Below are 175246 nucleotides of genomic sequence, written 5' to 3'. Positions count from 1 at the left end.
CCCCCCCCCCCCCCCCCCCCCCCCCCCCCCCGGGCCAGCGATCAGGAGACCAGCGATGGGCGTGGCCCACCCGACCGAGATCGGCGTCGAGCCAGCAGGTGTCGCCGCCGCCGTGTCGCGATTGACCGTCGTGCCGCAGCGCCGCTACGGCATCTGGGTCGGCACGGCGCTTGCGCTGCTGCTGGCGTTTGTGATCATTCGCGCCTTCGCCAGCAATCCGGCCTTCGCCTGGGGCACGGCCGCCGGCTACCTGTTCCATCCCTCGATCATGCGCGGCCTTGGCAACACGCTGATGCTCACGGTCATCATCATGGTGCTGGCGATCGTGGTCGGCACCGTCATTGCCATCATGCGGGTGTCGCCAAGCCCGGTGCTGCGCGCCTTCGCGGGTGTCTATGTCTGGTTCTTCCGCGGTGTCCCGGCCCTGATCCAGCTGATCTTCTGGTTCAACCTGTCGCTGCTGGTGCGCGAAATCTCGCTCACTTTGCCCTTCCTGGGCACGCTGTTTGCCGTGCGCACCAATGATTTCATGACGCCATTCTTCTCGGCTGTCATTGCACTTTCGCTGTGCGAAGCCGGCTACATGGCCGAGATCATCCGCGCCGGCATCAAGTCGGTGCCATCCGGCCAGTCGGAAGCGGCGAGCGCGCTCGGCATGCCCTACCGCATGATCCTGAAGCGCATCACCCTGCCGCAGGCCATGCGCTTCGTACTGCCGCCGACCGGCAATGAGGCGATCAACCTCCTGAAGATGACGTCGCTGGTGACGTTCATTGCCGTCGATGACCTGTTCTATACGGCGCAAAGCATCTATGCGCGCACCTTCGAGACGATCCCGCTCTTGATCGTGGTCGCCTTCTGGTACCTTGCGGTGGTCAGCATCATGTCGGTGGGACAGCATTTCCTGGAGCGCCATTTCGGCCGCAGCGACACGCGCCGCGAGCCCCTGACGATGCGCGCCCTGCGCAACGCTGTCAGCCTGCGCGGCGTCGCCCGATGAGCGATGTGAAGTCCGAAAATCGCGCCCGCTTCGGCGTGCCGGCCGACTCCATGGTTTTCGCGCGCGGCGTACGCAAATCCTATGGCCCGCTCGAAGTCCTCAGGGGTGTCGACTTCGACGTGCCCGAGGGATCGGTGGCTTGCATCATCGGCCCGTCGGGATCCGGCAAGAGCACATTCCTGCGCTGCATCAACCATCTGGAGAAGCTCAGCGCCGGCATCCTGCTGGTGGACAGCCAGTTCGTCGGCTACGACCTCCAGGGCGACAAGCTCTACGAGGTCAAGGACGATCTCCTGTGCCGGCGCCGGGCAGAAATCGGCATGCTGTTCCAGTCGTTCAACCTGTTCTCACATATGACGGTGATGGAGAACCTGATCGAGGCGCCGACCCAGGTGCGGCGCATTCCCGCCGATCAGGCCAAGGCCGAGGCGGAGGTGCTGCTGCGGCGTGTCGGCCTCGCCGACAAGATCGACCGCTATCCGCGCGAACTGTCCGGCGGCCAGCAGCAGCGCGTTGCGATTGCGCGCGCCATGGCAATGAAGCCGAAGGTTCTGTTGTTCGACGAGCCGACATCGGCGCTCGATCCGGAACTGGTCGGCGAGGTGCTGCAGGTGATGCGCGACCTGGCCGAGAGCGGCATGACGATGGTCGTCGTCACCCACGAGATCGGCTTTGCTCGCGAGATCGGCGATCAGCTGGTCTTCATGGATGGCGGCGTGATCGTCGAACGTGGTGTGCCGCGCGAGATGATCGCCAACCCGAAATCGCCGCGAACCCGCGAGTTCCTGTCCCGGGTTCTGTGAGGTCTCCTTGTCGGGGCGCGGTTGCCACTTCTCGGGATCATGCCGCCAACGCCGCTGGGCCTAGGCTGCGGATGATCTTGGCAAGTTCGACGCATTCGCCGTGCCTGGTACTGTTGCCACGCCAGGCAAGGCAAATCATGCGTTGCGGCATCGGCTCCTGGAACGGCACGATCTTCAGGTCCGGGATGGTGCCCGCTGGCCCGGCCGCCATTTCGGGGACGAGCGTGACGCCGAGCCCGTGCGCCACCATCTGCAAGAGCGTGGTCAGGCTGGTGGCGCCGTAGCTTGCCATCGCCACCGGTCGCACATTGCCGCAGACGGCCAGCGCCTGTTCGCGCAGGCAATGACCTTCCTCCAGCAGCATCAGCCTCTCCAGTGCCGGGCTCTCTGGCGGAACCGGCGGCGAGGCGAAGGCGGGATCGCCTGATGGCACGGCGAGGAAGAACCTGTCGGGAAACAATGCCTCGGTGGTCAGGCCGGGATGATCGAGCGGAAGCGCGGCAATGAAGGCGTCGAGCTTCCGCGATGCGGTGTCCTCGACCAGGGACGTGGTGACGGCCTCGCGCAGTTCGAGCAGCAAGGCCGGAAAGTGCTTTTTCAGCTCGGGCAGGGCGCGCGGCAAGAGATAGGGCGCGACGGTCGGGATGATGCCAAGGCGGAAGCGTCCCTCCATCGCCATGCGGCCGCGCCGGGCCGTCGTTTCGACGTCGCGTATGTCGGCCAGGATACGTTCGATGCGCGGCAAAAGCGCTGCCGCTTCGTCGGTCATCCGGACCGACTTGCCGCCACGTTCGAACAGCCGGCAATTCAGGCGCTGCTCCATCTCCGCGATCTGCGCGGACAGGGCCGGCTGGCTGACACCGGCAAGTTTCGCGGCACGCCCGAAATGCAGCGTCTGGGCCAGCACTTCGAAATAATGCATCTGGCGAACCGTCAATCCGATCATGCGGGCAATCTTATCATAAGGAAATCCTATCAAAACAAACAGGAAAGGCAATTTGTCTTTATCGGCAAGGCAGCCTAGTCTGGAACCATTCCAGATTGGTGCGGCCACTGGCTGCCCCCCAGAATCCTGGCAAAGATCAAACCTCGGCAAATCGGAGACGAACATGGACGCGAAAACCGACGACAACAGCGCGGGCAAATGCCCTGTGGCGCATGGATCCGCCGGCCGGACCAACCGTGACTGGTGGCCGAACCAGCTCGACCTCGGCGTTCTCCACCAGCAGTCGAACCTGTCGGACCCGATGGGCGAGGATTTCGACTACGCCAAGGAATTCGCGAGCCTCGATCTCGATGCGGTCATCCAGGACCTGCACAAGGTCATGACGGATTCGCAGGATTGGTGGCCGGCGGACTTTGGCCACTATGGCCCGCTTTTCATCCGCATGGCCTGGCACAGCGCCGGCACCTACCGCATCGGTGATGGCCGCGGCGGCGCCGGTGCCGGCCAGCAGCGTTTCGCACCGCTCAACAGCTGGCCGGATAATGCCAACCTCGACAAGGCGCGCCGGCTGCTTTGGCCGGTCAAGCAGAAATACGGCCGCAAGATCTCCTGGGCCGACCTGCTGATCCTCACCGGCAACGTCGCGCTGGAATCGATGGGCTTCAAGACCTTCGGCTTCGCCGGCGGCCGCGCCGACGTCTGGGAACCTGAGCAGGACGTGGACTGGGGTTCTGAAACCAAGTGGCTCGACGACCAGCGCTACTCCGGTGATCGCGAACTCCAGGGCCATCTCGGCGCCGTGCAGATGGGCCTGATCTATGTCAATCCGGAAGGCCCGAACGGCAAGCCCGATCCGCTGGCTTCGGCCCGCGACATCCGTGAAACTTTCGGCCGCATGGCCATGAATGACGAGGAAACCGTGGCGCTGATCGCCGGCGGCCACACTTTCGGCAAGACCCATGGCGCCGGCGATGCATCGCTGGTTGGTGCCGAGCCGGAAGGCGCCGGCATCGAGGCGCAGGGCCTCGGCTGGTCGAGCAAGTATGCCAGCGGGATTGCCGGCGACGCCATCACTTCGGGCCTCGAGGTGACCTGGACGACGACGCCGACCAAGTGGAGCAACAACTTCTTCGACAATCTGTTCAACTACGAATGGGAGCTGACGAAGAGCCCGGCGGGCGCCCATCAGTGGACGCCCAAGGGCGGCGCCGGTGCCGGCTCCGTGCCGGATGCGCACGATCCCTCGAAGCGCCGTGCGCCGGCCATGCTGACCACCGACCTCGCGCTGCGGGTCGATCCGGCCTATGAGAAGATCTCGCGGCGTTTCCATCAGCATCCAGACCAGTTCGCCGATGCCTTCGCCCGCGCATGGTTCAAGCTGACGCATCGCGACATGGGTCCGGTCGTGCGCTATCTCGGCCCGTTGGTGCCGAAGGAAGAACTGATCTGGCAGGATCCGATCCCCGCGATCGATCACGAACTGGTCAGCGAGCAGGATATCGCCTCGCTGAAGGCGAAGATTCTGGCCTCGGGCCTGTCGGTTTCCGAGCTCGTCTCGACCGCCTGGGCATCCGCCTCGACGTTCCGCAATTCCGACAAGCGTGGCGGCGCCAACGGCGCCCGTATCCGGCTGGCACCGCAGAAGGACTGGGACGTCAACCAGCCGGCTGAACTGTCGAAGGTGCTTGCCAAGCTCGAAGGCATCCAGAAGGAGTTCAACGCGGCGCAGACGGGCGAGAAGAAGATCTCGCTCGCCGACCTGATCGTCCTCGGCGGCGTCGCCGCGGTCGAGAAGGCGGCGAAGGACGGTGGCCATGAGACCAAGGTGCCGTTTACGCCCGGTCGCATGGACGCTTCGCAGGAGCAGACGGATGTCCACTCCTTTGCCGCGCTCGAGCCGAAAGTCGATGGCTTCCGCAACTATGTCAGGGGCAAGCAGCCGATGTCGGTCGAAGCCATGCTGGTCGACCGCGCGCAATTGCTGTCGCTGACCGCTCCCGAGATGACGGTGCTGGTCGGCGGGTTGCGCGTTCTCGGCGCCAACACCGGCGGGTCGAAGCACGGCGTGTTCACCGACAGGCCTGGCACTTTGACCAACGACTTCTTCGTCAACCTGCTCTCGATGAGCACGGTCTGGGATCCGGCAGCGGGCTCTGTTCCAGGTGCGGAAGAAGTCTACGAGGCCCGTGACCGCAAGACCAAGGCGGTCAAATGGACCGGCACCCGCGCCGACCTGATCTTCGGCTCGCATGCGCAACTGCGTGCGCTTGCCGAAGTCTATGGATCCGGCGACGCCGGACAGAAATTCGTCAGGGATTTCGTCGCCACCTGGACCAAGGTGATGAACGCCGACCGCTTCGACATCGCCGCCTGATCCCGGCGTAAGGACCCGACAAAAAAGGCGCGGGCCACGGCCCGCGCCTTTTGTGTTTCAGCTTTCGAGGTCAATCCTTCTCGAAGACACGCGCCTTGGCGACGACGCCGGCGATGGCGCCGCCGATCAGCGGCGCGACGATGAACAGCCAGAGTTGGCTGAGTGCCGCACCGCCCGTGAACAGCGCCGGACCGATCGAGCGGGCCGGATTGACCGAGGTGCCGGTGACCGGGATCATGGCGAAGTGAATGCCTGCGAGCGTCAGGCCGATGACCAGGCCTGCAAACGCCGTCGAGTGCTTTTCAGCGGTAACGCCGAGGATCACGGTGACGAAGGTGAAGGTGCCGATCAGTTCCCACAGGAACGCCGAGCTCATGCCCCATTTCGTCTCGTCCCAGCCATTGGCGCCGAAGCCGCCGGTATGGCCGCCGGCCTGGCCGGAAACGATGATCCACAGCGCCAGCGAAGCCAGGATGGCCCCAATGATCTGCGCGATCCAGTAGGGGATGACATCCTTGGCTGGCAGCCGTCCGGCAAGGAAGACACCGAGTGTCACCGCCGGATTGAGATGTGCGCCCGAAATGGGACCGATCGCATAGGCCGCGGCGATGAGGCCGATGCCGAATGCCAGACCGATGCCTTCCTGGCCGAGCGGCAGCGCGCCGCCGAAGCCGCCCGTCACCACCGACGCCGTGCCGATGAACACCAACAGAAATGTGCCTAGAACTTCCGCCAGATAAGTCTTCATTGCCCTCTCCTCGTGACGATCCGCCGGTCAACGTTTTCTGCGCCGCGAATCATGGCGGCAAGAGTATTCTCAACCGAAAAACTTGGAAAGCAGAGCTGTTGCGCCACGCGCCGTGCTTGAACTCGCCAGATATGAACATTAGAGACCTTTCATCTATTGATCGATCTGCTGTTGGCTTCCAGGGAGAGTTATTGGTTGGCCAATTTCGCTGGCAACAGTCGGGATGACTCCACGCCGCCAGGCGGAGCGGGGTTCAATCCGGACGTGAAAGGTTCTAAGAGCAGGCCGAGATGCTGTGCTCGATTTGATGGAATGACGAATGCGACTGGGCGGAAGGCTGGCTGCGGCTATCGAAGTGCTGGAAGACATTGGCCGGCGTCACCGGCCGGTGGCCGATGCGCTGAAGGATTGGGGCCTCTCGCACCGTTTCGCCGGCGGCGGCGATCGCGCGGCGATCGGCAACATCGTCTACGACGCGTTGCGCCACAAGCGCTCCGCCGGCTGGCTGCTCGGCGAAGACACGCCGCGCGCCATCGGCTTCGGCGCGCTGCTGCTCGAATGGGGCCAGACGGCGCAGTCGCTCAACGACGCGCTCGACGGTGACAAGTTCGCGCCGCCGCTGCTCGGCGCCACCGAGCTCCAGGCAATCGCCGAACGCCGGCTTGCCGACGCGCCGTCCGCGGTGCGGGCCGATATACCCGACTGGTGCGAACCGCTTTTCGAACGGGCCTTCGGCGAGACATGGGTCGACGAGGGCGCGGCGCTGGCGACACGTCCGCCGCTCGACATCAGGGTCAACACGCTGCAGGCCAATCGCGACAAGGTGCTGGCGGAACTGGCCGATACCGGCGCCAAGCCTGCCCGCATAGCGCCAAACGGCATCCGCATTCCGCCTATCGATGGCGACGGCAGGCATCCGAATGTGCAGGCAGAGCCGGCCTTCCAGAAGGGCTGGTTCGAGGTCCAGGACGAAGGCTCGCAAATCGCGGCCACGCTGGCCGTTGCCGGGGCCGGCATGCAGGTGCTCGACTTCTGCGCCGGCGCCGGCGGCAAGACGCTGGCGCTGTCGGCTCAGATGGGCAATACGGGCCAGATCTTTGCCCATGATGCCGAAAAGGCGCGGCTGGCGCCGATCTTCGACCGCATCCGCCGGTCGGAAAACCGCAATGTGCAGGTGGTCACCAAGCCGGCCGAGCTTGCGCCGCTCTCGGGTCATATGGACGTCGTGCTGGTCGACGCACCGTGCACCGGCAGCGGCACCTGGCGCCGCCGTCCCGACGCCAAATGGCGCCTGACGCAAAGACAGCTCGATGCCCGCAAGGGCGAGCAGTCGGCGATCCTCGATGCCGCCAGCATCTATGTCAAACCCGGCGGCCTGCTGGTCTACATCACCTGCTCGGTATTCCCTGAGGAAAATGGCGAACAGGTCGCCGCGTTTCGTGGGCGCAACAGCGGCTTCGTCCCGGTCGATCACCGCGCGCTGTGGGACAGCCATTTCCCGGGGCACGAGGCGGCCGCGCGGATCGGCGCCGGTGGCGATATTTCGCTGTCGCCCGCGCTGAGCGGCACCGATGGTTTTTATGTCTGTGCCATGCGCAGGCCCGGCTGAACCGTATCGGATGGCGCCGATGCGTGCCGGGTTCGTTTCGCTGTCGCGGGTCAAGCTGATTGCTGCACTGCAGCAAAAGCGTTTGCCTGCCGCCTGTGCCTCTGCAATAAGCTTTTCCGGCAAAAGTGAAGGCAATGGCGATGGCGGCAAAGATCGTACCGGCTCCAGACTATGAGGATCGCGTCAGGGCGTCCTTTGCGCGCCAGCAGGCGATGGCGACGATCGGCGCCGAACTGACGCTGGTGACACCGGGGATCATCGAGATCGAGATGCCCTATTCGGCTGCATTGACCCAGCAGCATGGCTTTCTGCACGCCGGCGTCATTTCGACCGCGCTGGACTCGGCCTGTGGTTATGCCGCCTTCTCGCTGATGCCGGAGAATTCCGGCGTGCTGACCATCGAGTTCAAGGTCAACCTGCTGGCGCCGGGCCGGGGCGAACGGTTCCTGTTCCGCGGTTCGGTGACCAAACCCGGCCGCACCATAATCGTCGCCGATGGCCAGGCGTATGCCTTCGCCGTCGACGGCGAGGCTAAGCTGATCGCCACCATGACCGGGACCATGATGACGGTGGTCGGCCGTGACGGGATTGCAGGCTGATGGGCAATGTTGCGCGAATTGGCGGCAAGGACGTCCTGTTCGTCATGGCGGTGCAAGCCGAATACGGTCCGCATCTGCAAAAACTGTTCACGCCGCTGATGACCGGTGTCGGCCCGGTCGAGGCAGGTGTGCGCCTCTGCGCCGAACTCTCCTGGCTGAAATCCGAGAAGACCTTGCCGGATCTCGTGGTATCGCTCGGCTCAGCGGGCAGCCGGACCTTGGAACAGGCCGAAATCTACCAGGCCGTCTCCGTCAGCTATCGCGACATCGATGCCTCGCCGCTCGGCTTCGAGAAAGGCGCAACGCCGTTCCTCGACCTGCCGGTGAGCGTGCCGCTGCCCTTCAGGATTCCGCAGGTCAAGGAAGCCACGCTATCGACCGGCGGCGCGATCATCACCGGCGCGGCCTACGAGACGATCATGGCTGACATGGTCGACATGGAGACCTTCGCTTGCCTGCGCGCCTGCCAGCTGTTCGATATCCCGCTGATCGGCCTGCGCGGTATTTCAGATGGAGCAGCCGATCTCAGGCACCTCGGCGACTGGACAGAATATCTGCACATCATCGACGAAAAGCTGGCAGACGCCGTCATTCGCCTCGAACAGGCGATCGGCTCTGGCTTGCTTCGCGTCCAGCCGACCCGTGAAGACCCGAGGCCAGTCTGAAAGTCAGGCACCGCAACCCATTGCGCCGACTCGTTTCTTTCTCTAAACGCTCGCCATGAAAACAGCCAATCATCCCGACACCGTCCTGATTGTCGATTTCGGCAGCCAGTTTACCCAGCTCATCGCCCGCCGCATCCGCGAGGCGGGTGTGTTTTCCGAGATCGTGCCGTTCCAGTCGGCCGAAGCCGCGTTCAAGCGCATCAACCCGAAAGCCGTGATCCTGTCGGGCGGCCCCGCCTCGACGTCGGACATCGGCAGCCCGCGTGCGCCGCAGATCGTCTTTGACGCCGGCGTGCCGGTGCTCGGCATCTGCTACGGCCAGATGGCCATGTGCGTGCAGATGGGCGGTGTCGCTGAAAGCTCCAACCATCGCGAATTCGGCCGCGCCTTCGTCGAGATCGAGAAGGACAGCCCGCTGTTCGAGGGCCTGTGGGCGACTGGGCAGCGGCACCAGGTCTGGATGAGCCATGGCGACCGCGTCGTCGCCCTGCCGCCGGGCTTCGAGGTGTTCGGCAAGTCCGAGAGCTCGCCCTTTGCCATTTTCGGCAATGTCGAGCGCCGTATGTACGGCATCATGTTCCATCCCGAGGTAGTGCACACGCCTGATGGAGCCAGGCTGCTCAGGAACTTCGTCCACAACATCGCCGGCATCGAGGGCGACTGGACGATGCGCGCCTATCGCGAACATGCCGTCGAAACGATCCGCAAGCAGGTCGGCAAGGGCAAGGTGATCTGCGCGCTGTCGGGCGGCGTGGACTCCTCCGTCGCCGCGCTGCTGATCCACGAGGCGGTCGGCGACCAGCTCACCTGCATCCTCGTCGACCACGGCCTGATGCGCAAGAACGAGGCAGCGGGCGTGGTGGCGATGTTCCGCCAGCACTACAATCTGCCGCTGATCCTGGTCGATGCCTCGGACAAGTTCATCTCCGCGCTGGAAGGCGAGTCCGACCCGGAGAAGAAGCGCAAGACCATCGGCCGGCTGTTCATCGAAGTCTTCGAGGAAGAAGCCAAGAAACTCGGCGGTGCCGATTTCCTGGCGCAAGGCACGCTCTACCCCGACGTCATCGAAAGCGTCTCCTTCACCGGCGGCCCGTCGGTGACCATCAAGTCGCACCACAATGTCGGCGGCCTGCCCGAGCGCATGAACATGCAACTGGTCGAGCCGCTGCGCGAACTGTTCAAGGACGAGGTGAGGGCGCTCGGCAAGGAGCTTGGCCTGCCCGAAAGCTTCATCGGCCGCCACCCGTTCCCGGGCCCGGGCCTCGCCATCCGCTGCCCCGGCGGCATCACGCGGGAAAAGCTGGAGATCCTGCGCGAGGCCGACGCAATCTACCTCGACGAGATCCGCAAGGCCGGCCTCTACGACGCCATCTGGCAGGCCTTCGCCGTGCTGCTGCCGGTGCAGACGGTCGGCGTGATGGGCGACGGCCGCACCTACGAGTTCGTCTGCGCGCTGCGCGCCGTCACGTCGGTCGACGGCATGACAGCCGATTTCTATCATTACGACATGGCCTTCCTCGGCGCCGCCGCCACCCGCATCATCAACGAGGTCCGCGGCATCAACCGCGTCGTCTACGACGTCACCTCGAAGCCGCCCGGAACAATCGAGTGGGAATAAAGGTCGGTCGTTCGCCAGCATTCGGCGACTATCGAAGAAACTTCATTAAACCTCTGAATCTTATCTTCTTTTCTCTCTAGGTCTATCGCTGACTATCGCCCCTAAGCGGAATCATTTGACGGTATATCTGACGGCATTCCTTTTCGCGTCATCTTCGCTGCAGACTGATGCCGTCAGTGCGCCGGACTCAAGCATGTTGGCATCTTTCGAGGTAAGGCATTGAATCCAATGGGCTCTCGCAGAGCCTTGACGGTAAAACGAATGACGGTAAAATTAGGCGTTTCACAATCCTAGATGCGCCCGTCCGTCTCCTCCTATGCTCACAGATATCGCACTTAAGAAGCTGAAACCAAAAGATAAAATATACAAAGTCACTGATCGTGACGGTATGTACGCGACCGTGGCTCCCACAGGGCAGATATCATTCCGATACGACTACCGAGTAAATGGTCGGCGAGAGACAGTGACGCTTGGCCGCTATGGGGAGGGAGGCATCTCGCTTGCAGAGGCGCGTGACCGCTGTCTTGCCGCACGAAAAATGGTTGCAGCCGGAAAATCGCCAGCCCAGGAAAAGCAGCGTGACAAGCGGCGCCTGTCTGGGACGGCCACGTTCGGCGATGCTGGCAGAAGATGGTTTAAAGAGGCGAAGATGGCGGACAGCACGCGCTCGATGCGCAAAGCCGTCTTTGATCGCGACATCTTGCCGATTTGGGACAAAAGGGTCCTCGCAGAAATAACATCGGACGATTTGCGGGCGCTGTGCGCAAAGGTGAGGGACCGTGGCGCACCGGCAACGGCCATTCATGTCCGGGATATCGTTAAGCAGGTCTATGGTTATGCCATTCTGCACGGCGAGAAGATCGCCAATCCGGCGGACGAGGTAGGGCCAGCTTCCATAGCCACCTTCGAGGCGAAAGACCGGGCGTTGTCACCCGCAGAAATTCGACTCATGCTGAAAGAGTTGGAAAATGTGCCGACGTTGTCGACCATTCGGCTGGGCGTAAAGCTGATCCTGCTCACGATGGTTCGGAAAAGTGAGCTTCTGGACGCGACGTGGGATGAGGTTGACTTCGAGAACGCGCTATGGAGCATTCCCAAAGAGCGAATGAAACGGAAGAAGCCACATAACGTCTACCTGTCCCGCCAATCCCTCGACATCATGATTGCGCTTAAGACTTGCGCCGCGAACTCTCGATACGTGCTTCCATCTCGCTACGACGCCGACGAACCCATGTCGCGCGCGACCTTCAATCGGATTACGATGGCGATTGTGGAACGCGCAAAACAACAAAATCTGCCGCTAGCTCCCTTTACCGTGCACGATCTACGGCGGACCGGGTCCACGCTCCTAAACGAGATCGGATTCAATCGCGATTGGATCGAAAAATGCCTTGCCCACGAAGACAGTCGCTCCTCCCGGGGCGTCTATAACAAGGCTGAATACGAACCGCAGCGGCGCCACATGCTGCAGGAATGGGCCGACATGATTGAAGCGTGGGCGGCTGGCAATAAACACGCACCCACACTGCAGCCGATTTCCGGGGCAGCCGTCATCCTCGATCCGATTTGACGGGCCTTCTCTTCCGTGACCGCACGTCTGGTCCTGGGGCCAGTTCGATTGAACCGGCAGAGGACGCGTTCCGCCGTTCCTGAATCCAGGCTTCGACTTCTCCCAGGTCCCAAACGACGCAGCGGGGGGTCAGATTGAACCGTCGTGGGAACTCGCCTCGTTGTTCCATTTCATAAATGGTCGTGTCCGATAGCGGGACGATTTCTCGCAACTGTGATCGGCGAACAGTTCGCACGACCTGTCGCGCCGCAATGTGAGGTAGAACCGGAAGGGAGCGATCCGCTGGCGCGGCCTCTATGCCTTGGCAGCTTTCGTGTTGAGTTTGCTTCTCCCGTTTGACCATTTGCATACCAAGGGCTCCTTCGGGCCAATGATCGCGCATCTGCTTCAATCTGAGTATAGCTCTCAACTACGATCGCATCGTCTCGTTTGACCAACCGGCGAGCTTTGCGATGGTCGAAAAGCCTAGGTCTTGCTCAGGAGCACACCCACTTCGCGAGCCTCAATGACAGTTTATTACGCGCCGATCCGCAAGAATGAACGGCGGCAATGGGGTACCTCCCTACGGCCTGCTGGTAGTTGTCGTCACCGGGCAGCGTCCCGATCGCACGGAAGGGCGCGGGCAAAGACCAGCACCACGGAGGCAGTATTCCTGATGGGGATACTGCAACACCTTTAGATTCCGGTTACCCGTTTTTACCCAGTTCGCCTGGTGCATTCAGAGCGAGGTATTTGGAAATCGCTTATGGTGGCTTTGGGCGAACTCGGGATGGAGGAGTGGACCCAGAAATTGGCAAAATGCCCCAGGGAGGATTACATGGGTCGCTCATTCGCCGTACTCTTTACAGGTGCCCGTCGCTACGCAAACAGCTTGCTTTTGACTTCAGCGTTTTTTGCCGTCTCGGCATCGCTCTCCAATTCGGCCGCTGCCGAAACCATGAACTGGCGCCAATTCGAAGGGACCAGCATAACTTGGGCCTACGACATCCACCCGTATGCCGATGCTCTGGCCGCGCAACTTCCCGAGTTTGAGAAGCTGACCGGCATCAAGGTCACGCCGGAACTGTACCCGGACGACTCCTACTGGAGCAAGATGACGATCCAACTGACGACGAAGTCGCCAGCATGGGATGTGTTCGGCACTGGCATTCAGCCCGCGTGGGACCTCGCTCCGAGTGGCGCTCTGGAGCCGCTGGACAAATACCTCGGCGATCCGAAGCTTACCGATGCTGGATATGACTTCAACGACTTCTTCCCGAGCCTACGCTCGGCGCTTACCTGGAAGCTGGAAGATGGCCAAGTCGCAACGGGGGATGGTGGCCAAATCTGGGCAATCCCGCACGCATTTGAGAACATCCAGCTGTTCTACCGCAAGGATATCTTGGACAAATACAACATCGCGGTTCCGACGACTCCGCCGGAAATGGCAAACGCGTGCGAAGAACTCAAAGCCGCCGATCCTTCCATCACGCCGTTGGGCGTCCGAGGCGTGCGTTTCTGGAGCAGTATCCACACCGCCGCAGTCTCGATCGCCCGCTCTTACGGTGTCCACGATTTCGTCGTCAAGGACGGCAAGCTCGACACGGGACTGGATTCGCCGGAATCGATCGCGTTCCACAAGGATTACGTGGACATGATCAAAAAGTGCGCGGCTCCTTCCTTCGCCAATGATAACTGGTACCAGGTCGTGGACGGCATCTCGTCTGGCCGCACCGCGATGGCGATCGACTCAAACATGTTCGGCTTCTGGAACGATGTTGCGGGAAAGCCGGCATCCGGCAAGATCGCCTTCGCTCCGCCGCTTCGCGCACCGAACGCCACGAGCTTCGATTCCAACATCTGGATCTGGGCTCTCGCCATGAACGCGGCTTCCGAAAAGAAGGGCGCGGCCTGGCTGTTCATGCAGTGGGCCACCTCCAAGCAGGTGGCCCTCAAGGGTGCCGTTGCCGGCCAGCTCGTCAATCCGCCGCGCACGTCGACCTGGCAGGACGAGACCTGGACTAAGTACGCTTCGCAGCCCGAGTTCAACAATTTCGTTGACAGCTTCAAAAAGACACAGGACCACGCCGCGCTGGCTTTCACACCGCGTGTCGGCTTCGGCGAAGCTATGAACGCATGGGCTGTGGCGATGCAGAAGATGGTAAACGGCGATGACGTCGAGACAACGTTGAGGGCGCTTGCCGAAGAAATCCGCGCTGGTCTCTGATCAAAAGGAACAGGGCAGTATTATTGCACTGCCCTGTTCCCGCCAACGACGGAGACCACGCCGTGTCATCCCAAGCACTTAAACCCATCGTGCCGGTGGCAGCCGAAGGACCTGGCGCGTGCGCTTCGTCCGGTTCGGATTCGCTGGAGGGGCGTTCCATCGACTGGTTCAGCCTTGCAATCATTCTTCCTGCCGTCCTTATCCTGTTCGGCTTCCTTCTTCTGTTCTTCTATGGTGTCTACCAATCTCTGACTGACCTTCGCCTGGGCAGGCCGATCGCTAAGTTCGTCGGCTTCGCCAACTTTATAGCGCTCGGCAGGACGGCTGATTTCTGGAACAGTGTTCGCGTCACCGTAACTTACGCGCTCTCGTCGGTCGTGATGGAGGCTCTGCTGGGCCTAGCAGTCGCGAAACTGTTCGCCTCCGGCGTGTTCATGGCCAGGGCTTTGCGTCCGGTCATCCTACTTCCCCTCGTCCTTCCACCCATGAGTGTCGCGTTGATGTGGACGACGATGATGAACCCGCAGAGCGGCATCATGAACTATCTTTTGTCCCTGATCGGGCTGGCGCCTTTCGCCTGGATTTCGGATACCAGGACCGCACTGCTTTCGGTGATAATGATTGATGTCTGGACCTACACCCCATTCTTCGCGCTCATCATCTTCGCAGGGCTCCAGGGCATCACGGACGATATTCGCGAGGCCGCCCGCATCAACGGCGGGAAGGCATGGGCCACATTTGTCAACATCGAGCTGCCGCTGGTCGCGCCCCACATCCTGATCGCCGCGATCTTTCGGCTTATCGAGTCCCTGAACCAGTTTGACATCATCTTCGGAACCACGCAGGGCGGTCCGGGAAACTCGACCTCGGCGCTTTCCGTGCAAGCCTACATCACGGCTTTTCAGAACCTTACATTCGGCCGCGGCGCGGCCTTGATGGTCGTCAACTGGCTCATCGTGTTGATCGGCGCGTTCTTTACCGTGAAACTCTGGCGGGCGGTTCGCCGCCGCGTGCAATAGGAGCCAGACCCATGGATTTCACGCGCTCCCTCACGACCAGGATCGTGCTCAACGCAATGGTTCTGATCTGCGTCGCCGTGCTCGCATTTCCGCTCGTGTGGATCGTCATGATGGCGTTGAAGCAGCAGAGCGACGTCATGGCCTGGCCTCCGAGCTTCGTCTTCACTCCCACAATGGACAATTTCCGCGTCCTGTTCGATGCGGCCCAGGCGGGCGCCACGAGCTATGGAACCATCAAGGTCGACTTCCTCAAACCCGTGATAAACAGCGTCGTCATCGCCCTCGGCGCAGTTGTGGTTTCGCTGATCGCGGGAGTCCCTGCCGGCTATGTATTGGCCAGACGCGACATCCCCTACAAGGAAGACATCGCGTTCTTCATCCTTGGGTTTCGCTTCGCTCCCGTTCTCTTGGTGGTGATCCCGCTCTTTAGCTTGTTTCAGTCCCTGGGCCTTTATGACACCTATATAGGCATGATCTGGGTCTACCAGGTCGTGACGCTGCCGATGATCGTCTGGCTGACACGATCCTATGTCGAGGACATCCCGAAAGACATCGAGGAGGCTGCGGCAATCGACGGCGCGAAACCGTTTCGTGTCGTCCTGCACATAGTCCTTCCGTTGCTGAAGCCCGGCCTCATCGGCGCGTCCCTGCTGGTATTCCTCCTTGCCTGGCACAACTTCGCGCTCGGACTGATGCTGAGTTCAACCAAGGCGCCTGTCACCGTCGCGCTGCTGAAACTCCTCAATCCCGGTATCCAATTCTATCCCGTCATGGCCGCCGGGCTGGTCGTTACCATGATCGTGCCGGTTATCCTGATCGTCATAGGACAGCGCCATCTTGAGCGCGGGCTGACCTTCGGAGCTGTTAAATGAACCCTTGCCCCCTGATCTTCTTTGGCACCACGAATCTCGACTTGTGCTTCAATGTGGAACGGCTACCCACGATAGGTGAAAGCTTGATCGGCTCTCTTGTCCGTCACCCCGGAGGCAAGGGTGCCAATCAAGCCGTGGCCGCGGCGAAGCTTGGCATGCGGCCAAAGTTCTTCACGCGCCTCGGCGATGATGAGGCGGGAGACGTCTTAATGCGCGCCCTGTCAGACGCCGGGGTCCTGACCGAGGCGGTCCAGATCGCGTCGGGCGAGGCCTCGGGGTCAGCGCTCGTCATGGTGGCAGACGACGGTAGCAACATGATCATCATCGATCCTGGCGCAAACGCGAATGTCACCGCGGCCGTGATCGACGAAGTCGCGCATCACATAGAGCCCAGGTCCATCGTGGTCGCCGAAATGGGCCTCCCCGTGAATGCGCTGGAGCGGCTTTTCGCGCTGAAGCCCAGGCTCGGCTTTCGCCTTATCTTCAATCCGGCCCCCGTGCGCACCGGGCTCTCTCGCAAGGCCTGGTCCCAGGTCGATTTCGTCACCCCCAACGAGTCAGAGACCTTCGAACTCACAGGAGTGGAAGTCGTCGATCCACAGAGCGCAGCCCGAGCTGCGACGATTCTACTCGAACTGGGGGCCAGGGCAGCCCTCATTACCCTGGGAGAGCGCGGGGCGTTCTATTCGAACGGCGAGGAAAGCTTTCTCCTTCCTTCGTTCCCTGTGGTCGTGGTGGATGCCACGGCGGCAGGCGATGCTTTCAACGGAGGGTTCGCGGCAGCGCTCGCCAGGAATGTGCCTGTCCGCGAAGCGGTCCGCCAGGCCATGGCCGTTGCGGCGCTCTGCGTCACGAGAAGGGGCGCACAGCCGTCAATGCCCACCGCCGCAGCTGTCGACGAGTTCCTGAACCACAGAACATTACTGGAGATACGATGACATCACCAATTTTCACGATGTCCGGCAAGACGGTTCTCGTCACCGGCGCGGGCGGCGGTATCGGTGCCGCCATCGTCAACGCCTTTCTGGCGAGCGGTGCCAATGTCGTGGCGACCGATGCGAGCAGTGAGGCGCTCACCCGGACCTACGGCATGGTTGAAGCCAACGGCCAACCGCTCACGCTCGCCATGGACGTGACGAGCGAACAGGACATCGTCCGCGTCCTCGACATCGTCGCCGAGCGCTTCGGACGACTGGATGTTCTCGTCAACAACGCCGGGATCAAATCGGCGGAGTCGCTTCTTTGCGGCGACAAGGCCAAGATCGACCGCACGATGCTGATTAATTCTGACGCGGTGCTCCTCTGCTCCAAGTCGGTCGTGCAACGATTTCTTCGTGACGGCGGCGGACGCATCGTCAACATCGGATCATCCCTGTCGTCGCAGGGCGCCGTATTCAACTATCAGGCAGGCGGAGCCGACTACTGTTTCTCCAAGGCCGTAGTCCACGATCTCACAAAACTTCTCGCCTATGAATGCGCACCCATGGGCGTCAACGTGAATGCCGTCGCGCCGGGCATAATTGATACGCCCATGCATGGCCGCCCAAAGGAGGAGACCGAAGCAAGGCATGCGGGTCGCATCCCGCTGGGACGGGTCGGATCGCCGGAAGACGTCGCCGGACTGGCGGTGTTCCTGGCGAGCCCCGCGGCCGCCTACATTACCGGTCAGATCGTTCATGTAAACGGCGGGATGTTGATGAATGGCTGATATGGTTTCAACGCTTGCGTGGCCGCGCATAACGGGGATCGTCTCCGACCTCGACGGCGTCGTCTATCGTGGCAAGAATGCGATCGAAGATGCTGTCGAGGCATTCAAGGCCTGGCAGGCCGAGCGGATCCCATTCTGCTTCGTCACCAACAACTCGACCCACACGGCCGGCGACGTCGTCTCGAAGCTGCGCGGCTTTGGCCTGGAGGCGGGGGAGGAGAACGTCGTCACATCCGCAGTCACCGCCGCGAAGATGATCCGGCAAACCTATCCCGCGGGGACGCGGACCTATGTCATCGGAGCGCCTTCGCTGAAGAAGGCCATCACCGATGCGGAGCTCGAGATCACCGACAAGCAACCGTGCGTCGTGGTCATGGGGCTCGACCGGGAAATCACGTACGAGAAGCTCACGATCGCAGTCGACGCGATCCTCAAAGGCGCGGTGCTGATTGGAACCAATCCGGACCTCCTGCTGCCCACCCAGACCGGTTTCGAGCCCGGGGCAGGTGCCTGTCTGACCGCAGTCTCGGCTGCCGCACGTGTGAAGCCCATCATCGTGGGAAAGCCGGAAGTGCACATGATCGAAGCTGCACTATCGCAGCTCGGCACAGATCGAGCCTCGACGCTGATGATCGGCGACCAGATACCAACCGACATACAGGCCGGGAAACGCGCCGGGCTATGCTCAGTCCTGGTGACCACGGGCGTTCCGCCGATCGACGATCCGTCGCTGCTGGCGCCGGATTTTACCGTATCGAGCCTGAAACAAATATTTTTGAAGCGCTGATGCGCGCCGGCACCTTGGGAGGAAATCATGGCTGAGGTTCGCCTCGAAGGGATCAGGAAGGCCTATGGCAACCTTGAGATCCTGCGCGATATCGACCTCGACATTCGGCATGGCGAGTTCGTGGTTTTTGTGGGTCCCTCCGGATCCGGCAAGTCGACATTGCTGCGCATGATCGGCGGACTGGAGAAGATCACCGGTGGAACGCTCAGGATCGACGACAAGGTGGTAAACAAGATTGATGCCGCGGACCGCAATCTAGGCATGGTCTTCCAGTCCTATGCGCTCTACCCGCATCTGTCCGTCCGCAACAATCTCGCGTTCCCGCTTAAGATGGCAAAGATGAAGAAGGACGAGATCGCCGACCGCGTCCAAGCCGCCGCCGCACTGCTCCAGATCGAGCACCTTCTCGACCGAAAACCAAGGCAGCTGTCCGGCGGACAACGTCAGCGCGTGGCGATCGGAAGGGCAATCGTCCGAGAGCCCAAGGTGTTCCTGTTCGACGAGCCGCTATCCAATCTGGATACCGAGCTGCGTGTCCAGATGCGAGTGCAGATAGCCAAGCTTCATAAGCAGCTGGGCAACACCATGATTTATGTGACGCATGATCAGGTCGAGGCGATGACCATGGCCGACAAGATCGTGATCCTAAAGGACGGGCGCATAGAACAGGTCGGGTCGCCGCACGATCTCTACCATCGGCCCGCCTCAAAGTTCGTGGCGGGTTTCATAGGGTCGCCAAGAATGAACTTTCTGCCCTGCAAGGAGAAAGGCTCCGACCAGGCAAGGACCGAGATTACCTTGAGCGATAAGATGTCCCGTTGGCTGCCGATACAGACGACATCGTCGAAAGGCGGCCGCGCGCTGACACTCGGCATCCGCCCCGACGATTTCGTGGCGCCAACCGGCATGCCGGGCGAGCTCGTCATCGAGATCGACGTCGACTTCGTTGAACATCTGGGAAGTGCGACATATCTCTATGGGACCGCTCTCGGCGACCATGTCGTCGCCCGATCGCCCAACCACCACTTTCCCGCCGGCAACGCCGGGCGGGTATCGCTCGCCGTCTCCGCTGCCGACTGTCACCTCTTCGACCCCGAAGGGAAGGCACTGACGAGGCTGGAGGCGCCCGGGAGCTGGAATTGAACATTGGATCCGCAAACGTGCTAGGATCGCGGCATTCCAATGGGAAAGCCTGAGATAACGGACTTCAAGCAAATCCTCGGCAACTCGCGTTCATTTATCCTGGGAGCCGCGATCGGCTCCGGCATGACAGCGCGGGCCGCCGAGCGCGCGGGGGCGGACTTCGTGCTAGCGCTCAACGCCGGCCGGTTCCGTGCGATGGGGGGGTCGTCTCCGGCGTCGATCTTTCCCATCCGCAACAGCAACGAATTCGTTGCCGGTTTCGCCCGCTCCGAAATCCTCAGGAGCACAAAACTCCCGGTGTTCTTCGGCGCCTGTACGTTCGACCCTCGGCTCGACCTCGATCGCTTCCTCGACAACATCACCCGATGGGGGTTTGCAGGGATCACGAATTTTCCGTCCGTGATCCATGTGGACGAGGCGCGCAGGTCGATTCTCGAGGGCTGCGGCCTCGGATATGCGCGCGAGGTCGAACTACTCATCAACGCCGCGGCGCGGGGGCTGATGACGATCGCCTACACCCGCACGCAGGCTGAGGCCCGCCGAATGGTCGAAGCGGGCGTGGGCGCGATCTGCATGAATTTTAATCTCAACCCTGCTGAAACTGCCGTGTCGTCGTCGTCCATCGGCCTGGCGGAACTCGCCGCCCGAACGGGAGACATCGCCCGGGCGGCTCACGGTATCAACAGGAATGTCGTCTGTCTGCTCGGAGGCGGCCCGATCACGAAGCCCCAGGAGTTGATGGACGTCTGCCGCGAGACAGGAACGCAGGGGTTCATAGGCGGTTCTTCCCTCGACCGGGTGCCGCTCGAAATGTCGGTGCTGGAGATGACCTCGGGGTTCAAGACCATCAACGTTCTGCGGGAAAAGGTCGATCTTATGGAGCGGCAGCTCCAGCTGAACGGCTACCGCCATGGCGTGATCGCGCAATCGGCGTTGATGAATCAGGCGCTTGACGCGGCAAAGCGTCTTTCGACGGGCACGAACCCGGTTCTGATCGTCGGCGAACCGGGCACGGGGAAGCGTCGCGTCGCGTCCCTGGTGCATGCCTTCGGCGCGAGAAAGCACCGCAAGCCGGTTACCTTCCCCTGCCGCAAGGCGCCCGGCAACCAGAACGAGATGGCGCTCTTCGGCATGGAAGCGGAAAAGGACGCACGGCGCCGGCTGTCGCTGCTGGAGATGTCAACGGAGACCTCCCTGGTCATTCTTCACCTCAACACACTTTCTGAAGACGGCCAGGAGCAGCTTGCCGATTATCTGGAGCGCGGCACCTTCAGCGCCGTAAACGGCGCGGTTGCGACGCGATCGGAAGCAAAGATCATCGCCACCTGCACCGTGCCGGCCGGAGCAAGCCTGGAAGCGCTGCCCCTATCGCCACGATTGAGAAGCGTCTTCGCCGGACTGGAAATTATCCTTCCTCCCATGCGGGACCGTCTGGAAGACCTTCCTGCGCTCATCCATCATTTCACAGTGGAGACCAAGGGCGATGCGGATGCAAAGGCGCTGACGATCGAAAACTCCGCCTTTTTGGCGCTGGCCAGCCATGCCTGGCCAGGCAATGTCAGGGAGCTTCGCCATGTCGTCGAACAGCTGGCCACCTTGCCCTCGAACACGTCGATCACGGCGGAACGGGTCCTTCCGGTCCTTGGAGCCAAACCGGCAACCAAAGCGACCACTACCCTTTCGGAGAGAGAATGGATCATCGACGCCTTGCGCCGGAACAAGCTTCACCGCGGCAAAGCTGCCGCCGCGCTCGGCATTACCCGCAAAACCTTATACAACAAGATCAAGAAGCACCGCATCCTAGAATGACGTCTCAGCCTTGGCGAGCGAGGGCGCCGGCAGCGACCAAACAGGCAGTTCACTACCCGTTTCGCCCAGACGCACAAGCGACGTGATCGGCGCTATCGGACAGGAAAGGGCCGTCGCCGGTAGATAGAGCATGGCTTCCGGCTGTTTCTCGAACAGGTTCCCTGCCGCGGCTGCGTCTCGATTAGTCGATGTCAGAGCTAAGCCCAAGCCATTCTCCGCGAACCATCTCATGCGCTCCAGCTCAATTGAATTCAGATGGTCTTCGGCCCCCGCCTCCGAGCTGGTTTGTATGAGAGAGGCTGGCGGAAGGTTCACCACGCCGCAGAAACCTTTCTCCGTCAGAGCATCCGCGACGTCCTCCCAAAGCGCGAACGGGTCGATCATCAAGATCGCTGCGTAGCAACGAGCGCCTGCAACGGGCTCGATCTCGTTGAGGCCGCGCAGCAACTCGCCATTCCAGTCGCAAACGGGAAGCGTCGCGATTACAAGGGGAAACCCAGCGGGCAAGGCGCGAAGGCTCGGCGCAAACACGTAGGCGTCATCGGCGCTCGGGGCATCGGTCCAGATCGGTCGGTCTACGATTACCCACCTACCCATATTTACCCATCTCTCCTTCGGCAGCCGATTATCCAGCCTGCCCGAAGCGTTTACTAGTCCTGGGCAACAAAGCAAGAGCGGTGCCTTGGAGGGCGAAGACATGGGAGCTCAAGGTTCGACGTCCCCTCCATCCCCTGCAGGAAGGTACGGAACATCGTGATCGCAGAGACAACCGTTGATAACTCCGTGGCCATTGTCGCGACGATGGACACGAAGCAAGTCGAGGCTTCGTTCGTGGCCGACATCGTCAGGGGCGCGGGACGCAGCGTCTTATTCGTCGATGTGGGCACCTCAAAGGACGGAAGGTTCCGGTCCAATGATCCGGCGGTTCTGCTTGCGGGAATCGCGCGCGAGGCCCGCAAGTCGGTGAACGGACTTTTCGAGACCGGCAAGGTCTCCGCCGTGATTGGCATCGGCGGCGGCAAGGGGAGCGGCGTGTTCGGCGAAGTCGTCGCCGACCTGCCATACGGTTTTCCCAAGCTGCTAGTCTCCAGCGCACGCCCGGCCCTGCTTGCCGAACTGGCCGGGAAGCTGGATGTCCTGCTCTATCCCACGCTGGTCGATCTCTTCGGCGTGAACGGGTTCACTTCGCGGGTGCTTGAAAACGCGGCGCGGGCAATCGCCGCCATGCATTACCTTCCCAAAGCGAAATCACGGCGAAAGATCGTAGCCATCACGTCGTTTGGCGTGACGACCCCCGCGGCCAATGCATGCGTCCGGCTTCTTGGGGACAAGAAGATGGAGGCGATCGTTTTTCCGGCGAATGGCGCTGGCGGTCGAAAGATGGAATCGCTGGTCGACGCGGGTGAATTCGATGCCGTAATAGATCTCACCACGACCGAGCTGGCCGACGAGCTCCTGGGCGGCACCGCCAGCGCCGGACCGGATCGGCTGACTGCAGCCGGGCGGTGCGGGATTCCGCAATTGATCGCTCCCGGCGCCGTGGACATGGTAAACTTCGGTGTCCTCTCCTCGGTGCCGCCCGAGTTCGCCGAGCGCAGGCTGTACGCGCACACACCGTATACGACCCTGCTGCGCACGACGCCTGAAGAGACGAACGCGATCGGACGTCTTACGGCGCAAAAGCTGTCGGCGTCGAGAGGACCCGCGCAAGTCCTGTGGCCCTCGAAAGGTGTATCGGATTACGACCGCGAAGGCGGGCCGTTTCACGACCCCGAGGCGAACCGCGCATGGCTCTCAGGCCTGCGCGCCGCGCTTCCCGGGAACATCCCCGTCCGGGAACTCAATTGCCACATCAACGATCCCGAATTCGCAAGTGCCGCGGTCGAATGGGTACTTGACCACATTGATACGGAGACCGCCGATGAGAATGTTTGACCGCAACGAAATCCTGGCCCGGATCGCCGAGCAGTCCGTAAAAGGCGCCGCGATCCTGGCTGCCGGTAGCAGCTGCGGCCTTGTCGCCAAATGTGCCGCGCTTGGCGGTGCGGACATGCTTGTCGTCTACAGCACGGGCCTCTCGCGGCTCATGGGCCTGCCGACCAGCCGGATTGGGGATTCGAACGCGCGGACCATAGAAATGGCCGACGAGATCCGCAATGTCATCTCCGACGTTCCGGTGATTGGTGGCGTTGAAGCGTGGGACCCGGTCCGGCTCGATCTCGACAGGCTTCTCGACAAGTTTTGGGCCGCTGGCTACTCCGGCGTGATCAACTACCCGACGATTTCGACGATGGGCGACAAGTGGCGCGACCGCCGTGGCCGCGTAGGCCTTGGCTTCGCGCGCGAAGTCGAGATGATCGCCACGGCGCGGAAGAAGGACATTTTCTCAATGGCCTATGTCGCCTCAGCGAACGACGCGGCGGACATGGCCAAAGCAGGCGCGGACTGCATCGTTCCTCATGTCGGCGCCACACGTGGCGGACTGGTCGGCCATGACGAGGGTCAGGCGATCGGCGAGGCGATCGAACGGATTAACCGGATCAACAACGCGGCGCGCACTGTCCGCGGCGACGTCATCCTTCTTGCCCATGGCGGCGCGATAGCCGAACCGCAGGACACCGAAGAAGTCTACAGGTCCACCGATTGCATCGGCTTTGTCGGCGCGTCCTCGATCGAGCGCATTCCGATCGAGCGGGCCGTGAAATCGGCTGCCGAAGCCTTCAAGGCCGTCCCCCTGAACCGCAAGAAACCCTAAGCACGACTGCCGAGGAATCCATGGCCGACACTGTAACCCCACTCGTGACCAAGCAGGAGGACCCCACACACTGGGACGCGGCCTACGACATGGTCGCGATTGGAAGCGGCGCGGCGGGCTTGTCTGCGGCCCTTTATGCTTCCCAGTCGGGACTAAGTGTGCTGGTGACCGAAAAATCCCCAAAGCTGGGCGGCACGACCGCCCTGTCGAACGGAATGATATGGGTACCCTGCTCGCCGCAGGCCTTAGCTGCGAAGGTCGAAGACAGCATCGACAATGCTCGCACGTATCTGAAGGGAGAACTCGGGAATTACTACCGGAAGGAGTTCGTCGAAGCCTATCTGGCGGATGGACCCGAGGCACTCATCGAGATCCAGAAGCACTCCGAGGTCAGGTTCACGCTCGCCGCGGCTCCCGATTACCACTCAAGCCGGCCCGGCGGGATGAACTCAGGCCGCGCGTTGAGCCCCGCTCCGTACGATGGCCGCCTGCTGGACAAGGACTTCGATCTGGTTGGCGATCCCATTCGCGTGGTTCTCGGAGGCATGATGATCTCTTCCGGCGAGGTTGGAAGATTCCTCAATCCCTTCAAGTCGGGGGATTCCACGAAGCATGTCCTGAGGCGCCTGGGGCGCTACATCGGCGACCGGATGCGCTACAGGCGCGGCACCGAGTTCAGCGGCGGAAACGCATTGATTGCGAGGTTCATCAAGAGCCTGAGACAGCTGCAGGTGGATATCTGGACCAGCGCGCCAGCCACCGGACTGATCATAGATCAGGGCAAGGTGGTTGGGGCGGTCATACGCAAGGACGGCAGGGACATGCGCGTGCGGGCAACTCACGGCGTTGTGCTCGCAACCGGGGGGTTCCCCCATGATGCCGGACTTCGCAGTGCTCTCAGCGGCGATCACCAGCATGACCAAAGCCTGGCCCATGCGGACGCCACGGGCGACGGCATCAAGATTGGACTGCAAGCGGGCGGCAAGATCGACAACGAGGTCGCGAGTGCCGGCTTCTGGACACCCGTGTCGCTGCTGCGCGAGAAAGGCGGGCGAATGCAGACGGTTCCTTACGGCTGGCTGGACCGCGGCCGCCCTGGCGTGATCGCCGTCGGCCCGGACGCGCGGCGTTTCGTCAACGAGTCGAACCCGTATCACGACATCTGCATGGCGATGTTCGAGAACGGCTACCCGAAGGATAAGCACTTCTACTTCATCTGCGATCATGAATTTCTCAAAAAGCGCGGAATGGGCCAAGTTCTTCCGTGGCCGTGGACCCTCAGCACGAAATCCTATGAGCGTGCCGGGTACATCCAGGTGGCGGATACCCTCGCGGCGCTGGCCGTGAAGATCGGCCTCGATCCCAAGGCGCTCGCACAGACGATTCAGGAGCATAACGAGCATGCCCGAACGGGTGTCGACCCGTATTTCCAGCGAGGTGAATCCGCGTTCAACCAAACGCTCGGTGATCCTTCCGTTGGCAAGCCGAATTCAAACCTCGGTCAAATCAAGACCCGTCCTTTTGTTGCCTTGCGGATCGTTCCAGCCACCTTGGGGACGGCTACCGGTCTTGCGACAGACACCTATAGCCGGGTGCTCGACCAGTGGGGAAAGCCGATCGATGGGTTATACGCCTGCGGCAATGACGCGACTTCAGTCATGCGAGGGGTCTATCCCGGCGCGGGCATCACAATCGGCCCTGGGATTGTGTTCGCATTCCGCGCGATCAAGTTCATCCGCGACAGCGCATTGCGCGGGCTTTGATATGCAGTTCGGTACCAGGACGTAAAAGACTGGGTCATACCAGTTCCCCATGTCTCCTGCGCCGACCAGGCCGATCTTTTGTCCTGTGTCGTACGCGTTGCGGGTGATGCCGGATCTCCGGTCAGGTCTATTGCATAACTCATTTACGCATTCCGAAAGAAGCCGTACTTTCTCAGAATGGGCAGCAGCTTGTGATGGTCATCGATGATGTAGTCTGGCTGCGCCGCCTGCAAACGTGATTCGGAAACAAATCCGCCTGTAATAGATATGCTGATCAGCCCGAGGTTACGTGCAATATCAGTTTCGATCGGCATGTCGCCAATGATGAAGGTCGACTCGGCACTCAGATTGTTCGTTTGCATGTACACGCCAAGCCGGTCGCCCTTACTCATAGATTTATATTGAGTGGCGCGGCTTTCAAATGCCAGAACCTCGGTAACACAATCGTCGATTCGGAGCCTTCGCAGTTGGGTACGAAGGGGCTCGACTATATGGTTGCTGAGAATGATGGTTGAGACAGCTTGTTGACGCGCCGTTTCCAAAATGAGGCGCGCGCCTTCGCGTAGATCGGCTTTGCTCGCCAGCGGTTCGTACATGTCGTGAAAAAAAGCGCTGTCATCGTTTTCCACTTCTGCGACCTCGCGCTCCGACATTCCAAGATTGCGGTAAAGGATAGAAAGTGGAACCTCGCACTGTTCCCGAAGAGTATGCATATCGATGGCAGCGCGACCGAAGCGGCTCAGAATAGCGTTGGTTGTTTGTAGAAATGCCTCGGCATCGTCAAGCAGGGTCCCGTTCCAATCGAATACAAGAGTAGGTTTCATTATGTGACCTCAGGCAGGCATAGTCAGGTTAAGGCGAGATTGATAGTCGATCTATTCAAATTCTTATTCGCGCGTTTTTCTCCTTCTGGAGTTGGCATGTCGAACGTAAACGGAGATAGATCAATCCCATCGGACCCTCCAGGCAGCAACGATATCAGAGCCTTAAAGGGCAGAAAGGTGATGGACGCAGCGTTGATTGATAGGGCTATTTTGCTTTCGATCATCCTGAGGATTTGCGGTTCGGTTTTATGAAAGCTAAGGCTTTCTTTCCGCTTTTTGGATGGCAGTGTTTTCCATACCTTCCAGAACGCCAGCTCGTCGATCGTCTCGATGCCCATGCCGTAGTAATTCGGTGCGACGATAGGCGGCGAACCGATCGCCCAATGCACAGCCTTCGCTCCGGCAGCATGGAGCATTGCTGTTACAGCCCGGCTTGTATCCCCCCGAATTAGTGCTTCGTCCACCATCATGACAACTCTGCCCCTAACATCGCTCTCTGCATTGACACAGTATTTCTGCGCGATAAGCGAGTTGCGAGTGCCAACGATACCTATAAGCGTCCGCTGCTGAAGTTGTGTTGCGATTACTTCACGTCGCTGGACGAAAGCGCCGTGTTTCTCGGCCAGAGACGCGAACAAGCCGTCGGCGTACGGGCCCCCGGTATGCGGCATGGAGGAAACGACAATAGGGGCAGAGCCCATCTGTGCCGCCACTTTCGGCGAAATAGTTCCACCGAGACTCGCGCCTATATTGTGCCGCGTGGCCAGGTGAGATTGACCTCGTATGGACGTTTCGAGATTTCCGATGTAAAGCGTTTCGTAGACGCAAAGCTTAGGGCTGTATCGGGTATGGCCAACGAAGCTGTCAATGCATTCTCCTGTTTTTCCATCCAAATACTTGATGTGGCCTGGCGAAACTTCCTCCGTGGTGCCTTGTAATCCGGCAAAAGCTGAATTTTCAGAAGCAAAAAGTATATCACCATCTTCCGTTTGCATAAATTCCAGCGGACGTAAACCGCTACTATTGCGGAAAGCGATCAGATTTCCTTCGCCATCTAATACAAGTGCACTCACGGCTCCATCAATCCGATCATCGATATCACGAAAGACATTTTCGTAGTTGACCGGGAGAGCATGCTGCCAAAAAGCTCTTTGGCAAATGTGCTCAATAAGCTTGAGCAGAAGCTCTGCATCCGTTTGGCCGTCGAAGCTATGCCCTCGCGCGTGCAATTCTTTCCGAAGTTCATTAGCGTTGACTAAAGCCCCATTCAACGAAAGGGCCAAATGGCGGCAGCCTGCTTTATGGTTATCAACAGGCTGGGCGACGTTGCCATCGTTTTCCAGGGAAGATGGACTTCGAATATGTGCAATCGCTACATGAGGCCTGAAATTCGCGTCCTGCCCATCGCAATCGATGGTTACCAATTCGCGTGGTGGCCGACACGACCTTATATGTCGAATTCCTTTTGCGTGCATGAACGCTGCAAGACCGAACCCAGCTTGTCCACGATTGTCAAGCTTCGGAACCATGTGCTTGAGCCGATTATAAACCGTCTGCTGTGAATGACTTGAAGGCAACACAAATGCGCCCGCAATACCGGACATCCGACTTTTCCTTCAATGCGGCTCAGCGCGAGCTCGTGGTTTGTTTCCACTTACGCAAGGCTCGTGCCAAGGTCTTGAAGGCACGCCTGACGATGCGCCACATCGTCTACGCGCCCGACGATCGGGATGTCGTCAAGCGGCCCTGATCCGGATGGTGGGACTTGCGATTCGCTGTCCTCGTCAGACGCCAGCTTAGGACTTGTCGCAGAATCGGTGGGTTTGCGGCATTAACACCGCGATTGTCGGCCACATGCGCCATCGGTCGCTTCAGGCGTGTGGTCGGAGAAATGCTGCTGGATTGCGGGATCGCGGTTTCTTATGGGACCATCCGCCGTGGCGTTCAAAAGTGTCCGGTTGAAGACGTTCATGTCTGAAGGCCGACAACAAAGCGGATGCACTCGGTTAGCTTGAATTCTTCGCAGGCAGCATGGGCGACGACAGCAATGATTACGGGGAGCGAGGGCGGTGGACCGAGGCGTGCCGGCGCGAAGAGGCAATCCGCGAATTCCTGGAGCGGTATCTACAAAGTTTGGGCGGTCAGGAACTGGACCTCAGCCCGGTCACCGCAAGCGCGGTCGACGCCAGGGACATCGCGCCCTCGACAAAGATCGAGAAGCCCTCGTGCGTCGAACGATGGAAGGCTTTTATCTCAAGCCGACACCCCCCCTTTCGCGCAGTTGGTTCGCCAAGTCCAAATCGCTTGCGCAAGCGGCCGGCCTTGCTCCACCAAACTGGCTCTCCATCAAATCCCGGGTTGAAGATGTCGATCTACGGGTGAGGGGTGTAAGCGCGAGAGCGAGGTCATCAAAGCTACAACCACGCCAGGTGCCCTTTCGGTGCCGCGGCGGCTTGAACTTGTGCAACCGATCATAGTTGACGTATTCGTTGTCGACGAAGAAACGCGTCTACCGCTCGGACGGCCTTGGCCTTGGCTGAAATTGGCGTTGGACATCTCTTCTCGCATGGTGACGGGCCTCTATCTAACCATGGAGGCGCCATCGCGAGTTTCGATAAGCCCATGCATACTGCACTCCGTGTTCGACAAGACCCCATGGTTCCAGGAGAGGGGTAGGCACTGCAGCTCTTCTGCGAGCGATTCTCCAGAAGAGCTGCTTTCACGCCTAATGTGCTGATTCTGAAGCATGGCTCTGAAACTTTCGCAAACTTAGTTGGAACGGACCAAATGGCGTCACGGGAGCATACGGAACGATATGGGAAGCTTTCCGTTTCTGGCCCACGAAAAACTCAATACAATCAACGATCTTAAGACGCCCTCCGGGCCCACCATTATCGTTATTTATCAGTGAGTTATAGGGTGGTTCGCCACGAGGTTCGCCAACAGGTTCGCCAAGCATCGGCTTGCGCGTGACCAGCCGCACGACTCGATCCATGCCCTGGACCGCCAACCGTACCTGCGATGCCTCGCGCGAATAGAGCTCCGCATGATCGATATCCTCGTGCCCGAGCACGTCCATCATCTGCCTGGTCGAGGCCTCGGCCTCCGCCAGATAAACACCGAGCGATTTCCTCAAACCATGCAGGGTAAGGCCCTTCGGAAGACCGGCAAGCTTGCACCAATGCGCCATCATTCCAGTCAAGGACTTGGCGGAGAAGGGCTGACCATAGGCGTTGACCAGGACGGTCTCGCCGCGCCTGTCAGCCGCATCCAGGATCTCGGACAGCATCGGTGTGATCGGCACGAACAGGCGTTTGCCGCCTGTTCGTCCCTTGTTCTTGCCCTGAACAATATCAAACCCGTCGAAGTGACGCTCGACGCCATCGATGAAGACACGGCGGGTGACCCTCTGGTCCCAGCGCAGGCCCGCGACGTCGCCGCGGCGGTTGCCCAGCCAAAGCGCCAATCCGTAACAAGTGCGTGCCGCAGTGCCGAGCTGCCAACGGTTTTCAAATCGCGCCATCGCCTCGCGCGACCAGGCTTTCCAGCCGGCATAGGCCGGGCGCCACTCGACTGCCGCAGTGGGGTCGATTTCAATCCAATCTTGCCGCAGTGCGACATAGACCAGCTTGCGTATGCCCACCAGCAGGTGCTTGGCCTTATGGGGTGTGGCTATGAAGCGTCCAAGCAGCTCCTCAACATGGATACGTCTAAGGTTCTTAACCGGTACGTCGCGCCAGATAAGGGGGTGATCTGGGACCACCCGCAGTTCTAGAAACTCTTCAATCAGCCGCATGTTCTTGCGTTTGCTGGCTTCGTCAAGCGCCAACCACTTGACCGAGATCTTCAATCGTTGAAAGGCCGCTCCAAATGTGCCGGGCAGGGCGGCTCCAGGCATTTGGACGACAGGGGCCTTGGGGACTTTCCGGCCTTCGACCGCTGCCTGGTACGCGTCCTTGAATCCCGGCTGATTGGGAGCAGGCAGACTAACCGCACGCTCTTTCGTCCGATAGCGCCACCGCAGCTTGCCGTGGCGATCAGTGTAGGAGGAGAGGCCGGGATATTTGTCGGTCATGGCAGAATGAATCTATTCCCTGCGATGATTCCCTTGCAACAGGAAGTCGACGATATTCTCGTCATCGTCTCCGGGCAGCGCGGTAAAAGCCGCTTCGAGTTTGAGCCGATCCCATATTATGCGGCCGTCAACTTTCTTCGGCTTCGGCATGCGGCGGTCAGCAACCATTTGGTCGAATTTGGTTATGCCCACGCCAACATATCGAGCCGCTTCTTCGCGTGGGAGACCCCGAGGAGGATAGGAAAGGGTGTCGCTTTTCATGACCTCGCTCCCGCCCTTGTGCGCGGATTTCCGTTCCGAGATCAGGATCTAGATTGTATCAGTCACCGTCGAAAGGGCGCCGATCAAGCTGTGCGGCAAATTGCGGCCAGGACGTATAAATGGGATGGTTGTGCGAGTTCGGAGGGCGAGTCCAGAGAGCTCTACCGCCTTTCCCCCCGACTCAGCCTCGCCGCGTTTTGCACTTCGTTGCCGCGTAGGCGTAGTCACTTAGCTCACAGCTGGCATCATGTGACGGCGCTTCGTCGCGTCATCCAGGACGACGCTCCTGTCTAGGTGATTATTGACGTCCTAGAAATGTGCCCCGCCATGTTGGAAGGTCCTAATTCGAGCGATGCAGGCGCAGAAGCGACACTGCCATCGAAAGCCTGGGACAGCTTGCGGCCTGGCCCGTCAGGCCAGTTTGGGTCCTCTCTTCTTTCGACCTCGGTGATGAATTCCTCGGCCGCCATGGAGTATTTCCCAGGCCTTCTGCGGATCGGCTTCGATCAGTCCAGGAAAGACCTTGCGCATGCTGCCTGAGCGCCTGCGGTCGAGGTCATGCCTTCGATTCTTCTTCTTGCGATTTCGACACGGTCCGATTGGCGCTCGTGAGTTCGACGACAATGCTCAGCATCAACCTTGTGCCTTGAGCCATTTCGGTCTCGGCTTCCGGGAAAGCCTTGTTGTTGCAGCGACCATCACCTGGACCGTCGGCGAACTCGGCGCGTAGCGGGTGCAGATAGACCGCCGCTATCGGCCCGTCACGTCGTCCCAACGGCGTGTATCAGCTACTGGCTTCGTTCTCGGACCAGTCATCGCTGAGACCGCCGAGCATCGGGTGGTACATTTCGTCCCCCGCATGCTGCGTGAACTCGACATTGACTTCGTTGATCATTAGCTTGAGGCTCTCCATGCAGGCGCGGACTAGAGCCTCCGCGAGCATGGCACGCTGCTCGGCCGGGCGTCCGCGACGGATGTCACACATGAGCAAAGCGGCGGGGTAGGGCTCCTCTCCGGTGCATCGCCATAGTCCGCCCTCGCCCAATTCGCGAATCGCGATCGAAATGCGCCGCACGTCGGCCTGCATGATGCGGCTATAAATCTCGCCCAATTGACGTGCGAGTTCACGTTTGACGTCGGTCGGGTAAGCCCGTGAGACATCGAGTTGTAGATAGGGCACCGGGTTTCTCCTTATGTGCGAAGCGCGGCTTCTATGGCGCGTGCGATGTCAATGAGCTGAGCATCACGTCCGGGCGGTGCTGCGAGCATGAGGCCGACCGGCAGTTCGTCCGGGTCCTGGATTGGCAGGGTGACGGCGCAGGCGTCGAGGACGTTGAAGGGCGCCGTGTTCCTCAGGAGCCGGGTGCGAACGCCGTCTTCATCCGACTCGCATTCGGTGAAGCGGGGCGCCACAACCGGCACAGTCGGCAAGATGAGGGCGTCGACCTCCGCCATGTCCGCCATGAATGCTGCCATGAGCCCGGAGCGTATCCGGATCGCGCGGACATAGTCCGCAGCTGAAACTTCTCGCCCCTGAAGGATGCGGGCACGGATGCGGGGATCATAATCCCCGCCGCGGCGGGCTAGCAGCGCTTCGTGCGTGGTAAAGGCTTCAACGGATTGTATTGTGCGCGCCAGAGAGCCGTCGGCTGCTGCTTCCAGGGCTTCGAAGGTTTGGTCGCGGATGAGGGCGCCGGCAGCACTCAGTCGCCGACAGGCTCGTTCGAAGGCACCCGATACCGTCGTGTCAAGGCTTTCAAGGAAGCGGCCGCCGGGGAGAGCTAGGCGGACACCCTCGACATTCGTTCGCTGCCATAACTGCAATTGGCCTCCGGAGATCACAGCCAACACCCTTGCGCAATCCTCGACCGTTCGTGCGAGCGGACCAATGCTGTCGAGCGTCGTGGACAGCGGGAAGGCGCCATCCAGGGGTACGGCGCGTTGCGTTGGTTTCACCCCTACGACCCCGCAAAGTGCCGCCGGCACGCGAATAGAGCCGACCGTGTCGGAACCGATCGCCGCTGCGGTCATGCCGGTCGCAACCGACACCGCAGCGCCGGAGGAGGAGCCACCAGGGGTTCGGGTCCTATCAACCGGGTTGCCTGGCGTCCCGAAATGACCGTTGAGGCCGACGACGGAGTAAGCGAACGGGGTCATATTCGTGCGACCTATCAGGATAGCGCCAGCCTGCTTGAGGCGTGCCACCACTGGTGCGTCTTCACGCGCTGGCAACGTATCGTCGAGAGGACGCGCTGCCGCGCGCGTGACCTCGCCCTTTACGTCGAGCAGATCCTTGATGGAGACCGGCAGGCCATCGAGCGCAGAACGGTAGCCGGCATCGTTTAACCGATCGAGGCTTTCGGCTGCAATCCGCGCTTCCTCATTCCAGACTGTGAGAAAGGCTTTCGAACCTTCACCGGCAGGATCGGCGATGCGCGCGAGGCATTGGCCTACCCGGTCACGATGCGAGAAAGCTGGACCGGTGTTGGATGACGGGAGTGGTGAATGGGTCATGCTTCAGGCCTCATACTCATGACGCGGTGAAGAGCAGGCCGAGCGCCGGGATGATGGCGACGGTGCTGATGGCCATTGATGCCACATTGCCGATGAAGGGATGGAAGCCCTCTGGCAGCCGGGCCGAAATCGCGGCGGCAAGCGGCGCCCCGATGATGGCGCCAAGCACGGCGCTGCCCAGCACCGGCATGGTCGCCCCTCCAAACGCCAGCGCTGCCGCAGGCACCACGGAGACGATTGGTACGAACGTTGGATAAAAGCCGCTCTGAGTCCATTTGCGGTGCCAGAGCGTCATACCGATCATAGCCGCGATACCTTGCCCAGTCAGCACCATGGGCAATAGCCCACTGCCATAGACAGGCACGCCGGGCGCGACGACGTACGCCAGCACAGCCCCCAGGATCAGGCCGATACTTGCCCATTCATTGCCAAAGAACTGTGCCTCGGAGAAATCAGCGAGCATCCGGCGGAGCGCCCAAGCAAGGCCGCGATCAGGCGCCTTTACCTCTTGTGCCTTCGCTCCGTCGGTCTGCACGGAATAGGAGGACAGCCAGGGCAGGAAATGGCAGACCGCAAATGAAAGGAACGCGCCGATCGCCATGCCTCCGGTCACACCCGCGACAAGCGGCAATCCGAGCGGGCGGCAAAGGAGATGCGTGGCCGCGATGGACAATGGTGCGACGAGGACGGCGGATAGCACCGCTCCAGTCAGCGCTGGTCTCCAGCCCGCTCCATAAGTGAGTACGATGGTCGGCGCGACCGACACTACAGCCACGAAGGTAGGCTGCCACATGCCGGTGTCGCGGAGTGTCCAACCCCAGGCGATATTGCTGAAAACGAGACCAAGTAGGGAGCTAGCCACCGTCCACGGCCATAGGCCCGAGCCACAGGCTAGGCCGATGCCCCGCCAAGGAGATCCGGTCGCCTCCAGACAGTAGGCAAATATCGCTCCGATGAGCAGCCCCGCTCCGGCGAACGCGCACGTATAGAACGCCGGCTCAGTCCACGCCGAGAGGAGCCATCTGGCGAGGTCACCAATTGGAGCGGCTTCGCCGCTCCAAGGGGTGTAGCTACCTTTGTCTGGCCATAACAGAGCGATCGTGAGGACGACGATGCCGGAACCTGTGGCCACTGGCATACGCAAGGCGATTGCTGGCAAACGAGGCCTGCGCCCGCCAATTGAGGGCGTCTCCATTTTGTCTTTCCTCCCATTATTGTTTTTCAGCGGGGGTGCGGATTGCCGCCCCGATAGCCCAGCATCTGGTCGTAAAGATCGACGCGCCGATCGCGATGTAGATCGTTGAGCTGGTTCCAGATGGGCGCCGTGCGGCTTTCGACGAGGTCGATATCGGCGTAGAGGATTGTGTCCTCATCCGGTCCGGCGATGCGGCCAACTGGCCAGCCATTGGTTGCGGCAATGAGCGAATTGCCCATGAAGCCGGAGGTGCGTTCTACACCAATGCGGTCGGCGGTCGCGATGAAAACGTTGTTGGCATGCGCTGCCGTCATGGTGAGATAGGCGGCCATGCAGGTGCCGCTCGCATCGTAGAGGGGCGGAGGCGTCCATACCCAACCGGTAGGAATGCAAATGATATCGGCGCCTTGCTGCGCGACGATGCGAGCTGTCTCGGGAAACCAGATGTCCCAGCAGACGAGAAGACCGATACGGCCGATCCGCGTATCGAACACGGGATAGCCTAGATCTCCAGGAGTGAAGAACAGCTTTTCCTCATTCCACAGATGGGTCTTGCGGTATTTCCCGATGTAGCCCTCCGGTCCCACCAGAACGGCAGTATCGTAGAGCTTGGCTCCGTCCAACTCGGGCAAGCAGCCAACGATGTAAACGCCTTTGGCTTTGGCGAGCTCTTCCCATCCCCGGACCGTGGTGCCGGACGGAACAGGTTCGGAATGGGCAAACGCCTCTTCGCGCGAGAAGAAGGTGTAGCCGGTCGTGGCAAGCTCCGGCAGGGCGATGAGCTCTGCTCCTTCTGCTGCGGCTGTTTCGAGGCGCCGCTGGACGGCGGCAAGATTGGCCTTGCGATTTTCCAATCCAACCTGGGGATTGAATTGAACCACTGCTACCCGTACCGGGCTGTTGCGGCGCGGTTCGACCGCCTTCCCAATCTCGTCTTGATGTTTGGACATAAGAGACCTTTCTGCTGGTGGTTCCATGATAGAACCATTTGCAAAAAAGATGTCAAGTACTATTATAGAACCAAGTTGGGTGATTTGGAGAAGCCGCTTGAAGCGCAGGAGCATGGAGAAGGCCGAATGCCCGGTGGCTCGGGCTCTGGATGTCATCGGCGACTGGTGGACCCTGCTGATCGTGCGTGACGCATTTGATGGCATACGCCGCTTTGGGGAGTTCCAACGCAACCTGGGGATATCGAAGGGTATTCTTGCAGCTCGGCTAAAGGCGCTTGAAGAGGCCGACATCTTACGCTCAGAAAAGCCAAAAGACGGTGGAGCGCACAGCGACTATGTGCTCACTGAAAAGGGGCGTGGTCTATTCGCCGTGATCGTGGGACTGAGGCAGTGGGGAGAGGCTCATTGCTTCAACCTTGGCGAAGCGCATTCAGTGCTCGTGGAAAAGGCTAGCGGCCAGCCAGTCGCCCCCCTAATTCTTCGCAATGCCGAAGGGCGCCCGATCGATGCGTCCTCGACCGAGGTGCGCAAGGTTGGTGCTTAGGCACCGAGATGGTTTGAAGCCAGCGCCTTTGCCGTGCGGATCGCCGATCCTCGCTTTGGTGGTCGGGCCGTATGCGGTGAACCGGTCGCCATCGTCGCCGCGGTCCTATGCCACGACAACGATCAGCTTCGGCTTTTTCTGATCTGGCACATCGTCAGACACTCAGTGCGTCTGGCCGGAGCGGAGATGCATCTCGATCTTATTGATTGCCTTCGTGAGGACATCGACTGCCTGCAGATTGACGGCGAAGTCGAAGTTACCTTGCGCTGTTTCGAATATCAGAACGCCGACCTGGATCTCGTCGTCGCTCATCATGCCCATTCCAATGCCGGTCGGCATATAGGGTGGTTTTTCTGACATCCTCAGACGCGGTGTGGCCTCGTCAGCCGCTCGGCCGGAGTGACAAAGCACGATCGATAGACGATCGCGGTCATGTCATTGCCGTTCACCATTATTCGAAATGCATGGATTGGCCGCGCATCATTGCCAGGGTCAGCGCGATTGCAGGATTTGCAGGCGGCTTCTCCATGAGCAAGGAGCCGTCGAAATCGCGCCACGCCGCCATGCGCAATTCGTCACCATCATCGGCGGCTGCAGGGTCGAAAACGTGGGCATCATAGGGATCTCGGTCAATCTCGATCTTCCAGTCCTTGAGCGCCTTGCGGGCCATTTCCTCAACCTGGGCAAGGTCGCTGGTGAAGAAGGGGATACGGTCGCCATCTTCCGAAAGCGGCTCGACCCGATCCAGCGCCGGCCGCTCGGGCACCCAACCAAGAACGAAGGCAATATCGAAATCGATCTGGCGGTCCGGGCCAGCTGCAACCTCCAGCCGTTTGACGACGTCAGGATAAAGCTGCCTGCGCGCCGGCCACGTGTCCGGAAGCGCCTCGGCTTGCAACCGCGTTCGGGGAACGTCGATCAATTCCATGATCTGATGGCGCGGAACTTTATCCTCCGGCCAGCCCGCACAACATGCAGTCGTCGCAGCCTCGTCGGCTTCCATCCAGACTGAAGCAGCCTGGTCCTCGTCCTCGGTTGGCTGGTCGTCTTCCGGAAAGCCTTTGATATCCCAGCCTTCCAACGCGAACAAACCTTCCGCGCCTTGCAAAGCCGTAATGCCGGCGCGCGCGAAGACTGCTTCGGCTGCCGCGACCCCGCGTGCCAGTTCCTCGGGCGTTGCACCTTCAATGTTCAAGCGAAGTTCCATGGTTCGCCTCCTGTATCAATCCTCCCAACAGTGAACAAAATAAGAACAAAGGTGTCAATAGACTCCTGATGGTTGGAAAATAGGCTGGTTTTTCAATGGGATAGTCACACTGACAATCGGTTGAGCTCCGTGCTCAATTTCCAAGGCAACTGCATTCATGGCCGATGCTGCACGCGGACCACCGCGGACGGGGACAGTCGGTCCCGCGTCCCGTCCTGCGGCCGGCGCTATGCTGACGCTCCTACGGCTGTCCTGTTAACCGCCCCCGGCGGGGGCGAATTTCCTTCGTCCCGCGCGCGACAATCATCCGCTGCTGCGGACGCGCGCAGGACTGCGGTTTATGCGCCGTTTTTCTTTGGGCGCCGGCAGCCGCCGGCGCGACGTCCAGCGCAGCATCGTGGCCTCGACGTATCGTCCTGTCGGCAAACAACTCTGTCGGTGTCACCAGGCGGTCGCGCCAAACATTTCTTCCGCAGCGCCACCTCGCCGTACCATTGACTCTTCATTAGGAAGAGAACAAATGAGGAACATATTATCAGCATTCCGCGTTCAGGGGACAGATGAGTGCATCGGCGCCAAACGCTGCTATTTCCGATCTGCGAGATCGCATTGCGCGTCTCGAAGGCGCTAATGCGAGCAAAAGAGCGGTGCTCCCATTCGGAATCTCCTCGATCGACAGTCATCTGCCAGGCGGGGGTGTGGCGCTTGGCGCACTTCATGAGGTTGCCGGCGGCGGCAACGGAGCGATCGATGGCGCCGCAGCGTCGCTATTTGCAGCCGGGATTGCAGCGAGGACGCAAGGCAAGGTGCTGTGGTGCGTGACGCGCCAGGATCTGTTTGCGCCGGCAATCGCCCAGGTCGGGCTTCACCCCGACCGGGTGATCTATGTTGAAGCCGGTGACGACAAATCCTTGCTCGCCTGCTTCGAGGAAGGTCTGCGGCATGTCGGGCTTGGAGCTGTGGTCGCGGAAGTGGCGCGTCTGTCCATGACTGCCTCGCGCCGGTTGCAACTGGCATCGGAAGGCTCCGGCGCGATCGGCATCGCCATCCGCCGCTGGCGCCGGCAGACCGAAGCGGCCGATTTCGGGCAACCGACGGCGTCTGTCACCCGCTGGCGGGTCTCCGTGCTGCCATCGCGGCCGCTGCCTGTACCCGGCGTTGGCCGGGCGCGATGGCAACTTGAACTGATCCGGTCTCGTGGAGGGGAAACACTGGATATCGAAGTGGAGGCTTGTGATGCAAAGGGTCGTCTCGCTCTTCCTTCCAAGCTGGTCGACCGACCGGCTCAGAAGGAAATTGGGCGACGTCTCGCCGCCACCGGATAAGCCTTTGGTGCTGGTCGGGCGGCAAGGCAATCGCCGCTTGGTGGTTGCGACCGATCGCGCGGCACTGGAAGCGGGCCTGCGCGTGGGAATGCCGGCGACGAAGGCGCAGGCGCTCGTGAAGGGGCTGGCGGTCATGGAGTCCGAACCCGATGCCGACGCGAAGGCATTGGAGCGGTTGGCCCTGTGGGCCTTGCGGCGGTACGCGCCGATCGTCGCCGCGGATGCTCCGGACGGATTGGTCATGGACATCACGGGCGCCGATCACCTCCATGGCGGTGAACGGCTGATGCTGACTGACATGGTCGAACGCCTCGGCCAAGCCGGCGTCACGGCGCGGGCAGCGGTTGCGGACAGCTGGGGTGCCGCCCATGCTGTCGCGCGATATGTCAGGCAGACCGTCAGCGTGGTCGCCGTCAGTGAAGCTTACGACGCGATTTTCCCTCTGCCCATCGCGGCACTGCGATTGCCCGATGCAATCGTTGGCGGTCTGCGGGTTTTGGGCTTCGAAAGGGTAGGCGAGCTTCTGAAGCAGCCACGTGCGCCACTGACGCTGCGCTTCGGACCGGAACTCGGCCGCCGCCTTGACCAGGCCGCTGGGCGCCTTGCCGAACCGATAGAGCCCGTGCGGCCAGCCGATGTGGTCGAGGTGAAACGTGCCTTTGGCGAGCCCATCGGCGCGCCCGAGACGATCGCGCGCTATGTCGGCAAGCTTGTTCAGGCGTTGTGTGCCGAACTGGAGACCAAAGGCCTCGGCGCCCGGCGGCTCGACCTGCTGCTCTACCGCGTCGACAACCTCGTCGAAGCCATTCGCGTCGGCACTGCCTTGCCGGTCCGCGATGTGAGGCGGCTCACGCGTCTCATCTGCGACAAGATCGAGACGGTCGATCCGGGCTTCGGCATCGAGCTGATGCGGTTGTCCGCGCCGTTGGCAGAATCACTGATGCCCAGGCAGACGGTTTCGTCGCTGATCGAGCAACGGGACGCAGACATCTCGGATTTGATCGACACACTCAGCAATCGTGTCGGTGAGGAAAAGCTCTATCGGTTTACCCCGGTTGCCAGCGATGTACCCGAGCGATCTTTCCGGCGCGTAGCCGCCGGATCCGCTGAGACCGGCGACGCATGGCCAGACCATTGGCCGCGTCCGGCTCGCTTGTTTACCGTGCCGGAGCCGATCGAGGCCATCGCGCTGCTACCGGACCATCCGCCGGCGAGCTTCACCTGGAAAGGCATCCGTCGACGGGTCAAGCGCGCCGATGGACCTGAGCGGGTTTTCGGCGAATGGTGGAAGCGCGACGCCGAGCTTGCCGCCGTGCGCGACTATTTCCAGGTCGAGGATGAAGCCGGCGAACGGTTCTGGATTTACCGCGCAGGCGACGGCGAGGATGCGGCGACCGGTTCGCATCGCTGGTTCCTGCATGGCATCTTCGGATGACGGCGTCTTACGTCGAACTGCAATGCACCTCGCATTTTTCCTTTTTGCGCGGGGCCAGCTCCTGCGAGGAATTGTTTGCGCAAGCAGCAAGCGTGGACATGCCCGCACTCTCAATCTGCGATCGCAACAGCCTGGCGGGAATCGTGCGGGCGCATGAGGCTGCAAAGGCGACCGGTGTCAGGCTAATCGTCGGTTGCCGGCTGGACCTCGCGGAAGAGATCTCGATCCTGGTCTATCCCACCGACCGCGCATGTTACTCGCGCCTTTGCCGCTTGCTCTCGCTTGGCAAGAAACGTGGCGGCAAGGCGAAATGCGTTCTGCATTGGGCTGACCTTGTCGCCTATGGCGAAGGGGTCGTTGCGGTGTTCGTTCCCGACCAGGCCGATGACACGTGCTCGCTCTGGCTGCGGCGGATTCGCGAGGCATTTGGCGGTCGCGGCTATATGGCGCTGACCTTGCGGCGCCGCCCCAATGACGCGCTGCGGCTGCACGATCTCTCCCAGCTGGCGGCACAGATCGGCGTGCCAACGGTTGTCACCAATGATGTCCTGTTCCACGAGCCGTCACGGCGCATCCTGCAGGACGTCGTTACCTGCATCCGGCACAATGTCACGATCGACGATGCCGGGTTTCGGCGTGAGCGCCACGCCGACCGCTATCTGAAACCGCCGGAAGAAATGGCGCGGGTTTTTGGCCGCTATCCGGAAGCGCTCGCGCGGACCACCGAGATTGCCGAGCGCTGCCGGTTCTCCCTCGACGAACTTGCCTATCAATATCCCGAAGAGCGCATGCTGCCGGGCCTGACACCGCAGCAGGCCTTGGAGAAACTGACCTGGGAAGGCGCGACGGAGCGCTTTCCCGAGGGCGTGCCGGACAAGGTTATCGGCACGCTCAGACATGAGCTGCAGCTCATCGAGAAGCTGCAATACGCGCCATATTTTTTGACGGTCAACTCGATCGTTCGGTTTGCGCGCAGCCAGGACATTCTCTGCCAGGGCAGGGGGTCGGCGGCCAACAGCGCCGTCTGCTATGTGCTCGGCATCACCTCGATCGATCCCGACCGCAATGACCTCTTGTTCGAACGCTTCGTCTCCGAAGAGCGCCGGGAGCCCCCTGATATCGATGTCGATTTCGAGCATGAGCGGCGAGAAATCGTCATGCAATGGGTGTTCGAAACCTATGGCCTCGAGCACGCGGCCTTGTGCTCGACCGTCATCCGCTATCGCTCGAAAGGCGCCTTGCGCGACGTCGGCAAGGCGCTTGGCCTGCCCGAAGACCTGATCAAGATGCTGTCATCGCAGGTCTGGGGCTGGTCGGACGAAGGTGTCCAGCCAAAACATGCCGAAGAGCTGAACCTCAATCTCGGCGACCGCCGTCTGCGCCTGGCTTTGGATTTGGCCAAGCAATTGATAGGCGCGCCGCGGCATTTGTCGCAACATCCCGGCGGTTTCGTCCTGACGCGTGACAGGCTGGACGATCTGGTGCCGATCGAACCCGCCGCGATGAAGGATCGTCAGGTCATCGAATGGGACAAGGATGACATCGACGCGCTGAAGTTCATGAAGGTCGACGTACTGGCGCTCGGCATGCTGTCCTGCATGAAGCGCGGCTTCGATCTCTTGGCCGAACACAAGGGCATCAATCTCAATCTCGCGACGATTCCGGCTGAGGATCCGCGCACCTACGCGATGATCCGCAAGGCCGATACGCTGGGCACCTTCCAGATTGAATCCCGCGCCCAGATGTCAATGCTGCCGCGCATCAAGCCGCGGACCTTCTATGACCTGGTCATCGAGGTCGCGATCGTGCGGCCAGGCCCCATCCAGGGCGACATGGTGCATCCATATTTGCGCCGGCGCGAAGGCAAGGAAGAGGTGGTCTATCCCAAGCCTGAACTGGAGAAAGTTCTTGGAAAAACGCTGGGCGTACCGCTGTTCCAGGAGCAAGCCATGCGCGTGGCGATCGAATGCGCCGGCTTCACGCCGGGCGAAGCCGATCAACTTCGCCGCGCCATGGCGACCTTCAAGCACACCGGCGGCGTTTCCAGCTTCGGCGCCAAGCTGATCGGCGGTATGGTCAAGAACGGCTATGAGCGCGAGTTCGCCGAAAAGACCTTCAGGCAACTCGAGGGGTTCGGCAGCTACGGCTTTCCCGAGAGCCATGCGGCGAGCTTCGCGCTGATCGCCTACGCCTCGTCCTGGCTGAAATGCCATCACCCGGATGTTTTCTGCGCGGCCCTTCTCAACGCCCAGCCGATGGGATTCTACGCGCCGGCGCAGATCGTTCGCGACGCGCGCGACCATGGTGTCGAGGTGCTTCCAGTCTGCGTCAACGCATCACGCTGGGATTGCACGCTCGAGCCCGCCGAGGATGAAGACCGGTTCGCCGTTCGCCTTGGCATGCGGATGGTTCGGGGCCTTGCCAATGCTGATGCGGCTTCCATCATCACTGTGCGCGCTGACCAGGCATTTGCCTCAGTGGATGACCTCTGGCATCGCGCCGGCGTGCCCGCTGCTTCTCTGGTCGAGCTCGCCCAGGCCGACGCGTTTCAGCCGTCACTGTCGCTGGCGAGGAGGGAGGCACTGTGGGCGATCAAGGCGCTGCGCGACGAGCCGCTGCCGCTGTTTGCAGCCGCATCTGCCCGTGAACAGCGGACGGCGCCGGAGATCCAGGAGCCGGGCGTGACATTGCGTGCCATGACCGCCGGCGGTGAGGTGGTTGAGGACTACGGGCATGTCGGACTGACCCTGCGCGACCATCCGCTTTCCTTCCTGCGGGCAGACCTGCGTCGCAAGCGTATCGTCTCGTGCCGGGAGGCCATGCAGGCCCGCGACGGTCAATGGCTGGAAGCGGCTGGTCTCGTGCTGGTCCGCCAACGACCGGGCTCGGCCAAGGGCGTGATGTTCATCACGATCGAGGACGAGACCGGCATCGCCAATCTGGTGGTGTGGGTGAAGATCTTCGAAAAATATCGAAGGGTGGTGCTGGGCGCCGGCATGATTGGCGTCTATGGGCGCATCCAGAGGGAAGGCGATGTGGTCCATCTCGTGGCACACCGACTCAGCGATCTCTCGTCTGATCTGGCCAGCGTTGGTGATCGGGACACTGCCTTCCCGCTGCCGCATGGGCGGGGCGACGAGTTTCATTATGGCAGTCCGACGCCCGACCCGCGCGGCATGCCCAAGGGACCGAGGCCGAGGAATATCATCGATCCCTATCTGCACATCGACCAGATCAAGGTGAAGACGCGGGATTTCAAATAGGGCGTCGCAAGAACGGGTCTGCCGAACAATGGCTGGGTTCGTCGATACGCATGGGCGATCGCTCAATCGCTGCTCTGTCATTTTTCAGAGAAAGGCCTTGAACGCTGCTGCGAGAGCGGCTGGATTTTCTTCGGCGACGTGGTGCCCACTCTTGATCCCGTAGCCGCTCACGTCATCCGCCCAGAGCTTCCAGATCGCAACCGGGTTGCCATAGATCTGCTCCAGGTCGTCGTCGAGCGACCAAAGGCAGAGCATCGGACAGCCCACCTTCCGGCCGGCATCGCGATCCTCACGGTCATGGCGATGGTCGATCCTGATACCTGCGCGGTAGTCTTCGACCATCCCATGGACGATAGTGGGATCGTGGATGAACGAAACCAACTCGTCATAGGCTTCGCGTCCCATCTCATCTGGCCGCAACGCGCTATACCAGGCCAACGGGTCTGCCAGGATCGCCCGTTCCGGCTTATCGGGCTGAGCGAAGAAGAACCAGTGGTACCAATCGCGGGCAAATTTCCAGTCGGCACGCTCCAGATGCTCGATAACTGGCAATCCATCCACGGCAATCAGTTTTCGCACCAGGTCGGGATGGTCCATCGCCATTCTGAAAGCGACCAGGCTGCCACGGTCATGCCCGGCGACGAAGAAAGTGTGGTGGCCCAACCTTTCCATCACCTCCACCAGCGCCGAAGCCTTTGCTCGCTTGGACGAGAACCTGCTCTCTGGGTCGTCGCCCGGTATCTAGGAGCGCCCGAAGCCCGGAAGGTCGGGGCACACGATCCTGAAATGTGCTGACAGCAAGTCCGCGACCTGGCCCCACGTCATATGCGAGCGAGGATGGCCATGAATCAGAAGCAGCGGCGGTCCAGATCCGCCATGCCGCAGCCGTATCGGCACGTCCTCGGTTTCCATCATTTCAAGCACGAAGTTTTCGAACATCGGCCATCCTTAAAAATGGGCGGTTGTCAGCTTGAAGAACTCTTTGAATATGGAATGGTTCAGGACGGGCAATCGCGACTGCAGCGTGGCTTCCGGGAAGCTTTCGCTTAGGGCCACTTCTCGACGCGAATTGGCTCCAAGACGGATCTAACGGAGAAGTCCCTCATCGTCGAACGCATCCCAGCCCTTCAACTTGGGCCGGGGCGCGTCCTCTCTGGGGTCATTCCCGGCACCGTGAACCTTGCCGCTACTCTTTCCCGCCCGCGTCAGGGCGGCCTTGCCGGCGCCGCGTCGCCTGTTCTCCGTAACGTGCTGCGCGTCCTCTTCGCGCCAAAGGCTCGGCAGATCGCGATCAAGGATCTCCTCGATGTGCTTGGGATCGAAAACGTGGAAGGTGACGGCCTTGGATCGACCGCGCATCTTCACGGTGCGGGTGCCGATGCTTAGCAGCCGTCCGTCCTTGAGCCACTTGTGACGCTCCCGCGAAGAGATTGTGAGGATGTCCTCGGCTTCGCGCGGCAGGACCGGCAACACTTCGATGGTTTCCAGCATCTTGGCGATCTTGCTCGAGGCGGCCTCGAACTCTTCTGCATCGTCTTCGCCCATCCGCAGTATGATGCGACCAGTCTCGGCCTTGGCGTACTTCCTCACCGCCCAGGGCAGGTGAGCCCGTATTTCACGCTCGATTCCTTTCGTGCGCACCGACGAGCCAAGCGTTGCCGATGGCGGAAGTGGCCACTCGGCAACCAGGGGCAACGAAGCGCCCGCGCTTTGGCGAGAGCTGCGATCTCGTGGGGCAACCATTGCCGCAGCGATGCCATTGAGGATCTCCCGGGTTCGCGCAAAGCGCACAGGCATCTGATCTAGTCGCTCCCTTGTCGCACGGTTTCCACCGCCAATGACCCGGCAGGCAAGGCCTTCAATAGCTCCGCCTCGGGCTTGGTGAGGTGGATCCAGGCCGCCCAATCCTGCGGAGGCAGCACCACAATCTGGCGATTGTGGATGGGCGCCACGTCAGGCCCGGGTTCAGTCGTCAGCATGGCGAATGTTGGCGGCTTGTTGCCTTCGCCATCGCGCCACAGGCCTGCGATCGCCATGAACGAAGCACCGTTGAGCGTGAAGCGATGCTTCGCCTTCGGTGACTTCTTTCCGGTGAATTCGAAAAAGGCTGATGCCGGGATGAGACAGCGCTTGCTGTTGGAGAAATTCCGACCCTCGGAGCGGAAGTTGAAGACAGGCCCGCCTTTGGGACCGGACGGCGGAAAGGCAAAGGTCATGCGTGTGAATTCGATCGTGTCGCCGGCGGCGCGCATGATCGGAGCGGGGTCACTGATGCGAATGTCATCCGCCTGTGGCAAATCCAGTTCGGTCTGATGGCTAGGAATGTCGAGCGCCAGCGATCGCATCATCCGGCAATATTCGGCCCAGGCGATATGCTGCTCGTAATCATTGCACATGGGTTGATCCTCGCGCAGCCGAAATCACGGCCCATTGTTACCTAAAGCCTGAAGCTGAAAGGAAAAGGCCTGACACTTCGCCAGAGCCCGGCGTTTCTCTCGATCCGTCGCTTCCGCGACCCGAACGTCGCGGCAGGCTCGGGTAGAGTGAGAGGGCTGTCTTCTTGGCTGTGACGGATTGAAGATCGGGAGAGAGGCTTCCGGCGGTCTGTCATGGAGATCAGCCATGAGTAATGTTGAAGTTCTGGATGCAGTGCGGGACGCTAGCGGCGGCTACAAAGTCGATGTGGCCCGGGGGCACCGGATCGGTCGCGTGTCGTCGGAATGGTTTTCTCGACCCGATGACGAGCGGTTCCTTTCGTTGTCAGATCTGTTCGCGTCCGTCCACACCCGCAGCCAACACAGCAGGACGCGCACCGTCGAGACCACGACTGTTCGCGTTGAAGCCAGCCGAGACAACGCCGAACGCCTATCACTGGTTCTTCCTGGTCCGGTCGAGCCAATTGCACCGACCCACTGGAGCTTTGGACAACTCGCGGGCCTGATCGGCGCGCCGGCGACATACCTTCGCCAACTCCCCGCTTCGCTGGCCGGAATCAATCTGCAGTATGGCTTGGCCAGACACCGCGGCGAGCATATCAAGACGCTTGAGACAGGCGATAGACGCGTGGAATTGCGCGCTGTTACCGGGCCTGACTATGGCCGGATCTACGATCATGAGCTGGTCGCTGCAGTTCAGCGAATCGCCGGCGACGGCACCGGCGACACGCGCTGGAAGGTGCCCGGCGTGCTGAACTGGTCGACTGGACTCTACAATCCCCGTGTCGACGTGAGCAAAGACACGACGACTCTTTACGCGAGCGATCGTGATGTCTTCCTGTTCCTCGTGGATGATCTTAATCCGATCGAGGCTGGACGATTGCCTGACGGTTCGCCGGATCTCTACTTTCGCGGCTTTTATTGCTGGAATTCGGAGGTTGGTGCGAGGACTCTAGGGATGGCGTCCTTCTATCTCCGCGCCGTCTGCCAGAATCGCAATCTGTGGGGCGTCGAGGATTTTGAGGAGATCGTAATCCGTCACTCGAAATATGCCGCGTCACGCTTCGCCCACGAGGCGGCACCAGCGCTCGCACGCTTCGCCAATTCCAGCCCGGCGCCTTTCGTCAACGGTATCAAGGCGGCCCGCGAGCGGATCGTGGCGAGATCTGACGAAGACCGCACCGACTTCCTGCGCAAGCGCGGCTTCAGCAAAGCCGAGGCCACAAAGATCATAGAGACCGTGCTGGGCGAGGAGGGCCACAAGCCGGAGAGCGTTTTCGACTTTGTTCAGGGCATCACCGCGATGGCACGGGACAAGACGCATCAGGACGCGCGCCTCGACCTGGAAGCCAAGGCGAAGAGGCTACTCGACCGCGCCACCTGACAACCACTTGGCCTCTGCGGATTCGCATTTTTCCTGCCGTCCGGATCTATGGCTCGCCTCTCAGAGTGAGAGGTGGGCCGTAGCTTCATGACGGGTTGGAGGTCGAGAGAGAGGCTTTCGGCCGCCCGTCGCGGAGTGCATCTCAATGGCTACTGCTGCGAAGAAAATCACCCTGTCGTCCTCGCGCGACATCCCCTTCAATCAGCTCGTCATTTCCCAGGCGAACGTACGGCGGATCAAGGCCGGCGTGTCGATCGAGGACCTGGCGGAGGACATCGCCCGGCGAACGTTGCTACAGAGCATCGCCGTCAGGCCTGTGTGCGATGCCGACGGCAACGAGACCGGCATGTTCGAGATTCCCGCTGGCGGGCGCCGCTATCGCGCACTCGAACTTCTTGTCAAGCAGAAGCGGCTTGCCAAGAATGCGCCGGTGCCCTGCGTCATACGCGAAGGCGGTCTGCCCCAGGAAGACTCGCTCGCTGAGAATATACAGCGCGCGCCGCTTCATCCGCTGGACCAGTTCCGCGCGCTTTCCTGACCTTCCGTGAGAAGGGCATGTCTGAAGAGGAAATCGCCGCCAACCAATTCGTCTCCGTGTCTGTCGTCAGGCAGCGGCTTCGGCTTGCGTCGGTGTCGCCCAAACTCCTTGATGTATATGCCGAAGACGGCATGACCCTTGATCAGCTCATGGCGTTCACCGTCAATGGCGACCATGAACGACAAGAGCAGGTCTTCGAGCGTCTCGCTCAGAGCTACAACAAAGAACCACATACCATCCGCCGCATGCTGACCGAGGCAGCGGTTCGCGTTTCCGACAAGCGTGCACAATTCGTCGGCCTCGACGCCTATGCCGAGGCTGGTGGCGTCGTTCTGCGTGACCTGTTCCAAGGCGACGACGGCGGTTGGCTGCAGGATGTCAGCCTCCTGGAAAGACTGGTTGCGGACAAGCTGCGGGTGCAGTCCGATGCAGTTTCGGCTGAGGGCTGGAAGTGGATCGATGTCGCCCCCGATTTTCCTTATGGGCACACTTACGGCCTCCGCCGCCTTCGTGGCGAACAGCCCGCTCTCACGGCGCAAGAACAAGCCACACGCGACGCACTCGAGGCCGAGTTGAACGGGCTTGAGGAGGCTTACCGCGATTCCGACGAACTACCCGAGGAGGTCGACGAACGGCTCGGCGAGATCGAAACTGCGATCAGTGCGATTGACGAACGGCCGGAGATCTTCAACCCCGATGAGATCGGGTGCGCGGCGCCTTTGTCAGCATTGATGCATCAGGTAACCTCAAGGTCGAGCGTGGATATGTTCGCCCCGAACACGAACGGCCGGTTGAAGCGGGGGTCGATGACGAGACCGCGGCTGATGCCGGCGTGGCGCGAGCGGAGCGCCTACTCAATGGCTCTACCGCCGGCCCAGAGACCACGATCGAGCAGGACGAAGACAACGGCCTGAAGCCGATACCGGATCGCTTGATGACCGAGCTGACTGCCCATCGAACGCTTGCCTTGCGCCATGCGCTCGGCGAGCAGCCTGATGTCGCATTCCTCGCTGCGCTTCATGCGCTCACGCTCCGGGCTTTCTATCGCTACGGCTCGGATACGTGCCTGGAACTCGATCTGAAAATTATCAGTTTCGGCGCCCAGACACCGGGCTTGAATGAAAGCCGCATGGCAGAGGCAGTCGATGTTCGCCATCAGTCATGGGTGGCGGTGCTCCCGAAAGAACCAGAGGATCTGTGGGAGGCTTTGCAGACGTTCGAAATCGACAGCCGTCAGGCGCTGTTCTCGCATTGTGTGTCCCTCTCGGTCAACGCGATCTACGAGGCGTATAATCGTCGACCGCGTGCGCTATCCCACGCCGACCGGCTCGCATAGGCCGTTGATCTCGACATGGTGGCGGCTGGATGGGTGCCAACGGTCGACACCTATCTCGGCCGTGTCAGCAAGGCGCGTATTCTCGCGTCTGTTCGCGAGGCAAAGGGCACACGAGCCGGCGATCGGATCGAGCATCTGAAGAAGGACGACATGGCGGAGACGGCGCAGCAACTGCTCTCGGGTACCGGATGGTTGCCGGAGCCACTGCGCACCCCCGGCCGACCAGGCGTTACGGTCGCTGAACCCTCGTCGACCGCGGTCGATGGCTCCGTCGAACAGCGGGTCGGGGAAACGGCGGAAGGCGGCGGCGAATTGGCTGTCGCGAAAGCAGAGTTGCAGACCGACAATGAAGCAGCCGCACTCGATACACAGGCAGTCGCGGCCGAATAGCTGAAGGAGCACCACGTAACCCGAGGGCCCGTCGGCAACGGCGGGCCCATTTTTTCGTTTGGGAGTCCACAATGCACCATGCCACCGATCTTGCGCGAAGGCTTGCCGCAAATGCCGGGGCTGTATGCCGTCGCTTTCTTTCCAATGGTCAACGCCAGGGCCGGTACTGGCTGGTTGGCGATGTTCGCAATTCGCCTGGGCGGTCAATGTTTGTCCGCCTTGAGGGGCCGCATGCCGGAAAAGGCGCGGCAGGCAAGTGGACCGACGCCGCCACCGGCGAACATGGCGACCTTCTGGACGTCATTCGGGAATCGCTTGGCCTTGTCGATTTCAAGGAGGTCTGCGACGAGGCGCGCAGCTTTCTGTCCATGCCGCGCACGGACGAACCAAAGGGCCGGTGGGAACAAAACCCTCCCGCTGCCGGCGGTTCCACTGAAGCGGCGCGGCGGCTGGTTTCCATGTCGCAGCCGATATGGGGAACACTTGTGGAGACGTATTTGCGCGCACGCGCGATCACAGCCTTGCATGAGACCGGGAGCCTGCGGTTTCATCCCCGCTGCTACTACCGTCCAGACCACGGCCCGACTGAAGCATGGCCGGCAATGATCGCGACGGTCACCGACCTCAAAGGCCAGCTTACCGGGGTGCACCGCACCTGGCTCGATCCGGGCGGGTTTAGCGAAGCCCATCTCGGCCGCGCTCCGCTCGAGACACCGAGACGGGCCATGGGCGAACTGCTCGGGCACGCCGTCCGCTTCGGCGGCAGCTGCGATGTCATGGCCGCCGGCGAAGGCATCGAGACCATGCTGTCGCAACGCACTGTCCTGCCCGCCATGCCGGCACTCGCAGCCTTGTCGGCGGCACATCTGTCCGCAATCCTGTTTCCTGACACATTGCGGCGCCTTTACATCGTCCGCGACAATGATCCGGCAGGCGACGCAGCAGTGGCAACCCTGATTGAACGCACCAGCGCGGCCGGTATCGAGGCGATGGTTCTGACGCCGAAACTTGGCGACTTCAACGAGGATCTGCGTCTGCTCGGCGCCAATGCGCTGAGGGGCATCCTGCGGGTTCAGATCGCGCCACAGGATGTCGAGCGCTTCATGAAGCTGGCGGCCTGACCTGGAAGGGAAGGAGGGGGGCGTGCCAGCGATGCGTGGCTCGGGTCGCAGGTGAACCTTCGCTGGGGTGAGGGCCGGCCCACGGCCTTCCAGAGGGCGATCGGGCGCCGGCCGGTCCGGACAGGCAATGGCTGCGCCCGGCTATTTTCCGGCGGCCCTGCCACCCGTACGGCGAGCCGCGCGGACCCCGTCTTCGGGCCTTTCCATCGCGAACCAAAATAGCCGGGCGCAGCCATCCTTCACTTTCGTTTCGGCCCTGCGCTGGCGCTTCGGGTGCAGGTCCGGATCGTCCGTCGCCTTCGTCGCCATGAAGGCCGCGATGGGCGCGGCCGATCCCACGAAGGCAAGCCGCCATGAGCACCGAGCACGATACCGACTTCGAGCCGCAACCCGCATCATCTCCCATCGACCATGTCCTTCAGGAGCTTCAGCTCTATGGCTACCGTCCCTTCGACGACGAACCCGATCCGCGCCCGCTTCCGGAAGGCCGGGTGGTCGCGGCCAGCATCGCCGACATCTTCGACGCTCTCCTGGTGGCGATGACCGACACACGCCTGGAACCCGATCTCGAGGAGTTGCTATGGGGTACGGTCAATCTGTTCCATCGCGCGACCAAGCGGATCGAACGCGAGCTCGATGAAAACGAGCTTTGCCAGCAACGGCTGCAGCGCGAACAGGATGGGTCCGAGGTCAAGTCTGTCGAACTTGAGCAACTGATCGCCCAAGGTCAGACGCTGCTTGAACGCCGCAACGCCTTCGAACTGATGCGCGATCAGGCCGCCGAGCATTACGAGCGCCACACACACTCGATCTGGCGTCCGCGTTCGGGCTCTGTCGTCAACCATCGCAACCTCACCGCGGCACTGATCGACAGCCGGGACTTCATTGCCGCCAGGAAGCATGCAGACAGCCAGGTGTTGTTGCCGCCGGGACCGAAAGTCGCCTTCACCGGCGGTCTCGACTTCGACGATCACCGGCTGATCTGGGCCAAACTCGATCAGGTCCATGGCAAGCATCCGGACATGGTTCTGCTGCACGGCGGCTCGCCAACAGGTGCCGAGTTGATCGCGGCTAAATGGGCTCACAGCCGCCAGGTGCCGCAGATTGCCTTCAAGCCGGACTGGACCAGGCATGCCAAGGCCGCGCCCTTCAAGCGCAACGACGCCATGCTCGACACTTTGCCGATTGGCGTCATTCATTTCCCCGGCTCTGGCATTCAGGACAACCTCGCCGACAAGGCCCGCAGGCTCGGCATTCCGGTGATGAGGTTCGGCGCCACGTGAAGGGACCACCAGTCCACCCGCCTCAAGTCATTCGCGCCGATTTCCGTCGTTCTCAGCGCGTTGATTGGACGATCGCTCCTGACGATTTGGCGTCAATGAATGCGAAGTGGCGAACCACGAGGTTCATCCCGTCCTGGGGATGGAGAACAGGGAAACCTATCCCCGCGTTGGTCGGCGCAATTCCTTGGTCCGGTCCGAGGGCCTGATGCCATCAACCCATAAAGGGTCGGACTACGCAAAGCGTGCCGCCGTTTCGGCCTTGCCTTCACGGTGATTGCGGCCCTCCGCCGGACGCATCGGGCGCCTGTCACGCGGGGATCGCTCCCCGCTTCAAGAACAGGAGCCGGAAAAATGTCCCTCGTAGAAGCCAACGCCTTCGCCTTCAGCCTCGCCACCAGCCTGATGGTCAGCATCGTCATCTTCCGCGCCGGCGACGGAACACTCACAGTCGTGCGGGCAGACGAATATGAAGGAGAGGTCTCCCAGATCGTGCGCGAGATCGATCCTCACGAGCGATGATCCCGACAAGTTGCGGCCGGTGGTCCTTGGGTTCGGCCCCAGGGCCGCGCTACAGCTCGAACCGCATCTGCCGTTGATCGGGCGGCAACACATCGCCTAGCGACGAAAGCGTGACACCCAACAGGCGGATTCCCTTGCGCACTGGAAACACCGATTCAAGGAGATCGGCTGCGAGATGTTCGAAATCGGAAAGTTCGATCGGCATCGCCACCGTGCGGCTGCGCGTGATCTGCTGGAAGTCGGCGAACTTGACCTTCAGCGTGACGGTCCTTCCCCGGATGCCTTTCCCTTCACAGTATCCCCACACTTTGGCAACCAGCGGCTTGATTTCAGCCAGCGATGCATCGAGGTCGAAGATGTCGGCTGCGAACGTGTCTTCGGCCCCGATTGATTTGCGCGGCCGATCTGGTTCGACCGCTCGTTCGTCGATGGCGCGCGAAATCTGATAGTACCAGAGCCCCGACTTTCCAAAATGCTGCTGCAGGAATGCAAGCGACTTGCTCTTGAGATCGGCGCCGGTCTCGATTCCGAGCGCCTCCATCTTCGCGGCTGTCGCAGGACCGACACCGTGAAATTTTTTGATCGGCAAAGCCTCCACGAAGGCAGGCCCATGGCGTGGTGTGATGACGAACTGGCCGTTCGGCTTGTTCTGGTCGGAGGCCATCTTTGCGAGAAATTTGTTGTATGAGATTCCCGCGGAAGCGGTGAGACCGGTCACCCTCAGGATCTCTGCCCTGATCATCTCGGCGATGATCGTGGCCGACGAAACGTTGAGCCGGTTCTGCGTCACATCGAGATAGGCCTCGTCGAGCGAGAGCGGTTCAATGAGATCGGTATGTTCGGCGAAGACGGCGCGGATCTGAGCCGAGACCTCCCGGTAGACGTCGAAGCGGGGTGGCACGAAGATCAGCTCGGGGCATTTGCGCTTTGCCGTGACCGAAGGCATGGCGGAGCGAACGCCGGAGGCGCGGGCCTCATAGCTTGCGGCAGCCACCACGCCGCGGGCGGCCGCTCCACCGACGGCAAGCGGCTTGCCGCGTAGTTCTGGATTGTCGCGCTGTTCGACCGACGCATAGAACGCATCCATGTCGACATGGATGATCTTGCGCCAGTCAGCGCCGCGTTCAGAGCCATCTGCCTGCAATGTCATTCCGCCAGAATATAAGCTTCGTGCTGCCGGATACTACAATCTTCAGTTACGGACATTGCCCCTTATCATGACCGTCAAATCGTCATCCTCGAACGTAAGGATCGGGCCGCGTGGCTCGATCCGTCGCTCTCCGCCAAATCATTGATCAGGCCGTTGCCGGCAGGGACATTGTCGGTCGAGCAGGTGGTTAGCTGGACCGTTGGCTCAATTCCAATATCATACGCGGAGCGTTCACCAGTTGAAGTAGGCCGCCGCACCAGGCCAGCCAATTGGATTACAGCACAGCTTCCCTCGCCGTCGCGCGTGGTCGACTGATCCTCTTGGATGTGCGCTTGCGCTTTGCCAGATGGGAAAGCAGAGCCGGCAGGCGCATCGCGTTGAGGACTCGCTTCGCAGGGACGCCGCCCTTGCGCGCCATCTCAACGCCCCAGTGCATGTGATCGAACTCGCGAATGGAATGAGCATCCGGATTGATACTGAACATGCAGCCGTAGTCGAGTGCCTCCTGATGCCAGCGCCAGTCGAGATCGAGACGCCATGGATGTGCGTTGACTTCGACGGCGACGCCAAATTTGGCGCAGGCCCGTAGAACTTTGGCGATGTCGAGATCATAGCCTGGGCGCCGCAACAGCTGGCGGCCTGTCATATGGCCGATGATCGTCGTTCGGGGATTGCCGATCGCCTCGATGAGGCGATCGGTCTGCTCCTTCTTGGGCAGTTTGAAGCGGCTGTGCACGCTGGCGACCACGAAGTCGAACTGCTCCAGGACATCATCCGGATAGTCGAGCGAGCCGTCCGCCAGAATGTCAGCCTCAATGCCTTTCAGGATGCGAAATTTCTCGCCATACCGCCGGTTCAACCGGTCGGCCTCGCGATGCTGTTCGGTTACTTCCTGCAGCGAAAGGCCACCCGCATAGTGAGCGGACTGCGAATGATCGGCGACACCAAAGTATTCAAACCCGCGCTTGCGCGTGGCTTCGGCCATCGCTTCGAGCGTCTCGGTGCCGTCGGACGCTGTCGTATGGGAGTGCAGGATGCCCCGCAGATCCTGGTCGCGAACAAGTGCGGGCAGCTCGTGGCTGGCCGCCCGTCTGATCTCATCCCTGCCTTCGCGCAGTTCGGGCTCGATGAACTGCAGGCCCAAGGTGTCGTAGATTTCCTCTTCTGTCGCTGAGGCGACGAGCTTTCGGCCGCGATAGAGCCCGTCACCCTTCAGGACAAATCCCTTGTCGGCCGCGACCCTCTTCAGCTGCGTGAGGTGATCTGCCGAACCGGTCGCGTCGAGGAGTCTGGCGCCAAAATGTTTCTTGTCGGTGATGACAACCCGCAGGGTCGCATCACCGACCTCGGCCGGCTCCTTGCCTTGCGCTACCAGCGCGAAGGCGGAAACGAGCTCGCACCCGCGCCGGAATTCACCCGCGATCTCGACGCGGGAGAACTCCGGATGTTCTTGCTGCAACGATGCCATTGCGTGCTCACGGAGAGCAGCGGCCCTATGGAGATGAAGCTGTGTCTGACCGCTTCGCGCGATAGCCAGGTTCTCCAGGATCTTCGTCTGAAGCGCGGCGCCAAGCCCCTTGACCGGCCTGATGCGATCTTCCTTCGCCGCGGTTTCGAGTTCCGCCAGCGAACTCACGCCGAGCGCCTCATGAAGCTTCAATATCTTGTCGGGCCGAAGACCAGGAACGGCAAACAGCTCCATCACGCCTGCCGGCACCTCTTCCCGCAGTTTATCGAGGCTTGGGTGCGTGCCGGTCTGATGGAGCTTTGTCACGATGTCCGCGATGGCGTCCCCGATCCCCGGGATACTGGTGAGCGCGCCGGCGGCGATGATGCGATCAAGCGGTTGGGAGAGTGCCGTCAGGCTGTCAGCGGCACGTAGATACGCCTTTGTGCGATAGGGATTACCGCCACGCAGGGATGTCCTATGCGCGTATTCCCTCAAAAGATTGGCGATGGTCCTCGTGTCGGTTTTTGCCATGGCTTCAGGCAAACGGGGCCGGTCTTGGCAAGTTCCAAAGAATCCTTGGCCCCGATGGCGCGGCGTTGGCAAAACGGGCGTGGGTTCTCCGCGGCCCGCGGGGCGCTACAGATGTGGCAGGGATTGGTCAGCGCGCCCCCAGCCCGCCAGAGCCTTGGAAGCCGCTCGTTTCTTCAATTCCGGAGCGTCGCCGATATGGAAATGCGAGGGTGCATCGATGGTCTTCATCTCCGCCCAGGTGATCGGCGCCGCCACGGGAGCACCCGGCCGGGTTCTCGCGCTGTACGGCATGATCGCGGTCGCCCCGCGCTGGTTGCGCAGATAGTCGACGAAGATGCGACCCTTGCGGCGGGCCTTCGACAACACCGCCGTGAAATGGGCCGGGTCGCTCTGGGCGACCGCCTGAGCCAGGCGAGACGCGAAATCCTTTACCTCCGGCCATTCTGCCTGGGGGGTCAGCGGAGCGATCACATGCACCCCCTTGCCGCCCGTCAGCATCGGGAAAGTCGTCAGTCCCAGCGATTTGAGGATGTCGCGGAATTGAAAGGCAGCGGCGCGCACGGCTTCAAAATCCAAGCCCTCATCCGGGTCCAGATCGAACACCAACCGGTCGGCTTTTTCGACGTCCTCGATGCGGGCGCCCCATCCATGCAGCTCAATCGTTCCCATCTGGACGCAGGTCATCAGCCCGTCGGCATCGTCCACATAAAGGTACGGCTCCTCGTGTCCGTCCTTCTCGGTGATCCCGACGTGGTGGACCTTGTCGCCAAAGCTGCCGGCGTCGTGTTTTTGGAAAAAGCACTTCTTCGCGCGGCCCTGCGGGCAGCGGACCAGACTGATCGGCCTGTTGCCGACCCAGGGAAGCATGACCTCGGCGAGCTCGGCGTAATGATCGGCTAGCTGTCCCTTGGTGATGTTGGATTCCGGGTAGATGACGCGGCCGCGATTGCTGATCGCGATCGTGCTGGTTGCCGGCGACGTCAGGGTTGCCGTGCGGTGTTCCGTCTCGAGCACGACGGCCCCCGGCTTCTTGTCCTCGCGCAGGCCAAGATAGCTTGGATGACGCAGCGTTCCTTCATTGGTCATCTCGGTGAACGCGATCTCGGCGACAAGCTTGGGACGCAGCCAGTGGGCGCCGCGAACCTCCGCGCGCGGCGCATCGACCGTGGCGGCTTTCTGCTCGAGCGGCGCCATGGTCTTCATCAGCCGGGCCATCTCGGCGGTATCGAAACCGGTCCCGACCTTGCCGGCATAGCGCAGCTTTCCGCTATCATGGACGCCGAGAATCAGGGATCGAAACGCGCGATCCTTGTCCGACGGCGTCCAGCCGACGAGCACGAATTCCTGACGTTTGATGCACTTGATCTTCAGCCAGCTGCCGTCCCGGGCTCCGACATAGTCCGAATCCGCGAGCTTGGAGATTACCCCTTCCAGGCCGGCGTCGCAGAAGCGGTTCAGCAATTCTTCTCCACGCCCCTGGATATGATCGGAGTAGCGAAAGATGGGGTTCCTGGCCGGCAGAATGGTCTCCAGTTTCTCCTTGCGCTCCAGGAGCGGAAGCCTCGTCAGGTTTTCGCCATCGAGCTCGAGCAGGTCGAATGCGAAATAGTCAATGCTCGCCGGAGCACCTTTCAATGCGTTCTGAAGCGCCTGGAAACTGGATCGTCCCTCGGTGTCGGTGACGACGGCCTCTCCATCGATAAGCGCCGAGCGAACCTTGAGCTTGCGTGCCTCGGACAGGATCGAGGGAAAGCGGTCGGACCAGTCGAGACCGGAGCGCGTATAGGCGCGCGCCTCTCCGCCACCCACCGCGACGAGAATGCGGTAGCCATCGTATTTCATCTCGTGAATCCAGCGATGGCCAGGGGGAACCGTGTCCACCAGTTTTGCGAGCTGGACAGGCCGGAAGGCAGGTGGCGTGAGTTTGGCCGCGCCCCGCGACGCTGGCTTCGCAGGGGGAGTTGAAGATCCTCTAATCGTGGCGCGACGCGACGCTGACTTGCTCACCGAATTGACTCTCACCAAACCCAACTGTCCGACGCGCCATTCCCGACGCGCGGCCTATTTCTTTAGTTTCTGCGCGGCGGCATTGAGCTTGTCGCGATCGTTGCCGACCCGCTTGATGAGCGCCTCGGCCTGATCTTTGCCGATGCCGTGCTTGCGAGCGAAGTAATTGACCTCGTAGCCTTCATCGCCGGAGACTTGCCGAGGGTCGGCGGCGCCTCGCTTCGATTTGTTGTCTGCCATTGTCGGCTCCTTGCTTCCATAGCTGCGACGTCACGACGTTCGACCTGTAACGTTTTGGGTCGTCTTGCGATCCTGAGCCGGCAAGAAATTCAGCGGCGCGCCGGAGAACCAGCGTCCTCACTTCATGTTGTCGATGTGCAGATCCGGAATGTAGAGGTCGCGGCGGCGCAACTTGGTTAGCTCGCGCGGGCCGGGCGCCGAGCCACCATTGCGGACCAGGTGGCGGTCGCCTCATGCCGACGTGATAAGGGCTTGCTACAGCCTCTGCCAAGCGACATCGAAAGACATCTTGGAGACCGGTGGCTTGATCTTCTAATTGCATGGGCCGCCATTTCCTCCCTCTCCCAGTTCGCGGACTGCACCAACGACCTCTCGAACGGGCTGATCTGGCCGAAGGACGGCTGAAGCCTCGAGCGCCTATGCCGCAATGGCGCAGCGCGCGTTTCTTCCCCTGGGCAAGCCCATTCCTCGCGGAACCAAGAAACGCGCGCCTGCGCCATCCTCCGCTTCGCTGCGGTCGCAAGCGATGCGGCCGCGGTCGCCTCCGGCCTCACGATCGCCATCGAGGTCGCATGGTGCGGGCTCGGAAACGAGAAAACGGAGACTGAAAATGGCTACCATTGGCATTTTCAAGAAGACCAATACGAACGAGTTCACCGGCGAGATCGTCACCCTCAGCGTCCAGGCCAAGGGCGTGCGCATCGTCCCCGACACAAGGGCCAGCGGCGAGAACGCTCCGAGCCACCGCGTGGTGGTCGGCAAAGCCGAAATCGGCGCCGCCTGGTCCAAGCGCTCCAATGAGGGCCGCGACTATCTCGGGCTCAAGCTGGACGATCCGAGCTTCACCGCTCCGATCTACGCCAACCTCTTCGCCGACGAGGAAGGCGATGGCCACAGCCTCATCTGGTCCCGCCCCAACAACCGTCGCAACGGCGAGTAACAGTTAAGCCAGCCCGTTCGACTTCGGTCGGACGGGCTTCGGCATCTGACAGCTGGCTTCAGCGGCGGAGCCGCGATCACCTGCTCTTTCGCAACAGAATTCCGTTGCTGGGCAGTACTTCGATGCCAGCTCTCTCAAGCGCATTCACGATCGCTAATATATTGTTTGCGATTGGAGTCCGAGCGCCGCGTTCGAAATCAGCGATTGTCTGCCTTGCGACGTTTGCCGCCCGGGCCAAATCATCTTGGCTCCATCCCAACATTGCACGCGCACCACGGCACTGTTCGGCGCTGAAATTCGCCGCCCTATCGCCAATATTCTGATTGACCTCAATCAATTTGTATATTATCCCTGCCTCGAACTTGCGGTCGAAGAGGGTGCGCAAACACCCTTTTCGACCTGACCAAACGCCAAGCTGTGTGGAGCTCGGATCATGGCTGATTCCGACAATACCACGACTTTGCCTTCCGTCACGCTGGGATGGGAGCTCGATCTCCGTTGACCGCAGAGCGTTCTGAGCCTTCTGCTGACCATGCAGCCGAAGATCAGCCGCAGGCCGATCCAGCGCTTGTCCTGTCCCTTGCCTGGATCGACGCTCACGTTGGGATGCTGGCCTCCTGTGTCCGGCAGCAGCAGGCTGAGGAGGGGTTCCTGGAGAGCGGCGCGCTCTTTCCTGTCGGCGAAGTGATTGGGCGCGGGGAGGGGGCTTGCGCCGACCGCGACTGTCCTGGTTTCCTGAAGGAAGAGCAGGATGCCGCTGAAAAGGCGGATGCCTTATTGGCTCAGATTGCGGCGACGCCTGCCCAATCTTTTGCGGGTGTCGTGGCTAAGCTCGCGGTCATCCTTCGTGAGGCAAGTGACAACACAGACCTCTGCGAATTTCCGTTGCCGCATATCCGCTCTGCTTTGGCCGATCTAAGGCGCCTCACGCACGAAGCGACAGGCAACGAGCCTGCCGGCTGGCCCGCAGGCGACCAGTCGATCGGCGCGCTGTTCGAGCAGCCTGCGTCATCGTTCGCCGCCTGGCGCGCCTTCGGTGCCTGGAGCCAGGGCAATGATGATGAGTATCGCGCCTGGACGGACACTTTCAAAACACTGCAAGGCGCGAGCTAGTAGACATCCCAAAAATCTCCACTTGATCGCTCAGCTCCGAGATCGCTATTCGTCCCTGCGTCAATGACGGAATCCAAGGATTTCGTTCAACGCTTCGTCCCCCTATCAAATACTTGAGAAGGGAAGAATGCGGATGAAGCCGGATACATCGCAATGGCGCGACCCACAGGCATATGCATTCGTCAAAGGCGCCGCCCCCGATGCGATCGCCTGGGAGTTCCTGCGACGTAATCCCCAGTATCAGCAGGACTTCGCCGCCTCCCGATCGGCCAAGGCGATGCACGCATTGCGCAAGCGCTGGGGTTTGCAATTTCGCAGCGAGACCTGATCAGTCCGCCGTCGAGCAGCCCGTCTATTGGGCGCCTCAGGTCGACCCTGGGGTCGTGACCCTCGTCGAGGTTCCGCGGGATCTGCGAGCGCAACAGGGCATCGCCTTCGATGTCCCCTTGGCCGCCGGCCGCCTTGACGAGGTCGGCCTTCACATGCGCTCTTCGCCGGGCGGCACGCAACTGGCGCTCCTCCGCGACGCGAAGCCAGGCGAAACCCTTGCCGCCATCATCCCGCTCGACGACATGGCGCACGACCGGCTCCAAGCGATCGAGCGTTTCATCCGCTCTATCCACAGGCAACACGTTCCCGACGCCCGCTTGACCACGGCCCAGCGCCGGCGCCTAGGCCACATGCTGCGATGCCTTGATGGTCGCGCCCAGCAGGCTTCCCATTTTGAAGTCGCGACCGCCTTGTTCGGTCCGCGGCTGGTCAGCGCCGCCGACTGGCACGACTCCACTTTTCGCTACCAGACATATCGCCTCGTGCGCGACGGGCTGAGCATGGTCGAGCGCGGCTATCGCCAATTGCTGCGCGCGCGGCGGCGTCATCTCTGACGAGTGCCGGTCGAGTTGTCCGCCTACTTGCGCTGTTTGCGAGCCGACGCCTACTCTCATCCTGAAAAGAATGGCAGCTTTGCGCCCCGTGTCGGCTGTTGAGATCAAATTCGCCGTTTCATCAAAGCAGCCGTTCGGCTTGGGCGACATGATGTCCGGGATTGGCCCCAAAGCGGACACGGGTCCATAACTTCCCACCCCTTTGCCGCGCCAGCCGTCATACCCGCGACGATCAGGTCGAATATTTCGACCCGACGCGGTTTTTTGTTGGACAGATTTCGTGGCTTTCGAGGGTTTGAGTGTTGCCAGGGAGCTGAGTCCGCATCTCCCAGGCGACGTGGCAATAATGGGTTACGACAATACAGCCCTTTGCGATCTCAGTATCACCTGGTCGAGTTCGATGATGCTGCAGCCATAGGCGGGGAGCCACAGCTTACCGCCGCGAATTTTGCCATCGCCGAGCAAATCCTTGCCCGCGGGGACATTGCCGATGCTTGCCGGCTCGCCCAGCGTGTTGAGGATGAACAGCAGGCGGCGGTCCTTGCTCTCGCGGATGTTCGCTTCGACGCCGGCCGGTATGTCGGCGATGAGCGGCACGATACCGGCGGGCGCCAGAACCTGATCGGCCAGCACCTCGACCAGAGCATCGCTGAGGTAGGTGCCGAGGTAGATCACATTGCCCTTGCCGACTTTGCGCGAAGTCATCGCGGCTTGGCCCTCGGCGAAGCGGCTGGCCCAGTTGCCGATAACCTCGGTGCCGGGCGCGACGTTAAGCAGCTCATAAAGATGCGCCGCCGTCACCTGCGCATTCCCGATCTTGAGCTCGTATTGGCGGCTCGCCGACGACGCGGGCAGCTTCTTGCGCACCGTGTTGGCGCCGAAGCGGCCGCCATGCTCGAACAGGCCGTCGCCGCCGATCGGCGTCAGCAACCCGAACTCCTCGACCGTGATCCCGGCCAGCGCCGAGAGCGTCTTGCCCGGAGAGGTGTCGCGGATGACGTGATTGTTAACGTCGCGCGACCCGGTGCGGCCGCCCAGGATTACCGTTCCACCCGCCTTGGCGAAGGCCTCGATCCGCGCCGTCCACGCATCGGTCCATTTCAGCCAATGCGGCACGTAGAGCGCCTTGAGCTTGCTGAGATCATCCTCGGGATGGATGAAGCCGCAGGCGATGTTGTGGCGGTAGCAATAGCGGTGTAGCAGCGTCGCGTCGTCCTGCGGGCTCGGCATGCCGACGGGGTAGGAGCGGTGCATCTCCTGATTGTCGAAATCTGATCCGGCGATGCCCAAATCCATGCGCACATGCGTGCCGAGTATCTTGTCCTTGAGCGCCGTGACCTCACCCGCAAACTGCTTGGCCTCGTCGTAGCGCCGCCTCGGGATGTCGTCGTGATCGATGATGCCCATCCAATAGATCTCGGCGCCGAAATGCGCCGGCCGCCAGCGGAAGAACATCACGCCATCGGCGCCGCGCGCCACCGACGTATAGGCCATGCGGCGCATCTCGCCGGGTTCGGGCGTCAGCGTCGAGATGTTCGGCTGCGCACCGAAGCCCGATTGCTGCTCGGGCACGATGAAGTTGCCGGTGAAGCCGCGGCAGATGTCGAGATGCAGCGCCTGCACCTCGCCGACGCCGCCTACCCGCTGCATCTCGTCATAGAGATGCGGGTAGATGTCGAAGCCGAGAAAATCGAGATCGGTCGAGAACTCGCCGCGGAAGTCGATGTCGTCGATCCGCCCCAGATTGTGGAAGACGAACCAGTCTGGATTGGTGGCGCGCAGGATCAGCACCTGATCGTGCTGGAACCGCGCCGTGACGAAGGCGAGGAAGCGGTGATAGTCGACCACATGGGTCGGCCCGACCGGGGCTGGGGCGTAGTCGAGCGGGAGCACCACTTGATCGAAATCGTCGTAGGCGGTGGCCCAGAAATGCCCGCCCCACGCATCGTTGAGCGCGGCGATAGTCTTGTACTTGTCCTCGAGGAAGGCCTGGAACTCGGCCAGAGTCACCGGACCGTAGGACAGCGATCCAGAGGTATTGAACTCATTGTCCGTCTGCCAGCCGATGATGTGCGAATTGCCGCGATAATGCTCGGCCATCGCTTTAGTGATGCGCTTCGAATGCTTACGGAACACTGCGCTCGCAAGATTGGCGTGCTGGCGCGAGCCATGGCTCATGGCGCGGCCATTGGCATCGACGCGCAACACTTCGGGATAACGCGCCGTCAGCCAGCGCGGCGGCGTCGCCGTCGGCGTGCACATGATGGTCTTGATGCCAGCCTTGCCCAGCACATCTATGGCTCGGTCGAACAAATCGAAGTCGAACGTCCCCTCATGCGGCTCGATAATATGCCAGGCGAATTCCGCAAGTCGCACCGTGTTGAAGCCCGCGGCTGCCATGCGGTCGGCATCGCGCTGCCAATAGCTCTCATCGACATGCTCGGGGTAATGTGGGCTACCGACGAGGAAAGTGTCGGTCGCGATCGGCCGCCAGACAGAGAGCGGCGCGGATTTCGAGGCGGTCGTCATAGGCGGAAAACTCCAGGCGATAGTCTACTTGATGGCGCCGGCGGTGAGGCCGCCCTGCCAGAACCGCTGCAGCAGCAGGAATACCACGATGACCGGGATGATGCTGACCAGAGCGCCGGTGATGATGATCGAGAACAGCACCTGTCCGCCGCCACCGCCCTGCTGCGCGAGCTGATACCAGGTCGCAAGGCCCACCGTGATCGGCTGATATTCCGGCGAGCGCAGTACGATGAGCGGCAGGAAGTAATTGTTCCAGGTCCCGACGAACGAGAGCAGCGCCACGGTCACCATGCCCGGCGCCACCAGCCGCAGCACGATGGCGCGGAAGATCACGAACTCGCCGGCGCCATCGAGACGCGCTGCGTCGAGCAGTTCGTCGTCGACGCCCTGCTCGATATAGACGCGCATCAGATAGACGCCGATCGGCGAGATCATCGATGGCAGGATCACGCCCAGCGGATTGTCGCTGAGTCCCGAAAGTGCCAGCAGCAGGAAGGTCGGCACGACGAGGGCCGTCTGCGGGATCATGACAGCGCCCAAGACCAGCGCAAACAGCAGATTGCGGCCGACGAATTTGAATTTGGCTAACGCATAGCCTGCCGCGGTAGCCAAGATCGCGGCACCGAGCCCGGCGACGGTCGAATAGAGCAGGCTGTTGAACATCCAGCGCATGAAGACGCCGTTGTCGCGCGCCAGCAGATCGCTCAGATTCTGCCAGAGGTTGAACTCGGTGCCGAAGCCGAAGCCGAACGTGGTGAACAGGTCGCCATTCGTCTTCGTTGCCGACAGGACCAGATAGACCAGCGGCATGAAGCTGTAGAGGAGGAACAGTGACAGCAGCAGCGTGAGCATGATCCGCGAGCGCCGCCTTTCGCCAGGCCGGCGCCTGGCAGCTTCGAAAGTGGCGATGTCGGTGGTCGCAGTCATCATTGCTCCGGCCGACGGCGGTTGGCGATCAGGGTGAAGATGTAGGAGGCACCGGCGATCACGATGCCAAGCACGAACGAAACGGCGGCCGCATAGCCATACTGCTGGTTCTTAGTCGCCAGAGAATAGGCATAGAGGTTCGGCGTGTAGCTCGAATTGATGGTGTTACTGGCGAGCGCGCGCATCAAGTACGGCTCATTGAACAGCTGCAGTGTGCCGTTGATCGAAAAGATGATGGTGAGCAGGATCGCCGGCCACAGCAGCGGCAGCTGGATCATCCGCGCAAATTGCCAGGGCGAGGCGCCGTCCATCCGCGCGGCCTCGGCGAGGTCCGACGGGATCGCCTTCAGCGCGGCGTAGTAGATCACCATATTGTAGCCGACATATTCCCACGTCACGATATTGGCCAATGAGAAGATCATCGCGCCCGGCGACAGGAAGTCCGGCGGCGGCAGGTTGAACGCCTTGGCCATCTGCGTGAACGGGCCGAAGGTGGGGCCGTAGAGATAACCCCAGATGATCGTCGCGATTACGCTCGGCACAGCGTAGGGGAGGAAGAAGCCGAGCCGGAAGACTCCCTTGGCATAGACCTGACCACGATCGAGCACGATGGCGAACAACAACGCCAGGGCCAGCATGATCGGTACCTGCACGATGCCGAACAGAACGAGGTTCCACACGCCGCCCCAGAATTTGGCGTCGTCCGCGACCTTGATGTAGCTGGCTGCACCCGCGAACTGTCGTCCGCCCACAAGCGTGTCGCGGTAGAGGCTCATGTAGAACGCATAGACTAGCGGCGCGATGATGAAGGCGATAAACAGCAGCATGAAGGGCGCCAGGAACAGATAGGGTGCGAGCCTTCGTGACGTAAAACCGCCCAATCGCGCTGGGCACGTCGCTGCGGTTGGCGAATTCGACATTGCCATGGGTCCTCCGTCCGGCAAGATGAAGAGATCGGGCGCGCCGATCAAGGCGCGCCCGGCCGGTGCCCGGGAGGAGTTAGGCCACGGTGAAGCCTTGGTCCTTCGCGTAGGTAACCACGGCGTCCTGGACGCGGTCGAACGCATCCGACAGCGTGCCCTTGCCGCTGATCGAGGCGCCGAATTCATCGGACATCGACTGGTAGAGGAAGCCCTGGAACGGGCTCCACTCAAACGGCGCCACGGCACTCGCCGATTTGGCAAACACTTTGTTCACCTCCTGGCCGCCGAAGAATTCCGGCTTGGCGCTCGCCCATTCCGGGCTCGACAGCAGCGCGTTGGTACAGGGGAAGAAGTTTTGCTTGGTGGTGTAGAGCTTTGTGGCTTCGGGGTTCGTGTTCAACCAGATCGCGACTTCGGCGGCCTCGGGCAGATGCTGGGTTGCTTTCATCACGGCCAGCGATGAGCCACCCCAAGCGCCAGTCACGAACTTGCTCGCGTCCCACTGCGGCAGATCGGCGGCACGCCATTTGCCCACGCTGGTCTTGGCGACCGAGGTCAGGAACAGCGGACCCCAGCCCGCAGCGAGCCAGGTGGCATAGCGACCCGAGTCGAGGCCGGTGTACCACTCATTGTTGAAGCCCGGCTTGGTCTCGATAACACCCGCGATGATAAGGTCCTGCCAATAGGCGGCGAAGTCCTTAGCAATCTTGTCGTTGATCCTGATCACGAGCTTGTCGCCATCGCGGCTAACCGGCTTCCAGCCCATCGGCCACAACAGACCCAAGACCCAGTCGGCGTTGGCTCCGAACGGCGCGTCGGTCATGAACACAGTCGGATCGGCCGCATGGATCTTTTTGCCCGCATCGGCAAACTCGGCCCAGGTGGTGGGCGGCGTGATCCCATGCTTGTCGAAGATGTCCTTGCGATAGAGCATCGCCATCGGACCGTAATCCTGCGGCGTGGCGTTGACCACATCGCCCATGGCGACCTGCGCCCATAGGCCTTCGGGGAACTCGCCCTTATGTGCATTGGCGTACTGGCCGATGTCTGCGAGGGCGTTGACCTGGCGGAAGCTCTCGAGGTGCTGGTATTCGATCTGGGCGACGTCCGGCAGGCCGCTGCCCGCCTGCAGGCCCGCGCGGAGCGCGTTATACAACGGGTCCCCCTGGCCGGGATTCACGAGTTCGATCCGGATGCCCGGATGCGCGGCGTTGAACATGTCTACCTCAAGCTGGAGATTTGGCACCCACGACCACACAAGCACCTTGACGGGCTCGGCACCGCGAACTGCCGCAGGCAGACCCGCTACCACAACGCTCGCACCCGCAACTTTCAAGAAGTCACGACGCTGCATCATCCGCCCAAGCGGATTGAAAATCTTCGTCATTGAAGTCCTCCCACGAAAGATACGCTCCCACACGACGTAGGGCGCGGTTTTTCTTTCAGTTAGAAACTTAATGCCGACATGCGGTCGCTGTCAATTGCGATCGATTGATCTGTAGTCGGCCATCACGAGGCTGTCGGCAGGGTTGAGGGTCGTCGCATCGAGCACCAGACGCACCGCGCCCAGAACGATATCGCGGTGGCCCAGCGCGCCCATCACGAGGCTTGGCGGGTCATACACATTGCCCTTGAGGCGGTGCCGCAGCACATCGAGCACCAGATCACCGCCGCCGACGATCCGGCCCGCCAGTACGATGATTTCCGGGTTCATGAAGGCAGCAACACTGCCCACCGCCATCGTCGCATAGTCGAGCAACTCGCTGACAACCGGCGCGATTTTGTCCGCCTGCCGGTCGGTGACTGCGGCCAGGGTGAGCTTTCCCGCCGCATACTGGTTGTTGGCCTCTTCGAGCATCTTGGTCGCCTGTTCGGGGATGCCGAAAAAGCGCAGTGATTGCTTGTCGCCCAGATGTTCGAACGGCCGCCCGGTGAGGAGTGGGTCGTCGAGATACCAGCCGATCTCGCCCGCCGCATGCGAGTGCCCGCCATAGAGCTTGCCGTCGATGACGACGCCCGCGCCGGCGCCGGGCCCGATCGAGAGGCTCACGACGCTGTCGGCGCCACGCCCAGCCCCAAATCCCCATTCGCCCACGGCGGCGAGGTTGCGCCCGTTTTCGACGACGATGGGCATCTGAAAATGCTCGCTGAGCCGCGCCCGCAACGGCATGTCGCGCCAGCCGAGACCGAGCGTCAGCACCACTTCGCCCGCCGGCTGCCTGACGATCGAGGGCAGGCCAATGCCGATGCCGCGAATGGTCTGGCCGCGCGGATGGGGGGCCGCCATCAGCCGGCGGATCAGGCCGACCAGCTTCTCGAAATTGCGCTCGCTATCATCGTCGGCGGTCTCGTGCATTTCGGTCTGCACGACGCCCTCGAGATTGGCCACGGCGCCATAGAACTCGCCCTTGCCGGCCTCGATGCCGAGGATCGCATGCGCCGCGCCGCGGAACTTGATGCGTGCCCGGGGACGGCCCCGGACATTGGCCTCGTCAAACCCGTCATACGCCACCAAATCCTCGGCAATCAGATCCTCGATCACCCGCATCACCGTCGGGATGCTGATGTTCAGTCGCTCGGCGAGGCTCGATGGCGAAATCACCCCTTCGGTGCGGATCAAATCCACCACGGCCGAACGATTGAGTCGGCGTAACAGGCTCGACGTCGTGGGCTGGCGCTTCATTCATGGACCAGTTGCAAAAGGCCGGCGGACCGGCAACGAGCGTCGGCATAGACCAGAACCGTGCCAGAGTCCGCCTTTTTCTGATGACGCCCAACGTCGGTTGTCGCTCCGCAGTGAAAGCTATCGCGGTAGCCCGTTCGATGACTACGGCGATCCGTCGCGTGCGCCCGAGCCCTCCGGAGTCATGCTCTTACTCGTGCAAATGACTGACTCCGGGTTGCTTCAATCGGTTACGAGCTCGTCCGCCTTTGACGCGCAACCAACATCAATGACCGTTTTTGGCGCAGAGCAGTGCGCACTACACTCGACGTAAGGGTCGGCGTTCTTGCCAGTCATCTTGAAGCTGCGAGGCCGTTAACGGCACCAACCAGACATACTCGGTACGCCGCCGTGTGCTGGCGCTAGCTTTCATTCAAGTCACGTCAACCCGTTATCGGCGGACATCTCGGCCAGCAGTTCGCTTCATTCTTGATAGCCAGTGCGCGGTTCCCTCCTCCTTCATTTCAAAGAGCGCACCAACGACCTCTCGAACGGGCTGATCTGGCCGAAAGACGGCTGAAGCCTCGACCGCCTATGCCGCAATGGCGCGTCGCGCGTTTCTTCCCCTGGGCAAAGCCCATTCCTCGCGGAACCAAGAAACGCGCGCCCTGCGCCATCCTCCGCTTTGCTGTGGTCGCAAGCGATGCGGCGGCGGCGCCTTCGGCCTCACGATCGCCATCGAGGTCGCATGGTGCGGGCTCGGAAACGAAGAAAACGGAGACTGAAAATGGCTACCATCGGCACTTTCAAGAAGACCAATGCGAACGAGTTCACCGGCGAGATCGTCACTCTCAGCGTCCACGCCAAGGGCGTGCGCATCGTCCCCGACACAAGGGCCAGCGGCGACAACGCCCCAAGCCACCGCGTGGTGGTCGGCAAGGCCGAAATCGGCGCCGCCTGGTCCAAGCGCTCCACCGAGGGTCGCGACTATCTCGGGCTCAAGGTCGACGATCCGAGCTTCACCGCTCCGATCTACGCCAACCTCTTCGCCGACGAGGAAGGCGAGGGCCACAGCCTCATCTGGTCGCGCCCCAACCGCCGCAACGGCGAGTGAACTGGCCAACGCCTCGCCCGGCACCGGGCGAGGCGTCTTCTGCCGGTGAGCGCGGAGCTTTCCGCCGCGCCATCACCGGGCTTCCTGTCATCAGCTACGTTGCTTGATGCGATGGCGTGAAGAGGGTCGAGCGCGGCTATTACAATTGCTGCTCACGCCGGCGCCAGTGCCTGAAGGCCTCTCGGTGGTGCGAAATAGCGCCCCTCAATTGCGCACCTGATCACCGTCCCCACGCTCCTCCATCCTGGCCATCGATCGCCGTTCAATCGCGACGACGCCAAGGAGACACCCGATGAACACCGACGCAGCGCCATTGCCGCCGCGCTACCTGCGCACTTCGGAAGCAGCGCATTTCCTCAGTCTTTCCGCGCGTACGCTGGAAAAACACCGCACCTACGGGACCGGGCCTGCCTATCGAAAACTCGGCGGCCGCGTCGTCTACGCCGTCGACGACCTCCAGGCCTGGGTCCAGCGCGGCGCCATGACGTCGACATCCGATCCGCATGGCTCGGTGCTGCCCGCCAAGCCTCAAGCCGCCCGCCTGATCGCCTATGCCGGGCGCGAGAGGCGCTGACCCGGCTGATCTCCTCTATGTCGGCACGACCACGCCAACCGTCGGAACGCGGACAGCTTGATCTGTTCCACGCGCTGCCCGGTGTCGTCGCCCCACGCGATGCGCAGGACCTCATGGCCTATCCCTTCTTCTCGCTTGCCAAATCCAGGCGCATCGCGCCGATCGACTTTCGCGCCGGCGATGTCACGATCCGTGTCGAAGCGATGCCCGACCACGGCATGGCGACGATCTGGGATGCCGATATCCTGATCTGGGCCGCGAGCCAGATCGTCAACGCGCGGGATGCCGGATTGCGCACGTCGCGCCTGATGGCCGCGACGCCATACGAAATGCTCACCTTCGTCGGCCGCGGTGTCTCGAAGCGAGACTATTTGCGCCTCAAGGCCGCGCTCGATCGCCTGCAGTCGACAAGCGTCGTCACCTCCATCCGCCAGCCCGCCGAAGGCCGGCGGCATCGCTTCTCGTGGATCAATGAATGGCAGGAGCGTTTCGATCGAAACGGCCGCCCGCTTGGCGTCGAATTGATTTTGCCGGATTGGTTCTATCGCGCCGTCATGGATGACGCGCTGATCCTGACAATAGACCGGGCTTATTTCGGGCTGACGGGCGGCCTGGATCGGTGGCTCTATCGGCTGGTGCGCAAGCATGGCGGACGCCAGCGCGCTGGTTGGCGTTTCGACATCCGGCATCTGCATCAGAAGTCCGGCAGCCTCTCGCCGCTCAAGCGCTTCGCCTTCGAGCTGCGTGACATCGTGCGGCGCCAACCTTTGCCGGGATATCTGCTGTTCACGGAAGTCGAAGCCAGCGGCCGTGTGCTGCTGGCGTTCGAACCGGCGCCCGCGCCTGTTGACGGGATCGTGCCATCGGGAACCCGCACTATCGTGCCATCGGGAACCGCATCCTCGTGCTTTCGGGAACCGCGATCGGCCTTAAGGGACGGGCCGGCAACGGAAAATCGCGCTCTTAACTTAGAGTCTAACTCTCAATCTAACAGTCTTGCGCGCAAGCCGCGGACTGACGGTTGGGAGCAGAACCGGCGGTGCGTTGGCTGGCGCGCGGGAGACGACACATGACGTCGTCTGCCCAATCGATGCCGCGCGGCAAACTCACGATGGTCGAGCTGATCTGGATCGAGAAGCGGACCGAGCATCGCATCCGCTTCGGACGCCCTGCCGATCAGACGATCATCGACAAGCGGCGCCGCGTCGTCGGATTTGCGCCAGGCCGTGTTTTTGCGATCGTGCGCTGGGCGGCGAATGACTTCGGCACTGTCATTTCGCGCATCGACATCGTGCGCGCGGTCTTGCCCGATCAAGGTTATCAGACGCTGCCTTACATCAGGCCAGGCGGCGAGATCCTACTCAAGATCGCCGGTTGGGACAAGGTTGAGCGGGTTCTTCAACGGATCGACGCGATCGAGGCGATCGGTCTCGATCCGGCCGAAGCCGCACCGGACTATTGGCGTCAGACCCACAACCGTCTCATTGCCGGCGCAACGCCGCGTGCCTATTCGCTCGAGCAGCACCGCGCCTTTCTATTGCGCAAGCGGGTGACCTCATGAGCCGCGCCGCCTGCATAGCCGCGGCACTCGCGGCCGTCCTCGCGACCGTCGCTCCGGCTGTTGTGGAGATGCCGCCGCTGCTGCTGTGGAACGCGTCGGCCAGCGCGCCGCTTGGGCTCTATGCGATCAGGAAAATGACTGTTCCAACGGCTGGCGCGCTCGCTGTCATCGAACCGCCAGACAAGGTCGCTCGGCTCGCCGCCAAGGGTGGCTACCTTCCGCTCGGCGTGCCGATGCTGAAACACATCGAGGGACTGCCCGGGCAGCAAGTCTGCCGCGCCGGCCTCCTCATCACTGTCAACGGGCTTGCGCTGGGTGTTGCACTGGAGCGCGATCGCAGGGGACGCGCGCTGCCTGACTGGCAGGGCTGCCGCATCATCGCCGCCGCCGAAATCTTCGTCATGAATCGGAAGGTGGAGGACAGTCTCGACGGCCGCTATTTCGGCCCGTTCCCGGCGAGCTCGATCGTCGGAGCCGCGCTGCCGCTTTGGACCGACGAGCGGGGCGATGGCCACTACACCTGGCTCGCATCGACAAACTGAAATTCAGTCCAGCCAACAAGAGAAGGAGATCATCCATGGCCGAGATCGGCGTCTTCCACAAAACAGAATCGGGTTATTCCGGACGCATTCGAACGCTGCTCGTGGATGCCGAGCTGATGCTCGTGCCGACCAAACTATCTGACGGCAAAGCGCCGGATTTTCGCATCCACATCGGCGACCGCAGCGGCCCCGAGGTCGGCGCGGCCTGGAAGGAAACCGGGCAAACGGCTGGCGATTACCTGTCTTGTCGGCTCGACGACCCGCTGTTTGGCCGGCGCTTTCGCGCCGGTCTCTTCCGATCCGACAACGGCTCCTGGTCGCTGCGCTGGATCCGGCCGAAATCGCGGCCGGAGCGTGCTCGATGAGCGGGCCATCGGCGCCCAAATGCGCGAACGGAAGCCGCTCCGTCAGTCGGTTGCCTGGTCGGCGGGAAGCACTTTGCCTTATCGGTGGCATGCTGATCTTGTGTCACGCAACGACGGGGGCCTTCGCACAATCGGCGCCGGTCTCCCGCAAATCCGCGGACGATCCTTACGCCGCGCCTATTGCCGAGGCGTCGCATCGCTTCCGTGTTCCCGAGCGCTGGATACGGGCAATCATGCACCTCGAAAGCGCCCGCGACCCGCGCGCCGTGTCGCGAAAGGGGGCTCTGGGCCTGATGCAGATAATGCCTGCAACCTTTGCCGAGCTGCGCGTTCGTCACCAGCTCGGCCGCGATCCCTATGACCCGCGCGACAACATCCTTGCCGGCACCGCCTATCTTCGCGAGCTCTATGATCGATACGGTTCACCCGGCTTTCTCGCCGCCTACAATGCGGGGCCAGGGCGCTACGAAGCCTCCTTGAAGGGCCGTTCGCTGCCGGCTGAGACGCGAGCCTATGTGGCGATGCTTCGCCCTTTCTGGGGCGGCAGTGGTGCACCCGACGCGCTCACCGCCGGTCATGCTGAGGCCGGCAGCTGGAAGGTTGCACCGCTGTTCATAGTGCCATCCAGGTCCATGGTCGCTTCCGGTCTTCCGGCCGGCGAAGACGCTTCCGTCGAGGTTTCGTCTTCACCGTTGGTCCGCAAACTTTTCGTGGCCGGCTCGCTGGCGCGCGAACTGTTCGCCAGGCCCGAAGCCGGAACCCCCGCACAATGACGGCGACTTGTCCAAATCGTGCCGGGGCGTCGTCCTGGACGTCAGGGCGTACGGAAAGGCGAGAGCACGAGGCAACAACCGAGGGATGGCAGGATAAAAGGGCGCACATTGCGCGCCGGTCGGGGGGTTGTTCTTGCTTGATTTTCTGGCGCGTTGCGCACATTGCCGGCCATCCGCGCAATGTGTATGGAGCAGCCAAGGTATTGTATTTATGTTTCTTTTTCCACATTGCGGTACCGCGCCATGGCTGATGAGCGCGAGTTTCGCATTCGACCCGGACGTATCCGCTCCACGCGCGCCCAGCAGGCCCGCCCCTTCATCGCGCAGGTGTTGGCCGCGGCGAAAAAGGCCGGCGGCGGTGTTTCGCGCTCGGGCCGGATTGTACAAGCAGGCCGCTCGCGCTTTGGCCACGGTCAGCGCGCCAGCATCCAGGCCAACCGCCTTATCACCTCGCGGTCGCGCGGCGCCGTCGTCAAGGCTCGGGTCGTCCGTCATTCCGTGCGCGCCGCTCCACTTGGCACTCACCTCAACTATCTGCGCCGCGAGGGTGTCAGCCGGAATGGGGAGATGGGGCATCTGTTCGGGCCGGGGACGGAGAATGCCGATGGCGCTGCCTTCGCCGTGCGCGCCAAGGACGATCGTCACCATTTCCGCTTCATCGTCTCGCCGGACGACGCTCTCGAAATGGCGGACCTCAACGCCTTCACCCGCGATCTGGTGGGGCAGATGGAGAAGGACCTCGATACGCGGCTTGACTGGGTGGCGGTCGATCACTGGAACACCGAGCATCCGCATATTCATCTGATCGTGCGTGGGGTTCGCGAAGACGGCCAGGATCTGGTCATCGCGCGCGACTACATCAAGGAAGGCATGCGCGACCGGGCTCGCGATCTGGTTACCCAGGAACTCGGTCCGCGCACCGATCTCGATATCCGCCAATCAATCGAAACCCAGATCCAGTCCGAGCGGTGGACGCAACTCGATCGGCAGTTGCTTCGCGACAGCCGTGACAGCGGGATCATCGATCTCGCGCCATCTCGCCTAAGGCAACCGGACGAGTATCACGCTCTGAAGGTCGGCCGCTTGCGCAAGCTCGAGACCCTTGGTCTTGCCCAACAGGCCGGGCCTGGCCAATGGGCAATCGACGAACGGGCCGAAGCAACACTGCGCGAGCTTGGCGAGCGTGGCGACATCATCAAGCGCATCCACCGCGCAATGACTGCGGCTCGCATCGAGCGTGGCTCAGCAAATTATGTCCTGGCCGCGGAGAGCCTGGAGATGCCGGTTATCGGCCGGCTGGTCGATCGTGGGCTCGATGACGAACTGATCGGCACGGCCTACGCCGTGGTCGACTGCGTCGACGGACGCACCCATCACATCAAGCTCTCCGATCTGGAGGCGGCTGGCGACAGCGCGCCGGGTTCGATTGTCGAGCTGCGAAAATTCGATGACGCGCGCGGTCAACGCCGGGCGGCACTCGCCGTGCGCTCCGACCTTGCTGTGGATCAACAAATCACGGCATCGGGGGCGACCTGGCTCGATCGCCAAGCGCTAGCGCGAGAGCCTGCCGCCCTGGCCGAAGCTGGCTTCGGCGCCGAGGTTCGCGACGCCTTGCACCGGCGCGCCGAACATCTTGTCAAACAGGGGTTCGCGGAACGGCAAGGCAGACGGGTCGTCTTCACCCGGAACCTACTCGACACGTTGCGGCGGGCAGAATTGGAGAAGCTTGGCGACAGGCTCGCCGCCGACACCGGAAAACCTTTCAAGCAGGCCGCTAGCGGGGACTTCGTTGCCGGCGCCTATCGCCAGCGCCTGGCGCTCGCCTCCGGCCGTTTCGCCATGATCGACGACGGGCTCGGCTTCCAGCTCGTCCCCTGGACGCCCTCGCTCGAAAAGCATCTCGGCCAGCATGTCTCGGGTGTCGCGCGTGGTGACGGCGGCATCGACTGGAGTTTTGGCCGCAAGAAGGGGCTCGGTCTCTGAAAACCAGATGAAAGGAGCACGCCATGTCCGCCACGAAAATCCTTTGGGGCCAGATCCTCACGGTCTTCCTGATCGTCCTGGCGACGACCTGGGCGGCGACGCAATGGACCGCATGGAAACTCGGTTTCCAGATCGGGCTCGGTCCACCCTGGTTCGAGATCGCTGGGATACCTGTCTACTATCCGCCAGCTCTGTTCTGGTGGTGGTATTTCTACGACCCCTACGCCCCGTCTGTCTTCGTGGAAGGCGGACTGATCGCCGCCTCCGGTGGCTTCCTCTCGATCATCGTTGCCATCGGCCTGTCGGTGTGGCGGGCGCGCGAAGCCAGGAACGTCCATACCTACGGGTCGGCGCGCTGGGCCGAGAAGCGAGAGGTGGAGGCCGCGGGCCTGATCGATAACGATGGAGTGGTGCTCGGGCGCTATGACCGCCATTATCTGCGTCACGACGGGCCAGAGCATGTGTTGTGCTTCGCCCCGACCCGGTCCGGCAAAGGCGTCGGCCTGGTGGTGCCTTCGCTTCTGACCTGGCCGGGCTCGGCGATCGTCCACGACATCAAGGGCGAGAACTGGCAGCTCACCGCGGGCTTTCGCGCTCTGCACGGTCGCGTGCTGCTTTTCGATCCGACCAATTCGAGATCGTCAGCCTACAATCCGCTTCTGGAAGTCCGCCGCGGGGAATGGGAGGTCCGCGACGTTCAGAACATCGCCGACATACTCGTTGACCCGGAAGGGAGCCTGGAGAAGAGGAACCATTGGGAGAAGACCAGTCACGCGCTGCTGGTCGGCGCGATCCTCCACGTTCTTTACGCCGAGCAGGACAAGACGCTCGCCGGCGTCGCCGCCTTTCTTTCCGATCCCAAACGCCCGATAGAATCGACGCTTGCCGCGATGATGAAGACCGCGCATCTCGGTGACGCCGGCCCGCATCCGGTCATCGCCAGCGCGGCGCGCGAGCTGCTCAACAAATCCGACAATGAACGCTCGGGCGTGCTGTCCACCGCAATGTCCTTCCTCGGTCTTTACCGCGATCCGGTTGTGGCCCGGGTGACCCGGTGCTGCGACTGGCGAATTTCCGACATCGTCGGGGGGAGGCAACCAGCAACGCTCTATCTCGTCGTGCCGCCTTCGGACATCAACCGGACCAAACCGCTCATTCGCCTTATCCTCAATCAGATCGGTCGCCGCCTCACCGAGGACCTGCCTACCAAGACAACCCGTCACCGGTTGCTTCTGATGTTAGACGAGTTCCCGGCGCTCGGCCGTCTCGACTTCTTCGAGAGCGCGCTGGCTTTCATGGCCGGCTATGGCCTGAAAAGCTTTCTCATCGCGCAATCGCTGAACCAGATCGAGAAGGCCTACGGTCCCAACAACTCGGTCCTCGACAACTGTCATGTCCGCGTCAGCTTTGCCACAAACGACGAGAGGACTGCCAAGCGGGTCTCAGACGCACTCGGCACGGCAACCGAAATGCGGGCGATGAAGAACTATGCCGGTCACCGGCTTTCGCCCTGGCTCGGGCATCTCATGGTGTCGAGGCAAGAGACGGCGCGACAGTTGCTCACTCCTGGCGAGATCATGCAGCTTCCGCCGACCGACGAGATCGTCATGGTGGCAGGCGCGCCGCCGATCAGGGCCAAGAAGGCCCGGTATTACGAGGACGCCAGCTTTAAGGAGCGCGTGCTGCCGCCGCCTGAACTGGCGCGGTCGCAAAAGGCCGAGCTTGACGACTGGAGCCAGTTGCCGATCCTGGCTCACTCTGAGGCGACGCAAGTCTCCGGAAGGCTAGGGCAGGGTGATGGCGATCCAACGGGATCGGAGCGCCGCCTGCAAGCAGAACTCAATCGGGCGCAGGCCGTCGAGAAAGCGGCGCCGATCGAAAACGAATTCGAAATGGGACCGGACGACGATGCCGGCGACGACGATGCCATCCGCAATCGGCGCTTGGCGCGCCTCATGCAAGGGGTGGCGCGGCAGGTTTCCCTGGACCCCGATGACGGCATGGAGCTGTAGGCGCCATGATGGCTCGCAAGAAGAAGGCGCAGATTTCCGTTTATCTCGATCAGGCCATCATGACGATGCTTGGCGATTATGCGGCACGGCGCGGTCAACCCCAATCCATGATTGCGGAAGCCGCACTGGCTTCGTTCCTGTCGCCGGATGCGGAAGAGCGTCGCGAGGCCGCGATCGCCAAACGCCTCGACCAGGTCGATCGACGCCTGGCCAGGCAGGAGCGCGATATCGGCATCGCGGTCGAGACGCTGGCGGTGTTCGTCCGCTTTTGGCTGGCGACAACGCCAGCCTTGCCCGAGCCCGCCGCCCAGGCCGCGCGCGCCAAGGCGGCCGAGCGCTACGACGCCTTCGTCACGGCCCTGGGCAGGCGCCTGGCGAAGGGGCCGAAACTGCGACAAGAGATTTCCGAGGATATCAACCCGATGGACAGCAGCGGAAACCAACCCTGACGTATTGCAGGCCAATAGTCGGCTAGCTTGGAGCCTGATGGCCATGCCCATCATGATTATGGCGATACGCGACGCCTCTGCGATCACGCGACGATAATGCTGTTGCACCGATGACGACGACGATGATCAGCAGCAGCGCAGCAGCAGGAAGGGTAAGCAACACCGGCAGCCGGTTCGTCGCACCTTGATCAATCGACGGCGTCAGCCTTGTTGTCGGCGAGGAGAGCCGCCCGCTTGCCGATAGCCGACTTGACCGAGTCGACAAGCTGTTCGGGAAACCCACGGGGCAGCGACATGATCACCTCGTCGGCCTGCTTCTCCACGTTTTCAGCAATGTCATCGAAAATTCTGCGCATGAGGGGGGTACCCACACCGGCGATGTCAGCGGTCTGCAGGAAGTGGCGTGGCATGATGTCTGGTACCGAATAGTGCCCGTTCTTGCCGACCGACATTGCCAGCTTGAATTTTTTGCGCGGAATCTGTCCGGTATCAAGGCTGGGCTGCGCGGTCAGCACGTCATATAGCGGCGTCATGCGAAATCGCCCGCCAGGGCCGAGAAAAATACTGAAATTCTTCGCGTGGCCGTCGGTGGCGCCAACCAGCCAGAACAAGATGCAGGCGCGCAAGAAGGTGGCGATGTCTTCATCAGGCGTATCGCTGCCCTTCAAGAGCTCGACAATCTCGCGCATGCCGGGGCCGCCATCCGATTGGTACTTGCGCGTCGGCGGCACCGAAAGCGCCTGACAGATATCCTCCTGCGGCAGGCGCAGGAGGCGGCCGTCGCGGGCCCACAGCCGGTCGAAGCGTTCGACGATCAGGGTGCGGCGCTCGCCGAAGTCAGCGATCTGCGCCTCGGCTGCGGGAACGCCAAACGCTTGCAGCAGCTTGAGGCACAGATACTCGTTCTCGACGCTGTTGGAGAGATCGATGCCGTTCGGCAGCCGGCCGATCTGCGGCTTCAGGATATGGGTGGTCGCTGCCGTGCCGATCGGTTTGAACCAGCCTCCGTCCTTGCGCAGCAGCGCTGTCTTTTCCTGCACGCCGGCAATCGAGATGCGAAAGTCCTCATCCTCGCCCAGGCCCAGCGGAGCGGCAGCAAGGTTCTCGATTATCCCGGCGACTTCCTCGTTGCTGACCGGCTTGCCTTCGACACTGCCGGGAGGGCCTGGATCCATGCCATCGGGCAGGAACTGCAACGCGCCGACGCAGTCATGGCCGAGCGCTGCCAGCAGGCTGTAGGCGTCCGTGCCGTCGGCGCCGACGCGTTCGGCAACACGCCTGCGTATCGCGTCATTGTCCGGAAGCAGGTTATCGAAGACGTTGGTCACTGGCGTGCCGATATAGCGGTCTTCGCGTAAGGGAAGCGAGAATGAGATCGGGAAGGTGCCGCGCCAGTCCAGCCATTCGCGGGCGTATTGGAAGTCGATGGCGCCCGTCGATTCCCTGCGCAGGACGCCGACCAGGCGCCCGTTCAGGAAGACATTCAAGGGGACGTGAGCCCGTCGCCGTGCCATCAGAACAGGTCCTCAATATCAGCAGAGCTGGCTTTGCTGCGCGCTCGCACGACGAGTTCAAGGTCGAGGGCGGAGAGGGCGGCCATCAAGGTGCGGAGTTGCATTGCGGGCTCGCCGGCCTCGAGGCGGGACACTGTGCCCTGTCGCAGGTGGATCTGATTGCCGAGCGAGCCTTGCGTGAGCCCCGCGTTCTTGCGGGCGCGGCGCAGAATGGCTCCGAGTTGTTTTTCGTTGCGAGCGATCTGGTCTGTCATGATGGGTCTCCACGCCCACGATATACGCGATCGCGTATTAATCGTCAATATACGGAATTGCGTATAAAAGAGAGATATACGCGATCACGTATACAAAGGAGATATACGCGATCGCGTATGACGCCGATGAGTCAGCTGGCAAGCGGCGGTCTTGGCGCTCTGCGCCGGCCAGCCGGCTTAACGCTCGTACAGTTGCATATCGGATGACGGGCCGCCCTCAGGCCCAGCAATCATAGGGACTAGCACCTAGTGACCCGACCCAAGAGGCCATACGGAGCCAGTATTGCGCGCCCCGTTTTCGTGCCCCAGGTAAACAGCTAAGAATAGAAGTGAGATTGCAATTGAAAAATAGATTATTAGCTCAATTCTACCCTGTTTGTTCATTGAATTTTTCCGCTAGTATCGATCTATGGCTTAATTTACAGGGTATCATTGGTTTAGAAAAATCAAACGGTGATCGGGGCATCAAACAACACGCAAACTTCGACCGCTGCTCCATCGTGCGCGGTCAGGCAGCACCAGCCGGCAATCCACGCCTATGTCCCTGTAGGTGAAGGCGCTCGTGTTGAGCCGTCCCAGGAGGGATGTGCCAGCCACCGTGCCGACCCTGAATGCGACCGATTGCAATCCCGGAATGCCCGCCCCGTCCGGCCTTTCGCTCTGAGATTCTGCATCAAGGCAGACAAGTTGGCCAAGCACGTCTGGCCGCCCCGCCAGTACGCAGCCCTGCGCCACGTCAGCAAGTTCGATCTCGCTGGAAACAAAGACGTTGGAGACCCTCGCGGTGGCGCTCTGCGACAAGAAATCGATGATGCCAAGGGGCTCGGCGAACTCGAAGTGTCGAAGCATCGGATGGGTCCGTAGCAGTTTGTATCGGCGCAGAGCTCGGCGGTCGCTGTCGCTCACGCGGATATAGAAAACCGGACCTGGCGGCCCCTTTGCCATGAAGGCCGCGAGACCGTTGATCTGAGCGTCGGACTTTTCATGTATTGAGCAGCAGTCCTGCAAATCGTGCAGGCGAAGACCCTGGATCTCGACGACCGGGATGCCGAGACTGGCGAGCACCGCAATATCCTTCTTGCGGATCTCCAGGCTCTCGTCGACCAAAAGGGCGGCGCCGTCCAGACGCTGCGCCAGTGATCCGATGGCGGTCTCGATGGGGCAGTGGCTGCGAACGACGTGACAGACCGTGTAGCCTTGGCCGCTGATCGCTTCGAGGAATCCAGATATAGCGGCCTGATTCTTGCGGTTGAAGCGGATGCTGTCGTCGCTGCCCTGCAGCGCGATTAGGCCGATCGTGTTGGTCCGTCCAGTCCTAAGTGAGCGGCCGGCGAGCTGAGGTTGGTATTTAAGACGCTTGATTTCGTTCTCGATGATGGCGCGTGTCCGCTCGCTCACCAGGTCCCATCGTTCATTGACGACGTTGGACACGCTCATGACGGACACGCCAGCCGCCGCCGCGACATCTTTCAGCGTCACCTGATCTCTGATCTTCCGGCCAGCCATCAAATCCCTTCCCGGGGTACTTGTAGCGTTAAAATAGACTGCCGCGCGATGCAAGGCAATCTGAGGATGGTTTTTTGCCGTGGGAACCTCCTTCTGAATGACAAAGGCATTTAACGATAAATGCGAGCTTTCCGCTGGAAGCAAAGTCCGGAATATAAATTAAATACCTGAAATTAAACGATCTTTTTTGACAAATTGGCGGAAAGAACGAGGCCGTAACAAAGTCCTTGACAGATGTCACCGAAAATCGTTACCTTTAACGTTAAAGATAAGCGTTTAACCGCAAACGAGGGGAATGATCATGAAGGGAAGTTTCAACCTGAACAGGCGGGTATTTCTGGGTGCCAGCGCAGGCCTCGCTACCATCGCGACGTTTGGCGGTACGGGAAAGCTCTCGGCAGCCGGTACTGGCAAGATCGGGTTCGCCATGGAGACGTTCACGGTCCCGAGGTGGAAGAATTTGGACCGGCCGAGCTTTGAGCAGGCCGTCAAGGCCGCCGGTTTCGAGCCGATCGTCAATCAAGCGGACTTCAAGGTGGAGCAGCAGCTCGCTGATGTCGAGAATCTACTTACCGTGGGCGTAGATGCGCTCGCCATTGTCGCGGTAGTCGCCGAAGCTGGCGTCAACATGGCAAAGCGCGCCAAGCGTGCCGGTGTGCCCGTGTTGGCCTACAACACCGCGATCCCTTCGAAGGACGTTGATGTCTACGTGGCCCGCAACAACCGCGGTGTTGGTCGCAAGGCGGCTCAGGCAGCGCTCGACGCCGGCGTGCTTAAGGGCAATTGGGTGGTGACCTCGGGCCAGGCTGGCAACACCGTGGCCGAAGAGATTACCAAAGGCTACTACGACATCATGCAGCCGCTGATCGACAAGGGCGAGTTGAAGGTGGTCAGCCACCTGTTTCACGATGGCTGGGATCCGGACGCGGCGCGTCGCCAAGCGGAAGACTCCCTGACGGCCAATCACAACGACATCGCCGGCTTCCTCTGCAACAACGACGGCATGGCGGGTGGCGTCATCGGCGCGCTCGAAAAGGTCGGGCTCGCCGGCAAGGCGTTCGTGACCGGCCAGGATGCGACCATCGAGGGCTGCCGACACATCCTGCTCGGCAACATGGCACTGTCCAGCTTCACCCTGTTCGATCAGATGGGCAAGATCTCCGGCGAGCTTTGCGCGAAGCTGGCGAAGGGCGAGGCGCTCGGTATTACTGAAACCTACGATGCCGGAAATGGTGTGACACTGCCTTACGTTCCCGTCGAGGACCGCAATATCACCCGGGACAACATGGTCGAATACCTGAAGGCGTATAGCCCGATCTACGTCGATAGCAAGGCAATCCTCGACAGCATTCCGAAGGACAAATGGCCGGCCGGGGCGGACCAACTCTAACGGTCATCCAAGCCGGCGGACCCAGCCGCCGGTCCGAGGTCGAGCGCTCGAGAAGCCTCCCACTCGAGCGCTCGACCTGCCACTTCAGCAACGGGCTTGCGCGCCGGATGTCTTTTGCGGACACAATCCATGGTTCGCCGCCTGAACAGGAACTGGACCATGAACGCCAAAATAGCAGAAACGGCTATGTCGACGGAAAATGTCGCGGCAACCGCCCCTTCGAGGCAGTCTTTCGAAGCGGAACGAAGCAATTGGCGCATCATCATTCTGATCCTGGCGACGCTTGCCATCTGGATAGGCTTTCATGTCTGGACCGGCGTCTTCATCAGCCCACGCAATTTGTCCAATCTAGCGGTCCAGGCGGCGATAACCGCCATCATCGCTGCAGGCCTGTGCTGGCTGCTGGTGGCCCGTGAAATCGATCTGTCGGTCGGGTCGCTGCTTGCCATGTGCGGCGTGCTCTGCATGCTGCTGCTCCAGAAGGCCGGGCTTGATGCCTATCTTACAATCCTCATCGTGCTTCTGGTTGGTGTCGGTGTCGGGCTTCTCCAGGGCGGATTGCGCGTAACGCTTGGCATTCCCTCCTTCATCATTACCTTGGCCGGCTTTTCCTGGCTACGCGGCCTTGCCTACGTCCTGTCGGGCGCAGAAACGTTGTCGGGCGCCGGCGACACCTTCTATGAAATCGCCAATGGCGAAATCCCAACGACCATTAGCCTGGTCATCATCCTGGCACTCGCCGCCATCCAGCTCCACGGGTGGGTGCGCGCATATACGGCGCTGCTCGGCCCCCAGAAATATGAGCGGCGCGCCGTCAATCTGGTCATCTTGGCACTGTCGCTATGCGCCGCCGCGTTGTCGGCTTGGGTGTTTGCCACTCGCAACGGCATTCCCTATCCGTTGGCCTTCCTGGCACTTTTGGTCTTCGTGATGGAGTATAGCGGACGCCACACGCGCTTTGGCCGATACGTCTATGCAATCGGTGGAAACCCGACCTCGGCGAAGCGCGCAGGCATCAACGTCAACCGCATGGTCCTGGCACTGTTCGGGCTGATGGGCGCGCTCACCGCAGTCGCAGCAATCATACAGACATCCAGGCTCGACGCTGGCCCCCCGAACGTTGGGCTATTCGTCAATTTGAGCGCTCTCAGCGCGGCAATTATCGGCGGCACCTCCCTCTTTGGCGGGGAAGGCAGGGTTCTTGGCACCGTGATCGGGGCGCTACTCATGGCGAGCATCAACAATGGGCTCAGCCTCGCGGGGGTCGACACCTTCTATCAGATGATCATCACCGGCGGTCTGCTCATCGTTGCTGTGTCGGCCGATCACGCGGCCCAGAGGAGGCCTAGATGAGCACTTCAGCAACGTCGGCGTCGGCAGTTTCAGTACGCGATCTGCGCAAGAACTATGGCGCCGTGGAGGCCACGCGGGGCGTCAGCTTCGAAATATTCCCCGGCGAGATCGTTGGACTTGTCGGCGACAATGGCGCAGGAAAGTCGACACTGACGAAGATGATCGCGGGCGATGTACCACCGACCTCTGGCGAGATCCGGATCGGCGGCACTTCGGTTCAGAGTTCGTCGACCACCTGGGCGCGCGACCATGGCGTGGAAATGGTCTATCAGGACCTGGCGCTGTGCGACAATCTCGATATCTGCGCCAACATCTTTCTCGGACGCGAGATAACCCATCGTGGCGTGCTGGGTTACGCCCGGCTGAGCCACGACGTCATGATGACCAAGGCGCAGCAGCTTCTCACCATGCTTGAAGTCAAGCTGCCGAATCTGCGCGAGCCAGTGACGGCGCTGTCCGGTGGCCAGCGCCAGATGGTCGCCATCGCCCGTTCGGTCGCCTATGAGCCGAAGCTTGTCATCATGGATGAGCCGACAGCCGCGTTGTCGGTCTCGGCCGGCCAGCCAGTACTCGAGCTGATTCGGCGCCTGCCGCAACGCAACGTCGCTATCCTCCTGATCAGCCACCGGCTCAGTGACGTGCTCACCACCGCCGATCGTATCCTGGTGCTAAGGCGCGGCAAGATCGTCGCTGCGGTCCGGGCATCTGAGATAGACGAGGGCGACCTGCTTCACCTCATGGCCGGCATAAACGTGCCGAACGAAGATTGATGCCACCTGTGCGGGCCTTGTTTGCGCCCACACCGGCAGGAAAGGAACGACATGTCTTACATATTGGGTATCGACGTCGGCGGCACCTTCACCGACTTCGTCGCCTATAATGAGCAGAGCCGCGAAGTGACCGTCTGGAAGGATTTTTCCACGCCAGGCGATCCGTCGGACGGCATACTCAACGGCCTGCAGCAGTTTCCGCGCCGCAACGAGATCTCCGGCATCCGCTTGGGGACCACCATCGCAACCAACGCGATCCTGGAACGCAATGGCGCGAACGTCGCCTTCGTGACCACCCAGGGCTTTCGGGACGTCCCCTTCATCCAGCGCGGCAATCGCCGCTTCCATTTCAATTCACGCTGGGTGAAGCCGCAGCCATTGCTCCAGCGCGCCAACAGTTTCGAGGTCATCGAACGAGTGGACTGCGAGGGCAACATCATCCTTCCGCTGGACATGGATAGCCTGCGTCGCGTCGCCGACCGCATCGCCGAACGGGGTGATATCAAGGCGATCTCGGTGTGCCTCTTGTTTTCCTATATCAATCCCCAGAACGAGATCACGGTCCGCGACTATCTCGCGTCTCGCTTTCCGGACCTGCCGATCTCGATCTCCTACGATGTCCTGCCAAAATGGAAGGAATATGAGCGGGCCTCGACAACAATAGCAGACGCTTATGTGAAACCGATCGTCACCGATCAACTCGGCGAGCTCGAGAGCCGGATCGCCGAGGCAGTCGGGGCGGCCCGCGTGGTGGTGACCAAATCGAATGGCGGGCAGACAACCGTCGCGGGAGCCTGCGAAGCGCCGGTCCAGATGACCTTGTCGGGCCCCACAGGTGGTGTGGTCGCGGCGCAGTTCATAGGCAGCGTGACCGGCGAAAAGAACTTCGTCACCATCGACATGGGCGGCACGTCGACCGACTGCTCGCTGATTGTGAACGGCACCGCTTCGCTCACAACCGATTTCGAAGTGGAATGGGGCATTCCAATCCAGGTGCCGATGCTGGACGTGCGCACAATTGGCGCCGGCGGAGGATCGATTGCCTGGATCGACAAGGGCGGGCTGCTCCGCGTCGGTCCGCAGAGCGCCCGGTCGCGCCCCGGTCCCATTTGCTACGGTCGCGGAGGGACCGAGCCGACAGTGACGGACGCAAACTTGGTGCTGGGCCGCATCAATCCCGACAATTTCCTTGGTGGCACGGTGGCGCTCGACGCCGATGGCGCGCGCGCCGGCGTCAAGCGCTTGGCCGAGCGCCTAAGCCTCAGTGTCGATGACGCCGCCCTGGCGGTGATCAAGATCGTCAACAACAATATGGTTGGCGCAATCCGCAGTGTGCTGGTTGAAAAGGGTGAGTCACCTGACAAGTTCTCGCTGATGTTCTTCGGCGGGGCCGGGCCGGTGCATGCCTGCGATCTGCTGAAAGACCTTTCGATGTCACGGGCCATCATCCCGGTCCATCCCGGTCAGTTCTCGGCATTCGGATTCACCGCGACCGACGCCCGTGTCGACCGCCAGCGGACGGTGCAGATGACCTCGAATCGCATGGACCACGGTCGCGCCACGCAGCATCTCAAGGAACTTGAGGCCGACTGCATGGCTCAACTCCACGCCCAGGGTTTCGAGGGCGATATCAGCGTCGAGCGTCGCGTCGAACTGCGATATCACGGCCAGAATTACGAGCTCTCGCTGCCGCTCCGGTTCACCACATTCGACGACGCCACTGCGAAGGAGCTGTGGGCCGGTTTCGACAAGGCGCACGACGAGCGCTTCGGCTTCAACATCCCTGGTGAGTTCATCGAGATCGTGAACTTCAACGTAACGGCGGTCAAACTGCTTTCGAAACCGCAGGTGCCAAAGCTGGCCAGGACAAGCTTTGCACCAAAGCCGATTTCAATGCGGTCCGTTGGTTATGACGAAGGCCGCCACGACACGCCGATATATCGGCGCGAGGAACTGATGGCCGGCGACACGATCCAAGGCCCCGCGGTCATCGAAGAGGCTGTGTCCCTGGTCGTCTTGCATCCCGACCAGGAGCTGCTCGTAGACGACTACGGCAACCTCCACGTTTCGGAAAGGCAAACGCGATGAAGTTCTCAGACAACGGCTATTACCTCGAAGAGTACACCAAGTGCGACAACTGCGGGATTCTGCTCTACCGGTCGCCGATCCGCATCACCACAGACGGCGCCAACAAGCGCTACTGCTCCGACTGGTGCGTTGATTGGGACATGAAGCGCGAATCCGAGATCGCAAACCAGAAACGTGGCGCAGAGGGCGTCGAGCCGAAACGGCAACGCGTGGCAACGGGAAAATGACGATGCAGGGCAGACACGCCAAGAATATGGTCCAGATGAGCATTCTGGACGGCCGCCTGGTCCAGATTGCGAAGGAGATGGGCATCACTTTGATGATGACGTCTTATTCGACCATCTTCAACGAGGGCCTGGACTTCACCTGCGGATTGGCCGACGCCAAGGGCAACCTGATCGGGACCGGCGACTTTCAACCGTCAATGATCGGTGGCTTGCCGCTGGTTATCCAAACGATCACCCAGGAGATCCCTGTCGAGACTCTTGAGGAGGGCGACGTGATCGTTCACAACGATCCGTATCGCGGCGGCATGCATACGCCCGAACACACTTTCATTCAGCCGGTATTCGTCGACAAGACATTCGTCGGCTACTCGGTGGCGATCGGGCATGTTGCGGAGGTCGGAGGCATGGTGCCGGGGGCATTCGCCGGCGAAGCGACCGAAATCTTCCACGAAGGCCTGCGTGTTCCTCCGGTGAAGATACGGCGTCGCGGCAAGGACGTGGAAGACATCTGGCGCCTTATGCTGGCCAACTACCGCACGCCCAGGCAGAACTTCGGCGATTTCCGCGCAATGATCAGCGCAGTCCAGCTCGGTGAGCAGCGCATGCGGGCACTGGTCACCGAATTCGGGCTCGATCGCTTCACGGAGCTGACCGACAGCCTGCTCGACTATTCGGAGGCGCGCATGCGGGCCGAGCTCAAGGAATTTCCGAACGGCTGCTACAGTTTCGAGGATTATATGGAGGACGACGGCATCGAGAAGCGGCGCTACAAGATCGCAGTCGACGTCTTTGTCCAAGACGACGAGGTCGTTGTCGACTTCCGCCGCTCGGACAAGCAGGCTAAGGGTCCGATCAACGGCGTTCTTTCCGTTGCGCTCTCGGCCTCATACAACGCTATACTTCACCTGACCGACCCGAGCATCCCGAAGAATTCAGGCTGCTTCCGCCCGATTCGGGTAGTCGCTCCGCCCGGTCTGGTGGTCAACGCCAACTATCCGGCGCCGGAAGTCGGCGGCAACACCGAAACCCATATCCGCATCTGCTACACGGTCATCGGCGCATTGGCGGCGGCCGTACCGGAACGAGCCTTCGCGACGGATGGCGGCACCCACTCGAACTTCCTGTTCGGCGGCTACAATGCGCGGACCGAGGAGTATGTCGTCTGCTACGATCTTTCCACCCCCGGATGGGGCGGGCGCAGCCATGCCGATGGCAACAGCGCATGCAACGCGATCAACGGCAATTCGCGGCTGAACCCTGTCGAGGTGTTCGAGACGCGTTTCCCATGGCGCATTGATGCTCATGAATTCGTCTCCGATACTGGGGGGCCTGGCGAGTATCGCGGCGGCCTGGCACTGCGTAAAAAGATGACTTGCCTCGCCGAGGAACTCACGCTTTCCTTCATGTCGGATCGACAGGAGCTGGCGCCGTGGGGGCTCTTCAAGGGCCAGGCCGGCGGTTGCGGAAGTCTACATATCAACCGGTCCGGGTCTCAGGACTGGAAAGATTTCCATCAGGACAGCGGCAAGGTCTCGGCCTCGAAATTCTCGAACGCCAAGGTCTATCAAGGCGACCAGGTAATCGTCGTGGCGCCAGGCGGTGGAGGTTATGGCGACTCGCGCAAGCGCGATCCCGAGGCCATCCGAAAGGACCTTGCCGCGGGTTGGATCACTGAGGCCGGCGCGGCCACCTATCGCTAGGATCGGACAAAGGCAGGCGCTATCCATGAACGGTCAAGCAGTTGCGACGCGGCCAGCGGGGCAAAAATATCTCGTCGTCGGCGCCTCCCGCGGAATCGGTCTCGGGCTGGTCAAAGTGCTGACGGCGCAGGGTCGGCTTGTGGTGGCAACGAGCAGGGATGGTGGCGACCACGCGCCAGCGGCGCATTGGCTTGGGCTCGACATCACAGACAGCGCTTCCCGCCAGCGCCTTGTCGATGCGCCGCTTCTTGAAGGCACGACCCATATCGTCATCGCGGCAGGGATCATGCCCAAGGATATCGACGAGACTCTCGACCCGGCAGTCGTCGCCGCGATTTTTGACACTAACAGCGTGGCGCCCGCCGTGCTGTCTGACATGTTGGCGCGGCGGCTCGGTCCATCCCTGAGCCACATCATGCTCCTTGGTTCGCGTATGGGCTCGGTCCGACTTAATACAAAGGGGGACGACTGGATCTATCGCGCCAGCAAGGCGGCACTGAATTCGGCCGCCAAGAGCTTCTACGATCGATGCGGCCGAGGGACTTTCGCCGTCACGGTCGCCCATCCAGGCTGGGTGCGCACCGACATGGGGGGCACGGAAGCCGACATCGATGTATCGACCTCTGTTCGCGGCCTGGTGGCGCTGCTCGAGGACGGGTCGGGTGCGAGCGCCTTTCGTTATTGCGACTACAGGGGGAAGTCACTGCCCTACTGAACGTCAATCGAGTACGAAAGCCACTTCGATCGGCGCACTAATGGCGCGAAATGGCCTTCAAAGTCGGTCAGTTCGCGCCCAAATCGACGGTGCCCTTGCGAATAATCACGTTGCCGTAGAACAAGGTTTCGCCAGTGGCTATGACGGCGAATGCCTGCTTGGCGCGCTCGTAAAATGCGAAACGCTCAATCCGAGCAAGCTTTGTTGGCTGACCGGGCAAGGCATCGAGCACCGCCTGTATTGCGAAATGGGCCGGTACGATTTTGTCCGGATCGCCGATGACTTCCATGCCCATCACCGGATCCGGCTCGGAATCGTCCACCGGCATCACAGATAGCACTGCTTTCAACATGCGCGGCAAATCGCTCGCTTCCATGCGGACCAGACGCTTCGACACCGTTTGTGCGGGGAAGCTCCCATCGGCGATAACAATTTCGTCGCCATGGCCCATGGCACGCAACGCGTGGAGAATGTCAGCATTCAGGATAGGGTCGATCCCAATCAGCATGATGGAGTATCCTTCAGGTCAGATCGTGGAGATCGGTGGTGATGGCCGGACCGATCGAGAATTCTGAAAAGCGGACACTCAGTCCGCTGCGCTCCGGCGTACAGGCTGTCGGACCGACCGCGTAGGAGGCCGCGGACGGGAAGGGCGCGAGGCGCAGCAGCGGCCAGAATTTACCGTCCCGCGAGGCTTGAATGCGAAGGGCGCCTTTGGCTAGCGTCACCCGGATGTAAAAGTCCTCCAGTTCCTTGAAGGGCTGCGAGACCGACCAGTCGGATTTGCCGTCCGTTATGACGGTGCTGAGGAAGAGTTCGCCATCGGTGAACTCCACGCCCGTCTTGACCCAGCGCTTGTCATCGATGCGAACCATGAGCCCCGCCTGATCATACAGGGTCCGAAACTCGCCCTGGATGCGAATCACGGCGGTGAAACCATCGCTTGCCGGAACGCCGAGAAAATGGCCGCTGTCCCGAGTGAAATCGTAGTAGGTTTCTCGCCAGAAATCGGTCTTGGCATCCGTCGTCATGGTGAGGCTAGCATCCTCAGCCAACCAGTTTGCCGGCTGGTTGAGCCATGCGCCGTCTTTAAAGTTGATGTTCATTTCGTTTCCTCTGGTGAGAATGATGGTCGTGACTCCGCCACCGACCGCAGGCGATAGGCATCAATCGCGTTGAGATGGAAAAATCGGTCGGCCAATGCGGGATTGGCATTGGCCAACCTGCCTGCGATTTCTCTCACGTCCTTGTAGCCAGCAGCCAATGTGCAAACCGGCCAATCAGAGCCGAACATGATGCGCTCAGGCCCGAAAGCATCCAATGCCACCTGCATGCAATGATCGAAATCGTCGGTCCGCCATGATCCCCATTCCGCTTCGGTCACGAGGCCGGAAATCTTGCACCAGACATTTCCATGCGCTGCGAGCTTTTCGAGGCCGGATTGCCAGGAGGTGATAACCCCTGATGCGATCGGAGGCTTGGCCATATGATCCAGCACGAACCGGCCGCTTGGGTGTTCCCGCACCAGGTCGATTGCCGCAGGCACCTCCCGGGTGCGCACAAGCAGGTCGAAGGTTAGCCCCGCCGCGAAAACGGCCGACACGCCAGCACGGACCGCCGGCCGTCGCAGCCAATCGGCATCCGGCTCGTCGTGAACATTGTGGCGGATGCCGACAAGCCGGTCTCCGCCCGGGAGAGCCCGTAGCTTCTCGATTTGGCGGGAGCAGTCGTTCGCCTGAAGGTCAATCCAGCCGACAACACCGGCGACGAAGGCATGATCTTTGGCAATGGCAAGAAAGTCGCGGGTCTCTTCCCGATCATGACGGCATTGCACCAAGATGGTTGAATCGATGTTGGCTTCCGCCATCAGGGGCAGCAGGTCGCCGGGGCAGAAATCACGCCGTAATGGGCGCATGGCGTCGCCGACCATCCATGGGTAGCTGCCCGTCGCCAGGTTCCAGAAATGCTGATGAGCGTCGATCACGCGCGCTTGCATGCGGTTCAGACAGCGGGAGCTTGGGGTGAGATCAGTCCCGAGGATCGCAGATCGTCCCACATGGCCGCCGGGATGGGGTGCCGGAAAAGCGCATCGTTTTCGATGATCTCCTCGCGGCTTCTGGCTCCGGTCAGGACGCTTGCGACCGCTGGATGAAACATCGGAAACTGAATGGCGGCGGCCTTCAACGGCACACCATGACGCAAGCAGGCCCTTTCGAGTTGCAGGGCGCGGTCGATCAGCCCCTTGTCGGCCTCCTGGTAGTTGAATTTCGCGCCAGCGCCGGGATTTGCGAGAAGGCCGCTGTTGTACACGCCGCCAATGATGATGGAGATCTGCTTTTCCACGCAAAGTGGCAGGAGTTCGTCAAGCGCACCCTGTTCGAGGAGCGTGTAGCGGCCGGCAAGAAGGAAGCAATCGAAGACGCCGTGGCGCGCGAACTTCACGAGCATTTCGCTCTGGTTCATGCCGGCACCGACTGCGCCGATCTGGCCTTCCGAGCGCAGTTTGTCCAATGCCTTGTAGGCCCCGTCCATCGCCTGCGCATAATGCGCGTCAGGATCGTGGATGTGCAGCACATCGATGCGGTCGAGGTCGAGGCGCCGCAGGCTTTCCTCGACCGATGTCATCACCCCGTCATAGCTAAAATCGAAGACCGGCCGCTCGGGAGGCGTTCCTTTATAGTACGCATCCTCGCCCTCAGGCTCTCGGGGAAGCCGCAGCAGCCTGCCAACCTTGGTGCATAGAACATAGCTGTCGCGCGGTTTGGTTTTCAGGAAGGAACCAAGGCGTTGTTCGGCCATGCCGTTACCGTATTGGGGGGCCGTGTCGAAGAATCGTACGCCGAGATCCCAGGCAGCTTCCATTGTTTCAAAAGCGGCGGCATCGCTTGTCGCGGAGTACAGCCCGCCGATCGCCGTCGTCCCCAGACCCAGAGCTGTGGCTTTGAGCGAGGTGCGGCCCAGCGGCTTTTGTCCAGATGCTTTTTGCATAAAAAAATTCGTCCCAAACGCGAGCCGAAGTCCGCTTGGGAGCTAATTCCCACCCTCTTTCTCTGATGTCAATAAATTTCTCAAAAGAAAATTATCTTGCACATAGGCAATTTTCTTGTCAGCTTGTTCATGCTCATTTCGGGAAGTGTAGATTGCATCCATGAACGCTCAGCATGCAACATCCATGAACGCTAAGCATGCAAACGGCGTCGCCTTTTGCGATGGCAAGTTCGTCCCTGCCGGCGAAGCCAAGATATCCGTTCTGGATTGGGGTTTCTCCCGTTCTGATGTCACCTACGACGTCGTGCATGTGCGGGACGGGAGTTTCTTTCGTTTGGACGATCACCTTGCGCGGTTCGAGCGATCGATGCTGGGCGTCAGGTTGGCGCCACCTCATTCGATGGCGGAGATTGCTTCGATAGCAGTGCGATGCGTTGCCCTTTCTGGGCTGCGGGATGCCTATGTGGCTATGGTCTGCACTCGAGGTCGCCCCCGCGTTTTCGGTTCCAGGCGGCCGCAGGACTGCGACAACAAGCTTATCGTTTATGCCATTCCATGGATCGACGTCATCCCGCTCGATGTGCAGGCCCGCGGAGCCCATCTCCATATCGCTTCGGTGCCCCGAATCCCCGCGGCCTCCATTGACCCGACCGTCAAGAACTACCATTGGGGCGATCTGACCCGCGGCCTCTTCGAGGCCCATGATGCTGGAGCCGACACCGCCGTCCTGCTGGATTGCGACGGTTATGTCACCGAGGGGCCGGGGTTCAATGTCTTCATCGTGCGCCACGGCGAAGTGCTCACCCCCGATCGCGGCGCGCTCGAGGGGATCACGCGCCGCTCTGTGCTCGAACTTTGCGAAATGCTCGCCATTCCGGCACGGATTGCGCCGTTGCGGAAGCAGGATTTGCTGTCGGCGGACGAGATGTTCTGCACAACGACGGCGGGCGGCGTCATGCCCGTATCGCGTATCGACGATCACGTCATGAGCGGCGGCAAACCAGGAAAATTAAGCGCGCGGCTCAAGTCATTCTATTGGGAACAGCACAAGGCAGGTTGGTACCAGACACCAGTTAACTACGCCGCATAGAAAACTCAACGCAGGGGAATGAAAATGAAAAGACGTGAATTTCTGTCTCTGACCACCACCATGGCAGCCGGCGCATTGGCATCGTCGGCGTTCAAGCCAGCCAAAGCAGCCGGAAAGGAACTACGCATCCTGACCTGGGAGGGATATGCCGACGACCAGTGGGTTAAAGCCTTCGAACAAAAGACCGGATCGACCGTAAGCATCAGCTACACCGGCAGCGTCGATGAAATCTTCGCCAAGATGACAGCGTCGGGCGGCGCCGATTTCGACGTCATCGCAATCGAGACGTCATCCTACAAGCGGCTGACCCAGGAGAAGCTTCTTCAGCCTGTCGATCTCGCCAAAGTCCCGCAGTCGAGCAATCTTTTGCCGGCTTTCCGTTCCGTGTCGGCGATTATTTTCGATGGCAAGCCGTACGCGGTTCCCTTCGCCTGGGGTTCCATTCCGCTGATCTACAGCACCGACACGTTCAAAACCGCGCCTGACAGCTGGAGGGTTCTGTGGGACCCGAAATACAAGGGGCGCATCATCGTGATGGATGATGCCAACAACGCGATCGTCACCACGGCGCTCTTGCTCGGCCTCAAGGATCCTTTCAACCTCTCGGCCGACCAGTTCTTGCAGGTCAAGGCCAAGCTTCTGGAGCAAAAGGCCAATGTCGCGAGCTACTATGCTGGCTTCGACGACGGCGTCAGTATTTTCGCCCAAGGAGGCATCGATCTTATGATGTCGATGGGTGAGCCTCAGGCGCCGATGTTGCGCAGCCGTGGCGCCAATGTCGGGCTTACAATTCCGAAGGAAGGTGCGATCGGCTGGATCGATTGCTGGGCGATAAGCGCCAAGGCCCGCGATACCGAACTTGCCCACGCCTGGGTCGACGCCATGCTCGAAAAGGCGGTCGGAACCTACATCAGTGAAAAGACCGGTTACGGCAACACCACCAATGGTGACGCCAATGAAAAGATCGGCTTGACCTATTCCGACAGGCTTGTCTTCCTCCAGGCGCCGGAAGATTTCGGCCGTCGCATCGAATTGTGGAACGAGATCAAGGCAACTCCGGTTCAACAATGACTGCTGCACTCTCCGAAGACGAGGTCGTCAGACCGAACGTCATCCAACTGGTTGGCGTAACCAAGTCCTATAGGAACCTCAACGTTCTGAAACCGGTCGATCTCGACATCAAGGATGGTGAGTTCCTCACCATCCTTGGGCCATCCGGATCGGGAAAGACGACGATCTTGCGGATGATCGGCGGCTTCACGCCGCCGACATCCGGCCGCATCTTGCTGCGCGGCGCTGATATCTCCCAGGTGCCGATCTTCAGGCGGCCGTTCAATACGGTGTTCCAGGACTACGCGCTTTTCCCGCACATGACGGTGGCAAAAAACGTGGCTTACGGGTTGCGGATCAGGCGCAGACCGGCTGAGGAGATCAAGACAAAGGTCTCCGCCGTGCTCGACACAGTCAACCTAACTGACAAGGCCGAGCGCTACCCAAGTGAATTGAGCGGTGGCCAGCGTCAGCGGGTGGCTTTGGCAAGGGCCATTGTCTGCGAGCCGCAGGTTATTCTCCTGGACGAGCCGCTGGCCGCGCTGGACGCCGAGTTGCGGCGCTCGATGCAGGAATTTCTGAAGGACCTGCAGCGGCGCATACGCACGACATTCGTGTTCATCACACATGATCAGGAAGAGGCGATCTCCATGTCGGATCGCATCGCCGTCATGGACCACGGCAATCTGGTTCAGGTCGGCACGCCTCAAGAAATCTACTACAAGCCGCGAACCGAGTTCGTGGCGAAGTTCTTTGGCGAGAACAACCTGTTGGCGGCGCAGCCCGACAACAATGCCGCCAACATCCTGGAAAGTCCGCTTGGCAAACATTCTCTGCCCGCATCGGCCATGGGTGGCGGCAACTTTCTGCTGGCGATAAGACCGGAGAGCTTTTCCATCCATGACGGCAGCGCGTTGCGTCCGGGGCAATCAGTTTGTGTAGGCCGCCTCGAAAACGTCACGTTTCTCGGTGCCACAACCCAGTTGTCGCTAAACGTGGGCAAGGCGCAACAGACGATCAAGGTCAGGGTGCCGACGGGTCAATCCGGCAATAACCTGGCCTTTGGCGATGACGTGCCGCTGCGTTGGTCCGAGGCCGACGTCAACGTGCTGCCGCGAGGATGACATGATGACCGTCGTTCCCGCTGAACTCGCTGACACCAGTGTTGGACCGCCTCGCTGGCTTGCCTCGCCAGGCAAGATCGTTGTGAGGCTGCTCGTCTATGGCGTGCCCACGGTGATGATCCTGGCACCGCTGATGTCGTTCCTGGCCTACAGCTTTCTCGAACAGAAGGACAACATCGCTACCGGCCATCTGACCCTGGCAAGCTACGCGGCGTTCTTCCAAAGCAGCAGCTACCTCTACGTGTTCTTAGGAACCGTAAAACTTGCCTTCGTCGTGGCGGCAGTGGCGTTGTTCCTGGGCTACATCATCTCGTACCTGATCTGGCGGCTGGAGGGCTCGAAGCGCTACCTGCTGCTCCTGCTCAGTGCGCTGCCGCTGGTCATGAACTATGTGGTCAAGATCTATGCGATGCGCAGCATTCTCGGTTTCAACGGTTTCCTGAATTCCTTCCTGATGGCGTCGGGCGTCATCAATGCGCCGAGCAAACTGTTCATCTTCAACCAGACCGCCGTCATGCTGGCGATGGCTGTGATCTATCTGCCATTTGGAATCCTTCCGATCTTTCTGGCGCTGGAGCGCATACCGCAATCCCTGCTGAGTGCCGCGGCCGATCTCGGCGCCAAGCCTGGGCAGATATTCCTGACCGTCATCCTGCCGCTCAGCCTGCCGGGTTCGATTGCCGGTGCGCTGTTTGTCATGGTCATCGCACTCGGCGACTATCTGACGCCCCAGATGGTGGGAGGAAGCGAGGGTTTCACCTTCGGTCGCGCCATATGGAGCCAGTTCGGCATGGCATTCAACTGGCCTTTCGGGGCAGCACTCGCCGTGGTGTTGCTCGTCACCGTCATAGCGCTGATAGGCTTGGCCTCCCTCATCGCGCGAAAAGCGAGGTTGGGATGACTAGGTTGGAACGCCTCACCATCGCACTTCTGTGGGTTGTCGGCGGCTTTACATTCATGGTGCTCTACGCACCAGCACTGATCGTAATCCTGTTTTCATTTTTCGCCATGAAGAACCATCAGATCGACTGGTCGAACTTCAGCCTGGAATGGTACGGGCGGCTGGCGGACAATTCGCAGCTATTGGCGGCGCTCTACAATTCGATCGTCGTCGGGATCTGCGCTGTGGTCAGTGCGACGATCATATCATTGGCGCTGGCCTACTACATGAAAACCGGTGTGCGGCGTGGCCGCGCCTATGTCGAGTTCATTATCTTTCTGCCATTCGTGCTGCCGGCTATCATCACCGGAATCTCGCTGCTGGTCGCATTCCGAGAAATCGGGCTGGAGCGAAGCCTGATCACGGTCACGATCGGCCACATCGTGCTGATCCTGGCGGTGGTCTATCGCATGGTCACAATCAGGCTCGACACACTTGAGAATTCCCAGATAGAGGCATCTCTCGATCTCGGCGCAAACGGTCTTGAAACCTTCCTCTATGTTGTTCTCCCGCAGTTGCGATCGGCACTATTGACCAGCTCGCTGCTTGCTTTTGCGCTGTCGTTCGACGAAACATTGGTCACGTTCTTTCTCGTCGGCGGGGAGACGACGCTGCCCATGCGGCTCTGGGCAATGATGCGAACCGGCTTTACCCCTGAGATAAATGCGCTCGTTTCGATCGTGCTGTGCGTAACGTTGTTGTTCGCGGCGTTGGGTGCAATGTCGCTTCGCGAAAGTATTGAACGCAAGCCATAGCGTGGCGAAGATTGTGGTCTAGGCAATTGGAAACGACGGCAAGATATGAACAAACAAACCAAAGACCTTGGAAAATTGCTGAAGGAACGGCGCGCTTATCATGGATGGACGCTGGCCGAAGTCAGCTCCATGACCGGCATTGCCACTTCGACATTGTCGAAGATCGAGAACGGTCACATCTCACCGAATTTCGACACCATATTGAAGCTGTCGCACGGCCTTGGTGTCGAGATCGGCGATCTGCTGAATTCGCCGCCCAGCGAGCCCACGCCACCGCTTGTGGTTGCACGGCGCAGCATCAGCCGCAATTTCGAAGGCCAGAGGCTTGATCGCCAGCATTACAGCTACAGCTACCTGTCCGCCGACGTGGCGCACAAGCGCATCATCCCGATCTATATCGAGGTGCAGGCGATGACCCCCGAGGAGATGGGGCCACTGACCGCGCATGTGGGCGAGGAATTCATGCTCGTCCTGAGTGGCAAGGTGCGTCTCTACAGCGAGTATTATGAGCCAATGGATCTGGAGCAGGGAGATAGCGTCTATCTCGATAGCACCATGAAACACGGCTACATGTCGCTACAGGAGCCAACCAGTTCCATTCTCGTTTGCTGCTCCAGCGCCACGCCGAACCTGGCGCAGACGTTGCGAGAGATCATCAAGGACCAGATAATTCAGGAATCCCACTCCGGCCCGAAGGCCGACTGAGCGGCGATGCCTGTGTGTCCCGGCGCTAATCGATCAGATAGGACATATGCGACACAACGCTGATTTTGCGAAACGCCCGCAAGCGCTCAACGGCCTTGTCGCTCGACCGCTGCAGATGTTCGCCCAGCGCGCTCTGCGCCGAAGCGACGTTGCCAGCATCGATGGCGTCCATGATTTCCAGATGCTCGTCCATGAAGGCGTCGATCGGCAAACTGCCCCGCACCGCCCTCTGGATGTGCTTGCCCGCGACGAGGATGCCGCGCGTGCGGACGAGGGTTTCCAGTATGTCGGAATTGGAACTGTACTGCAGCAGATTCACATGCAGATCCTCCTCGAGCCGATCCAGTTCGGCCGGCTCCACCAGCGGAAATTTTGCCGAGGCCTGCGTCAGGCGCCGGCGCATTTCGGAAAGTGCGTCGGAAGGAATGCGGGCCATCGCGGTGCGCAGAGCAGCCGGCTCGAGCAACAGCCGTATTTCATACAAATCCTGGAATCGGCGCTCGTCGAGCGGATTTATCCACCACCGGGATTTCTCGTCGCTTATCACGATGCCGTTCTTCGCCGCATGGTTCAGAATGTCTCCGGCAACGGTCCTGCCCACCTTGTAGTGGCGCGCCAGAGCCAGCTCGTTGATGCGGCAGCTTCCAAACACCGCGCGCAGGACGACCGTTTCCTCGAAGTCGTAATAGTAGGATTGCCAGGCGAAGGCCTTGGCGTTCTTCGGCGCTTCAAGATCGAGCATCTCGCCCGTTATCTTCAGCCGCAGCGGCGGCCCGCCGTTTCCCGCCAGCACGCCGCGGCCCTCAAACCGCCGCACCAGCCCTTCTGCCTCCAGCGTGGCAAGCGCCTGCTTGACCGGCGACCGGCTGGAGCCAAAGAGGGCGGCAATCGGTCCCTCGAGCAAGACAGTGCCTTCTGGAACGGATCCGCCGAGGACAGCCCTTCTGAGGATGTCGGCGATGGATTCATAAGCGAGCGGGCGATGCCCCATGCGACCCCTTCCGAGACGTCAGGTTACCGCCCCTATTTGCCAAGGGACGAATTCGGAGTCACCATAATTGTAGCCTTCGCTCAGCGTGCGTTCGCCCGAAGCGACGGCAACAATCTTTTCGAAAATGCGCTCGCCTGCCTTGGCGATGCTGTCGCTTCCATCGATGATGCCGCCGCAATTGATGTCCATGTCCTCGCTCATGTGCTCGAACATCGCATTGTTCGTGGCAACCTTGATGCAAGGCGCCGGCTTGAATCCGGAAACGGAGCCGCGACCTGTCGTGAACACGATCAGGTTGCACCCGCCTGCGACCTGTCCGGTGACGGCGACCGGGTCGTAGCCCGGCGTGTCCATGAAGACGAATCCGGGTTCCCGGATCGGTTCGGCGTATTCATAGACTTCTCGCAGCGGCATCGATCCGCCCTTGGCGACCGCCCCCAGGGACTTCTCGAGGATCGTGGTCAGGCCGCCCTCCTTGTTGCCATGCGAGGGATTGTTGTTGAGCTCAGCGCCGTTCTTCGCGGTGTAGTCGCGCCACCAGTCAATTCGCGCCATCAGCTTGCGGGCGATCTCCGGTGTCGCCGCGCGGCGCGTCAGCAGATGTTCGGCGCCGTAGATTTCGGGCGTTTCACTGAGCACAGCGGTGCCGCCATGCCTGACCAAAAGATCGGCGGCATATCCGAGCGCCGGGTTGGCGGTGATGCCGGAATAGCCGTCGGATCCGCCGCACTGAAGCGCCAGCTTGATGCCGGAAAGCGAAACGGTCGTCCGTTGCTCGTCGTTGATGGCCGGCAGCATCTCGCGAATGATGCCAATCGCTTCTTCGATCGTTTTGCGCGTGCCGCCAAGCTGCTGGATCGTCATGGTCCGCAGCATTGGGCCCTCCTCCAGGTCGAAGGCCTTGACGAGGTGGCTGATCTGGTTGGTCTCGCAGCCGAGCCCTATCATCAGGATGGCGGCGAAATTCGGGTTCCTCGCGTAGCCACTCAGCGTTCGTCGCAGATACTGGTATCCCTCGGTGTTGGTGGGGATCGCGCATCCCGTACCGTGAGTGAGAGCCACAACGCCGTCGACATTGGTGAATTGGCCGAAGCCGTTCGTCTTGAAATGATCGGCGACCGCGCGAGCCACCGTCGCCGAGCAGTTCACCGAGGTGATGATGCCGATATAGTTCCTGGTGCCGACCAGCCCCGACGTACGCTGATATCCCCGGAAGGTCCTGCGCTGGTCTTCGGGCAGCAAAGGCGTCTGCCCGCCATCGACGGCGAATTCATGCGAAACCGCGCTGTCGAGCATTGCGAGATTGTGCAGATGGACATGGCTGCCGGGTCGGATATCGGTGCTCGCCCGGCCGATGACCTGTCCATATTTGGTCACCGGCTCGCCTTCGCGGATGGCGCGCAACGCAAGCTTGTGGCCGCTAGGGATTATTGCCTCCGCGACAATCCCGCCGAGGTCTTCGGCCGCTTCTATCCGCCTCGTGGCGACAGCGACATTGTCGGCGTCATGCAGTCGGATGATGGCCGGAGCGGACTGAGAAATTGGCACCTTCATCTCCATTAATGAGTATTGCGTGCAAAAATCATTTATGTTAAACGACTGAAAGTCAAGAGAAGACTTTGAATCAAAAGGGTGCCTTGGGGGATTTTTCGAAAATGGCTAAGGATCAACCGTATTCGGGCCTGTTTCCAGTCGCGCCGACGCCCTTCACGGAAACCGGAGAAATCGATATTGACGGTCAGCGCCGCGTTCTGGATTGCATGATCGATCAGAAGGTCGACGGCATATGCGTCCTGGCCAATTATTCAGAGCAGTTCCTGCTGTCCGACGACGAGCGGAAACAACTCACGGAACTATGCCTGGAGCATGTGGCGGGCCGCGTGCCCGTTATGGTCACCTGCAGCCATTTCAGCACCGGGATCGCCAGCGAGCGCGCACGCCATGCGGCGGATTGCGGCGCCAGCCTGATCATGTTGATGCCACCCTATCATGGCGCCGGTATTAAGCTCGATGAAGCTTCGATCTTGGAGCATTTCGCTGGGGTCGCGGACGCGGCACGTTTGCCGATCATGATCCAGGACGCGCCGTTGAGTGGCGTTTCCCTCTCAGTCGAATTCCTCGTCAGTCTGGCGCGGTCCCTCCCTCTGGTACGCTATTTCAAGATCGAGGTGCCGGGCACGGCCGGCAAGCTCCGTGACCTGATCGAGAGGGGTGGCGACGCGATTGAGGGACCCTTCGATGGCGAGGAAGCGATCACCTTGATGGCCGATCTCGACGCCGGTGCCACCGGCGTCATGTCAAGCGCCTTGCTTCCGGACCTCATCGGCCCGGTCATCCAGCATCATCGCGACGGCAACAGGCAGGATGCGATGAAGGCTTACGAGCGTATCCTGCCGCTGATCAACTATGAAAACCGACAATGCGGCTTGCGGGCGGCAAAGACCGTCATGGCTGAAGGCAAGGTCATCAAATCCGATCATGTCAGGCATCCACTGAAACCCCTGCATCCGGCGACGCGCGATGGCCTGCTCGAACTCGCGCGTAGCGTCGATCCCATAGCTCTGAACTGGGGCAGGTGACGTTGCCAGTGCCGTGCACACCGACGACACGGACGGCACCAGAAACGGCGCGCCGCTCCCAGCACGGACCTGCATCCAGAAACTGCGCGGACTGCGGAAGGGACTTGCCTTAGATGCTGTCGAATCTTGAGCGCCAAAATATCGAGATCACCGGGAAGACGCGTCTTCTTGGGATTCTCGCGCATCCAACCGAACACGTAAAAGCGCCCCCTGAGATCAACCGCATCGCGAGGCTGAGGGGCGCGGATGCGGTCATGGTGCCGCTGAATGTAGCGCCGGCGGATCTGGAGGCTCTTGTTGGTGGACTACGGGGGGTCAAGAGTTTCGACGGAGCGATCGTCACAGTGCCGCACAAGCAAGCGATCATCCGGCTTTGCGATGAGGTCAGCCCGCGGGCTCGCGCCGTTGGCGCCGCGAACGTCCTGCGGCGCGATACGGATGGGCGGATCATTGGCGATCAGCTCGACGGCATCGGTTTTGTGGAAGGGCTGCGGTACGCTGGCGTCGAATTGGAGGGCAAGTCTGCCTACCTCGTCGGCGCAGGAGGGGCCGCGAATGCGATTGCCTTTGCACTGGTCGAAGCAGGCGTGCGGCGTCTGACCCTTGCCAACCGCACACAGGCCAAGATCGGGGCGCTGCGCGAAAAACTGGTCGATGCGCACGGTAGCATCGACGTGCGACTGGGGTCCGCAAACCCGGTCGGCCACGACCTCGTCGTGAATGGCACGACGCTGGGCATGAAGGAATCCGACCCGCTTCCGCTCGACACCGCCATGCTGTCGCCAGACATGGTGGTGGCCGAAGTCATCATGGAGCCCGAGATAACGCCGCTTCTCGAGGCTGCTCGCGGCATCGGCTGCAGGATCCATCTCGGCCGGCACATGCTTGAGCATCAGCTTCAACTCATGGCCAACTTCCTCGGCCTCTAGGCATTTCATCAGCCCCCAGTGGACCGGCAAACAAATGTTCCAGAACCCGAAAAGAGATATCGCAATGCAAGATCTGGCTATCAATGGCGGTCCGCGCGCCATCGAGGGAACCCTTCCGAGCTTTCGCGATGCATCCGGGCGCACGCTCGGCGACGAAGAGATGAAAGAGTTGTCAGACGTGCTCAAGTCGGGCAGCCTTTCCTTTCTCGTCGGTCCGAAAACGGGTGAGTTCGAAAGGCAATTTGCGGCGAGATATGGTGTCCACCACGCGGTCGCCGTCAGCAGCGGGACGGCGGCACTTCATACGGCCGTCATCTATCTCAATCCCGAACCTGGTGACGAGATCATCCTCTCCCCGGTGACGGATGTCGGCACCGTTATTCCCATCATTTCCCAACTCGCCATCCCGGTTTTTGCCGATGTCGATCCCCAGACCCACAACATCGACCCGGCGTCCATCGAGCGGAACATCAGCACGCGTACCCGCGCGATCATCGTCACGCACGTCTACGGTCATCCGGCGGACATGGATGCGATCATGGCGATCGCGAAGAAACACAACCTCTTCGTCATCGAGGACTGCGCACAAGCTCATCTCGCCTTGTACAAGGGAAAGCTGTGCGGCACCTTGGGTAATCTCGGCTGTTTCAGTTTCCAGCAGTCGAAACACATGACCACTGGCGACGGCGGCATGGTGATCAGCAATGAGGACGAGCGTTTCGGGCGCGGGCTCAGACATTGCAGCGACAAGGGATGGCCGCGCGAAAGGGGAGGCCGCGACCATCTGTTTCTCGCGCCGAACTACCACATGACGGAGTTGCAAGCTGCGGTGGGCCTGGCGCAGCTGAAAAAGCTGGACCAGTTTGTCAAGGCGCGGGTTAGCGCCGCCGACAGGCTGACCGCGCTGCTTTCCGGTACCGATGTCATTCCGGTCCTACCGTTGCCAGGGACAACCGGCGTCTATTTCTTCTATTCATTTCGCCTGGATCCCCAAAGATTGTCGCGGCCGATCCCGGAAATCATGAAAGCCCTGACGGCCGAGGGCATCGACGGTTTCATCGGCTATCCCGGTCAGATCCCCCTCTATCGATATCCCTTGATCAGGGAACACAAAACGTTCGGCAGTTCGGGCCTGCCGTTCACCCTCGATGGCGTTCGCAAGGATGACTTTGACACCGAACTTTGTCCGGTGGCCGAGCGTGCCTGCCGAGAAACCATCTGCATGTGGTGGACGGACAGAATGGAGGACCATCATCTCGGGCAGATAGCCGATGCGATCCGCAAGGTGATCACGGCTTATCGAAAGTGAGATATGTCTACCAACACTTAAAGGAACCGCTCGAGGGAATCGCGCTGACGTTCGTGTTCGCGGCTGCGACAAGCATGCCATCGCGGAGATGGCGGCGCGCAAGCTCCTGCTCACAGAACGACCAGCGAAATTGCGAGAAGCACCATTCCAGAGCTGAGGCAACTACCCCCAAGCCGAATGTGCAGCATCGCTACTCCGTCATGTTCTGCGCGGTTGCATCAGCAGTGAAGCGCTTCAGCACAAAGCCGTCCCGCCCAGCTTCCGCAGGTGTCGGGCGCCGGCCGACGGAAGCCAGGAGGCGGCGCGCGGCCATGTGGTCTGCCGGCCGGTTAATCGATTCCACTGCGGCGAGCACGCCCTTTCGAAAGCACAGAACCGAGAGGCCGTTGGCTTCCCGCAGTTCGACGAATTCGTCGCATCCTGCGGCGAGCCCGGCAATCTGAAGCTTCAGGTTACCTTGATCCGACCAGAACCAGGGAACGGCGCTGTATTGCGCGTGTTCGCCTTTTGCCAGCCGCGCGGCGAGAAGCCGCGCCTGGTCAGTCGCATTCTGAACGGACTCCAGCCGACACCGCGTACCCGCAGGACCGAACAGGAAGTTGCAGCAATCCCCGATCGCGAAGATATTCTGATCGCCCGTGGCCAGTTGCCCGTCCACGATGATGCCATTATCCACTTCTAGCCCGCAATCGCGCGCGAGCACGTCGTTGGGTATGACGCCGATGCCTGTGACGACGCAGTCCGCAGGCAGGAGCTGGCCGGATGATGTTTCGACACCCGTAACCGTTCCGCCCAATCTGGTGATACGGCCGACACCTTCTCCGAAAAGAAGTCTAGTGCCTTGCTGTGAGTGATGCGCTTCGAAATAAGCGGACACTGCCGGACTGACCGCTCGGACCATGGCACGGGAAGCGGCGTCCACAACAGTGACGTCCAGCCCCAAGTGTCTTGCGACGGACGCGAATTCGAGCCCGATAAAGCCCGCGCCGATGATGACCGTCTGTCGGCAGCCATTCCGGAGCGCACTCTTCAACCTGTCCGCGTCGCCCAGTGTCGCCAGGCCATGGACCCGTTCGAGATCCGCGCCCTCCACTCGCAGTTCCCGGCGGTAAGCCCCCACGGCGAGAACGAGCCGGTCGTACTCCACCGCGTCCCCGCGATCGAGTAGGACGCGCCGGCTTTTGCGGTCGATGGCCGTGGCGGTGGCGGCAATGCGCTGGATACGGTTCTCGACGAAGAAGTCTTCCGGGCGGAAGACGAGTTCGGAGAGCGGAAGCTTGTCGAGCAAATAGGCCTTCGACAGCGGCGGGCGCTGGTACGGAAGGCCAGGCTCGTCGCCTACCAGGACGATCGCCCCTCCGTACCCGGCCAGTCGCAAGGAAAGCACAAGCTGGAATCCGGCCTGTCCGGCTCCGACGATGACGATGCGTTCGGTCATACCTGACGCGCCGGGAGACGGATCCGCAGCCCATCGAGGTCGCCCGTCAGCTTGATCTGGCAGCCAAGCCGGCTTTCCGACGTCCGTTCTTCAGCGGTGCCTTCCAGAAGTTCGTCTTCCTCTTCCGAGAGTGATTTGAGGCGCTCGTCAGAGATGTATACGTGGCAGGTTGCGCACATCGCATTCCCTCCGCACTCCCCAACGATGCCGTCAATGCCGTTGCTCGTAGCAACCGCCATGATGCTCATACCCTCCGGCACGCTGATGCTGCGCTCGCTTCCGTCAGGCGACACAAATATTACCCGCATTGGATGCTCCGGATCATTCGATTTCCATTGGGAGGCTTCGCAGCCCGCGCAAGGTGTTGTTAAAAGCTCGGACCGGCTCCCCGGTGATCCGGATGCGCTTGACCTTCCGGGCCAACGCGCTGAGGATCAATTCGCCTTCCAGCCGTGCCACGAGTTGTCCAACGCACATGTGGATGCCCGCACCGAATCCGACGTGCCCACTCGTGACGCGGCGAATGTCATAGAGTTCGGGCCGCTCCCATTTTCGGCCATCCCGATTTGCGGCACCAAGGAACATAAGGACCTTTGAGCCTTCGGGAATGACATGGCCTCCGACTTCCGCTGCACGAGTGGTGGTCCGGAAAAAAGTCTGAACGGGAGACTCAAACCGGATACCTTCCTCGAAGGCATTCCTGGCGAGTTGCGGTTCGGACCTCAACGCTTCCCACTGGTCATCGAATCGCGCGAGACAGTACAGCGCGGCTCCTATTCCGTTTACAGTGGTGTCGATGCCTGCTGTCAGCAGGGACCGCACGAGGAGCACAGCCTCTTCGGACGTTATCTGGCCGGCATCGACGGCCGCATGAACCTCGGCGCCAAACCCCGCGCCGGCCAGATTTTCCCGACGGCATTGTTCCGTCACGTATGCGACATGCGGAGTGGCCTTAGCGATTGCCTGGTCTCGCAGCTCGTTGGGAGGCCCGAATGCATTGAACGCCAATCCCGCGTACGGGAGCAGGTGTTCCCGGCCTTCCGCGCCCAGCCCCACGGCATCGGGAAATACGGACATTGGGTAGGCTTCGGCCAGGTCCCGAACCCCGTCGAAGCGACCCCTGACGAGCAGCGCGTCGACCGTGCGTTCCGCGGAGGCCTCGAAAGATTCCCTTAGCTTCTTCACCGTTACCGGGGAAAGAACCTTCGAAAGTATCTTTCGCGCCCGGTCGTGCTCGGGCGGGTCCTTCTCAAGAACGAGGCTCGGCGGCCGCCACGGTTTTTCCTTGGCGAAGTCCGCCAGGCCGACGCCGCGGCTCGAACAGAACGTTTGCCAATCCATAAGGACCTGATGGACCTGCTCGTACCGGGCAACTCCATAGATGCCATATCTCGAGAGGTAGAATAACGGGCCGCACTCCCGCAGTTCCTCATGGATGGGGAACGGGTCCTTGAAAAACTCGATCGAAAAAGGGTCAAAGTCGGAGATTGGCAAAGCTCCGCCGTTATCGCGGCGAACTTCCGTGGCGGGCTGTTCCTGTGGGACTGTCATGGGAGCTCCTTCAACGTGATACCGCGTGTCTCTCAGCAGGTGCGGCAAGACCTCGCTGCGTGGGCCTGGCGTTGCTCCAGCCGGCTGCATCGAGAACGTTCCGTCGTCTATCGTTTGTCGGCTCGCGTCTCATGAGGGCGCCGGGCCTGGCATCGGTCTTGACCCGACCGCGAGAACCGTTTTGCCGCTTTGGCCGGCTGCTTTTCTTTGGTCGCTTTCGATCATCCTGTGGACGATCTCCGCGCCACATAGGCGCCAGCCGACCTCGGTTAGCGCGATTGGGAGAAAGTTCGATCAGGCCTGTCAAAAGACGCCGATATTCGGCGTTCTCCAGAGCGAAACGGACTATCGGTGCCGTCGCGGCCCCGAAACGCACGTTCCAGATAACCTCCCCCACAGGGCGTGGCTGTGGTCTCCGCAGTCCTTGGCATTCCGGCCGAAACACTGCGCCTCGGATCGGTATTGCCCGGAATAATATTGGTGTGCGCCTCCCAGCGTGTCGGGTCCTCGACCGACGAAGCCAAATTAGACGCCCTTGGAAAATTTGCCTAGCAAATTTTATTAATAGGCATAATTTGAATTATGAATTTTCAGCGGCTCGACTTGAACCTCATGCTGGTTTTTGAGGTGCTGTACGCGCAGCGGAGCGTAACGCTCGCCGCTCGCGTATTGGGCATGAGCCAGCCGACGATCAGTGTTGCGCTGAACAAGATGCGCATGTTCTTCAAAGATGAATTGTTCGTGAGGCAGGCGGGCTCCATGCAGCCTACTCCGTTCGCGGACTCGATCGCCGATCCCATCGGTCGGATTCTGCAGACGATCAGGAGTGAACTCCTGCAAGAGAGGAGTTTCGATCCGGCTACGACCGACCGGGTATTCTCGGTGAGCATGTCCGACATCGGCGAGCTTGTTTGGTTGCCGGCGCTCCTGCGGGTCCTGCGTGAGCAGGCTCCGAACACGTCCATCCGCTGCCTTTCCCTAAAGCCAAACGAACTCAAGGAAGCGATGGCGAACGGATCGCTTGACCTCGCTGTCGGGTATTTCCCCGATCTCTCGGAGGCCTCGTTTTTCCAGCAGAAGCTTTTCGACCATCCTTTCGCCTGCATCGTGCGGCGCGATCATCCGAGGATTGGCGAAACAATCAGCGCGGAACAGTTTCTTGAAGCGGAGCATGCCATCGTCGCCGCGGAAGGCCGGAGCCAGGAAATCTTCGAGAAGCGTATGCTCGATCTCGGGCTGAGGCGACGCGTGCTTCTGCGGTCCCCGCACTACATGAGCCTGCCGGTTCTGATCGCGCATTCTGATATGGTTTCCGTCGTGCCGCGGGCGGTTGCTCAGCTCGCTGTACAGACGGCGAATGTCAAAGCTCTGGAGCCACCGTTCTACATACCTCCCATCGAGCTCAAACAATTTTGGCATCGACGCGTAAATGGCGATCTAGCGGTCATCTGGTTTCGAGGTCAGGTCGCACGACACTTCCTGAACCGTGATCCCACCTCCGATCCCGCGTCGGCCTTGTTCGGACCGGTTTGAAAGTGGCCGGGACCCGTCAGCCGACTGCGCCGCGAGGTTTTTGGCGACGCAGAAATGCCGTTTCAAGACAGGGTCGCCAACAAGGGCGTCACCGTACAGGCTCGGCCGGACCAGTCGTTGCTCAATGCGCTGATGAGCGCAGGGATCGAGATGATCTACGACTGTTCAACGCGGCGAATGCGGGCTTTGCGCCGTCAAAATTCTTCAACTGGAGGAGGGACCAACGGTCGACCACTGTCTTCAGCGATCGAGAAAAACACGAAAACCAATACATGCACAGTTGCGTCTCGCGATTGACCCTCACGGTGATCGGTATCGGCTATCGCTGACAAGGCAGAAATAGTCACTGCACCGGTTGAGGCTGGTTTAGCCGACATCGCCTCCTAATCGAAAGTGATCGGGCCGGTCAGGTCGCCGCCTGCGGAGCCTGGTCCTGGCCGATGCGGAAATGTCCAAGGATTGATTAGATTTTTCTATTGTCTCCGGTGATCGACTGTCGCTACCGTCCACTCGTCATTAGAACTTCGAAACGCTTGAGCGACGACGCTCAGTCCAGTTTCGCTCGCCTCAATGCCATGGTCGCTGGAAGCGGGGACCGGCGAGTGGCAAGAGGCCACCATATGGGTAGGACAATGGACGCGGCTCTGGAAGAAGATGTTTATGATGCGGTAATTATCGGCTCTGGGCCGTCGGGGGCGATAACCGCACATACACTCGCTGTGGCAGGTTTCAGGGTCATTTGTCTGGAGCAGGGAGACTACGCGCTTCCGTCGGATTATGCCGCCAACCACGACATGTGGGAAATCGTTGCCCGGGGTCATTGGCAGGCTGAACCAAATCGCCGGGGAAATCCGGCTGATTATCCCTTGAACGTCTCCGAGACCGATCTTGCACCATCGATGTACAATGCGGTTGGCGGCTCCACCATCCACTATAGCGCTCTCTGGTCGCGGCTTGCACCGTCGGATTTTCGCGTTCGTACTCTTGATGGCGTCGCCGACGATTGGCCGATTAGCTATGACAAGCTTGCTCCATTCTACGACGAGGTCGACGATTTTATCGGTGTGTCCGGCGTGGAAGGCGACACGGCTTATCCTGAAGGACTTTCGCCTAAGCTGCCCCCGATGCCCCTCGGCAAGCTTGGCTTGAAAGCCGCCGGGGCCATGAACGAGTTGGGCTGGCATTGGTGGCCACACGCCAATGCGATCCCCAGCCAGAAGATTGGCTCGCTTGCAGCATGCGCGCGTTGGGGCACCTGCATACAAGGGTGTCCCGAAGGTGCCAAAGCGTCGTTCGACATGGCGTATTGGCCAGCGGCCATCAAAGCTGGCGCTAAGTTGGTCACCGGTGCTCGTGTTTCCAGGATTACGACAGATGAGAGCGGTGCTGCGACGGGTGCTGCGTGGATCAGCAAGGGAACGCAGTATCACACGCGGGCCAAACAGGTCGTTGTTTGCGCCAATGGCATAGGCACGCCAAGACTGCTTCTGCTTTCGGCAAGTGAGCAGCATCCTCATGGGCTGGCCAATTCATCCGGTCTGGTGGGCAAGAACCTGATGCTGCACCCAAACTGCACCGTTATCGGCTACTATGACGAGGATCTGGAATCCTGGCGCGGTCCTGTCGGGTCCGTCATCAGTTCAATGCAGTTCTTTGAAACCGATCGTTCTCGCGGCTTCGTGCGGGGTCCGAAATTGCATGCCTGTCCAACGCCTGGGCTGCTGTTCAATGGTATCGACCCCCACAGGCTTTTGCCATTCGATGCGCTTTGGGGTGCGAACTTCCATCAAGTCATTCGGGATGCGCGCAACGCGATCTTCTGGGGGGCGAATATCGACGACCTGCCAGAAGAAAGCAATCGGGTTACGCTGGATCCCGATCTTTGCGATGGTGATGGTATTCCCGCACCAAAAATCAGTTATCGGTACAGCGAAAATACGTTGAAGATGCGCAGTTACGTCATGGGGAAGCTCGTTGAAATTCATAAGGTGGCAGGGGCAAAGAAGCTCGTTGAGATCGCTGACTTGAAAGGCGAGCCCGGGCACCTGCTCGGAACCGGCAGGATGGGTCAGGATGCGAAGACCTCCGTGGTTGACGAATATGGCCGAGCTCATGACGTCCCCAATCTGGTCATCTCCGACGGGAGCATATTCGTGACCGGCGGCGCCGCGAACCCGACCAGCACGATTGCGGCGCTCGCGCTGCGCAACGCAAAACAGGTTATCGCGACCTTAAACGAGGCAAATTGACAATGGTTACTGTTCAGCAAGCCCACACAAATGAGCGCCTTTCCGTTTCCATGCTCCGGCAGGCTCCTCCTCGCAACTTCACCGATCTGGAAATGCAAACGCTGCGGGTTGTCGCCGACACTTTGATACCGGCCGCTAACGGAAATCCGTCCGGTAGCGGCCTCGCAAAATTCGAAAGTCTCGTCACCCGCGCGGCGGCAATCCTCGACAAGCACTTCGCCACACTGACGGCGATCCTCGGCGGGCTGTCGGCGATACCTTCGGAACAGATGTGGGACCGGCTTCGTGAATTGGAGGCGCAGGACAACGAGACCTTTTATTTCCTCTCCACGTTGCTCGCAGGTGCATATTTATATTCCGATGAGATGAAAGCCGAACTGCAATACCCCGCACCACACCGAAACCCCCCTGATCTTTTCGATGCCGCAGACGAACTCTCAACCGGTATTCTAGACCCAGTGATCGAACGGGGGCCAATCTTCGTTCGCGTCGATTGAGTTGAAAAAGTAGGATATGGGCCCGCGCGGTATCGAGCGCCTCATAGAACCCCAGTTCATCACGCCATTGTTGAAGGGCGCTGCACCATCTTGAATGGCCAGAGGATTTTATGATGTCCATTGCGGACCCAATCGATCCGTCGATGCAATCGGTTATTTGGAGCAAGACCCTCGCCGAGCCGATCATCCGCTTCCCCACATTGGAAGAAGACCAAGTTGCCGACGTTTTGGTGATTGGAGGCGGGTTTTGTGGTCTGAGCGCCGCAATCCATGCAGCCCGAAATGGTGCCAGCGTTGTTCTTGTCGATGCGCGAACTGTGGGCGCGGGTGCATCCGGAAAAAATGGCGGCAATAGCATCCCACATTTCCCGGGGACGATGACACCTTCAGACGTTGCGTCGATCCTTGGTGCGAAGAAAGCGCAGGCTCTTTGCGAACTCGTCGTAGCCGGCTCGGACATGATTTTCCAGCAAGCAGCTGAATTTCAAATCAACTGCTCGTCTGCGCAAAATGGCTGGATGCAGCCGGCGCACTCACAACACTCACTGCCAAAAGTTCGGCGTGCCTATGAACAATGGAAGGCTTTCGGAGCGCCGGTCGAGTGGCACTCCGCCGCTGACACTCACGACCTCCTTGGCGCCGTTGGCTATATCGGTGGCTGGTCGAACCCGACCGGCGGCTCTGTCAACCCCTACGGCTTGGCGCTGGGCCTTGCAAGGGTGGCGATGAAGGCGGGTGTTCGCATTTTTGAGAATACGTCGATCCAGAGCATCGAACAAACGGCCACCCTGCCGGTCGCGGTTTGCGGCGAATTGCGGGTGAAAGCGAGCATCATCCTTATCGCCACCGGCGGCTACACTGGGGATGTCTTTAAAGAAGTACAGCGCTCTGCAATCCCTGTTAATCTTTATCAGGTTGCAACCAAGCCGCTGCGCAGAGAGCTTCGGGCATCTATCTTGAAAACCCAGATGTGCTTTTCAGATCGCCGTAAGTCTGGCGGTTTCGGCAGGCTAGATTCCGAGGGCCGGTTAATCACGGGAGGGGCGGTGTTCGCACTTGGCAACAGCAGACGCTACGGTGAAAGTCACGCTCGCAGCCGACTGAAACTCCTCTACCCGCAGTTATCGGAGCAAGACGTCGCCCTGGAGGCCTACTGGGAGGGGTTTTGCGCGATGTCTGAATCACACCTCCCCCATGTCTTGCGGCTTGGAGCCAACGTCTTCTCGCTCGTCGGGTTTTCGACCCGCGGTCTCAATCTAGCTCAAAACCTCGGTCGGCTTCTGGGTGAGTTCGCAGCTGGGAAAGCAGCGTTGGAGGACCTACCGGTGGCAGTTGTGGAGCGTAGGCGAGATATTGCTTACTGGCCCATCAAATCCTGCGCCGCGCGTTACATTTTCCCATGGTTTCAGGCACAAGACCGCTTAGGTCTATCGTAGGAGCTCGCCTAGTCTTCGCTCAAGGAGACGCCTTAGCACCGCCGTTGAACTCACGTTGGCCAGTGTCGGCTGAATTGAGCAGTGACTACGGGCGGACCGGCATTCTTGTTAACAGCACTGGCATCGTCACATATTGGCCGGTCGCCGAATGCAGTGACGAGGAATGGCAGCGCGTCCTCTCTGAAAATCGAAAGGCCCGGGGAAGCAGGCCTGGTTCACGAAGCTCACTGCGGCAGCTCGCGACACAAACCAAGCTCCAGGATTTTCGCCACCAGACGCGCAGCATGCATACGCCCGCTGTCAGCTACAAGCGCCACCGTCTTTCCTGCCGAGATCATTGCCGACGCGATCTGGCTGTACTTTCAGCTCCCCCTGAGCCGGCGGAATGCCGCAGGAACCCGGCATGTTGGTTTCCTCCGAGACGATCCGCCGTCTGGGTAAGAAGGATTCGGGCGTCGACCTGCGGGTGACGCGACAGAAGCACTTAGTCCAATGTTTTGTTGGATTTTACCATTGTCTGATAGCAGGCTGCATGGTTACGTTGATCAGGCTGCGGTGACGCAAGCTGCCGGGACGGCCAGTACACATGGAGTAACGGAAATAGCCGCGATAGCGGCGCTGCATTTCAGATGGTAGCCGCAGAAGACGGCGCCACCTGGCTCGCACAGGAATGTCACGACAGTCATAAACCATACGGGAACAATGGTGGAGGCATACATGTCTAACGGTATCAATCATTGGGAAATGAGCCGCCGAACGGCCTTGAAGGCTGCTGCTGCTCTGTTCGCCGCCTATAATCTCAGTTCGTCTGGAGCGCGTGCCGCTAGCGGCAAAAGCCTCAACATTCTGAATACAAATCTGCTTTTTTGCGACGTCCTGGCAAAGGTGATCCCGAAGGTTTATACCGATGCGGAAATCACCGCTGAAGAAAATCCTCAAAACGAGCACTATGAAAAGCTCCTGGTTGAGATGTCGCAAGGTTCCTCGACCTACGATCTCTTGGTCTTGGACAATATGTTTTCTCATCAGTTTCTCGTCAACAAGTGGGTGAAAGCGGTTGATGACATCAAGGCTGATGATCCATCACTTCCGCCCTTGAAGTACGAAAACGTCGCCCCGGCGTCTTTGAAGTATCTGAAGTATGACGGCAAAAGTTTCGGCATACCGATGACGCTTTCGACTCCGATCTTCGTCTATAGAAAGGATTTGTTCGAGGCCAAGGGTCTTTCGGTGCCCACGAACTGGGACGATTATCGAAAATGCGCTGAGGCGCTTCACACCGATGAAGTTGCTGGCAATATCTTGCTGCTCGGCGGCCAGGATGCTCACATGTCGGGGGACTGGGCGACCCGACTGATGAGCATGACAAAGCTGGGCCCGGACGACGATGGCGTGCTGGACAGTGCGCTCCGGCCGGTGTTCAATTCGGAAGGCCAGGGTGCAAGGGCCATCGAGCGAATCAAGGAAGTGCTCCCGTTTGCGCCGAAAGGTGCCGAAGGTCTCGATTATCCTGATGGCGTCTCGCTTTTCTCGCAGGGAAAAGCCGCGATGTTCATCAGCTGGTCGGATGTGTTCGCTGGCATGGAGAACGGCCCGTTGAAGGGCAAAATTGGGTACGCAGCCGTTCCAAGTGAGAAATACCAGCAGCAGATGACCGGCGGCCTTTCGCTGGCTGTCAGTGCCTTTTCGAATAATCCGAGCGAGGCCTACAAATTCCTGGATTGGATGCTGAAGGGCGAGGGCTACAGGCTCTTTCTGGAGAACGGCGAAACAAATCTTGTGCTGAAGTCGCAACTTGACGATCCGGCAGTGCGGGCAAAAATTCCGTCTCTGAATGTGTACGAGGATTTCAAGAAGCGAGGGACCACTACGATCGCGTTGACCCCTTATCGAGCTCCGAACGCGGTTGAAGTGCAGCGCGTTTTATACGAAGAAATTCTAGCCGCCGTACTCGGCAGAAAGACCCCTGAACAAGCGATGAAGGACGCCGAAGTTCGCGTCCAGGGTGTTATCCGCTAACTTCGCACAAAATGTATAGAGGAGTGGCCCCTGGAGGTCATTCCTCTCGTATATGGGGAATCGTCGTGAGCATGACGGATTCAATTTCAACGGCAAAAGTGGGTGGCGATAAGGCGCAGAGGGCAGGGGAGCGCCGCGCCGGCTTATTGCTTCTCACGCCAGCTTTCGTTCTCATGAACGTCGTCGGTTTTTTCCCGATGGTGTATTCGCTTTACATTTCACTGACGGACTACAACCCCTCGCACGGCGGCATTGCTCGCTTTGTAGGCCTGGGAAACTACGCTAAGGCATTTTTTGACCTGCAATATTGGCATGCCCTGGGCCTCACTTTTGTTTTCGTCACACTGAGTGTGACGTCGTCACTGATACTCGCTGTGCTGTTGTCCCTGCTTTTCAATATGCGTTATCCCGGATTCTTCTTGTTACGCACGATCATATTGATTCCGATGTTGATTACGCCAATCGCGGTCGGGATCGTGTGGCGTGTCATGATGATGCCGGATCTCGGAGTGCTCAACTACATTCTAACCGTCATTGGCTTGCAGCCGCAACTTTGGACTTCCTCATCAAGCACCGCGCTCTTGTCAATTGTTCTCGTGGATATTTGGCAATGGACGCCCTTTATGTTCCTTATCGTCTTTGCCGGCATCTCTTCGTTGCCAAAGAGTCCGTTTGAGGCTGCCGCGATCGACGGGGCGGGTGCCATAAGGGTATTTTTCTCGATAACCTTGCCGCTCCTCAAGCCGGTCATCGTTATCGCAACCCTCCTGCGCATCGTGGATGCTTTCCGGACATACGACGCTGCATTCATTATGACACGAGGCGGCCCCGATTTCGCAACCGACCTCGTTAGCGTTTATCTGCAGAGAGTAAACTTCCGAGTTTTTGATCTTGGCTACGGCTCCGCATTGTCGTGGATCACCCTCGTGATCCTGACTGTCATTATTTTGATCTTTACGAAGCTCTCCGGTTTCACACGCATCATTTCCGAAAAAGAAGGCCGGTAGGAGTTGTCAATGTCCGTACATCGAGCCCCTATTGGCCGCTTCTCCAAGATGATCCTTGTCTACATGCTGGCGCTTCTTGCCACAGCCTTTTTTGCTTTCCCAATTTTTTGGATGGTCACTGCCTCTTTGAAAAGCGACCAGAGTATTACAGCGTACCCGCCGGTATGGGTTTTCGCTCCGAGTCTGCAAAACTATGTCAAGCTGGTCGAAGAACTTGACATAATGAAAATGTTCATCAACAGCGCAGTCATAGTAGGCTTGTCCACATGTCTGGCAATGGTCTGCGGAACGCTTGCTGCCTATGCGCTGGCACGGTTCGATATAAGAAACAAACAGTTGATCGCGTTCGAAGTTTTATCAATTCGCATGTTGCCGCCGATCGTTAGCGTTGTTCCGATGTTCATCCTGGCTCGCTGGCTTGGTGTGTTCGATACTTACTGGTTGCTTATCGCCGCATATGCCCTTTCCGGTCTCCCTTTTGTGGTTTGGGTCATGCGCGTCTTCATTCAGGACATTCCGCAGTCAATCGAAGAAGCCGCATTGATCGACGGTTGTTCAAGGCTTGAAGCATTTTGGCGAGTGATGTTGCCCCTGCTTCTGCCGGGACTGGCCGCGACCATGGTCATCGTTTTCATGTTTGCCTGGAACGAGTTTCTCTTGGCGTCGATGCTGACATCGAATGCGGCCAAAACGCTTCCGGTCATAGCGGCAAATACTTTGAACGCAAAATCCATCGCGTGGGGCATGGCCTCAGCGGCGGGGGTCATCATGTCACTGCCTGTCGTCGTGCTTGTTCTGCTGATGCAACGCTATCTTGTTCGCGGCCTGACGCTAGGCGCGGTAAAGGGCTAGAGGAGATTATCGTGGGCATTCAGATCAGGAACGTGCAAAAGCGGTTCGGCGCCGTTACCGTCGTCAATGGAGTGTCGGTTGATATTGCCGATGGTGAGTTTTTCGTCATGCTGGGCGAGTCAGGCTGCGGGAAAACGACCACACTGCGAATGGTCGCAGGGCTAGAATTGCCTACATCCGGCTCCATTCATATTAATGGCAAGGACGTGACCTTTGCAGAGCCCCGCCATCGCGACATCGCGATGGCATTCCAAGACTATGGGCTATACCCGAACATGACGGTCTTCGAGAACATCGCGTTTCCGTTGAAGATTCGTAAAGTGCCACAGGCCGATCGCCGCAGAAAGGTCGAGGAAACGGCCGGTAGGCTCGGGATCGCCGATTACCTTAGCCGCAAGCCCTTTCAGCTTTCCGGTGGTCAACGGCAGCGCGTTTCGCTTGCTCGAGCTCTGGTTCGAAATCCCAAGCTCTTCCTTATGGATGAGCCGCTTTCGAATCTTGACGCTAAGCTTCGCGCAGTCATGAGGACTGAGATCAAGAAGCTTGTCTCCGACCTCGGGATCACGACTATCTATGTAACCCACGACCAGATCGAGGCTATGTCCATGGCCGATCGCATAGCGGTTATGCGGAGAGGCGACATGGTACAGGTCGGATCACCGCTAGAGATCTATGACAGGCCCCTGACGCGCTTTGTGGCGGATTTTATGGGATCGCCACCTATGAACCTTTTTGCTGCATCTCTGAAGAAGCCAGGTCGTCCGACCTGTCAGATACAAGAATTTGTCGACTCTATTCCCGATGAAGAGCAGGCTTTGATCGCGGGTAGACTAGATTCAACAGGTCAGTTCAGCGCCGGCATTCGACCTGAACATTTGAAGCTTGTCCAACCAGGTTCTACCGGCTCCGCGCGTGCGGTCGTCGATTTTGTCGAACCATTGGGTCAGACCACCAACGTATATCTGACGGCGGGGGAAACCCGTTTCATTGCGGTCACAGATCGATGCAATCGGCAGGTGGGTGATGTGGTTGGCGTGTACGCCCCGCCCGAATTCGTGCGTGTTGTAGCCAATTAGCAGCGCTTTCTGTTCTCGGCGGAATGCATTCAGGCAGGTTGTCGAGGCAGCCGGCATTCCGACCTCTGACGATGAGTTACTGGAATTGATTTCCGATGGAGGCCTATCATGCTGCAGACTCAATCGCATCTTTCGCCCCGTATTTACGGCCACTTTATCGACGGCGTGCTGTCTGATCCCTCACAAACTTTGATCGACCGCCATTCACCGGTGAACGGATCACTGCTTGCGCGCTTTTCGGCCGGCACGCCGAAAGATGTTGATGACGCCGTCTCGGCAGCGGTCAGAGCGTTCCATCGCGAGGACTGGGCGGATCTCACTGGCTCCGCCCGCGCAAAATTGCTCAATAAATTTGCCGACCTGATCGCTGACGATGCCGACCATCTCGTCCAGATGGAGGCGGAAGAGGCATCTAAAGCAATAAAGATGTCCGTCCATGAACTGGCAATGGTTGTTGAAATGACCCGTTTTGCGGCCTCGCTTGCGATCACGGCGAAAGGTGAAGCGCATACGCAGTTGGGTCCTGGAGTACTTGGCCTCGTCACGAAAGAACCGTCCGGGGTCGTTGGCATGATCGTACCGTGGAACTTTCCCCTGGTATGCCTTTTCCAGAAACTTCCCTACGCGCTCGCTGCCGGCTGCACTGTGGTTATCAAGCCATCGGAACTGACCTCCAGCACCGCCCTGGAAATCGCGAAGCTGGCGACGAGAGCCGGTATTCCTGCGGGTGTTATCAACGTTGTGACAGGCAACGGTGCGATCGTGGGTGAAGCTCTCACCGGCCACCCGGATGTTTCGATGATCTCGTTCACCGGATCCACTGCCGTCGGACGGCGGATCGGCGCAAAATGTGGCGAGAGCGTAAAACGCGTTGCGTTGGAGCTTGGCGGAAAAGGTGCGAACATCGTGTTTGCCGATGCGGATCTCGACGCCGCACTGGATGGCATCCTTTTTGGTTTTGTCTTCAATCAGGGCGAGGTCTGCGCTGCCGGAGCGCGCTTGATCATTGAGGACAGCATTGCCGATGACTTCGTGTCGAAACTTGCGGAGCGTGCCAAGCTGATCAATGTCGGCCATCCGACGGATGAGCAGGCCGACATGAGTGCGCTTATTCACGAAAGCCACATGCACAAAGTCCTCGCTTATATTGCAGAAGGGCAAAAGGAAGGGGCTGTCGTGATTTGTGGCGGACAGCGTCTTCGCGGCCAGGAGTACGATGACGGCTATTTCATTGGTCCGACGATCCTGACTGAAGTCACGGCAGACATGCGAGTTTTCCGAGAGGAGATATTCGGACCGGTTCTATGCGTCACAAGGTTCAAAAGCCTGGAAGAGGCAATTAACCTTGCCAATCTCACAGAATATGGTTTGGCAAACGGCGTGTGGAGCAAGGACATCGACAAGGTTCTTCTGACCACGCGGAAGCTGAAATCAGGGACCGTTTTTGCCAACACCTATCTGGAGGGGGCCGTGCAGCTGCCGCAAGGTGGCGTCAAGCAAAGCGGTTTCGGCCGTGAGAACGGCCTGGACGCGCTTCATGAATACATGGAGACCAAGCAGACCTACGTGAAGCTGGGCCCCCGTCTACCAATCCTTGCCCACACCATCGCGTAATTCTTCGGAGGATCTGTTTTGCCAAACGATAGAAGGCGCATCGCGGTTATTGGTTTTGGAGCGATGGTACGCAGCTTGCAGGCGTCGTTTCGCAGGTCTGGCAATCATTTTGAAGTTGCAGCGACGCTGGTACCTAGGGAGTTCGCCCCGGCGCCGAGCGAACTGGGCGGGGTGAGGCTCTTCAATGATGTTGCGGACCTGATCGACTGGCATCCCTCACTCGTTGTTGAATGCGCGAGTCACGACGCTGTCCGTGACTTCGTTCCCGCGTTGTTGCGAAAAGGAATCGACACCATCATCGTTTCCGTGGGCAGTCTGAGTGACAAGACGCTGCTGGACAGCCTTGAAGCCGCCGCGACAAAGGGAGGTAGTCGCCTAACTGCAGTATCAGGTGCCATTGGGGGTCTTGATGTCCTGAGATCCGCAAGAAGCGCGGGACTAAGCTCCGTCGCATATACCGGAACGAAACCGCCCAACGCCTGGACGGGTACACCGGCAGCGGATGCAGTTGACTTGGCGTCTCTTTGCCAGCCGACAGTAATATATAAAGGCAATGCGGAGCAGGCTGCACGACTTTATCCCAAAAACGCCAATGTGACCGCTGCGGTCGCCCTCGCTGGCATCGGCTTCGAGGCAACCAGCGTCGTGCTAATTGCAGACCCTAACGCGACTACGAACCTCCATCGAGTAGAGGCGACAGGTGCTTTTGGCAGTTTCTCGATTGAGCTTCAAAACAAGCCTTTGCCTGATAACCCAAAAACATCCTGGTTGGCGGCTTTAAGCATCGAAGAAGCCATTGTTCGGCACTTTAGAGCGATCGATGTTTAGACAGTCTCACTCGCTCGCCGTATAATAGAGTCTGCCGCGCCGCCTGACATTCGCGTCCGGTCCAGGAGCGGCTGCTTGGCAAGCTGAAGTCTCTGTCGTCCATCGAACCTCGGCTGCCAGCGCCGCTCACCACCTTGAAACGTCGAGGTTCGGCTTCGGGTGGTATCTGCACCCTCCCTTGACGCTTAAATCTGATCGACAGGCAGGGCTTGTTCGGCGATCGGGCCTTTGGTTGCCAGCCGACGAAAAGCGATTGGCGATAGGCCCGTGTTCGTAGTGAAAAATCGAGTGAAGTAAGCCGCATCATCATACCCGAGCGTAAAAGAAATTTCCTTTACGCTCAAGTTTGTATTCGCTAAATACGAACGAGCCTGCTCCAAACTGCGCGCCTTTATATTTGAGTGTACGGTTTTACCGGTTGCTTGAACGGAGACCTTATTTAGATTTGAAAACGACATGTTCATTCGGTCAGCATAAAATTGCACATTTTTATGAGTTTTATAATATCTGTCGATAAGTTGCGACAATATTTCAATCTTACTTTTCCCTGCCGGATCGGCGGTATCGCTCGTTTTAACGCCGAACTGAAGCACGTTCCTTTCAGCAACAATCCTTAGAAATTCAACCATAAAAGAAAGGACTGCTGCTTCTCGTGCTATGATATAGGGATATGTCTCCCTGCTGTGCTCGTATATAACGCGTTCTATTGCAGTCAAAACCTCGGGATTTCGATCTCTTTCGATCTGTTCGATAATGGTTATATGTTTGACCAAGTCACTGGCGAGAAATCCCTTCTGAGCTAGTCGATCAAAATACGCAGTGCTAATTGTTATTACATGGCCAAACGTTTTCGTATCGATGTAGGAGTAGAAACCATGCTCCATATTCGGTGGGATCATAACAAGGCTATTGCTGCCAAAATGATGCTGTCCGTCTGGATATATAAGCGTCGATCGTCCCTCGGAAATATAGACGAATTGATACAAATCGACATGCACATGCAAGTCGATATTTGACATTAGGTTGTTGCTTCTAACGAGAATCGACTCTGCATTTGAGAAGATTGATCGACCAAACTCAGGGCTCTCGCCGTAGAGAGAATAGGCTGGCGCGCGGCTTGAGCCATTTACACGCTTCGTTGTTTTCTGCATCGCGATTCACCTCTCAAATCTCAAATTCCAGCATTGCGGGAATGAGGAGAATGTCCAATATGATGTTGGATATTACCATTGCCCGCTTTGAGGGAAAGTGATTTCTTCAACTCAGGCATGGATTGAATGGCTACGTCTTACGCAACCTTTGGTTGTAGATTGTCGACGCTTCAATACATCCGTGAAGCATGTCCTGCGGGCTCCACCGAGTATCCAGGGTGGCCGAAAACGGAGGGCCGCTTAGGGAGACCGGGCGGAAACAGGCATCGCGTTTGTGCACTGTGGGGAGGAGGACCGAAGTCGTGCCATTTGACACCATCGGCGGCATCACGCTGCACCATCGCCACATCAAGGCGGCTGGCAACGCGGGGCCGATCGTGTTCATCAATTCGCTCGGCACCGATTTCCGCATCTGGGACCAGATCCTGTCGAACCTGGACGGGGAAATGCCGCTGCTGGTCTACGACAAGCGCGGCCACGGGCTCTCCGATAACAGCGACATCAGGTCGATCGACGATCATGTCGATGATCTCTCGCACCTCATAGATCATTTCGGGCTGGACAAGGTCGTGCTGTGCGGCCTGTCGGTCGGCGGTCTGATCGCGCAAGGGTTTTATATCAGGCACCCTAACATGGTCGAAGGCTTGATCCTGTGCGACACGGCACACAAGATCGGCACGGCCGAGAGCTGGAACACGCGAATTTCGGCCGTCGAGCGCGACGGCATCGAGGCGATCGCAGACGGCGTAATGAAAGTGTGGTTCACGCCGAATTTCCGTGACGCGCGCGCTGCCGACCTTGCTGGATACCGCAACATGCTGACTAGGCAGGCGCTGCCTGGCTATGTCAAAACCTGCATGGTGGTCCGCGACGCTGATTTCACCCACGCGACACACCGCATCGCCATACCGACGCTCTGCGTCGCTGGCGACCAGGATGGCTCCACGCCTCCCGATCTTGTTCGCTCGTTGGCCGAGATGATCCCCGGTGCGCGCTTCGAGATCATCCGCGAAGCCGGACACATTCCCTGCGTCGAACAGCCTGAAGCACTGACCGCCTTGATCCGCGATTTTGTCGCATCACTTGCCCCTGGAGCAGAAACCCATGGATGAAGTCCCCGGCAACTCAGCCAGATATCGCAGTGGCCTCGCAATCCGTCGGTCCGTGCTCGGCGACCGCCATGTCGACCGAGCCGCGAATGCCGCCACCGATTTCGACCGGCCGTTCCAGAGCCTGATCACCGAGGCGGCTTGGGGAACCGTGTGGGCGCGACCTGGTCTGTCCAGACGCGAGCGCTCGATCGTGACGTTGGCGCTGCTGGCGGCGCTCGGTCACGATGAAGAGGTCGCCATGCATGTGCGCGCCACCGCCAACACTGGGGCGTCACGCGACGATATCTGCGAAGCGTTCCTGCATGTCGGGATCTATGCCGGCGTACCGGCGGCCAACCGTGCCTTCAAGATCGCCAAGGGGGTATTTTCGGAAATGGACGAAAGCCAGAATGTCCATGCCCGCTAACCCCGGTTCGAACCGGACGCCGGAGACCGGCGCCTTCTTCCAGCGCGACCGGAGCTGGCATCCGCCGGCGCTGACGCCGGACTACAAGACCTCGGTGCTGCGCTCGCCGCAGAAGGCGCTGCTGGCTTTCGACAACACGGCGTCTGAGATCACCGGTCCGGTGTTTGGCCACGCCATCCTCGGCGACCTGGACGCCGACCTGATCCACAATTTCGCAGGACCTGGCGAAAGCGCCATCGGCGAGCGCATCATCGTCCATGGGCGTGTGCTCGATGAGCGCGGCGTTGGCGTTCCCGGCGTGCTGCTCGAATTCTGGCAGGCCAATGCCGGAGGCCGCTACCGCCACAAGAAGGACGGCTATCTCGCCCCGCTCGACCCGAATTTTGGCGGCTGCGGCCGCACCATAGCAGGCGGGGACGGCGGCTACGCCTTTCGCACCGTCAAGCCCGGTCCCTATCCCTGGCCGAACGGCCCCAATGACTGGCGCCCGGCACACATCCATTTCTCGGTTTTCGGCCATGGCTTTGCGCAGCGGCTGATCACGCAGATGTATTTCGAGGGGGACCCGCTGATCTGGCGGTGCCCGATCGTGCGCGGCATCCGCGACAAGGCGGCGATCGAAACGCTGGTTGCCGCGCTCGACATGCAGGCGACGATCCCGTTCGACGCGCGCGCCTACAAGTTCGATATCGTGTTGCGCGGACGCCGTGCCTCGCTGTTCGAAAACCGGCCGGAGGGCAATTGATGGCGCAGTCGCTCAGCCGGCTCAAGGAAAGTCCTTCGCAGACCGCCGGACCCTACGTCCATATCGGGCTGACGCCGAATTTCTGCGGCATTAGCGGCGTCTATGCAGCCGACCTCGGCGCTACCATGGTCAACGACAAGACCAAGGGCGAGCGAATCGGTCTCAAGATCCGGGTGCTCGACGGCACCAGCACGCCGCTCAAGGATGCGTTGATCGAGATCTGGCAAGCCGATGCCGACGGGCTGTACAATTCGCCCGCCGAATTGCGCGGTGCCGCCGATCCGAATTTCCAGGGCTGGGGCCGCTGCCCGACCGACATGGAAACGGGCCTGTGCGATTTCGAAACGATCAAGCCCGGCCGCGTGCCGTACCAGGACGGGCGACTGATGGCGCCGCATGTCAGCCTTTGGATCGTCGCTCGTGGCATCAACATCGGCCTGCAGACGCGGCTGTATTTTTCCGATGAGGCGCAGGCCAATGCGCAGGATCCTATCCTGGCGTTCATTGAGCACCGCGTTCGCGTGCCGACACTGATCGCCGAGCGCCAGGACAACACTTACGTCTTCGACGTCCATCTCCAGGGCGACAAGGAGACGGTCTTCTTCGACAGCTGACCGGCACCATGACCGTATCGCCTTTCGATCATCCGCTGCTTTCCAGCCTTCTCGGCGACGAGGAGACCGCCAGGCATTTTTCTGTCGAAGCAGAAATCGCCGCGGCGTTGGCATTTGAGGGCGCGCTGGCGGAGGCGGAGGCCGACAACGGTATTGTCGGCCTGGACGCCGCCGCAGCGATCGTTGCGGCGCTGAACTTGTTCAGGCCGGACACAGGCTTGCTACGTGCCGGCGTGGCGAAGGATGGCGTCATGGTTCCGGAACTGGTGCGCCAGATCAGGGCGGCGGTCGGCGAACCGCACGGCGCTTCCGTTCATTTCGGTGCAACCAGCCAGGATGTCATCGACACGGCGCTGGTGCTGCGGCTGAAGTCTGTGGTCGACCATCTCAGTCTGCTGCTGACCGAAAACATCGTGCGCCTTTCGGCGCTCGATGAGCGTTTCGGGGGCAGAGCGCTGACCGGAATGACGCGGATGCGGCCGGCGATCCCTATTCGAGCGCTGGATCGCGTAGCCACATGGCTGGCGCCGCTGCTGCGTCATCAGCAAAGATTGTCGGACCAGTCCGCACGTCTGCTTGTGGTTCAGTTCGGTGGTGCCGCCGGCACGCTGGAAAAGCTTGGCGGCAAGGGGCCGGCCGTGCGTGCCGCACTTGCCGCAAAACTCGGCCTTGCCGATGCGCCGCAATGGCAGTGCCAGCGCGACACCCTTGCGGATTTTGCCGGCTGGCTGTCGCTGGTGACCGGCAGCCTCGGCAAGTTCGGCCAGGACATTGCGCTGATGGCGCAAAGGGGCACCGAAATCGCGCTATCGGGCGGTGGCGGCTCGTCGGCCATGCCGCACAAGCAGAACCCGGTGAAGGCCGAAGCGCTGGTGGCGCTCGCCCGCTTCAACGCCACGCAGCTTTCCGGCATGCATCAGGCGCTGGTGCATGAGCAGGAGCGCTCGGGCGCGGCCTGGACGCTGGAATGGCTGCTGCTGCCGCAGATGGTCGTCGCCACCGCCGCGTCATTGCGGCTGGCCACCGAACTGGCCGCGCAGATCGAAAACCTGGGGCACTGATGCGTACACAAGTCGTCATCGTCGGTTCGGGACCGTCCGGCCTGTTGCTCGGACAGCTGCTGGCCGGCATCGGTGTCGAAACCGTCATCCTCGAGCGTTCGAGCCGCGAGCATGTGCTTTCCCGCGTGCGCGCCGGTGTGCTCGAGCAGGGCACGGTGGAATTGCTGCAGGAGGTGGGCGCCGCGGCACGGCTGCGCGCCGAGGGGCTGCCGCACACAGGGTTCTCGCTGGCTTTCAACGACGGCCTGCACCGCATCGACCTCGAGGCTTTGACTGGCGGCAGGCATGTCACCGTCTACGGCCAGACCGAAGTGACGCATGATCTGATGGACAAGCGCGATGCGGCAGGACTGACCACGATCTACGAGGCGGCAAACGTTGCGCTCCATGGTTTCGACGGTGACGCACCTTTCGCCACCTACGACAAGGGCGGCGTCACCGATCGCATCGACTGCGATTTCATCGCCGGTTGTGATGGCTATCACGGCGTCAGCCGCAAATCGGTGCCGGAGCGCGCGCTGAAGACGTTCGAGCGGCAATATCCGTTCGGTTGGCTCGGCGTGCTGGCCGAAGTGCCGCCGGCCGACTACGAACTGGTCTACGCCAACCACGAGCGCGGTTTTGCGCTGTGCTCGATGCGGTCGACGCACCGCAGCCGCTACTATGTGCAATGTCCTCTCGACGACCAGGTCGTGGCGTGGTCGGACGACCGCTTCTGGGAAGAGTTGCGCCGCCGCTTGCCGCCGCAGACAGCGGCTGCGGTCACCACAGGTCCATCCTTCGAGAAATCGATCGCGCCGCTGCGCTCCTTCGTTGCCGAGCCGCTGCGCTTCGGCCGGCTTTTCCTGGTTGGCGACGCCGCCCACATCGTGCCGCCGACGGGCGCCAAGGGCCTCAACCTCGCTGCCAGCGACGTGCGCTATCTGTTTTCAGGCCTAAGCGATTTCTATGTCGAGAAATCGCGCGCCGGCATCGATGCCTATTCAGGCAAGGCGCTGGCGCGGGTGTGGAAAGCCGTGCGCTTTTCCTGGTGGATGACGACGATGCTGCACCGCTTCCCTGATACGGGCGACTTCGGCCAGCGCATCCAGGAAGCCGAGCTGGACTATCTCGTGCATTCGCAAGCGGCGTCGACGGCGCTGGCCGAGAATTATGTCGGCCTGCCTTACTAGGGCGTGCCGATATTCAGGTGAGGCCGGCCTGCAAAGGAGGCTTCCTGCGCTTCGGGTGCTGACATGTGGACGTATTTGGACCCGCCCAATTGCTATAGAGCGGCTGGATCGGGAACGTTGGTTACAACTGCAGACGTATATCAGGCTTCCTGATGCGTCTGGAAAGGTGTCGCCCGAGCCCGATCGATTTTCGCGCGCTTCCACCCAATAGCTCCTAGACATCTGGACCCATCTCCAGTTCATGTCGCGGCATCCGGCGACACCATCTCCACCGGCACCCGCGCTCCGCGTCGGGCCGGGCACGGAGGCTCTTGAGCACATTGTCCAAGCCTTAGCTGGATTTTACCATTGTTGCCGGCAATGGATGGTGAGCATGTCGCGACACAGGATATGTCGCCGCACACTTTTTTCGGAGATACAGTGTCGCGATCGCTTTTTTGCTTGAGACGCGCACAGAAATGCAGCCCCTGAAGAGACGCTCTCGGCACCTGGGCGCCAGCGCTCCGCAAATCGTTCTCGACCAGAACTGCCGTCGAGCTTATCGGGCTCCTCGGCCAGCTCACAAACGTTTATCTCGCCTCTGGGACTGCCATTGCATCATGGTGACGGATCGTTCTAGCCTCCACGTCGGCCAGGAAGTCGACGTGACCGCGCCTCAGGAATTCGTCCGGTTCATCACCGATTAAAGCAGTATTTTTGCGGGAGGAATCCTTCGTGAATTCGCTGAGCTCATTGAACCCGCCGCCCTTATACGGACATTTCATCAACGGCCGGTTCACAGCACCCTCGAAGAGGCTCGGCGCGAGATTTTCATTCGCCGACGGTCGCCCGCTTCCGTGTTTTTCCTCGGGCAAGGCCGAGGACACTGACATCGCGGTCGTAGCGAGCAGCGCCTTCAAACGTGAGAGCGGGGCAGCCATGACGGGGTCTTCGCGTGCCGCCCCGCTGCACAGGTCTCACGGACTTGATATGCCAAAACGCCGAGTGCCTTATCAGGGTCGAGGGCGCCGCCGCCTTGGCGGGAGCCGACTTTCACGACGCGCAGTCATACCCGTGGCCGAACGCGCCGCGCGGGACGCAAGCAAATTTCAAAATGCACAGGCGAGGCAACCATGAACGTGACAAGTGCTGACGACGATACCTATGACGTGCTGATTATCGGCGCCGGGCCTTCCGGTGCCATCACCGCGCATGCGGTGGCCGGCGCCGGCTTCAAGGTCATATGCCTTGAGCAGGGCGACTACGCACTTCCGTCGGACTATCCGGCAAACTTCGATATGTGGGAGTTGGTGGCGCGTGGCCACTGGCAGGCCGAGCCCAACCGCCGCCGTAATCCTGCGGACTACCCGCTGGAGGTGTCCGACACCGACCTCGCCCCTTCAATGTACAGCGCCGTAGGCGGATCCACCATTCATTTCAGCGCCCTTTGGGCACGCCTCGCCCCTTCCGACTTTCGCGTGCGCACGTTGGACGGGGTAGCGAGCGACTGGCCGATAAGCTACGAAACCCTCTCTCCTTTCCATGACAAGGTGGACGACTTCATCGGGGTATCCGGACTGGAGGGTGATCCCGCCTATCCTGAGGGCTACGCTCCCAAGATGCCCCCGCTGCCTCTGGGAAAGTTCGGCAGGAAGGCTGCCGAAGCGATGAATGCACTGCAGTGGCACTGGTGGCCCCATGCAAACGCGATCCCTAGTCAAAAGATCGGCTCCCTTGCCGCCTGTGCCCGTTGGGGCACCTGCACCCAGGGCTGCCCCGAGGGAGCTAAGGCATCCTTTGATCTGGCTTACTGGCCCAGTTCCATCAAGGCCGGTGCCAAATTGGTCACCGGCGCGCGCGTGTCCAAAATCACCACCGACGCGGGCGGCGCGGCGACCGGCGCCACGTGGATTTCCAAGGGTGAAGAACGCCATACCAAGGCCAAACAGGTCGTCGTCTGCGCCAACGGCATCGGCACCCCGAGGCTGCTCCTGCTGTCGGCAAGCGAACGTCATCCCCAAGGACTGGCCAATTCGTCGGGTCTCGTCGGCAAGAACCTGATGCTGCACCCGAACTGCGCCGTCATTGGATACTACGACGAAGAACTCGAATCGTGGCGCGGGCCGGCGGGTTCCGCGGCCAGTTCCATGCAATTCTATGAAACGGATCGCTCGCGGGGTTTCATGCGCGGCAGCAAGATGCATGCCTGCCCCACGCCGGGATTGCTGTTCAACGGCGTGGACCCGCACAGACTTCTGCCTTTCGAGGATTTGTGGGGCCCGAGTTTCCATCAAGTTATCCGTGACGCGAGAAACGCGATTTTCTGGGCGGCGAACATAGATGACCTTCCCGAGGAAAGTAACCGAGTCACCCTCGACCCCAGTCTTCGCGATAGTGACGGCATTCCGGCACCTAAAATAAGCTATCGATATAGCGAGAACACGCTGAAGATCCGTGACTTTACCGTGGCTCGTATGTCCGAGATCCACCGGGCCGCCGGAGCTAAGAAAACCATCGAGATAAATGACCTGCAAGGGGAGCCCGGTCATCTTCTCGGGACCGCCAGGATGGGAAGCGACCCCAAAACGTCCGTTGTGGATGAATACGGCAGGGCGCACGACGTGCCGAACCTGACTATCTCGGACGGAAGCATCTTCGTCACCGGGGGCGCGGCAAACCCCACCAGCACCATTGCGGCGCTGGCGCTCCGCAATGCCGAGAAACTCGTTCAGACCTTGTTGGAAGCCAATTGAAATGAACAACAGCCAGTCCATCGTCAAACGGGAGCGGCTGTCGGTGTCAACACCGAAGCCGGTTCGCGCGCCGCCTTTTCTCCGGAGGAAATCCGTACGCTTGGGATTTTCGCCCATACCCTGCCTAAACCCGAGCTCAACTACCTACGCTGCAAAGCAACCCTCCCGGTCTGTTCGACGCGGCCGATCAACTCTTCGATGGCAAGCAAAGTGCGCACTCAGGCGAAGCAAAGTTCCCGCTCGCACAAGACGGCTGGCGATCCGCCGGTCAAAACCGACGAATGAGATCGGACCCAGCGGTTCAACGAAGCGTTGGCCCTGACCTGAAAACTCGGCGAAGGGGCTGCGCTCGGCGATGAACTATGCCGAGATCGCGCTGCCGTAACGGTTCGCGCAGGATTTCGCGGCCCACTTCGTCGCGATCGAAGACATGTCCTCCTTGCGGGGGAGGTGATTGAACACGGTCATCCGCCCGACGTCGGCGGCCGCGATGTCGTCCCGCGTCACATGTTCGACGCCCCGCTTCAGTAGAGCGACCCTTTGATAATACCAGTCGACATGCAAATGCACCTCGATGTCGGTGGTCAGATCTGCCTCTGACCATTGCCTGCCGCATTGAGCAAAAAGTCCAGCTATTTATTGGATTTTACCATTGTTCCCACCCGAGTTAAATGGTGTTCTTGGCCTGCCTTTGCGGCAACAGGCGGAAAGTAACTCACGGCACCTGCAGAGCTGCGCGCGAAAAAGTTCGGCTCAATTCGAACGTTGTTCTCTATCCGCCAATCGTAGCGAAAGTACCCTTGTTGAGGAAATTTGGAAGTCGGCGATGCCCGGCGAGACTGGTCGGATAAGTCGATTTGGCAAGATTTTAAAGCACCGTCTAGGACAAGTGGAGCACCATGCAGAATACGGTTCCGTTTAAGGTCAGCACGAAGGCGCCAGTTGAAGCAGTACTCGTAGCAGCGAACGAGGGGACGCCGGTGGGCCTCGGCTCCGAAGACGGCGGCTCGGCGCTGGTAAAGGTATCGCCAATTAGTCACAAATACACTCACTTCGCCGTCGTGGGTGTGGATTTGCCGAAAGGCGGGCACCTCCGTTCGCGGGCCTATGAACTGAACGAGCGATTGGTTATCTGTTTTTCCGGGAAAGGTCGGGTGTTTTGCGGCGGCAAGCAGCACGCGGTCTCCAAGGGCACATTCATGTTCTGGGGCCGCGGCGTCGCCGTGAAAGTGGAGCAGGAGGGCGAAGAGCCGCTTCGCTTCTCCGTGATCTCCTTCCCCCCTGGCCCGGACTCTCGTTTTGATCTCTTCCCGGTGGGTGGAAATGGCGCCGAGGCTTCGAAGAAGTCGGCAGCTATGTTGGGCGTCGACGATGGCGACGCCGCGAACGGCGACTTTGACGGTCATTTTATCATCGTGCAGGACGATGAGGGGGAAGAGTACTGGCAAGCTGCACCCAGCCTGGGTTACGTCAGCATCATGATTGCCGCACCTGCTTTGCCTCTGACCTATTTCTGTGCGGCATCGCAGCTCCTGGAGCCTGGCGCCAACGTCCGGCACCACGGTCACGTGATGTCCGAGGAGATCGTGATCGTTACCCACGGTAAGGGCCTCGCAATTTTGGGCGATGTCGCATACCCGATCGCCGAGGGCGATTTGATCGTTTTGCCCCCGACCTTGATGCACCACTTCGTCAACAACGGTACGGAACCGCTGAAATATGGCGGGGTCTTTCTGCCCCCCAGCGTTGAGGGGGCCTTGAGGGAGACGGGAGTGCGTAAGCTTCCCGGTGCGGAAAGGCCGGCGGCAATTCCTCGCAATCCAACGACGGAAAGACTTCTCGTAGAGAAGTACGGGTTTATCATCCCCGGCATCTGAGTTCCGAGTTGAGCATCGTCATCCGCAGTCTTGAAAGGGACAACTCCATGGCGCTTCCATTAGACGGCATTCGCATCTGTGATCTGTCCCAGATCATGTTTGGGCCGTGTGGCACCCAAGTGCTTGGCGATTTTGGCGCCGATATCATCAAGATCGAGAAACCCGGTCTGGGGGACATCAGTCGGGCGATCGACCGTCATCGCCCGAACAAGGATGACGAGAGCTGCAACTTCATGGCGATGAACCGAAACAAGAGAAGTTTGGCACTCGACATGAAGACTGAGGAGGGTAGGGAGATCCTCCGGAAGATCGCCAGAGAATCCGACGTCTTCGTCCATAATTTCCGGCCGGGCGTCATCGAGCGTCTTGGATTGGGTTATGAGGATATCCGTAAGGACAACGATCGGATCATCTACGTCGAGGGCTCGGGGTTTGGCACGACCGGTCCTCTGTCGCAGAAGGGGGGGATGGACTTCGTGGCCCAGGCTCTCGCCGGCGTCGCGCACGACAACAAGGATCCAAGCGGAAAGCCGCAGCTGTTTCCTGTTTCGGCGGCGGACTTCTCCGCTGGAATGATCCTCGTCCAAAGCGTTCTTCTGGCACTCCTTCATCGTGAACGAGCGGGTCGGGGGCAGAAAATCGAGATCAACCTGCTCGACGTATTTCTGGTCATGCAGCAGCAGGAGGTCACGCAGAAGCTCCGCACGGGCCACGACTTCAATCCGCTCGAGTCAGACCCCATGGACATTTTCGCCGCATCCGACGGGTTTGTTGCGGTCATAGCGGTGCTGAGGCCCAATCCGGTTTCTGATATCTGCCAGGCCCTGGAAATACCCGACATCACGTCCGATCCCGAATTCGCCACGCTGGCACAGCAGATGGCGAACAGAACCGAATACAGACGGCGCATGAGCGAGGGGTTCAGCAAGTTCACGACAGAAGAGTGCCTGACGCGACTCGACAGGGTGGATATTCTGTGCAGTCCGGTTCTCCCGCTTGGCGAGACGCTTAAGCATCCTCAAGTGAAGGAAAACAATATCCTCATAGAGCTCGACCATCCCAAACACGGACTTCTTCGTACGGTGGGTAACGCCATCAAGTCCTCGGAATTTCCACAGATCGCGTTGAAGCCGCCGCCGTTGTTGGGACAGCACTCCGAAGAGATTTTGGCTGAGTACGGCTATTCCCAGGATCAGATCGGCCAGTTGATCGAAAAGAAGGTGGTCGATACCCAACGGGCCTGATTCGCGTAGCGATCAGGTCAGAGGCCCCAACGACACGGTGAGATCTAACAATGGTACTGGCTTACAATCGTGAAGGAACCGGCGCCCGGGCGATCTTGCTTGTGACGGGCCTCGGCGGGCATGCAAGCTTTTGGAACGCCCATCGGCCCAAACTGGCAGAACGCTTCACGGTCCTGAGCTTCGACCAGCGAGGCTGCGGCGCCAATCGAGCGCGGGAAGGCGTACACACCCTCCGGGAAATTGTCGGAGATGGAATCGACATTCTCGCCGACGCGGAAGCCAGCAAGGTCACCGTAGTGGGACATTCGATGGGGGGGGTCATCGCCCAGTGCCTGGTGCTCGATCATCCCGAGCTTTTTGAGGCGGCGGTCTTCAGCGGGACGTTCTGCGCTTTCGACAGATATATGGAATTCATAAACGACCTGCGGCAACGCGTGCTTGACGCGGCCGGCACGGTGACTTGTGGCCATCTTTCTGCGATCCTTGCGATGCCCGGTGGCGACGTCCTCGATCCGAATTATGATCTTATGGGTCGTATCCAGAATGTCACCCAAAGCATGGCGGATGAGGTCTTGTCCGCCCGGATGAGGGCACCCTACAAGTTCGATCGGCGAGAAGAATTACGCAGCGTCGAACTGCCTAGTTTGGTGATCGGTGCGTCGGACGACATGCTCGCTGCCGAATATCAATCCCGCGAGATCGCGGCTCTCATCAAAGGCGCCAGGTTGGAGATAATGAACGGCGGTCATTTTTTTCCCAACACGCGCCCGCAAAGATATTGGGAAATACTGGAAGGCTTCCTTCAATCCACCGATCGATAGCGCTCGCACAATCGTGGATTGAAGCTCGGCAAGGCAAGTTCCAAAGCTGGAACTTGTAACCGGTAAGGAGCGTGCATGTATGCGCTGATGAACATCTATTTTGCGGACCCTGTCCCGCCGGAAAGTAACGTCACGGACGTGATCGTTGTCGGCTCCGGCGCTGCCGCCCTTACCGCAGCGTTGACCGTGGCTGTTGCAGGAAAGACAGTTCGTATCATCGAGAAGACGGATGTGCTCGGCGGCACGAGTGCCATGTCTGGTGGAATGACCTGGCTTCCCGTCAATCACTACGCCGAACGGGCCGGTTTGTCGGACAGCTTCGCCGAGGCTCTCGCCTATATGCGGGCCGCCTCTCCCAAAGGATGGCAGGAAACGGAAGACGAGCTGTGGAAAAGCCAGATCGAAAACGGCCCGCAGATGCTCAAGCTGGTCGAGGCCCACAGTCCGCTGAGGTTCAGCCTAACCCAGATACCGGACCCCTTCGAGGAGTGCGAAGGCGCAAAATCGAGCAGAATTCTTGCGGTTGAGCCCCTTAGCAAAGCGATTCTCGGTTGGTGGCGCAGCCGCGTACGGCGGTCAACCTTGCCGCAGAGGCTCACCTTCCAGGAAACCGTGGACGCGAAGCTGGACCGTCATCCCATCCTCGGCATGCTTCAATCGCTGCCCCTGCTGTTTCGACGATGGTGGTCGGACTCAATGGCCCAGGGAAACGGCTTGATCATCGGCCTGCTCAAGGGCTGCCTGGACCAAGGCTGCCTGATCGAACTGTCCACCCGCGCGATGACGCTCAAAACCGATGACGCCGGCGTGGTGACGGGCGTTCAGGTGGAGCGGTACGGTGCGCTTCACACCTTTGAGGCGCGTAGCGCAGTGGTGCTGGCGACAGGCGGCTTCGAATGGGATGCGCAGATGCTGGCCACCTACTTTCCCAGCGAGGTAGACTTCAAAAGCTCGCCGAGCAGCAATGAAGGTGACGGACACAAAATGGCGCAGGCTGTCGGTGCAGTTTTCGCCCACATGGATCAGGGCAATATCGTCATTCAGCCCCCCGTCACCTATGAGGGCGAGTTACACGGACTTCCCTTGAGAATACACGCGGAGCCTGATGCTATCATCGTGGACAGATACGGGCGTCGTTTTGCGAGCGAGTACGAGTTTTGGGTGTACGATCGCATCATGGACAGAAACGAAGCGGGAGAGCTCATCCACCAACCTGCATGGGTCATCAGCCACTGGCCTATGGTTAAACGGACGCCATTGATCCGGTGGTACCGCCGGTACAAACGTGATTGGCTTCTCAAAGCGTCGTCGATAGAGGAATTGGCTGAGCGGACCAAACTGCCCGTTCAGAACCTGAAGGACACGGTGGAGCGTTTCAACGGTTTCGCGCGCACCGGACGGGATCTCGATTTCAAGCGCGGGACTTCGAATACCTACGAGAGAAAGCTTGCGGAGAACTTGGGGCTGATGGAGGAGATCGATACTCCGCCTTACGTCGCCTACCGGTTCAGACCCTCCTTGCTCGGTACCAAGGGCGGAGTGCGCACAAATGCCCGGGGTCAGGCGCTCCGCGCCGACGGCACCGTCATTCCGGGGCTTTACTGCGCCGGCAACGTGATGGCCAGCCCGACCGGTGCGCGCACGCCGAGCCAGGTCGGTACCACCCTCGGCCCGTACATGACATGGGGCTTCATCTGCGGCCAAACTATCCTCCAAAGCAACCGCTGATGCGCACAATGGTACCTAGCCCAGCATTCGAACCTTTTATTGCCCTGAATGCCCCCGGCATTACAGGAATTCATGAACGCTCTAAACAATCGTGCTCGGAAGAACTGGAGAATTCATGACTTTAGCGGACAATCATTCTGCCAAGGTGATACTGGAGCGCCCGGCCGAGTACGTCGCCTTGATAAGGTTCGACCGGCCCGAAAAAAAGAATGCGCTGCACAGTTCCATGATCGTTGAGCTGGGTCGCCTGCTTACACAACTGGAAACCGACAACTCCGTTCGTTGTGTCGTCATCACCGGTTCGGATTCAAGCTTCGCGGCCGGCGCGGATATCAAGGAAATGGTGGCGTTCGGGCCTATGGCGGTGGCGAACAGTCCGGCCAGGGTAGCCGCGTGGCGGGCGATCGAGTTCTTCGGCAAGCCTCTTATCGCGGCGGTGAACGGTATTGCGTTCGGTGCCGGATGCGAACTTGCAATGGTGTGCGATTTCATCGTCGCCGGCGACAACGCCGAATTCGGGCAACCCGAGATCAAGATCGGCGGCATGGCAGGCGACGGAGGAACTCAGCGACTTCCGCGCAAGCTGTCGCCCAATCTGGCGTCCTACATGCTCCTGACGGGTGAGCCCATCAATGCCGAGCGGGCCCTTCAATTCGGATTTGCGGTGGAAGTGTGCACGGTGGCCGACACCGTTCCTCGCGCCGTGCAAATTGCGGCGACGATCGCGCAGCGTGCCCCTGCCGCAGTGCGTGCAACGAAGGCCTGCATCCGAACTGCAGTCGGCGCCACGGCCGAAAACGGCCTTGCGTTCGAGCAAAGCGCTATCGCCCGTCTGACCATGACGGACGACTCCAAGGAGGGCATGCTCGCGTTTACGGAGAAGCGCCCGCCGGACTTTACCGGGACCTGACCTAATCGAGCAGGCACTTGAGAGCCGGAACAGGATGGTTCTTCGCTAGGTGAGATTCATCTCCCGCAACGGCGAACGGTTCGTTGCTGCCGATCCAGACGGTGGCGGTTAGCAGCCCCCGGCGATCAGTGGCGGCTGGAAACGCGTCAGCCGCGGGGCGAGCGGTGCCGGCGGGGGGTCTTCAAAGGAGAATGTAGACCGCATCCACGAGGATCGCCGCAACCAGCCGCTCGCCCAGTTCGTGCGCGTTCACGAAATGAGCAGTACCTCCCGTTAGCCCGAGCAGCAGCGGGAAGGCGACAGTTCGGACGGGCAGTGGTGACATCAATTATCGCGGTTCGGCGGGCGTCCCAACCAAAGAGAGGCGCATCTCCTTCAGACTGCCCTCTTCATGGCCGCTCCCGCTTGATGGTTTAAGCTGGCTGCAATCTTTGCGACATGGCTTCCCTGGTAGCGGGCGCCGTCCAGTTCGATCGCGGAGGGCTGACGCGAGCCGTCCGTGCCAGTGATCGTCGATGCGCCGTAGGGCGAGCCGCCAAGGATTTCACCCAAACCGAGCTGTCCTTCGAAGGCGTAAGGTAGCCCCACCACCACCATGCCGTGGTGAAGCAGAGTAGGGATGAAGCCCAGCAGCGTGGACTCCTGGCCGCCATGCTGCGTGGCAGTTGCGGTGAAGACCGACCCGACCTTGCCCAAGAGCTTGCCCGATGCCCAAAGACCGCCGGTCTGGTCCCAGAAATTGCGCATCTGCGAAGCCACGGTTCCGAAACGAGTGCCGGCGCCGACGATGATGGCGTCATACTGATCCAGTTCGTTGGGATCCGCGATGGGGGCTTCCTGATCCATCTTGAAAAAGGACGCCCGCGCCACTTCGTCCGGCACCAGTTCCGGAACGCGCTTGACCGTCACTTCCGCGCCAGCGTCGCGAGCGCCTTCGGCAACGGCTTTGGCCATGGTTTCGATGTGGCCATAGGCCGAGTGATATAGAACGAGAACTTTTGCCATTATCTACTCCGGTGGTTGTCGCCTCGCAGGGAGGCCAATGAGGGTTTTATTGAAGATTCACAGCGGCTTGCTTCAGCGCGGCATCCCCACTTCGATCGAAAGATCGCCTATCGAAGTTATGTGCGCGTCGATCCTGTCACCGGGAAACACCGGCCCGACCCCTTCGGGAGTGCCCGTCATGATCACGTCGCCAGGATGGAGGGTGTAGAAGCTCGACGCGTATTCGATCAGACGTGCAACGCCGTAGATTAGAAACCTGGTGTTGGACCTCTGTCTCTCGATCCCGTTGACGGACAGTCGCAGGTCGAGTGCGTCGGCAGACGGAATTTCATCGGGCGTCACCAGCCACGGGCCAAGCACGCAGTGAGTGTCAGGCGACTTCCGAAACGTCGGGAATTCCTTGCCACGGATGGTCATATCCAATCCCACGGTGAAGCCGAGGACATGGCTTAAGGCATCTTCCTTCCGGATGGCCCGCGCTTCCTTCCCGATAACGACGGCCAACTCTACTTCATGGTCGGTGCGCCGGTCGGCGAATCTCGGCGTGAATCTGTCCGAGGGGCCGATCAGGGAACTGCCCGCTTTGAGGAACAGCCCGAACTCGTCAAGATTGGTATAAGTCGTTCCGTTATTGATCTGGCTGTCTGCGTTCGCCTCTTCGATGTGGGCTTTGTAATTAATCGGCGCCCCGATGATCTTCCCGGGGTTTGCGACCGGCGCGTCCAGCCTTGTGTCGCGCAGCGCGTGGCGCGTGGAATTCTTCGACACCGCATCGCGCAGTCTTGCTGTGTCCGTCAGCTGGTTTGCGATCCAGTCACCCGCAGGGACGGGCCAGGGAGGGCTGCGATCGTAAGCGTCCGTTACATCGATGACCTCATCCCTGTCCACAACACCAATCCGATTGGAGTTGAATCTACATATTTTCATCCAGACCAACCCCATCTGCGGAGACACGTCATTATTATTGCATTTGCAATTATTGCATATGCAATATATTAGCTTGAGGTGGCTGTCAATCGCGCCGAAGGCCCCGCCAACGAGGACTCATAGATGACCAATAAACCTGATTTGGCACCGGCGACCGACCGGTCTGCCTACTACTCCGACCTCAGCAAACTCCAGCTGGCACCCCTATGGGAGAGACTGAAGGGGCTGGTTCCCACAGATCCAAAGCCGGCTTCAGTGCCCTATCACTGGGCGTGGCAAACTGTACGTCCACTGCTGATCAAAGCCGGAGAGACGATCACCGCCGAGGAGGCCGAGCGTCGAGTTCTGGTGCTGGAAAACCCGGGACTGCAGGGAAAGTCGCAGATCACCGACACGCTGTACGCAGGTTTGCAACTAATACTCCCAAAAGAGGTGGCGCCGGCGCATCGGCACACACAGTCAGCCTTGCGCTTCATGCTCGAGGGCACCGGGGGGTTCACCGCGGTCGATGGTGAAAGAACGACCATGCGGCGCGGGGATTTGATCCTGACCCCCTTTTGGACATGGCACGACCACGGTCACGACGGTGACGAGCCCGTCATCTGGCTCGACGGTCTGGATGTACCGCTTGTGAGTTTCCTGAAAGCGGGCTTCCGGGAAGAACACCGCGAGAGCTCACAAGTGCTGACGCGTCCCGAGGGCGACTCCCTGGCTCGGTACGGCAGCGGTTTGCTGCCTGTCGATCTGACGCCGGTGTCTTCCACGTCGCCTGTGTTCAACTACCCGTATGAAAGAACGCGCGAAGCTTTGGAAGTTCTGCGCGGTTCCGCCGGTATCGATAGGCACTTCGGGATCTGCATGCGTTACATCAATCCGGTGACCGGGGATTGGGCAATTCCGACGATCGGAACGACGATCCGGCTATTGCCGAAGAACTTCTCGTCGGCCTTCTATCGCTCTACGGACAGCTGCGCATTCGTGGTCTTGGAAGGTGAACCGTCTATCATCATTGAGGGCCAAGCTCCAGTGCAGCTGATACCCAACGACGTGTTTGCGGTCCCCGGCTGGATCAGGTACAGGTTCGAGGGCGGGGACGCAGACAGCGTGGTATTTTCCTTTTCGGATCGGCCCGTGCATCAAAAGCTCGGTTTGCTTCGTGAGGAGCGCCTCTGAATAGCTCGTAGTTCGCCCTGCCTTGTGGAGCGGACGCTTATGGAAAGCGGGGTCAGATCCACCGTTAGATTTGGGTGCAGGCGAATTTCCGGGAGGACAGTCAGTGCCCATTGCTGTTGTCCTTCGTGCGGCGTCCGGATTAGGTTCCGTCATCACGCGGCAAGTGCGCCGAGGTGTATGGCAGGGAGCAAAGGACGCCACATGGGCCAGGGTACTTATGAGCTCGACGAACGGCTATCCTACCTGTCCAACCGGGTCGCCTTCGCAATCAACGAACGGTTCCTGCTCAAGCTGCAGCCGTATGATCTGACGATCCCTATGTGGCGGGTCCTGGTCGTTCTGCATGACCGCGGTGAGCAAAAGCTCATCGATCTTTCGGGACTGACATCTATCGAAGGATCTACGCTCTCCCGACTGACGGAAGCGATGCACGATCGCAAACTCATTCGCAAAGCTCGATCCACTCGAAGCAAGCGAGAGATAGTGATCTCCTTAAGGTCTTCCGGTGTGTCGCTGGTGGAAGCATTGATACCCGAGGCGCTGAAACTGGAGACGTTGATGCTCACCGATATGCCCGAAGGCGATATCGCTACGACGAGACGCGTCCTGAAAACCATGTATTCCTTGCTCACTCGCGATTCATTGCCGCTCGGCGAGGATCAAGGTTCTTAAGCGACATGAGCGTCTGCCCGAGCGGCTTAGGCCTCGAGTCACTTGTCCGTCCACCTCCTCCTTGGGGCGCGACACACCTAGGCGACTGGGATTTGGGTAGCTTGCTCGAATTCCCGATGCGGCTGCTCGAAGCCGCTCCGCAATGGTTTGCAGCAGGATCCTGAAGCGGGCGAGGGGGCTGTGTCGGTACGCATCGTTGGCTCCTCCGTGTCGACCGGTAAGGCGACGACGGCGCGGCTCGCGAGCTCATTGGCGACCACGCCGGCCGAGATGATCCACACGCATTGCCCTGATGTATGAAGCGGCGGCCGACGGCGTCCGAGACGGTTCGACCTCGGTCGCCGGCGCGGTCGCGCCGTTGGTGATGAACAGGTGTCGACAAAGGGACGGATGACGGATTCCCGGGGGGGGCACCTGCGAATTCGTCGAGCCTGGCGAACCCAGAAGCGGGGCTGGACTTTGAATATTGGATATTATAGATTGGATGTAATGGTGGTGTAAGGTGCGCCATCGAACGCAAGAGGAAAAATATGAATCAGTGGACAGGGGTGTTCCCCGCCGTAACCACAAAGCTGAATCAGGATGGCTCGATCAATGTGCAGGCTAATCAGTCTGCCATTGACAGGCTGATCACAAATGGCGTGTCGGGGGTGATCGTTTTGCCGATGCTTGGCGAAAATGCCTGCCTCACTCCTTCCGAGAAGGAACTCGTCATCCGCAGCGCGCAGGAAGCGGCCGCCGGGCGGGTTCCAGTGCTGTCGGGATTGGCCGAGATCACCCAGTCCGACGCCAATTCGCGGGCTCGTGAATTCGAGAAGCTTGGCGTGGATGGCTTGATGGCGTTCCCTACTCTCGGATACAAGTCCGACGCGCGAGAGACAACCGAATGGTACAGGAGCCTCGCCAAGGCCAGCGGGCTGCCGATCATGATCTATAACAATCCGATCGCTTACGGCGTCGACGTCACACCCCAGATTTTGAAGGAACTGGCCGACTCGCCGACCATCGTTGCCGTAAAGGATGAGGCCGGTGATGTCCGCCGCGTGACCGATATGTATATTGCGCTCGGCAATCGGTATCAGATTTTCTGCGGTGTTGACGATCAGATCGTCGAGAGCGTCGCCCTCGGTTCGGTCGGCTGGGTGTCGGGCATGACGAATGTCTGGCCCAAGGAATGCGTCACGCTTTTCAACCTCTGCAACCAGGGCCGCAAGGAAGAGGCGCTGCGGCTTTACAGATTGCTCACGCCAGCATTCCACCTCGATACTCACGTGAAGCTCGTCCAGTACATCAAGCTCTCCGAGAGCTTGGTCTATGGCGCGCCCGAGTGGGTGCGTCGACCTCGCCTGCCGCTCGTCGGCGACGAGCGGGAATTCGTAACGCGCACCATCAAGGACGCGATCAAGCAGCTCGAGAGCTACTCGCTCCCGAAGGCGGCATAATCCAGATTGTCATATTGGGAAGAAGCGGCGGACTGTGGGCACTAGGTTGTCCGCCTTTCTTCATTGCCGAGTTTTGAATCCGGAGTGAGACAGGTGCGTTCGAAAAAATATGACTACATTGTCGTGGGTTCCGGCGCCGCGGGTTCCATTGTCGCCGCCCGGCTCGGCGAAGACCGCAATGTCAGCGTTCTGGTCCTTGAGGCGGGGCCGCACGACAATTCGATCTATGTTCGCATGCCTGCCGCGATGTCCTATCCGCTGACCGACAAGAAGCGAACGTGGGAATTCGAAACAGGGCCCGAGGCGGCTCTCGATGGCCGCATGGTCACCCATCTCCGCGGCAAGATGCTTGGCGGTTCTGGATCCCTGAACGGCATGGTCTATGTCCGGGGAAATCCGCGCGACTTCGACCGTTGGGCGGAAGACGGTTTGTCCAACTGGTCCTATGCCCATTGCCTTCCATACTTCAAGAAATTGGAATCGTACGACAAGGGAAGCAACGAATACCGAGGCGGGCAGGGGCCAATCCGGATCACGACCCTGAAGGCCGAGCTCGAACCCTTCCGGGCGTTCCTGGAAGCCGGGCAACAGGCTGGGCACCCGTTGAGCGAAGATTACAACGCCTATCGCCAGGAAGGCGTACACGCCTATCAGGCCAACATCGACAACGGCATCCGCGCCAGTGGCGGTCGGGCCTATCTTCGCCCCGCCCTCAAGCGCGGCAATGTCGAACTGGTTTTGAATGCCCTGGTTCACAAGGTCGATTTCAGCGGAAAGACGGCTGTCGGGGTCACCTTCGAGAAGGGCGGCGTGATTCAGTCGGTCGAAGCCGAGCGCGAGGTTATCTTGTGCGGTGGCGCCTTCAACTCGCCGCATGTGCTCCTCCTGTCCGGCATAGGTCCTGCGGCGGAACTTGCCGCGTATGGCATCAAGGGCGTGGCTGAGCTTCCCGGGGTAGGGAAAGGCTTGCAGGACCATGTCGCGGTGTCCATCAAGTATCGTGCTTCGCACAAAGGTGTGTCTCCAGCCGTCGATATGAACCTCCTCAAGATGGCGTTCATCGGTGCACAATGGCTGTTCTTCAGGAGTGGCTTGGGCATAACCAATCTCTGGGAGGTCGGCTCCTTTTTCAAAAGCAGCGATGCCGTCGAGTACGCCAACATCCAGCACGAGTTCCTGCCGATGCTCGGCGAGCTGATGCATGGAAAGGTCAACATCGAGGAAGGGTTCCAGTATCAGGTCTGCCTTGGGCGGCCGGAAAGTCGGGGGGCAGTGACGCTAAAATCGGCTGACCCGAGACTTCATCCGTCAATCGTACTGAACTATCTCCAGCAGCAGCAAGACCGGCGAAATCTGATCGACGGCGTTCGTCATACCGACGAGATCATCCAACAAAAGGGTTGGGATAGCATCCGCGGCGAAGCCATTGTCCCCGGCTTGCGCAAGAAATCGGACGAAGAGGTTTTCTCCTGGCTCAAGGAAAATATGGGAACCCAGTACCATCCGTGTTCGAGTTGCCGGATGGGCAATGACGACATGGCTGTCGTTGATGACGAAGGCCGGGTCCATGGTGTTGAACGGCTTCGAGTGATCGATGCTTCAGTCATGCCGCGCATTCCCAACGGCAATCTCCACTGCCCGACGATGATGGTCGCCGAGAAGATGGTCGATCGCGTGCTAGGTCGCCAGGCGCTGCCACCGCAAATCGCTCACTACGCCGACGAAAGGCGCTCGGGCTGAATCCACCGGGGGCGATCAGCCGCAAATCAACTGCCTGACCGGAACCAAGCCAAATCGCGACAAAGGGTACAAGGACGATCGCATCACAAATGGTTTGACGGTGAATCAATTATATCCAATATCCATTATAAAAAGTGAGTAAACCAGCACGAAAGGGGAAATACCATGGTGAAAGAACCGAATTCGTCTATGCCCGAACCAATCCAGCTCACCCGTCGCAACGCGCTGCTCAGCCTGGCAGGCGCCGGCCTTGCAGTGTCGACGGGTCGACTGTTCGTGACACCCGCCCGTGCGGCGGTTGGTGGCTCATTGCAGATCATGGCGTGGGAAGGCTACGATATGACGAATGAGCTGCGGGAGTGGCGGTCGGCGACCGGCATCACCGTGGAAACCTCCTCGATCGCCTCACAGGATGATGTCCAGGCCAAATTTGTCGCCGGCAATCCTCCCCCCATCGATCTTGCCGAATACAATCAGGCCTATAGCAAGCTTTACATCAAGGACATGAAGATCGTCTCGCCGCTCGATATGTCGAAAGTCCCGAATTACAACGCGGACAATCTATTTGATGTGTTCTTCGACAAGCCGACTTGGTTCTCGGACGGCAAGCATTGGGGGTCGCCCTATATGTGGGGCTTCAACACCCTGCTCTATAATTCCGACATGATGAAGAAGCCCACTTCCTACAAGGATTTGCTGGATCCGAGCCTGAAGGGTAAGATCGCGATCATGGACGACGCGACGGGCAACTGGCCGTTGATCGCCCGGTTGGTCGGCTTGGGAGACAAATATCCGCTTCTCACACGCGAGGAGCTCGGCAAGGCGTTCGAGAATTTCGTTCTGTACCGGAACCAGGCTCGCCTGATCTCAATCAATCAGGGCGATGTCGCCAATTTTGTAGCATCGAAGGAAGTCGTGGCGGTTCTTATGGCGGATCCGTCGATCATCACGCAGGTGCACGCGCAGGGCGTGCCGCTCGAAATGGCGATTCCGGAAGAGGGGCCGGTTCTGTGGGTCGACGCCTGGTTCATTCCCATATCGGCCGACAACATCGACACCGCGCACGCCTTTATCAACCAGTCCCTCGATCCCCAGATACAGGCCAAAGTTGCGACGGCTGTCGTGCAGGCGCCGGTCTCGAAGAAGGCTGTCGAACTTCTGGACGCAGACGCTCGCGCTAGGATCGACTATTCGAAGATCGACGAGATATTCGCCTCCGGCTTGCCGGGCATCCCGCCGGTCGACGATGATGGCGAGCACGCGACCTATGCGGAATGGGTCCAGGCCTGGCAGGAATTCAAGGCAGGCTTGTAGTCCATTGGAGCCAGACGTCGGAGCCTGTCGGTGAGATCGGCTCCGGCGCTTCTTTGTCAAAGGAATTGCGATGACCCCATCACAAAGAACCGGAGGTATCCTGGCCGCGCCGGCGGCAATCTACATGCTTTTGTTCTTCGTGGTGCCCGCCATATTGCTGTTCTCCTACAGTTTCTGGATATCCTCCGGCTTCCGCATTGTTCCAGATTTTGTGCTGACCAATTACATCTCGGCGATACGATCGCCGCTCTTTCTGCGTGTGACTTACAACGCGGTTGCAATAGGCCTCATCACCGCATCCGTAACGCTCTGCCTATCCATCCCTGTTGGATATTACCTGACCTATGTCGCCAGATCGAAGGTCATCTTCTATCTCATTCTCGTCACCTGGTTCTCAAGCTACCTCGTCAGAATCTACGCCTGGCGCACCTTGCTTGGGACTAACGGCCTGCTCAACGCGGTTTTGCTCCAGCTCGGCATCGTCGATACGCCCGTCCAGGCATTTCTGTTCAGCCCATTCGCAGTCGCGATCACGCTGACCCACATCTACCTGCCATTCGCGATCCTGATGGTCGTCTCGGCGATGAGCGAGATCAAAGCGGAGCTTATCGAGGCGTCGCGGGATCTCGGCACATCCGCCCTGGGGGCTTTCTTCCGGGTTGTTGCCCCCAACGCCGCGCAGGGCCTTATCGGCGCTTTCATGCTGACCTTCATCCTGGTGGCGGGTGATTACGTCACGCCGCAGATGGTCGGCGGGTCCTCGGGTCAAACGACGGGCCTGCTCATCGCGGACCAGTTCCGCAAGACCGGCAATTGGCCGCTCGGCGCCGCCCAGGCCTTTCTCATGTTTCTTGTCTCGCTGGTCATCTATGCGCTCGTGCTCGCTCTGGGCCGCCTCACAGGGCTCATTCCGGCCAGGCGCAAGACGAAACCCGCCAGGGAGGTTGCGTGATGTTACTGAAGGCCGTCGTCTACGCGACCCTAGCATATCTCCTGATTCCGCTCGTCGTGATCATCTTGTTCAGCTTCAATGCCGACCAGTCGTTTTCCTTTCCCATCAACGGTTACAGCCTGCGCTGGTATGTGGTGATCTTCGAGGATCCGCAGCTAGGCCAGGCGCTTGTCAAAAGTCTTCTGATTGCCACGGCAACGGCGATCGTCACCCTTGTCCTCGGCACGGCCGCGTCCCTTGCCTGGTTGCGGCTGGGGAGGCTTGGCCGAAGCGTTCTCGAAATCCTGTGCATCACGCCAATCGCCCTGCCTGGGCTTTTCCTTGGTGTCTCATTGCTGGTCTTGGCCGCGCAACTGGGCGTCCGGCTTTCGACGGTCACGATCGTCGTTTCTCACGTCGTTCTGTCGTTGCCGATGCTCATGATCGCGATGCGGGCCCGGCTTGCGCTTTTCGATCGAACCCTGGAAGAGGCATCTCGCGATCTTGGCGCCTCGCAGATGGTGACATTCAGGAGGATAACGCTGCCGCTGATCGCGCCGACCTTGATCTCCTGTGCGATCCTGAGCTTTGCCTTGTCGTTCGACGAGTTCGTTGTCACGTCATTTGTTGCCGGCACCGAAACCACCTTGCCGATGTACATCTGGTCGATGATGCGCCGCACGGTCACGCCATTGATCAACTCGGTCTCGACACTCGCCCTTTTGTTCTCGATCGCCGTCATGGCGATCGGCTTCGTCGTCGGGCGGTTCAAAAGAGCATCCGCCCTGTCAGAACGTGCGTCCTCCTGAGGCTACAAATGAACAATGGAACATCGCCAGAAGCACCGTTGATCGAGCTATCCAACGGTCAAAAGCAGTTCGGCCTCTTTCAAGCCCTGACCAACATCAATCTCGCGATCAACGAGGGGGAGATCGTGACGCTCCTCGGCCCGAGCGGCTGCGGCAAAACCACCTTGATGCGCATCCTCGCCGGCTTCGAGACGCTCACGTCCGGGACTCTGAAGATCGACGGCAAGGACGTCGCTTCGCTGCCGCCGGAAAAGCGGCCAGTGAACATGGTCTTTCAGCGCTACGCCCTGTTCCCTCATCTCGACGTCTTCGACAATGTCGCATACGGCCTCAAGGTCAAAGGTGTTGAGAAGGACGAGCGCCGCAGACGGGTCCAGGCGATGCTCAGGACCGTGCAAATGGAGAGCCTCTCGCATCGTTTCATCGGCGAACTTAGCGGTGGCCAGTGCCAGCGGGTCGCGCTGGCCCGGGCGTTGGTAAACGGCCCCAGGGTTCTGTTGCTCGACGAGCCCCTGGCGGCGCTCGACCTGAAGATTCGCCAGCATATGCTGGGAGAGATGAAACGGATTCAGTTGGAGACGGGAGCGACCTTCGTTTATGTAACGCACGATCAGGATGAGGCGATGATCCTCTCCGACCGGGTCGTGCTGATCGACCACGGCCAGATCGTTCAGGTCGACAGGCCGCAGGACATGTATTTTCGCCCAAGATCTCTGTTTGCGGCAAAATTTCTTGGCGAGACAAATCTGTTCGAGGGAAAACTGACTGCATCTGGCATAGGGCAGCTTAGGCTGGAGACCCAGGACGGGCCGTTCGACGTTGTTTCGATCGATGCCTCGCTGTCCGGGAATGATGCCGCGGTGATGTCCGTTCGGCCGGAAGCGATGTCCTTCCGGCAATCCAATGCGCAGCTTGACTATGCGGTGGATGCCGAAATTGCCGACGTGATTTTTTCAGGCAGTCGCTCTTTCTTCCATCTGGTCAGCCTGGGCGGCCAAAAGTTCCGTGTCCAGGTCCAGAATATGCCTGGTGCGGCCCTTCCAACGACGGGCGACAAGGTCCATGTCTCGTGGCGCAAAGACAGTGCGACCGTTCTGCCGCTTTCCCACGTCTCGTCGTGACATCCATTCGCGCTGTACGCGAGGATACCAAACCAGCGCACAATTCTATATCCTATATTCAATATGCCTCGATTCGTTGGTAGGTCAAAATGAACCCCTCGGTCGCCATCAAGCGTCGAACCGTCACGTCGTCGGTCGTCGACCTGATCCGCGACAGGATCATATCCGGATTCTACAAAGGCGGTCAGCAGATCAAGCAGGAAGCGATCGCCGAGGAGGCCGGAGTCAGCCGTATCCCGATTCGTGAAGCCCTTCTTCAGCTCGAAGCCGAAGGGCTCGTCGTCATCCACACCCATAAGGGAGCGGTTGTCGCTTCACTGACCGTGGATGACGCTATCGACATCTTCGAAGCACGTCTTGCGCTTGAGCCATTCATCTTGAAGAAGGCGATCGAGCGAGCAACCGAGATTGACATCGAGCATGTGCGGCACGCCCTGGATGACTACACCAAGGGTGTGAAGGCGAAGGAATCGCCGGCGAGGCTCAGCGAGCTGAACTGGGCGTTCCACAAGGCGATGTCCCGTCCCGCAAGGCGGCCGCGGTCTCTGGCTCTCTTGTCGTCACTCTACAATTCCGCTGATCGGTATCTCCGTCTTCAGATTGATGCCCGATCCGCACAGACCAAAGCCCTGGAAGATCATAAGGCGTTGGCGGCCGCGTTCGCCGAGGGCAACCAGACCTTGGCGCAGAAGCTTCTTAGGAAGCACATCGAGAACGCTCGCGACGACGTGATGGCTGGCCTGCAGGCATGGCCGGATTTCGAAAACACCTGATCGTTGACTTCTAATCTTTGCGCGAAGCCGCCAATGGCTATTGCTTGCTCGCAATAAATATTGGATATTGGATATAGAAGCCACTGGAGTCGAGCATGCAGTTGGACCGCGTTATAACTGTCGTTGGCGCACACGCCGAAGGCGAGGTCGGCCGGGTCATCACTGGCGGCGTCCTCCCCCCGCGCGGGGCGACGATGTTCGAAAGAATGGAGAACCTGGAGCGCGACAGCTCATGGCTCAGGAACATGCTTCTGTTTGATCCGAGAGGCAGCGTGAATGCCGCCGTCAACCTGATCACGCCGCCGCTCCATCCCGATGCCGATATCGGCATGATCGTCATGGAGTCCGATTACTTCGTGCCGATGTCGGGCTCGAACCTGATCTGCACTGTGACCGTCGCGCTTGAGGCGGGCATGATTCCCATGAAGGAGCCCCAGACGATCGTCCGGGTCGACACGCCCGCAGGATTGGTGGACGTGATCGCCGAGTGCCGGGCGGGCAAGTGCCGCAGCATCACCTTTCGCAACGTCCCCTCCTTCGTCATGCATCGTGACAGCATGATCGACGTTCCCGGGCTCGGTTCGCTGCGGGTCGATGTCGCCTATGGCGGCATGATCTACTGTATCGTGAACTCTACGGATCTGGACCTGACGCTTGAGCGTGGCGAGGCCAGAAAGCTTGTCGAAATCGGCGAGCGGATCAAGGCGGCCGCGGCCGTCCAGCTGCCTTCCATTCATCCCGAGAATCCGCTCATCCATACGATCAATCAAACCGAGTTTGCTGGCCCCGTGGAGGTCATCGGCGGCGTCAAGACATCCAAGAACGCGGTGGTCGTGTCGCCCGGCCGGCTCGATCGCTGCCCATGCGGAACAGGCACGTCGGCGCGCATGGCGCTTCTTCATGCGCGTGGTGAGCTCGCGGTCGGTGAGAAGTTCAGGCACCTCTCCATTCTCGATACGGTTTTCGACTGCGAGATCATTGCCGAAGCCAGGGCAGGCGACGTGCCCGCCGTCATTCCACAGGTCTCCGGTCGCGCCTGGCTGACGGGTGTGAGCCATTACGGCGTTGATCCCGAGGATCCGTTTCCGGAAGGCTACCGTCTATCCGACACCTGGTTCAATTGATCGACAGGCAGCCTTGGCGCAAGGCGCTCGAATGTCGCAACACCACGGACACAACGGAACGGGAAGGCGGAGATGGCGGAAGAACAGTTGAAATGGCTCAACGAGCCACCGAAATACGCAAGCGACGGCGGCGTCCTTCGTGTCGTGACAGGTCAGGAAACCGACTTCTGGCGGGAGACATTTTACGGTTTCTGGCGTGACAATGGCCATTTTTTCTATCGCAACGTCGTCGGGGATTTTACCGCCGAGGTGACGATCAAGGGCAACTATGAAGCCCTCTACGACCAGGCGGGCCTGATGATGCGGCTCAGCGAAACCCATTGGGTGAAAGCCGGAGTAGAGTTTACCGACGGGCGGATGTACTTTTCCGTGGTTATCACGAACGATGTTTCCGACTGGTCCCTGGTTCCCATTCCGACGGATCCGGCGGGCGTCAGGATCCGCCTTACCCGGCATCGCGAGGCGGTTCGCGTTCAGTATCTGGACACCGGCGACAACAGCTGGCAACCGGTAAGGCTCGGCTATTTTCCACCCTCTGACCGGGTGGATGTCGGCATGATGTGCTGCTCTCCCCAACGTGCGGGGTTCGAGGTGGCTTTCGCCGACTTCGTGGTCGGTGCGCCAATCTCCAAAGAGCTGCATGACTGACCTGAAGCCGCAAGGAGCAGCCGCGAGGCATCTGCTGCCTTGCCGGTCTTCATCGGGATTCTGAAATGACCAAGCGTGAATACGGCATCTGGATAAATGGCGCTGCCGAATTGCCGGCGGAAAGTACCGTCTTCGACAGAAGCTCGCCGTCCACAGGCGAAATCGTCGCCAGCGTTCATCTCGCCGGGAAGATAGAACTCGACCGTGCTGTCATTCTCGCGAAGGAAACGTTCAAGAAGGGTAGTTGGAAGGGGCTTGCGGCGAGCGAGCGCGGGAAGATCCTGCTGCGTTGGGCCGACCTCATCGTGGGGGAACTCGCAACGCTCAGCCGTATCGAGGCCGATGAAGCCGGAAAAACGATCGCAGCCGCCAGGGGCGAGATCGAGTGGTCGGTAGAGTTGCTGCGTTATGCCGCATCGCTCGCCTGGAGCATTCCCGGCCGCGTCATCAATCACGAGGGCGCCGAGAAGTTGGGCCTGGTGACCTATGAGCCACTGCCCGTCATCGGCATGATTCTTCCTTGGAATTTTCCCACGGTGACGCTGTTCCAAAAGTTGCCCTATGCCCTTGTTGCGGGATGTTGCGTCGTGATCAAGCCGTCGGAGCTCACGGCGGGTACAGCACTCGAATATGCGCGACTGGCCAAACATGCCGGGGTTCCCGACGGGGTCCTTGCGGTTCTGCCTGGCACTGGCGAGGTGGTCGGCCACAGCATGTGCGTGCACCCGGACATCGACATGATCTCCTTTACGGGGTCCACCGCCGTCGGGCGCAAGATCGCTAGCCTCGCCGGCCAGTCGCTGAAGAAGGTGGCGCTTGAACTCGGCGGCAAGGGCGCCAACATCGTCTTCGCTGACGCGCAGCTCGACGCGGCGGTTGCCGGCGCGCTTGCAGCCTTCACAATCAATCAGGGCGAGGAGTGTTGCGCCGGTGGAAGGCTGTTGGTCCAGGACACCATTGCTTCGGAATTTGTCGCCAGGCTGGCAGAAAAGGCTGGCATGCTGAAGCTCGGAACGCCTGACGATGTCGATGCCGATCTCGGCCCCTTGATTCACCGGCAGCATCAGCGGAAAGTCCTCGACTATATCGAAAAGGCGCGGCAGGAAGGCGCAACGCTCGTGACCGGCGGCGGCGCGCCGACGACTGTCGGATTGCGGAATGGCTGCTTCGTCGAGCCGACCATTTTCAGCGGCGTCAAGCCGCACATGACGATCTTCAAGGAAGAGATATTCGGACCCGTGCTTGGGGTTACCACTTTCAAGGATGTTTCGGAGGCAATCGCGCTGGCCAACCTGACACATTACGGCTTGGCCAACGGCGTCTGGACCTCCAACCTCGACACCGCAATGGCGGTCTCCAGCGCCCTTGAAAGTGGGTTCGTTTACGTCAACACCTATCTTGAGACGGTCCCCCAGCTGCCATTCGGCGGCAGCAAGTCCAGCGGGCTCGGCAGGGAAAACGGTCCTGACGGGTTGCTGGAATTCATGCAGGCGAAGTCCACATTCGTTCGCCTGCGTCCGAACGCGTGATTCCCTCAGATGCAACGGAGAGCAAGACGATGAAGCCGGTCCGTTTCGGGATTGTGTCGACGGCGAAGATCGCCCGCGACTGGGTCATCCCGGCAATGAAAGCCGTGCCGGAGTGTGAGGTGGTCGCCATCTGCTCACGCGACGCGTCTCGTGCGGCCCGCGTCGCCACGGAATTCGATATTTCGAAGCACTATGCGTCTCTCTCCCACTTGCTGGACGACGACGAGGTTGAGGCCCTCTATATCCCGACGCCGAACAATCGGCACGTCGACGATGCAATTGCCGCCGCGAGGGCTGGCAAGCACGTCTTGTGCGAGAAACCACTTGCCTTGAACGCGGCGGACGCCCTGCGCCTGGCCGAGGTTCAACGCCAGACAGGTGTGCAGATATCGGAGGCTTTCATGGTCCGGTATCATCCGCGATGGCTCGCCGCGCGTGAGATCATCCGCGGTGGCAGGCTCGGACGCGTCACCCAGATTCACGCAACCTACAGTGTGATGAACGACAATCCGCAGGACATCAGGTTCCAGCCGGAACTCGGCGGTGGTGCCTTGGGAGACGTTGGCGTCTATCCGATAACGGCGGCCCGCTTCCTCTTCGAGGCCGAGCCGATCGCTGCGACGGCGACATTCGAAATGCTCGCGCCTGATGGTGTCGATATCGCTGTCGCCGGCATGCTCGAATTTCCGGACAATCGCAATCTTCTGTTCAGCGGCGCCCTTCTGCAGGCATGGGCACACTGGGTCATGGTCATTGGTACCGACGGCTGGATGGAAATCCCGGTCGCCGTCTGGCCCTCGGCAACACAAGAGACGATCATCAAGCTGCGCAAGCGTGACGATATCTATGACCAGGATGCCGAAGTCATCCGCTTTGCGCCGGCAAATCAGTATGAAGAAGAGGTCCGTGAGTTCGCGCGCGCCATAAGGGGTGAGATTAAGCAGCCTTGGCCAATCAAAGATGCGGTAGCGGGAATGCACGTGCTGGATGCCGTCAGGCAGGCCGCTGCTGAGAAAGCGCGTGTCCCAATCCGGAATGAGCGCTGATTTAACAATGGCCCAATTGAACGCATTGCGCGCAGCCGTACTTACTTGCCGGGGGTTAGTTGTCGGCACCCTGCTATAAGATAACGAGGCCAGACGCTTCAGGCTCGATATCCTGCGGCCGGTTGTGAGTTGCTGAAGAATTGAGCCAGGGAGCCACGTGCCTGTTCGAAGTCATCCCATGCCGCGACGTCGGGCACCTTGCTGCTGCTCCCGTCTGCGCGTTCGTAGATTTCCATGCGTGGCCGCGGGCCACCAAGGCCTGCACATAGACGCCCTTCGACGTGACCTCGGCAGCGAGGCTCTGCGAGAGCGGCAGCACATAAGAGTTTGTGGCCGCGTAGATGCCGTGATCGCGCGCCTGGAGCGCGATGCCAGCATCGCTGGAAACCTTGTCCGTTTTTATCCGCGTCTGGTTGGCGACGACTCCCGCTTTGCCCGAACCGATGGCGCAGGCGGCGCGAGCGACGGCGAACGAACGCTACGAGGCATTCGTCGCCGCGCTTGGGAGGCGCCTCGCCAGCGGCCAAGCCTGCGGCAGGAAATCCCCGAAGACGTTATGCTATCCAGCGACGCAGAATGACGATGAAAGGCATGTCGGCAGAGGCGCCGCCCGCGCTAGCGCGGCGCCGCCCGCGCTGTTGATGCCAGCTCGGTTCTGTCGCTGATGGCGTTCAGTTGGCGGCTCCGCACAGCTGCGACGTCGTCAATCCTGGCGGCACGTTTTCCGCGGGGCCAAATCCGTACCTCGCCATGATGTTGGCGATCATGCCGTTCGACATGACTTTCGCCAGACCCTGATTGTAGAGGTCGCGCAGATCGCCATCGTCCTTCCTGAACGCGATCGCGATGTAGCTGATCGACTTCGCGTCCGTCGTGAACGGGCTGGCGCGCTCCAGATCGGGGCTCTTGTTGCCGGCCAGCAGCCCGATCACCGTCGGGGAAGAGAACAGAGCCGCGTCGACGCGACCGGCGCGCAGTGCCGCGATGTTGGTCTCGATATCGGGGAACTGTAGGATGCGGTCCTCCGGCACGCCCTCGGTGATGGCGTTCTTGATGACATTGCTGCCGCGGCCGCCGCCCATGATCGCGTCGGATTTCTCGGCAAGATCCGCATAGCTATGGATCGCCTTGGGGTTGCCGGCGAGCACGATCGCCGCGTCGTCCGACCTCAGGTCGGGAGCGCCGAAGGCGACCTGCTGACAACGCTCCGGCGTTATCGACAGGCCGGATGCGACGGCATCGAAACGGCCGGCCATCAGGCCAGGGATCAAGGCGCCGAACTCGGTGACCTCGAAGTCGACCTGCTTGACGCCGAGATCGGCAAAGGCAGCCCTGAGAAGATCCGGATGCCAGCCGAGCAGCTCGCCGGTTCCCTCCTTCTTGTAGCCCCATGGCGAGCGGTTATGGATGCCGATGACGATGCGTCCTTCCTTCAAGACGCGTTCTTTTGTGGTCTCCGCCGCGGCCGGCAGTAGAGATCCAGCAAGCGCGGCATAGGCGATGCAGGCCAGGCCAAAGGCGGCCGATCCGGCTCGAAATTTCATCAGTGCAGTCCTCCCGTGAGATTGAGTTGTTGCGCGCAGGCGTTCCGCCTCAGCCGCACGAGGCTACGTTTGAAGACGGCAATTCGTCAATATAGATGTACAAAATATGTATTAAGTATTGCGACCGCAGCAGCGAGTGGCTCTCGCTTGTGGCGTTTGTTCGTGGGTTGCAATTGGGTTGACGCGGGCGCCCCACCCTCGCTCACTTGCCGCGGCGATGGTTCGAGACAACCGGTCGATTAGACGGGCAAGACTTCCGAGCGCTTGACCTGGCCGAGGGCGAAGCTGCTTTCGATCGAGGCGATGTTGTCCAGCCGCGTCAGCTTGTCCTTGATGAACCGCTCATAGGCCTCGAGGTCGCGCACCACGATGCGCATCAGGTAGTCCCGCTGGCCGGTCATCAGATAGCAGTCGACAACCTCCGGCCAGCGCAGCACCGCCTGGGAGAAGCGGTCGAGATCGTCCTCGCGTTGCCGCTCAAGCTTGATCGACGCGAAAGCGCTGATCGGCAAGCCGAGCTTCTTCTGGTCGAGGACCACGGTGTAACCTTTGATGACGCCGGCGCTCTCCAGGAGCCTCACGCGCCGGGCGCAAGGTGAAGGCGAAAGACCGACGGCTTCGGCAAGCTCGTTCATCGTCGCCTTGGCGTTCTTCTGCAGCGCGGCGATGATTTTGAGGTCGATTGCATCGAGCGTCGGATTTGGCACATTTCCCTCGTCTGGGCGCCATTATTGGCTGGATCAGCCAATATCGTTGATATGGGTGCATAAGAATAGCCACTTTTGAGAGGCCTACGCCGCTATCGTTGAGCCGCGATTTCACGGGAGCCGATGATGACGATCCTTTCCGAACTTGAACGCAAGGTTCTGTGGCTGGCTGTCTGGATGATCCATCATGCCAATCACGTTCGCGGGTCGGAGGACGGGCTCAAGGTCGGCGGCCATCAGGCGTCGTCGGCGTCCGCCTCGACCTTGATGACGGCGCTCTACTTCCAGATCCTCAGGCCTGAAGACCGCGTTGCCGTCAAGCCGCATGCCAGCCCGGTTTTTCATGCGATCCAGTATCTGTTCGGCAGGCAGACGCTTAAGCAGCTGCAGAACTTTCGCGGCTATCGCGGCGCGCAGTCCTACCCGTCACGAACCAAGGATGTCGACGATGTCGATTTCTCGACCGGGTCGGTCGGACTGGGCGTGGCGCAGACCCTGTTCTCCTCGCTGGTCCAGGACTATGTCAGGGCAAAAGGCTGGAATGCGGACCAGTCGGAAGGCCGGATGATCGCCCTTCTCGGCGACGCAGAGATGGATGAAGGCAATATCTTCGAGGCCCTTCTCGAAGGCTGGAAGCACGGCCTGCGCAACACCTGGTGGGTCGTCGACTACAACAGGCAGAGCCTGGATGCGGTGGTGCGCGAAGGCCTGTGGCAGCGCTTCGAAGCCATCTTTCGCAACTTCGGCTGGGATGTGGTGATCCTGAAACATGGGACATTGCAACAGGCGGCCTTCGAGGAAGAGGGCGGCGAAAAGCTGCGGTCCTGGATCGACGCATGCCCCAATCAGCTCTATTCCGCGCTCACCTTCCAGGGCGGCGCCGCATGGCGCCGGCGTCTTCTGGACGACCTTGGTGATCAGGGACCGGTCAGCCGCCTGATCGAGAAGCGCAGCGACGAAGACCTTGCCGCCTTGATGGCAAATCTCGGCGGCCATGATCTGGCGAGCATCATCGATGCCTTTGAGGAAGCGCGCGGGCATGATCGTCCGACCTGCTTCATCGCCTATACGATCAAAGGCTTCGGCCTGCCGCTGGCCGGCCACAAAGACAATCACGCCGGATTGATGACGCCGGCGCAGGTCGAGGCGCTGCGGCAAGGCATGGGTGTGCGCCAGGGACGTGAATGGGAGATGTTTGAGGGCCTTGCATACGATGAGGCCGCGATCCGGTCCTATCTGGCGTCGTCGCCTTTCGCGCAGGCAGCTAACCGCCGCCACAAAGCCCCGGCCGTGTCCGTGCCGGCGCAGATACCCTGGAGCGCACAAATCTCCATGTCGACACAGCAGGGTTTCGGCCTTTTGATGCACGAGATCGCGAAGTCAGACAGCGATTTTGCAAAGCGTGTCGTCACCACGTCTCCCGACGTCACAGTCTCGACCAATCTTGGCGCCTGGGTCAACAGGCGGGGTCTGTTCGCGCGCGGCGTCCATGCGGACGTTTTTCGTGAAGAACGCATTCCCTCGACCTTCAACTGGACGTTTTCGCCGTCGGGTCAGCATTTCGAACTGGGCATCTCGGAGATGAACCTCTTCACGATGCTGTCGGCGCTGGGTCTGTCGCACTCGCTTCACGGCGAGCGCCTGCTTCCGGTCGGAACGCTCTACGACCCTTTCATCGAGCGTGGCCTCGATGCGCTCAACTATGCCTGCTATCAGGATGCGCGCTTCATCCTGGCGGCGACGCCTTCCGGCGTGACGCTGGCGCCCGAGGGCGGAGCGCATCAGTCGATCGCCACGCCGCTGATCGGCATGGCGCAGGACGGCTTGGCGACATTCGAGCCGGCCTATGTCGACGAGCTGGCAGTCATCCTGCGTTGGGCATTCGACTACATGCAGCGCTCCGGCGAGGCCGAGCCTGACGACCATAGCTGGCTGCGCGATCAGACGGGAGGTTCGGTCTATCTCAGGCTCTCAACGCGATCGGTCGAACAACCGTCTCGACAGATGGAGGACCCGCTGGCGCGCGCCATCATCGACGGCGCCTACTGGTTGCGCAAACCCGGGCCGAATGCCGCTGTGGTGATCGCCTATTCGGGAGCGGTCGCGCCGGAGGCGGCCCAGGCGTTGGGGTTGATGGCCGGTGACCGGCGCGACGTCGGGCTTCTTGCCGTGACCTCGGCCGACCGGCTGAACGCCGGCTGGTCGGCCGCGGCGCGGGCGCGGCAGTATGGCCATCCGCGCGCCACCAGTCATGTCGAGCGCCTGCTGGCCGGCCTGCCGGCCTCATGCGCCATCGTGACGGTGTTGGACGGACATCCCGCAACGCTCGCCTGGCTGGGGTCGGTCCACGGCCACCGCACGCGCGCGCTCGGCGTCGAGCATTTCGGCCAGACCGGTACGATCGCGGATCTCTACCGGCACTACGGGATCGATGCGCAAGGTATCATGGCCGCGGCGCAATCTGTATCAGCCGGCCGGCCGCTGAGGCACCTTGGCTCGGCCGCCTGACGGTCCCCCAGCATCGCCTCGCGGCTGCTGGTGCGATCGAAGCCGTCAATACCGGAATTCCTTGAGGGCGGCTGCCGATCGTCGGCGCCATCTTCCGGCATGGCAAAATGGCCTGGGGGAGATGAAAATGGCTGAGGGCGGCGATCTCATGAGCCGTGAAGCGCTGCGGTTGGCGGTGGGAACAGCGACGGCGATGGCGCATCACGGCGAGCTCATCCAGGGCGTCTTCAAGGATGATGGCGGGCGCCTTCATCGCGGGCTCGTCACGCTGCCGATTGCCGGCTTGAGATCGGAGGCGCGCTTTGCCAGGGGAGACGGCGATGCGGTCGTTGTCCGCCCCGATCACAAGATCAAGGCGGCGGCAGCCGCGCGCCTCACGCTCGATTTCCTGAACGTCACGGGAAGCGGCGAGCTGACGCTTCAAAGCTCGATCCCCGTGGGGCACGGCTACGGCTCATCGACGGCTGACGTTGTCGCTTCCATTCGCGCTGTCGCCGCAGCCGTTAACGTCCAACTGCGGTCGTCGAGCATCGGGCGTCTGGCGGTTGCTGCCGAGCGCGCCAGCGACGCGATCGCATTCGATGAGCACGCAGTGCTTTTCGCGCAACGCGAAGGCACGGTGATCGAAAATTTCGGAGGCTCCTTGCCGCCGTTGCTCCTGGTCGGGTTCAAGGCAAATGGCGGTCTTCCGGTCGCCACATTGCAGCTGCCGCCCGCACGCTACGACAGTGCCGAAATCCAGGAATTCGGCGTGCTGCGGGCGCTGGTGGCGCGGGCGGTCCGCCTTCAGGATCCTTATCTTCTCGGACGTGCCGCCTCAGCCAGCGCGGTGATCAGTCAACGGCACTTGCCGAAACAGGGCTTCGGGGAGATCGCCGAAATCGCCCGGCGCGCCGGAGCGTGCGGGGTGCAAGTCGCCCATAGCGGTTCGTTGTTCGGTCTGATTTTCGATCTCTTCACCCCGAACCTGAAGCGGCGGGCGGCTCTGGTCGCCCAGCAGATACGGCGTGCCGGTTTCAAGGATGTCGAGGTCCATCTGGTCAATGCAGAGGGCTGGACAGCATGACCTACGACGTGGACTATTTCAGGGACCTTGAGACCCCGCGCCTTGCGCGCCTGGCGCCAAATCTGGTGGCCGCGGCGTTTCCGCTGATGAAGCTGATGCCGGCCCGCTACATTCTGGATCGCGCAGCGTCGGATGGCGAACTGAAGGCAGGCTCCCACATTGTCGAGACGACGTCGGGCACGTTCGGCATGGCGGTGGCGCTGCTGGCGGCGGCGCGTGATTACCGCCTGACCCTCGTTTCCGCTTCAACGCTGATCGATGCCAAATACAAAGCCCGCCTGGAGCGCATCGGCGCCACGGTCATCGCCCTTGACGATCCGCGCGGAGACGGCAACCAGCCTGGCAGGCTGGAGCGCCTCCAGGAAATCCTGGCTAAGGAGCCGGATGGCTTCTGGACCCGCCAATACGACAGTGCGGGCAACTGGCTTGCCTATGCGCGGCTGACCGAACTTTTCATCCGGGCAATGGGCAAGGTTGACTGTCTGGTCGGCTGCGTCGGCACGGGCGGCTCGCTATGCGGCACCGCCTCGTTTTTGCGAACGGTCTTTCCGCATCTGACGGTGTTTGCCGTCGATACCCATCGCAGCATCCTTTTCGGCCAACCGGTCGGCAAGCGCATGCTGCGTGGCTTGGGCAACAGCGTGCTGCCGAAAAACGTCAGGCATGAGCTTGTCGACGAGATCCATTGGGTTGGCGCCTACCCGGCGTATAAGAGCGCGCACCGTTTGCTGCGCCAGCACGGCCTCTTCATGGGGCCGACCAGCGGCGCCGCCGCGTTGGTGGCGCAATGGATTGCAGCGACCCTTCCGGATGCGCAAGTGGCGGTCATCATGCCTGATGAAGGCCATCGCCATGCCGAGACTGTCTACAATGATAACTGGCTCGCGGCTCTGCCTGGCTGGCCCTGCAAGGAACTGTCCGAGCCAAGGACGCTGACGACCATCGCACCGGCCGCGGAGACACAATGGACGCGCTTTCTTTGGCTGCGTCGCAGTCTCGACGATGTGCTGAAAACGCGCGAAGCAAGCGACGTGCCACCGGCTGTTGGCGCTGCGGAGAATCTATGAAGCGAGATCCAGTCCGCCTTTGTCGAGCCAGCGCCAGGCATCGTCCGTCGTCTGGAAGACGTGGTCGTGTTCGTTCGATCCGGCGGACCGATCGAGATCCTTGAGACCGCTGGCTGTCACGACGGCCACGACACGGTCTGAGGCCGCGATGACACCTTGTTCCTTCAATGTCGATATCGCCATCAGCGGCGTGACCGACGCCAGTTCGGCAAAGATCCCTTCGTCCCGTGCAAGGCGCTCCTGCATCGCGATCAGGCCGTGATTGCTGACGGGGACGGCGTGCCCGCCGGATTCGCGCAGCGCCTTCAGAGCCTGAAAGGTGCTGCGTGGCGTGCCGATCGATACGGCCAGGCTGTCGAAGAGCATCTTGCGTTCACTCAAGGCATCGGCGCCACTGGCAAGAGCGTGCGCCAGCGACCCATGCACCTCCGCTGCGACGAGCCGAGGCAAGCGCGCGATCGATCCTGCTGCGAACAGCTCGCAAAAGCCGGCCCACACGCCGGACAAGGCGTCGCCATAGCAGACCGGCAGGACGCACCAGTCTGGCGCCGTGCCACTCGATTGCTCGACGATCTCATAGGCGATCGTCTTATAGCCCTCGATGCCGAGTGGATGGCTGCCGACGACCGGACCGTGATAGGGCGAGGCGATGAACCAGTCGTAACGAGCAGCCGCCTGTTCAAGCAGCGACCAACGGTCCATTTTGCTGACCAGCGGCAGGACCGTCGCGCCATACTTTCGGATCTGCGCCAGCATCGCGCCGGACGACCCCGCGAAAGTGGTGACGACGCATTTGAGACCCGCTCGAGCGGCGTAGGCCGCCAGCGAAGCGCCGGCGTTTCCCGATGAGGCGGTCGCGACGATCTTCGCGCCACGTGCGCGCGCCACGCTGACCGCGATCGTCGAGAAGCGGTCCTTGTGCGACCAGGTCGGGTTTCGGCCTTCGTCCTTAATTGCAAGATCCGGCACGCCGAGAAACGCCCCGATGCGCGGCGCGGCAAGCAAAGGTGTCAGCCCCTCGCCGAGGCTCACCGCCTCCGCTTCCGTGCAAGGCAGCATATGCGCAAATCGCCACAGCGAGCGCGAGCTGGTGGCGCCGTCAAAGGGATGGAGGTGGGGGGCTGCATAGACGGGCGCAAGATTTGCGGGCGCGGTGTCTTGGCACCGCGCGCAGCCTTTGGAGTCGATGGTGACATCGGCAGGGTGGGAAGCACCACATCGGATGCAGAGGAACTCCAGGACCCGGCTTGTGTCCGGTCGGTTTAGCTCGCCTGAGAGATGCGCGGACATGTTGTGCGCGAGGTCGCGAATCGGCCGGCTCGCCATGGCTATTCCTTATTCAGGAAACGATGAATTCGCTTGTTGTTTCAACAGCCCGCGGCGCGGCTGTCAATGCGGAATGTGCACTATAGTGTGTCGCACCATAGTGCGCGTCGTAGCATCCGTTGTTGGATGAAACTTCGCGGCGTTTTTGGGCTGAACGTGCAGCGGCTTCGCAGAGAGCGAAAACTCTCTCAGGAGCAGTTGTCTTTCGTTTCGGGCCGCACGCGCGCCTATATCAGCAGCGTCGAGGCAGGGCGGCGCAACGCCACGCTGGACACAGTCGAAATTTTGGCCAAGGCGTTGAATGTCGAGCCACAAGAGTTGGTTTCAGCAAGCCCGGCAAGCAAGCGAGCTATTCGGGTGACGAAGCAGGCGACACCAAAGTCGAACGATTGAAGCCAGACTTCCAAAATGGGGTGCTGTCCTGATTTTCACTTTATCCCGTCTTTGTGGCACCTGATTGACTCCTCTAGTGTACATTCGATGCACGCCCCATTGAAGGTGGCGCCTAGACAGCCATAGGTTGTTCTGCGGGGTAGGGCCTGACTGTGGTTGAGGTCTGCCGATGGAGAACCAAACTGTTGTCGATCTTTTTGGAGCGATCACGAAGATCGACACTGCGCGGTCGGCCGAAGCAATCCTTCACGAGTTCCGCTTGGCCATGGAACGCTACGGACTGCGCAATTTTCTGATCACCGGACTGCCTGTGCCGCACGGTACCGACTGGCAGCGTGAGATTCTTGCTGATGGCTGGTCTCCTGAATGGCATCATCGCTATGTCAGCGAGGAGTATTTTTTGCACGATCCTTGTGTCGCCCAGTGCCGGCACTCGCCAGAGCCTTTCCGATGGGCCGAGCTGCCGGTCGCAAGGCTGGTTGCACGCGCGAAGCTGGTCATGGACGAGGCGGCCGAGTTCGGGATGAAAGAAGGTATCTGCGTCCCAATTCATGTCCCATTGGCCGGGCCAGGGGTCGTCACGATGGCGAGTGACCGGATGGACGTACCGCCAAGCGCCATGCCCCTTATCGAAACGCTTTGCGTGCATACTTTTCGGAGCCTCTCAGGGCTGGGAACACCCGGCGATGGTTATGAGCCCACGCCCTTGACCGCGCGTGAGCGCGAACTCCTGGAGTGGAGCGCGCAAGGCAAATCCACCGATGACATCGCTTGTATCCTCGGCGTTACCAGGAACACGGTTGAGAGCCATCAGCGCAACATCCGAGCAAAGCTCGATGCGATCAATGTCGCGCATGCCATCGTCAAGGCGCTGCGACGGCAGGAAATCCAGATTTAGCAATACCTGAATACCGTCATACGTGCGGCAAATCCGTTTTCCTACGACCCTCCGCCTGGAGGCGTCATGGTTCGTATACATCTGGTCACTTGGGACAACAGGAAGCACTACAGGAAAGTCCTGGAGCGCTACTTTCGGATACGCTACGAGATTTATGTCAAGCAAAGGCGATGGCGCGCCGTCGCACGGCCTATCAACATCGAGATCGACGCCTTCGACAACGAGCATACGCTTTACGTTCTGGCGCTTGACACCAACGGCAAGATCGTAGGCGGCTCCCGTCTTGTCCCGACGCTGGAGCCGCATCTCATGAGCGAGGTGTTCCCGGGTCTCGCCGGCGGCACGCCTCCGAGAGCAGCTGAAATCTTCGAATGGACGCGTTTCTTCGTCGTTCCATCGCTGCGCATGCAAAGCGCCCCGTCGCCCTTCGCCGGCTTCGTTCTTTGCGGTCTGCTCGAGACCGCACAGAGCCTGGGGATTCGACAGATCAGCGTGGTATGCGAAACATTCTGGCCAAAACGGCTGCGCGCGCTTGGCTGGACGCTGATCGAACTCGGCGAAGCTCTGGAACATCCCGATGGCGACATCATCGCGCTGTTGATCGATGTCACGCCCGAGGCTGTCGAACAGACGCGCCGCGCTTACGGCATCAGCGGCGTCATACTTGCCGACAACATCTAGGCTCATAAGAGGGACTTGCGGAAAGCCAGCGAGGCGTCGATCGTCATGGCATATTGTCATCGCGCCCATTAGCGCGGTAGTCAGCCATATGATGTGTCGAACCCGGTTGATGGACTCATGAAGCCGCTGGTCCTGATCTCCTCGACGGACCCGGATTTTTTCCTGGTCTTCGGGCACATACTGTCGGTAGCTGGCTTCGAAATACGGCTGATCACGGGAGAACGGGAAATCGCACGCGCGATCGAGGCGGCAGCCCCGCTTGCCGTGATCATGGACTGCCATCCAGGCGACCGTGCCGTGGTCAAACAGTGCATCTGGTTGAAGTCTGGCGCCGCAACGAAAGGGACACCGGTCGTGAGCCTGGTCGCCCCGCGTTCCGGCAAGCTGCATCTGGACTTGATCAAGGCTGGGGTCGACGAGATATTTTCCCGGCCGTTCGCCCCCGAACAGCTTCTGGCCTGGCTGCATGGCAAAGCGGGCCTTGCCAAGCCATCGCGCGAAACGGACTCGGGTGAGCTGGTGCAGGGCGATTTCCGGCTGGAGCGGCAGACCCACCGGGCATTCTTCAGGCAAAAAGAAGTCGTGATGCCACCGATCGAGTTCAAGCTTTTGCGCAGCCTTTTGGCGCAACCCGGCAAAGTCTTCAGCCGCGAGGAACTGGTCGCGACCGCGTGGCCTGAACATGCCGCCGCAACCGACGTGCGGGGCGTCGACGTTCATATCGCCAGGCTGCGCAAAAGGCTTCGGACGTCCGTGGGAAGCGATGTGATCCGGACGGTCCGCTCGGTTGGCTACGCATTCGCGCCGGACTGGTGACGCGCTCGGCGTCTCCGACGCCGGCACTCGTGCGCCCCGATTGCCGGCACGCAGCGTCCGGACACATCCGCTCAATGGATCAGGATGGTATCCAGAAACAACCGGGCGCGTGGGTGAGCGGCTGTTGAGAAAAAGTCTTTCGACGAGGCATGCTCGACGATGCGGCCTTCGTCCATGAAAACGATCTCGTCGGCGACTTCGCGTGCGAAACCCATTTCATGCGTCACGCAAACCATGGTCATGCCGGCTTTTGCGAGCGCGACCATGACGTCGAGGACTTCCTTGATCATTTCCGGGTCGAGCGCCGAAGTGGGTTCGTCGAACAGCATGATGCGGGGATTGAGGCAAAGCGCGCGCGCGATCGCCACCCGTTGTTGTTGACCGCCCGAGAGCTGAGCCGGGTAGGCCTGCGCTTTTTCGGGGATGCGCACCGCTGTCAGATGTTGCATGGCGATCTCTTCGGCCTCCCGTGCCGGTTTCAGAAGAACCCGGCGCAGCGCCAGCGTGCAGTTGGCGAGCACGGTGAGATGCGGAAAGAGGTTGAAACTCTGAAACACCATGCCCGTCTGCCGGCGCGCCTTGGTGGTATCGCGACCATCTTTGTCCAGAGTTGCCGTTTCGAACTGAATCATTCCCTCTTGGAAAGGCTCGAGACCGTTGATGCAGCGGATCAAGGTTGACTTGCCGGAGCCGGAGGGTCCGCAAACGACGATGCGTGCGCCAGCTCGTACCGAAAGATCGATGTCTTTCAAAACGTGGAGGGCGCCGAACCACTTGTTGAGGCCGTCGATCCGGACATGAGGGATGGATTGGACGGCCAGGATTGGATGTGGGGCTTGAGCGAGCATCAGCGGCGTCCAACTGCAAGCAGGCGCTGCTCGATGCGCTTCACACCATAAGCAATGAGCAGCGCCAAGGCGAGAAACACAATGCCGGCAACGGTCAGCGGCTCTGCGTATCGATAGGTCTCGGAAGCGATATCAAAGGCCCGTCCGAGCATTTCGGGCACGGCCAGGATTGCGAGATAGGGCGTCGCCTTGAGGATCGAAACGAGATAGTTGCCCAATGGTGCGGCGACGTTGCGCAACATTTGCGGCGCGATGACGAAAACGACCGTGTCGCGGCGGGTGAGCGACAAGGCCCTGGCCGCTTCCTGCTGGCCTTTCGGGATCGCGTCGATGCCGGCTTTGAACACCTCCGCCAGATAGCCGCTGTAGTACAGGCTCAGCCCCAGTATGCCGACCGCCATGGCGCCAAGCCGGATGCCGTAGAAGGGCAGGACGAAATACAGGAAATAGAGCCAAGCCAGAACCGGTGTCGAGCGGATGAAGTCGATCAGGAAGCGGACGGCGAGGCCAGTCACTCCGCCCCCGCGGCGGATCATTTCGAAAATGAAGCCAAGCGCCGAAGCACCGAGGCAACTCAAGACCGTTGCGAGCAGGGTCGTTCCGATCGCCCCGATGATCATCGGGACGGTCGATAGTGCGAAATCGACGTTAAATCCCACGCGGCGCTCCCCTTTCAGGGTTGACCCGCGCCTCGAGCCAGCGGCCGGCAAGTGCGATCGGGTAACAGACAACGAAGAAGGCCAGCAGCAACGCCGAATAGATCGCGACGGGGTCGTAGTTGGTCTGCGCGATTTCCTTGGCTCGGAAGGTCATGTCGGTCAAAGTGACCAACGAGACGAGGGAAGTCGCCTTAACGAGCTGGATAAGGTTGTTGACGAAGGTCGGGCTCATCGCGACCAGCGCCTGCGGCAGCTCGATCAGGAGCAGGATCGCCGGGCGCGAGAGGCCGAGCGCCATGCCCGCCTCGCGTTGGCCGGCGGGAAGAGACTGGAGCCCGGCACGAACCGCCTGGCTGGCATAGCCGCCCGTGTTGAGACCGAGCACCAGTGCACTAACGGTCAGCGCCGACAGAGCGACCCCCATCACAGGCAGCACGTAATAAAAAAAGAAGAGCAGGATGACGACCGCGGAGCTGCGCCAGAATTCAATTACGGCGGTAACCAGAAAGCGGGTCATGCCGGTGGTCAGAAACTGTGCGACGCCGAAGACAAGCGCAAAGGGGACGGCAAAGATCAGGCCATAGGCCGTGACCTCTGCGGTAATACCCACCCCCTGCATTATGCCAAGCCAGATGTCGAGCATGCTCACGAGGCACCACGGCTTTTTTCTGAGGCGGGCGTCCACGGTCTCATTTCGGCGCATTTGAGGAAGGCGTCTCTGCCCTGGAAAATCGCGTCCTCCGGATCCGATCTCATGGCAATCCTTCGCACCGTGAAAAGGACGATCGCCCTCTACGGATGATCGATGCCGTCTCATAAACCCGGTGAGAATCGTCTGTCAATAAACATGTACAAATTATTGCGTAAATACATATGTTGCAAAGTAGGACGGGCTCGCCGGGCTGGCCGAAGCGTGGCGGGCTTCGGCGCCGCCGTTGGCAGGTGATTGCACGCTACGCTACGACGGCGGCTGAAACCCGTTGAATCGGACTGCCGCAGGCCTCTTTTGATCATCCCCGACCGGGCGTCGTTGAACGTGTTCCCGGCCCGAACGGGGACAGGATGGCCAATTCGCACAACGATACCGAAGGACGCGCGCGCAGCTCGCGTATGCTGCGCACCGCGCTCGGACCCGCCATCGCCCGGTTTCTCGACGACCCCGCCATCGTCGAGGTAATGCTCAACCCGGACGGCCGCATCTGGGTCGACCGGCTCTCGGACGGTTTGGCCGACACGGGGGAAATGCTGGCGCCCGCCGCCGGCGAGCGCATTGTGCGTCTGGTCGCCCATCATGTCGGCGCTGAGATCCATTCCCGTTCCCCGCGCGTCTCGGCCGAGTTGCCGCAAACCGGCGAGCGTTTCGAGGGCTTGTTGCCGCCCGTCGTCGCCGCGCCAGCCTTCGCGATCCGCAAGCCCGCCGTCGCCGTGTTCACGCTCGAAGACTACGTCGCGGCGGGCACCATGTCGGCTGGCCAGGCCGCGATATTGCGGGCCGCGGTTGCTGGCCGCGTGAACATTCTCGTCGCCGGCGGCACGTCGACGGGCAAGACGACGCTCACCAACGCGCTGCTCGCCGAAGTGGCAAAGGGAATGGATCGGGTCGTCATCATCGAGGACACTCGCGAATTGCAATGCGCCGCGCCCAACCTCGTCGCGATGCGCACCAAGGATGGCGTCGCCACGCTCTCCGACCTGGTTCGATCCTCGCTGCGCTTGCGGCCCGATCGCATTCCCATCGGCGAGGTGCGCGGCGCCGAAGCGTTGGACCTTCTGAAGGCCTGGGGGACCGGGCATCCGGGCGGAATCGGCACCCTTCATGCCGGCTCCGGTATCGGCGCCCTGCGCCGCCTTGAGCAGCTTATCCAGGAGGCTGTCGTCACCGTGCCGCGTGCGCTGATCGCCGACACGATCGGCCTTGTCGCCGTGCTTGCCGGGCGCGGCGCCGCGCGTCGGCTTGTCGAGCTGGTCACGGTCGAGGGTCTTGGCCGCGACGGCGACTATCACATTGCTGAAGCCACCCCGATCAACACAGGAGAAAGCTCATGATCCGCCTGCTTTCGCGCTGCCGCGCCAGCCTGGCCGCGGCCAGCGCCGCCATTGGCTTCGATCTCATGGTCGTCCCGTTCGCCCATGCCTCGGGCTCATCGATGCCATGGGAACAGCCGCTCGAAAAGATCCTGCAGTCGGTCGAGGGACCGGTCTCCAAGATCATGGCCGTCATCCTCATCATCGTCACCGGACTAACGCTGGCCTTCGGAGACAGTTCGGGCGGTTTCAGGCGGCTCATCCAGATCGTTTTTGGTCTCTCGATCGCCTTTGCGGCGTCGAGCTTCTTCCTGTCGTTCTTCTCCTTCGGTGGCGGGGCGTTGATCTGATGACGACCGTTCTCGAACAACTCGACGCGGTGCCGGGGTGGACGGTGCCTGTCCATCGAGCGCTGACCGAGCAGATCCTGCTCGGCGGCGCGCCGCGCGCAATCGCGATCCTGAACGGCACGCTTGCGGGCGCCGTCGGTCTTGGGCTGCGGCTCTGGCTGGTCGGCCTGCTCATCTGGGCAATCGGGCATGCTACGGCGGTTTGGTCCGTCAGGCGCGATCCGCTCTTTTTCGAGGTTGGACGCAGGCACCTGCGGCTGCCTGGGCATTTGTCGGTTTGAGGGCGCCGCGATGATGGGCCTTTACGAATACCGCCGGACCGCTGCTCGACTTGCCGACTATCTGCCTTGGGTCGCTCTCGTCGCGCCCGGTGTCGTGCTCAACAAAGATGGCAGCGTTCAGCGCACCGCCAGCTTTCGCGGGCCCGATCTCGACTCCGCCGTCGCGGCGGAACTTGTCGCCGTGGCATCGCGCATCAACAATGCCTTTCGTCGTCTCGGCTCGGGCTGGTGCATCTTCGTTGAAGCGCAGCGGCACGAAGCCGCCTCCTATCCCCAGAGCCAATTTCCCGATCCGGCCTCCCGCCTGCTCGATGCCGAGCGCAAAGCCGACTTCGACGAGGCGGGGGTTCATTTCGTATCGAGCTACTTTCTCACATTCCTGTTCCTGCCACCGTCGCAAGACGCCACGCGCGCCGAGGGGTGGCTTTATGAGGGGCGCGACCCGTCGGACGCAGATCCGGGCGAGATCGTACGCGCCTTTGTCGACCGGACAGAGCGCGTGCTGGCCCTGCTCGACGGGTTCATGCCGGAATGCCACTGGCTCGACGACGGCGAAACGCTCACCTACCTGCATTCGACGATTTCGACCAAACGCCATAAGGTGCGCGTCCCCGAGACGCCGATCTATCTCGATGCCCTGTTGGCCGATGAACCGCTCGCTGGCGGACTCGAGCCGCGGCTTGGCGACAAGCATCTTCGCGTGCTCTCGATTGTTGGCTTCCCGACCGCCACGACGCCCGGCCTGCTCGATGACCTCAATCGGCTGGCCTTCCCCTACCGCTGGTCGACCCGCGCGATCCTGCTCCACAAGGTCGATGCCGTCCGCCTGTTGACCAGGATAAGGCGGCAATGGTTTGCCAAGCGAAAGAGCATCGCCTCAATCCTGAAGGAGGTGATGACCAACGAAGCGTCAGCCCTCCTCGACACCGACGCCGCCAACAAGGCCGCCGACGCCGACACCGCGCTGCAGGAACTCGGCGCCGACATGGCGGGCGTGGCCTATGTCACCGCGACCGTCGCCATATGGGATTGCGACCCCCGGGTCGCCGACGAGAAATTACGGCTTGTCGAGAAGGTCATCCAGGGCCGCGACTTCACGGTGATTGCCGAGACCGTCAACGCCGTCGACGCCTGGCTCGGTTCCTTGCCAGGGCACGCCTACGCCAATGTCCGTCAGCCACCCATCTCAACGCTCAATCTCGCCCACATGATGCCGCTGTCTGCCGTGTGGGCGGGGCCGGAACGGGACGAACATCTGGTCAGTCCTCCCTTGCTTTACGGCAAGACCGAAGGCTCGACCCCATTCCGGTTGGTTCTTCATGTCGGCGATGTAGGCCATACGCTGGTCGTCGGCCCCACTGGCGCCGGCAAGTCGGTGCTGCTCGCGCTGATGGCACTGCAGTTCTGCCGCTACAGCAACGCTCAGATCTTCGCCTTCGATTTCGGCGGCTCTATCCGCGCCGCTGCGCTCGCCATGGGTGGCGACTGGCACGATCTTGGGGGGCACCTCACCGAAGGCGTGGACGCCTCCGTTTCGCTGCAGCCGCTCGCCCGGGTGCATGACACATACGAGCGCGCCTGGGCGGCTGACTGGATTGCCGCGATCCTGATGCGCGAGGGCATCCGGATCACCCCGGACGCAAAGGAGCATATCTGGGCAGCGCTGACGTCGCTTGCCTCGGCTCCCGTCGAGGAGCGCACCATCACCGGGCTCAGTGTGCTCTTGCAAGCCAATGACCTGAAACAGGCATTGCACCCATACTGTGTCGGAGGCGCTCATGGCCGATTGCTCGACGCCGAGGCCGAACACCTCGGCCAGGCATCCGTGCAGGCGTTCGAGACCGAAGGACTGGTGGGCACACAAGCAGCGCCGGCTGTCTTGTCCTATCTGTTCCATCGCATCGGCGATCGGCTCGACGGGCGTCCAACGCTGCTCATCATCGACGAAGGCTGGCTTGCCCTCGATGACGAGGGGTTTGCCGGGCAGTTGCGCGAGTGGCTGAAGACGCTGCGCAAGAAGAACGCCAGCGTCGTCTTCGCCACCCAGTCACTTGCCGATATCGACAATTCGGCCATCGCGCCGGCGATCATCGAAAGCTGTCCAACCCGGCTGCTGTTGCCCAATGAGCGTGCGGTTGAGCCGCAGATTACCGCCATCTATCGACGCTTCGGCCTGAACGACCGCCAGATCGAAATCTTGGCACGAGCGACACCCAAGCGCGATTACTACTGCCAGTCCCGTCGCGGCAACCGTCTCTTCGAGCTCGGCCTGTCCGAGGTCGGGCTGGCACTTTGCGCCGCCTCCTCGAAGAGCGATCAGGCCCTGATCGACAACATCATCGCCGAGTATGGCCGCGATGGCTTCCTGGCGGCTTGGCTGCATGCCCGTGACGTCGGCTGGGCCGCCGATCTCATTGTCAATCTCACCGTCTCTGAACCTGGAAAGGATCCCAAACCATGACTGCTCGCCAAAGCCGTCCGCGCGCCCTTCTCATGATCACGGCGATGCTCGCCGGGCCGGTCGCGATCTCGCCGATGATGACTGCCCCAGCTTATGCCTTGATTGTGTTTGATCCATCGAACTATTCCCAGAATGTTCTGACCGCTGCGCGTTCGCTGCAGCAGATCACAAACCAGATCACCTCGCTTCAGAACCAGGCCCAGATGCTGATCAACCAGGCGCGCAACCTGGCCAGCCTGCCTCTGTCCTCGCTGCAGCAACTGCAACAGTCGGTGCAACGCACGCAACAGCTTCTCGGGCAGGCACGAAACATCGCCTTCGACGTCCAGCAGGTCGACAAGGCCTTTGCGCAGCAATATGGCAGCGTCTCGCTTTCTGCGTCCGACCAGCAGCTCGTCACGGACGCGCGCTCGCGCTGGCAAAACACGGTGGGCGGCCTTCAGGACGCCATGCGCGTCCAGGCGGGCGCCGTTGGAAACATCGAGACCGGCCGCGCGCAGATGACGGCGCTGGTCGGCGCCAGCCAGTCCGCGACCGGAGCGCTGCAGGCGACGCAAGCTGGCAATCAGCTTCTTGCGCTCCAGGGCCAGCAGCTCGCGGACCTGACCGCTGTTGTCGCCGCCAACGGCCGCGCCCAGGCCCTGACCGAGGCCGAGCGTGCCGCCGCGGTCAACCAGGGCCGCGAGCAACGCCGCCGTTTCCTGGCGCCTGGCCCCGGCTACCAGGCCGGCCCGGTCCAGATGTTCAACCGCTGAGGTCGAAGATCATGGACGGCAAAACGCTTGCTCGCACGGCGGCTGTCATCTTTGTCGCGGCCGCCGTCACGGCAGCCGCGCTCGGTATGAGCCGGAAGGAAAACAACCCGGCGGGCAAAGGCGCGCACACAAGCGCAGGCTTGATGCCGAACCTGCTTCGCGACGGCCTGCGCCGCTGCCAGGTCCTCGGCGAGGCTGCCCTGCGTGACGATGGATGCGCGCGGCTGTGGGCCGCACAGCGCGATCGCTTCCTCGGCCTGAAACAGCCATCGGGGCGTTCGATTGTCGAGCCGGACGCGCCAGATGCTGCCCTGCACGAGGCCCCTTAGATATGGGCAATACCGGTGTCATCGACCAATTCCTGGCCACTTTCACCCGCTATATCGACAGCGGTTTCGGCCTGCTTGGCGGCGAGGTCGCCTTCGTCGCCACCACACTGATCGTCATCGACGTGACGCTCGCCGCGCTCTTCTGGAGCTGGGGCGCTGATGACGACATTCTTGCGCGGCTCGTCAAGAAGACGCTCTTCGTCGGTGTCTTCGCCTATCTCATATCCAACTGGAACGGTCTCGCTCAAATCGTCTTTGAGAGTTTTTCCGGTCTTGGCCTGAAGGCGAGTGGAACCGGTTTCTCGGCGCAGGACCTGCTGCACCCCGGCAAGGTGGCGCAAACCGGCCTCGATGCGGGACGACCATTGCTTGAGGCGATCTCCGGTTTGATGGGCTACGTCTCCTTCTTTGAAAACTTCATCCAGATCGTCTGCCTTCTGTTTGCCTGGTCGCTGGTCTTGCTCGCCTTCTTCATCTTGGCGGTGCAGCTCTTCGTAACGCTGATCGAATTCAAGCTGTCGACGCTGGCCGGCTTTGTGCTGATCCCCTTTGGCCTCTTCGGCAAGACAGCCTTCATGGCCGAACGCGTGCTTGGCAATGTCATCTCATCGGGCATCAAGGTGCTGGTGCTGGCCGTCGTCATCGGCATTGGCTCGACGCTGTTCGGCGAGTTCACTCAAGGGTTCGGCGGCGAAAACCCCACCATCGACCAGGCTATGGCAATTGTGCTGGCTGCATTGTCACTTCTTGGTCTCGGCATCTTCGGCCCGGGCATTGCCAACGGCCTCGTCTCTGGCGGACCGCAACTCGGCGCGGGTGCCGCCGTCGGTACAGGGCTGGCCGCAGGCGGCATGGTGCTTGCCACCGGCGGCGCCGCAAGCCTCGCGGTCAGCGGCGGCTCGGCGGCTTTCTCCGCAGGCAGCTCCATTGCGCGTGGCGGCTCGATTGCAGGCGCCTCGGGCGGCACCGCAGCTGCCGCCTCCGCCCTGGGCGGCGGCGTTGGGAGCGGCGGTGTTTCGCAGAATGGCTCGCCGCTCAGGCGCGCCGCCGCGCGTGCCCATGAATCCGTGCAATCGACCTTCTCCGCTAGCCCACGGTCCGCCGACACGCAGCTCGGGGACACCGCGACAGCGGGGACGGCCGGGCGCAATGCCGAACGCGCAAGCGACGCTTCCGTCTCCCGCGCGACCGGCCCGGGCGAAGTGGCACAAAATACACCCGACTGGGCCAAGCGCATGCAGCGGTCCCAGCGCCTGTCGCACGGGGTACAGACCGCTGCCCACGCAGTCCGCGCTGGCGACGCCCATGGCAGCGGCAGTTCCGTTTCTCTCTCCGAAGGCAAATGACCCATGAACATCTTTCGACGGCCCGCCACCCACTACGGCAAGGCACCTCAGCCCGAGACTCCGTACCAGAAGGCAGCGCAGGTCTGGGACGAGCGCATCGGCTCTGCTCGCGTGCAGGCCAGAAACTGGCGCTTGATGGCCTTCGGGTCGTTGATCCTGTCGGCCGGCCTGGCCGCCACGCTCGTTTCGCAGTCACTGCGAGGGACCGTGGTCCCTTGGGTCGTACAGGTTGACACGCTCGGACAGGCGCAGGCACTCGCGCCCGCCACCGCGGACTATAGGCCAACCGACCCGCAAATTGCGTGGCATCTCGCCCGTTTCATCGAGCAGGTCCGCTCCATCCCGGCCGATCCGATCGTCGTGCGCCAGAACTGGATGCGCGCCTATGAATGGACCACCGACGGGGGTGCCGCGGCACTCAACGACCATGCCCGTGTCAACGACCCCTTCTCCAAGGTGGGCAAGCAGCAGGTCTCCGTCGATGTCTCGTCCGTCATTCGTGCCTCGGCGGACTCCTTTCGCGTCGCCTGGACCGAGCGTCACTACGAAAACGGCCAGCTCTCCACCACCGAGCGATGGACAGCCATTTTGACAACCGTGATCCAGCCGCCACGCGACGCTGAGCGGCTGCGGGCAAATCCGCTTGGGATCTACGTCAACGCCATAAACTGGTCGCGGGAGATGAGCCAATGAACCAGCCATTCGGTGTCATCGCCACTCCGGCTCTGAGGAGGTCGGCGCTTGCCGCGGCGTTGTTGTCGGGCTCCCTGCTTGCCGGTTGCGCCACACCGCAGAAACCACCTCAGATCTCCTATGACGCGTCCGTGCCGCCTTTGCCCGCCGCTCCGGTGGCCGCACTCGATGAGAGGCCCAAACCGCTGCACGTTCCACCAGGGTGGGTCCCGGCCCGCGGCGGTGTCGCCGGCAGCACGCCGGTGGCGCGCGTCGAGAACGCCAATGCGGCGGCGCGGGTCCAGCCGCGTCGTGAGGGCTATTACAACGCCATTCAGATTTATCCTTGGAGTGAAGGTGCCCTCTATCAGGTCTATGCCGCTCCAGGACAGATAACGGATATTGCGCTTGAGCCTGGCGAAAGCCTGACCGGCGAAGGTCCAATCGCGGCGGGCGATACCGCGCGCTGGATCATCGGTGACACCGAAAGCGGAACGGGCGTCACCAGGCGCGTCCATGTGCTGGTCAAGCCTTCGCGCTCGGACATCAACACCAATCTCGTCATCACCACCGACCGGCGCAGCTACATGATCGAGCTGCAATCGGGCGAGAAGCCGTACATGCCCGCCGTGTCATGGGCCTATCCCGCGCCGCCGGCCGGACAAGCGCGTGCGATCCCCGCGACACCTGTGATTCCCGTCATCACCGCACGCAACTACCGCTATGGCCTCGCTGGCGACGCGCCGCCCTGGAGGCCCGTCGGCGTCTATGACGACGGCAGGCGGGCCTATGTCGAGTTTCCAGGCGGAATCGTGCAAGGCGAGATGCCGCCCATCTTCGTCATCGGCCCGGACGGCGAGGCCCAGATTGCCAACAGCCGAGTCTACCAGAACACCCTGATCGTCGACCGTCTCTTTGGCGCGGCGGAACTGCGGCTTGGCAGTGGCAAGCGGCAACAGACCGTCAGGATCGTTCGCACCGATGCCACGAAGAGAGGTCTGTGGATGTCAGGCAGCAACGCGGCGCGGAATGCAAAGAACGCCTTTCGTCAAAGGGGAGGGGAGCAATCATGAGCGAGAACGCAACCCCGGCTGCCCCCATGCAGCTTCGCGCCGATCCGCCGCGCGTCACGCGGCTGTCGCGCAAGGTGCTCGCCGGTATCGGCTTATGTGCATCGCTTGGCGTCGGCGGCGCGCTGATCTACGCGCTTCGGACGAGTGAAGCCAGCAGGCATGGCGACGAGCTCTACTCGACGTCCAACAGGCAGCCCGCTGACGGACTGGCCACCCTGCCGCGCGATTACACTGGTCCCGTTCTGGGGCCGCCGCTGCCCGGCGATCTCGGCCGGCCGATCCTAGACGCCCAGAACAAGGGACAGCCCGTCGTGCCGCCGATCATGGCGACACCAATGGTTGATGAGCCAGAACAGCGCCGGCGAGCCGAAGAGGAGGCGGCCCGAACCTCGCGTGTCTTCTTCCAGACGGGGCAATCAACGGCGGCGATGGTCGAGACCCCGACCGCAGGAACTTCTCCTCCGACTCTTGGCGGCGCCGAACTTGCCGGTCAGATCGGCCAGTCGACCACGCAAGATCGTCAACTTGGCTTTCTGAATGCGGCCACTGATCGGCGCACCGTGGCGCCGGATCGCGTCACGCCGCCGGCGTCGCCCTACGTGCTCCAGGCAGGGGCTGTCATCCCGGCGGCCCTCATCACCGGTATCCGTTCCGATCTGCCCGGTCAGATCACCGCCCAGGTCACTGAAAATGTCTATGACAGTCCAACAGGTCGCTCGCTGCTGATCCCGCAAGGGACGCGTGTCATTGGCCAGTACGACAACGGCGTCGGCTTCGGCCAGCGGCGCGTGCTGCTTGTCTGGAACAGGCTGGTCTTTCCCAACGGACGCTCCATTGTTCTTGAACGCCAGCCTGGCTCTGACGCCCAAGGCTATGCCGGACTTGAGGACGGCGTCGACTATCATTGGACCGAGCTGTTCAAGGCGGCCGCACTTACCACGATGCTCAGCGTTGGCGCGGAGGCCGGCTCGTCCGGGCAGGAAAGTGACCTCGTGCGCGCCTTGCGCGGCGGCGCCGCCGACAGCCTCAGCCAGGTGGGCCAGCAGATCGTCCAGCGCCAACTCAACATCGCACCGACACTGACGGTACGGCCGGGCGCGAATGTGCGTGTCGTTGTTACGCGCGATCTCGTGCTCGAACCCTACAGAGGCTGAAAATGGCCAAGCTGAAACTCGGTCCGATTGCAGACGACAAGCCGGTTAAGCTCACAGTGGAACTGCCGGCGCCGCTGCACCGCGATTTGGTGAAATACGCAGAAGTCCTTGGGCGCGAAACCGGGCAGCCTAATGCCAGTCCATCGCGCTTGATCGCGCCGATGCTTGAACGGTTTATCGCAACGGATCGCGGCTTTGCCAAAGCAAAGAAGGAGGAGCCTTAGATTGCTGACGCCTCCCGGTGATTCAGCGGGGGTCTGGTCAAGGGGGAGCAGCGTTCTATTCCCGGGAATCCGGGCCGCGTAACATTCAAAAGCTACGAGGTCGTCGCCATAGACCGAAGCCTTGTCAACGACCATCAGACGCGAACATGAATATCCAGCGACAGCCTCGTCCTATCGCCGCGCCCGCTCGAAGGCGTGGTGTAGAAAGTCGAGACACTGCGGGTATAGGATGTCCGGGTTGACGACGCTCACCCAACGCATGCGGCCGTAGTGGGGGTGCGGGAAGAAACTATCCCGAATTGCATAATCGAATTGGGACGCGTCCAGGGCCTTTCGCGTCACATGATTTGGAAACAGCGCTTCAAATTCGCCCCGGCTGAGTCCCATGTTGAGTCGAAAATCTCCCTCAGCGTCCAGCTTGGAAAAAGTGTCATAGTCACTGTCGCGTGTAACGATCGTGGCAAAGGGCATTGTCCGTTCCTGGCCTCTGAAAAAGAACAAGTCGGGGGTGGTGGTGTCGATGTGTAGATCTGACCCCAATGCGAGGGTGTCCTGCTTTACGGTGTCAAGCGGTATGGGCATAAGACTCCTCCCGTTTAGCCAAAGTTGGTTAAACCCATAGCTCGCTTAGCCAAATTTGGCCATAGAGATTATCGACGAGATTGGGAGCATAATATGAACGTGATCCGGCTTCTGGTTTATGGCGCCATCCGGGAACTCGGCGCTGCCCATGGCTATGCCGTGCGCCGCCAGTTGGACAATTGGCATGTCGAAACCTGGGCCAAGGTGCGCTCGGGTTCGGTCTACCACGCAATCGGACAGTTGCAGAAGGAAGGC

At 60.6% G+C, this 175246-nt stretch carries 163 protein-coding genes and 6 pseudogenes (1 of these 169 cut by a window edge); 117 read left to right on the top strand and 52 right to left on the bottom strand.

Annotated elements, in window-relative coordinates:
• The first annotated feature begins 55 nt into the window (after positions 1 to 55).
• Together LB568_RS07260 and LB568_RS07255 are read left to right on the top strand one after the other, a co-directional pair.
• Entirely contained in the window at positions 56 to 1000 is a 945-nt protein-coding gene (locus tag LB568_RS07260; protein ID WP_224729723.1) for an amino acid ABC transporter permease, read from the top strand.
• Positions 1001 to 1050: 50 nt separating this feature from the next.
• The gene (locus LB568_RS07255) at positions 1051 to 1803 is read left to right on the top strand and encodes an amino acid ABC transporter ATP-binding protein (RefSeq protein WP_224729722.1); all 753 of its coding nucleotides are present in this window, start codon (positions 1051 to 1053) and stop codon (positions 1801 to 1803) included.
• Positions 1804 to 1840: 37 nt separating this feature from the next.
• Here the strand turns inward: LB568_RS07255 and LB568_RS07250 are convergent, their stop codons facing one another.
• Positions 1841 to 2749 carry a hydrogen peroxide-inducible genes activator gene (locus LB568_RS07250; RefSeq protein ID WP_224729706.1) on the bottom strand — a complete coding sequence of 303 codons (909 nt, stop codon included), beginning with the start codon at positions 2747 to 2749 and terminating at the stop codon, positions 1841 to 1843.
• 163 nt (positions 2750 to 2912) lie between these two features.
• Here LB568_RS07250 and katG point away from each other — a divergent pair, with 163 nt between their 5' ends.
• Complete coding sequence (gene katG, locus LB568_RS07245; RefSeq protein ID WP_224729705.1) at positions 2913 to 5123, top strand: catalase/peroxidase HPI; 2211 nt, start codon at positions 2913 to 2915, stop codon at positions 5121 to 5123.
• A gap of 70 nt (positions 5124 to 5193) precedes the next feature.
• Here the strand turns inward: katG and LB568_RS07240 are convergent, their stop codons facing one another.
• Positions 5194 to 5871 carry an MIP family channel protein gene (locus LB568_RS07240; RefSeq protein ID WP_027042616.1) on the bottom strand — a complete coding sequence of 226 codons (678 nt, stop codon included), beginning with the start codon at positions 5869 to 5871 and terminating at the stop codon, positions 5194 to 5196.
• A 319-nt stretch (positions 5872 to 6190) separates the two neighbouring features.
• Here LB568_RS07240 and LB568_RS07235 point away from each other — a divergent pair, with 319 nt between their 5' ends.
• The 6 genes from LB568_RS07235 to LB568_RS07210 all read left to right on the top strand — a co-directional run bounded on the left by LB568_RS07235 (position 6191) and on the right by LB568_RS07210 (position 11932).
• Positions 6191 to 7480, top strand: coding sequence for an RsmB/NOP family class I SAM-dependent RNA methyltransferase (locus tag LB568_RS07235; RefSeq protein WP_224729704.1), 1290 nt, complete (start codon positions 6191 to 6193; stop codon positions 7478 to 7480).
• A gap of 19 nt (positions 7481 to 7499) precedes the next feature.
• Positions 7500 to 7655: a hypothetical protein gene (locus LB568_RS07230; protein WP_224729703.1), complete on the top strand. Its 156-nt coding sequence runs from the start codon at positions 7500 to 7502 to the stop codon at positions 7653 to 7655.
• Positions 7621 to 8079: a PaaI family thioesterase gene (locus tag LB568_RS07225; protein WP_013893903.1), complete on the top strand. Its 459-nt coding sequence runs from the start codon at positions 7621 to 7623 to the stop codon at positions 8077 to 8079. The genes LB568_RS07230 and LB568_RS07225 overlap by 35 nt, the downstream gene beginning before the upstream one ends.
• A complete protein-coding gene (locus LB568_RS07220; RefSeq protein ID WP_224729702.1) occupies positions 8079 to 8744 on the top strand; it encodes a 5'-methylthioadenosine/S-adenosylhomocysteine nucleosidase in 666 nt (221 codons plus the stop codon). Before LB568_RS07225 ends, LB568_RS07220 begins: the two co-directional genes overlap by 1 nt.
• A 55-nt stretch (positions 8745 to 8799) precedes the next feature.
• Positions 8800 to 10362, top strand: coding sequence for a glutamine-hydrolyzing GMP synthase (gene guaA, locus LB568_RS07215; protein ID WP_224729701.1), 1563 nt, complete (start codon positions 8800 to 8802; stop codon positions 10360 to 10362).
• A 316-nt stretch (positions 10363 to 10678) separates the two neighbouring features.
• The gene (locus LB568_RS07210) at positions 10679 to 11932 is read left to right on the top strand and encodes a tyrosine-type recombinase/integrase (RefSeq protein ID WP_064994668.1); all 1254 of its coding nucleotides are present in this window, start codon (positions 10679 to 10681) and stop codon (positions 11930 to 11932) included.
• On the opposite strand, the gene LB568_RS07205 is transcribed toward LB568_RS07210, so the two are convergent.
• Entirely contained in the window at positions 11913 to 12167 is a 255-nt protein-coding gene (locus LB568_RS07205) for a helix-turn-helix transcriptional regulator (protein WP_084016063.1), read from the bottom strand. The two genes, LB568_RS07210 and LB568_RS07205, sit on opposite strands and share 20 nt — an antisense overlap.
• Positions 12168 to 12677: 510 nt before the next feature.
• Between LB568_RS07205 and LB568_RS07200 the strand changes: the two genes are divergently transcribed.
• The 8 genes from LB568_RS07200 (at position 12678) to LB568_RS07165 (ending at position 21476) form a co-directional block, all read left to right on the top strand.
• Entirely contained in the window at positions 12678 to 14138 is a 1461-nt protein-coding gene (locus LB568_RS07200; RefSeq protein ID WP_224655862.1) for an ABC transporter substrate-binding protein, read from the top strand.
• A 62-nt stretch (positions 14139 to 14200) separates the two neighbouring features.
• Positions 14201 to 15157: a carbohydrate ABC transporter permease gene (locus LB568_RS07195; RefSeq protein ID WP_084016024.1), complete on the top strand. Its 957-nt coding sequence runs from the start codon at positions 14201 to 14203 to the stop codon at positions 15155 to 15157.
• Positions 15158 to 15168: 11 nt separating this feature from the next.
• Positions 15169 to 16029, top strand: coding sequence for a carbohydrate ABC transporter permease (locus LB568_RS07190; protein WP_064994671.1), 861 nt, complete (start codon positions 15169 to 15171; stop codon positions 16027 to 16029).
• Positions 16026 to 16967 carry a ribokinase gene (locus LB568_RS07185; protein ID WP_064994672.1) on the top strand — a complete coding sequence of 314 codons (942 nt, stop codon included), beginning with the start codon at positions 16026 to 16028 and terminating at the stop codon, positions 16965 to 16967. Before LB568_RS07190 ends, LB568_RS07185 begins: the two co-directional genes overlap by 4 nt.
• A complete protein-coding gene (locus LB568_RS07180; protein WP_064994673.1) occupies positions 16964 to 17737 on the top strand; it encodes an SDR family NAD(P)-dependent oxidoreductase in 774 nt (257 codons plus the stop codon). Before LB568_RS07185 ends, LB568_RS07180 begins: the two co-directional genes overlap by 4 nt.
• Complete coding sequence (locus tag LB568_RS07175) at positions 17730 to 18524, top strand: HAD-IIA family hydrolase (protein WP_064994674.1); 795 nt, start codon at positions 17730 to 17732, stop codon at positions 18522 to 18524. Before LB568_RS07180 ends, LB568_RS07175 begins: the two co-directional genes overlap by 8 nt.
• Before the next feature lie 27 nt (positions 18525 to 18551).
• A complete protein-coding gene (locus LB568_RS07170) occupies positions 18552 to 19667 on the top strand; it encodes an ABC transporter ATP-binding protein (protein ID WP_064994675.1) in 1116 nt (371 codons plus the stop codon).
• Positions 19668 to 19706: 39 nt separating this feature from the next.
• Positions 19707 to 21476, top strand: a complete 1770-nt coding sequence (locus LB568_RS07165; RefSeq protein WP_064994676.1) for a phosphoenolpyruvate hydrolase family protein — start codon at positions 19707 to 19709, stop codon at positions 21474 to 21476.
• On the opposite strand, the gene LB568_RS07160 is transcribed toward LB568_RS07165, so the two are convergent.
• Positions 21468 to 21923 carry a hypothetical protein gene (locus LB568_RS07160; RefSeq protein WP_140692109.1) on the bottom strand — a complete coding sequence of 152 codons (456 nt, stop codon included), beginning with the start codon at positions 21921 to 21923 and terminating at the stop codon, positions 21468 to 21470. The two genes, LB568_RS07165 and LB568_RS07160, sit on opposite strands and share 9 nt — an antisense overlap.
• Positions 21924 to 22259: 336 nt before the next feature.
• On the opposite strand from LB568_RS07160, the gene LB568_RS07155 reads away from it, so the two are divergent.
• From LB568_RS07155 to LB568_RS07145, 3 genes are read left to right on the top strand one after another with little or no spacing between them, the layout of a single operon-like run.
• Positions 22260 to 23411: a Tm-1-like ATP-binding domain-containing protein gene (locus LB568_RS07155; RefSeq protein ID WP_245322047.1), complete on the top strand. Its 1152-nt coding sequence runs from the start codon at positions 22260 to 22262 to the stop codon at positions 23409 to 23411.
• The gene (locus LB568_RS07150) at positions 23398 to 24231 is read left to right on the top strand and encodes a phosphoenolpyruvate hydrolase family protein (RefSeq protein WP_064994677.1); all 834 of its coding nucleotides are present in this window, start codon (positions 23398 to 23400) and stop codon (positions 24229 to 24231) included. The genes LB568_RS07155 and LB568_RS07150 overlap by 14 nt, the downstream gene beginning before the upstream one ends.
• Before the next feature lie 20 nt (positions 24232 to 24251).
• Positions 24252 to 25994: an FAD-dependent oxidoreductase gene (locus LB568_RS07145; protein ID WP_064994678.1), complete on the top strand. Its 1743-nt coding sequence runs from the start codon at positions 24252 to 24254 to the stop codon at positions 25992 to 25994.
• A 143-nt stretch (positions 25995 to 26137) separates the two neighbouring features.
• Here the strand turns inward: LB568_RS07145 and LB568_RS07140 are convergent, their stop codons facing one another.
• The 8 genes from LB568_RS07140 to LB568_RS07105 form a co-directional block, all read right to left on the bottom strand.
• A complete protein-coding gene (locus LB568_RS07140) occupies positions 26138 to 26818 on the bottom strand; it encodes an HAD family hydrolase (protein WP_064994679.1) in 681 nt (226 codons plus the stop codon).
• 23 nt (positions 26819 to 26841) lie between these two features.
• Positions 26842 to 28422, bottom strand: a complete 1581-nt coding sequence (locus LB568_RS07135) for a hypothetical protein (protein ID WP_224655860.1) — start codon at positions 28420 to 28422, stop codon at positions 26842 to 26844.
• Between the two features lie 1121 nt (positions 28423 to 29543).
• Positions 29544 to 30893, bottom strand: coding sequence for a tyrosine-type recombinase/integrase (locus tag LB568_RS07130; protein ID WP_224729700.1), 1350 nt, complete (start codon positions 30891 to 30893; stop codon positions 29544 to 29546).
• A gap of 12 nt (positions 30894 to 30905) precedes the next feature.
• Positions 30906 to 31154 carry a hypothetical protein gene (locus tag LB568_RS07125; protein WP_140572067.1) on the bottom strand — a complete coding sequence of 83 codons (249 nt, stop codon included), beginning with the start codon at positions 31152 to 31154 and terminating at the stop codon, positions 30906 to 30908.
• Positions 31155 to 31938: 784 nt separating this feature from the next.
• Positions 31939 to 32334, bottom strand: a complete 396-nt coding sequence (locus LB568_RS07120; RefSeq protein WP_224729699.1) for a tautomerase family protein — start codon at positions 32332 to 32334, stop codon at positions 31939 to 31941.
• A gap of 11 nt (positions 32335 to 32345) precedes the next feature.
• Positions 32346 to 33668, bottom strand: coding sequence for an amidase (locus LB568_RS07115; protein WP_224729698.1), 1323 nt, complete (start codon positions 33666 to 33668; stop codon positions 32346 to 32348).
• A 16-nt stretch (positions 33669 to 33684) separates the two neighbouring features.
• Entirely contained in the window at positions 33685 to 34269 is a 585-nt protein-coding gene (locus LB568_RS07110) for a hypothetical protein (RefSeq protein WP_224729697.1), read from the bottom strand.
• Positions 34270 to 34889: 620 nt separating this feature from the next.
• Entirely contained in the window at positions 34890 to 35927 is a 1038-nt protein-coding gene (locus LB568_RS07105; protein ID WP_224729696.1) for a nitrilase family protein, read from the bottom strand.
• On the opposite strand from LB568_RS07105, the gene LB568_RS07100 reads away from it, so the two are divergent.
• Positions 35926 to 36357 (top strand): winged helix-turn-helix transcriptional regulator, encoded by a 432-nt coding sequence (locus tag LB568_RS07100; protein ID WP_224729695.1) that lies wholly within the window; start codon positions 35926 to 35928, stop codon positions 36355 to 36357. The genes LB568_RS07105 and LB568_RS07100 overlap by 2 nt on opposite strands.
• Before the next feature lie 162 nt (positions 36358 to 36519).
• Here the strand turns inward: LB568_RS07100 and LB568_RS07095 are convergent, their stop codons facing one another.
• Positions 36520 to 36669 (bottom strand): hypothetical protein, encoded by a 150-nt coding sequence (locus LB568_RS07095; RefSeq protein ID WP_224729694.1) that lies wholly within the window; start codon positions 36667 to 36669, stop codon positions 36520 to 36522.
• 139 nt (positions 36670 to 36808) lie between these two features.
• Positions 36809 to 37564 carry a hypothetical protein gene (locus tag LB568_RS07090; RefSeq protein WP_224729693.1) on the bottom strand — a complete coding sequence of 252 codons (756 nt, stop codon included), beginning with the start codon at positions 37562 to 37564 and terminating at the stop codon, positions 36809 to 36811.
• Between the two features lie 560 nt (positions 37565 to 38124).
• Between LB568_RS07090 and LB568_RS07085 the strand changes: the two genes are divergently transcribed.
• The 3 genes from LB568_RS07085 to LB568_RS07075 are packed head-to-tail and all read left to right on the top strand — an operon-like array spanning position 38125 to position 43587.
• Positions 38125 to 38889 carry an ImuA family protein gene (locus LB568_RS07085; protein WP_224620571.1) on the top strand — a complete coding sequence of 255 codons (765 nt, stop codon included), beginning with the start codon at positions 38125 to 38127 and terminating at the stop codon, positions 38887 to 38889.
• Positions 38801 to 40324, top strand: a complete 1524-nt coding sequence (locus LB568_RS07080) for a DUF6504 family protein (protein WP_224729692.1) — start codon at positions 38801 to 38803, stop codon at positions 40322 to 40324. The genes LB568_RS07085 and LB568_RS07080 overlap by 89 nt, the downstream gene beginning before the upstream one ends.
• Positions 40321 to 43587, top strand: coding sequence for an error-prone DNA polymerase (locus LB568_RS07075; RefSeq protein WP_224729691.1), 3267 nt, complete (start codon positions 40321 to 40323; stop codon positions 43585 to 43587). The genes LB568_RS07080 and LB568_RS07075 overlap by 4 nt, the downstream gene beginning before the upstream one ends.
• 84 nt (positions 43588 to 43671) lie before the next feature.
• Here the strand turns inward: LB568_RS07075 and LB568_RS07070 are convergent.
• Positions 43672 to 44526 (bottom strand): annotated as a pseudogene (locus tag LB568_RS07070) (alpha/beta fold hydrolase).
• Between LB568_RS07070 and LB568_RS07065 the strand changes: the two are divergent.
• Entirely contained in the window at positions 44431 to 44637 is a 207-nt protein-coding gene (locus LB568_RS07065; protein WP_224729724.1) for a hypothetical protein, read from the top strand. The pseudogene LB568_RS07070 and the gene LB568_RS07065 overlap by 96 nt on opposite strands.
• A gap of 36 nt (positions 44638 to 44673) precedes the next feature.
• On the opposite strand, the gene LB568_RS07060 is transcribed toward LB568_RS07065, so the two are convergent.
• Together LB568_RS07060 and LB568_RS07055 are read right to left on the bottom strand one after the other, a co-directional pair.
• Entirely contained in the window at positions 44674 to 45330 is a 657-nt protein-coding gene (locus LB568_RS07060; RefSeq protein ID WP_224729721.1) for a hypothetical protein, read from the bottom strand.
• Positions 45331 to 45389: 59 nt separating this feature from the next.
• Positions 45390 to 45983, bottom strand: coding sequence for an SOS response-associated peptidase (locus tag LB568_RS07055; protein ID WP_224729690.1), 594 nt, complete (start codon positions 45981 to 45983; stop codon positions 45390 to 45392).
• 226 nt (positions 45984 to 46209) lie between these two features.
• Between LB568_RS07055 and LB568_RS07050 the strand changes: the two genes are divergently transcribed.
• From LB568_RS07050 to LB568_RS07030, 5 genes and pseudogenes are all read left to right on the top strand, one after another.
• Positions 46210 to 47406 carry a DUF932 domain-containing protein gene (locus LB568_RS07050; RefSeq protein WP_224729689.1) on the top strand — a complete coding sequence of 399 codons (1197 nt, stop codon included), beginning with the start codon at positions 46210 to 46212 and terminating at the stop codon, positions 47404 to 47406.
• A 145-nt stretch (positions 47407 to 47551) separates the two neighbouring features.
• A pseudogene (locus LB568_RS07045) lies at positions 47552 to 49670 on the top strand (ParB/RepB/Spo0J family partition protein).
• Between the two features lie 71 nt (positions 49671 to 49741).
• A complete protein-coding gene (locus LB568_RS07040; RefSeq protein WP_224729688.1) occupies positions 49742 to 50791 on the top strand; it encodes a toprim domain-containing protein in 1050 nt (349 codons plus the stop codon).
• 353 nt (positions 50792 to 51144) lie between these two features.
• Complete coding sequence (locus LB568_RS07035) at positions 51145 to 52074, top strand: DUF2493 domain-containing protein (protein WP_224729687.1); 930 nt, start codon at positions 51145 to 51147, stop codon at positions 52072 to 52074.
• A 351-nt stretch (positions 52075 to 52425) separates the two neighbouring features.
• Entirely contained in the window at positions 52426 to 52593 is a 168-nt protein-coding gene (locus tag LB568_RS07030; RefSeq protein WP_019863578.1) for a hypothetical protein, read from the top strand.
• A gap of 49 nt (positions 52594 to 52642) precedes the next feature.
• On the opposite strand, the gene dinB is transcribed toward LB568_RS07030, so the two are convergent.
• Positions 52643 to 53743 carry a DNA polymerase IV gene (gene dinB / locus LB568_RS07025; RefSeq protein ID WP_224729686.1) on the bottom strand — a complete coding sequence of 367 codons (1101 nt, stop codon included), beginning with the start codon at positions 53741 to 53743 and terminating at the stop codon, positions 52643 to 52645.
• 51 nt (positions 53744 to 53794) lie between these two features.
• On the opposite strand from dinB, the pseudogene LB568_RS07020 reads away from it, so the two are divergent.
• Positions 53795 to 53929: pseudogene (locus LB568_RS07020) on the top strand (SOS response-associated peptidase); the annotation flags it as partial.
• Positions 53930 to 54017: 88 nt separating this feature from the next.
• Here the strand turns inward: LB568_RS07020 and LB568_RS07015 are convergent.
• From LB568_RS07015 to LB568_RS07005, 3 genes are all read right to left on the bottom strand, one after another.
• Positions 54018 to 55724 carry a DNA polymerase/3'-5' exonuclease PolX gene (locus tag LB568_RS07015; RefSeq protein ID WP_224729685.1) on the bottom strand — a complete coding sequence of 569 codons (1707 nt, stop codon included), beginning with the start codon at positions 55722 to 55724 and terminating at the stop codon, positions 54018 to 54020.
• 105 nt (positions 55725 to 55829) lie between these two features.
• Positions 55830 to 57731 carry a DNA ligase D gene (gene ligD, locus LB568_RS07010; RefSeq protein WP_318013242.1) on the bottom strand — a complete coding sequence of 634 codons (1902 nt, stop codon included), beginning with the start codon at positions 57729 to 57731 and terminating at the stop codon, positions 55830 to 55832.
• A 54-nt stretch (positions 57732 to 57785) separates the two neighbouring features.
• A complete protein-coding gene (locus LB568_RS07005; protein ID WP_224729683.1) occupies positions 57786 to 57971 on the bottom strand; it encodes a DUF3606 domain-containing protein in 186 nt (61 codons plus the stop codon).
• A gap of 610 nt (positions 57972 to 58581) precedes the next feature.
• Between LB568_RS07005 and LB568_RS07000 the strand changes: the two genes are divergently transcribed.
• Complete coding sequence (locus LB568_RS07000) at positions 58582 to 58911, top strand: DUF736 domain-containing protein (RefSeq protein ID WP_224729682.1); 330 nt, start codon at positions 58582 to 58584, stop codon at positions 58909 to 58911.
• Between the two features lie 76 nt (positions 58912 to 58987).
• On the opposite strand, the gene LB568_RS06995 is transcribed toward LB568_RS07000, so the two are convergent.
• Positions 58988 to 59173: a helix-turn-helix transcriptional regulator gene (locus LB568_RS06995; protein ID WP_140572155.1), complete on the bottom strand. Its 186-nt coding sequence runs from the start codon at positions 59171 to 59173 to the stop codon at positions 58988 to 58990.
• A gap of 236 nt (positions 59174 to 59409) precedes the next feature.
• Between LB568_RS06995 and LB568_RS06990 the strand changes: the two genes are divergently transcribed.
• The 4 genes and pseudogenes from LB568_RS06990 to LB568_RS33445 form a co-directional block, all read left to right on the top strand.
• Positions 59410 to 60024 (top strand): hypothetical protein, encoded by a 615-nt coding sequence (locus LB568_RS06990; protein ID WP_224729681.1) that lies wholly within the window; start codon positions 59410 to 59412, stop codon positions 60022 to 60024.
• 127 nt (positions 60025 to 60151) lie between these two features.
• Positions 60152 to 60352 carry a transcriptional regulator domain-containing protein gene (locus LB568_RS06985; protein WP_224729680.1) on the top strand — a complete coding sequence of 67 codons (201 nt, stop codon included), beginning with the start codon at positions 60152 to 60154 and terminating at the stop codon, positions 60350 to 60352.
• 55 nt (positions 60353 to 60407) lie between these two features.
• Positions 60408 to 60908 (top strand): DUF2285 domain-containing protein, encoded by a 501-nt coding sequence (locus tag LB568_RS06980; RefSeq protein WP_224729679.1) that lies wholly within the window; start codon positions 60408 to 60410, stop codon positions 60906 to 60908.
• A gap of 280 nt (positions 60909 to 61188) precedes the next feature.
• Positions 61189 to 61257, top strand: a pseudogene (locus LB568_RS33445) (hypothetical protein); the annotation flags it as partial.
• Between the two features lie 2 nt (positions 61258 to 61259).
• Here LB568_RS33445 and LB568_RS06970 read toward each other — a convergent pair.
• The 5 genes from LB568_RS06970 to LB568_RS06950 form a co-directional block, all read right to left on the bottom strand.
• Complete coding sequence (locus tag LB568_RS06970) at positions 61260 to 63437, bottom strand: beta-galactosidase (protein ID WP_224729677.1); 2178 nt, start codon at positions 63435 to 63437, stop codon at positions 61260 to 61262.
• Positions 63438 to 63461: 24 nt separating this feature from the next.
• Entirely contained in the window at positions 63462 to 64364 is a 903-nt protein-coding gene (locus LB568_RS06965) for a carbohydrate ABC transporter permease (RefSeq protein WP_181180395.1), read from the bottom strand.
• Positions 64364 to 65284 carry a carbohydrate ABC transporter permease gene (locus LB568_RS06960; protein WP_224729676.1) on the bottom strand — a complete coding sequence of 307 codons (921 nt, stop codon included), beginning with the start codon at positions 65282 to 65284 and terminating at the stop codon, positions 64364 to 64366. The genes LB568_RS06965 and LB568_RS06960 overlap by 1 nt, the downstream gene beginning before the upstream one ends.
• A 79-nt stretch (positions 65285 to 65363) precedes the next feature.
• Positions 65364 to 66674: an ABC transporter substrate-binding protein gene (locus tag LB568_RS06955; protein WP_224620550.1), complete on the bottom strand. Its 1311-nt coding sequence runs from the start codon at positions 66672 to 66674 to the stop codon at positions 65364 to 65366.
• Between the two features lie 90 nt (positions 66675 to 66764).
• Positions 66765 to 67970 carry an ROK family transcriptional regulator gene (locus LB568_RS06950; protein ID WP_224620549.1) on the bottom strand — a complete coding sequence of 402 codons (1206 nt, stop codon included), beginning with the start codon at positions 67968 to 67970 and terminating at the stop codon, positions 66765 to 66767.
• Between the two features lie 766 nt (positions 67971 to 68736).
• On the opposite strand from LB568_RS06950, the gene LB568_RS06945 reads away from it, so the two are divergent.
• The 10 genes from LB568_RS06945 (at position 68737) to LB568_RS06900 (ending at position 77322) form a co-directional block, all read left to right on the top strand.
• Positions 68737 to 69063 carry a DUF736 domain-containing protein gene (locus tag LB568_RS06945; RefSeq protein ID WP_224620547.1) on the top strand — a complete coding sequence of 109 codons (327 nt, stop codon included), beginning with the start codon at positions 68737 to 68739 and terminating at the stop codon, positions 69061 to 69063.
• A gap of 292 nt (positions 69064 to 69355) precedes the next feature.
• Positions 69356 to 69637: a helix-turn-helix transcriptional regulator gene (locus tag LB568_RS06940; protein WP_224620546.1), complete on the top strand. Its 282-nt coding sequence runs from the start codon at positions 69356 to 69358 to the stop codon at positions 69635 to 69637.
• Positions 69638 to 69654: 17 nt separating this feature from the next.
• Positions 69655 to 70710 (top strand): replication initiator protein A, encoded by a 1056-nt coding sequence (locus LB568_RS06935; protein WP_224729675.1) that lies wholly within the window; start codon positions 69655 to 69657, stop codon positions 70708 to 70710.
• Positions 70707 to 71198, top strand: a complete 492-nt coding sequence (locus LB568_RS06930) for a DUF2840 domain-containing protein (RefSeq protein ID WP_224729720.1) — start codon at positions 70707 to 70709, stop codon at positions 71196 to 71198. Before LB568_RS06935 ends, LB568_RS06930 begins: the two co-directional genes overlap by 4 nt.
• Positions 71195 to 71740 carry a S26 family signal peptidase gene (locus LB568_RS06925; protein WP_224729674.1) on the top strand — a complete coding sequence of 182 codons (546 nt, stop codon included), beginning with the start codon at positions 71195 to 71197 and terminating at the stop codon, positions 71738 to 71740. The genes LB568_RS06930 and LB568_RS06925 overlap by 4 nt, the downstream gene beginning before the upstream one ends.
• A gap of 35 nt (positions 71741 to 71775) precedes the next feature.
• A complete protein-coding gene (locus LB568_RS06920; RefSeq protein WP_224620542.1) occupies positions 71776 to 72105 on the top strand; it encodes a DUF736 domain-containing protein in 330 nt (109 codons plus the stop codon).
• An 89-nt stretch (positions 72106 to 72194) separates the two neighbouring features.
• A complete protein-coding gene (locus tag LB568_RS06915) occupies positions 72195 to 72878 on the top strand; it encodes a lytic transglycosylase domain-containing protein (protein ID WP_412033899.1) in 684 nt (227 codons plus the stop codon).
• Between the two features lie 243 nt (positions 72879 to 73121).
• Positions 73122 to 74861 (top strand): relaxase/mobilization nuclease domain-containing protein, encoded by a 1740-nt coding sequence (locus LB568_RS06910; RefSeq protein ID WP_224729672.1) that lies wholly within the window; start codon positions 73122 to 73124, stop codon positions 74859 to 74861.
• A 23-nt stretch (positions 74862 to 74884) separates the two neighbouring features.
• A complete protein-coding gene (locus tag LB568_RS06905; RefSeq protein WP_224729671.1) occupies positions 74885 to 76873 on the top strand; it encodes a conjugal transfer protein TraG in 1989 nt (662 codons plus the stop codon).
• A 5-nt stretch (positions 76874 to 76878) separates the two neighbouring features.
• Complete coding sequence (locus tag LB568_RS06900; RefSeq protein WP_224729670.1) at positions 76879 to 77322, top strand: CopG family transcriptional regulator; 444 nt, start codon at positions 76879 to 76881, stop codon at positions 77320 to 77322.
• Between the two features lie 188 nt (positions 77323 to 77510).
• Here the strand turns inward: LB568_RS06900 and LB568_RS06895 are convergent, their stop codons facing one another.
• From LB568_RS06895 to LB568_RS06885, 3 genes are all read right to left on the bottom strand, one after another.
• Positions 77511 to 78836, bottom strand: a complete 1326-nt coding sequence (locus tag LB568_RS06895; protein ID WP_224729669.1) for a type II toxin-antitoxin system HipA family toxin — start codon at positions 78834 to 78836, stop codon at positions 77511 to 77513.
• Positions 78836 to 79090 carry a helix-turn-helix domain-containing protein gene (locus LB568_RS06890; RefSeq protein ID WP_224729668.1) on the bottom strand — a complete coding sequence of 85 codons (255 nt, stop codon included), beginning with the start codon at positions 79088 to 79090 and terminating at the stop codon, positions 78836 to 78838. The genes LB568_RS06895 and LB568_RS06890 overlap by 1 nt, the downstream gene beginning before the upstream one ends.
• A 465-nt stretch (positions 79091 to 79555) precedes the next feature.
• Entirely contained in the window at positions 79556 to 80596 is a 1041-nt protein-coding gene (locus tag LB568_RS06885) for a LacI family DNA-binding transcriptional regulator (RefSeq protein WP_224620536.1), read from the bottom strand.
• 301 nt (positions 80597 to 80897) lie between these two features.
• On the opposite strand from LB568_RS06885, the gene LB568_RS06880 reads away from it, so the two are divergent.
• From LB568_RS06880 to LB568_RS06850, 7 genes are all read left to right on the top strand, one after another.
• Positions 80898 to 81986, top strand: a complete 1089-nt coding sequence (locus LB568_RS06880) for a substrate-binding domain-containing protein (protein ID WP_224620535.1) — start codon at positions 80898 to 80900, stop codon at positions 81984 to 81986.
• Positions 81987 to 82145: 159 nt separating this feature from the next.
• Entirely contained in the window at positions 82146 to 83339 is a 1194-nt protein-coding gene (locus tag LB568_RS06875) for a sugar ABC transporter permease (protein WP_224620534.1), read from the top strand.
• Entirely contained in the window at positions 83336 to 84109 is a 774-nt protein-coding gene (locus tag LB568_RS06870) for an ATP-binding cassette domain-containing protein (protein ID WP_224620533.1), read from the top strand. Before LB568_RS06875 ends, LB568_RS06870 begins: the two co-directional genes overlap by 4 nt.
• A 51-nt stretch (positions 84110 to 84160) precedes the next feature.
• Positions 84161 to 86197 carry a hydantoinase/oxoprolinase family protein gene (locus LB568_RS06865; RefSeq protein WP_224620532.1) on the top strand — a complete coding sequence of 679 codons (2037 nt, stop codon included), beginning with the start codon at positions 84161 to 84163 and terminating at the stop codon, positions 86195 to 86197.
• Positions 86194 to 86424, top strand: a complete 231-nt coding sequence (locus LB568_RS06860) for a hypothetical protein (protein WP_224620531.1) — start codon at positions 86194 to 86196, stop codon at positions 86422 to 86424. Before LB568_RS06865 ends, LB568_RS06860 begins: the two co-directional genes overlap by 4 nt.
• 35 nt (positions 86425 to 86459) lie before the next feature.
• Positions 86460 to 88124 (top strand): hydantoinase B/oxoprolinase family protein, encoded by a 1665-nt coding sequence (locus LB568_RS06855; protein ID WP_263496928.1) that lies wholly within the window; start codon positions 86460 to 86462, stop codon positions 88122 to 88124.
• A gap of 25 nt (positions 88125 to 88149) precedes the next feature.
• Positions 88150 to 88839: an SDR family NAD(P)-dependent oxidoreductase gene (locus LB568_RS06850; RefSeq protein WP_224620529.1), complete on the top strand. Its 690-nt coding sequence runs from the start codon at positions 88150 to 88152 to the stop codon at positions 88837 to 88839.
• A gap of 67 nt (positions 88840 to 88906) precedes the next feature.
• On the opposite strand, the gene LB568_RS06845 is transcribed toward LB568_RS06850, so the two are convergent.
• Genes LB568_RS06845 through LB568_RS06830 form a run of 4 tightly spaced genes read right to left on the bottom strand, consistent with a single transcriptional unit; the run spans position 88907 to position 91827 of the window.
• Entirely contained in the window at positions 88907 to 89347 is a 441-nt protein-coding gene (locus LB568_RS06845) for an RbsD/FucU family protein (RefSeq protein ID WP_224620528.1), read from the bottom strand.
• A gap of 13 nt (positions 89348 to 89360) precedes the next feature.
• Positions 89361 to 89945, bottom strand: coding sequence for a DUF1349 domain-containing protein (locus LB568_RS06840; protein ID WP_224729667.1), 585 nt, complete (start codon positions 89943 to 89945; stop codon positions 89361 to 89363).
• Positions 89942 to 90823 (bottom strand): amidohydrolase family protein, encoded by an 882-nt coding sequence (locus LB568_RS06835; protein ID WP_224620526.1) that lies wholly within the window; start codon positions 90821 to 90823, stop codon positions 89942 to 89944. Before LB568_RS06835 ends, LB568_RS06840 begins: the two co-directional genes overlap by 4 nt.
• 17 nt (positions 90824 to 90840) lie before the next feature.
• Positions 90841 to 91827, bottom strand: coding sequence for an aldo/keto reductase (locus tag LB568_RS06830; protein ID WP_224729666.1), 987 nt, complete (start codon positions 91825 to 91827; stop codon positions 90841 to 90843).
• 160 nt (positions 91828 to 91987) lie between these two features.
• Between LB568_RS06830 and LB568_RS06825 the strand changes: the two genes are divergently transcribed.
• Genes LB568_RS06825 through LB568_RS06800 form a run of 6 tightly spaced genes read left to right on the top strand, consistent with a single transcriptional unit; the run spans position 91988 to position 97491 of the window.
• The gene (locus LB568_RS06825) at positions 91988 to 92917 is read left to right on the top strand and encodes an aminotransferase class IV (protein WP_224729665.1); all 930 of its coding nucleotides are present in this window, start codon (positions 91988 to 91990) and stop codon (positions 92915 to 92917) included.
• A gap of 24 nt (positions 92918 to 92941) precedes the next feature.
• Positions 92942 to 93988 carry an ABC transporter substrate-binding protein gene (locus LB568_RS06820; RefSeq protein ID WP_224729664.1) on the top strand — a complete coding sequence of 349 codons (1047 nt, stop codon included), beginning with the start codon at positions 92942 to 92944 and terminating at the stop codon, positions 93986 to 93988.
• Positions 93985 to 95091 (top strand): ABC transporter ATP-binding protein, encoded by a 1107-nt coding sequence (locus LB568_RS06815; protein ID WP_224620522.1) that lies wholly within the window; start codon positions 93985 to 93987, stop codon positions 95089 to 95091. Before LB568_RS06820 ends, LB568_RS06815 begins: the two co-directional genes overlap by 4 nt.
• Positions 95092 to 95095: 4 nt before the next feature.
• A complete protein-coding gene (locus LB568_RS06810) occupies positions 95096 to 95992 on the top strand; it encodes an ABC transporter permease (RefSeq protein ID WP_224729663.1) in 897 nt (298 codons plus the stop codon).
• Between the two features lie 5 nt (positions 95993 to 95997).
• Positions 95998 to 96786 carry an ABC transporter permease gene (locus tag LB568_RS06805; protein ID WP_224729662.1) on the top strand — a complete coding sequence of 263 codons (789 nt, stop codon included), beginning with the start codon at positions 95998 to 96000 and terminating at the stop codon, positions 96784 to 96786.
• 45 nt (positions 96787 to 96831) lie between these two features.
• Positions 96832 to 97491 carry a helix-turn-helix domain-containing protein gene (locus LB568_RS06800; RefSeq protein ID WP_224620519.1) on the top strand — a complete coding sequence of 220 codons (660 nt, stop codon included), beginning with the start codon at positions 96832 to 96834 and terminating at the stop codon, positions 97489 to 97491.
• A 25-nt stretch (positions 97492 to 97516) separates the two neighbouring features.
• Here LB568_RS06800 and LB568_RS06795 read toward each other — a convergent pair whose 3' ends face one another.
• Together LB568_RS06795 and LB568_RS06790 are read right to left on the bottom strand one after the other, a co-directional pair.
• On the bottom strand, positions 97517 to 98482 hold the full coding sequence (locus LB568_RS06795; RefSeq protein WP_224620518.1) for a GntR family transcriptional regulator: 966 nt from the start codon (positions 98480 to 98482) through the stop codon (positions 97517 to 97519).
• 18 nt (positions 98483 to 98500) lie between these two features.
• Complete coding sequence (locus LB568_RS06790; RefSeq protein WP_224620616.1) at positions 98501 to 100024, bottom strand: UxaA family hydrolase; 1524 nt, start codon at positions 100022 to 100024, stop codon at positions 98501 to 98503.
• 113 nt (positions 100025 to 100137) lie between these two features.
• On the opposite strand from LB568_RS06790, the gene LB568_RS06785 reads away from it, so the two are divergent.
• The 3 genes from LB568_RS06785 (at position 100138) to LB568_RS06775 (ending at position 103299) form a co-directional block, all read left to right on the top strand.
• Positions 100138 to 101061 (top strand): dihydrodipicolinate synthase family protein, encoded by a 924-nt coding sequence (locus LB568_RS06785; protein ID WP_224620517.1) that lies wholly within the window; start codon positions 100138 to 100140, stop codon positions 101059 to 101061.
• Positions 101062 to 101174: 113 nt separating this feature from the next.
• Positions 101175 to 101990 carry a shikimate dehydrogenase family protein gene (locus LB568_RS06780; RefSeq protein ID WP_224729661.1) on the top strand — a complete coding sequence of 272 codons (816 nt, stop codon included), beginning with the start codon at positions 101175 to 101177 and terminating at the stop codon, positions 101988 to 101990.
• A 64-nt stretch (positions 101991 to 102054) separates the two neighbouring features.
• Positions 102055 to 103299, top strand: a complete 1245-nt coding sequence (locus LB568_RS06775) for a DegT/DnrJ/EryC1/StrS family aminotransferase (RefSeq protein ID WP_224620515.1) — start codon at positions 102055 to 102057, stop codon at positions 103297 to 103299.
• A 190-nt stretch (positions 103300 to 103489) separates the two neighbouring features.
• Here LB568_RS06775 and LB568_RS06770 read toward each other — a convergent pair whose 3' ends face one another.
• From LB568_RS06770 to LB568_RS06760, 3 genes are read right to left on the bottom strand one after another with little or no spacing between them, the layout of a single operon-like run.
• The gene (locus tag LB568_RS06770; protein ID WP_224729660.1) at positions 103490 to 104737 is read right to left on the bottom strand and encodes an NAD(P)/FAD-dependent oxidoreductase; all 1248 of its coding nucleotides are present in this window, start codon (positions 104735 to 104737) and stop codon (positions 103490 to 103492) included.
• Positions 104734 to 105045 (bottom strand): 2Fe-2S iron-sulfur cluster-binding protein, encoded by a 312-nt coding sequence (locus tag LB568_RS06765; RefSeq protein WP_224620513.1) that lies wholly within the window; start codon positions 105043 to 105045, stop codon positions 104734 to 104736. Before LB568_RS06765 ends, LB568_RS06770 begins: the two co-directional genes overlap by 4 nt.
• Positions 105046 to 105058: 13 nt before the next feature.
• Positions 105059 to 106288, bottom strand: coding sequence for a cytochrome P450 (locus LB568_RS06760; RefSeq protein WP_224729659.1), 1230 nt, complete (start codon positions 106286 to 106288; stop codon positions 105059 to 105061).
• A gap of 612 nt (positions 106289 to 106900) precedes the next feature.
• On the opposite strand from LB568_RS06760, the gene LB568_RS06755 reads away from it, so the two are divergent.
• The 10 genes from LB568_RS06755 (at position 106901) to LB568_RS06710 (ending at position 119399) form a co-directional block, all read left to right on the top strand.
• A complete protein-coding gene (locus LB568_RS06755) occupies positions 106901 to 107821 on the top strand; it encodes a LysR family transcriptional regulator (protein ID WP_224620615.1) in 921 nt (306 codons plus the stop codon).
• A gap of 632 nt (positions 107822 to 108453) precedes the next feature.
• Positions 108454 to 110070, top strand: coding sequence for a GMC family oxidoreductase (locus LB568_RS06750; RefSeq protein WP_224729658.1), 1617 nt, complete (start codon positions 108454 to 108456; stop codon positions 110068 to 110070).
• A gap of 2 nt (positions 110071 to 110072) precedes the next feature.
• Positions 110073 to 110567 (top strand): hypothetical protein, encoded by a 495-nt coding sequence (locus LB568_RS06745; protein ID WP_224729657.1) that lies wholly within the window; start codon positions 110073 to 110075, stop codon positions 110565 to 110567.
• A 113-nt stretch (positions 110568 to 110680) separates the two neighbouring features.
• Positions 110681 to 112003, top strand: coding sequence for an NAD(P)/FAD-dependent oxidoreductase (locus LB568_RS06740; RefSeq protein ID WP_224729656.1), 1323 nt, complete (start codon positions 110681 to 110683; stop codon positions 112001 to 112003).
• Between the two features lie 717 nt (positions 112004 to 112720).
• Positions 112721 to 114022 (top strand): ABC transporter substrate-binding protein, encoded by a 1302-nt coding sequence (locus tag LB568_RS06735; protein ID WP_224620508.1) that lies wholly within the window; start codon positions 112721 to 112723, stop codon positions 114020 to 114022.
• A 71-nt stretch (positions 114023 to 114093) separates the two neighbouring features.
• On the top strand, positions 114094 to 115029 hold the full coding sequence (locus LB568_RS06730; RefSeq protein ID WP_224620614.1) for a carbohydrate ABC transporter permease: 936 nt from the start codon (positions 114094 to 114096) through the stop codon (positions 115027 to 115029).
• A gap of 9 nt (positions 115030 to 115038) precedes the next feature.
• The gene (locus tag LB568_RS06725) at positions 115039 to 115881 is read left to right on the top strand and encodes a carbohydrate ABC transporter permease (protein ID WP_224729655.1); all 843 of its coding nucleotides are present in this window, start codon (positions 115039 to 115041) and stop codon (positions 115879 to 115881) included.
• A gap of 11 nt (positions 115882 to 115892) precedes the next feature.
• Positions 115893 to 116957, top strand: coding sequence for an ABC transporter ATP-binding protein (locus LB568_RS33650; RefSeq protein WP_224729654.1), 1065 nt, complete (start codon positions 115893 to 115895; stop codon positions 116955 to 116957).
• A 108-nt stretch (positions 116958 to 117065) separates the two neighbouring features.
• Positions 117066 to 118571, top strand: coding sequence for an aldehyde dehydrogenase family protein (locus tag LB568_RS06715; RefSeq protein WP_224620505.1), 1506 nt, complete (start codon positions 117066 to 117068; stop codon positions 118569 to 118571).
• A gap of 18 nt (positions 118572 to 118589) precedes the next feature.
• Positions 118590 to 119399 (top strand): aspartate dehydrogenase, encoded by an 810-nt coding sequence (locus LB568_RS06710; RefSeq protein WP_224729653.1) that lies wholly within the window; start codon positions 118590 to 118592, stop codon positions 119397 to 119399.
• Positions 119400 to 119584: 185 nt separating this feature from the next.
• Here LB568_RS06710 and LB568_RS06705 read toward each other — a convergent pair whose 3' ends face one another.
• Complete coding sequence (locus tag LB568_RS06705; protein WP_224620503.1) at positions 119585 to 120550, bottom strand: helix-turn-helix domain-containing protein; 966 nt, start codon at positions 120548 to 120550, stop codon at positions 119585 to 119587.
• Between the two features lie 302 nt (positions 120551 to 120852).
• Between LB568_RS06705 and pcaD the strand changes: the two genes are divergently transcribed.
• From pcaD to pobA, 6 genes are read left to right on the top strand one after another with little or no spacing between them, the layout of a single operon-like run.
• Entirely contained in the window at positions 120853 to 121662 is an 810-nt protein-coding gene (gene pcaD / locus LB568_RS06700; RefSeq protein WP_224620502.1) for a 3-oxoadipate enol-lactonase, read from the top strand.
• Positions 121655 to 122068: a 4-carboxymuconolactone decarboxylase gene (gene pcaC / locus LB568_RS06695; RefSeq protein ID WP_224620501.1), complete on the top strand. Its 414-nt coding sequence runs from the start codon at positions 121655 to 121657 to the stop codon at positions 122066 to 122068. The genes pcaD and pcaC overlap by 8 nt, the downstream gene beginning before the upstream one ends.
• Complete coding sequence (pcaH, locus tag LB568_RS06690; RefSeq protein ID WP_224620613.1) at positions 122058 to 122813, top strand: protocatechuate 3,4-dioxygenase subunit beta; 756 nt, start codon at positions 122058 to 122060, stop codon at positions 122811 to 122813. The genes pcaC and pcaH overlap by 11 nt, the downstream gene beginning before the upstream one ends.
• Positions 122813 to 123427, top strand: coding sequence for a protocatechuate 3,4-dioxygenase subunit alpha (gene pcaG / locus LB568_RS06685; protein WP_224729652.1), 615 nt, complete (start codon positions 122813 to 122815; stop codon positions 123425 to 123427). Before pcaH ends, pcaG begins: the two co-directional genes overlap by 1 nt.
• A gap of 8 nt (positions 123428 to 123435) precedes the next feature.
• Positions 123436 to 124488 carry a 3-carboxy-cis,cis-muconate cycloisomerase gene (locus LB568_RS06680; protein WP_224729651.1) on the top strand — a complete coding sequence of 351 codons (1053 nt, stop codon included), beginning with the start codon at positions 123436 to 123438 and terminating at the stop codon, positions 124486 to 124488.
• Entirely contained in the window at positions 124488 to 125660 is a 1173-nt protein-coding gene (gene pobA / locus LB568_RS06675) for a 4-hydroxybenzoate 3-monooxygenase (RefSeq protein ID WP_224729650.1), read from the top strand. Before LB568_RS06680 ends, pobA begins: the two co-directional genes overlap by 1 nt.
• 569 nt (positions 125661 to 126229) lie before the next feature.
• Here the strand turns inward: pobA and LB568_RS06670 are convergent.
• On the bottom strand, positions 126230 to 126580 hold the full coding sequence (locus LB568_RS06670; protein WP_224620497.1) for a hypothetical protein: 351 nt from the start codon (positions 126578 to 126580) through the stop codon (positions 126230 to 126232).
• Positions 126581 to 126772: 192 nt separating this feature from the next.
• On the opposite strand from LB568_RS06670, the gene LB568_RS06665 reads away from it, so the two are divergent.
• Positions 126773 to 128392 (top strand): GMC family oxidoreductase, encoded by a 1620-nt coding sequence (locus LB568_RS06665; RefSeq protein ID WP_224620496.1) that lies wholly within the window; start codon positions 126773 to 126775, stop codon positions 128390 to 128392.
• Positions 128393 to 128686: 294 nt separating this feature from the next.
• Here LB568_RS06665 and LB568_RS06660 read toward each other — a convergent pair.
• Positions 128687 to 128920, bottom strand: a pseudogene (locus LB568_RS06660) (TetR family transcriptional regulator); the annotation flags it as partial.
• 371 nt (positions 128921 to 129291) lie between these two features.
• Here LB568_RS06660 and LB568_RS06655 point away from each other — a divergent pair.
• From LB568_RS06655 to LB568_RS06635, 5 genes are all read left to right on the top strand, one after another.
• A complete protein-coding gene (locus LB568_RS06655; RefSeq protein WP_224620495.1) occupies positions 129292 to 130269 on the top strand; it encodes a cupin domain-containing protein in 978 nt (325 codons plus the stop codon).
• 8 nt (positions 130270 to 130277) lie between these two features.
• Entirely contained in the window at positions 130278 to 131513 is a 1236-nt protein-coding gene (locus LB568_RS06650) for a CaiB/BaiF CoA transferase family protein (RefSeq protein WP_224620494.1), read from the top strand.
• 50 nt (positions 131514 to 131563) lie between these two features.
• On the top strand, positions 131564 to 132334 hold the full coding sequence (locus LB568_RS06645) for an alpha/beta fold hydrolase (RefSeq protein ID WP_224729649.1): 771 nt from the start codon (positions 131564 to 131566) through the stop codon (positions 132332 to 132334).
• A 75-nt stretch (positions 132335 to 132409) separates the two neighbouring features.
• The gene (locus LB568_RS06640; RefSeq protein WP_224729648.1) at positions 132410 to 134062 is read left to right on the top strand and encodes an FAD-dependent oxidoreductase; all 1653 of its coding nucleotides are present in this window, start codon (positions 132410 to 132412) and stop codon (positions 134060 to 134062) included.
• A gap of 115 nt (positions 134063 to 134177) precedes the next feature.
• The gene (locus LB568_RS06635; RefSeq protein WP_224729647.1) at positions 134178 to 134972 is read left to right on the top strand and encodes an enoyl-CoA hydratase/isomerase family protein; all 795 of its coding nucleotides are present in this window, start codon (positions 134178 to 134180) and stop codon (positions 134970 to 134972) included.
• A 181-nt stretch (positions 134973 to 135153) separates the two neighbouring features.
• Here the strand turns inward: LB568_RS06635 and LB568_RS06630 are convergent, their stop codons facing one another.
• The 3 genes from LB568_RS06630 to LB568_RS06620 form a co-directional block, all read right to left on the bottom strand.
• Positions 135154 to 135297, bottom strand: a complete 144-nt coding sequence (locus tag LB568_RS06630; RefSeq protein WP_224729646.1) for a hypothetical protein — start codon at positions 135295 to 135297, stop codon at positions 135154 to 135156.
• Between the two features lie 50 nt (positions 135298 to 135347).
• Positions 135348 to 135977 carry an NAD(P)H:quinone oxidoreductase gene (wrbA, locus tag LB568_RS06625; RefSeq protein WP_224620489.1) on the bottom strand — a complete coding sequence of 210 codons (630 nt, stop codon included), beginning with the start codon at positions 135975 to 135977 and terminating at the stop codon, positions 135348 to 135350.
• Between the two features lie 72 nt (positions 135978 to 136049).
• Positions 136050 to 136904 (bottom strand): fumarylacetoacetate hydrolase family protein, encoded by an 855-nt coding sequence (locus tag LB568_RS06620; RefSeq protein ID WP_224620612.1) that lies wholly within the window; start codon positions 136902 to 136904, stop codon positions 136050 to 136052.
• Positions 136905 to 137027: 123 nt separating this feature from the next.
• On the opposite strand from LB568_RS06620, the gene gtdA reads away from it, so the two are divergent.
• The 14 genes and pseudogenes from gtdA to LB568_RS06550 all read left to right on the top strand — a co-directional run.
• Positions 137028 to 138077, top strand: coding sequence for a gentisate 1,2-dioxygenase (gene gtdA / locus LB568_RS06615; RefSeq protein ID WP_224620488.1), 1050 nt, complete (start codon positions 137028 to 137030; stop codon positions 138075 to 138077).
• Between the two features lie 201 nt (positions 138078 to 138278).
• Positions 138279 to 138749, top strand: coding sequence for a MarR family winged helix-turn-helix transcriptional regulator (locus LB568_RS06610; RefSeq protein ID WP_224620487.1), 471 nt, complete (start codon positions 138279 to 138281; stop codon positions 138747 to 138749).
• Between the two features lie 530 nt (positions 138750 to 139279).
• Positions 139280 to 140191: a dihydrodipicolinate synthase family protein gene (locus LB568_RS06605; RefSeq protein ID WP_224620486.1), complete on the top strand. Its 912-nt coding sequence runs from the start codon at positions 139280 to 139282 to the stop codon at positions 140189 to 140191.
• A 93-nt stretch (positions 140192 to 140284) separates the two neighbouring features.
• Positions 140285 to 141931: a choline dehydrogenase gene (locus tag LB568_RS06600; protein WP_224620485.1), complete on the top strand. Its 1647-nt coding sequence runs from the start codon at positions 140285 to 140287 to the stop codon at positions 141929 to 141931.
• Between the two features lie 189 nt (positions 141932 to 142120).
• Positions 142121 to 143245, top strand: coding sequence for an ABC transporter substrate-binding protein (locus LB568_RS06595; protein ID WP_224620484.1), 1125 nt, complete (start codon positions 142121 to 142123; stop codon positions 143243 to 143245).
• Between the two features lie 70 nt (positions 143246 to 143315).
• Positions 143316 to 144197: an ABC transporter permease gene (locus LB568_RS06590; RefSeq protein WP_224620483.1), complete on the top strand. Its 882-nt coding sequence runs from the start codon at positions 143316 to 143318 to the stop codon at positions 144195 to 144197.
• Entirely contained in the window at positions 144197 to 144985 is a 789-nt protein-coding gene (locus tag LB568_RS06585; RefSeq protein WP_224620482.1) for an ABC transporter permease, read from the top strand. Before LB568_RS06590 ends, LB568_RS06585 begins: the two co-directional genes overlap by 1 nt.
• 8 nt (positions 144986 to 144993) lie before the next feature.
• Positions 144994 to 146106: an ABC transporter ATP-binding protein gene (locus tag LB568_RS06580; protein ID WP_224620481.1), complete on the top strand. Its 1113-nt coding sequence runs from the start codon at positions 144994 to 144996 to the stop codon at positions 146104 to 146106.
• Positions 146107 to 146195: 89 nt separating this feature from the next.
• On the top strand, positions 146196 to 146879 hold the full coding sequence (locus LB568_RS06575; protein ID WP_224620480.1) for a GntR family transcriptional regulator: 684 nt from the start codon (positions 146196 to 146198) through the stop codon (positions 146877 to 146879).
• 95 nt (positions 146880 to 146974) lie between these two features.
• The gene (locus tag LB568_RS06570; RefSeq protein ID WP_224729645.1) at positions 146975 to 148003 is read left to right on the top strand and encodes a proline racemase family protein; all 1029 of its coding nucleotides are present in this window, start codon (positions 146975 to 146977) and stop codon (positions 148001 to 148003) included.
• 72 nt (positions 148004 to 148075) lie between these two features.
• Positions 148076 to 148651, top strand: coding sequence for a DUF1349 domain-containing protein (locus LB568_RS06565; protein WP_224620478.1), 576 nt, complete (start codon positions 148076 to 148078; stop codon positions 148649 to 148651).
• Positions 148652 to 148716: 65 nt separating this feature from the next.
• Complete coding sequence (locus LB568_RS06560) at positions 148717 to 150180, top strand: aldehyde dehydrogenase family protein (protein WP_224620477.1); 1464 nt, start codon at positions 148717 to 148719, stop codon at positions 150178 to 150180.
• A 29-nt stretch (positions 150181 to 150209) separates the two neighbouring features.
• A complete protein-coding gene (locus LB568_RS06555) occupies positions 150210 to 151226 on the top strand; it encodes a Gfo/Idh/MocA family protein (protein ID WP_224620476.1) in 1017 nt (338 codons plus the stop codon).
• A 349-nt stretch (positions 151227 to 151575) separates the two neighbouring features.
• A pseudogene (locus tag LB568_RS06550) lies at positions 151576 to 151806 on the top strand (CopG family transcriptional regulator); the annotation flags it as partial.
• Positions 151807 to 151897: 91 nt separating this feature from the next.
• Here LB568_RS06550 and ehuB read toward each other — a convergent pair.
• Both ehuB and LB568_RS06540 read right to left on the bottom strand, forming a co-directional pair.
• Positions 151898 to 152770: an ectoine/hydroxyectoine ABC transporter substrate-binding protein EhuB gene (ehuB, locus tag LB568_RS06545; protein ID WP_224620475.1), complete on the bottom strand. Its 873-nt coding sequence runs from the start codon at positions 152768 to 152770 to the stop codon at positions 151898 to 151900.
• 239 nt (positions 152771 to 153009) lie between these two features.
• Positions 153010 to 153477, bottom strand: a complete 468-nt coding sequence (locus LB568_RS06540; RefSeq protein WP_224620474.1) for an Lrp/AsnC family transcriptional regulator — start codon at positions 153475 to 153477, stop codon at positions 153010 to 153012.
• A gap of 126 nt (positions 153478 to 153603) precedes the next feature.
• Between LB568_RS06540 and LB568_RS06535 the strand changes: the two genes are divergently transcribed.
• From LB568_RS06535 to LB568_RS06525, 3 genes are all read left to right on the top strand, one after another.
• Positions 153604 to 155985, top strand: coding sequence for a transketolase (locus LB568_RS06535; RefSeq protein ID WP_224729644.1), 2382 nt, complete (start codon positions 153604 to 153606; stop codon positions 155983 to 155985).
• 127 nt (positions 155986 to 156112) lie between these two features.
• The gene (locus tag LB568_RS06530; protein WP_224729643.1) at positions 156113 to 157051 is read left to right on the top strand and encodes a kinase; all 939 of its coding nucleotides are present in this window, start codon (positions 156113 to 156115) and stop codon (positions 157049 to 157051) included.
• Positions 157048 to 158118 carry a PLP-dependent cysteine synthase family protein gene (locus tag LB568_RS06525; protein WP_224729642.1) on the top strand — a complete coding sequence of 357 codons (1071 nt, stop codon included), beginning with the start codon at positions 157048 to 157050 and terminating at the stop codon, positions 158116 to 158118. Before LB568_RS06530 ends, LB568_RS06525 begins: the two co-directional genes overlap by 4 nt.
• Here LB568_RS06525 and LB568_RS06520 read toward each other — a convergent pair.
• Positions 158113 to 159444, bottom strand: coding sequence for a threonine synthase (locus tag LB568_RS06520; RefSeq protein ID WP_224729641.1), 1332 nt, complete (start codon positions 159442 to 159444; stop codon positions 158113 to 158115). The genes LB568_RS06525 and LB568_RS06520 overlap by 6 nt on opposite strands.
• Before the next feature lie 126 nt (positions 159445 to 159570).
• Here LB568_RS06520 and LB568_RS06515 point away from each other — a divergent pair, with 126 nt between their 5' ends.
• The 4 genes from LB568_RS06515 to LB568_RS06500 all read left to right on the top strand — a co-directional run bounded on the left by LB568_RS06515 (position 159571) and on the right by LB568_RS06500 (position 162232).
• Positions 159571 to 159837, top strand: coding sequence for a helix-turn-helix domain-containing protein (locus tag LB568_RS06515; protein ID WP_041164121.1), 267 nt, complete (start codon positions 159571 to 159573; stop codon positions 159835 to 159837).
• A gap of 169 nt (positions 159838 to 160006) precedes the next feature.
• Positions 160007 to 160735: a LuxR family transcriptional regulator gene (locus tag LB568_RS06510; RefSeq protein ID WP_224729640.1), complete on the top strand. Its 729-nt coding sequence runs from the start codon at positions 160007 to 160009 to the stop codon at positions 160733 to 160735.
• Positions 160736 to 160801: 66 nt separating this feature from the next.
• Entirely contained in the window at positions 160802 to 161416 is a 615-nt protein-coding gene (locus tag LB568_RS06505) for an acyl-homoserine-lactone synthase (RefSeq protein ID WP_224729639.1), read from the top strand.
• Between the two features lie 117 nt (positions 161417 to 161533).
• A complete protein-coding gene (locus LB568_RS06500) occupies positions 161534 to 162232 on the top strand; it encodes a response regulator transcription factor (RefSeq protein ID WP_224729638.1) in 699 nt (232 codons plus the stop codon).
• 71 nt (positions 162233 to 162303) lie between these two features.
• On the opposite strand, the gene LB568_RS06495 is transcribed toward LB568_RS06500, so the two are convergent.
• Genes LB568_RS06495 through LB568_RS06485 form a run of 3 tightly spaced genes read right to left on the bottom strand, consistent with a single transcriptional unit; the run spans position 162304 to position 164442 of the window.
• The gene (locus LB568_RS06495) at positions 162304 to 163080 is read right to left on the bottom strand and encodes an amino acid ABC transporter ATP-binding protein (protein ID WP_224729637.1); all 777 of its coding nucleotides are present in this window, start codon (positions 163078 to 163080) and stop codon (positions 162304 to 162306) included.
• Positions 163080 to 163739, bottom strand: a complete 660-nt coding sequence (locus LB568_RS06490; RefSeq protein WP_224729636.1) for an amino acid ABC transporter permease — start codon at positions 163737 to 163739, stop codon at positions 163080 to 163082. Before LB568_RS06490 ends, LB568_RS06495 begins: the two co-directional genes overlap by 1 nt.
• Positions 163729 to 164442, bottom strand: a complete 714-nt coding sequence (locus LB568_RS06485; protein WP_013893985.1) for an amino acid ABC transporter permease — start codon at positions 164440 to 164442, stop codon at positions 163729 to 163731. The genes LB568_RS06490 and LB568_RS06485 overlap by 11 nt, the downstream gene beginning before the upstream one ends.
• Positions 164443 to 164801: 359 nt before the next feature.
• Here LB568_RS06485 and trbB point away from each other — a divergent pair, with 359 nt between their 5' ends.
• Genes trbB through LB568_RS06430 form a run of 11 tightly spaced genes read left to right on the top strand, consistent with a single transcriptional unit; the run spans position 164802 to position 174409 of the window.
• On the top strand, positions 164802 to 165785 hold the full coding sequence (trbB, locus tag LB568_RS06480) for a P-type conjugative transfer ATPase TrbB (protein WP_224729634.1): 984 nt from the start codon (positions 164802 to 164804) through the stop codon (positions 165783 to 165785).
• On the top strand, positions 165782 to 166114 hold the full coding sequence (locus LB568_RS06475) for a TrbC/VirB2 family protein (RefSeq protein WP_224729633.1): 333 nt from the start codon (positions 165782 to 165784) through the stop codon (positions 166112 to 166114). The genes trbB and LB568_RS06475 overlap by 4 nt, the downstream gene beginning before the upstream one ends.
• The gene (locus tag LB568_RS06470) at positions 166114 to 166395 is read left to right on the top strand and encodes a VirB3 family type IV secretion system protein (protein WP_224729632.1); all 282 of its coding nucleotides are present in this window, start codon (positions 166114 to 166116) and stop codon (positions 166393 to 166395) included. The genes LB568_RS06475 and LB568_RS06470 overlap by 1 nt, the downstream gene beginning before the upstream one ends.
• A gap of 10 nt (positions 166396 to 166405) precedes the next feature.
• A complete protein-coding gene (trbE, locus tag LB568_RS06465) occupies positions 166406 to 168856 on the top strand; it encodes a conjugal transfer protein TrbE (RefSeq protein WP_224729631.1) in 2451 nt (816 codons plus the stop codon).
• Positions 168853 to 169611, top strand: coding sequence for a P-type conjugative transfer protein TrbJ (trbJ, locus tag LB568_RS06460; protein WP_224729630.1), 759 nt, complete (start codon positions 168853 to 168855; stop codon positions 169609 to 169611). Before trbE ends, trbJ begins: the two co-directional genes overlap by 4 nt.
• 11 nt (positions 169612 to 169622) lie before the next feature.
• Entirely contained in the window at positions 169623 to 169940 is a 318-nt protein-coding gene (gene trbK-alt / locus LB568_RS06455; RefSeq protein ID WP_224729629.1) for a putative entry exclusion protein TrbK-alt, read from the top strand.
• A 2-nt stretch (positions 169941 to 169942) separates the two neighbouring features.
• A complete protein-coding gene (gene trbL, locus LB568_RS06450) occupies positions 169943 to 171286 on the top strand; it encodes a P-type conjugative transfer protein TrbL (RefSeq protein WP_224729628.1) in 1344 nt (447 codons plus the stop codon).
• A 3-nt stretch (positions 171287 to 171289) separates the two neighbouring features.
• On the top strand, positions 171290 to 171979 hold the full coding sequence (gene trbF, locus LB568_RS06445; RefSeq protein WP_013893994.1) for a conjugal transfer protein TrbF: 690 nt from the start codon (positions 171290 to 171292) through the stop codon (positions 171977 to 171979).
• Positions 171976 to 173031 (top strand): P-type conjugative transfer protein TrbG, encoded by a 1056-nt coding sequence (gene trbG / locus LB568_RS06440; protein WP_224729627.1) that lies wholly within the window; start codon positions 171976 to 171978, stop codon positions 173029 to 173031. Before trbF ends, trbG begins: the two co-directional genes overlap by 4 nt.
• Positions 173028 to 174185 (top strand): TrbI/VirB10 family protein, encoded by a 1158-nt coding sequence (locus LB568_RS06435; protein WP_140572081.1) that lies wholly within the window; start codon positions 173028 to 173030, stop codon positions 174183 to 174185. Before trbG ends, LB568_RS06435 begins: the two co-directional genes overlap by 4 nt.
• Positions 174186 to 174187: 2 nt before the next feature.
• Positions 174188 to 174409: a DUF2274 domain-containing protein gene (locus tag LB568_RS06430; RefSeq protein ID WP_013893997.1), complete on the top strand. Its 222-nt coding sequence runs from the start codon at positions 174188 to 174190 to the stop codon at positions 174407 to 174409.
• A gap of 171 nt (positions 174410 to 174580) precedes the next feature.
• Here LB568_RS06430 and LB568_RS06425 read toward each other — a convergent pair whose 3' ends face one another.
• Positions 174581 to 174991, bottom strand: a complete 411-nt coding sequence (locus LB568_RS06425) for a DUF6194 family protein (protein ID WP_224729626.1) — start codon at positions 174989 to 174991, stop codon at positions 174581 to 174583.
• A 93-nt stretch (positions 174992 to 175084) separates the two neighbouring features.
• On the opposite strand from LB568_RS06425, the gene LB568_RS06420 reads away from it, so the two are divergent.
• Positions 175085 to 175246, top strand: partial view of a PadR family transcriptional regulator gene (locus LB568_RS06420; RefSeq protein ID WP_013893999.1) — the 5' end (the start) only. It continues 411 nt past the right edge of the window; 162 of the gene's 573 nt are visible here — the first part of the coding sequence; its start codon is at positions 175085 to 175087; its stop codon lies off the right edge, out of view.

The organism is Mesorhizobium sp. B263B2A (assembly GCF_020165775.1).
In the GTDB taxonomy this organism is placed as follows: Bacteria; Pseudomonadota; Alphaproteobacteria; order Rhizobiales; family Rhizobiaceae; genus Mesorhizobium; species Mesorhizobium opportunistum.
The sequence above is the reverse complement of the archived record's forward strand: the minus strand, read 5'-3'. Positions and strand labels throughout refer to the sequence as shown.

Excerpts from the sequence above, each read along its gene's own strand:
- LB568_RS07260 (WP_224729723.1), top strand. The coding sequence starts at position 56 with ATGGGCGTGGCCCACCCGACCGAGATCGGCGTCGAGCCAGCAGGTGTC.
- LB568_RS07255 (WP_224729722.1), top strand. The coding sequence starts at position 1,051 with ATGGTTTTCGCGCGCGGCGTACGCAAATCCTATGGCCCGCTCGAAGTC.
- LB568_RS07250 (WP_224729706.1), bottom strand. The coding sequence starts at position 2,749 with ATGATCGGATTGACGGTTCGCCAGATGCATTATTTCGAAGTGCTGGCC.
- katG (WP_224729705.1), top strand. The coding sequence starts at position 2,913 with ATGGACGCGAAAACCGACGACAACAGCGCGGGCAAATGCCCTGTGGCG.
- LB568_RS07240 (WP_027042616.1), bottom strand. The coding sequence starts at position 5,871 with ATGAAGACTTATCTGGCGGAAGTTCTAGGCACATTTCTGTTGGTGTTC.
- LB568_RS07235 (WP_224729704.1), top strand. The coding sequence starts at position 6,191 with ATGCGACTGGGCGGAAGGCTGGCTGCGGCTATCGAAGTGCTGGAAGAC.
- LB568_RS07230 (WP_224729703.1), top strand. The coding sequence starts at position 7,500 with ATGCGTGCCGGGTTCGTTTCGCTGTCGCGGGTCAAGCTGATTGCTGCA.
- LB568_RS07225 (WP_013893903.1), top strand. The coding sequence starts at position 7,621 with ATGGCGGCAAAGATCGTACCGGCTCCAGACTATGAGGATCGCGTCAGG.
- LB568_RS07220 (WP_224729702.1), top strand. The coding sequence starts at position 8,079 with ATGGGCAATGTTGCGCGAATTGGCGGCAAGGACGTCCTGTTCGTCATG.
- guaA (WP_224729701.1), top strand. The coding sequence starts at position 8,800 with ATGAAAACAGCCAATCATCCCGACACCGTCCTGATTGTCGATTTCGGC.
- LB568_RS07210 (WP_064994668.1), top strand. The coding sequence starts at position 10,679 with ATGCTCACAGATATCGCACTTAAGAAGCTGAAACCAAAAGATAAAATA.
- LB568_RS07200 (WP_224655862.1), top strand. The coding sequence starts at position 12,678 with ATGGTGGCTTTGGGCGAACTCGGGATGGAGGAGTGGACCCAGAAATTG.
- LB568_RS07190 (WP_064994671.1), top strand. The coding sequence starts at position 15,169 with ATGGATTTCACGCGCTCCCTCACGACCAGGATCGTGCTCAACGCAATG.
- LB568_RS07185 (WP_064994672.1), top strand. The coding sequence starts at position 16,026 with ATGAACCCTTGCCCCCTGATCTTCTTTGGCACCACGAATCTCGACTTG.
- LB568_RS07180 (WP_064994673.1), top strand. The coding sequence starts at position 16,964 with ATGACATCACCAATTTTCACGATGTCCGGCAAGACGGTTCTCGTCACC.
- LB568_RS07175 (WP_064994674.1), top strand. The coding sequence starts at position 17,730 with ATGGCTGATATGGTTTCAACGCTTGCGTGGCCGCGCATAACGGGGATC.
- LB568_RS07170 (WP_064994675.1), top strand. The coding sequence starts at position 18,552 with ATGGCTGAGGTTCGCCTCGAAGGGATCAGGAAGGCCTATGGCAACCTT.
- LB568_RS07165 (WP_064994676.1), top strand. The coding sequence starts at position 19,707 with ATGGGAAAGCCTGAGATAACGGACTTCAAGCAAATCCTCGGCAACTCG.
- LB568_RS07150 (WP_064994677.1), top strand. The coding sequence starts at position 23,398 with ATGAGAATGTTTGACCGCAACGAAATCCTGGCCCGGATCGCCGAGCAG.
- LB568_RS07145 (WP_064994678.1), top strand. The coding sequence starts at position 24,252 with ATGGCCGACACTGTAACCCCACTCGTGACCAAGCAGGAGGACCCCACA.
- LB568_RS07140 (WP_064994679.1), bottom strand. The coding sequence starts at position 26,818 with ATGAAACCTACTCTTGTATTCGATTGGAACGGGACCCTGCTTGACGAT.
- LB568_RS07135 (WP_224655860.1), bottom strand. The coding sequence starts at position 28,422 with ATGTCCGGTATTGCGGGCGCATTTGTGTTGCCTTCAAGTCATTCACAG.
- LB568_RS07130 (WP_224729700.1), bottom strand. The coding sequence starts at position 30,893 with ATGACCGACAAATATCCCGGCCTCTCCTCCTACACTGATCGCCACGGC.
- LB568_RS07125 (WP_140572067.1), bottom strand. The coding sequence starts at position 31,154 with ATGAAAAGCGACACCCTTTCCTATCCTCCTCGGGGTCTCCCACGCGAA.
- LB568_RS07115 (WP_224729698.1), bottom strand. The coding sequence starts at position 33,668 with ATGACCCATTCACCACTCCCGTCATCCAACACCGGTCCAGCTTTCTCG.
- LB568_RS07110 (WP_224729697.1), bottom strand. The coding sequence starts at position 34,269 with ATGGCGATCGGCGCGTTCCTTTCATTTGCGGTCTGCCATTTCCTGCCC.
- LB568_RS07100 (WP_224729695.1), top strand. The coding sequence starts at position 35,926 with ATGGAGAAGGCCGAATGCCCGGTGGCTCGGGCTCTGGATGTCATCGGC.
- LB568_RS07105 (WP_224729696.1), bottom strand. The coding sequence starts at position 35,927 with ATGCTCCTGCGCTTCAAGCGGCTTCTCCAAATCACCCAACTTGGTTCT.
- LB568_RS07095 (WP_224729694.1), bottom strand. The coding sequence starts at position 36,669 with ATGAGCGACGACGAGATCCAGGTCGGCGTTCTGATATTCGAAACAGCG.
- LB568_RS07090 (WP_224729693.1), bottom strand. The coding sequence starts at position 37,564 with ATGGAACTTCGCTTGAACATTGAAGGTGCAACGCCCGAGGAACTGGCA.
- LB568_RS07085 (WP_224620571.1), top strand. The coding sequence starts at position 38,125 with ATGAGTGCATCGGCGCCAAACGCTGCTATTTCCGATCTGCGAGATCGC.
- LB568_RS07080 (WP_224729692.1), top strand. The coding sequence starts at position 38,801 with ATGCAAAGGGTCGTCTCGCTCTTCCTTCCAAGCTGGTCGACCGACCGG.
- LB568_RS07075 (WP_224729691.1), top strand. The coding sequence starts at position 40,321 with ATGACGGCGTCTTACGTCGAACTGCAATGCACCTCGCATTTTTCCTTT.
- LB568_RS07065 (WP_224729724.1), top strand. The coding sequence starts at position 44,431 with ATGAATCAGAAGCAGCGGCGGTCCAGATCCGCCATGCCGCAGCCGTAT.
- LB568_RS07060 (WP_224729721.1), bottom strand. The coding sequence starts at position 45,330 with ATGGTTGCCCCACGAGATCGCAGCTCTCGCCAAAGCGCGGGCGCTTCG.
- LB568_RS07055 (WP_224729690.1), bottom strand. The coding sequence starts at position 45,983 with ATGTGCAATGATTACGAGCAGCATATCGCCTGGGCCGAATATTGCCGG.
- LB568_RS07050 (WP_224729689.1), top strand. The coding sequence starts at position 46,210 with ATGAGTAATGTTGAAGTTCTGGATGCAGTGCGGGACGCTAGCGGCGGC.
- LB568_RS07040 (WP_224729688.1), top strand. The coding sequence starts at position 49,742 with ATGCACCATGCCACCGATCTTGCGCGAAGGCTTGCCGCAAATGCCGGG.
- LB568_RS07035 (WP_224729687.1), top strand. The coding sequence starts at position 51,145 with ATGAGCACCGAGCACGATACCGACTTCGAGCCGCAACCCGCATCATCT.
- LB568_RS07030 (WP_019863578.1), top strand. The coding sequence starts at position 52,426 with ATGTCCCTCGTAGAAGCCAACGCCTTCGCCTTCAGCCTCGCCACCAGC.
- dinB (WP_224729686.1), bottom strand. The coding sequence starts at position 53,743 with ATGACATTGCAGGCAGATGGCTCTGAACGCGGCGCTGACTGGCGCAAG.
- LB568_RS07015 (WP_224729685.1), bottom strand. The coding sequence starts at position 55,724 with ATGGCAAAAACCGACACGAGGACCATCGCCAATCTTTTGAGGGAATAC.
- LB568_RS07005 (WP_224729683.1), bottom strand. The coding sequence starts at position 57,971 with ATGGCAGACAACAAATCGAAGCGAGGCGCCGCCGACCCTCGGCAAGTC.
- LB568_RS07000 (WP_224729682.1), top strand. The coding sequence starts at position 58,582 with ATGGCTACCATTGGCATTTTCAAGAAGACCAATACGAACGAGTTCACC.
- LB568_RS06995 (WP_140572155.1), bottom strand. The coding sequence starts at position 59,173 with ATGTTGGGATGGAGCCAAGATGATTTGGCCCGGGCGGCAAACGTCGCA.
- LB568_RS06985 (WP_224729680.1), top strand. The coding sequence starts at position 60,152 with ATGCGGATGAAGCCGGATACATCGCAATGGCGCGACCCACAGGCATAT.
- LB568_RS06970 (WP_224729677.1), bottom strand. The coding sequence starts at position 63,437 with ATGACGACCGCCTCGAAATCCGCGCCGCTCTCTGTCTGGCGGCCGATC.
- LB568_RS06965 (WP_181180395.1), bottom strand. The coding sequence starts at position 64,364 with ATGACTGCGACCACCGACATCGCCACTTTCGAAGCTGCCAGGCGCCGG.
- LB568_RS06960 (WP_224729676.1), bottom strand. The coding sequence starts at position 65,284 with ATGTCGAATTCGCCAACCGCAGCGACGTGCCCAGCGCGATTGGGCGGT.
- LB568_RS06955 (WP_224620550.1), bottom strand. The coding sequence starts at position 66,674 with ATGACGAAGATTTTCAATCCGCTTGGGCGGATGATGCAGCGTCGTGAC.
- LB568_RS06950 (WP_224620549.1), bottom strand. The coding sequence starts at position 67,970 with ATGAAGCGCCAGCCCACGACGTCGAGCCTGTTACGCCGACTCAATCGT.
- LB568_RS06945 (WP_224620547.1), top strand. The coding sequence starts at position 68,737 with ATGGCTACCATCGGCACTTTCAAGAAGACCAATGCGAACGAGTTCACC.
- LB568_RS06940 (WP_224620546.1), top strand. The coding sequence starts at position 69,356 with ATGAACACCGACGCAGCGCCATTGCCGCCGCGCTACCTGCGCACTTCG.
- LB568_RS06935 (WP_224729675.1), top strand. The coding sequence starts at position 69,655 with ATGTCGGCACGACCACGCCAACCGTCGGAACGCGGACAGCTTGATCTG.
- LB568_RS06930 (WP_224729720.1), top strand. The coding sequence starts at position 70,707 with ATGACGTCGTCTGCCCAATCGATGCCGCGCGGCAAACTCACGATGGTC.
- LB568_RS06925 (WP_224729674.1), top strand. The coding sequence starts at position 71,195 with ATGAGCCGCGCCGCCTGCATAGCCGCGGCACTCGCGGCCGTCCTCGCG.
- LB568_RS06920 (WP_224620542.1), top strand. The coding sequence starts at position 71,776 with ATGGCCGAGATCGGCGTCTTCCACAAAACAGAATCGGGTTATTCCGGA.
- LB568_RS06915 (WP_412033899.1), top strand. The coding sequence starts at position 72,195 with ATGCTGATCTTGTGTCACGCAACGACGGGGGCCTTCGCACAATCGGCG.
- LB568_RS06910 (WP_224729672.1), top strand. The coding sequence starts at position 73,122 with ATGGCTGATGAGCGCGAGTTTCGCATTCGACCCGGACGTATCCGCTCC.
- LB568_RS06905 (WP_224729671.1), top strand. The coding sequence starts at position 74,885 with ATGTCCGCCACGAAAATCCTTTGGGGCCAGATCCTCACGGTCTTCCTG.
- LB568_RS06900 (WP_224729670.1), top strand. The coding sequence starts at position 76,879 with ATGATGGCTCGCAAGAAGAAGGCGCAGATTTCCGTTTATCTCGATCAG.
- LB568_RS06895 (WP_224729669.1), bottom strand. The coding sequence starts at position 78,836 with ATGGCACGGCGACGGGCTCACGTCCCCTTGAATGTCTTCCTGAACGGG.
- LB568_RS06890 (WP_224729668.1), bottom strand. The coding sequence starts at position 79,090 with ATGACAGACCAGATCGCTCGCAACGAAAAACAACTCGGAGCCATTCTG.
- LB568_RS06885 (WP_224620536.1), bottom strand. The coding sequence starts at position 80,596 with ATGGCTGGCCGGAAGATCAGAGATCAGGTGACGCTGAAAGATGTCGCG.
- LB568_RS06880 (WP_224620535.1), top strand. The coding sequence starts at position 80,898 with ATGAAGGGAAGTTTCAACCTGAACAGGCGGGTATTTCTGGGTGCCAGC.
- LB568_RS06875 (WP_224620534.1), top strand. The coding sequence starts at position 82,146 with ATGAACGCCAAAATAGCAGAAACGGCTATGTCGACGGAAAATGTCGCG.
- LB568_RS06870 (WP_224620533.1), top strand. The coding sequence starts at position 83,336 with ATGAGCACTTCAGCAACGTCGGCGTCGGCAGTTTCAGTACGCGATCTG.
- LB568_RS06865 (WP_224620532.1), top strand. The coding sequence starts at position 84,161 with ATGTCTTACATATTGGGTATCGACGTCGGCGGCACCTTCACCGACTTC.
- LB568_RS06860 (WP_224620531.1), top strand. The coding sequence starts at position 86,194 with ATGAAGTTCTCAGACAACGGCTATTACCTCGAAGAGTACACCAAGTGC.
- LB568_RS06855 (WP_263496928.1), top strand. The coding sequence starts at position 86,460 with ATGAGCATTCTGGACGGCCGCCTGGTCCAGATTGCGAAGGAGATGGGC.
- LB568_RS06850 (WP_224620529.1), top strand. The coding sequence starts at position 88,150 with ATGAACGGTCAAGCAGTTGCGACGCGGCCAGCGGGGCAAAAATATCTC.
- LB568_RS06845 (WP_224620528.1), bottom strand. The coding sequence starts at position 89,347 with ATGCTGATTGGGATCGACCCTATCCTGAATGCTGACATTCTCCACGCG.
- LB568_RS06840 (WP_224729667.1), bottom strand. The coding sequence starts at position 89,945 with ATGAACATCAACTTTAAAGACGGCGCATGGCTCAACCAGCCGGCAAAC.
- LB568_RS06830 (WP_224729666.1), bottom strand. The coding sequence starts at position 91,827 with ATGCAAAAAGCATCTGGACAAAAGCCGCTGGGCCGCACCTCGCTCAAA.
- LB568_RS06825 (WP_224729665.1), top strand. The coding sequence starts at position 91,988 with ATGAACGCTCAGCATGCAACATCCATGAACGCTAAGCATGCAAACGGC.
- LB568_RS06820 (WP_224729664.1), top strand. The coding sequence starts at position 92,942 with ATGAAAAGACGTGAATTTCTGTCTCTGACCACCACCATGGCAGCCGGC.
- LB568_RS06815 (WP_224620522.1), top strand. The coding sequence starts at position 93,985 with ATGACTGCTGCACTCTCCGAAGACGAGGTCGTCAGACCGAACGTCATC.
- LB568_RS06810 (WP_224729663.1), top strand. The coding sequence starts at position 95,096 with ATGACCGTCGTTCCCGCTGAACTCGCTGACACCAGTGTTGGACCGCCT.
- LB568_RS06800 (WP_224620519.1), top strand. The coding sequence starts at position 96,832 with ATGAACAAACAAACCAAAGACCTTGGAAAATTGCTGAAGGAACGGCGC.
- LB568_RS06795 (WP_224620518.1), bottom strand. The coding sequence starts at position 98,482 with ATGGGGCATCGCCCGCTCGCTTATGAATCCATCGCCGACATCCTCAGA.
- LB568_RS06785 (WP_224620517.1), top strand. The coding sequence starts at position 100,138 with ATGGCTAAGGATCAACCGTATTCGGGCCTGTTTCCAGTCGCGCCGACG.
- LB568_RS06780 (WP_224729661.1), top strand. The coding sequence starts at position 101,175 with ATGCTGTCGAATCTTGAGCGCCAAAATATCGAGATCACCGGGAAGACG.
- LB568_RS06775 (WP_224620515.1), top strand. The coding sequence starts at position 102,055 with ATGCAAGATCTGGCTATCAATGGCGGTCCGCGCGCCATCGAGGGAACC.
- LB568_RS06770 (WP_224729660.1), bottom strand. The coding sequence starts at position 104,737 with ATGACCGAACGCATCGTCATCGTCGGAGCCGGACAGGCCGGATTCCAG.
- LB568_RS06765 (WP_224620513.1), bottom strand. The coding sequence starts at position 105,045 with ATGCGGGTAATATTTGTGTCGCCTGACGGAAGCGAGCGCAGCATCAGC.
- LB568_RS06760 (WP_224729659.1), bottom strand. The coding sequence starts at position 106,288 with ATGACAGTCCCACAGGAACAGCCCGCCACGGAAGTTCGCCGCGATAAC.
- LB568_RS06755 (WP_224620615.1), top strand. The coding sequence starts at position 106,901 with ATGCTGGTTTTTGAGGTGCTGTACGCGCAGCGGAGCGTAACGCTCGCC.
- LB568_RS06750 (WP_224729658.1), top strand. The coding sequence starts at position 108,454 with ATGGACGCGGCTCTGGAAGAAGATGTTTATGATGCGGTAATTATCGGC.
- LB568_RS06745 (WP_224729657.1), top strand. The coding sequence starts at position 110,073 with ATGGTTACTGTTCAGCAAGCCCACACAAATGAGCGCCTTTCCGTTTCC.
- LB568_RS06740 (WP_224729656.1), top strand. The coding sequence starts at position 110,681 with ATGTCCATTGCGGACCCAATCGATCCGTCGATGCAATCGGTTATTTGG.
- LB568_RS06735 (WP_224620508.1), top strand. The coding sequence starts at position 112,721 with ATGTCTAACGGTATCAATCATTGGGAAATGAGCCGCCGAACGGCCTTG.
- LB568_RS06730 (WP_224620614.1), top strand. The coding sequence starts at position 114,094 with ATGACGGATTCAATTTCAACGGCAAAAGTGGGTGGCGATAAGGCGCAG.
- LB568_RS06725 (WP_224729655.1), top strand. The coding sequence starts at position 115,039 with ATGTCCGTACATCGAGCCCCTATTGGCCGCTTCTCCAAGATGATCCTT.
- LB568_RS06715 (WP_224620505.1), top strand. The coding sequence starts at position 117,066 with ATGCTGCAGACTCAATCGCATCTTTCGCCCCGTATTTACGGCCACTTT.
- LB568_RS06705 (WP_224620503.1), bottom strand. The coding sequence starts at position 120,550 with ATGCAGAAAACAACGAAGCGTGTAAATGGCTCAAGCCGCGCGCCAGCC.
- pcaC (WP_224620501.1), top strand. The coding sequence starts at position 121,655 with ATGGATGAAGTCCCCGGCAACTCAGCCAGATATCGCAGTGGCCTCGCA.
- pcaH (WP_224620613.1), top strand. The coding sequence starts at position 122,058 with ATGCCCGCTAACCCCGGTTCGAACCGGACGCCGGAGACCGGCGCCTTC.
- pcaG (WP_224729652.1), top strand. The coding sequence starts at position 122,813 with ATGGCGCAGTCGCTCAGCCGGCTCAAGGAAAGTCCTTCGCAGACCGCC.
- LB568_RS06680 (WP_224729651.1), top strand. The coding sequence starts at position 123,436 with ATGACCGTATCGCCTTTCGATCATCCGCTGCTTTCCAGCCTTCTCGGC.
- pobA (WP_224729650.1), top strand. The coding sequence starts at position 124,488 with ATGCGTACACAAGTCGTCATCGTCGGTTCGGGACCGTCCGGCCTGTTG.
- LB568_RS06670 (WP_224620497.1), bottom strand. The coding sequence starts at position 126,580 with ATGGCTGCCCCGCTCTCACGTTTGAAGGCGCTGCTCGCTACGACCGCG.
- LB568_RS06665 (WP_224620496.1), top strand. The coding sequence starts at position 126,773 with ATGAACGTGACAAGTGCTGACGACGATACCTATGACGTGCTGATTATC.
- LB568_RS06655 (WP_224620495.1), top strand. The coding sequence starts at position 129,292 with ATGCAGAATACGGTTCCGTTTAAGGTCAGCACGAAGGCGCCAGTTGAA.
- LB568_RS06645 (WP_224729649.1), top strand. The coding sequence starts at position 131,564 with ATGGTACTGGCTTACAATCGTGAAGGAACCGGCGCCCGGGCGATCTTG.
- LB568_RS06640 (WP_224729648.1), top strand. The coding sequence starts at position 132,410 with ATGTATGCGCTGATGAACATCTATTTTGCGGACCCTGTCCCGCCGGAA.
- LB568_RS06635 (WP_224729647.1), top strand. The coding sequence starts at position 134,178 with ATGACTTTAGCGGACAATCATTCTGCCAAGGTGATACTGGAGCGCCCG.
- LB568_RS06630 (WP_224729646.1), bottom strand. The coding sequence starts at position 135,297 with ATGTCACCACTGCCCGTCCGAACTGTCGCCTTCCCGCTGCTGCTCGGG.
- wrbA (WP_224620489.1), bottom strand. The coding sequence starts at position 135,977 with ATGGCAAAAGTTCTCGTTCTATATCACTCGGCCTATGGCCACATCGAA.
- LB568_RS06620 (WP_224620612.1), bottom strand. The coding sequence starts at position 136,904 with ATGAAAATATGTAGATTCAACTCCAATCGGATTGGTGTTGTGGACAGG.
- gtdA (WP_224620488.1), top strand. The coding sequence starts at position 137,028 with ATGACCAATAAACCTGATTTGGCACCGGCGACCGACCGGTCTGCCTAC.
- LB568_RS06610 (WP_224620487.1), top strand. The coding sequence starts at position 138,279 with ATGGGCCAGGGTACTTATGAGCTCGACGAACGGCTATCCTACCTGTCC.
- LB568_RS06605 (WP_224620486.1), top strand. The coding sequence starts at position 139,280 with ATGAATCAGTGGACAGGGGTGTTCCCCGCCGTAACCACAAAGCTGAAT.
- LB568_RS06595 (WP_224620484.1), top strand. The coding sequence starts at position 142,121 with ATGCCCGAACCAATCCAGCTCACCCGTCGCAACGCGCTGCTCAGCCTG.
- LB568_RS06590 (WP_224620483.1), top strand. The coding sequence starts at position 143,316 with ATGACCCCATCACAAAGAACCGGAGGTATCCTGGCCGCGCCGGCGGCA.
- LB568_RS06585 (WP_224620482.1), top strand. The coding sequence starts at position 144,197 with ATGTTACTGAAGGCCGTCGTCTACGCGACCCTAGCATATCTCCTGATT.
- LB568_RS06580 (WP_224620481.1), top strand. The coding sequence starts at position 144,994 with ATGAACAATGGAACATCGCCAGAAGCACCGTTGATCGAGCTATCCAAC.
- LB568_RS06575 (WP_224620480.1), top strand. The coding sequence starts at position 146,196 with ATGAACCCCTCGGTCGCCATCAAGCGTCGAACCGTCACGTCGTCGGTC.
- LB568_RS06570 (WP_224729645.1), top strand. The coding sequence starts at position 146,975 with ATGCAGTTGGACCGCGTTATAACTGTCGTTGGCGCACACGCCGAAGGC.
- LB568_RS06565 (WP_224620478.1), top strand. The coding sequence starts at position 148,076 with ATGGCGGAAGAACAGTTGAAATGGCTCAACGAGCCACCGAAATACGCA.
- LB568_RS06560 (WP_224620477.1), top strand. The coding sequence starts at position 148,717 with ATGACCAAGCGTGAATACGGCATCTGGATAAATGGCGCTGCCGAATTG.
- LB568_RS06555 (WP_224620476.1), top strand. The coding sequence starts at position 150,210 with ATGAAGCCGGTCCGTTTCGGGATTGTGTCGACGGCGAAGATCGCCCGC.
- ehuB (WP_224620475.1), bottom strand. The coding sequence starts at position 152,770 with ATGAAATTTCGAGCCGGATCGGCCGCCTTTGGCCTGGCCTGCATCGCC.
- LB568_RS06535 (WP_224729644.1), top strand. The coding sequence starts at position 153,604 with ATGACGATCCTTTCCGAACTTGAACGCAAGGTTCTGTGGCTGGCTGTC.
- LB568_RS06530 (WP_224729643.1), top strand. The coding sequence starts at position 156,113 with ATGGCTGAGGGCGGCGATCTCATGAGCCGTGAAGCGCTGCGGTTGGCG.
- LB568_RS06525 (WP_224729642.1), top strand. The coding sequence starts at position 157,048 with ATGACCTACGACGTGGACTATTTCAGGGACCTTGAGACCCCGCGCCTT.
- LB568_RS06520 (WP_224729641.1), bottom strand. The coding sequence starts at position 159,444 with ATGGCGAGCCGGCCGATTCGCGACCTCGCGCACAACATGTCCGCGCAT.
- LB568_RS06515 (WP_041164121.1), top strand. The coding sequence starts at position 159,571 with ATGAAACTTCGCGGCGTTTTTGGGCTGAACGTGCAGCGGCTTCGCAGA.
- LB568_RS06510 (WP_224729640.1), top strand. The coding sequence starts at position 160,007 with ATGGAGAACCAAACTGTTGTCGATCTTTTTGGAGCGATCACGAAGATC.
- LB568_RS06505 (WP_224729639.1), top strand. The coding sequence starts at position 160,802 with ATGGTTCGTATACATCTGGTCACTTGGGACAACAGGAAGCACTACAGG.
- LB568_RS06500 (WP_224729638.1), top strand. The coding sequence starts at position 161,534 with ATGAAGCCGCTGGTCCTGATCTCCTCGACGGACCCGGATTTTTTCCTG.
- LB568_RS06495 (WP_224729637.1), bottom strand. The coding sequence starts at position 163,080 with ATGCTCGCTCAAGCCCCACATCCAATCCTGGCCGTCCAATCCATCCCT.
- LB568_RS06485 (WP_013893985.1), bottom strand. The coding sequence starts at position 164,442 with ATGCGCCGAAATGAGACCGTGGACGCCCGCCTCAGAAAAAAGCCGTGG.
- trbB (WP_224729634.1), top strand. The coding sequence starts at position 164,802 with ATGGCCAATTCGCACAACGATACCGAAGGACGCGCGCGCAGCTCGCGT.
- LB568_RS06475 (WP_224729633.1), top strand. The coding sequence starts at position 165,782 with ATGATCCGCCTGCTTTCGCGCTGCCGCGCCAGCCTGGCCGCGGCCAGC.
- LB568_RS06470 (WP_224729632.1), top strand. The coding sequence starts at position 166,114 with ATGACGACCGTTCTCGAACAACTCGACGCGGTGCCGGGGTGGACGGTG.
- trbE (WP_224729631.1), top strand. The coding sequence starts at position 166,406 with ATGATGGGCCTTTACGAATACCGCCGGACCGCTGCTCGACTTGCCGAC.
- trbJ (WP_224729630.1), top strand. The coding sequence starts at position 168,853 with ATGACTGCTCGCCAAAGCCGTCCGCGCGCCCTTCTCATGATCACGGCG.
- trbK-alt (WP_224729629.1), top strand. The coding sequence starts at position 169,623 with ATGGACGGCAAAACGCTTGCTCGCACGGCGGCTGTCATCTTTGTCGCG.
- trbL (WP_224729628.1), top strand. The coding sequence starts at position 169,943 with ATGGGCAATACCGGTGTCATCGACCAATTCCTGGCCACTTTCACCCGC.
- trbF (WP_013893994.1), top strand. The coding sequence starts at position 171,290 with ATGAACATCTTTCGACGGCCCGCCACCCACTACGGCAAGGCACCTCAG.
- trbG (WP_224729627.1), top strand. The coding sequence starts at position 171,976 with ATGAACCAGCCATTCGGTGTCATCGCCACTCCGGCTCTGAGGAGGTCG.
- LB568_RS06435 (WP_140572081.1), top strand. The coding sequence starts at position 173,028 with ATGAGCGAGAACGCAACCCCGGCTGCCCCCATGCAGCTTCGCGCCGAT.
- LB568_RS06430 (WP_013893997.1), top strand. The coding sequence starts at position 174,188 with ATGGCCAAGCTGAAACTCGGTCCGATTGCAGACGACAAGCCGGTTAAG.
- LB568_RS06425 (WP_224729626.1), bottom strand. The coding sequence starts at position 174,991 with ATGCCCATACCGCTTGACACCGTAAAGCAGGACACCCTCGCATTGGGG.